At 67.9% G+C, this 229,619-nt stretch carries 177 protein-coding genes and 2 pseudogenes (1 of these 179 running past the window's edge); 88 read left to right on the forward strand and 91 right to left on the reverse strand.

What is annotated here, in order from left to right:
* Positions 1–416: the 5' portion of a hypothetical protein gene (locus ACTWJ5_RS15875; RefSeq protein WP_074980913.1), read on the reverse strand. The gene continues 31 nt to the left of window position 1, outside the view; only the first 416 of its 447 coding nucleotides appear in the window; the start codon lies at positions 414–416; its stop codon lies off the left edge, out of view.
* Between the two features lie 47 nt (positions 417–463).
* Between ACTWJ5_RS15875 and ACTWJ5_RS15880 the strand changes: the two genes are divergently transcribed.
* From ACTWJ5_RS15880 to ACTWJ5_RS15890, 3 genes are all read left to right on the forward strand, one after another.
* Positions 464–811 carry a hypothetical protein gene (locus tag ACTWJ5_RS15880; RefSeq protein ID WP_135499776.1) on the forward strand — a complete coding sequence of 116 codons (348 nt, stop codon included), beginning with the start codon at positions 464–466 and terminating at the stop codon, positions 809–811.
* Between the two features lie 213 nt (positions 812–1,024).
* Positions 1,025–1,855, forward strand: a complete 831-nt coding sequence (locus ACTWJ5_RS15885) for an undecaprenyl-diphosphate phosphatase (RefSeq protein WP_064583130.1) — start codon at positions 1,025–1,027, stop codon at positions 1,853–1,855.
* 16 nt (positions 1,856–1,871) lie between these two features.
* Positions 1,872–2,558, forward strand: coding sequence for a DUF1294 domain-containing protein (locus ACTWJ5_RS15890; protein WP_181926013.1), 687 nt, complete (start codon positions 1,872–1,874; stop codon positions 2,556–2,558).
* A gap of 6 nt (positions 2,559–2,564) precedes the next feature.
* On the opposite strand, the gene ACTWJ5_RS15895 is transcribed toward ACTWJ5_RS15890, so the two are convergent.
* Positions 2,565–3,470, reverse strand: a complete 906-nt coding sequence (locus tag ACTWJ5_RS15895) for a LysR substrate-binding domain-containing protein (RefSeq protein ID WP_074980911.1) — start codon at positions 3,468–3,470, stop codon at positions 2,565–2,567.
* 114 nt (positions 3,471–3,584) lie between these two features.
* On the opposite strand from ACTWJ5_RS15895, the gene ACTWJ5_RS15900 reads away from it, so the two are divergent.
* Positions 3,585–4,193 carry an FMN-dependent NADH-azoreductase gene (locus ACTWJ5_RS15900; protein WP_009621819.1) on the forward strand — a complete coding sequence of 203 codons (609 nt, stop codon included), beginning with the start codon at positions 3,585–3,587 and terminating at the stop codon, positions 4,191–4,193.
* Between the two features lie 51 nt (positions 4,194–4,244).
* Here the strand turns inward: ACTWJ5_RS15900 and ACTWJ5_RS15905 are convergent, their stop codons facing one another.
* The gene (locus tag ACTWJ5_RS15905) at positions 4,245–4,724 is read right to left on the reverse strand and encodes a thermonuclease family protein (protein ID WP_444439448.1); all 480 of its coding nucleotides are present in this window, start codon (positions 4,722–4,724) and stop codon (positions 4,245–4,247) included.
* Positions 4,725–6,075: 1,351 nt separating this feature from the next.
* Here ACTWJ5_RS15905 and tpx point away from each other — a divergent pair.
* The 5 genes from tpx (at position 6,076) to ACTWJ5_RS15930 (ending at position 15,923) form a co-directional block, all read left to right on the forward strand.
* Positions 6,076–6,576, forward strand: coding sequence for a thiol peroxidase (tpx, locus tag ACTWJ5_RS15910; RefSeq protein ID WP_009621821.1), 501 nt, complete (start codon positions 6,076–6,078; stop codon positions 6,574–6,576).
* Positions 6,577–6,896: 320 nt separating this feature from the next.
* Positions 6,897–8,207, forward strand: a complete 1,311-nt coding sequence (locus tag ACTWJ5_RS15915) for an MdtA/MuxA family multidrug efflux RND transporter periplasmic adaptor subunit (protein WP_116424438.1) — start codon at positions 6,897–6,899, stop codon at positions 8,205–8,207.
* Positions 8,204–11,329 carry an MdtB/MuxB family multidrug efflux RND transporter permease subunit gene (locus ACTWJ5_RS15920; RefSeq protein ID WP_249920024.1) on the forward strand — a complete coding sequence of 1,042 codons (3,126 nt, stop codon included), beginning with the start codon at positions 8,204–8,206 and terminating at the stop codon, positions 11,327–11,329. Before ACTWJ5_RS15915 ends, ACTWJ5_RS15920 begins: the two co-directional genes overlap by 4 nt.
* Positions 11,329–14,439: a multidrug efflux RND transporter permease subunit gene (locus tag ACTWJ5_RS15925; protein ID WP_444439451.1), complete on the forward strand. Its 3,111-nt coding sequence runs from the start codon at positions 11,329–11,331 to the stop codon at positions 14,437–14,439. Before ACTWJ5_RS15920 ends, ACTWJ5_RS15925 begins: the two co-directional genes overlap by 1 nt.
* A complete protein-coding gene (locus tag ACTWJ5_RS15930) occupies positions 14,436–15,923 on the forward strand; it encodes an efflux transporter outer membrane subunit (RefSeq protein ID WP_444439453.1) in 1,488 nt (495 codons plus the stop codon). Before ACTWJ5_RS15925 ends, ACTWJ5_RS15930 begins: the two co-directional genes overlap by 4 nt.
* Positions 15,924–16,393: 470 nt before the next feature.
* On the opposite strand, the gene ACTWJ5_RS15935 is transcribed toward ACTWJ5_RS15930, so the two are convergent.
* On the reverse strand, positions 16,394–16,939 hold the full coding sequence (locus ACTWJ5_RS15935; protein WP_253391208.1) for a C40 family peptidase: 546 nt from the start codon (positions 16,937–16,939) through the stop codon (positions 16,394–16,396).
* A gap of 202 nt (positions 16,940–17,141) precedes the next feature.
* Between ACTWJ5_RS15935 and ACTWJ5_RS15940 the strand changes: the two genes are divergently transcribed.
* Both ACTWJ5_RS15940 and ACTWJ5_RS15945 read left to right on the forward strand, forming a co-directional pair.
* A complete protein-coding gene (locus ACTWJ5_RS15940) occupies positions 17,142–17,840 on the forward strand; it encodes an AzlC family ABC transporter permease (protein WP_074980905.1) in 699 nt (232 codons plus the stop codon).
* Positions 17,837–18,151: an AzlD domain-containing protein gene (locus ACTWJ5_RS15945; protein ID WP_058489844.1), complete on the forward strand. Its 315-nt coding sequence runs from the start codon at positions 17,837–17,839 to the stop codon at positions 18,149–18,151. Before ACTWJ5_RS15940 ends, ACTWJ5_RS15945 begins: the two co-directional genes overlap by 4 nt.
* Positions 18,152–18,339: 188 nt before the next feature.
* Here ACTWJ5_RS15945 and ACTWJ5_RS15950 read toward each other — a convergent pair whose 3' ends face one another.
* Positions 18,340–18,669 (reverse strand): antibiotic biosynthesis monooxygenase family protein, encoded by a 330-nt coding sequence (locus tag ACTWJ5_RS15950; protein ID WP_444439456.1) that lies wholly within the window; start codon positions 18,667–18,669, stop codon positions 18,340–18,342.
* On the reverse strand, positions 18,666–19,388 hold the full coding sequence (locus ACTWJ5_RS15955; protein WP_256515238.1) for a CTP synthase C-terminal region-related (seleno)protein: 723 nt from the start codon (positions 19,386–19,388) through the stop codon (positions 18,666–18,668). The genes ACTWJ5_RS15950 and ACTWJ5_RS15955 overlap by 4 nt, the downstream gene beginning before the upstream one ends.
* 105 nt (positions 19,389–19,493) lie before the next feature.
* Here ACTWJ5_RS15955 and ACTWJ5_RS15960 point away from each other — a divergent pair, with 105 nt between their 5' ends.
* The 16 genes from ACTWJ5_RS15960 (at position 19,494) to ACTWJ5_RS16035 (ending at position 43,554) form a co-directional block, all read left to right on the forward strand.
* Complete coding sequence (locus tag ACTWJ5_RS15960; protein ID WP_342524097.1) at positions 19,494–20,378, forward strand: LysR family transcriptional regulator; 885 nt, start codon at positions 19,494–19,496, stop codon at positions 20,376–20,378.
* A gap of 79 nt (positions 20,379–20,457) precedes the next feature.
* Complete coding sequence (locus ACTWJ5_RS15965) at positions 20,458–20,721, forward strand: DUF6021 family protein (protein WP_253391212.1); 264 nt, start codon at positions 20,458–20,460, stop codon at positions 20,719–20,721.
* Positions 20,722–20,821: 100 nt separating this feature from the next.
* Positions 20,822–21,607 (forward strand): efflux RND transporter periplasmic adaptor subunit, encoded by a 786-nt coding sequence (locus tag ACTWJ5_RS15970; RefSeq protein ID WP_074980902.1) that lies wholly within the window; start codon positions 20,822–20,824, stop codon positions 21,605–21,607.
* Complete coding sequence (locus tag ACTWJ5_RS15975; protein WP_116424445.1) at positions 21,604–22,920, forward strand: efflux RND transporter periplasmic adaptor subunit; 1,317 nt, start codon at positions 21,604–21,606, stop codon at positions 22,918–22,920. Before ACTWJ5_RS15970 ends, ACTWJ5_RS15975 begins: the two co-directional genes overlap by 4 nt.
* Positions 22,917–25,013, forward strand: a complete 2,097-nt coding sequence (locus ACTWJ5_RS15980) for an HlyD family efflux transporter periplasmic adaptor subunit (protein WP_444439605.1) — start codon at positions 22,917–22,919, stop codon at positions 25,011–25,013. Before ACTWJ5_RS15975 ends, ACTWJ5_RS15980 begins: the two co-directional genes overlap by 4 nt.
* A gap of 41 nt (positions 25,014–25,054) precedes the next feature.
* The gene (locus tag ACTWJ5_RS15985) at positions 25,055–25,858 is read left to right on the forward strand and encodes an aspartyl/asparaginyl beta-hydroxylase domain-containing protein (RefSeq protein ID WP_116424447.1); all 804 of its coding nucleotides are present in this window, start codon (positions 25,055–25,057) and stop codon (positions 25,856–25,858) included.
* Positions 25,843–26,832 carry a sulfotransferase family protein gene (locus ACTWJ5_RS15990; RefSeq protein ID WP_301500971.1) on the forward strand — a complete coding sequence of 330 codons (990 nt, stop codon included), beginning with the start codon at positions 25,843–25,845 and terminating at the stop codon, positions 26,830–26,832. Before ACTWJ5_RS15985 ends, ACTWJ5_RS15990 begins: the two co-directional genes overlap by 16 nt.
* 231 nt (positions 26,833–27,063) lie before the next feature.
* Positions 27,064–27,471 (forward strand): GNAT family N-acetyltransferase, encoded by a 408-nt coding sequence (locus ACTWJ5_RS15995; RefSeq protein ID WP_349654707.1) that lies wholly within the window; start codon positions 27,064–27,066, stop codon positions 27,469–27,471.
* Positions 27,472–27,487: 16 nt separating this feature from the next.
* Positions 27,488–27,796, forward strand: coding sequence for a DUF6916 family protein (locus ACTWJ5_RS16000; RefSeq protein ID WP_074980897.1), 309 nt, complete (start codon positions 27,488–27,490; stop codon positions 27,794–27,796).
* Between the two features lie 66 nt (positions 27,797–27,862).
* Complete coding sequence (locus ACTWJ5_RS16005; RefSeq protein ID WP_074980896.1) at positions 27,863–28,444, forward strand: phage tail protein; 582 nt, start codon at positions 27,863–27,865, stop codon at positions 28,442–28,444.
* 140 nt (positions 28,445–28,584) lie between these two features.
* A complete protein-coding gene (locus tag ACTWJ5_RS16010) occupies positions 28,585–38,607 on the forward strand; it encodes a DUF4347 domain-containing protein (protein WP_444439461.1) in 10,023 nt (3,340 codons plus the stop codon).
* A 50-nt stretch (positions 38,608–38,657) separates the two neighbouring features.
* Positions 38,658–40,160, forward strand: a complete 1,503-nt coding sequence (locus ACTWJ5_RS16015; RefSeq protein WP_074980894.1) for a TolC family protein — start codon at positions 38,658–38,660, stop codon at positions 40,158–40,160.
* A gap of 84 nt (positions 40,161–40,244) precedes the next feature.
* Positions 40,245–40,646 carry a GFA family protein gene (locus tag ACTWJ5_RS16020; protein ID WP_249920034.1) on the forward strand — a complete coding sequence of 134 codons (402 nt, stop codon included), beginning with the start codon at positions 40,245–40,247 and terminating at the stop codon, positions 40,644–40,646.
* Between the two features lie 86 nt (positions 40,647–40,732).
* Positions 40,733–41,869, forward strand: coding sequence for a saccharopine dehydrogenase family protein (locus ACTWJ5_RS16025; RefSeq protein ID WP_249920035.1), 1,137 nt, complete (start codon positions 40,733–40,735; stop codon positions 41,867–41,869).
* Positions 41,870–41,997: 128 nt separating this feature from the next.
* Positions 41,998–43,170: a 5-demethoxyubiquinol-8 5-hydroxylase UbiM gene (ubiM, locus tag ACTWJ5_RS16030; protein ID WP_301500969.1), complete on the forward strand. Its 1,173-nt coding sequence runs from the start codon at positions 41,998–42,000 to the stop codon at positions 43,168–43,170.
* A gap of 63 nt (positions 43,171–43,233) precedes the next feature.
* On the forward strand, positions 43,234–43,554 hold the full coding sequence (locus ACTWJ5_RS16035; protein WP_009621849.1) for a DUF2025 family protein: 321 nt from the start codon (positions 43,234–43,236) through the stop codon (positions 43,552–43,554).
* Between the two features lie 1,198 nt (positions 43,555–44,752).
* On the opposite strand, the gene ACTWJ5_RS16040 is transcribed toward ACTWJ5_RS16035, so the two are convergent.
* Positions 44,753–45,511 carry an SDR family NAD(P)-dependent oxidoreductase gene (locus ACTWJ5_RS16040; protein ID WP_074980891.1) on the reverse strand — a complete coding sequence of 253 codons (759 nt, stop codon included), beginning with the start codon at positions 45,509–45,511 and terminating at the stop codon, positions 44,753–44,755.
* Positions 45,512–45,633: 122 nt separating this feature from the next.
* On the opposite strand from ACTWJ5_RS16040, the gene ACTWJ5_RS16045 reads away from it, so the two are divergent.
* A complete protein-coding gene (locus ACTWJ5_RS16045; protein ID WP_444439465.1) occupies positions 45,634–46,533 on the forward strand; it encodes a LysR family transcriptional regulator in 900 nt (299 codons plus the stop codon).
* A gap of 17 nt (positions 46,534–46,550) precedes the next feature.
* Here ACTWJ5_RS16045 and ACTWJ5_RS16050 read toward each other — a convergent pair whose 3' ends face one another.
* Positions 46,551–47,192, reverse strand: a complete 642-nt coding sequence (locus tag ACTWJ5_RS16050) for an HD domain-containing protein (RefSeq protein WP_444439467.1) — start codon at positions 47,190–47,192, stop codon at positions 46,551–46,553.
* 274 nt (positions 47,193–47,466) lie between these two features.
* Here ACTWJ5_RS16050 and ACTWJ5_RS16055 point away from each other — a divergent pair, with 274 nt between their 5' ends.
* From ACTWJ5_RS16055 to ACTWJ5_RS16075, 5 genes are all read left to right on the forward strand, one after another.
* Positions 47,467–48,030 carry a YfiR family protein gene (locus ACTWJ5_RS16055; RefSeq protein ID WP_116424456.1) on the forward strand — a complete coding sequence of 188 codons (564 nt, stop codon included), beginning with the start codon at positions 47,467–47,469 and terminating at the stop codon, positions 48,028–48,030.
* On the forward strand, positions 48,027–49,334 hold the full coding sequence (locus tag ACTWJ5_RS16060; protein WP_074980887.1) for a diguanylate cyclase domain-containing protein: 1,308 nt from the start codon (positions 48,027–48,029) through the stop codon (positions 49,332–49,334). Before ACTWJ5_RS16055 ends, ACTWJ5_RS16060 begins: the two co-directional genes overlap by 4 nt.
* On the forward strand, positions 49,309–49,812 hold the full coding sequence (locus ACTWJ5_RS16065) for an OmpA family protein (protein ID WP_074980886.1): 504 nt from the start codon (positions 49,309–49,311) through the stop codon (positions 49,810–49,812). Before ACTWJ5_RS16060 ends, ACTWJ5_RS16065 begins: the two co-directional genes overlap by 26 nt.
* 9 nt (positions 49,813–49,821) lie before the next feature.
* Positions 49,822–50,928 carry a cell division protein ZapE gene (gene zapE, locus ACTWJ5_RS16070; protein ID WP_444439470.1) on the forward strand — a complete coding sequence of 369 codons (1,107 nt, stop codon included), beginning with the start codon at positions 49,822–49,824 and terminating at the stop codon, positions 50,926–50,928.
* A gap of 117 nt (positions 50,929–51,045) precedes the next feature.
* The gene (locus ACTWJ5_RS16075; protein ID WP_444439472.1) at positions 51,046–51,546 is read left to right on the forward strand and encodes a VOC family protein; all 501 of its coding nucleotides are present in this window, start codon (positions 51,046–51,048) and stop codon (positions 51,544–51,546) included.
* 430 nt (positions 51,547–51,976) lie between these two features.
* Here ACTWJ5_RS16075 and ACTWJ5_RS16080 read toward each other — a convergent pair whose 3' ends face one another.
* On the reverse strand, positions 51,977–54,439 hold the full coding sequence (locus ACTWJ5_RS16080; protein ID WP_444439474.1) for a TonB-dependent siderophore receptor: 2,463 nt from the start codon (positions 54,437–54,439) through the stop codon (positions 51,977–51,979).
* Positions 54,440–54,648: 209 nt separating this feature from the next.
* Complete coding sequence (locus ACTWJ5_RS16085) at positions 54,649–55,653, reverse strand: FecR family protein (protein ID WP_074980882.1); 1,005 nt, start codon at positions 55,651–55,653, stop codon at positions 54,649–54,651.
* A 161-nt stretch (positions 55,654–55,814) separates the two neighbouring features.
* On the opposite strand from ACTWJ5_RS16085, the gene ACTWJ5_RS16090 reads away from it, so the two are divergent.
* Together ACTWJ5_RS16090 and ACTWJ5_RS16095 are read left to right on the forward strand one after the other, a co-directional pair.
* Positions 55,815–56,297, forward strand: a complete 483-nt coding sequence (locus ACTWJ5_RS16090) for a sigma-70 family RNA polymerase sigma factor (protein WP_074980881.1) — start codon at positions 55,815–55,817, stop codon at positions 56,295–56,297.
* 1,170 nt (positions 56,298–57,467) lie between these two features.
* Positions 57,468–58,481 (forward strand): ABC transporter substrate-binding protein, encoded by a 1,014-nt coding sequence (locus tag ACTWJ5_RS16095; RefSeq protein WP_444439477.1) that lies wholly within the window; start codon positions 57,468–57,470, stop codon positions 58,479–58,481.
* A gap of 1 nt (position 58,482) precedes the next feature.
* On the opposite strand, the gene ACTWJ5_RS16100 is transcribed toward ACTWJ5_RS16095, so the two are convergent.
* From ACTWJ5_RS16100 to ACTWJ5_RS16205, 22 genes are all read right to left on the reverse strand, one after another.
* On the reverse strand, positions 58,483–58,989 hold the full coding sequence (locus ACTWJ5_RS16100; RefSeq protein ID WP_444439479.1) for a tail protein X: 507 nt from the start codon (positions 58,987–58,989) through the stop codon (positions 58,483–58,485).
* 12 nt (positions 58,990–59,001) lie between these two features.
* Positions 59,002–62,157, reverse strand: coding sequence for a DUF6519 domain-containing protein (locus tag ACTWJ5_RS16105; protein WP_444439481.1), 3,156 nt, complete (start codon positions 62,155–62,157; stop codon positions 59,002–59,004).
* 11 nt (positions 62,158–62,168) lie between these two features.
* Positions 62,169–64,241 (reverse strand): hypothetical protein, encoded by a 2,073-nt coding sequence (locus ACTWJ5_RS16110; RefSeq protein WP_444439483.1) that lies wholly within the window; start codon positions 64,239–64,241, stop codon positions 62,169–62,171.
* Positions 64,238–67,021: a putative baseplate assembly protein gene (locus ACTWJ5_RS16115; protein ID WP_444439485.1), complete on the reverse strand. Its 2,784-nt coding sequence runs from the start codon at positions 67,019–67,021 to the stop codon at positions 64,238–64,240. The genes ACTWJ5_RS16110 and ACTWJ5_RS16115 overlap by 4 nt, the downstream gene beginning before the upstream one ends.
* Positions 67,021–69,582, reverse strand: a complete 2,562-nt coding sequence (locus tag ACTWJ5_RS16120; protein WP_444439487.1) for a putative baseplate assembly protein — start codon at positions 69,580–69,582, stop codon at positions 67,021–67,023. The genes ACTWJ5_RS16115 and ACTWJ5_RS16120 overlap by 1 nt, the downstream gene beginning before the upstream one ends.
* The gene (locus ACTWJ5_RS16125) at positions 69,579–69,947 is read right to left on the reverse strand and encodes a GPW/gp25 family protein (protein ID WP_074980874.1); all 369 of its coding nucleotides are present in this window, start codon (positions 69,945–69,947) and stop codon (positions 69,579–69,581) included. The genes ACTWJ5_RS16120 and ACTWJ5_RS16125 overlap by 4 nt, the downstream gene beginning before the upstream one ends.
* Before the next feature lie 2 nt (positions 69,948–69,949).
* Complete coding sequence (locus ACTWJ5_RS16130) at positions 69,950–70,270, reverse strand: hypothetical protein (protein WP_074980873.1); 321 nt, start codon at positions 70,268–70,270, stop codon at positions 69,950–69,952.
* Between the two features lie 180 nt (positions 70,271–70,450).
* Complete coding sequence (locus tag ACTWJ5_RS16135) at positions 70,451–70,960, reverse strand: phage baseplate assembly protein V (RefSeq protein WP_074980872.1); 510 nt, start codon at positions 70,958–70,960, stop codon at positions 70,451–70,453.
* Positions 70,957–72,096 (reverse strand): hypothetical protein, encoded by a 1,140-nt coding sequence (locus ACTWJ5_RS16140; RefSeq protein WP_181926006.1) that lies wholly within the window; start codon positions 72,094–72,096, stop codon positions 70,957–70,959. Before ACTWJ5_RS16140 ends, ACTWJ5_RS16135 begins: the two co-directional genes overlap by 4 nt.
* Positions 72,093–72,452, reverse strand: a complete 360-nt coding sequence (locus ACTWJ5_RS16145) for a hypothetical protein (RefSeq protein WP_074980870.1) — start codon at positions 72,450–72,452, stop codon at positions 72,093–72,095. Before ACTWJ5_RS16145 ends, ACTWJ5_RS16140 begins: the two co-directional genes overlap by 4 nt.
* A complete protein-coding gene (locus ACTWJ5_RS16150) occupies positions 72,449–73,102 on the reverse strand; it encodes a hypothetical protein (protein WP_074980869.1) in 654 nt (217 codons plus the stop codon). The genes ACTWJ5_RS16145 and ACTWJ5_RS16150 overlap by 4 nt, the downstream gene beginning before the upstream one ends.
* Positions 73,103–73,117: 15 nt before the next feature.
* Complete coding sequence (locus ACTWJ5_RS16155; RefSeq protein ID WP_444439491.1) at positions 73,118–75,892, reverse strand: eCIS core domain-containing protein; 2,775 nt, start codon at positions 75,890–75,892, stop codon at positions 73,118–73,120.
* Between the two features lie 27 nt (positions 75,893–75,919).
* On the reverse strand, positions 75,920–77,452 hold the full coding sequence (locus tag ACTWJ5_RS16160) for an eCIS core domain-containing protein (RefSeq protein WP_444439493.1): 1,533 nt from the start codon (positions 77,450–77,452) through the stop codon (positions 75,920–75,922).
* Positions 77,449–77,745, reverse strand: coding sequence for a hypothetical protein (locus ACTWJ5_RS16165; protein ID WP_444439495.1), 297 nt, complete (start codon positions 77,743–77,745; stop codon positions 77,449–77,451). Before ACTWJ5_RS16165 ends, ACTWJ5_RS16160 begins: the two co-directional genes overlap by 4 nt.
* On the reverse strand, positions 77,742–79,634 hold the full coding sequence (locus tag ACTWJ5_RS16170; protein ID WP_253392773.1) for an ATP-binding protein: 1,893 nt from the start codon (positions 79,632–79,634) through the stop codon (positions 77,742–77,744). The genes ACTWJ5_RS16165 and ACTWJ5_RS16170 overlap by 4 nt, the downstream gene beginning before the upstream one ends.
* Positions 79,631–80,941, reverse strand: coding sequence for a DUF4255 domain-containing protein (locus ACTWJ5_RS16175; RefSeq protein WP_444439497.1), 1,311 nt, complete (start codon positions 80,939–80,941; stop codon positions 79,631–79,633). The genes ACTWJ5_RS16170 and ACTWJ5_RS16175 overlap by 4 nt, the downstream gene beginning before the upstream one ends.
* Positions 80,938–81,654, reverse strand: coding sequence for a hypothetical protein (locus tag ACTWJ5_RS16180; RefSeq protein ID WP_444439499.1), 717 nt, complete (start codon positions 81,652–81,654; stop codon positions 80,938–80,940). The genes ACTWJ5_RS16175 and ACTWJ5_RS16180 overlap by 4 nt, the downstream gene beginning before the upstream one ends.
* Complete coding sequence (locus tag ACTWJ5_RS16185; protein ID WP_444439501.1) at positions 81,651–82,358, reverse strand: hypothetical protein; 708 nt, start codon at positions 82,356–82,358, stop codon at positions 81,651–81,653. Before ACTWJ5_RS16185 ends, ACTWJ5_RS16180 begins: the two co-directional genes overlap by 4 nt.
* A gap of 4 nt (positions 82,359–82,362) precedes the next feature.
* Positions 82,363–82,887 carry a phage tail protein gene (locus ACTWJ5_RS16190; protein WP_074980862.1) on the reverse strand — a complete coding sequence of 175 codons (525 nt, stop codon included), beginning with the start codon at positions 82,885–82,887 and terminating at the stop codon, positions 82,363–82,365.
* A 13-nt stretch (positions 82,888–82,900) separates the two neighbouring features.
* Complete coding sequence (locus ACTWJ5_RS16195; RefSeq protein WP_444439503.1) at positions 82,901–84,490, reverse strand: phage tail sheath C-terminal domain-containing protein; 1,590 nt, start codon at positions 84,488–84,490, stop codon at positions 82,901–82,903.
* A gap of 449 nt (positions 84,491–84,939) precedes the next feature.
* Positions 84,940–86,196 (reverse strand): OprD family porin, encoded by a 1,257-nt coding sequence (locus tag ACTWJ5_RS16200; RefSeq protein ID WP_444439505.1) that lies wholly within the window; start codon positions 86,194–86,196, stop codon positions 84,940–84,942.
* 196 nt (positions 86,197–86,392) lie between these two features.
* Positions 86,393–87,256, reverse strand: a complete 864-nt coding sequence (locus tag ACTWJ5_RS16205) for a 3-hydroxybutyryl-CoA dehydrogenase (protein WP_074980860.1) — start codon at positions 87,254–87,256, stop codon at positions 86,393–86,395.
* Positions 87,257–88,486: 1,230 nt separating this feature from the next.
* Between ACTWJ5_RS16205 and ACTWJ5_RS16210 the strand changes: the two genes are divergently transcribed.
* Positions 88,487–89,533, forward strand: a complete 1,047-nt coding sequence (locus ACTWJ5_RS16210) for an MBL fold metallo-hydrolase (RefSeq protein ID WP_444439507.1) — start codon at positions 88,487–88,489, stop codon at positions 89,531–89,533.
* Between the two features lie 7 nt (positions 89,534–89,540).
* On the opposite strand, the gene ACTWJ5_RS16215 is transcribed toward ACTWJ5_RS16210, so the two are convergent.
* Positions 89,541–89,924: a cupin domain-containing protein gene (locus ACTWJ5_RS16215; protein WP_116424475.1), complete on the reverse strand. Its 384-nt coding sequence runs from the start codon at positions 89,922–89,924 to the stop codon at positions 89,541–89,543.
* A 267-nt stretch (positions 89,925–90,191) separates the two neighbouring features.
* On the opposite strand from ACTWJ5_RS16215, the gene ACTWJ5_RS16220 reads away from it, so the two are divergent.
* Positions 90,192–91,586 carry a spinster family MFS transporter gene (locus ACTWJ5_RS16220; RefSeq protein ID WP_444439509.1) on the forward strand — a complete coding sequence of 465 codons (1,395 nt, stop codon included), beginning with the start codon at positions 90,192–90,194 and terminating at the stop codon, positions 91,584–91,586.
* Between the two features lie 225 nt (positions 91,587–91,811).
* Here ACTWJ5_RS16220 and ACTWJ5_RS16225 read toward each other — a convergent pair whose 3' ends face one another.
* From ACTWJ5_RS16225 to ACTWJ5_RS16235, 3 genes are read right to left on the reverse strand one after another with little or no spacing between them, the layout of a single operon-like run.
* Positions 91,812–93,566, reverse strand: a complete 1,755-nt coding sequence (locus tag ACTWJ5_RS16225) for an N-acyl-D-amino-acid deacylase family protein (RefSeq protein WP_444439511.1) — start codon at positions 93,564–93,566, stop codon at positions 91,812–91,814.
* The gene (locus ACTWJ5_RS16230; RefSeq protein WP_253391286.1) at positions 93,563–94,303 is read right to left on the reverse strand and encodes a sulfite exporter TauE/SafE family protein; all 741 of its coding nucleotides are present in this window, start codon (positions 94,301–94,303) and stop codon (positions 93,563–93,565) included. Before ACTWJ5_RS16230 ends, ACTWJ5_RS16225 begins: the two co-directional genes overlap by 4 nt.
* On the reverse strand, positions 94,300–95,214 hold the full coding sequence (locus tag ACTWJ5_RS16235) for a bile acid:sodium symporter family protein (protein WP_253412546.1): 915 nt from the start codon (positions 95,212–95,214) through the stop codon (positions 94,300–94,302). The genes ACTWJ5_RS16230 and ACTWJ5_RS16235 overlap by 4 nt, the downstream gene beginning before the upstream one ends.
* A 144-nt stretch (positions 95,215–95,358) precedes the next feature.
* Between ACTWJ5_RS16235 and ACTWJ5_RS16240 the strand changes: the two genes are divergently transcribed.
* Complete coding sequence (locus ACTWJ5_RS16240; RefSeq protein ID WP_116424479.1) at positions 95,359–96,324, forward strand: AraC family transcriptional regulator; 966 nt, start codon at positions 95,359–95,361, stop codon at positions 96,322–96,324.
* A 1-nt stretch (position 96,325) separates the two neighbouring features.
* Here the strand turns inward: ACTWJ5_RS16240 and ACTWJ5_RS16245 are convergent, their stop codons facing one another.
* The 11 genes from ACTWJ5_RS16245 to ACTWJ5_RS16295 form a co-directional block, all read right to left on the reverse strand.
* The gene (locus tag ACTWJ5_RS16245) at positions 96,326–96,694 is read right to left on the reverse strand and encodes a DUF3509 domain-containing protein (RefSeq protein ID WP_249920061.1); all 369 of its coding nucleotides are present in this window, start codon (positions 96,692–96,694) and stop codon (positions 96,326–96,328) included.
* A 169-nt stretch (positions 96,695–96,863) separates the two neighbouring features.
* Positions 96,864–97,019, reverse strand: coding sequence for a hypothetical protein (locus ACTWJ5_RS16250; protein WP_444439514.1), 156 nt, complete (start codon positions 97,017–97,019; stop codon positions 96,864–96,866).
* A 156-nt stretch (positions 97,020–97,175) separates the two neighbouring features.
* A complete protein-coding gene (locus tag ACTWJ5_RS16255) occupies positions 97,176–97,598 on the reverse strand; it encodes a hypothetical protein (protein WP_074980852.1) in 423 nt (140 codons plus the stop codon).
* Positions 97,599–97,776: 178 nt separating this feature from the next.
* The gene (gene ftsH / locus ACTWJ5_RS16260) at positions 97,777–99,591 is read right to left on the reverse strand and encodes an ATP-dependent zinc metalloprotease FtsH (RefSeq protein ID WP_253391290.1); all 1,815 of its coding nucleotides are present in this window, start codon (positions 99,589–99,591) and stop codon (positions 97,777–97,779) included.
* A gap of 148 nt (positions 99,592–99,739) precedes the next feature.
* Entirely contained in the window at positions 99,740–100,531 is a 792-nt protein-coding gene (locus ACTWJ5_RS16265) for an ABC transporter ATP-binding protein (protein WP_444436069.1), read from the reverse strand.
* Between the two features lie 8 nt (positions 100,532–100,539).
* Positions 100,540–101,313: an ABC transporter permease gene (locus tag ACTWJ5_RS16270; protein ID WP_116424482.1), complete on the reverse strand. Its 774-nt coding sequence runs from the start codon at positions 101,311–101,313 to the stop codon at positions 100,540–100,542.
* Entirely contained in the window at positions 101,310–102,068 is a 759-nt protein-coding gene (locus tag ACTWJ5_RS16275) for an ABC transporter permease (protein WP_253391293.1), read from the reverse strand. The genes ACTWJ5_RS16270 and ACTWJ5_RS16275 overlap by 4 nt, the downstream gene beginning before the upstream one ends.
* A gap of 4 nt (positions 102,069–102,072) precedes the next feature.
* Complete coding sequence (locus tag ACTWJ5_RS16280) at positions 102,073–103,260, reverse strand: MFS transporter (protein ID WP_116424484.1); 1,188 nt, start codon at positions 103,258–103,260, stop codon at positions 102,073–102,075.
* Complete coding sequence (locus tag ACTWJ5_RS16285; RefSeq protein WP_116424485.1) at positions 103,247–104,302, reverse strand: ABC transporter substrate-binding protein; 1,056 nt, start codon at positions 104,300–104,302, stop codon at positions 103,247–103,249. The genes ACTWJ5_RS16280 and ACTWJ5_RS16285 overlap by 14 nt, the downstream gene beginning before the upstream one ends.
* Positions 104,303–104,359: 57 nt before the next feature.
* The gene (locus ACTWJ5_RS16290) at positions 104,360–105,415 is read right to left on the reverse strand and encodes an ABC transporter substrate-binding protein (RefSeq protein WP_444436070.1); all 1,056 of its coding nucleotides are present in this window, start codon (positions 105,413–105,415) and stop codon (positions 104,360–104,362) included.
* A gap of 19 nt (positions 105,416–105,434) precedes the next feature.
* A complete protein-coding gene (locus tag ACTWJ5_RS16295; RefSeq protein ID WP_116424487.1) occupies positions 105,435–106,601 on the reverse strand; it encodes an LLM class flavin-dependent oxidoreductase in 1,167 nt (388 codons plus the stop codon).
* 339 nt (positions 106,602–106,940) lie between these two features.
* On the opposite strand from ACTWJ5_RS16295, the gene ACTWJ5_RS16300 reads away from it, so the two are divergent.
* Positions 106,941–107,675 carry a class II aldolase/adducin family protein gene (locus ACTWJ5_RS16300; RefSeq protein ID WP_256515267.1) on the forward strand — a complete coding sequence of 245 codons (735 nt, stop codon included), beginning with the start codon at positions 106,941–106,943 and terminating at the stop codon, positions 107,673–107,675.
* A gap of 79 nt (positions 107,676–107,754) precedes the next feature.
* Here the strand turns inward: ACTWJ5_RS16300 and ACTWJ5_RS16305 are convergent, their stop codons facing one another.
* From ACTWJ5_RS16305 to ACTWJ5_RS16315, 3 genes are all read right to left on the reverse strand, one after another.
* Positions 107,755–108,081, reverse strand: coding sequence for a type II toxin-antitoxin system HicB family antitoxin (locus tag ACTWJ5_RS16305; RefSeq protein WP_444436071.1), 327 nt, complete (start codon positions 108,079–108,081; stop codon positions 107,755–107,757).
* A 648-nt stretch (positions 108,082–108,729) separates the two neighbouring features.
* On the reverse strand, positions 108,730–109,809 hold the full coding sequence (locus ACTWJ5_RS16310) for an ABC transporter substrate-binding protein (protein WP_074980842.1): 1,080 nt from the start codon (positions 109,807–109,809) through the stop codon (positions 108,730–108,732).
* 47 nt (positions 109,810–109,856) lie between these two features.
* On the reverse strand, positions 109,857–112,091 hold the full coding sequence (locus ACTWJ5_RS16315; RefSeq protein WP_444436072.1) for a TonB-dependent receptor: 2,235 nt from the start codon (positions 112,089–112,091) through the stop codon (positions 109,857–109,859).
* Between the two features lie 379 nt (positions 112,092–112,470).
* Between ACTWJ5_RS16315 and ACTWJ5_RS16320 the strand changes: the two genes are divergently transcribed.
* Entirely contained in the window at positions 112,471–113,550 is a 1,080-nt protein-coding gene (locus ACTWJ5_RS16320; protein ID WP_444436073.1) for a sigma-54 interaction domain-containing protein, read from the forward strand.
* On the opposite strand, the gene ACTWJ5_RS16325 is transcribed toward ACTWJ5_RS16320, so the two are convergent.
* Genes ACTWJ5_RS16325 through ACTWJ5_RS16340 form a run of 4 tightly spaced genes read right to left on the reverse strand, consistent with a single transcriptional unit; the run spans position 113,547 to position 116,387 of the window.
* A complete protein-coding gene (locus ACTWJ5_RS16325; RefSeq protein ID WP_444436074.1) occupies positions 113,547–114,161 on the reverse strand; it encodes a helix-turn-helix transcriptional regulator in 615 nt (204 codons plus the stop codon). The genes ACTWJ5_RS16320 and ACTWJ5_RS16325 overlap by 4 nt on opposite strands.
* Positions 114,162–114,165: 4 nt before the next feature.
* Positions 114,166–114,807: a hypothetical protein gene (locus ACTWJ5_RS16330; RefSeq protein WP_253391300.1), complete on the reverse strand. Its 642-nt coding sequence runs from the start codon at positions 114,805–114,807 to the stop codon at positions 114,166–114,168.
* Between the two features lie 51 nt (positions 114,808–114,858).
* Complete coding sequence (locus ACTWJ5_RS16335) at positions 114,859–116,085, reverse strand: MFS transporter (protein WP_253391301.1); 1,227 nt, start codon at positions 116,083–116,085, stop codon at positions 114,859–114,861.
* 29 nt (positions 116,086–116,114) lie between these two features.
* Positions 116,115–116,387 carry a DUF1652 domain-containing protein gene (locus ACTWJ5_RS16340; RefSeq protein WP_009621889.1) on the reverse strand — a complete coding sequence of 91 codons (273 nt, stop codon included), beginning with the start codon at positions 116,385–116,387 and terminating at the stop codon, positions 116,115–116,117.
* 255 nt (positions 116,388–116,642) lie between these two features.
* Here ACTWJ5_RS16340 and ligD point away from each other — a divergent pair.
* The 3 genes and pseudogenes from ligD (at position 116,643) to ACTWJ5_RS16355 (ending at position 120,121) form a co-directional block, all read left to right on the forward strand.
* Positions 116,643–118,165: pseudogene (gene ligD, locus ACTWJ5_RS16345) on the forward strand (non-homologous end-joining DNA ligase).
* A 569-nt stretch (positions 118,166–118,734) separates the two neighbouring features.
* Entirely contained in the window at positions 118,735–119,109 is a 375-nt protein-coding gene (locus tag ACTWJ5_RS16350; protein ID WP_116424496.1) for a histone-like nucleoid-structuring protein, MvaT/MvaU family, read from the forward strand.
* Positions 119,110–119,503: 394 nt separating this feature from the next.
* Positions 119,504–120,121 carry a GGDEF domain-containing protein gene (locus tag ACTWJ5_RS16355; RefSeq protein WP_074980835.1) on the forward strand — a complete coding sequence of 206 codons (618 nt, stop codon included), beginning with the start codon at positions 119,504–119,506 and terminating at the stop codon, positions 120,119–120,121.
* Between the two features lie 68 nt (positions 120,122–120,189).
* Here ACTWJ5_RS16355 and cydB (ACTWJ5_RS16360) read toward each other — a convergent pair whose 3' ends face one another.
* Both cydB (ACTWJ5_RS16360) and ACTWJ5_RS16365 read right to left on the reverse strand, forming a co-directional pair.
* Positions 120,190–121,200 carry a cytochrome d ubiquinol oxidase subunit II gene (cydB, locus tag ACTWJ5_RS16360; RefSeq protein WP_074980834.1) on the reverse strand — a complete coding sequence of 337 codons (1,011 nt, stop codon included), beginning with the start codon at positions 121,198–121,200 and terminating at the stop codon, positions 120,190–120,192.
* A 33-nt stretch (positions 121,201–121,233) separates the two neighbouring features.
* Positions 121,234–122,640 (reverse strand): cytochrome ubiquinol oxidase subunit I, encoded by a 1,407-nt coding sequence (locus tag ACTWJ5_RS16365; RefSeq protein WP_064583156.1) that lies wholly within the window; start codon positions 122,638–122,640, stop codon positions 121,234–121,236.
* Between the two features lie 402 nt (positions 122,641–123,042).
* Here ACTWJ5_RS16365 and ACTWJ5_RS16370 point away from each other — a divergent pair, with 402 nt between their 5' ends.
* The 3 genes from ACTWJ5_RS16370 to ACTWJ5_RS16380 all read left to right on the forward strand — a co-directional run bounded on the left by ACTWJ5_RS16370 (position 123,043) and on the right by ACTWJ5_RS16380 (position 129,559).
* The gene (locus tag ACTWJ5_RS16370; protein WP_043272853.1) at positions 123,043–125,316 is read left to right on the forward strand and encodes an FdhF/YdeP family oxidoreductase; all 2,274 of its coding nucleotides are present in this window, start codon (positions 123,043–123,045) and stop codon (positions 125,314–125,316) included.
* Positions 125,317–125,483: 167 nt separating this feature from the next.
* Positions 125,484–126,422, forward strand: a complete 939-nt coding sequence (locus ACTWJ5_RS16375; protein WP_301500940.1) for a Dyp-type peroxidase — start codon at positions 125,484–125,486, stop codon at positions 126,420–126,422.
* Positions 126,423–126,814: 392 nt separating this feature from the next.
* The gene (locus ACTWJ5_RS16380) at positions 126,815–129,559 is read left to right on the forward strand and encodes an AAA family ATPase (protein ID WP_436410219.1); all 2,745 of its coding nucleotides are present in this window, start codon (positions 126,815–126,817) and stop codon (positions 129,557–129,559) included.
* Between the two features lie 45 nt (positions 129,560–129,604).
* On the opposite strand, the gene ACTWJ5_RS16385 is transcribed toward ACTWJ5_RS16380, so the two are convergent.
* The 5 genes from ACTWJ5_RS16385 to mobA all read right to left on the reverse strand — a co-directional run bounded on the left by ACTWJ5_RS16385 (position 129,605) and on the right by mobA (position 132,399).
* Entirely contained in the window at positions 129,605–130,051 is a 447-nt protein-coding gene (locus tag ACTWJ5_RS16385) for a molybdenum cofactor biosynthesis protein MoaE (protein WP_043272851.1), read from the reverse strand.
* The gene (locus tag ACTWJ5_RS16390) at positions 130,052–130,303 is read right to left on the reverse strand and encodes a MoaD/ThiS family protein (protein ID WP_043272850.1); all 252 of its coding nucleotides are present in this window, start codon (positions 130,301–130,303) and stop codon (positions 130,052–130,054) included.
* A complete protein-coding gene (gene moaC, locus ACTWJ5_RS16395) occupies positions 130,300–130,803 on the reverse strand; it encodes a cyclic pyranopterin monophosphate synthase MoaC (protein ID WP_061561790.1) in 504 nt (167 codons plus the stop codon). Before moaC ends, ACTWJ5_RS16390 begins: the two co-directional genes overlap by 4 nt.
* Before the next feature lie 21 nt (positions 130,804–130,824).
* Complete coding sequence (fdhD, locus tag ACTWJ5_RS16400) at positions 130,825–131,655, reverse strand: formate dehydrogenase accessory sulfurtransferase FdhD (protein WP_444436075.1); 831 nt, start codon at positions 131,653–131,655, stop codon at positions 130,825–130,827.
* Between the two features lie 135 nt (positions 131,656–131,790).
* Complete coding sequence (gene mobA / locus ACTWJ5_RS16405) at positions 131,791–132,399, reverse strand: molybdenum cofactor guanylyltransferase MobA (RefSeq protein WP_253412585.1); 609 nt, start codon at positions 132,397–132,399, stop codon at positions 131,791–131,793.
* A gap of 218 nt (positions 132,400–132,617) precedes the next feature.
* Between mobA and moaB the strand changes: the two genes are divergently transcribed.
* Genes moaB through ACTWJ5_RS16420 form a run of 3 tightly spaced genes read left to right on the forward strand, consistent with a single transcriptional unit; the run spans position 132,618 to position 134,834 of the window.
* On the forward strand, positions 132,618–133,157 hold the full coding sequence (gene moaB / locus ACTWJ5_RS16410) for a molybdenum cofactor biosynthesis protein B (RefSeq protein WP_074980828.1): 540 nt from the start codon (positions 132,618–132,620) through the stop codon (positions 133,155–133,157).
* Positions 133,158–133,171: 14 nt separating this feature from the next.
* A complete protein-coding gene (locus tag ACTWJ5_RS16415) occupies positions 133,172–134,377 on the forward strand; it encodes a molybdopterin molybdotransferase MoeA (protein WP_116424571.1) in 1,206 nt (401 codons plus the stop codon).
* Complete coding sequence (locus ACTWJ5_RS16420) at positions 134,364–134,834, forward strand: NAD-binding protein (RefSeq protein ID WP_074980826.1); 471 nt, start codon at positions 134,364–134,366, stop codon at positions 134,832–134,834. The genes ACTWJ5_RS16415 and ACTWJ5_RS16420 overlap by 14 nt, the downstream gene beginning before the upstream one ends.
* 295 nt (positions 134,835–135,129) lie before the next feature.
* Here the strand turns inward: ACTWJ5_RS16420 and ACTWJ5_RS16425 are convergent, their stop codons facing one another.
* The 3 genes from ACTWJ5_RS16425 to ACTWJ5_RS16435 form a co-directional block, all read right to left on the reverse strand.
* On the reverse strand, positions 135,130–136,491 hold the full coding sequence (locus ACTWJ5_RS16425) for an OprD family porin (RefSeq protein ID WP_301300544.1): 1,362 nt from the start codon (positions 136,489–136,491) through the stop codon (positions 135,130–135,132).
* 471 nt (positions 136,492–136,962) lie between these two features.
* Positions 136,963–138,150 carry an alkane 1-monooxygenase gene (locus tag ACTWJ5_RS16430; RefSeq protein WP_444436076.1) on the reverse strand — a complete coding sequence of 396 codons (1,188 nt, stop codon included), beginning with the start codon at positions 138,148–138,150 and terminating at the stop codon, positions 136,963–136,965.
* A gap of 27 nt (positions 138,151–138,177) precedes the next feature.
* On the reverse strand, positions 138,178–139,236 hold the full coding sequence (locus tag ACTWJ5_RS16435; RefSeq protein ID WP_249920079.1) for a 2Fe-2S iron-sulfur cluster-binding protein: 1,059 nt from the start codon (positions 139,234–139,236) through the stop codon (positions 138,178–138,180).
* A gap of 162 nt (positions 139,237–139,398) precedes the next feature.
* On the opposite strand from ACTWJ5_RS16435, the gene ACTWJ5_RS16440 reads away from it, so the two are divergent.
* The gene (locus ACTWJ5_RS16440) at positions 139,399–140,403 is read left to right on the forward strand and encodes an AraC family transcriptional regulator (RefSeq protein ID WP_043272840.1); all 1,005 of its coding nucleotides are present in this window, start codon (positions 139,399–139,401) and stop codon (positions 140,401–140,403) included.
* Here ACTWJ5_RS16440 and ACTWJ5_RS16445 read toward each other — a convergent pair.
* Positions 140,388–141,287: a bestrophin family protein gene (locus ACTWJ5_RS16445; RefSeq protein WP_074983886.1), complete on the reverse strand. Its 900-nt coding sequence runs from the start codon at positions 141,285–141,287 to the stop codon at positions 140,388–140,390. The two genes, ACTWJ5_RS16440 and ACTWJ5_RS16445, sit on opposite strands and share 16 nt — an antisense overlap.
* Positions 141,288–141,306: 19 nt before the next feature.
* Positions 141,307–142,251, reverse strand: a complete 945-nt coding sequence (gene moaA, locus ACTWJ5_RS16450) for a GTP 3',8-cyclase MoaA (RefSeq protein ID WP_256515365.1) — start codon at positions 142,249–142,251, stop codon at positions 141,307–141,309.
* A 551-nt stretch (positions 142,252–142,802) separates the two neighbouring features.
* Between moaA and ACTWJ5_RS16455 the strand changes: the two genes are divergently transcribed.
* The 4 genes from ACTWJ5_RS16455 (at position 142,803) to ACTWJ5_RS16470 (ending at position 148,094) form a co-directional block, all read left to right on the forward strand.
* Positions 142,803–145,127 carry an FdhF/YdeP family oxidoreductase gene (locus ACTWJ5_RS16455; RefSeq protein ID WP_444436077.1) on the forward strand — a complete coding sequence of 775 codons (2,325 nt, stop codon included), beginning with the start codon at positions 142,803–142,805 and terminating at the stop codon, positions 145,125–145,127.
* 73 nt (positions 145,128–145,200) lie between these two features.
* Entirely contained in the window at positions 145,201–146,595 is a 1,395-nt protein-coding gene (locus ACTWJ5_RS16460; protein ID WP_444436079.1) for a cytochrome ubiquinol oxidase subunit I, read from the forward strand.
* Positions 146,596–146,607: 12 nt separating this feature from the next.
* Entirely contained in the window at positions 146,608–147,624 is a 1,017-nt protein-coding gene (gene cydB, locus ACTWJ5_RS16465) for a cytochrome d ubiquinol oxidase subunit II (RefSeq protein WP_444436080.1), read from the forward strand.
* Positions 147,625–147,758: 134 nt separating this feature from the next.
* Positions 147,759–148,094, forward strand: a complete 336-nt coding sequence (locus tag ACTWJ5_RS16470; RefSeq protein ID WP_074983873.1) for a histone-like nucleoid-structuring protein, MvaT/MvaU family — start codon at positions 147,759–147,761, stop codon at positions 148,092–148,094.
* Positions 148,095–148,311: 217 nt separating this feature from the next.
* Here ACTWJ5_RS16470 and ACTWJ5_RS16475 read toward each other — a convergent pair whose 3' ends face one another.
* The 3 genes from ACTWJ5_RS16475 to ACTWJ5_RS16485 are packed head-to-tail and all read right to left on the reverse strand — an operon-like array spanning position 148,312 to position 151,326.
* The gene (locus ACTWJ5_RS16475) at positions 148,312–149,121 is read right to left on the reverse strand and encodes a family 1 encapsulin nanocompartment shell protein (RefSeq protein WP_444436082.1); all 810 of its coding nucleotides are present in this window, start codon (positions 149,119–149,121) and stop codon (positions 148,312–148,314) included.
* Positions 149,114–150,169: a Dyp-type peroxidase gene (locus ACTWJ5_RS16480; RefSeq protein WP_301502416.1), complete on the reverse strand. Its 1,056-nt coding sequence runs from the start codon at positions 150,167–150,169 to the stop codon at positions 149,114–149,116. The genes ACTWJ5_RS16475 and ACTWJ5_RS16480 overlap by 8 nt, the downstream gene beginning before the upstream one ends.
* Complete coding sequence (locus tag ACTWJ5_RS16485) at positions 150,166–151,326, reverse strand: NAD-dependent formate dehydrogenase (protein WP_253411780.1); 1,161 nt, start codon at positions 151,324–151,326, stop codon at positions 150,166–150,168. The genes ACTWJ5_RS16480 and ACTWJ5_RS16485 overlap by 4 nt, the downstream gene beginning before the upstream one ends.
* A gap of 1,386 nt (positions 151,327–152,712) precedes the next feature.
* Here ACTWJ5_RS16485 and ACTWJ5_RS16490 point away from each other — a divergent pair.
* From ACTWJ5_RS16490 to ACTWJ5_RS16505, 4 genes are all read left to right on the forward strand, one after another.
* Positions 152,713–153,111: a hypothetical protein gene (locus ACTWJ5_RS16490; RefSeq protein WP_444436084.1), complete on the forward strand. Its 399-nt coding sequence runs from the start codon at positions 152,713–152,715 to the stop codon at positions 153,109–153,111.
* A gap of 40 nt (positions 153,112–153,151) precedes the next feature.
* On the forward strand, positions 153,152–153,568 hold the full coding sequence (locus ACTWJ5_RS16495) for an organic hydroperoxide resistance protein (protein WP_444436085.1): 417 nt from the start codon (positions 153,152–153,154) through the stop codon (positions 153,566–153,568).
* Between the two features lie 99 nt (positions 153,569–153,667).
* Complete coding sequence (locus ACTWJ5_RS16500; protein ID WP_444436086.1) at positions 153,668–156,535, forward strand: ATP-binding protein; 2,868 nt, start codon at positions 153,668–153,670, stop codon at positions 156,533–156,535.
* A 255-nt stretch (positions 156,536–156,790) separates the two neighbouring features.
* Positions 156,791–158,230 (forward strand): catalase, encoded by a 1,440-nt coding sequence (locus ACTWJ5_RS16505; RefSeq protein ID WP_444436087.1) that lies wholly within the window; start codon positions 156,791–156,793, stop codon positions 158,228–158,230.
* Positions 158,231–158,280: 50 nt separating this feature from the next.
* On the opposite strand, the gene ACTWJ5_RS16510 is transcribed toward ACTWJ5_RS16505, so the two are convergent.
* Positions 158,281–159,030, reverse strand: a complete 750-nt coding sequence (locus tag ACTWJ5_RS16510) for a creatininase family protein (RefSeq protein WP_074983857.1) — start codon at positions 159,028–159,030, stop codon at positions 158,281–158,283.
* A gap of 255 nt (positions 159,031–159,285) precedes the next feature.
* On the opposite strand from ACTWJ5_RS16510, the gene ACTWJ5_RS16515 reads away from it, so the two are divergent.
* Positions 159,286–160,521, forward strand: a complete 1,236-nt coding sequence (locus tag ACTWJ5_RS16515) for an MFS transporter (protein ID WP_444436089.1) — start codon at positions 159,286–159,288, stop codon at positions 160,519–160,521.
* Positions 160,522–160,541: 20 nt separating this feature from the next.
* Here ACTWJ5_RS16515 and ACTWJ5_RS16520 read toward each other — a convergent pair whose 3' ends face one another.
* From ACTWJ5_RS16520 to ACTWJ5_RS16530, 3 genes are read right to left on the reverse strand one after another with little or no spacing between them, the layout of a single operon-like run.
* Complete coding sequence (locus tag ACTWJ5_RS16520; protein WP_043316786.1) at positions 160,542–161,213, reverse strand: response regulator transcription factor; 672 nt, start codon at positions 161,211–161,213, stop codon at positions 160,542–160,544.
* A gap of 27 nt (positions 161,214–161,240) precedes the next feature.
* Complete coding sequence (locus tag ACTWJ5_RS16525) at positions 161,241–161,612, reverse strand: response regulator (protein ID WP_009621952.1); 372 nt, start codon at positions 161,610–161,612, stop codon at positions 161,241–161,243.
* On the reverse strand, positions 161,609–164,002 hold the full coding sequence (locus ACTWJ5_RS16530; RefSeq protein WP_444436090.1) for a PAS domain-containing protein: 2,394 nt from the start codon (positions 164,000–164,002) through the stop codon (positions 161,609–161,611). Before ACTWJ5_RS16530 ends, ACTWJ5_RS16525 begins: the two co-directional genes overlap by 4 nt.
* 225 nt (positions 164,003–164,227) lie before the next feature.
* Here ACTWJ5_RS16530 and ACTWJ5_RS16535 point away from each other — a divergent pair, with 225 nt between their 5' ends.
* From ACTWJ5_RS16535 to ACTWJ5_RS16555, 5 genes are all read left to right on the forward strand, one after another.
* Complete coding sequence (locus ACTWJ5_RS16535) at positions 164,228–164,644, forward strand: organic hydroperoxide resistance protein (RefSeq protein ID WP_074983849.1); 417 nt, start codon at positions 164,228–164,230, stop codon at positions 164,642–164,644.
* 249 nt (positions 164,645–164,893) lie between these two features.
* A complete protein-coding gene (locus ACTWJ5_RS16540; protein ID WP_444436092.1) occupies positions 164,894–166,243 on the forward strand; it encodes an epoxide hydrolase family protein in 1,350 nt (449 codons plus the stop codon).
* Positions 166,244–166,288: 45 nt separating this feature from the next.
* Positions 166,289–167,278 (forward strand): alpha/beta fold hydrolase, encoded by a 990-nt coding sequence (locus ACTWJ5_RS16545; protein ID WP_444436094.1) that lies wholly within the window; start codon positions 166,289–166,291, stop codon positions 167,276–167,278.
* Between the two features lie 13 nt (positions 167,279–167,291).
* Positions 167,292–167,795, forward strand: a complete 504-nt coding sequence (locus tag ACTWJ5_RS16550; protein ID WP_074983842.1) for a cytochrome P460 family protein — start codon at positions 167,292–167,294, stop codon at positions 167,793–167,795.
* Positions 167,796–167,862: 67 nt separating this feature from the next.
* Positions 167,863–168,633, forward strand: a complete 771-nt coding sequence (locus tag ACTWJ5_RS16555) for an alpha/beta fold hydrolase (protein WP_444436096.1) — start codon at positions 167,863–167,865, stop codon at positions 168,631–168,633.
* 114 nt (positions 168,634–168,747) lie between these two features.
* Here the strand turns inward: ACTWJ5_RS16555 and ACTWJ5_RS16560 are convergent, their stop codons facing one another.
* The gene (locus ACTWJ5_RS16560) at positions 168,748–169,605 is read right to left on the reverse strand and encodes an oxidoreductase (protein ID WP_444436097.1); all 858 of its coding nucleotides are present in this window, start codon (positions 169,603–169,605) and stop codon (positions 168,748–168,750) included.
* A gap of 157 nt (positions 169,606–169,762) precedes the next feature.
* Positions 169,763–170,629, reverse strand: a complete 867-nt coding sequence (locus tag ACTWJ5_RS16565; RefSeq protein ID WP_444436098.1) for an oxidoreductase — start codon at positions 170,627–170,629, stop codon at positions 169,763–169,765.
* A 268-nt stretch (positions 170,630–170,897) separates the two neighbouring features.
* Between ACTWJ5_RS16565 and ACTWJ5_RS16570 the strand changes: the two are divergent.
* A pseudogene (locus tag ACTWJ5_RS16570) lies at positions 170,898–171,101 on the forward strand (MerR family transcriptional regulator); the annotation flags it as partial.
* Between the two features lie 785 nt (positions 171,102–171,886).
* Here the strand turns inward: ACTWJ5_RS16570 and ACTWJ5_RS16575 are convergent.
* Entirely contained in the window at positions 171,887–172,789 is a 903-nt protein-coding gene (locus ACTWJ5_RS16575; RefSeq protein ID WP_245322997.1) for an acetoacetate decarboxylase family protein, read from the reverse strand.
* Between the two features lie 297 nt (positions 172,790–173,086).
* Between ACTWJ5_RS16575 and ACTWJ5_RS16580 the strand changes: the two genes are divergently transcribed.
* Entirely contained in the window at positions 173,087–174,319 is a 1,233-nt protein-coding gene (locus tag ACTWJ5_RS16580) for an NADH:flavin oxidoreductase/NADH oxidase family protein (protein WP_261745870.1), read from the forward strand.
* A gap of 51 nt (positions 174,320–174,370) precedes the next feature.
* On the opposite strand, the gene ACTWJ5_RS16585 is transcribed toward ACTWJ5_RS16580, so the two are convergent.
* A complete protein-coding gene (locus tag ACTWJ5_RS16585; RefSeq protein WP_444436100.1) occupies positions 174,371–175,282 on the reverse strand; it encodes a LysR family transcriptional regulator in 912 nt (303 codons plus the stop codon).
* A 133-nt stretch (positions 175,283–175,415) separates the two neighbouring features.
* Here ACTWJ5_RS16585 and ACTWJ5_RS16590 point away from each other — a divergent pair, with 133 nt between their 5' ends.
* The 5 genes from ACTWJ5_RS16590 to hemB all read left to right on the forward strand — a co-directional run bounded on the left by ACTWJ5_RS16590 (position 175,416) and on the right by hemB (position 189,815).
* Complete coding sequence (locus tag ACTWJ5_RS16590) at positions 175,416–176,192, forward strand: helix-turn-helix domain-containing protein (RefSeq protein WP_444436101.1); 777 nt, start codon at positions 175,416–175,418, stop codon at positions 176,190–176,192.
* A 178-nt stretch (positions 176,193–176,370) separates the two neighbouring features.
* Positions 176,371–178,146, forward strand: coding sequence for a ShlB/FhaC/HecB family hemolysin secretion/activation protein (locus tag ACTWJ5_RS16595; RefSeq protein ID WP_253411820.1), 1,776 nt, complete (start codon positions 176,371–176,373; stop codon positions 178,144–178,146).
* A 44-nt stretch (positions 178,147–178,190) separates the two neighbouring features.
* Positions 178,191–185,717 (forward strand): YDG domain-containing protein, encoded by a 7,527-nt coding sequence (locus ACTWJ5_RS16600; protein WP_444436102.1) that lies wholly within the window; start codon positions 178,191–178,193, stop codon positions 185,715–185,717.
* A gap of 254 nt (positions 185,718–185,971) precedes the next feature.
* The gene (locus ACTWJ5_RS16605) at positions 185,972–188,341 is read left to right on the forward strand and encodes a 7TM-DISM domain-containing protein (protein WP_444436103.1); all 2,370 of its coding nucleotides are present in this window, start codon (positions 185,972–185,974) and stop codon (positions 188,339–188,341) included.
* A 502-nt stretch (positions 188,342–188,843) separates the two neighbouring features.
* On the forward strand, positions 188,844–189,815 hold the full coding sequence (hemB, locus tag ACTWJ5_RS16610) for a porphobilinogen synthase (protein ID WP_444436104.1): 972 nt from the start codon (positions 188,844–188,846) through the stop codon (positions 189,813–189,815).
* Positions 189,816–189,902: 87 nt separating this feature from the next.
* Here hemB and ACTWJ5_RS16615 read toward each other — a convergent pair whose 3' ends face one another.
* The 4 genes from ACTWJ5_RS16615 to prpR form a co-directional block, all read right to left on the reverse strand.
* The gene (locus tag ACTWJ5_RS16615) at positions 189,903–191,549 is read right to left on the reverse strand and encodes a cation acetate symporter (protein WP_444436105.1); all 1,647 of its coding nucleotides are present in this window, start codon (positions 191,547–191,549) and stop codon (positions 189,903–189,905) included.
* Positions 191,546–191,875 carry a DUF485 domain-containing protein gene (locus ACTWJ5_RS16620; protein ID WP_074983811.1) on the reverse strand — a complete coding sequence of 110 codons (330 nt, stop codon included), beginning with the start codon at positions 191,873–191,875 and terminating at the stop codon, positions 191,546–191,548. Before ACTWJ5_RS16620 ends, ACTWJ5_RS16615 begins: the two co-directional genes overlap by 4 nt.
* Before the next feature lie 72 nt (positions 191,876–191,947).
* Positions 191,948–193,543, reverse strand: a complete 1,596-nt coding sequence (locus ACTWJ5_RS16625; RefSeq protein WP_444436106.1) for a long-chain fatty acid--CoA ligase — start codon at positions 193,541–193,543, stop codon at positions 191,948–191,950.
* A gap of 272 nt (positions 193,544–193,815) precedes the next feature.
* Positions 193,816–195,768 carry a propionate catabolism operon regulatory protein PrpR gene (gene prpR / locus ACTWJ5_RS16630; protein WP_083426835.1) on the reverse strand — a complete coding sequence of 651 codons (1,953 nt, stop codon included), beginning with the start codon at positions 195,766–195,768 and terminating at the stop codon, positions 193,816–193,818.
* Positions 195,769–195,966: 198 nt separating this feature from the next.
* On the opposite strand from prpR, the gene ACTWJ5_RS16635 reads away from it, so the two are divergent.
* From ACTWJ5_RS16635 to ACTWJ5_RS16655, 5 genes are read left to right on the forward strand one after another with little or no spacing between them, the layout of a single operon-like run.
* On the forward strand, positions 195,967–197,025 hold the full coding sequence (locus ACTWJ5_RS16635; RefSeq protein ID WP_116424529.1) for a phosphotransferase family protein: 1,059 nt from the start codon (positions 195,967–195,969) through the stop codon (positions 197,023–197,025).
* Positions 197,022–197,399, forward strand: coding sequence for a DUF6285 domain-containing protein (locus tag ACTWJ5_RS16640; protein WP_261745860.1), 378 nt, complete (start codon positions 197,022–197,024; stop codon positions 197,397–197,399). Before ACTWJ5_RS16635 ends, ACTWJ5_RS16640 begins: the two co-directional genes overlap by 4 nt.
* On the forward strand, positions 197,389–198,108 hold the full coding sequence (locus tag ACTWJ5_RS16645) for a histidine phosphatase family protein (RefSeq protein ID WP_249920106.1): 720 nt from the start codon (positions 197,389–197,391) through the stop codon (positions 198,106–198,108). The genes ACTWJ5_RS16640 and ACTWJ5_RS16645 overlap by 11 nt, the downstream gene beginning before the upstream one ends.
* Before the next feature lie 24 nt (positions 198,109–198,132).
* Positions 198,133–199,308, forward strand: a complete 1,176-nt coding sequence (locus tag ACTWJ5_RS16650; RefSeq protein WP_074983798.1) for an acyl-CoA dehydrogenase family protein — start codon at positions 198,133–198,135, stop codon at positions 199,306–199,308.
* Entirely contained in the window at positions 199,305–200,072 is a 768-nt protein-coding gene (locus ACTWJ5_RS16655) for an SDR family NAD(P)-dependent oxidoreductase (protein ID WP_444436107.1), read from the forward strand. Before ACTWJ5_RS16650 ends, ACTWJ5_RS16655 begins: the two co-directional genes overlap by 4 nt.
* Before the next feature lie 78 nt (positions 200,073–200,150).
* Here the strand turns inward: ACTWJ5_RS16655 and ACTWJ5_RS16660 are convergent, their stop codons facing one another.
* Positions 200,151–201,137 (reverse strand): NAD(P)H-quinone oxidoreductase, encoded by a 987-nt coding sequence (locus tag ACTWJ5_RS16660; RefSeq protein ID WP_074983795.1) that lies wholly within the window; start codon positions 201,135–201,137, stop codon positions 200,151–200,153.
* 171 nt (positions 201,138–201,308) lie between these two features.
* Entirely contained in the window at positions 201,309–202,139 is an 831-nt protein-coding gene (locus ACTWJ5_RS16665) for an alpha/beta fold hydrolase (protein ID WP_249920108.1), read from the reverse strand.
* Between the two features lie 134 nt (positions 202,140–202,273).
* Here ACTWJ5_RS16665 and ACTWJ5_RS16670 point away from each other — a divergent pair, with 134 nt between their 5' ends.
* The 3 genes from ACTWJ5_RS16670 (at position 202,274) to ACTWJ5_RS16680 (ending at position 205,062) form a co-directional block, all read left to right on the forward strand.
* Complete coding sequence (locus ACTWJ5_RS16670) at positions 202,274–202,735, forward strand: MerR family transcriptional regulator (protein ID WP_074983790.1); 462 nt, start codon at positions 202,274–202,276, stop codon at positions 202,733–202,735.
* 343 nt (positions 202,736–203,078) lie between these two features.
* A complete protein-coding gene (locus tag ACTWJ5_RS16675) occupies positions 203,079–203,984 on the forward strand; it encodes an acetoacetate decarboxylase (RefSeq protein WP_249920109.1) in 906 nt (301 codons plus the stop codon).
* A 163-nt stretch (positions 203,985–204,147) separates the two neighbouring features.
* Complete coding sequence (locus ACTWJ5_RS16680; protein WP_256515301.1) at positions 204,148–205,062, forward strand: alpha/beta hydrolase; 915 nt, start codon at positions 204,148–204,150, stop codon at positions 205,060–205,062.
* A 47-nt stretch (positions 205,063–205,109) separates the two neighbouring features.
* Here ACTWJ5_RS16680 and ACTWJ5_RS16685 read toward each other — a convergent pair whose 3' ends face one another.
* A complete protein-coding gene (locus tag ACTWJ5_RS16685) occupies positions 205,110–205,865 on the reverse strand; it encodes a type 1 glutamine amidotransferase domain-containing protein (RefSeq protein ID WP_444439608.1) in 756 nt (251 codons plus the stop codon).
* Positions 205,866–206,182: 317 nt separating this feature from the next.
* Between ACTWJ5_RS16685 and ACTWJ5_RS16690 the strand changes: the two genes are divergently transcribed.
* A complete protein-coding gene (locus ACTWJ5_RS16690) occupies positions 206,183–207,262 on the forward strand; it encodes a saccharopine dehydrogenase family protein (protein WP_444436108.1) in 1,080 nt (359 codons plus the stop codon).
* Positions 207,263–207,291: 29 nt separating this feature from the next.
* On the opposite strand, the gene ACTWJ5_RS16695 is transcribed toward ACTWJ5_RS16690, so the two are convergent.
* Entirely contained in the window at positions 207,292–208,044 is a 753-nt protein-coding gene (locus ACTWJ5_RS16695; protein WP_444436109.1) for an SDR family oxidoreductase, read from the reverse strand.
* 103 nt (positions 208,045–208,147) lie between these two features.
* On the reverse strand, positions 208,148–209,080 hold the full coding sequence (locus tag ACTWJ5_RS16700) for an NAD-dependent epimerase/dehydratase family protein (RefSeq protein ID WP_444436110.1): 933 nt from the start codon (positions 209,078–209,080) through the stop codon (positions 208,148–208,150).
* A 1,547-nt stretch (positions 209,081–210,627) separates the two neighbouring features.
* Here ACTWJ5_RS16700 and ACTWJ5_RS16705 point away from each other — a divergent pair.
* From ACTWJ5_RS16705 to ACTWJ5_RS16725, 5 genes are all read left to right on the forward strand, one after another.
* On the forward strand, positions 210,628–211,920 hold the full coding sequence (locus ACTWJ5_RS16705; protein WP_181926010.1) for a tyrosine-type recombinase/integrase: 1,293 nt from the start codon (positions 210,628–210,630) through the stop codon (positions 211,918–211,920).
* Positions 211,921–212,204: 284 nt separating this feature from the next.
* A complete protein-coding gene (locus ACTWJ5_RS16710) occupies positions 212,205–212,732 on the forward strand; it encodes a sigma-70 family RNA polymerase sigma factor (RefSeq protein ID WP_074983776.1) in 528 nt (175 codons plus the stop codon).
* Positions 212,733–212,736: 4 nt separating this feature from the next.
* A complete protein-coding gene (locus ACTWJ5_RS16715) occupies positions 212,737–213,702 on the forward strand; it encodes a FecR domain-containing protein (RefSeq protein ID WP_444436111.1) in 966 nt (321 codons plus the stop codon).
* Between the two features lie 93 nt (positions 213,703–213,795).
* Positions 213,796–216,240, forward strand: coding sequence for a TonB-dependent siderophore receptor (locus ACTWJ5_RS16720; protein WP_444436113.1), 2,445 nt, complete (start codon positions 213,796–213,798; stop codon positions 216,238–216,240).
* A 10-nt stretch (positions 216,241–216,250) separates the two neighbouring features.
* Positions 216,251–217,363 carry a PepSY-associated TM helix domain-containing protein gene (locus ACTWJ5_RS16725; protein WP_444436114.1) on the forward strand — a complete coding sequence of 371 codons (1,113 nt, stop codon included), beginning with the start codon at positions 216,251–216,253 and terminating at the stop codon, positions 217,361–217,363.
* A 76-nt stretch (positions 217,364–217,439) separates the two neighbouring features.
* Here the strand turns inward: ACTWJ5_RS16725 and ACTWJ5_RS16730 are convergent, their stop codons facing one another.
* The 5 genes from ACTWJ5_RS16730 to ACTWJ5_RS16750 form a co-directional block, all read right to left on the reverse strand.
* Positions 217,440–219,386 (reverse strand): MacB family efflux pump subunit, encoded by a 1,947-nt coding sequence (locus ACTWJ5_RS16730; protein ID WP_444436115.1) that lies wholly within the window; start codon positions 219,384–219,386, stop codon positions 217,440–217,442.
* The gene (locus ACTWJ5_RS16735; RefSeq protein WP_444436116.1) at positions 219,380–220,579 is read right to left on the reverse strand and encodes an efflux RND transporter periplasmic adaptor subunit; all 1,200 of its coding nucleotides are present in this window, start codon (positions 220,577–220,579) and stop codon (positions 219,380–219,382) included. Before ACTWJ5_RS16735 ends, ACTWJ5_RS16730 begins: the two co-directional genes overlap by 7 nt.
* Positions 220,580–220,699: 120 nt before the next feature.
* Positions 220,700–223,201: a TonB-dependent siderophore receptor gene (locus tag ACTWJ5_RS16740; RefSeq protein ID WP_444436117.1), complete on the reverse strand. Its 2,502-nt coding sequence runs from the start codon at positions 223,199–223,201 to the stop codon at positions 220,700–220,702.
* 221 nt (positions 223,202–223,422) lie between these two features.
* Positions 223,423–224,412, reverse strand: coding sequence for a FecR domain-containing protein (locus tag ACTWJ5_RS16745; RefSeq protein WP_444436118.1), 990 nt, complete (start codon positions 224,410–224,412; stop codon positions 223,423–223,425).
* Between the two features lie 21 nt (positions 224,413–224,433).
* Positions 224,434–224,961 (reverse strand): sigma-70 family RNA polymerase sigma factor, encoded by a 528-nt coding sequence (locus tag ACTWJ5_RS16750; protein ID WP_074983758.1) that lies wholly within the window; start codon positions 224,959–224,961, stop codon positions 224,434–224,436.
* A 192-nt stretch (positions 224,962–225,153) separates the two neighbouring features.
* On the opposite strand from ACTWJ5_RS16750, the gene ACTWJ5_RS16755 reads away from it, so the two are divergent.
* The 3 genes from ACTWJ5_RS16755 to fhuE all read left to right on the forward strand — a co-directional run bounded on the left by ACTWJ5_RS16755 (position 225,154) and on the right by fhuE (position 229,169).
* A complete protein-coding gene (locus ACTWJ5_RS16755; protein WP_074983755.1) occupies positions 225,154–225,678 on the forward strand; it encodes a sigma-70 family RNA polymerase sigma factor in 525 nt (174 codons plus the stop codon).
* Positions 225,679–225,743: 65 nt separating this feature from the next.
* Positions 225,744–226,643 (forward strand): FecR domain-containing protein, encoded by a 900-nt coding sequence (locus ACTWJ5_RS16760; protein ID WP_249920115.1) that lies wholly within the window; start codon positions 225,744–225,746, stop codon positions 226,641–226,643.
* 99 nt (positions 226,644–226,742) lie between these two features.
* Positions 226,743–229,169, forward strand: a complete 2,427-nt coding sequence (gene fhuE / locus ACTWJ5_RS16765) for a ferric-rhodotorulic acid/ferric-coprogen receptor FhuE (protein WP_249916657.1) — start codon at positions 226,743–226,745, stop codon at positions 229,167–229,169.
* Positions 229,170–229,619: the final 450 nt, after the last annotated feature.

Consider the following 229,619-nt stretch of genomic DNA (forward strand, 5'->3'; position numbering starts at 1 on the left):
GACAGGCCTTGCTGCACGGTGCGATTGACCGAGTTGGAGATGCCGGCGCCACTGCCGCCGCCGCCACCCAGGCTGCCGGACTGCAGCGTCTGGTTGGCGCCGTTGTCCATGCCCACCAGGTTGCCGCCCGGGAGAATCCGCTGGGACAGGCTCGAACCGCTGGTGACGCGGGCGAACTCGGCGTCATCCAGCTCGGCGTTGCCGACCTGGCGATTGATCTGGGCGGAGATGTTCGGATTGACGGTGATCGGATTCGGATCGGGCACCATGGTCGGGCGGGTGGCGACCCGTGGTTGTACGGTGCGCTGGATGACGATGGTGCCGTCACCCGCTTGAACCGTTGACGGCAACGCAGCAGCGGTCATGCAGGCGAGGGAGGCGAGCAGTCCGACGATCCTTGAGTCGATGTTCCCCATGATGGCGATCCCTTCTGGTGCGCTGTGCCCTAAACAGCAGTACCGGGATGGAGCAGAAGCCGTGCCGCTTTTGCTTATCGCTTGAAATTCATGGGCTTACGAATGACTGTCAGAAACCCCTGAGAGAAACCTGTTTCGCCGTTGAGACAGAAGGGCGGGTGGCCATCCCCACCAAAAGTGGGGCAAGTGCTCTGGAATGGGGCTTTGCGTATAGGCGTATCAGCGCTGAAACAGTTTTCCGTGATGCCATCGATGTCTGCGTCATTCCTGAGGCTTGGCGGCCTGCGGCTGTTTCAGAGGTGATACATGATGGCCAGGAAAGCCTGCTTTTGGTACGAATGTGCACGTTTTATTTCAAGGGCTTAGCGACGGGAATGGAAGTGTTAAGGGAATGATCGCCAGGGCCGGGTGTCTCATCCCACCGCCTGCTTGCGGCCATGGCCGGACGCTGGATGGCGTGGATGCGAGAAATTTTCGTTACACACTGACCCGCGGCAGCGCAATGCAGTAGCATGCCCAGCCTTTCGTCGGGCCCCACAGCGGGTGCTCGACGGTTGCACGGAAAAACAGAAGAACACGAAAAGAAATGCGCCTTCGGGGGAAGCAGTATGGAGTTTTGGAGTGCCTTTCAGGCGTTCGTCCTGGGAGTGGTCGAGGGGCTGACCGAGTTCCTGCCGGTGTCCAGCACCGGACACCAGATCATAGTCGCCGACCTGCTGGGGTTCGTCGGTGAGCGGGCACAGGCTTTCAACATCATCATCCAGCTGGCCGCCATCCTGGCGGTGGTCTGGGAGTTCCGCGGCAAGATCCTCGAGGTCATCTGCGGCCTGCCCAGCCAGCCTCGCGCACAGCGTTTCACCGTCAACCTGCTGGTCGCCTTCTTCCCCGCCGTGGTGCTGGGCGTGGCCTTCGCCGACCTGATCCACCATTACCTGTTCAACCCCATCACGGTGGCGGCGGCGCTGGTGGTCGGCGGGGTGGTCATGCTCTGGGCCGAGAAGCGCGAGCACCGCATCCGCGCCGAGAGCGTCGACGACATGACCTGGAAGGACGCCCTGAAGGTCGGCTGCGCCCAGTGCCTGGCGCTGGTCCCCGGCACCTCGCGCTCCGGCGCCACCATCATCGGCGGCCTGCTGTTCGGCCTGTCGCGCAAGGCGGCCACGGAGTTCTCCTTCTTCCTGGCCATGCCGACCATGGTCGGCGCCGCCGTCTATTCCGGCTACAAGTACCGCGACCTGTTCCAGCCCAGCGACCTGCCGGTGTTCGCCGTGGGCTTCGTCACCTCCTTCATCTTCGCCATGATCGCCGTGCGCGGGCTGCTGAAGTTCATCGCCAACCACAGCTACGCGATGTTCGCCTGGTACCGCATCGGCTTCGGCCTGCTGATCCTGGCGACCTGGCAGTTCAGCCTGATCGACTGGAGCAGCGCCGCTCCCTGAGGCCGCGCGGATGAACATGGAAAAGGACGGCGTCATCAGCCGCTGGGACGACGACAAGGGCTTCGGTTTCATCCGCCCGCGCGCCGGCGGCGAGGAACTCTTCCTGCACATCTCGGCATTCCGCGGCGACCGCCGGCCCCAGGCCGGCGATGCGGTGCGCTTCGTCGCAGGTTCCGATCGCCAGGGCCGCCCGCGCGCCGAACATGCGCGCCTAGCCGGGCTGGCCGTGGACCTGCCCGAGATCCGCCGCAAGCCGGCGGCGCCTGCCACCCGCGCCAAGGTCCGCAGCGGCCGGCAGATCGCCGAGCCGTCCCGGCCGAACGGCTGGGGCAGGGCGCTGGGCTGGCTCGCCGCCTTGCTGCTGTTGCCTGCGGTCGGCGCCGGCCGCCTGCTGCTCGCCGGCGCCGCGCCCTGGTGGCTGCTGGCCTACCCGCTGTTCAGCCTGGTCGCCTTCTTCGCCTACTGGCGCGACAAACGCAGCGCCGAGCAGGGCGCCTGGCGCACGCCGGAACAGACCCTGCACCTGCTGGAACTGCTGGGCGGCTGGCCAGGCGCCTTCCTGGCCCAGCGCCTGCTGCGCCACAAGACGCGCAAGCCCAGCTACCAGTTGGTGTTCTGGGCGATAGTGCTGCTGCACCAGGTGTTCTGGCTGGACCGCCTGTTCGGTGGTGTGCTGCTGGCGCGGGTACTGCCGGCGTTCTGAGCCGCCTTATAGCGGTTCGTCGCTGCGGCCGAAGCCCTCGGCCAGGTAATCGATCAGCGCCCGTACCGCCGGCAGCAGCCCGCGCCGGTGCGGGTACACCGCCTGGAGAAAGGCCGCCGGTTCCTGCCAGTCGGGCAGCACCCGCACCAGTTGGCCGCTGGCCAGTTCTTCCAGGCAGTAATAGAGGGGCAGGGTGGTGATACCCAGGCCGGCCAGCGCCACGTTCTTGCGCAGGTTGAAGTCTTCCGCGGCCAGGCGCGCCTCCAGGGCCAGTTCGCGGACTTCGCCGCCGGGGCCGTGCAACTGCAGGTGCACCTTGCGGTCGTTGCCGATGGCGCCCAGCACCGGCAGCCCGGCCAGGTCGTCCGGGCCCTGCAACCGGCGGCCGCGCAGCAGCTCCGGTGTGGCCACCAGCACTGCCGCGGCCGGGCGCAGGCGGCGGGTGACCAGCGACGGGTCCTCGTCGCCGGGGGCGCGCACGCGCAGCGCCACGTCCACGCCTTCGTTGACCAGGTCGACGCGCCTGTTGGTCAGCAGCAGCTCCAGGTTGACCTGCGGATAGCTGGCGAGAAAGCCCGGCAGCATGGCGTTGAGCGACGTCTCGGCCATCGCCACCGGGCAGGACAGGCGCACCCGCCCGCGGGGCTCGGCGCTGAGCTGGGCGACCACCTCGTCGGCCATCTCCGCCTCCACCAGCATCGCCTGGCAGTGCCGGTAGTAGCGCTCACCGATGTCGGTGAGCGCCAGCTTGCGCGTGGTGCGCTGCAGCAGGCGCGCGTTCAGGCGCGCCTCCAGTTCGGCGATGCGCCGCGACAACCGCGACTTCGGCAGCCCCAGTTCGCGGCCCGCGGCGGCGAAGCCACCGGCTTCCACCACCTTGGCGAAATAGAAGAGATCGTTGAGGTCCTGCATGGGATTGTCCTGCTGGTGGGACGATTCATCGCATTTTTGCCGACTTATCGCTCATTGGCTACATGCGTAGCATCCGTCCCATCGCTTTCTACCCCCATTCACAGGAGCCACCCCATGAAACTTCTGCACATCGATTCCAGCATCCTCGGCGACGCCTCCGCCTCCCGCCAGCTCAGCCAGGAAGTGGTCCAGGCCTGGGCCGCCGCCGAGCCGGGCGTACAGGTGACCTACCGTGACCTGGCCGCCGACGCCATCAGCCACCTGTCCGCCGCCAGCCTGGTCGCCGCCGGCACCCCGGCGGAACTGCGCGACGCCGCGCAGAAGCACGAAGCCGCCCTGGGCGAGAACAGCATCGAGGAATTCCTCGCCGCCGACGCCATCGTCATCGGCGCGCCCATGTACAACTTCACCGTGCCCAGCCAGCTGAAGGCCTGGATCGACCGCATCGCCGTGGCCGGCAAGACCTTCCGCTACACCGAGAACGGCCCGCAGGGCCTGGCTGGCGGCAAGAAGGTGATCATCGTCTCCACCGCCGGCGGCCTGCACGCCGGCCAGCCGAGCGGCGCCGCCCACGAGGACTACCTGAAGCTGGTGCTGGGCTTCCTCGGCATCACCGACATCGAAGTGATCCGCGCCGAGGGCCTGGCCTACGGCGAGGAACCGCGCGCCAACGCCATCAAGGGCGCCCGCGCGGAGATCGCCTCGGCCTTCGCCAGCGCCTGATTCGCTGCGAGTAGAGCGACGAAGCCCCGGCAGTGCCGGGGCTTCGTGCTTTCAGGGCGTGCGCGCCGGCCGCCACAGGCCGACCTTGCGCGCCTTCGCCTCCTGTTCCTCGAAGTTGTACTGGGCGCGCTCTTCCTCGCCCTGGGGATCGTCCACCCGCCAGCGCGCCATGCCCACGGCGAGCTGCGCGCGGCCGACATCCAGGGTATGCCCGCAACCCGGACAGTCCGCGGGCTCCACCCATACCGCAGCGCTGAGCGCACCGGCGGCTTCCTCGCGCGGCAACACCAGGGTGGCGTTGCGGCCTTCGGCCAGGCGCCGCAGGTTGTCCAGCGAAGCCTGGGCATAGGGTTCGCCGGCCCTGGGTGCTTCGATGCCGCGCAGACGCACATCGACGCTGCGCTCGGCCAGGCGGCAGGTCAGGCGATCGCCGCTGACAACGGCGGTGACCTGGCAGGGGCCGTCGGTCTGGGCGAGGGCGGGGAGGGCGAGGGCGAGGGCGAGGAGCAGGGCGGGATAAAGCAGTCGCATGGAGTCTCCTGAGGGTGTCGTTGCAGGATAGCGTCGCAAGGGGGTTGTGTCGTCGGATGGTCCGGTGCGGCTGGTGGGGCGATCGCGGACAGAGTCCGCTCCTACCGCATGAGTGAGCATGGCTTTTCGTAGGATGGTGTTGAGCGAAGCGATACCCATCAGCGCAACCGCATGGGTTTCGCAAGCTCAACCCATCCTACGAAGAGCGCCCCGGTGCGGCCCGCAAGATAGTTGCTCCTACGACCGTGCTTTCCTGGAGCCGTTCGCCTGCGGTTTGCGCATTGTGGTTCAGGGAGCCTGGTGATTGCGCTTCATGCCGAACGGTTCCCTCTCTCGCTTGCGGGGGAGGGTTAGGGAGGGGGAGTGGAGTCAGGGTTGGCAGAGGTGTGGGGGCGGAGTCCGTCCCCTCACCCCAGCCCTCTCCCAGAGGCAGAGGGGGCCGTTTGGCGTGGGGGGATGACACAGTGTTAGCCGGCAGGTTCGTAGGGCGTATAACCGTTCGCGGTTATACGCCGTTGGCCGGAGCGCCGATGCCCTTCATGGAACTGTAGGAGCGAGCTTGCTCGCGAATGGGGTTTCCCGGTGGTGTAGGTGCTGGGTTCAAGAGCGCCCGCTCCCCAACCCTCGGCTGCGCGCCCCGCCCTGAAGGGAGAGGGGGCTGTTCGGAGTGGGGGGAGAATCCTGAGTCATCCTGGGACGCCTAACCATCGTCATTCCCGCGAACGCGGGAACCCAGAGACTGCGGGGTTCGCGAGCAAGCTCGCTCCTACGAAGAGCAAAAGCGCGTTTGCTCTGGCTTTGGCTCCTGGATTTCCAGAGAAACATCCGCGCACTCCGAAACGCCCCTTCAGAAGGCCGAGCGAAACCCCCGCTCAGGAGGTCATGCGACATGGATGTCGCGAGAGCCCCGCGGGCTACAGGGACGTACCCTCGGGGCGGGCCTCCGTGGCGGGGGAATTCGTGAGGGTAGCCCGGCTCCATCGGGCCCGTATGCGGGGCAAGCCTTTTTGGTTCCTTTTTGCGGGGGTGGCCTTCCACCGTTTGACAAAAGGGACTCGCCCGAGGGGGCGAAACGAGAAATCTCTGCAGACTCGGTGCGGCGCAGAAACACCCAAGCCAAGGCAATTGGGTTCCCGCGTTCGCGGGAATGACGGGTTAGGTTGGGAGCGCAGGACCAAGGTTCGCGAGCAAGCTCGCTCCTACAACCTTGCGTAAGTCATTCAACCTCGCGTAAGTCATTCCCGACAGATTCGCTCGGACAAGTTCATGCTAGGATGACGCCCGGCCCCGAAATCCCCGGCCCCGCCGGCCTCTCCGGCGGGGCCATCCCCTCGATAGAAGGAATACCGCAATGGCTCAAGTCACCCTCAAGGGCTCCCCGATCAACGTCGACGGCAAACTGCCGCAGAAAGGCGAAAAGGCCCCGGCCTTCAAGCTGGTCGGCGGCGACCTGGCCGACGTGACCCTGGAGAACTTCGCCGGCAAGCGCAAGGTGCTGAACATCTTCCCCAGCGTCGACACCCCCACCTGCGCCACCTCCGTGCGCAAGTTCAACGTCGAGGCCAGCAAACTGGCCAACACCGTGGTGCTGTGCATCTCCGCCGACCTGCCGTTCGCCCAGAAGCGCTTCTGCGGCGCCGAAGGCCTGGAGAACGTGGTTAACCTGTCGACCATGCGTGGCGCCGACTTCCTGGCCAACTACGGCGTGGCCATCGCCAGCGGCCCGCTGGCCGGCCTGGCCGCCCGTGCCGTGGTGGTGCTGGACGAGAACGACCAGGTGCTGCACAGCCAACTGGTCGGTGAGATCGCCGACGAGCCCGACTACGCCGCCGCCGTCGCCGCGCTGAGCTGATCGCCCGCCGCAGCCCCGGCTGCCGCAGGCCCCGGATGCCGCCCCGCCCAATGGCCGGGCGGCATCTTCGTTTTTGGCGCTGTGCAGGGAGCAGCAGCCCAGGCCCTGCTGCTGTGTGAACAGTTGCGGCGCAACCTCGCCCAGGCGCCGTAACTCTCGGTAAAACAAAGGTAAATAGCGGGTAAAGAGACTTTGCCCGGCGCCTTGCAGTGCTTATCGTTCGACCCTGAAGGTATAGAAGTGTGGACGCCGCGTCGTGGATGCGGCGCTTTGCCTTGCGCCTCGTTATCATCCAAACCTTTGGCCGCCTGATGACCGCTATGACTCCAAGCAATGGAACGCCCTCGAAACTCCGCAAGCTGCGCCCCTGGCTGATCACCGCCGCCGTCTTCGCCGCTGTGGTGGGGCTGAGCATGTGGCTGCACAAGACCAGTTCGGCGCCGGAGCCCCAGGCCGGCGGCGGGCGCGGCGGACGCGGAGCGGCCATGGCCGGGCGCGGGCCGGGCGGGCAGGGTGGCGGCACGGCCATCACCGTCAGCGTGGCGCCGGTGGCCAAGGGCGACCTGCCGGTGCACTACCACGCGCTGGGCACCGTCACCGCCTACAACACGGTGAACGTGCGGGCGCGGGTCAGCGGCCAACTGGTCAAGGTGCCGTTCCAGGAAGGCCAGCAGGTCAAGGCCGGCGACGTCCTCGCGGTGATCGACCCGCGGCCCTTCCAGGCGGCGTTGGACCAGGCGGTGGGCACCCTGCAGCAGAACCAGGCGCAGCTGAAGAATGCGCAGATCGACCTGGCGCGCTACAAGGGCCTGTACGCCGAGGACTCCATCGCCAAGCAGACCCTCGACACCCAGGAAGCCCTGGTGCGCCAGTACGAGGGCACTCTGCGCACCAACCAGGGCCAGGTCGACGACGCCAAGCTCAACCTCGAATTCACCCAGGTGCGCGCGCCTATCTCCGGCCGCGTCGGCCTGCGCCAGGTGGACGTCGGCAACCTGGTCACCTCCGGCGACACCACGCCGCTGGTGGTGATCACCCAGGTCAAGCCGATCTCCGTGGTGTTCAGCCTGCCGCAGCAGCAACTGGGCACCGTCGCCCGCCAGCTGTCCGGCAGCCAGCCAGTGCCAGTGGAGGCGCTGGATCGCAACCAGAACCTGACCCTCGCCAGCGGCGTGCTCAAGACACTCGACAACCAGATCGACACCACCACCGGCACGGTCAAGCTCAAGGCCGCCTTCGAGAACGCCGACCAGAAGCTGTTCCCCAACCAGTTCGTCAACGTGCGCCTGCTCGCCGAGACACTGCGTGGCGTGCTGACCATCCCGGCCAACGCCGTGCAGCGCGGCAACGACGGCACCTACGTGTACATCGCCGACGCCGGGAACAAGGCCAAGCGCCAACTGGTCGGCCTGGGCACCAGCGAGAACGAGCGGGTGGTCATCACCGAGGGCCTGAAGGAAGGCCAGCGCGTGGTGGTGGAGGGCACCGACCGCCTGCGCGACGGCACCCTCCTGCACATAGTCGCCAGCGACGAACAGGCCCGCGCCGCCGCCACCGAGGAGGGCGAGGCGGCCTCGCCGAAACCCTTCGGCTCGGGCTCCCCGGCCCAGGACAGCGGTAAGAGCGAATGAACCCGTCGCGCCTGTTCATCCTGCGGCCGGTCGCCACCACGCTGTTGATGGTGGCGATCCTGCTGTCGGGCATCATCGCCTACCGCTTCCTGCCGATCTCGGCGCTGCCGGAGGTGGACTACCCGACCATCCAGGTGGTCACCCTGTACCCCGGCGCCAGCCCGGACATCATGACCTCCTCGGTCACCGCGCCGCTGGAGAACCAGCTGGGGCAGATCCCCGGGCTCAACGAGATGTCCTCCACCAGCTCCGGCGGCGCCTCGGTGATCACCCTGCAGTTCAGCCTGCAAGTCGACCTGGACGTGGCCGAGCAGGAAGTGCAGGCGGCGATCAACACCGCGCAGAGCCTGCTGCCCAAGGACCTGCCCAACCAGCCGGTGTACAGCAAGGTCAACCCGGCCGACGCGCCCATCCTGACCCTGGCGGTGATGTCCCCGGACATGCCGCTGCCGAAGATCCAGGACCTGGTCGATACGCGCCTCGCGCAGAAAATCTCGCAGATCTCCGGCGTCGGCCTGGTCAGTATCAGCGGCGGCCAGCGCCCGGCCGTGCGCATCCGCGCCAACCCCGCGGCCCTGGCCGCCGCCGGCTTGAGCCTGGAAGACCTGCAGAGCACCATCACCAGCAACAACCTCAACGGGCCCAAGGGCAGCTTCGACGGCCCGACGCGCTCCTCGACCCTCGACGCCAACGACCAGCTCAAGTCCGCCGACGCCTACCGCGACCTGATCATCGCCTACAAGAATGGCTCGCCGCTGCGCGTGCGCGACGTCGCCAGCGTCGAGGACGATGCCGAGAACGTGCGCCTGGCCGCCTGGGCCAACAACACCCCGGCGGTGGTGCTGAACATCCAGCGCCAGCCGGGGGCCAACGTCATCGAGGTGGTGGACAGCGTCAAGAAGATGCTGCCGCAGCTGCAGGCGACCCTGCCGGGCAACCTGGAAGTCACGGTGCTCACCGACCGCACCACCACCATCCGCGCCTCGGTGGCCGACGTGCAGTTCGAGCTGTTCCTCGCCGTGTGCCTGGTGGTGATGGTTACCTTCCTGTTCCTGCGCAACCTCTCGGCCACCCTGATCCCCAGCTTCGCCGTGCCGCTGTCGCTGATCGGCACCTTCGGCGTCATGTACCTGGCTGGCTTCTCCATCAACAACCTGACGCTGATGGCGCTGACCATCGCCACCGGCTTCGTGGTGGACGACGCCATCGTCATGGTGGAGAACATCGCCCGCTACCTGGAGCAGGGCGACAGCCCCCTGGAAGCAGCGCTCAAGGGTTCCAGGCAGATCGGCTTCACCATCATCTCGCTGACCTTCTCGCTGATCGCCGTGCTCATCCCGCTGCTGTTCATGGGCGACGTGGCCGGGCGGCTGTTCCGCGAGTTCGCCGTGACCCTGGCGGTGGCCATCCTGATTTCCGGCTTCGTCTCCCTGACCCTCACGCCGATGCTCGCCGCCAAGCTGCTCAAGCACATCGAGCCGGAGCAGGAAGGCCGCTTCGCCCGCGCCGCCGGGCGCTTCATCGAACGCATGATCGAGCGCTACGCCGCCGCCCTGCGCGTGGTGCTGCGCCACCAGGGGCTGACCCTGCTGGTGGCCATCGGCACCCTGCTGCTGACCGCCGCGCTCTACCTGTTCATGCCCAAGGGCTTCTTCCCGGTGCAGGACACCGGGGTGATCCAGGGCATCGCCGAGGCGCCGCAGTCGATCTCCTTCCAGGCCATGGCCAGCCGTCAGCAGGAACTGGCCAGGGTGGTCCTGGCCGACCCGGACGTGGAGAGCCTGTCGTCCTTCATCGGCGTCGACGGCAGCAACGCCACCCTCAACACCGGGCGCATGCTGATCAACCTCAAGCCCCACAGCGAGCGCGACCTCACCGCCAGCGAGGTGATCCGCCGCCTGCAGCCGGAGCTGGACAAGGTCGCCGGCATCAAGCTGTACCTGCAGCCGGTGCAGGACCTCACCATCGAGGACCGCATCGCCCGCACCCAGTACCAGTTCACCCTGCAGGACGCCGACCCCGAGGTGCTCGCCGAATGGGTGCCGAAGCTGGTGGAACGCCTGCAGCAGCTGCCGCAACTGGCCGACGTGGCCAGCGACTGGCAGGACAAGGGCCTGCAGGCCTACATCGACATCGACCGCGACACCGCCTCGCGCCTGGGCGTGAGCCTGTCGAGCATCGACAGCGTGCTCTACAGCGCCTTCGGCCAGCGGCTGATCTCCACCATCTTCACCCAGGCCACCCAGTACCGCGTGGTGTTGGAGGTGGCGCCGGACTTCCAGCTCGGCCCGCAGTCGCTGGAGAACCTCTACGTGCCGGCCAGCGACGGCACCCAGGTGCGCCTGTCGAGCCTGGCCAGGGTGGAAGAGCGCCACACCCTGCTGGCGGTCAACCACATCGCCCAGTTCCCCTCGGCGACGCTGTCCTTCAACCTGGCCAAGGGCGTGGCCCTGGGCGAGGCGGTGCAGGCCATCCGCGACGTCGAGGCGCAGATGCAGATGCCGGCCAGCCTGGAAGGCAGCTTCCGCGGCGCCGCCGAGGCCTTCGAGGCGTCGCTGTCCAACACCCTGCTGCTGGTGCTGGCCTCCATCGTCACCATGTACATCGTGCTGGGCATCCTCTACGAGAGCTTCATCCACCCGGTGACCATCCTCTCCACGCTGCCCTCGGCCGGCGTGGGCGCGCTGCTGGCGCTGATGCTGGCCGGGCAGGACATCGGCATCGTGGCGATCATCGGCATCATCCTGCTGATCGGCATCGTCAAGAAGAACGCGATCATGATGATCGACTTCGCCCTGGACGCCGAACGCAACGAGGGCAAGCCGCCCCACGAGGCCATCTACCAGGCCTGCCTGCTGCGCTTCCGGCCGATCCTGATGACCACCATGGCCGCGCTGCTGGGCGCGCTGCCGCTGATGCTCGCCGGCGGCGCCGGCGCCGAGCTGCGCCAGCCGCTGGGCGTGACCATGGTCGGCGGCCTGCTGCTGAGCCAACTGCTGACGCTGTTCACCACCCCGGTGATCTACCTCTACTTCGACCGCCTGGCGCTGCGCTGGGCCAACTGGCGCAAGCGCCACGGGCTGGACGTGAACAGCCCCGACGAAGGCCTGGAGCAGGGCTGATGAACATCTCCCGCCCGTTCATCCTGCGGCCGGTTGCGACCATCCTGCTGACCCTGGCGCTGCTGCTGGCCGGGGCGCTGTCCTTCGGCCTGCTGCCGGTGGCGCCGCTGCCCAACGTCGACTTCCCGACCATCGTGGTGCAGGCGGCGCTGCCCGGCGCCAGCCCGGAGACCATGGCCAGCACCGTGGCCACGCCGCTGGAGCGCTCGCTGGGGCGCATCGCCGGGGTCACCGACATGACCTCCACCAGCTCCCTGGGCAACACCACCGTCATCGTCCAGTTCGACCTGTCCAAGGACATCGACGGCGCCGCCCGCGAGGTGCAGTCGGCGATCAACGCGGCCATGAGCCTGTTGCCCACCGGCATGCCGAACAACCCGACGTACCGCAAGGCGAACCCGTCGGACCAGCCGATCATGATCCTCACCCTGACCTCGGACACCTATACCCGCGGCGAGATGTACGACCTGGCCTCGACCATCGTCTCGCCCAAGCTGGCCCAGGTGAAGGGCGTGGGCCAGGTGAGCATCGGCGGCTCCTCGCTGCCGGCGGTGCGGGTCGACGTCAACCCGGACCAGCTCAGCCACTACGGCATTTCCCTGGACACGGTGCGCACCGCCATCGACAACACCAACGCCACCGGGCCCAAGGGCGCCCTGGAGTTCGGCGAGCGGCACTGGCAGGTGGACGCCAACGACCAGCTGCGCAAGGCCAGCGAGTACGCGCCGCTGATCATCCACTACAACGCCGAGACCAACGCCGCGGTGCGCCTGCGCGACGTGGCCAAGGTCAGCGACTCGGTGGAGGACGTGCGCAACGCCGGCTTCTCCGACAACCTGCCGGCGGTGCTGCTGATCGTCACCCGCCAGCCCGGCGCCAACATCATCGAGGCCACCGACGCCATCCACGCGCAACTGCCGATCATCCAGGACGTGCTCGGCCCGCAGGTCAAGCTCAGCGTCATGGACGACCGCAGCCCGTCGATCCGCTCCTCCCTGGAGGAGGCCGAGCTGACCCTGGTGATCTCGGTGCTGCTGGTGATCCTGGTGGTCTACCTGTTCCTGCGCAACGGCCGCGCCACGCTGATCCCCAGCCTGGCGGTGCCGGTGTCGCTGGTGGGCACCTTCGCCGTCATGTACCTGTGCGGCTTCTCGCTGAACAACCTGTCGCTGATGGCGCTGATCATCGCCACCGGCTTCGTGGTGGACGACGCCATCGTGGTGGTGGAGAACATCGCCCGGCGCATCGAGGAGGGCGACCACCCGGTCCGGGCGGCCATCCGCGGCGCCCGCGAGGTGAGCTTCACGGTGCTGTCGATGACCCTCTCGCTGGTGGCGGTGTTCATCCCGCTGCTGCTCATGGGCGGCATCACCGGGCGGCTGTTCCGCGAATTCTCGGTGACCCTGGCGGCGGCCATCCTGGTCTCGCTGGTGGTTTCCCTGACGCTCACGCCCATGCTCTGCGCACGCCTGCTGCGCCGCGCCGAGCGGCCGCAGAAGGCCTCGGTGGCGCGGCAGAGCAACCGCTACTTCGTCGCCTTCATGCTGCGCTACCGCGCCAGCCTCGCCTGGGCGCTGGAGCACTCGCGGCTGATGGTGGTGATCATGTTCGGCTGCATCGCGCTGAACCTCTACCTGTTCGCCATCGTGCCCAAGGGCTTCCTGCCGCAGCAGGACTCCGGGCGCCTGCGCGGCTTCGCGGTGGCCGACCAGAGCATTTCCTTCCAGGCCCTGGACCGCAAGATGGCGGAGTTCCGCAACATCCTTTCCCAGGACCCGGGGGTGGATAACGTGCTCGGCTTCGTCGGCGGCGGCAAGTGGCAGTCGAGCAACACCGGCTCCTTCTTCGTCACCCTCAAGCCCATCACCGAGCGCGACTCCGCCGAGGCCATAGTCGCGCGGCTGCGCAAGAAGCTGGCGGAAATCCCCGGCGCCAACCTCTACCTCACCGCCGGCCAGGACGTGCGCATCGGCGGCCGGCAGAGCAACGCGCAGTACGAGTTCACCCTGCGCAGCGACGACCTCACCCTGCTGCGCGACTGGGCGCCGAAGGTCGAGGCGGTGCTGAACAAGGTCCCGCAGCTGGTGGACGTCAACAGCGACGCCCAGGACAAGGGCGTGCAGAGCCGCCTGGTGATCGACCGCGACCGCGCGGCCAGCCTCGGCATCGACGTGGCGGCGGTGGACGCGGTGTTGAACAACGCCTACGGCCAGCGCCAGGTGTCGACCATCTTCAACCCGCTGAACCAGTACCACGTGGTGATGGAGGTGGACCAGCCGTTCCAGCAGACCCCCGAAGAGCTGCGCCAGGTCTACGTGATCGGCAGCGACGGCCAGCAGGTGCCGCTGTCGGCCTTCACCCACGTGGAGCCCAGCCGCGCGCCGCTGTCGGTCAACCACCAGGGGCAGTTCGCCGCCACCACCTTCTCCTTCAACCTGGCCCCCGGCGCGCTCATCGGCCCGGCCCGCGACGCCGTGATGGCGGCCCTGGAGCCGCTGCACCTGCCGCTGGAGATCCAGGCCAGCTTCGAAGGCAACGCCGGCGCCGTGCAGGACACCCAGAACGACATGCCCTGGCTGATCCTGCTGGCGCTGGTGGCGGTCTACATCGTCCTGGGCATCCTCTACGAAAGCTACGTGCACCCGCTGACCATCCTTTCCACGCTGCCCTCGGCGGGGGTGGGCGCGCTGCTGACGCTGATGCTGTTCCGCACCGAGCTGTCGCTGATCGCGCTGATCGGGGTGATCCTGCTGATCGGCATCGTCAAGAAGAACGCCATCATGATGATCGACTTCGCCCTGGACGCCGAACGCACCCTCGGCCTGTCGCCGCGCGAAGCCATCCTCGAAGCCTGCATGAAGCGCTTCCGGCCGATCATGATGACCACCCTGGCCGCCATCCTCGGCGCGCTGCCGCTGATCTTCGGCATCGGCGGCGACGCCGCGCTGCGCCGCCCGCTGGGCATGACCATCGTCGGCGGCCTGATCGGCAGTCAGCTGCTCACCCTCTACACCACCCCCGTGGTCTACCTCTACCTCGACCGCCTGCGTCACTGGGTCAACCAGAAGCGCGGCGTGCGCACCGACGGCGCCCTGGAGACTCCGCTATGAACCGCCCGAACCCATCCCGCAGCCTGCTCGCCCTGGCGCTGTGCGCGGCGCTCGCCGGCTGCGCGGTCGGCCCCGACTACAAGCGCCCCGAGCTGAGCGTGCCGGCTGCCTTCAAGGAAGGCGAGGGCTGGCGCCTGGCGCAGCCGGCCGACCCGGGCGGCCACGGCCAGTGGTGGACGTTGTACGCCGACCCGGTCCTGGACGACCTGCAGCAGCGCCTGCTCAAGGCCAACCAGACCCTGGCTCAGTCCGAGGCCTCCTACCGCCAGGCTGCGGCCCTGGTGAAAGGCTCGCGCGCCTCCTTCTTCCCCACCATCAGCGCCGACGTCGGCAAGACCCGCTCCGGCCAGGGCGGCAGTGGCAGCGGCAGCGTGCGCCTGCCCGACGGCTCCACGGTCAGCAGTGGCGGTAGCGGCGGCATCAGCAACAGCTACAGCGCGAGCCTCGGCGTGAGCTGGGAGCTGGACCTGTGGGGCAAGCTGCGCCGCCAGCTGGAAGCCGACACCGCCAGCCGCGACGCCAGCGCCGCGGACCTGGCCGCCTCGCGCCTGTCGCTGCAATCGCAGCTGGCACAGAACTACCTGCAGCTGCGCGTGATGGACCAGCAGATCAAGCTGCTCAACGACACGGTCGAGGCCTACGAACGCGCGCTCAAGCTGACCACCAACCAGTACAACGCCGGCATCGTCACCAAGGCCGACGTGGCCCAGGCGCGCACCCAGCTCAAGAGCACCGAGGCCCAGGCCATCGACCTCAAGTACCAGCGCGCGCAGCTGGAGCACGCCATCGCCGTGCTGGTGGGCCAGGCCCCGGCCAACTTCGGCCTGGCCGCCACCGGCCAGGTGCCGAAGCTGCCGCCGATCCCGGCGCTGGTGCCCTCGCAGCTGCTGGAGCGGCGCCCGGACATCGCCTCCGCCGAGCGCCAGGTGATCTCGGCCAACGCCAAGATCGGCGTGGCCAAGGCCGCCTGGTACCCGGACCTGACACTCAGCGCCGCCGGCGGCTACCGCAGCGGCAGCTTCCACGACTGGATCGAGACGCCCAACCGCTACTGGTCCATCGGCCCGCAGTTCGCCATGACGCTGTTCGACGGCGGCCTGATTTCCTCCCAGGTGGAACAGGCCGAGGCCAGCTACGACCAGACCGTGGCCAGCTACCGCCAGACCGTGCTCGACGGCATGCGCGAGGTGGAGGACTACATGGTCCAGCTCAAGGTGCTGGAAGAGGAGAGCGGGGCGCAGAGCGAAGCCCTGGACGCCGCCCGCGAAGCCCTGCGCCTGACCAGCAACCAGTACAAGGCCGGCACCGTGGACTACAACAGCGTGGTCACCACCCAGACCACCGCGCTGTCCAACGAGCGCAACGTCCTGAGCCTCTACGGCAACCGCCTGGTGGCCAGCGTGCAACTGATCGCCGCCATGGGCGGCGGCTGGGACGCCGGCCAGATCGCCGCCGAAGGCGAGAAGGCGGCCAAGGCCGACTGACCTGCGCCGAGCCGCTCCTACGAAAAACCGTGTTCGCCTGTAATGTGTGGTCTATCCCGGTCCGGTCTCGATCCACATCGCCGCCGGACCTGTAGGAGCGGGCCCTGCCCGCGATGGCGTAGGGCGAATAACCGTTCGCCCGTGGGAGGCGTTATGCGCCCTACAGCCTGTCTATTGGGTTCCCGCGTTCGCGGGAATGACGTCGGAAAACACGAATCCTAATCCCGTCATTCCCGCGAACGCGGGAACCCAGAAAACAGCGTAGGTGGGGCGGCGTAGGAGCGGATCTCATCCGCGAATCGCGCCGATATGTCCGGTTATCGCGGACAAGGTCCGCTCCTACAAGTGAATGCCTTCAGCCGTGCAGATGGCGGTTTCTCCTGCATCTTGTAGGAGCGGATTTATCCGCGATCCGCCCCCGGTGCGAGTCCGATGCACATCGCGGACGGGGGAATGGCGTGGGCGTGCCTTCAGTGCCTGAACCGCCGCGCCGTAGTGAAATTACGATCCCAATAATTGTTGCTCAACGAATCGATGCGCACCGACTTGCCACTGCGCGGCGCATGGATGAAGCGGTCATCGCCCAGGTACAGCCCGACGTGGCTGACCCGCGCGCCGCCATTGTGGCTGAAGAACACCGCATCCCCCGGCTTGAGCGCGTGGCGCGGCACCTGGCGGTGCTTCTGGCGGATCATCGAGCGGGTGGTGCGCGGCAGTTCCAGGCCGATCTCCTTGCGGAACAGGTAGACCAGCAGGCCGCTGCAATCGAAGCCGGTTTTCGCCGAGGTACCGCCCCAGCGGTACGGCGTACCCACCAGTTCCTGCGCGCTCTGCAGCAGGCGGTGCATGTCGCCGTCCGGGGCGCCGGGCTTCAGGCCGGGCTGCGCGCCGGGGCGGAAGAACTGCGTCAGGGCGCCTTCCTGCGCCTGGTAGCTGCGCCAGGTCGGCGCGTCCAGCAGATCGGCCGATGTGGCCAGGGGAAATAGGCAGAACAACCACAGCAGGAAGATACGCACGACAGGGACCGCAAGGAGGTAGTGGGAGCTGCAGCCATCCTAGGTATCGGCCTACGAACGGTCAGTCGGAAAATTCATCTACTCCAGGCAGAAAGTGCCTAACACTTTCCGATGTGCCACTGGCAAGTGCGCAAGAACGTTCAAGGCGGGCGACGAAGGTTTCTGCCAAGCTGGGCGCCTTACTGCCTCGAAAGCGTCATCCATGTCAGAACAACTGCTTCCCTCCCGCGCCTTCCTCAAGGGCGCCATCGCCATCATGCCGCTGTCCATCGCGGTGCTGCCCTGGGGCCTGTTGGCCGGCTCGCTGGCCATCGAGGCCGGTCTCTCGCCGCTGCACGGCCAGGGCCTGTCGGCCATCGTCTTTGCCGGCGCCGCGCAACTGGTGGCCATCGGCATGCTCAAGGGCGGCGCCGGGTTCTTCTCGATCATGATCACCACGCTGCTGCTGACCTCGCAGCACCTGCTCTACGGCATGAGCATGCGCCCGGTGATCGCCGGACTGCCCGGGCGCTGGCGCCTGGGCCTGGGCTTCCTGCTCACCGACGAATTCTTCGCCCTGACCAGCCAGCACGACCGCGAGACCTTCAACCGCTGGTACGCCCTAGGCGTGGGCCTGACCTTCTACGTGGCCTGGAACCTCTTCACCCTGGCCGGCGTGCTACTGGGCAGCAGCATCCCGGGCCTGGAGCACCTGGGCCTGGACTTCTCGGTAGCCGCCACCTTCGTGGCGCTGATCGCGCCGGTGGTGCGCAGCGTGCCGACGGTGGTCTGCGTGGCGGTGTCGCTGTTCTGCTCGGTGCTGTTCAGCTACTGGCAACTGGGCTCGGCCCTGGTGCTCGCGGGCCTGGCGGGCATGACCGCGGGCTTTGTCTGCAACAAGTTCAGCGGGAGGTCGGCATGATGGTCTGGGCCGTGATCATCGGCATGGGGCTGATCGTCTTCTTCAACCGCTACGTGTTCCTCGAACCGCGCCTGCCCATCCGCCTGGGCAGCAACGTCCGGCAATTCCTCGGCTTCGCGGTGCCGGGCATGCTCACGGCCATCTGCGGGCCCATCGTGTTCCTGCCCGAGCACCAGCTGAACCTGCGCCCGGACAACCCCTACCTGCTGGGTTCGCTGGTGGCGGTGGGGCTGGTGCTGTGGACGCGCAACACGCTGCTCAGCGTGCTGCTCAGCATGGGGGTGTTCTTCCTGTTGCGTTGGTGGTTGTAGCGAATCGCGCGCAGGGCGCGCTCCTACAGGTAGGTTCAGTGGTAGGCGTAATTTCGGTGGTGGGCGTAATAATGTAGGAGCGAGCTTGCTCGCGAACAGACTCCGCTGCGGAATTTGTTCGCGAGCAAGCTCGCTCCTACGAAAAGCCGTGCTTGCCTGCAACGTAGGTGCGCCCCTACGAAAATCCTTCAGCCCTGGCGTTCGAACCCATAGGCCCGCTCGATCCTCGCCACCCGCACGCGAAAGCGCTCGTACCAATCCCGCCGCCCACCTTCACGCGCCAGCTTGTGCTCGGCATTCTCCCGCCACCGGCGAATGCTGTCTTCGTCCTGCCAGTACGACACCGTGATCCCCAGCCCATCCTCTCCACGCGCCGACTCCACCCCAAGAAACCCCGGCTGCCCCGCGGCCAGTTCGAGCATGCGCTCGGCCGCCTCGCCATAACCGGCTTCCAGCGGCGTGCGTAGCGAGGTGAAGATCACCGCGTAGTAGGGCGGCTCCGGCGTCGTGGCGGTCATGCTGCGCTCCTGGCGTACTGGTTGGCGGCGCGCAGGAAGGCTTCGGCCAGCGGCACGCTGACGCCGGCCAGGGCCTTGCGCTCGGGTTGGAACAGGGTGGCGACGAAGAACGGATGGTCGCTGGCCTCCAGGGCGCGGATGCTGCCGTCCTCGCCATGGGCGGTGGCGTGCAGGCCGCTGTCGAACAGCGCCGCCTGGTAATCCGGGTTGACGCCATAGCTGCAGCGATAGCCTTCGCGGATGCTCGGCTTGCCGTAGACGCTGGCCAGGCGCGAGCCGGGCTGCAGGCGGATGTCCTCGCGCACCTCGATCAGCGAACAGGGCAGGGCGTGGATCACCGGCCGCGCCGCGCGGGGGTCGACCTCGCCGTGGGCGGCGTCGTCCCAGCCCAGGACGTTGCGGGCGCGTTCCAGCAGCGCGTGCTGGAAGCCGGCGCAGGTGCCCAGGTAGGGCACGCCGCGGGTGCGCGCGTAGGTGATGGCGCGCAGCGCGCCCTCGGTGCTGCGGTAGGGGCTGCCGGGGGTGCACCAGAAGCCGGAGTATGCGTCCAGCGCCAGGCCGTTGGCCAGCCGCTCGGTATCCAGCCACTCCAGGCGCAGGGCGCCGGCGTGGGGCAGCAGCGACTGCTGCAGCGCCAGGGGAATGGCCCAGTGCGCAGTGACCCGGCTGTCGCGGTCGCCGATCAGGCCGATCCGCAGTAGTTTCCGCACCTTCCGCATCGCTCGTTCCCCCTGCGCTGGCGCCCGTTGGCGGGCTTCTCCGGGCAATTTATAGTTGCGCCGATGCAATCGAAATGGGCGGTTGCGCAATTCAAGAGTGCGCCAATGCAATATCGACTGGAATACGCCGACCTTTCCCTGGTACTGGCCCTGGTGCGCGGCGGCAGCCTGGCGCGGGCGGCGGAACTGCTGGCAGTGGACGTGTCCACGGTGTTCCGCGCGGTGCGCCGGCTGGAGAAGGCCCTGGGCATGGCGCTGTTCGAGAAGGGCCGCGCCGGCTACCTGCCCAGCGCCACCGCGCAACAGCTGGCGCGCCAGGCAGAACTGGCCGAGCAGGCCCTGGAGGCGGCGCGGGTGGGCCTGGAGCAGGGCCGCGAAGTGCTCAGCGGCACGGTGCGCCTGACCTGCACCGACGCCGTGTTGCACGGCCTGCTGCTGCCGGCGCTGGGTCATTTCATGGGCGGCTACCCCGGCCTGCACCTGGAGCTTTCCACCTCCAACGCCTTCGCCAACCTCAGCCGGCGCGATGCCGACGTCGCCCTGCGCCTGACCACCGCGCCGCCGGACTACCTGGTGGGCCGCTGCCTGGGCGAGGTGCGCTACGCCCTGTGCGCCCACGAAAGCTACCTGGCCGCCCAGGCCGGGCGCGACTGGAGCGAACTGAGCTGGATCGCCCCGGACGAATTCATGCCCGACCACCCCAGCGTCGCCTGGCGCCGCCAGCTGTACCCGGCGCTCACCCCGGCCTACCGTTGCGGCAGCATCCTCTCGGTGCTCGAACTGTGCCGCGCCGGCCTGGGCCTGGCGGCGCTGCCGGACTACCTGCTGCGCGAAGGCGACGGCCTGCGTGTGCTGCAATACGACCTGCCGGGTTGCGCCACCGCGCTGTGGCTGCTGACGCGGCCGGACTGCCGGGCCCTGCGCACCGTGGTCACGCTGTTCGAGGAGCTGGCGCGGCACGTCCGCCTGCCGCAACCCGGCGGGCGTTGAACGGCCATCCGACGGAAAGAACGAACCTGCGCCCGCGGCCGGCCTCCAATGGCTATCGCCGCATCGACCGGAGGTCGCCATGAACCCGACTCTGCACAAATGGCTGGGCAAGCCCTGGCCACAACGCGACGGCGAAAACGCCGCCCGCGGTCTGCCGGGCTACCCGCGGGACGCCGAGCAGGACGCGGAAATCGTCAGGAGCCTGGGCTTCGACCCCGACTCGCCGGACCTGGCCGACCCGCAGATCGACCCGCCGCAGCCACCTCACCCACCCCGCGAAGGCCCCAGCCCGCAGCGCCACAAACGCGCGCCGGGCGAGCAGTACCCGCCTTACGGCGACTGACTCGCGGCGGGAGACGTCCGTCAGGCGAAATGGCAGAAGGCCATTTCCTACAGAACGCCACTCCCTTAGACTCCGCGCATTCGGTCGTGGAGGGCAGGGAATGCAGAGGCGCATGTGGTACGCGATATCGATCGCGGTAGGACTGGCAGGGCAGGCGCAGGCTGCGCAGGAGGCGGCGCCGGACCCGCTGTTGCCGCTACCGGCCGTGGACGGCTCGGCAGGCGCCAAGCGTGAAGTCCGTGGCGTGTTGCATGCCCGCGAGCAGGCGATGCTGTCCAGCGAACTGGCCGGGCGCATCCTGGAAATGCCGTTCGCCGAAGGCCAGGCCTTCCACAAGGGCGACGTGCTGGTGCGCTTCGACTGCTCTGCCTACCAGGCCCAGCTCAATGCCGCCCAGGCCGCGGTGCGGGCCGCCGGCGAAGAACTCTCGCACAATCGCCAGTTGGCCTCGCTGAACTCCGTCGGCCGCTATGAAGTGGCCCTGGCCGAGGCCAAGCAGTCCGAAGCCCAGGCCCAGGCCCAGGTCTACCAGGTACAGGTGCGCCGCTGCAGCGTGCAGGCTCCCTACGATGGCCAGGTGGTGCAGCGCAAGGCGCAGCCGTTCGAGAGCGTGGCCAGCGGCGCGCCGCTGCTGGAGATCGTCGACAACCGCAGCCTGGAGATCCGCCTGCTGGTGCCCTCGCGCTGGCTGGCCAAGCTCAAGCCCGGCCAGCATTTCAGCTTCACCCCGGACGAAACCGGCCAGCCGCTGCAGGTGGAGATAAAACGCCTGGGCGCGCGCATCGACGAAGCCAGCCAGACCCTGCTGCTGATCGCCAGCGCTCCGGCCGGCGACGGCCTGGTGGCGGGCATGAGCGGCACCGCGCAATTCGCGGAGAACCCATGAACGCAGCCGTCGGCGGCGCCGAGCGGGTCTTCGCCCAGTTCCTCGGCCTCGAGCGCCAGGCGCGCGAGGCCGCCAGCACCGAGCAACTGGCCTTCTCCATGGTCAACGATGGCCAACTGCTGTTCGGCTACCACCATGCGGCCCTGCTGATCGCCGGCAAGGTCCGCGCGCTTACCGGTGTCAGCGTGGTGGAGCCCAATGCGCCATTCGTGGCTTTCGTCGAGCGCGCCGTCGGGCAATTGCAGGCGAAGGCGCAGCTGGGCTTCGCCGGCGCCGTCGATAGCGAAAGCCTGGATGGCGATAGCCGGGCCGACTGGCAGGCCTTGTCGGTGGCCCAGGCCTACTGGCTGCCGTTGCTGGACCGCAGCGGCGAGGCGTTCGGTGGGCTCTGGCTGGCCCGTGAGCTCTCCTTCAGCGAGGCCGAGCAGGCGCTGTTGAACCAGCTCGGTGGCACCTATGCCCATGCCTGGCTGGCCTTGCAGCCGCGCAAGCCCTGGCGCCTGCGCTGGCCGAAGAAGAAGGTGCTGGCGATCGCCGGCGCGCTTTGCCTGTTGCTCCTGCTGCCGGTGCGCCAGTCGGTGCTGGCGCCCGCGGAAGTCGTGCCCCTGGGCGGGCGGGTGGTCGCCGCGCCGCTGGACGGGGTGATCGCCGAATTCCTGGTCAAGCCCAACCAACCGGTGGCCGCCGGCGATCTGCTGGTGCGCTTCGAGGCCACCAGCCTCAAGGCCCAGGCCGATGTCGCCGAGCGCGCCCTGGGGGTTGCCGAGGCCGAGCTGAAGTCCAGCACCCAGCGGGCGTTCACCGACGCCGAATCCAGCGCGCGGATCGACCTGCTGGCCGCCCGCGTGGAGCAGAAGCGTGCCGAATTGGACTACGCCCGCCAGTTGCTGGCCCGCAGCGAAGTACGCGCCGAGCGCGCCGGCATTGCGGTGTTCGCCGATGCCGAGCGCTGGACCGGCAGGCCGGTGCAGACCGGCGAGCGCTTGATGCAGATTGCCGACCCGGCCCAGGCCGAGCTGCGCATCGAACTGCCGGTGGGCGATGCCATCGCCCTGGCGCCGGGGGCCGAGGTCGCGCTGTTCCTCGACAGCGATCCGCTGAACCGCCAGGCCGCCCGTCTCGAACGCTCCGCCTACGAGGCCCAGGCCACGGCTGCCGGGCAACTGGCCTATCGCCTGGACGCGGCCTTCCTCGACGCGCCGCCGCGTATCGGCCTGCGCGGCACGGCCAAGTTGTCGGGTGAGCGTGCGCCGCTGGCCTACTACCTGTTGCGCCGGCCCCTGGCGGCGCTGCGCCAGAGGCTCGGCTTCTGATGTTGCCGGCACTGCGCCCCGACCTGAGCCTGTCGCCGGCTGCGGCGGGCTTCGACGGCTCGCCGCAATGGACCCTGGCCGACCCGCTGCGCGGGCGCTATTTCAAGCTCGGGGCCGCTGCCGTCCGCCTGCTCCGGCACTGGTCGCTGGGCGACCCGCGGCGGGTGCTGGAGGCCGCCAATGCGGAAACCGGCGGGCCGCTGGGCGAGGCCGAGCTGGAGGAACTGCTGCGCTTCCTCCGCGGCCATGACCTGATCGCCGCCGTCGATGCCGAGCAGCGGGCCAGCTATGGCGCCAAGGCGGGCGCCTTGCGCCAGAGCCTGTGGCGTCGCGTGCTGCATCAGTACCTGTTCTTCCGGGTGCCGCTGTGGCGTCCGGATGTCTTCCTCAACCGCGCCTGGCCGCTGCTGGCGCGCCATGGCGGCTGGTTGCTGCGCTGGGGGCTGCCGCTGGTGCTGGGGCTGGGCGTATTCCTGGTGGCGCGCGACTGGGAGCGCTTCATCGCCACCTTCCCGCACCTGTTCAGCTTCGGTGGCGCGCTGGCCTTCGGCGTGGCCCTGACCTTCGCCAAGCTCTGCCACGAGTTCGGCCATGCGTTCATGGCCAAGCGCGCCGGCTGCCGGGTACAGAGCATGGGCGTGGCGTTCATGGTGCTGCTGCCGATGTTCTATACCGACGTCAGCGACGCCTGGCGCGTCAACGACCGCCGCTCGCGCCTGCTGATCGGCGCCGGCGGCGTGCTCGCCGAGCTGGTGCTGGCGGTGCTGGCGCTGCTCGCCTGGTCGTTGCTGCCGGACGGGCCGCTGCGGACGTCCGCGTTCATGCTGGCCAGCGCCACCTGGATCACCACCCTGGCGATCAACCTCAACCCCTTCATGCGCTTCGACGGCTATTTCCTGCTCAGCGACCTGTGGGGCGTGGAGAACCTCCAGGCACGGGCCTTTGCGCTGTGCCGCTGGCGCCTGCGCGAGGCGCTGTTCGGCTACGGCGAGCCGGCGCCGGAGCCCTGGTCGCCGTCGATGGCGCGGCGTCTGCTGGTCTGGGGCTACGGTTCCTGGCTGTGGCGCGCCGTGCTGTTCTTCGGCATCGCCCTGGCGGTGTACCACCTGTTCTTCAAGGTGCTGGGGATCTTCCTCATGCTGGTGGAGCTGGTCTGGTTCCTCGGCCTGCCGATCTGGAAGGAACTGCACGAGTGGTGGCGACGCCGCGACCAGGCCGCTCCGGGCAAGGTTCTGCTCAGCGGTGCCGGCCTGCTGGCCGTACTGGCGTTGCTGGTGCTGCCCTGGCGCAGTTCGGTCGAGGTGCCGGCGCTGCTGGAGGCGGTGCGCACCAACGCCCTGCACGCGCCGGTGGCGGCGCGCCTGAAGCAGTCGTACGTGAAGGATGGCCAGGCCGTGGCGCAGGGCGACCTGCTGCTGGAGCTGGAGTCTCCCGACCTGGATTCGCGCCAGGCCATCGCCCGGCACAAGATCGACATCCTCCAGTTGCAGCTGCGCCGCCAGTCCGGCCGCAGCGAAACGGCGGCCGATGCCGGCATTCTCGAACAGCAGCTGGCCGAGGCCGTGGCCGAGTACCGCGGCTTCGCCGCCCAGCGCGAGCGCCTGCAGCTGCGCGCGCCGCAAGCCGGGGTGGTGCGCGACCTGCTGCCGGACCTGGAGCCGGGGCGCTGGCTGAAGCCCGCCGACACCCTGGTGCGCGTGGTCGAGTCCGGCCTGCGCCTGCGCGGCTACCTGGCCGAAGATGACCTCTGGCGCGTGGCGGCGGGGGCCGACGGGCGTTTCATCGCCGACGATCCGGCGCGCCCGGCCCTGGCGGTGCGGCTGGACAGCGTCGACGCCAACGGCGTGGCCTTCCTCGAGCTGGAGGCCCTGAGTTCCGATCACCAGGGCCCGATCGCCGTGCGCCGCGATGCCCAGCAGCGCGCGGAGCCGGTGCAGGCCCAGTACGGTGTGCGCCTGAGCCTGCTGGATGCGCCGCAGGCGCCCGCACAGCCCCTGCGCGGCGTCGTGGTGCTGGATGGACGTGGCCAGTCGGTGCTCGGCTACGCCTGGCGGCGCCTGGCCGCGCTGGGCGTGCGCGAGAGTGGATTCTGACGCGGCACGGCGCCGCCCGTTGAGAGACAAGGAAACCGTCCATGCCAGACAAGCCCCGGCCAAGCTGTTCGCGCCTGCCCATCGCCATCGACCTGCCGCCGCTGCTGGCGGCGCTGGACCGGGTGGAGCCCGGGGCCTGGCAGCATCATTTCAACAGTGGCTACTACGAAGGCGACTGGAGCGGCGTGGCGTTGATTTCGGCGGTCGATGCCCCCTTGCCGCTGGCTCCCGGCCATGGCGCGCCCCGCGCCAGCGACTGGTGGCAGCAGGAGGCAGCCTGGCACCAGCTGTTGGGCGTCTTCCGCAGCAGCGTGCGCAGCGCGCGCCTGCTGCGCCTCGGGCCCGGGGCGCGGATCCACGAGCATTGCGATCCCGACCTGGGGATGCCCGGCGGCGATCTGCGCCTGCACGTGCCACTGCGCAGCGCGGAGGCGGTGGAGTTCCTGCTCGACGGCTTGCAGGTGCCGATGCGTCCGGGGGAATGCTGGTTCCTCGACCTGTCGCGTCCCCACCGGGTGGACAACCCCAGCACGCAGGCGCGCATCCACCTGGTGCTGGACTGTGCGCCCGAGCCCTGGCTGCTGGCGCTCGTCGAGCAGGGGCTGGAGGGCACGCCTGAGCTGCTGCCGGGCCGCGCGGTGCGGGCATTCCTCGAGTTTCGTCGGCGGGTGGAGCAGGATGCGGCCCTGGCGCGGCGCCTGCGCGAATGCGTCGATGCCCAGGCCTTCATCCGCGAAGCCATCCGCCAGGGTGAAGCCGCGGGCCTGTGCTTCGCCGAGGCGGAAGTGCGGGCGGCGATGCGCCAGGGGCGCCAGGCCTGGAGCGAACAATGGACGGTACGATGACCTGCGCAACCCTGGATGGCTGGCTGCCCATCCGCATCTGGCCGCGGGACGGCGAATGGCGGGTGGACTGGTGCTGGTTCGGTGACCGGGCGCCGACCCGGCCGTTCTTCCGCGACGACATCGAGCAGGCGCTGCGCCTGCCGTTCAACCAGGCGTTTCGCCGCGAGACCGCCGTCGACGCCTTGCTCGACTGGCAGCGGGCCAGCCCGGGACTTGCGCCCGGCGTACTGATCTTCCATGCCTCGCGCTGCGGTTCGACGCTGCTGGCGCAGATGCTTGCCGGGTTGCCGCGCCACACCGTGCTTTCCGAACCGCCACCGCTGGATGCCGTGCTGCGCGCGCATTACCGTGACCCCGGCGTGGCCGGGCGGCAGGCGGATTGGGTGCGCGCGCTGTTTTCCGCCTATGGCCAGCGCCGCCTGGGCGGGGAAGGGCGGCTGCTGGTGAAGCTCGACGCCTGGAACGTCTTCGAGGCCTCGCTGCTGTGCGGGCTGTACCCGGACACGCCGCGCCTCTTCCTCTATCGCGACCCGCTGGAGATCGTCGTCTCGCAGTTGCGCCAGCCGGGCATGCAGCGGGTGCCGGGGCTGCTGGGGCCATCGGGGCTGGATGAGGCGCTGCCGGGCGGGCAGGACATGCCGATGCTGGAATACAGCTGCCGGATGGTCGGTCAGATCCTCGAGCGGGGTTTGCGCCTGTGCCGGGAGGAGGGCGGCATTGCGCTGAACTACACCGAGCTGCCTGGCGCGCTCTGGGGCCGCCTGGGCGGATTGTTCGGGGTGCGCGAGGCCGACCTGGCACGGCTGCAGGAGATCGCCGCGGTCGACGCCAAGCAGCCGTCGCAGGCCTTCAGCGCGGACAGCCTGCACAAGCGCGAGTCCGCGACAGAAGCGGTCCGTGAGGCGGTACGGCGCTGGGCCCAGGAGCCTTATGACAGGCTGGAGGCTCTGCGCCTGTTGAATTCATACGAGTGATTGAGAAAAAGTTTACGTTTCTTTCAGTAAATACTGGCGATACGCCTTCAGCATCGGATAGGCTTCCAGCGTTCGGTTCAACACAAAAACGATAACGGATGTGGCTCCCGAAGAGGGGCCGTCGCAAGGATGCACGACGCCATGCCAACTTTCGAGTTGCAGCTTCGCCCTCTCGTGGACGCCGATCAGGCGTTCCTGCGTGCGCTATACGCCTCCACCCGAGCCGGCGAGATGGCCCAGGTCGATTGGGTCCCGGCAGCTATCGACGCCTTCCTTTCCCAGCAGTTCGACGCCCAGCACAGCTACTACCAGGCGCATTTCCCCGATGCGGACTATTGCGTGATCGAGGCCGGTGGCCAGTCGGTCGGCCGCGCCTACCTGTTCTGGGGACCCGAGCACCTGCAGATCATCGATCTCGCCCTGCTGCCCGAGGCCTGTGGCCGCGGCATCGGTGGCGCGCTGCTGCGCCAGTGGCTGGGGCGGGCCGACGCGCAAGGCCTCAGCGTCGGCCTGTACGTGGAGAACTACAACCCGGCGCAACGCCTCTACCTGCGCCACGGGTTCGTCGTCGAGGGCGAGAACGGGGTCTACCTGAAGATGCGGAGGCCGGCTTCCGGCAGCCGTCCGACCAGCCACTGAAGGCCAGGAATCACGCATGTATCCGATGCCCACCCGCGAAGCGCTGCAGCAGGCCACGGGGAAGACCTTTCAACTGTGGATCGATGCCGCGCAGACGATAGACGTGGAACTGCTGGAGGTCATCGACGGCATTGCGATGAGCCCCGGATACCAGTGTTTCTCCGCGCACTTCGCGTTGCCGTCCGGCCTGCGCGCCGAACAGGCGGTGTTCCGCGTGTCGCCGCCGGGCGACGAAGGCTGGCTGCTGCTGATGAGCCCGAGCCTGCCGGACGAGCACGGGCGCCAGGTATTGCAGGCGGTGTTCCACATGGAGAACCCCGCATGACGGGGCTACCGATTCCGGCGGGCGCAGTGCCCGCCCCAATAGCGACAGGCAAGGGAGAGGCAGGCAATGAGTGATCCGTTCCTCGGTGAGATCAAGATGTTCGGCGGCAATTTCGCGCCCAGGGGCTATGCCCTGTGTTACGGGCAGACTATGAGCATTGCGCAGAACGCTGCGTTGTTTTCCATCCTCGGCGTCACCTACGGCGGGAACGGCGTGCAGACTTTCGCCCTGCCGGATCTGCGTGGCCGCAGCCCGGTCGGCTTCGGGCAGCAGCCTGGACTGAGCCCTGTGGACCTGGGGCAGGTCGGCGGCGGCGAGGCCATCACCCTCACCATCAACAATCTGCCGGCTCACGCCCATACGGTCACGGGCACGGCCTCGGTTTCGATCCCCGTAGCCACGACCGAGGGCACCAGCATGTCGCCCTCGAACACCAGCGTCCTGGCCACCACCGTCGACAACACCGCTGGCGCCGAAGTGAAGGTGTATGCCCAGGCGCCGGGCAGCACCACGCTGGCGCCCTTCAACGCCAACGTCACCGGCCAGACTGCCTCGGTCGGCAACAACATGCCGGTGGCTATCCGCAATCCCTTCCAGGGCATCAACTTCATCATCGCCCTGGAAGGGATCTTCCCGAGCCGTAACTGAGGCACGGGGCAGCAACACCAGGGTTTCGGACAGGCGCCGGCAACGGCGCCCGTTCCGCAACGTAGTTCAGGCACTTGCCCGTCGGCAGGCCAGGGGCACCGGTCCCCAGCCGCCCAGGCGGCACTCCGTTCGAGGTCAGCATGGCATTCTGGAAACGCAACAAGACTGGCGGCAAACCAACCAGCCATGCGCACAGGGCCTCGCTCATCCAGGCACTCGAACCGCGCATGATGTTCGACGCCTCGGTGCCGGTGGTGGCCGACCAGGCGGCGCAGGCGGTCGAGGCTGCCGGCCAGCACGATGTCGCGGGCAAGGACACTGCCGCAGCGCCGGCCTCGGCGGCAACGGCAACCGAAGCCCGGCATGAGGTGGTCTTCGTCGACGGCAACGTCCAGGACTACAAGCAGCTGACCAGCCAACTGCCCAAGGGCAGCGAAGTGGTGGTGCTGGACCCGTCGAAGAACGGCCTGCAGCAGATGGCCGACTACCTCAAGGGGCGGACCGACCTCGACGCGATCCACCTGATTTCCCATGGCGGCGAAGCCAGCGTGCAGGTGGGCTCCACGCGCCTGACCCTGGACAACGTCGATACCGCCAAGGCCCAGCTCGAACAGATCGGCGCCAGCCTCGGTGCCGACGGCGACCTGCTGATCTATGGTTGCGATGTCGGCAAGGGCGCGGACGGCTCGGCATTGCTGGCCAAGCTGGCCGGCTACACCGACGCCGACGTGGCGGCCTCGACCGACTGGAGCGGTGATGCCGACAAGGGCGGCGACTGGGTGCTGGAAGCCGCCACCGGCGCCATCGAGAGCAAGTCGGTGCTGGCGGGCGTGAGCTACGACCACGTGCTCAACACGCTGAATGCCGGCGACATGGTGGTGCTCGGCTGGAACGCGCTCACCGACACCGTGACCCTGGCGACCCTGGTCGACATCCCCGCCGGCACGGTCATCAAGTTCACCGACAAGGGCTGGGACCAGGCCTCCGATGCCTTCACCACGAGCTCCACGGGCGACGGCACCGTCACCTGGACCACCACCGGCACCATCGCCGCCGGCACCCGCCTGCAACTGTTCTTCGGTGGTTCCGACCAGGCGACCACCCTGACCAACGTCACTACCGGCATCGACCTCAGTTCGCAGATAAGCGTGACCCCCTACACCATCACCGACCCGCTGAACCTGGCCGGCGATGGCCTGTTCATCTACCAGGACACGGACAGCAACCCCTACTTCATCTTCGGCTTCAACAACTCCGCCGGAGCGGTCGACGCCAACGGCTGGAACACTTCGATCGCTGTCACCCTGCGCGATTCGATGCTCCCCGACGGCGTCAACAGCCAGAACGCCCTGAGCAATGGGATCAACGCGGTCGGCATCCCCGGCGGCGGCTCGCTGGAGCTGGACAACATCCAGTACACCGGCCCGACCACCTCGGCCGACCGTGCCACCTGGCTGGCACGGGTGACCAACTCGGCCAACTGGACCGGCGACAACAGCGGCAGCATTGCCACCAGCGTCGGCTCCGTGGTCAGCCTGAACACCGCGCCCGACCTGCTTTCCGTCGTCTTCACCGACAGCAACCTGAACGCCGGCGAGACCTCCGGTGTCACCTTCACGTTCAACACCGCCGTCACCGGTTTCACCACCGCCGACCTGACCGTGCCCAACGGTGTCATCAGCGGGTTGAGCTCCAGCGATGGTGGCGTCACCTGGAGCGGGATCCTCACCCCCAACACCGGCGTCACCGATGCCAGCAACGTGATCACCGTCAACCTGGGCGGGGTCAACGCCGTGCAGGGCGGCCTGGCCGGTTCCGGCACGAAGGACTCCGGCAACTACGCCATCGATACCCTGGTGCCCTCCGTCAATTCGGTTTCCTCGTCCACTGCCAACGGCGTCTACAAGGCAGGCGACGTCATCTCGATCCAGGTCTCCTTCAACGAGGCGGTCACGGTCACCGGCACCCCGCAACTGACGCTGGAAACCGGCGCCACCGACCGGGCGGTCAGTTACGTCAGCGGTTCCGGCACCTCCACCCTGACCTTCAACTACACGGTCCAGGCGGGGGACAGCAGCGCCGACCTCGATTACCTCGCCAGCAACGCCTTGTCCCTCAATGGCGGCAGCATCCGCGATGCGGCGGGCAACGATGCCACCCTGACGCTCGCCAGCCCTGGCACAGCTGGGTCCCTGGGGGCCAACAAGGCCATCGTGATCAACTCGGCACCCAGCCTGGGCAACCTCAATGGCGACAGCGTCGCCTGGGCTGGCGTCGGCAGCAGCGTGACGCTCGACGTGGGCGGCAACGCCACCCTCAGTGACACCGAGTTCGGCGCGCGCAACGCCGGCAGCGGCGACTGGAGCGGCGCCAGCCTCACGGTGCAGCGCCCGGGCGCTGCCGTTTCCACCGACAGCTTCGACTTCAACACCAGCGACGCCTCGTTCACGGTCAGCGGCAACAACCTGCAGGCGGGTGGGCTGACCTTCGCCACGTTCACCAACAGCGGCGGCGTACTGACCATCACCTACACCAGCAGCGGCACCGCGGCCACCACCGCGCTGGTGAACGATGTCGCGCGGCACATCACCTACCGCAACGACACGCCGTCCGGCGATACCAGCATCCGCTTCACGCTCAGCGACGGCAGTTCCAGCGCGAGCGCGGACGTCGTTGCCAGCAGCGATTTCATCTACGTCACCAATGCCACCGACACCGCGACCATCGACCCCGGCAACGGCGTCAGCTTCAGCGAGGCGGTAGCTATCGCCGCGGCCGATGCCACCGGCAGCCAGACCATCGTCTTCAGCGGCGCCCTGGCAGGGCAGACCATCAGTCTGGCCGGCAACCTCAGCATCGGCGAGAGCCTGACGCTGGACACCGATGCGGCGAGTGGGCTGTTGATCACCGGCGGAACCATCAGCCTCGGCGGCGGCACCACCCTGACGCTGAGCAACGGCGCCGGCGACACCGTCACCCTGGGCAGCGCCCTGGCCGGCAGCGGTGCGTTGAGCAAGACCGGCAGCGGCACCCTGGGGCTGACCAGCGCGAGCAACGAGGCGGGCATGTCCGGCGGCATCAACGTCGCCGGCGGCACCCTGCAGATTTCCAGCGACGACCAGCTTTCCTCCGGCACCCTGACGCTCAATGGCGGCACCCTCAGCAACAACGGCGCATCCTTCACCGTCGACAACGCCGTCGTGCTCGGCGGCGCCGGCGGCACCCTGGCCATCTCCGGCGGCACGGCGACCCTGGCCGGGGTGGTTTCGGGCGGCGGCAGCCTGACCAAGACCGGCAGCGGCACCGCCATGCTGGCGGGCAGCAATACCTATACCGGCGACACCATGGTGGCCGGCGGTACGCTGGCGCTCAGCGGCGGCAATGCCATTGCCGATGTTTCCAGCGTGACGGTGAACAGCGGCGCCAGCCTGTCGCTGTCGTCGAATGAAACCCTGGCCGCGCTGGCCGGCGCCGGCGCGGTGCAACTTGGCAGCAATACCCTGACCGTAGGCGGCGCCAACCTGAGCACGACCTTCGCCGGCTCGATCAACGGCAGCGGCAGCCTGGCCAAGACCGGTACCGGCACCTTCACCCTCAGCGGCAGCAGCGGCTATACCGGCGCCACCTCGGTACAGGGCGGTACCCTGATGCTGAACGGTTCGCTGGCGGGTAGCAGCCTGAGCGTGCTCTCCGGCGCGACGCTGGGCGGCACCGGCACGGCGACGCTGGCCGGAGCTGTGGTGATCGCCAGCGGCGGCACGCTGTCACCCGGCAATGGCGGGGCCGGCACCCTGAGCATCAACGGCAACCTGATCATGAACAGCGGCTCGGTCCTGCAGGCCGAGATCAACGGTAGCGCCCCGGGCAGTTATGACCAGGTATTGGTCAACGGCCTCGTCTTCCTCAGCAGCGCGGCGACCCTATCGGTCAGCCATGGCTACCCGGCGGGGTTGGGCGACAGTTACGCGGTGATCGTCAACGATGGCAGCGATGCCATATCCGGCACCTTCTCCGGCCTCGCCGAAGGCAGCACCGTCCTGGCCGCCGGCAATGGCACGGAACTGACGGTCAGCTACGTTGGCGGTACCGGCAACGATTTCATCCTGGCCGGACCTGTCAACCAGGCGCCGGTGATCGACAACCTGGGCAGCGGCCCTGTCAGCCATACCGAGGGCGGCGCGGCGGTACTGCTCGACGCCGCGGGTTCCGCCACCGTCAGCGACAGCGACTCCAGTGATTTCAACGGCGGCAACCTGACTGTCTCGATCACCGCCAACCGGGCGACTGGCGAGGATCTGCTGGGCATCCTCGACCAGGGCACAGGCACCGGCCAGATCGGTGTCTCAGGTAACAGCGTGACCTATGGCGGCGTCGTCATCGGGACCTTTGCCGGCGGCTCCAGCAGCGACGACCTGGTCGTCACTTTCACCAGCGCCAACGCCACTGCGCAGGCGGTGCAGGCACTGATCCACGCCATCACCTACCGCAACAGCAACCTGAACGACCCATCCACCGCGACGCGTACCCTGAGCCTCACCGTGAACGATGGCGACGGCGCCACCAGCAGCGCCGCCAACCTCACGCTGAACGTGGTCGGGGTGAACGACCCGCCGAGCCTCACCGCTACCGGCAGCGCGCCGACCTACGTCGAGAATGGCTCGGCGGTCTCCCTGTTCGGCGACGTGGTCATCAGCGCCGGCGAAAGCGGCCAGTCGATCACCGGCATCGGCCTGAGCGTCAGCGGCCTGCGCGATGGCGGCAACGAGATTCTGCGCATCGACGGCACCGATGTCGCGCTGGTCAATGGCAACGCCCTGACTACCACAAATGGCATGAGCGTGACGGTGTCGGTCAGTGGCAGCACCGCCAGCGTGACCATCGGCAAGGCCGGCGGCATCAGCACGAGCGATGCCCAGAACCTGGTGGCCGAGCTCAGCTATCGTGTCCTCGGCGACACCCCCGGCGCCGGCAGCCGCGTGGTGACGCTGACGCATATCCAGGACAGCGGCGGCACCACCAACGGAGGGATCGACACGACCAACCTGGCCGTGGCCAGCAGCGTGAACGTGGTGGCGGTCAACGATGCGCCGCAGATCACCGCGCCTCTGGCCTATTCTTCCAACGAGGACACCAGCCTGGCGCTGAGCGGCATCAGCTTCAGCGACGTGGATGCCGGCAGTGGCACCATGAGCGTGACCTTCAGCGTGCCCAGCGGCGCCTTGTTCGCCCTGGGCGGCGCTGGCGTGACAGTCAGCGGCACGGGCAGTGGCCAACTGACCCTCGGCGGCAGCCTGGCGGACCTCAATGCCTTCATTGCCGGCAACAACCTGACCTATATGCCGGCCGCCAATTTCAACGGCAGCGTGCAACTGACCATCGGCATCGACGATGGCGGCAACGGCGGTAGCGGCCCGGCCGATGCGCTGAGCGCCCTGGCGAACGTCGGCCTCACGATCAACGCGGTCAACGATGCGCCGACCGTCAGCGTTCCGGGGGCGCAGAGCGTTTCTTCACTCGGCAGCCTGACGTTCAGCGACGCCAACGGCAACGCCATAGTGGTGAGCGATGTCGACAATGCGGACAGTGGTTTCTTGCTGAGCGTTTCCGTCAGCCATGGTTCCATCCTGTACTCCGGCATGCCCTCTCAGACATGGTCAACCGCTGGGCCCCTGTCCGGCCTGAACGCTTTCCTGAACGGCCTCGTTTACCAACCCACTAGCGGATACCAGGGCAGCGATACCCTGGTGGTCACGGTCACCGACGGATCCGGGGGCACCACCACCACCAGCGTGGCCCTGCAGGTTCGCATCCCGAACCCGCAGGCGCAGGACGTCGTGGCCCTGACTCCGAACGGCACCTACAAGGCCGGCGACACCATCCAGCTGCAGGTGACATTCGACCAGAACGTGTTCGTCGACGGCACGCCAGGCCTGTTGCTGGAGACCGGACTGGTCGACCGCGTCGCGAGCTATTCCGGCGGCTCCGGCAGCAATGTGCTGACCTTCCTCTACACCGTGCAGGCCGGCGACGTAAGTGCCGACCTCGACGTCGCCGCCACTTCGGCGCTGCAGTTGAACGGCGGGAGCATCAAGAATGCCGGCGGTGACGTTGCCACGCTGACCCTGGCAGCACCGGGCGCCGCCGGCTCTCTGGGCGCCAACGCGAACATAGTGGTCGACGGCGTGGTTCCGCTGATCGGCAACGTCAGCGTGCCGTCCGACGGCATCTATCGCGCGGGGCAGAACCTCGACTTCACCCTGAATCTCAGCGAGGCGGCCATAGTCGATGGCACGCCGCGGCTCGCCGTGGATATCGGCGGCCAGACCTACTACGCCGACTATCTCTCCGGCACTGGCAGCAGTGCGCTGGTGTTCCGTCTCGGCGTGCCGTCGGGTCAGCTGGACAGCAACGGCATCAGCATCGGCAGCGTCGACCTGAATGGTGGCGGCATCCACGACATCGCCGGCAACGCTGCCAACCTGACGCTCAACAACGTCGGCGCCACCAGCGGCGTGCTGGTGGATAGCGTCGCCCCCTCGGCCAGCGGCATCGTTCGCGTCGATGCGTCGCCCAGCAATGGAACCTCGGTGCGCTACACCGTCACCTTCAGCGAAGCGGTGAGCGGCGTGGATGCTTCCGACTTCGTGCTGGTGGGCAGCCAGACAGCGAGCGGAGTCGTCAGCTCGGTCAGCACCGTCGATTCGCGCACCTATAGCGTGGTGGTGTCCGCCGTGGCCGGTACCGGCACCCTGCGACTCGACCTGGCCAACGACAACAGCATCAAGGACCAGGCCGGCAATGCCCTCAGCGGTGGGTTGCAGGGCGAAACCTATGCCATCGACCACAGCGCTCCCCAGGTCAGCCTGGTGCTCGGCCCGGGAGATGGCACCTACAAGGCCGGCGACATCCTGGTTTTCTCTGTTTCTACCAACGAAGCGGTGCAGGTGAGCACCCAGGGCGGCATCCCGCGCCTGGCCTTCGTCATGGGTTCGGAAACCGTCTACGCCGACTATGTCGCCGGCTCCGGCGGTACCCAACTGGAGTTCCAGTACCTCGTGCAGGCGGGGGACAACGATGCCGACGGCATTACCATCACGTCCCTGCAGGCCAACGGCGGCAGTCTGAAGGACAGCGCCGGAAACGATGCCCTGCTGACGCTGAACAACATTCTTCCCAGCCAGAATGTGCGGGTGGATACCCTGGCGCCTGTCGTTTCCAGCGTCGATGTACCCGCCGACGGCACCTACAAGGCCGGTGACCTGCTCAGCTTCACGGTCAACGCCAGCGAAACGGTCACGGTGAACGGTTCCCCGCGCCTGGCACTGACCATCGGTTCCAGCACGGTCTATGCCGACTACGTTTCCGGCTCCGGTACTTCCACGCTGGTGTTCCAGTACCAGGTGCAAGCCGGCGACAACGATGCCGACGGCATCACCGTAGGCTCCATTGACGCCAACGGTGGCACCTTGCGCGACGGCGCCGGCAACAACTCCGTCCTGACGCTGAACAGCGTCGGCAACACCGCGGGCGTGTTGGTCGACACCAGCGCACCGGTGGTGACCGGCGTTGGCGTTCCGGCGAACGGTCATTACAACGCCGGCGATGTGCTGAACTTCACGGTCAATGCCAGCGAGGCGGTGTTCGTCAACGGCAGCCCGCGCTTGGCGCTGACCATCGGCTCCAGCACCGTCTACGCCGACTACGTTTCGGGCTCCGGTACCGGTGCGTTGGTGTTCCAGTACCAGGTGCAGGCCGGTGATACCGATGCCGATGGCATCACCGTGGTGGGCCTGCAAGGCAATGGCGCCACCCTGCGCGACAATGCCGGCAACGACGCCAACCTGGCCCTGAGCAACGTCGGCAGCACCGCCGGTGTAATCGTCGATACCTCCGCGCCGCTCATCGTCAGCGTCGACGTGCCTGCCGACGGCAGCTACAGGGCGGGGACCGAACTGACCTTCACGGTCAACGCCAGCGAAGCCGTACTGGTCGATACGAGCAACGGGACGCCGCGCCTGGCGCTCGACCTCGACGGCCGGACGATCTATGCCGACTACCTGTCCGGCTCCGGCAGCACGGCGCTGACCTTCCGCTACCAGGTACAGCCTGGCGACAACGATGCGGACGGTATCCAGGTGCTGCACCTAGAAAGCAACGGCGGCGCCCTGCACGACGCCGCGGGCAATGCCTTGCAACTGACGCTCGACGGGGTTGGCAGTACGCAGGGCGTGCTACTGGATACAACCGGCCCGACCGTGACGCTCGCCACCGGCCCCTACGCCGGCTACTACAAGGCGGGGGACGCGCTGAACTTCTCCATCACCGGCAGCGAAAACCTGCTGGTCGATACCAGCGGCGGCGCTCCGCGGCTGCTGGTGGAACTCGGCGGGCGCACCGTGTACGCCGACTTCGTCGCCAGCACCGGTAGCGGCATCAGCTTCCGCTACCTGGTGCAGCCGGGCGACAACGATGCCGGTGGCATCCGGATCCTCTCCCTGCAGGCCAATGGCAGCGCCATCACCGACACCGCCGGCAACCCGCTGGACAGCACGCTCACCGCCCTGAGCGACACCTCCGGCGCCGTGGTCGACACCACTGCGCCCGGCGTGACGTCGGTTGCGGTCTACCATGACGGGATCTACAAGGCCGGCGACTCGCTGATGCTGATGGTCGGCTATAGCGAGAACATCCTGCTGGATACCAGCAACGGCGCGCCGCGCCTGGTGCTGGATATCGGCGGACGCACTGTCTACGCCGACTTCATCGGCAACTTCTCGTCCTACGGCATGTTCTCCTACCGGATACAACCGGGGGACAACGATGCCGATGGCATCCAGGTCGTCGGTCTCGAATCCCATGGCGCCGTCATGCGTGACCAGGCCGGCAACGATGTGCAACTGACCCTGCATGGCGTGCGCGACAGCAGCGCGGTGCTGGTCGATACCACCGCGCCGACGGTCACGTCGATCACCCGGGTAGATGCCTCGCCGAGCAATGCCGATACCCTGGAATACGACGTCAGCTTCTCCGAGCAGGTCGCCTTCCTCGGCGCCCAGGACCTCGCCCTGCAGGCCAGCGGCTCCGCCCACGGGCAGATTCTGTCGGTGGTGCAGCTCAACGACCTGACCTGGCGGGTCAGCGTGGGCGAGGTCGGTGGCGACGGCACTCTCACCCTATCGGTGCGCGCCAACGCGGTAGCCCGCGATGCGGCCGGCAACGCGCTGGCCACCGGCCTGACCGGCCCGAGCTACGCACTGGACCACAGCAACCCGCAGATCACCGCCGTGCAGTTGCCGGCCGATGGCCGCTACACGCCGGGGCAGACGCTGGAGTTCAGCGTCGACTTCAGCGAAGCGGTGCAGGTGGACACCCATTCCGGCGTGCCGCGCATCGCCATCACCCTCGACCGTGGCGGGGTGGTCTACGCCGACTACGTTTCCGGCTCGGGCAGCAGCCGGCTGGTGTTCGCCTATACCGTGCAGAGCGGGCAGGCCGATATCGACGGCATCCAGTTGGGCGATCAGATACTCGCCAATGGCGCACGCCTGAGCGATGCCGTGGGCAATGCCGCCAGCCTGGCACTCGGCAGCCTGCCGTCGACCAGCGGCCTGCTGGTGCAGGGCTCGCTGAGCGACGGCGACCCGCAGTTCCGCGCCGAGCAGGGGATACAGCCGGCGCTGCCCGGGAGCATTCCCGGCGGCAGCGTGCCGCCGCCGCCGATGTCGCAGAGCCTCGGCGCGCCGACGCTCGGCCAGGCGCCGCTGCTGGACAGCAGCAACCGTGGCGCGGCGCAGTCGCTGCTCGGCAGCCTGTTCCGCGAGGGGCCGAGCCAGACGCAGATCGCACAGATATTCGCCAATGCCGGCAACAGCGCCTTCGGCGATGGCAGCGGGCATGGTTTCCTCGGCTTCGGTGGCGGCGATGCCGGCGTCTTCGGTTCGACCACGCTGGGAGCGATCTTCGGTGCCGCGCGGGAGGGCGACGAGCAAGCGCTGTCGGCCTTCGGCCCGCGCCAGGGCGATCTCGGCCAGGGGCTGCGGGGGATCTTCACTTCGTCCGGCTTCGGACAGCAGTTGCAGGAAATGAATCAGCGCGAGCAGCGCCAGGTCGCCGACCTGGCCAACGCCTTCGGCGAGCTCGGCCAGGAGCGGCCGGCCAGCTGATGGCGGGGCGTGAAAACAGCAGAAGCCGTACAGGGGGCGGCTCGACAACAATGAACAGGCATTTCCGATTCTTCAGCGTCAGCCTGCTGGCGCTGGCCATCAGCGGCTGCGCCGTGACCAGCGAACCGATCAGCCGCGCGATGAGCGAACAGCGTGCCCGCGACGATCTGGCCGGGATGTTCCGCACGCAGGAGCCGCTCACCGGCGAGCTGACGCTCAACGAGGCCACTGCGCGGGCGATCAAGTACAACCTCGAAGGCCGCCTGAAGGTCATGGAAGAGGCCCTGGCCCAGCGCCAGGTCGACCTCGCCACCTTCGACATGCTGCCGCGCATGGCCCTGGAGGCCGGCTACGCCGGGCGCAACAACGTCAGCGCCTCGTCGAGCAAGAGCGTGCTGACCAACCAGCAGTCCCTGGAGCCCTCGACCTCCCAGGACCGCGACCGCGACGTCGCCGACCTGACCATGGTCTGGAACGTGCTGGACTTCGGCGTCAGCTACGTCAGCGCCAAGCAACAGGCCGACCAGCGCCTGATCATCGAGGAGCGCCGGCGCAAGGTGCGCCAGACCATCGTCCAGGACGTGCGCTCGGCCTACTGGCGGGCGGTGGCCGCCGAACGCCTGCTGGGCCGTATCGATGGCCTGATGGCGCGCGTCGAGCAGGCCCGCAAGGACAGCCAGAACCTCAGCAGCCAGCGCATCGGCGACCCGGTCCAGGCGATGGGCTACCAGCGCTCGCTGATCGAGGCCACCCGCCAGCTGGAAGCGCAGCGCAAGGCGCTGTCGCTGGCCAAGACCGAACTGGCCACGCTGATCAACCTGGCGCCGGGCACCGAAGTCCGGCTGGCCATGCCGGCCGACGACTACCCGCTGCCGGAACTCAAGGTCGGCATGGACAGCCTGGAACGCGAAGCCCTGGCCTCGCGCCCGGAACTGCGCGAGCAGGACTACCAGGCGCGGATCAGCGCCGCCGAGACCAAGAAGGCCATGCTGCGCCTGCTGCCGGGCCTGGAGTTCTCCGCCGGCGGCCACTACGACAGCAACAGCTACCTGGTCAACCAGAGCTGGGCCGACTACGGCGTGAAGGTGACCTGGAACCTGTTCAACGTGCTCTCCGCCCCAGCCGCGATCAAGGTCGCCAAGGCCGGCGAGGATGTCGCCGCGGCACGCCGCCAGGCGCTGTCCATGGCGGTGCTGGCGCAGCTCTACGTGGCCAACGCCAACTACCAGGAGGCGCGCCGGCAGTTCCAGACCAGCGAAGAGCTGGCCAGCCTGGACGGGCAGATCACCCAGGAGTTGCGCAACCGCCGGCAGGCCCAGGGCATCGGCGAGCTGGAGCTGATCCAGGGCGAGCTGAACAACCTGCAGGCCGACCTGCAGCGCGACCTGGCCTATGCCGAGCTGCGCAACGCCTATGGCCAGGTGTTCGCCAGCGTCGGGCTGGATCCGCTGCCGGCGCAGCTGAAGTCCGACTCCCTGGCGGACATCGGCCAGGCCCTGGCCAACCGCGAAGCGCAATGGCAGCGCGGGGAGATCGCCGCGCAACCGCGCTGAGGCGCTCACGCCATCCCGATCGCCGGCTGCAGCGGGCCGGCGCTTGCCTTAGACTGCAGCCTCGCCTGTCATGTCGGAGGACACATGTACCGGGGAAGCTGTCTGTGCGGCGCCATCGCCTTCGTGCTCGAAGGCGAGCTGGCGCCCATCCAGGTCTGCCACTGCGGGCAGTGCCGCAAGGCCCAGGGCGGGCCTTTCGCCACCAACATCCCGGTGCGCCGCGAGGCCCTGCGCCTGCTGGCGGGCCAGGAGCAGCTGCGCGCCTTCGAGTCCTCACCGGGCAAGCGCCGCTGGTTCTGCGCGCGCTGCGGCTCGCCGATCTACAGCGAACGCGACGCCTTGCCCGGCATCCTGCGGCTGCGTGCCGGCACCCTCGACGGGGAGTTGCCGAGCCGTCCGGAGGCTCATTACCACGTGGCCTCGGCGGCCAACTGGTGGCCGCTGGACGACGACCTGCCGCGCCATCCCGCCGGCAAGCCCGGTTGAGCGCGGCGGCGAGGTTGTCATGTTCGTTGCGTTCACCGCGCGTTACCCTGTGGGCCGTTTGAGTGGCTGATCGTCAAGGAGGAACGATGTCGGCATCACCCGGCCATTTTCGCGTCATGGTGCTCGGTGGCTATGGCAATTTCGGCAGCCTGATCGTTCGCCGCCTGGCCGGCATCGACGGCATGCGCGTGCTGGTCGCCGGGCGCGACCGCAAGCGCGCCGGCCTGCTGGCCGCGGAGGTGGGCGGCGAGGCGGTGTGCCTGGACATGAACCAGCCGACCCTCGCCGGGCGCCTGCGCGAGCTGGGGGTGGACCTGCTGATTTCCACCGCCGGCCCGTTCCAGGCCCAGGACTACCGGGCGGCGCGCGCCGCGGTGGCGGCGGGGGCGCACTACGTCGACCTGGCCGACGCCCGCGAGTTCGTCTGCGCCATCGGCGAGCTGGACCGCGCGGCGCGCAGCGCCGGGGTGCTGGTGTGCGCCGGCGCCAGCTCGGTGCCGGCGCTCAGCGCCGCGGTGGTCGATGAACTGCTGCCGCGCTTCGCCCGCCTGGACGTCATCCACCACGGCATCAGCTCGTCGGCGAAGATTCCCGGCCAGGCCACCCTGGCGGCCGTGCTCGGCTACTGCGGCAAGCCGCTGCGCCAGTTGCGCGACGGTCGCTGGCAGGCGGTGTACGGCTGGCAGGACCTGGTCGCCCACCGCTTCCCGGCGCCACTGGGGCGGCGCTGGCTGGCCAACTGCGACGTGCCCGACCTGGAACTCTTCCCGCAGCGCTACCCGACGGTGCGCGAGGTGCGCTTCGGCGCCGGCCTGGGCCTGCGCAGCACGCATTTCGGCACCTGGGCGCTGTCCTGGCTGGTGCGCCTGGGCGTGCTGCGCGACGCCAGCCGCCTGAGCCCCTGGCTGCAGCGCCTGGCCCAGGGCCTGGAGCCGCTGGGCGACGGGCGCAGCGGCATGTTCGTGCGCCTGGAAGGCGAGGGCGCCGACGGCCGGCCCCTGCGCCTGTGCTGGGAGCTGCAGGCGGCCGACGACCACGGGCCGAACATCCCCTGCATGGCGGCGGTCGCCCTGGCCCGCAAGCTGGCGGCCGGGCGCCTGCCCCGGCGCGGCGCCACGCCCTGCATCGGCCTGCTGGGCCTGGACGACTACCTTGCCGAGCTGGAAGGCCTGAGCGTGCGCCATGGCCTGCGCGAGCTGGGGTCGGAGAGCGCCCGCGGCTGATACCCCGGAAGCGGTATGCGCGCCAGCGCCGCAGGCCCGTCCGCCGCCGGCTACTGATCCACGACAAGAAACGCGCCGGGCGCCCGCCCTAGACTCCGTGACCGCCCATCCCGCGAGAGGAGTCACCCATGCACGTGGATATCGCCATCGTCGGCGCCGGCCCCGCCGGGCTCTGCCTGGCCCGCGCCCTGTCCGGCCATGGCCTGTCGATCCTGCTGATCGAGCGCCAGGCCCGCGCCGCCCTGGCCGAGCCGGCGGAAGACGGCCGCGAGATCGCCCTGACGCACGCCTCGCGCAACCAACTGCAACAGCTCGGCATCTGGCCGCGGCTGGCCGCGCAGGACATCGCGCCGCTGCGCGATGCCCAGGTGCTCAACGGCCCCTCTCTATTCGCCCTGCGCATCGATGCCGGCCTGGCCGGCGCCGGCCAGCTCGGCCACCTGGTGCCGAACCGGGCGATCCGCCGCGCCGCCTTCGAGGAGGTGCAGGACTGCGCCGACGTGACCCTGCTCGACGGCCGCGCACTGCAATCGGCCAGGGTCGCCGGCGACCGCGCCCGGCTCACCCTCGACAACGACGAGCAACTGACCGCCGACCTGCTGGTGGCCGCCGACAGCCGCTTCTCGGAAACCCGCCGCATGCTCGGCATAGGCGCGCGCATGGAAGACTTCGGCAAGACCATGCTGGTCTGCCGCATGGCCCACGCCAAGCCCCACCAGCAGGTGGCCTGGGAATGGTTCGGCTACGGCCAGACCCTGGCCCTGCTGCCGCTCAACGGCGACGTCTCGTCGGTGGTGCTGACCCTGCCGCAGCACGAGATGGCCCAGGTGCTGGCGCTGGACGAGGCGGCCTTCGCCCGCGACATCGAGCGCCGCTTCGAACACCGCCTGGGCAGCATGGCCCTGCTCGGGCAGCGCCATTGCTACCCGCTGGTGGGCGTCTACGCCGACCGCTTCGCCGGCCCGCGCTGCGCGCTGCTGGGCGACGCCGCGGTGGGCATGCACCCGGTCACCGCCCACGGCTTCAACTTCGGCCTGCAGAGCGCCCGGCGCCTGGCCGCCGAAGTGCTGGCGGCCAAGCGCAAGGGCGGCGACCCGGGCGCCGCCGGCCCGCTGCGCCGCTACGCCCTGGCGCACCGCCTGGCGACCTGGCCGCTGTACCAGGCCACCAGCCTGATCGCCGGGCTGTACAACGACCCGCGCCCGCCGGCGCGCCTGCTGCGCAACGCCGGCCTGCGCCTGGCCCAGGGCCTGCCGCCGCTGCGCCAGGCCATCGCCCGGCACCTGACGCAGAACGCCTGACACACCGGCCTGGCCCGGGGGAGGGCGCGGGCCGCGATCCGAGAAAGAATGGGAGGAAAGACCATGGCCCTGACATCCGCCGACATCTGCGCCGCCGCCGATCGCCTGAAGGGCTTCGTCGGCTTCAACCGCAAGACCGGCAAGTACCTGGTGCGTTTCAGCGAGGACTCCTTCGGCCTCGACGTGGACGAGGACAGCATCGTCCCGGCCTGCGAGTTCGTCTGGGCGCAGAAGACCGGCGAGCTGATGACCCTCAGCCGCGAATGCCTGCAGATCCTCCAGGCGCAGAACATCGCCGAGCGCCTGGAGTTCGGCGAGGCGCTGCAGACCTACCTGCGACGCACCGACCTGCCGGAGATCTGCGCCCAGCGCCAGCTGAAGTAGCCGGCGCCGCCTGGAAGCTGGTCACGATCTCGCGAGCGAAAGCAGGCGAGGGAGCGTAATGCTGTTCATGGTTCAGCGAAGGCGGGAACGTAGGGCGTATAACCGTTCGCGGTTATACGCCGTTGGCCGTGCCACCGGAGCGTTCGGTGGGGCCGGTGAATCCGATCGCGGACAAAGTCCGCTCCTACGCCCATGCTTCCTGGAACCGTAGGAGCGGACTCCGTCCGCGATGGGGTTGGCTGGACAGGGGGGAATCAGGGAGCTTCGTGATTGCGCTTCATGCCGAACGGTCCCCTCTCAAGCGGGAGCGGAGTCAGGGTTGGCAGAGGTGTGGGGGCGGAGTCCGCAACCCTCTCCCCAGCCCTCGGCTGCGCGCCCCGCCCTGAAGGGAGAGGGGGCCGTTCGGAGCGTGAGGAAAATCCTGGGTCATCCTGATACTCCTCAGTCGGAAATCACCGAGGTTGCCGGCTAACGCCATACCATCAAGCCCTGCCCAACGGTTCCCTCTCCCTTCAGGGAGAGGGTTAGGGAGAGGGGGCGGAGTTGAACGCGGGCGCAGATGTCACCGGCCAGTTCGAGAGGTTCGCGAGCAAGCTCGCTCCAACGAAGAGCACGCCCGCTCTTGCTCTGGCTCTTGCTTTTGGACTTCCAGAGAAACATCCGAGCGCACCGAAACGCCCCTTCAGAAGGCCGAGCGAAACCCGCGCTCAGGAGGTCATGCGACATGGATGTCGCGAGAGCCCCGCGGGCTACAGGGACGTACCCTCGGGGCGGGCCTCCGTGGCGGGGGAGTTCGCGAGGGTAGCCCGGCTCCATCGGGCCCGTATGTCGGGGCAAGCCTTTTTGGTTCCTTTTGTGGCGTTTGACAAAAGGGACTCGCCCGAGGGGGCGAAACAAGAGACATCCGAGCACTCGGAGCGGCGCGGTACACCAAGCTCTCAAGTCTCTGGGTTATTCCCCTTCGGGCCAGCGCAAGCGCTGTTCGCGATGGAGCCGCGTCCCGCATTCTCGGGAATGACGGGCTTGAGGTCGGAGCGCAGGCCCAAGAGCCGCAAACGAAGCCCTAGCCCCACCCCACATGAAAATGCCGTTTCTCTCATGGAGAGAAACGGCATTCTTTCTTAAGTGAACAGCATTACGCTCCCTCGCCTGCTTTTAACGCAGTTATGCCGACACGCAGCAGAGCGTGGACCGGCCCTCAGAGGAACATGCCGCCAGAGGCCTCCACCCGCTGGCCATTGATCCACCGGCTGTTATCGGCCAGCAGCGCCACCACGGCGCCACCGATGTCATCCGGCAGGCCGACACGCCCCAGCGCGGTGTTGCCGGCGATCTGCCGGTTGACCTCGGCATTGTCGCGCACCAGGCCGCCGCCGAAATCGGTCTCGATGGCGCCGGGGGCGAGGATATTCACCGAGATGCCGCGCCCGCCCAGCTCCTTGGCCTGGTACCTGGTCAGCACCTCCATCGCCCCCTTCATGGCCGCGTAGGCGGCATAGCCGGGCAGGGCGAAGCGGGTGAGGCCGGTGGAGACGTTGAGGATACGCCCGCCATCGGCGAGCAGCGGCAGCAGCTTCTGGGTGAGGAAGAAGGGGCCCTTGAGCTGGATGTTCAGCAACTGGTCGAACTGCGCCTCGGTGGTCTCGGCGAAGGCCGCGTGGATGCCGATGCCGGCGTTGTTCACCAGGTAGTCGAACTGCGGGCGGCCGAAGTGCTCCTTCAGCACGCTTTCCACGCGCTGGGCGAAGTCGGAGAAGCTGGCGCTGTCGGCGACGTCCAGGGGCAGCATCCGCACCCGGGCGCCGTGCTGTTCGATCTCGTCGGCGACGATGCGGGCTTCGTCGGCCTGGCTGCGGTAGGTACCGATGATGTCGACGCCGGCTTCGGCCAGGTGCAGCGCGGCGTTGCGGCCCAGGCCGCGGCTGGCGCCGGTGATGAGGGCGATCTTGCGGGACATGGCGTGGCTCCTGTGGGGGTTGGCTTCGGGGACAAGGTTATTGTCCTGCTGTTTGCTGATAAACCTGGCGGAATCGGAAATACTGCTCGTCATAGCCGAACAATCCGCAGGCCCCGCCGCCCATGATCAAGCCCGAACTGTTGCGCACCTTCGTGCGCGTCACCGAACTCTCCAGCTTCACCCAGGCCGGCGAGCAACTGGGGCTGCCGCGCTCCAGCGTTTCCGAGCAGGTCCAGGCGCTGGAGGAACTGCTCGGCACCCGCCTGTTGCAGCGCACCACGCGCAAGGTCCGGGCGACCCAGGACGGCCTGGTGTTCTACGAGCGTAGCAAGGAGCTGCTGGCGCAGATGGACGAGCTGCAGGGGCTGTTCCGCCGCGACGGCGAGGTGCTCGCCGGGCGCCTGCGGGTGGACATGCCGACCATAGTGGCGCGCAAGGTGGTGATGCCGCGCCTGGGCGAATTCACCGCCCGCCATCCGCAGCTGGAACTGGAAGTGAGCAGCACCGACCGCCGCGTCGACCTGGTGCGCGAGGGCTTCGACTGCGTGCTGCGCGTGGGCGGAGCCGCGGACTCCTCGCTGGTGGCGCGCCCGCTGGGCGGCTTCGAGCAGCTCAACTGCGCAAGCCCGGCCTACCTGCAGGCCTTCGGCATCCCACGCAGCCTGGACGACCTGGCCGGGCATCGCCTGGTGCACTACGTCCCCGTGCTGGGCACACGCCCGGCGGGCTTCGAATACCGCCGCGAGGGCAGGACGCACTTCCTGCCGATGGCCGGCAGCGTGACGGTGAACAACGCCGAGGCCTACGAGGGCGCCTGCCTGGGCGGGCTGGGCATCATCCAGGCGCCGCGCCACGGCCTGCGCGACTACCTGGCCGACGGTCGCCTGGTGGAGGTGCTGCCGGACCTGCGCCCGGCGCCGCTGGAGGTGACGCTGCTCTACGCGCACCGCCGCCAGCCGCCGCGGGTGCGGCTGTTCATGCAGTGGCTGCAGGGCCTGGTGGAGGAGGTGGCCGGCCTCTGAGCCGGCCGCGGGCAACCTCAGCTCGGCCAGTCCGAGTCGAGAATGATCCGGCAGAAGTCGGCGCGTTCGAACTGCGCGTCCTTCAGCGCCAGGACGTCGGCCTTGACGTTGCCGAAGGTGGTCTGCGGCTTGTCCTTGATGCCCTGGTAGAAGGCTTCGATGATGTCGTTCTTGAAGTCGCCGCCGCGCGGGTGGGCGGCCACCACGGCGTCGCGCACGGCTTCGGGGAACTCGGCGTAGTCGATGCCCAGCACGTCCATCTCCACCCCGGCGGTGACCAGGGCGATCTCCGCGCGCATGTGCTGCGGGATGCCCGGCGTGGTGTGCAGGGCGATGGCGGTCCACACGGTCTCCACGTCGCGCTCGGCGATGCCGTGGCTGCGCAGGAACCCGGCGGCGCAGTCGGCGCCGTCCACCTCGAAGCGCTCGCACTTGCTGCAGTAGCGCGGCAGCAGGCCCATGTCGTGGAACATGGCGCCGGCGTACAGCAGCTCGGCGTCGTACTGCAGGCCCCGGCGCGCGCCGGCCAGCGCGCCCCAGTAGTACACCCGCGAGGAGTGGTGGAACAGCAGCGGGGTGGCGGTGTCGCGCACCAGTTCGGTGATCTCGCGGGCGAGCTGGCTGTCGGGAACTTTCACCCCTTGGATGTCGAGGGTCATGGCGGCCTCCTGGTGAGTGGTTGCGGCGCTGTGCTGCCGTGCCCCATTGGAAGCCCGCGCCGCCTTGGCAGCAATCGATGCAGAGGATCGGATCCTGCCAAGCGAAGCCGATGCGCTGCCAACCTTTGGTAAGCCTCTGCTGAAAATGACGTCATAAAACTGACGAAACTTGTTTCAGGTCAAACTAAAAGTCAGCTCTACGTCACATTCCTGCCGCAATCCATTAAGATGCCGCGCGTGCTGTCGCCGTATTGGTACTCGCCGAGCCGTCATCGTGTCCTTCGTTTCTCCCGCCCTTCGTCCCGCACTGCTGCAGCGTGCCCTGGTACTCACCCTGTGGGTGCTGGCGGCGCCCCTGTGCCTGGCGGCTTCCGGCGCCGCGGACGGCGACGGCGCGGCCCTGCGCGGCATGCTGCTGGGCATCCTCAGCTACGTGCGCTGGCCGCGGGAGCCGCAGACCCTGGAGCTGTGCGTGCTGGGCGAAAGCGAATACGCCGAGGCCCTGCTGCGCCGGGGCAGCCTGCTGCAGGCCAACGGCCGCCGCGTCGAGGTGCGCCGCGCCCAGGTGGACGACCCCGCCCTGGGCGAGCGCTGCAACGTGCTCTACCTCGGCCTGCTGGATGAGGCGCAGCGCCGGCGCGCGTTCGCCGGGGTCGCCGGGCACCCGGTGCTGTCGCTCAGCGAGCACGACCCCGACTGCAGCGTCGGCAGCGTGTTCTGCCTGGACTTCAGCGCCACGCCGCCGTCCTTCGCGGTGAACCTGGATTCGGTGGCGCACAGCGGCGTGCGGGTGCACCCCAACGTGCTCAACCTCGGCCGGCGGAGGGGCCAGCCATGAACCTGCCGCGCCTGACCGAGCGCCGCAGCACCCGGCGCAAGTCGCTGGGCCGCCTGCTGTACCGCGCGCACCTGGGGGTGGCCCTGGCCTCGGTGTGCATGGCCGGGCTGGCGGTGGCGGTGGTCGGCCTGCTCACCCTGCGCGCCTATGCCGAGCACAACCTGCACCTGATCGGCCGTTCGATGGCCTACACCGTCGAGGCCGCGGTGGTGTTCAACGACAGCGCCGCCGCCGAGGAGGCCCTGCGCCTGGTGGCCAGCACCGAGGAAGTGCGCCGTTGCGCCGTGTACGACGCCCAGGGCCGCCTGCTGGCGACCTGGGAGCGCGGCCACGGGGTGAGCGCGCTGCGGCATTTCGTCGGGCGCTGGTGGCTCAACCACGAGGAAGTGCAGCCCATCGTCCACGATGGCCGGCAGATCGGCGAGATCCGCCTGACCGGCTCCGGCGGGCGCCTGCTGACCTTCCTGATCACCGGCCTGGGCGGCATGCTCGGTTGCCTGCTGCTGACCGCCCTGGGCGCCTTCTACCTGTCGCGGCGCATGGTCAGCCGCATCGTCACGCCGCTCGACCGCCTGGCCCGGGTGGCCCACGCGGTGCGCCGCGACCGCCAGTTCTCGCGGCGCGTGCCCTCGGCGCGCATCGCCGAGCTGGACGAGCTGGGCGGCGACTTCAACGCGCTGCTCGACGAGCTGGAAGCCTGGCAGCAGCACCTGGAGCGCGAGAACGCCTCCCTGGCGCACCAGGCCAACCACGACAGCCTCACCCACCTGCCCAACCGCGCCTTCTTCGAGGGCCGCCTGAGCCGCACCCTGCGCGAACTGGCCCAGCGCGGCGAACAGGCAGCGGTGCTGTACATCGACTCCGACCGCTTCAAGGCGATCAACGACGAACTCGGCCATGCGGCCGGCGACCGGGTGCTGGTAGCGATTGCCGAGCGCATCCGCGGCCAGCTGCGCGACAGCGACCTGGTGGCGCGCCTGGGCGGCGACGAATTCGCCGTGCTGCTGGCGCCGCTGCCGGACAGCCGCGCGGCGCTGCGCGTCGCCGACGACATCCTGGCCAGCATGGCGGCGCCCATCGCCCTGCCGGACGGCAGCAGCATCAGCACCTCGCTGAGCGTCGGCGTGGCGCTCTACCCGCGCCACGGGCGTACCCTGGCCGAGCTGCTGCACCGCGCCGACGGCGCCATGTACCAGGCCAAGCGCCGCGGCCGGGGCATGCGCAGCCTGGCCGGCGAGGACACGGATTCCAACACCGAGGACTACAAGGAGATAGCCCGTGATAGCCAAGCCCCTGAAACCTAGCCGCCTGTTCATCGGCCTGCTGCTGACGCTGCTGCTGGCCGGCTGCCAGACGCCGCCGGCGCCGCAGAAGGGGCTGAGCGCCGAGCAGGTCGCGGCCCTCCAGCAGCAGGGCTTCCAGCTGGGCGACGAGGGCTGGGAACTGGGGCTGTCGAGCAAGGTGCTGTTCGGCAACAACGTCGACAGCATCGACCTGTCCAGCCGCGGCGAGGTCGAGCGCATCGGCCATGCGTTGCTGGCGGTGGGCATCGACAAGCTGCGCCTGGAAGGCCATACCGATTCCTACGGCGATGCGGGTTACAATCAGCAGCTCTCGGTGCGCCGGGCACAGTCTGTGGCCCAGGTGCTGGCCGGCATCGGCATGCCCCGGGACAACCTCGAAGTCATCGGCCGCGGCATGCAGCGCCCGGTGGCGGACAACAGTAGCGCCGCCGGGCGCATGGAGAACCGCCGGGTCTCCATCATCGTCCCGGCCGAGTAAGGAGTCGCCGTGGAGCGGTCTTCGCCATTGGCTGCCTACCGCCTCGCTGTGAGCGAGCGGGGGTTCGTCGAGGATGCCGCGCAATGGCACGCGGCACAGCGCCTGGAGGAATGCCAGGCGGCCCTGCACCGTGGCGAGCGGCCAGCGGGCGTGTACCTGTGGGGCCCGGTGGGGCGCGGCAAGACCTGGCTGCTGGACCGCTTCCACGCCAGCCTGCGGGTGCCCGCGCGGCGCCAGCATTTCCATCATTTCATGCAGTGGGTGCACCGCCGCCTGTTCCAGCTGTCCGGCACCGCCGCGCCCTTGCAGGCGCTGGCCGCCGAACTGGCCGGCGAGGTGCGGGTGCTGTGCTTCGACGAACTCTTCGTCAGCGACATCGGCGACGCCATGCTGCTGGGCGGCCTGCTGCAGGCCATGTTCGAGCAAGGCGTGGTGGTGGTCGCCACCTCCAACCAGCCGCCCCAGGGGCTGTACGCCGACGGCTTCAACCGCGAGCGCTTCCTCCCGGCCATCGCCGCCCTGGAGCGCCACATGCAGGTGCTGGCCACCGACGGCGGCCAGGACCACCGCCTGCACCCGGGCGCGCCGGTGCAGCGCTACTGGCTGTGCCGCGCCGGGGTGCCCAGCGCCCTGGGCTACGTGTTCGCCGCGCTGGCCGGCAGCGGCAGCGAGGCGCCGCTGGCGCTGGGCAACCGCGAACTGGCCGTGGTGCGCCATGGCCGCGGGGTGCTCTGGTGCCGCTATGCCGACCTCTGCGAGCGGCCCTGGTCGGCCCAGGACTTCATCGGCCTGTGCGATCGCTTCCACGCCATCCTGCTCGGCGATATCCCCGAGCTGGGCGGCGAGCGTCGCGAGGCGCGCATCGCCCGCGGCACCGAGGACGGCGCGCGGCGGGTGGTGGCCGGCGACCGCCAATTGCCGGCGCTGTCGGCCCGGGACGACGGCGTGCGCCGCTTCATCGCCCTGGTCGACGAATGCTACGACCGTGGCGTGCCGCTGTACCTGGAGGCCGAGGTGGCGCTGGAGGCGCTGTACACCCAGGGCGGCCTGGAGTTCCCGTTCCGCCGCACCCTGAGCCGCCTGCGCGAGATGCAGACCAGCCGCTTCGGCCGCTGAGCGGCGCGCGGGCGCGTTCGTCGGAGCTGTTCCAGACTTGTCGATTCCGCGTCCCGCCGGACGACCAGGAACAGGGCGCGGCCACGGTGGCCGCGCGCCCAGACGAGGAGACAGCCCATGTCCCGCATCCAGCGCATCACCCCCTGCCTGTGGTTCGACGACCAGGCGGAGCAGGCCGCGGCCTTCTACACGGCCATCTTCCCCAACTCGCGCATCGGCGCCGTCAGCCATTACGGCGAGGCTGGCCAGGAAATCCACGGCCACTCGCCGGGCTCGGTGATGACCGTGGCCTTCGAGCTGGACGGCGTCGCCTTCACCGCGCTCAACGGCGGGTCGCTGTTCAAGTTCAGCGAGGCGCTGTCGTTGCAGGTGAATTGCGACAGCCAGGAGGAGATCGACCACTACTGGGAACGCCTGTCCGCCGGCGGCCCGGTGGAGGCGCAGCAGTGCGGCTGGCTGAAGGACAGGTATGGCCTGTCGTGGCAGATAGTGCCGGCCGTGCTCGCGGACTTGATAGCCGGCCCGGCGACGGCGGCGTCGCAGCGCCTGATGCAGGCGCTGCTGGGCATGAAGAAGCTGGATATCGCGGCGCTGCGCGGGGCCTACGACGGGGCCTGAGCGGCGTACAACCGCGAACGATTGTAGCAGGCGAGCATGGCTTCTCGTAGGAGCGAGCTTGCTCGCGAATGAGCCCCGCAGCGGAGTCTGTTCGCGAGCAAGCTCGCTCCTACGAAAATCACTTCGGCGCACCCTTGCCCGCTCCTACATTGGAATGGCGTGGATGGGGTGGCGTAGGAGCGAATCTCATCCGCGAAACGCGCCGGGGCGTCCGGCCATCGCGGACACGGTCCGCTCCTACGGGGAAGAAATACCGTGCCTCCCGGCAACCTGTAGGAGCGGGCCCTGCCCGCGAAATCGCGCGCAGGGCGCGCTCCTACATTGGCATGGCGTGGATGGGGTGGCGTAGGAGCGGATCTTATCCGCGAAACGCGCCGGGGCGTCCGGCCATCGTGGACAAGGTCCGCTCCTACAGGGGAATGGCCTGGGCCTACCAGGCGTACTTGACGCTGGTCAGCACCGTGCGGCCTTCGCCCGGGTAGCACTCGGCGATGTCGTCGCAGGTGGTCACGTACTTCTCGTCGAGCAGGTTCTGCGCGGCGAAGGAGAGGGTGACGTTCTTGTTCACCGGGTAGCTCACGCCGGCGTCGTACAGGGTGTAGTTGTCGACGTGGAAGGTGTTGCCGTTGTCGCCGTACACCGAGCCGGTGTAGCGCACCCCGCCGCCGACGCTGAGGCCGTTGGCCATGCCCTCGCGGAAGGTGTAGTTGAGCCAGGCCGAGGCCATGTGCTCGGGCACGTTGGCGAAGCGGTTGCCCTCGTCGCCGTTGTTGCTCTTGAGGATCTTGGTCTTGGTGTAGGTGTAGGAGCCCAGCAGGTCCCAGTGCTCGTCGAGCTGGGCCTTCACCTCGGCCTCGATGCCGCGCGAGCGCACCTTGCCGGTGGCCTTCTGGAAGCCGGTGCTGACGCCGTTGAGCACCTCGTTGGTGAGCACGTTGGTCTTCTCGATCTCGAAGCCGGCGAGGGTCAGCAGGAGCTTGTCGGTGGGCTGGTACTTCACCCCGGTCTCCCACTGGTGCGCGGTGCTCGGGTCGAAGGTGTTGCCGTTGCCGTCGATGCCGCTGTTGGGCACGAAGGATTCGGAGTAGGCCACGTAGGGCGCCAGGCCGAAGTCGGTCAGGTAGGTCAGGCCGACGCGGCCGGTGAAGGCGTCGTCCTTGGCCAGGGTGTGGCTGCCGGCGATGTGGTCGTCGGTACTGCTGCGCACGTTGTCGTAGCGCCCGCCGAGGGTCAGCAGCCAGTTGTCGTCGAACCGGATCTGGTCCTGGGCGTAGTAGCCGACGGCGTCGATGTCCTGGTCGTAGTTGACCTGGATGGTGCTCGGACGGTTGATGTTCAGGCCGTATTTCGGGTTGCTCGGGTTCAGCAGCAGCGGCAGGAAGTACGACAGGTTGGCCAGGCTCAGGCTCTCGAAGTAGCGCTTGACGTCGGATTCGGTGCGCGAATAGTCGATGCCGGTCAGCAGGGTGTGCTGGATGCCCGCGGTGTCGAAGTCGAACTGCAGCTGGTTGTCGACGGTGAAGGCGTTCATGTGCTCATCCCAGCGCCGCGGCGAGCGCAGGACGTCGTTGGCCAGGGACGGGACCAGCGCGGCCAGGGCCGGCACGGCGCTCTTCACGGTGCCCAGCGGCAGCATGTTGTTGAGGATGAAATCGACCTGGCCGTAGCGCAGGTTCTGGCGGAACTCGACGCTGTCGTTGAAGCGGTGGCGGAACTGGTAGCCCAGGGTGAACTGGTCCTGGTACGAGTGGTTGAAGCTGTGGTCGCCCAGCAGGGTGTTGTCGGTGTGGCCGTACTGCGGGGTGTTGACCGCGACGGTGCCGCCGCTGTCGTCCTTCATGAAGCTGCTGAGAAAGGTGAAGCTGGTGTCTTCGTCCGGCGCCCAGGTGAAGGAGGGCGCGACGTAGTAGCGGTCGTCCTTGATCTCGTGGCCGTCGTCGTATTCGAACTCGGTGTTGGCCTTGCGCACCACGCCGACCACGCGGTACAGCAGGCTGCCGTCGTCCACCAGGCGGTCGCCGATGTCGAAGCGGCCCTGGATGCGGTCATGGTTGCCGAAGCCCAGCTCCACCTCGTGCACGCCGGCGGCGGTGGGCAGCTTGCTGACGCGGTTGATGATGCCGCCGGCATCGCCCAGGCCGAACAGCGTGGAGGAGGGGCCGCGGACCACGTCGATGCGCTCCAGCGCATAGGGCTCGGTGCGGAAGAAGGTGTAGCTGTTGTTCAGCTGGCGCAGGCCGTCGAGGTAGTCGCTGGTGGTCTGGCCGTTGAAGCCGCGGATGAACAGCCAGTCATAGCCCTTGGGGTCCTGGCCGTAGGTCTCCACGCGCACGCCGGGCACGTAGCGCAGCGCCTGGCTGACGTTCTGCACGCCCTGGGCGTCCATCTGCTTGCGGGTGATCACCGAGACCGACTGCGGGATTTCCAGCAGCGGGGTGTCGGTCTTGCTGGCGCTGGTGCTGGTGCGCGGCACGTAGCTGTCGGTGCCTTCCGGGGCGGCAGTGACCACCTGGGCCGGCATCGCCAGGGTGTCGTTGCCGGCGGCGTCGGCGCCCAGCAGGGTCACGCGGCTGCCGTCGACCTGGTAGCGGATGCCGGTGCCGCGCAGCAGTTGCTCCAGCGCCCGCGCCGGCTCCATCTCGCCGTGCACGCCGGGGCTGCGCAGGTTCTGCACCTGGGCCTGGTTGAAGATGATCTGCAGGTGCGCCTGGCTGCCGAGGTTGGTCAGCGCCGAGGCCAGCGGTTGCGCCGGGATATCGATGCGCACCGGCGCGGCGAAGGCGCTGGTGGCGCTCAGGGTCAGGCCGAGCGCGGCGGCGCCGACCAGGCGGGCCAGGGGGCTGCGCTTGCTGTGCAGGGGCTTGCGGTTCACTGGGACACTCCTATGATCCATGCAGTTTTGTTATTAATGCGAATGATTAGCCTTCTATGACGCGGCTACCGGAAAAAACCGGAAGACTTTTTTTCGCGGGCATGGATGGGAGGGAGAAGCGACGGCTTTTCGTAACGGCTTTTCGTAGGAGCGAGCTTGCTCGCGAATCAGCCCCGCTGCGGAGTTCGTTCGCGAGCAAGCTCGCTCCTACGAAGAGACAGACGCAACGCTCAGAGCGGCGCGTACCTGCTGGCCAGGGTGATGCTGCCGTCGTCGTGGCGGCGCATCTCCAGCGGCAGCACCTTGGGCAGGGAATCGACCAGCGCCTGCAGGTCGCTGGTGTCGTAGATGCCGCCGATGCGCATGGCCGCCACCACCGGGTCGCCCAGGCGCACCGGGTGGGCCAGGTAGCGGTTGATCTGCGGGATGGCCGCCTGCAGCGGCTGGTCCTGCAGCACCAGGCGGCCGTCGAGCCAGGCGATGGCGTCGCCCGGGGCCACCTGGGCCAGTTCGAGCTGCCCGGTGGCGCTGCTGTAGCGGGCCTGCATGCCCGGGGTCAGCTGGGCGGCGTTGCTGTCCACGCCAGGCGGCGGGGTGACTATCACCGAGCCTTCCAGCAGGGTGACCAGCATCTGGTTGACGTCGGTCCAGACGTTGAAGCGGGTGCCGGTGACGCGCACGCTGCCGTTGTCGGTGCGTACCGTGAACGGCTGCAGGGCGTTGTGGCTGACGCTGAAGTAGGCCTCGCCGCCGCTGCCCAGGCGGGCGTCGCGGCGGTCGCGGTAGAGGGCGAAGAACAGGCTGGAGTGGGCGTTCAGGCGCACTTGCGAATCATCCGCCAGGCGCACTTCGCGCGGCGCGTCCGTGGCGCTGTAGTAACCGATGCGCGACGGCAGCCAGCCGGCGGACCAGCCCGTCGACCAGACCGCGCCCAGCGCCAGGCAGGCGATGGCCGCGGCAGTGGCGAAGCGCCTGATGCGCGAGCGCCGTGGCCGCGTCGTGGCCCGGCGGGTGTGCGACAGGGGCGCTCGCGCCGGGGCCTGCAGGCGATCGGCCAGGCGCCAGATTTCCAGCATCGCCAGGTATTCGTCGCGGTGCCGCGGGTCTTCCGCGCACCAGGCGTCGAAGGCGTCGCGCTCGGCCCGGGTGCAGTCCGCCTCGTGCAGGCGCGAGCACCAACGCGCGGCTTCGGCGCTCAGGCTCTGGTCGTCATGCTCGGCGGGGGGCTGGTTCATCGAAGGCTTCCACGACTGGGCGGCGAAGTGTGCCCAGATCACGCTTTCTTTTCGGCTTGATGCGAGTGATTATAATTACCTCCGACGCGGGCTGTCAGCCAGCGTCGGCTGCGAGAGCCGATCTTACCCGCAAGCCCCCTAACGGGCGGAGCGCTTTTTTCTTGATTCGCTACTACCAGGAACTGACCGCCTTCCTCAGTCGCACCCTGGGGGACCGCCATGCCGCCGCGGACCTGACCCAGGAGACTTTCCTGCGCCTGCTCGACCGCAAGGCCGAGGAGCGCATCGAGCAGCCGCGGGCGTTCCTCTTCAAGACTGCCGTCAATCTCAGCATCGATTTGCGCCGGCGGGCGCGTATTCGTCGCAACGAGGATCTGGAGGCGCTGGACCGTGAAGGTTGCCTCGATGAGCGTTGTCCGCAGACCGAGGCTATCCAGCAACAGCAGTTGCTGATGTTGCGTCGTGCCTTGGAGCAGTTGCCGGAGAATTGTCGGGAGGCGTTTCTGCTGCGCAAGGTCGAGGGGTGTTCCCATGCCGAGATCGCTGAGCGTTTGGGGATTTCGCGGGATATGGTGGAGAAGCATATCGTCAATGCCATGCGGCATTGTCGGCAGCGGTTGTTGCAGTGGGGTGGGCAGGGGTAGGGGTTTTGGTGGGAACGGCAGATAACGCTTGGGGCGTTATGCGTCTTTCATGGTTGAGCGGCTTGTTGGTCAGGCACCATCCTCACACCTCGTCATTCCCGCGAACGCGGGAACCCAGAGACTTTTTGGGTTGGGTTCGGTGTAGCGCGCCGCTCCGAGTGCGTTGATGTCTCTTGTTTCGCCCCCTCGGGCGAGTCCCTTTTGTCAAACGCCACAAAAGGAACCAAAAAGGCTTGCCCCGCATACGGGCCCGACAGAGTCGGGCTACCCTCGCGAATTCCCCCGCCACGGAGGCCCGCCCCGAGGGTACGTCCCTGTAGCCCGCGGGGCTCTCGCGACATCCATGTCGCATGACCTCCTGAGCGCGGGTTTCGTTCGGCCTTCTGAAGGGGCGTTCCGGTGCGCTCGGACGTTTCTCTGGAAATCCCAAGAGCAAAAGCGCTTTTGCTTTTCGTAGGAGCGAGCTTGCTCGCGAACCCCGCAGTCACTGGGTTCCCGCGTTCGCGGGAATGACGTGGGGGGAGATAGGCATTTCAGGATGACTCAGGATTCTCCCTTCGCTCAGGACAGCCCCCTCTCCCGCTTGCGGGAGAGGGCTGGGGAGAGGGCGCTCTTGAACCCAGCACCTACGCCGCCGGGAAGCTCCGTTCGCGAGCAAGCTCGCTCCTACAGTCCCATGAAGGCATCGGCGCGCCGGCCAACGGCGTATAACCGCGAACGGTTATACGCCCTACGAACCCGTCGGCTAACGCTGTGTTATCCACCCACGCCAAACGGCCCCCTCTCCCTCCGGAAGAGGGCTGGGGTGAGGGTGTTCTGGAGCCCGCCGCGCAATCCCAACCCTGAATCGCAGGCGAAAAAAAAGGCCGTTACCGAGTCGCGGGGGAAGCGGGGGGTGGTAACGGCCTTGATGCTTCAAAACCAGGTGAGCAACACCTGATGGGGTAATAAGATAGCAAATTGTTCGCAGGCTAATGATGAATGCGCTTGATAGTGCATATGGGCCAGGGCGATGGGCGCGGCGATGCGTCCGGTTGCGGCGCGCGGCGTGAGTTTCGGCTATCAATACAGGGCCGGCCCGCTTTCGCGCGGGTGGCGACGCGGCGTGCTTGCCGGCGCGCCTTCGACCTGGCACCGGCCTTGTGGCCGGCTCGAAGAAGGAACGACCCGATGCATTCGATCAACCGCTGGCTGGGGACCGCGCTGCTGGCCCTGGGGCTCCTGGCGCAGGGCGCGCAGGCGGCCGAGGAGCGCAAGCCGATCCATTTCGGCGAGCTCACCTGGGAGAGCGGCAGCCTGATCACCGAGGTGCTGCGCCTGCTGGTGGAGCAGGGCTACGGCTATCCCACCGACACCTTGCCCGGCAGCACCGTGAGCCTGGAGACGGCCCTGGCGCACAACGACATCCAGGTGATAGGCGAGGAGTGGGCCGGGCGCAGCCCCGCCTGGATCAAGGCCGAGGCCGAAGGCAAGGTGGCTGGCCTGGGCGACATCGTGAAGAACGCCAACGAGGGCTGGTGGGTGCCGGACTACGTGATCCACGGCGACCCCGCCCGCGGCATCGCCGCCGCCGCGCCGCAGCTGCGCTCGGTGAGCGACCTGCCGCGCTACCGTCAGGTGTTCCGCGACGCCGAGGCGCCGGACAAGGGGCGCTTCCTCAACAGCCCCACTGGCTGGACCTCGGAGATCGTCAATTCGCAGAAGCTCAAGGCCTACGGCCTGGAGGACAGCTACGTGAACTTCCGCAGCGGCTCGGGCGCGGCCATGGACGCCGAGATCGCCTCGGCCATCCGCCGCGGCAAGCCGGTGCTGTTCTACTACTGGTCGCCGACGCCGCTGATGGGCCGCTACAAGCTGGTGCGCCTGGAGGAGCCGCCCTTCGACGCCGAGGCCTGGAAGACCCTGGTGGACGCCAGCAACCCCAACCCGCGCGGCTGCCAGTCGCTGCCGGCGCGCCTGTCCATCGGCGTTTCCGCGGCCTTCGGCAAGGACTACCCGGAGCTGGTGGCGCTGTTCGAGAAGGTCGACATCCCCATCGCCGAGCTCAATGCCGCCCTGGCGAAGATGAGCGAGACGCGCCAGGCCCCGCGCGATGCCGCCCGCGAGTTCCTCAAGGCGCATCCGCAGGTGTGGCGGGCCTGGCTGCCTGAGACGGCGCGGGCCAAGGTCGCCTCCGCGCTCTGAATCAGCCCTTGCCGAACCCCGCCTGGAGGTCCGCCAGGGCCTGCTTCAGGCCTTCGCTGGCGGCCTTCTGGCGCTGCTCCAGCTGCTTGGCGCGGGCCTCGCAGGCGGGGCCTATGTCCTTGGCCAGGGCCTGCAGGGCGGGCTCCTTGGCGATGGCCCGGCGCAGCTCGTCGTCGCCCAGCAGCGCCTGGGTTTCCGCCAGCGCCGCCATGGCCTGGCGGTAGCGCAGGGTCAACTGCTTGGCGTAGGCGCCGAGGCCGTCGCCCAGTTGCGCGGCCACCTCGGCCTGGGGCCCCTGGCTGCCGGCCCGGGCCTTGGCGCTCAGCTCCGGCATCTGCGGCAGGCGCACCAGGGTGCCGGCGGGCAGCGCGGCCAGGTCGGCCAGCTGCGGGTTCTGCTGGAGCAGGGCGCTCTCGACCTTCTCGCGCTGCTTCGCCGTGAGCCGGTTGTACAGCTTGTCGGCGATTTCGCCGAGGCTCTTTTCACCGCGGAACGGGATGACGGGCATGCTGCACCTTCCTTAGACGCCGATGAGGTTGCACAGGTTGATGTCGTTGGGCACCGTGGCGCCGCTGAGCACCCTGATATTGCCGCTGCTGGCGTTGCCGATGACGATGGCCCGTTCCAGCTGGGTGCTCAGGTGCAGGGTGTCGAGCTTCTCGCGGCCGATCAGGCGGTTGTTGCTGGCGTTGAGGGTGCGCCCCTGCAAGGCGCCCAGCTGCGGCTGCTGGTCGTTGCCGTCCAGCGCCTGGCAGCGGTTGCCGGCGAACAGGCAGTTGTCCAGCGCCGCGCAGAGCACCAGCGGCAGGCTGCTGGCGTGGCTGCGCAGCTGGTTGTCCTGGATCGCCAGGTCGGCCGCGCGCGGGGCCAGGGCGAACACCTGGCTGGCGGTGAACAGGTAGCTCAGCTGCGCGCCCTCGACCACCTGCGCCGGGCTTGCGTAGAGCGCCGAACCGGCCGCCGCGCTGGCCACGCGGATGGCGCGCCACAGGCTCATCACCGGTTTCTGCGCCGGGTCGTCGCCCAGGCGTTCCACCTGGTTGGCCTGCAGCAGCGCGCGGTCGAAGGGCGGCAGCAGGTGGATGCCGGTGATCTCGGCGCCGCTGCGGTCCGGGCCGATGCCGAGCAGGCGGTTGCCGCTGATGCGCAGGCGCCGCACCGCCGCCGTGCGGATGCTGTCCAGCGCCGCCAGGTCGCTGGCCTCGCGCGCCACCTCGGCGAGCTGGTTGTCGCACAGGTCGGCCTGGTCGACGCGCACCAGTTGGATGGCGGCATAGGCGCCGCCCTTGAGGTCGGCTGCCAGGCCCAGACCCTGGCAGCGGTTGCCGCTGAAGGCGAGCACCCCGGCGGCGCCGCCTTCGCCCATCACCAGCGCGCCCAGGCCGATGGCGTCGAAGCTGTTGCCGGTGATGATGGCGTTCTCCACCCGCTGGCGGATCAGGATGGCGTTGCCCTGCAGCCGGGCCAGGCGGTTGCCCTCGATGCGCACGCCGTCCAGCGCGACCGGGTCCAGGCCTTCTTCGAGGACGATGCCGTCGCCGCTGTCCCCGTCCAGGCCGTTGATCTCGTTGGCGCGGATGCGCAGGCCGTCGACCCCGGCGCGGATGCCGGCGCCGCGAGTATGGATGACGTTGCCGTCGATGTCGAAGACCGCGCCGGGCAGCGCCGCGCCGGTGGCTACCAGCGCGGCCTGCCCGCCACCCAGCATCAGGTTGCCGGCGATCCGCGTGTTGCCGTAGTGCAGGCTGATGCCGTCGAAGCTGAGCGCGCGCTGGCTGCAGATGAACAGGTTGCGCGCCACCTGCAGCTCGGCGCCGAGCAGGTATTCGCCGGCGCGGACGATGCCGCGCTCGGCCACCAGCGCGCAGTCGCCGACGTAGGCGCCCAGGGCGTAGCCGGCCAGGCCGATGGCCGCGCTGGTGCCGTCGCCCACCGCCAGGCACACCACGTTGATGTGCTCGGCGCGCAGGTCCAGGGTGTTGCGCGCGAGGATGGCCGGCGTGTCGCGGTTGGTCGAGCCGAGCAGGCTGAGGTTCTCCAGGGCCACGCCGATGCTGGCCTCGATGTTCAGCAGGGTGCCGGGCTGGCCGGCCACCAGCAGGGTGGCCCAGCCCTGGCCGCGGATGCGCAGCGAGCGGGCGCCGTCGATGTTCAACGGCTCGCGCAGGTTGTAGGTGCCGATGCCGAGGCAGACGGTGCCGCCGTGGTCCTTGATCGAGTCGATGGCCTGTTGAATGGTGGCCGCGCCGCTATTGTGGCCCTCGGCGCTGACGCAGACGCTGCAGTCGCAGCCTTCGCCCTCGGCGATGGGCGGCCAGAGCACGCGGCAGTCGGTCTCGTCGTCGGGGAAGTCGACCACCGCCAGGCGCGCGTAGTGGTGGTGGATGCCCAGCGGCGGCGCCTGCTCCAGCAGTTCGATGCTGGCGTCGACGGTGCGCGCGGCGAACACCCAGTGGTCGCCGCTGTGGAACTGGCCGCCGGCCGGCGCCAGGCTGAACTCGACGAGGATGCCGCTCTCCAGGAACAGCCGGGTGCCTGCGGCGGGAACTGGGATGTCGCCGGCGGCGCCGGGGGCGTTCAGGTCCAGCAGCTGGCTGCCGTTCTCGCGGCGCACCAGGCCGGCCTGGTCCCAGCGCCGCACGCGGGTGTTGCGCGCCGCCTCGGTGGCCTGCTGGGCGTCGGTGGGGAACAGCCCGGCCGGCAGCGCGACGTCGAACTGCAGGGTGCGCGCGGTCTCGTCCACACCGCCGGCGACGCGGATGCGGCGCAGCTCGCCGGGCAGGTTGTGCAGCTCGCGCCAGTCGTCGCTGACTTCCACCCAGTCGCCGTCGTGGAAGCACAGCACCTGGTCGCGGCCGAGGCTTTCCACGGTGATGCGGTCGCGCGCCGGGTTGATGTGGGTGGCGCGAGAGGCCACCGTGGCGTTGTCCCGCGACCACTTGAAGGTGGCGGTGCCCAGCGGCCCGCCCTGGTGCACCTCGACGCGGTACAGCTGGTTCTCCAGGCCGCGGTAGCCGGCGGCCGGCGGCACCTGGCACGGGTCGGGCTCGAAGTCCGGCACCCCGGTGGCGGTGCTCAGGCGCGCCGCCGAGGGCGCGCTGGCGGCCAGCCAGCCGGGCAGCTCGGCGTCGGGCGTGGCGCAGGTGCCGTCGCCGATGCCGGCCAGCAGCTTGACCTGCCAGACCGTCTGCAGGCGCCCGGTGGTGTCGACGCCCACGGCCTTCTCCACCAGGTCCGGGGCCAGCACCGGGTCCACCTCGCGCTGCCAGACGTCCAGGTAGACCAGGTGCGGCCCGCCCTCGGGCAGCGCCGGCGGGTTCGGGTAGTAGGGCTGCGCGGCGTAGTCCAGCGGCGCGCTGCCGGCCAGGCCGGCCAGCCGTGGTTCCCAGGCCAGGGGCGCGGCGCCGTGGTTCTCCGCCAGCAGGCCGTCGACGTAGATGCGCCCGGCGCCGATGCTCAGCTTGCCGCCGCTGGCCTGGATGCGGAAACCGTCGGGGGTGATGCGCGGCACCACGTTGCCGCCGAAGCCGTCCAGGCTGCCGGCCTGCAGGCGCCGCGCCAATTGCGCGACCCATTCGTTCCAGTCTGCGTCGAGCTGGACGCGGCCCTGTTGCATGACCACGCCGAGGAAATCGCGGCGGGCGTCGAAGCGGATGCGCGAAAGATCGAAGCTCATGGCGGGATTCCTCAGGATTCGTGGAAACTGCCGGCGCGCAGCCCGACGCGCAGGTACTCGGCCAGGCGGATGCGCAGGTTGACCAGGCGTTGCGCGCCGTACAGGTGGTGCAGCACGCCCATCTCGCTCTCGTCGTCGGCGCCCTGGAGGATTTCCGCCGGCGTCGAGCTGGCCAACTGGCCGTAGGCGGGCGTGCCGTAGCGTAGCGAGGTGAAGCGCGGCGCGATGCCTGAGCCTGCGGCCTGCGGCTGGCAGTGGTGACGGCGCGGCACCCGCGAGCCGAGCGGCAGCCAACTGAAGCGCACGCAACCCACCTGCTTGCGCAGGGCGCGCACCGCGGCGGGCCAGGTGTCGGCCGCGGCCAGCTCGGCGAACAGGATGCTGTTGGAGATCAGCCCCACCTCGCGGGTGTGCAGCTTGCCGACCAGCGTGCAGGCATCCAGTGACAGGCGGGCGCCGGGCGCCTCTCCATCGGCGGCAGCGAAGGCCACGGCGCTGCGGGCGAGGGCGTCGACCAGGCAGTCGCTGGCCGTCACCTCGGCGTGCTCGTGGGCGCGGACGGCGCCGAGGATGCAGCGCGTCAGTTCCACGCGCAGGCCGGGCACTTCCAGTTGCAGGCTCGGCGTGGCCGGTTGCGTCGGCAGGCCGGCGGCGTCCAGGGCGATGCCCGGCACCAGGGTGCAGTGCTTCAGCTCCAGCCGTGCCAGGGCGTTGCCCGACGTGGCCGGCACCTGCAGCGGCGCGCCGGCGATCAGCAGGCCGTTGAGCAGGCAGGCCGCGTCGGCGCCGCCACTGACGTTCAGCGCGGTCAGCGCCAGCAGCGGGCGGAAGCCATTGGCGGCGCGGATTTCCACCGCGCCGCCGGCGTTCACCTCGATGTCCAGCGCCTCTTCGTAGCGGCCGTTGTCGGTGATCTCCACCACGCCGTCGCCGGCGATCTGCGCCAGAGCTGCGGCCAGGGTCGGCTGGTCATCGGGCACGCGCACCGGTGTGCGGTCCTCCGGCGGCACCGGCAGGTCGGCGCCGCGCTCGTACTCGCCGCCGCCGAGGTCGGCGCAGGCGCCTTCGTGCCAGCTCAGGCGCACTTCGGCGGGGTCGGCGGCGTCGCCGGGCAGGGCGATGCGCCCCAACTGCGGGTCGATGGAGTACAAGCCGTCCGGCGGCGGCGTGTGGGCCCAGCCGCCGGCGTCGTCGCCCAGGTGGCAGATGCAGATGTGGTCGCGCTCGATGGCCACGCCGTCGACCCACAGCTGCAGGCTCGGCTGCGGGTTGTCCAGCGGCGCCGTGGCGTCGGCCCGCACGCCGTAGTGGCGGGCCAGGTGCGCGGCCAGGCGCCGGCGCGACAGCGGCCAGGGCACGTTGTCCGGCTCGGCCAGGTGGCCGATGTCGTCCTCCACCTGCGGGCGGTTGTACAGCGCCACGTCCTGGCCCAGGGGGCTGGCCCGGTAGCGGCGCTCGCCGGCGCGCGGGCAGGGTACCTGGCTGCGCGCATAGGCCTGGATGCGCCACAGGTGCAGGCCGACGTTGGGGATGTTATGGCGGCCGCGGGCGGATTCGATGTTGCGCACGTCGACGCTGCGGTTGGCGGCCTCGAAGGCCGTGCCCAGCCATTCCAGCGCCTCGCCCTGGCGCAGGTCCGGCGCCTGCACGGCCTGCGGGCGCGGGTGGTTCATGTATTGAGTGGCGCACAGGCGCTGGAAGTATTCCACCGCGCGGGCGTCCCAGCCGGTGACGTCGCGGGCCAGCTGTTCCAGCACCGTGGCGGTGCCCTTGCGCCGGCGCAGGGCGATGGTGTGGGCCACCTCGGCGCGCGGGCTGGCCACCTTGGGCACCACCCGGTGCAGGCCCTGGTAGCCGATCTGGTCGCCGATGTAGGGCACCACCCAGTCGCTGCAGGTTTCGATGAACAGGTCGTCGTAGAGCTGCTCCAGGCTTTCCTCGGCGACGCCGAGCTGTTCCGCCAGCAGCGCCAGTAGTTCCTCCAGCGGCCCGCGGGCCAGGCCTTCGGCGGCAGCGATCTCGGCGTCGCGCACGCGGTGGATGGCCGGCAACAGGGCATACAGGCTTTGCGCATCCAGGCTCATGGCAGCACCTCCAGTTCCATTGGCGCATCACTCAGGGTCAGCAGTTCCGCGGCCTGGGGCAGGCCGCTGAGGGAGGGCACCGGCACCGCGGCGAACAGCCGTGGCTTCAGCGCCGGCGGCTGGCCCTGGCGGTAGAGGCGGCTGACCTGCACGGCCAGGACGCCGGGCAGGCCGTGGACCACGGCGGCCACTTCGTCCACCGAGACGGTCTGGCCGAAGTCGCGGCGGGCGAAGCCGAAGTGCTCGCGCAGCGCCGCCTCGACCGCCTTGAGCACCGGCGTGGCTTCGTAGCCGGAGGCCAGCTTCACTGCCAGCCGGCAGCGGAAGCGCGCATCGCGGTAGCTGGCCAGGCGCAGCGGCAGCAGCGGGTCGCCGTAGGCCAGCAGGGCGTCGCGGAGGAAGCCGTAGGTGGCGCCGTCCTCGCTCACCGGCGCGCCGTCGACGCCGGCCAGGCTGAGGAAGATGCCGCGCGCCGGGCCGGCGGGGATCCACAGCGCATGGGCCTTGTCGATGCCGGCGAAGGCGCGGGCGAAGTTGCCGTAGTCGGCCACCGATACCGCGCGGTCGAGGGTCAGCACCGTCAACGGCGCGTTGGCCCGCGCCCGTTCCAGCGCTTCGCCGTCCTCGCCGCCGCTGGCCGGGTCCGGGTTGACCACTTCGCTGACGCCCAGCGGCCGCGAGAGCAGGGTGGTGAGCTTGCCGGCGGCGAGGTTGCCGGCGCTGCCCAGGCCCTTGCGGTAGCGCGCCCGCACGTTGCTGTGGCCGCTGGGCAGGCGCGCGCCTTCGATGCCGTCGCCGAACTGCAGGGTGGCAAGGCCCGCCTCGTCCTGGGCCGTTTCGTAGCGGTGGGCGTCGGCGGCGGCGCGGTACAGCGTCGGGGCTTCCGCCCAGAGCACGTCGTTGACCCGCAGTTCCAAGGTGGAGGCGCGGCCGCTGGGGGTGTTGGCGGCGACGTAGGTCAGCGGCGCCTGGTTCAGGGCGAAGCGCTGGTTGGCCTGGCCGGCGTCGCCATCGCCGAGGATGGCTTCCACCGTCTCGCCATGGCTGGCCGGCGCCACGTTGGCGTTGACGCGCAGGCTGGCGCGTTCGAACACGTGCTGCAATGCGGCGCGCAGCTTGATGTGGGTGTAGTCGCGGTCGAGCGCCAGGGCGTCGTCGCCGTCGGCGATGAAGGCGACCTGGCGCACCACGGCGTCGTCCTTGCGCGCGTCGGCCAGGCGCAGCTGGCTGGCCTTGGCGCTGAGCCGGCCGCTGCGGCCGTCGCGGTCCAGCAGTTGCAGGCGCAGGTTCACCGTGGGGTTGCCCAGCAGGCCGGCGAAGGTCTCCGCGTCCTGCGCCACCGCGCTGGCGCCGTGCAGGCGGTCGGCGGGGGCGAGCATGAAGAGTTCGTCGCCTTCGGCCAGGGGCGCGCTGCCGCCGTCGTCCAGTTGTAGCGAAAGGCCGGTGGCCAGCACGGCGATGCGCTGGCGCACGCCGGAAAGGGCCAGCGGCTGGCCGGGGCGCAGGCCCTCGACGCGGCGCGCCAGCACCAGCGTGTCGCCCTGCACCGGGTACAGCAGCGGCCGCGCCGTGGTGGCCAGCACTTCGCTTTGCGCCAGGACCAGGGTGCGGCGCAGGGTGAAGCGCTCGGCGCTGAGGTTTTCCTGGGTGTCCGGGCTCAGCCGGGTGACCTTGGCCGACAGCGCGAAGGCGCTGCGGCTGCGGTGTACCACCCGGGCGATGCGGTACAGCTCGGTATAGCCGGGCAGGTCGGCGCTGCCCAGGCCGGCCTGGTTGGAGACCAGGGCGAACCAGCCGCCGGCGACCAGCTTCGGGTGCTCGCCGTCGAGGTCGACGGCCGCCGGGTCGAGCACGAAGTTCTTCCATTGCCAGGCGTCGGCGTCGGTCTTGTCGATCTGCTGGGCGATGTTGGAATCGTCGTTGCCCAGCAGGTTCGGGTCCGGCGCGTTGTAGCCGAACAGCGCGGTACGCTGGCGCAGGGCGAACACCTGCACGCCGGCGGCGGCCGGGGCCATGCTCGGGAAGCGGCTGCCCAGCGGGTGGTTCCAGGCTACCCGGGTGCGCTGGTTGGCGGTGTCCGGCTCGACGCTGGCCAGCACCCGGATGTCCCAGCGTTCGCTGCCCGGGTCGGCCAGGCGCTCGTTGCCGACGATCAGCAGGGCGTCGCCGGGCTGCAGGCCGGTGGCCAGGCCGGCCAGCCACAGCGCCGTGTCGCCCGCTTTCGGCTGCCAGCTCTGGCTGGCCTGCACGGGGATGGCGTTCCACGCGGCGCGGGCCGGCGCCGGCGCGGTGGTCTCGAAGGTCTGCGCCTGTTCGCCCTGGCCGGGCACGCTCTGCACCCGCGTGCCGGGCGGGATGACGATGGGCTCGCTCGGCGCGCCGGGCGCTTCCAGCAGGGTGAAGGCCAGGTGGGTGGCGGCGGCCACCCCGGGCGCCGGGCGATAGCCGATCAGCCGTGCCAACTGGCGCACCGACAGCTGCTCGGTGGCGGTGCGCAGGTAGTGCTCCTGGGCGTAGCGCTCGGTGTAGAAGCCCAGCACCTCCAGCGAGCAGGCCAGGGCGTCGGCCAGGGCCAGGGTGAAGTCGCTGTCCTCGCGGCTGGTGAGCGCCGCCAGGGCCGGGTAGTCGGTGCTGGACAGGCGCGCCTGCAGGCTCGCCAGGTAGTCGCTGTGGCGGCCGCTGCGGTAGTCCAGCGCCGGCAGGCCGGGCGGGTTGTCGAGGCGCCGCGGGGTGTCGGCCTCGACGCCGGCGCAGCAGTCGCACTCGGGTTTGCCGTTCATCATTTGCCTCCGTGCAGTTCCAGGCGCAGCACGCCGTGCTCGGGGAAGTCGGGGTCGTTGTCCAGGCGCGCTATCTCCAGCCGGCCCAGGCGCATGAAGCCGTCGGCCAGGGGCTTGGCGTCGGCCTGGCCGAGGCGCTGGAACAGCTTGACCTGCACCGAGGCCACGCCGGGCACGCCACGCGCGGCGGCGTACAGCGGGCTGAGGTAGACCGTCTGGCCGAAGCTGAAGTTGTCCGGGTGGAACAGCCCCGGCGAGCCGTCGGCGCGGCGCCGGGAGCCGAGCACGTCGAGCAGGGCGCGGCGCACGTCGCTGCGGAAGTAGCCGGCGCGCACGCAGACCAGCAGGTCGATCTCCAGCGACACGTGCAGCGGCTCGTCCACCCGCAGGTCGTGGCCGGCCATGCGGTAGCGCTCCAGGTGCTCGACCAGTTGCGCGGCGAAGCCGGCGTCCACCGCCGCGCCGCCCTCGCGGTCGACGGTGACGAACACCGTGTGCCAGCTGCCGGTCCAGCGCAGGCTGGCGGCGGCGCGCTGCACGCCGTCCAGGCGTTCGCTGACCTCGGCGTAGTCGGCCGGGGTGACCGCGCGTTCCTGGGTGCGGAATGCCTGGGGCGCGGCGCGGCGCAGTTGCGCCGGGCTTTCCGGCTCGACGCCGCCGTGCGCCGGCAGCGGGTTGCTCACCCACTGGATGCGGCCCTCGGCGCTGACCACGTGGGCGATGGCGCCGGCGCCGACGTTGCCGGCCACGCCGTTGCCGACGCGGTAGAAAGCGCGCAAGGCGCTGCCGCTGTCCGGCCGGCGGCCGTGCTGGTCGTCGCCGAAGCGCAGGCGAGCGCTGCCGTCCTGCTCGGTTTCGAGGACGAAATGGCGGTCGTCGGCGTGGCTGTCCAGCAAGTCGCGTTGCACGCTCCAGCGTTCCGGGGCGTCGCCGCTCTCCAGGCGCAGCTCGGGCAGGGCGTCGGCGGCGCGCCAGCGCAGGGCGGCGCTGGCCGAGTCGGCGGCATCGAAGAACACCCATTCGCGGCGCAGTAGGCCGCCCTCGACGATGCGCCGCTGCACGCGGCCGCGGTGCGTCACCGGGCCTTCCGCCAGCAGCGGCCGGTAGCGCGGCGGCAGCGGCTCGGGCGCCTGGCGCTGGCAGGCGCCGCCGCTGCCCGGGTACTTGAGCAGGGGCGCCGGCACGCGGCCCAGGGCTTCGCCGGCGACGCTGCGGCCATGGTCGACCAGCACGATGTTGCCCAGGGCGACGCTGACGTCGTCCAGGCGCGCGTTGCCGTGCTCGTCGTCGCTCTGGCTGGAGATGCACAGGGCGAAGGGCAGGGCGTCGCCGGGGTGCCAGGCGATCTCGGTGACCAGGCTGCCATCCAGCGGATCGCTCAGCGGATCGCTGCCGTCGAAGGCGCGCACGCTGGTCAGGCGCACAGCGTGGCGGCGTGCCGGGTCGGCGTCGGCCGCCTCGCCGGTGAGCGGGCCGAGCACTTCCTGCAGCACCAGCACGTCGCCCACGGCCAGGCCCGGCAGGTGGCCGCGCAGGGTCGCCGCGGTGGCGCCGGCCGGCAGGCAGCAGCGCTCGTCGCTCCAGGTGTGGAAGTACAGCCGGTTGTGCGCCTCGTCCAGGCTCGCCGCGTGCATCGGCTCGAACACCAGCGGCGCCGCTTCCAGGGCGCGGCGCTCCTCCGGCGAGTCGGCGAGTATGCGCCACGGCACGCCGGGCACGCGGGTGTAGCAGCGCAGGCCGTCGGGCAGCGCGAAGGGCCCGCCGCTGACCTCCAGGTGCAGCCAGGCGCGGGCGTTGCAGCCCTCGTGCAGGTGGTAGTCCACCAGCAGCGCGTGGCGGCGCAGGCTGCTGCGGCGCCGCGCGGTGTGCAGGTAGGCCTCGGTGGCGATGGCGTCGAGCTGGTAGTGCTGCAGGTCGCCGATGTAGGCGATCAGCTCGCCCAGGGTGGTGGCCAGGTCCGCCGGGCTGCGCTCGCGCCAGCCGGGCATGCGCTGCGCCAGGCGATCCATCACCAGGCGGCGCAGGCTGGCATAGTCGCGGGCCAGGTAGTTCAGGTCCGGCGTTGCCGGGGCCTGCTCGGGGCAGTCGGTTTGCGGGCGGCAGTCGAAGTCGCTGGGGCATTCGACCTTGAAGGCGAAGTCCACCGCCGACAGCCGCGGGTCGAAGTCCGCCAGCGGCTGTTCGGCGCCGGCCCGGTGCAGGCGCAGGCGGTAGGTGGAGTGGTCGCCGTCGCTGTCGGTGCGCACCACCAGTACCTGGTCGGGTTCGGCCAGGGCGGCGAACAGCGCCTGCTCGGCGGCGCTGGCCTCGGCCGGTGGCGCGCTGGCGCTGCCCAGCCAGAGGATGCCGATGTGGCGCACGCGCTCGCCGCCCTCGATGTGCAGGTTGTCCAGGCCCAGCGCCGCCGGCACCGGTTTGAGCAGGCGCACCAGCAGGGTGCGCTGGCGCGGGCTGCCGGGCGGCGCGTCCAGGTCCAGCACTTCCAGGTAGTCGATGCCGTTGAGCGTCGGGTGGGCGTCCACCAGGGTGCGGCGGTGTTCCTCGCAGCAGTGGTAGATCATGGCGCGCCTCCCTGGACGAACAGCTCCGAGTGCAGCGCGTTGCTGCGGCGGATGCGGTACTGCACCTGCACCGCCAGGCGCGATTCGACGGCGCTGACCGCCACGCCCTCGACCAGGATCAGCCCGGCCAGCCACTGCTGCAGCGCGCCCTGCACCAGGAACTGCACGGTGGCCGCCAGTTCCGGGCTGTTGGGCGCGAACACCAGTTCGCGCAGGCCGCTGCCGAAGTCCGGGCGCATCACCCGTTCGCCCGGCGCGGTGAACAGCACCTGCTCGATCAGGCCGCGGATCCAGGTGGCCTCGTCGGCGTCGCGGGTGCGGCCGTGGCCGTCGAAGCGGTAGGGGAAGTACAGTCGCTGGGTCATGTTCAGCTCCCGATCACGCGGGTCTGCGCCGCCACCGGCAACAGCGGAGTGCCGTTGGGCGCGCAGAGCGCCTGGCTGTCCATCAGCAGCAGCGGCTGGCCGTTGCTGAACACCCGCGTCGCCGCCACCAGCCATTGCGCGGTGACGCAGGGCACCGGGCTGCCGGAGACGTTGAACGGGCAGCCGGCGATGACGTAGGGCGCGCTCATCAGCACCGTCGGCTGGCCGCCCACCAGCACCCGCGGGTTGGGCGCGGTGGGGGTGGCGGTGCCGCCGTGGGCGCAGAGCACCGTGGCGCCGACATGCAAGAGAGGGCCAGGCATATTAGGGGCCTCCCACGCTTCGCCACGAACCGCGTTGCTGCGCAACCCTGCGGGACGGGCGCCATTTGGCGCAGCACTGCGTTACTCGTCGTTCATTTGGAGTGACCAAACTTCCCTCCTCGCGCCTTGTTCTGCACCAAATGGCGCTCCGTCGCGGCCGCAGCGAAACGTGGGCGGCCCCTAGATCACCGTCAGCGCGCCGTTGTTGATGGTCACCGCCGGGCCCACCAGGGTGAGCGCGGCGCCCTTGCCATTCTGGATGTAGATGCCGGTGTCGTTGACGATCAGCGTCGCCCCGGTGGCGCTCTTGAGCATGATGCCGCCGGTGGGGCCGGGCAGGTCGGAGATGGTCAGGCCGTTCTGCAGCGGCGTCTGCAGGGTGATCGCCGGCAGCCCCGGCGGGGTGGCCAGGGCCAGCGCCGGGATTTCCGCGGCGCTGCCCCAGAAGCAGCCGACCCAGATGGGGCTGTCCGGGTTGCCCTGTTCGAACTCCACCCACACCCCGGAGCCGATCACCGGCAGCGCCACCATGCCGTTCTGCAGCCCGGCGATGGGCACGCAGGGCATGGCCCAGCTCGCCGGCACCAGCCCGGCCACGTCGGGCACCTGCACCTGCAGGCGGCCCTGCTGCATGGGGTCGACGTTGTTCAGCACCATGCCGCGGTACTTGCCGTAGTAGCGCTGGCTCATGCGGGCACCCTCGGGGTGATGGACACCAGGCCGTTGCGCGTCAGCTGGAAGCTCTGGGTGAACTTGCCGCGGGCCAGGGTGCTGGTGACGCTGCTGACGTAGTACAGGCCGTCGTAGGCCACCCCCGCGCCGCGCACGCCCACCAGGCGCCGTGGGCGCAGCACGCGGCCGTAGCGCAGCACGTCGAGGCTGCCGCTGGCGCTGACCGCGTCCTGGGATTTCTTCGCCTCGGCCAGGCCGGCGGAAATGGCCTGCATGGGGTTCAGCTTGGCCGTGTCCTTCATCATCTTCAGGTTGGCGATGGGCGCGGGCAGGGCGCCCAGCGGCGGCTGCAGCGGGTTGAGGTTGGGGATCGGGATGGGAATGGGCGCGCGGGTCTGCGGGTTCTGGATGTACACCACCGGCAGCACGCCCTTGGTCGGGTCGAAGCTGAAGTTCAGCGACTCGACGTTGGTGTGCGCGTCCATGTCGACGTTCAGCGCCGGCTGCGGCGGGCCGACCTTAATCTCCGGGCCGAAGTAGGCGATGTTGGTCAGCGGCACCTCGCCCGGCTCGATGTAGAACACGTGGCCGATCTCCTCGGCGAGCTGGCGGATGTAGGCCAGGTCGGTGCCCTGCTGCGCGGGGATGCGCTCGATGGGGATGGGCACGTCGGGGAACAGCGCCGGGATCGGCAGCGGGATGATGCCGAAGGCCGCGTACTTCGCGCAGATCAGCGCCACCCGCGCCTCGATGGGCATGGCCGGGTAGGGCAGGCCGGAGAAGTCGATCAGGTCCATCACCCGGGTCAGGTCCTCGCCGGTCAGGGTGATGCTGCCGGCCTGGCGGTCCTGCCCGGCCTGCACCTCGACGTTGGTCAGCACGCCGTCGAACAGCGGCTGCGCGCGCCCGCCGAGGGTGACCACCAGCACCACCCGCAGCGGCGGCGTGCCCAGGCTGGTGTTGTTGCCCACGGCGATCAGGAACAGGGTGTTGAGCTCGGAGCGGCTGTTGACCTTGAAGCGCAGCTGGAAGCCGCTGGCGCCCTCGCTGGCGCAGGTCACGCTGACCTCTTCCAGGGCGTCGATCAGCAGCGCCGGCACCGGGATCGGCACGATGGGCCCGATCAGCAGGCTCAGGTGCACGGCGCTACTCATGACTCGTCCCCCGGCACCCCTTCGGGCAGGGTGATGCGCAGGCTGCGCCCGGGCGTCTCGGTCAGCTCGTCCGGACGCAGCGCGCCGTTGCCGTCGCACAGCCGCCAGTACTGCTGCGGGTCGCCCAGGTAGCGGGCGGCGAGGTTGTCGATGCGGTCGCCGGCTTCCACCAGATGCTCGCCGAGGGCGGCGAAGTTCTCCGGCGGCGGCACGAAGCGCCGCCGCACGTAGCTGAGCGCCACGCCGTCGGGGCGCGTCCACTGGGCGATGTCCAGGCCGTGGTAGCGGCTGTCCGGGGCGAAGGCCGGGGCGGTCAGGGCGTTGGCCTGGAGAAAGGCCTTGAGCGGGTCGGTCATGGCAGGCCTCCGATGCCGAGGGCGTCGAAACCGAAGGTGGCGGCCTTGCCGGCCAGCTTCTCGCGGGATTGCAGGTAGGCCATGAACAGCCCGCCGCCCTTGTGCTCGAAGCCGAGGTCGGCGACCGAAAGCACGCGCAGGCCGAGGGTGACGGTGGCGTTGATCGGGTTGAGCTGCGGGTCGAAGGCCTCCTCGCTGATGGAGAAGTCGGTCACCCGCACCGGCACGATGCGCTGGGCGCCCCAGACGAACAGGGCCAGGTCCGACTCCATGGGGGCGATCTCGAGGATGCCCGAGGCCGCCTGCGCCTGGCTGGCCAGCAGGTCGGCCGCGCGCGGGTTGACCAGCGCCTCCAGCACCGCCAGCTGCGGGGCGATGCCGACCTCGCTGGCGGTCCTGTCGCGCTCGGGGAATTCCAACTGGTCGCTGGCGTCGATCTCCGCCTCCAGCTGGAAGGTCTCCACCGCCGGGCCCTTCAGGCGCAACGCGTCGGAACGCTCGGCGCCGTCGCCCATGCCCTGCACCTGCAGGCTGCGGCGCAGCTTCTCCGGGTTGTACTGCAGGGCGATCACCCGGCGCACCCGGGCCGAGCCGGGGTCGACCAGCACCAGGCCGGCCTTGATCAGTCGCGGTGAGCTGCTCAGCGTCATGCCGGCCTCCTGTCCTCAAGGGTTCGCATAGGTCAGCTCCGTGGTCTGGTCGGTCGCGGGCCACTGCTCGACGAACAACCCGGAGGCGTTGAACCAGCTGGAGCGGTGCAGGGTGACGCGCCAGCTGTCGTCGCTCAGCCGCTGCGTCGGCGTCAGGCGCACGAAGGCGCCCACCACGTACTCCCCGCGCTGGCGGGCGACGAAGGTCACCACCGTCTGCCCGACCGCCAGGCTGGTCTTGGGCACCAGGATGCGGCCGATGGTGGGTGAACGGGCCAGCAGCGCGGCGATGCGCCGGCCGACCTCCGAGGGCGTTGCGGCCTCGGCCGTGGCCGGCGCCGGTTCGGGCAGCGCGGGTGTGGGCGTGGCCGCATCGTCCTCGCTGGGCTCGGCCTCGGGTTCGGTGCCGGCCGGCGTACGCACCGTGGTCACCGCGGCCTGCAGGCTGGCGAGAATCTCGTCGACCGTCTGCCCCTGCACGCCGCCGAGCCCGGCGATCAGCCGGTCGGCCTCGGCGCCGGCGAGGTCGGCGGGGACGATGGCGAGGAAGCGCTCGACCACTTCGTCGGTGACGCTCGGCCCGCTGCCGCCGCGGCGCGTCATGGCGTCGAACAGCCGGCGCACCTCGGGGTTGGCCGCCAGGCGCTGGTTCAGTTCGTCGGAGATGCCCGGCAACGGCTCCGCCGGCGTCGGGGCGGGCGCCGGCTCGGCCGCGGTGCCCGCATCGGTATCCGCGTCGCCGCCACCACCCGCGTCGGCCGGCTCGCCGCGGTGCCGGGCTTCGAGCGCGGCGCGCATGGCTTCCAGGGTGGGTTGCGTGGCCACTTCGCCGCCGCTGGCCATCTCGCTGGCGCTGGCCAGCACTTGCAGGTCCTCGTCGCTGAAGGCGTCGGGGTTCTCGGCGATCGCCTGCATCATCTGGTTGGCGATCTGCTGCTGCGCGGCGCTGAGGTCGCCGGTCTGCGCCGCCTGTTCCAGTGCGTTGCGCAGGGCTTCGTCGTGCTCCAGGCGTTCGCGCAGCTCCGGCGGTACTTCGATGCCGTCGCTGCGCATCGCTTCGAGCAGGGATTCCAGCGGCGACTCGCCCGGGCCCACGCGGGCTTCGGCGCGCCCGGAATAGAACACCAGCAGCGCGACTACGGCGAAGGCCTGGGCGTAGGCGGTGACGCGCCGTCCGGCCGCCTGCGGCGCATTGCGCAGGGCCGAGCGCATCAGCAGCGAGGTGGCCGTCAGCGCTGCGCCCAGCCAGCCGACCCGCGCCGCCTGGGGCACCCACTCGCCGTCTTCCTGGGGAGCGCCTTCCTCCTCCGTTTCCGGGCTGGGCCGGCCGGGGAAGGGCACCACGTTGTCCGGCGGGGTGTCGGGCACGGGTTCGGTTTCCGGCTCGGGCGTCGGGTGCGGCTGCGGTTCGGGCCTGGGCTCGGGCACGCTGTCCTCCACCGGCGGCGTGCCGGGAACCGAGTGTGGTTGCGGCACCGTGCGCGGCACGGGCACCGGGACCGGCACCTCCACGTCCTCGCGTTCGCGCCGCGGCGGCCGGCAGGAGCACAGCCGGCGCGCCTCGGAGAAGGGCGGCGCGCAGAAGTAGCCGAACAGCCCGGGGCGCATCATCACCACCGACAGGCGTTGCTGCAGGCAGCCGGCGGAGGCCGCCAGCGGGTCCGGCATGGGCAGGCCGCGGCCGACGGGGATGCCGGTGCGCAGGCGCTCGACCTCCACGGCCGGGTTCTCCACCGCGAAGGCGTCGTGCACGGCGGCTTCATAGAAGTCCAGGTCGTCCATGCCCTCGCGCTCGCCGTGGGGCGTCGCCGCCTTGATCTCGCCGATCTGCACCCGCACCGGGATGCCGTTCTCGCGGGTGACGATGGCCAGGTCCAGGCGGCCGTTCTCGTCGGTCGGGCTGCTGAACGGCAGCTCCACGCGGCCACGGGGGAAGCGGGCGATGAAGGCCAGTTGCACGATGGCGTGGGCGGCGTTGCCGGCTTCCGCCGTGCCGAGCGGGCCGAACACCGCGCCGTAGCAGATGCCGCAACCGCCGGCGGCCTCCTCGGTGACCGAGAAGCGCTGGATGCGCTGGCGGCGCAGGACGCCGTCGACCCCGGCCGGCCCGCCCGCGCCCAGCCGTTGTACCGCGCGGTGGGCATCCTGTTCCAGGGCGTCGCCTGGCGTGCCGACTTCCAATGCCTGTTCCGCGGGCTGCCCGGCGGCCCCGCGCTGCTGAACGACGTGGGCCAGTTCGTGGGCGAGCAGCGCGCGCCCGCCCGGCGTGTGCGGCTGGTAGCGGCCGCGGGCGAAGACGATGTGCTGGCCGACGGTGTAGGCGTGGGCCGCGACGTCGCGGGCGGAGTCGGCCGCCGTGGCGTCGTGGTGCACGCGCACCCGGGCGAAGTCATGGCCGAAGCGTGGTTCGAAGAATGCCCGCGCCGGTAGCGGCAGCGGTTCCCCGGCCGAGCGCAGGGCCTGGCCGACGCTGCCCGGCGCCTGTCCGGCGGCGGCCGCGGGGCGCTCCGGTTGGCGGCTGATGCGTGGCGTGGCGATGCCTGGCGAGGCTTCGCTGGCAGCGCCGGCATCCAGCACCTGGGCAGCGGCGCGGTCGGCCTCGCGCTCCAGCGGGTCGTCGCTGGCGCCCACCGCCAGGCGCGGCTGCAGGCCCAGGGCGTGGGCGCGCCGGCATTCCTCGCACTCGCCGTTGAGCCCGGCGGCTTCGCCACCGCAGGCGCACTTGCGCTGCAGCAGCGTCGCCGGCTGTTCGCCGGTGGCGGCCGGGGCCAGGCTGGCGTGGCTGCTCACCGCCGGCCTCCGGTGGTTTTCATGCCCTCAGGGCGCCGGATACTGGTCACGGAAGTCTCCCTTGACCTTGCAGGCGTTCTTCGCATCGGTGGCGGCGATGGTCTGCCAGGCCGAGCCGTCCCAGTAGGTCACGGTGCCGCCCTGGAGGATGCCCGGCTGCGGGCCGGTCTCGCCCTTGTGGCGCGATTCCACCACCGATTTCCAGGTGTCGATGATCGCCGCCACGTCGACCGGGTCGTCGATCAGCAGCGGCCGGTTCAGTTCGTTGATGCGCTTGGTCAGGTCGCTGCGCACCGCCGCGCCCTGCAGCGGCGCCGACTTGCGGTAGCCGAGGATCACGGCGTTGGGGAACAGGCTGGTGAATACCGCCACCGCTTCCTTGCAGAGCGTCGCGCAGCTGGTGCTGATCATCAGCTTGACGTTGGCGAAGCCGCCGGCCTTCTCGACGTAGCGCAGGTCGAAGCCGCGCGTCTCGTCGCCGTCGGCGAACAGGCCGGGGGCCTTGTACTGGGCGTACTGGTGGCCGCGGAAGTAGACGATGTCGGTGCGCCCCAGGTCGCCCAGGTCGGCTTTGGCGGTCTTCTTGGCCCGCGACTTGTGGGTGGCGCCCTCGGCGGACAGCTCGAAGGTGTCGGAGGCCAGCGATTCGCTGGCGCCGAGCTTGCCCAGGTGCGTCTTGATGTCCGGGGCGAAGCCCGGGTAGAAGCTGACGTAGCCGCCGAAGGCGGTGCCGGCGGCCTTCCAGGCTTCGTCGGCCTTGTCGGCGCTGAGCGCGCTGGCCAGGGCGCTCTTGACCTCGGCCTGCTGGGTGGCGCTGGCGCAGCGGCGGATCGGCTTGAGCGCGCGGATCAGCTGGAGCAGGTCGCCCTTGGCCGCCAGCTTGGCCTGGGCCTCGACCGCCTTGCGCGCCTTGTCGAAGTCGAACTTGGCGCACAGCGGGTCGGGGGCAGCGGCCTTGGGCTTGTCGGCCGGCTTGCGGCGCAGGCCGGGGCCCTGTTGCAGCACGTGGGTCAGTTCGTGGGCCAGCAGTTGCCGGCCTTCGGGGCTTTGCGGGCGGTACTGGCCGGCGGCGAACACCAGGTCGTGGCCGACGGTGTAGGCGCGGGCCTGGACCGCCTGGGCCGAGGCATCTGCCCTGGCATCGGCGTGCACGCGCACCCGGGCGAAGTCGTGGCCGAAGCGCGGCTCGAAGAAGCCCCGGGCCTCGCTGGCCAGGGGCTGGCCCGGTTCGCGCAATACGTCGTGGACGATGCCGGGCGCCTGGCCGGCGCCGGGGCCGGCGGTTGCCGGCTTGCGCGCCAGCGCGCCGCTGGCGGGGGTGACCTTCGCCGGCGGCTCGGCGGCCATGACCTGCTCGGCGACGCGGTCGGCCTCGCGCTCCAGCGGCTCGTCCTGGGCGCCGATCCACAGCTTGGGTTGCAGGGCCGCCTGCTCCTCGCGTTCGCATTCCTCGCACTGGCCCTGGGGGCCGGAATCGCCGCCGCAGGCGCACTTGCGCTGCAGCAGCCAGTCGGCGCCGGTGGTGGGCGAGGGCTCGCGCGTGCCGTGGGTGGCGATCATGGCTGCGGCCCTCCGTCCTTCGTGCCGCGTGGCGCCTGCGGCCAGAGCCCCTGGGGCCCGTGCACCAGGCTCGCGGCCACGGCCTGGCCGAGCCCCTGGGCGCCGGCATCGGCGGCGAGCCGCAGCCTGTCCGGACGGCGTGCGCGCCGCGGTTGCTCCTGCAAGGGCGGCAGGCCGCTGGCGCCGAGCAGGCGCTGGACCTCCTGGCGCAAGGCCGCCGCCAGCGCGTCGGCGTCCGCCGGGTCGATGCCGCGCAGCAGCAGGCGGTCGATGTGCAGCACGATGCGCGTCATACCCAGCCCCTCGTCTCCGCGTCGGAGATCGCCTTGTCGCGCTTCGCCGCTTCCAGGTGCGCCGCCCGCAGCAGCTGCGCCATGCCTACCGCGCCGCCGGCTTCGGCGGCGAGGAAGGCGGCGGCCAGGGCGATGTTGCGGATGCTGCCGCCGGGCACCGCCAGGCGCGCCAGCTTGGCGTAGTCCAGCGCCGCCAGCGGCGTGGCGGCGGGGAACACGCCGCGCCACAGGGCTTCGCGCTGGGCCGCGTCGGGGAAGGGGAAGTGCACCACGAAGCGCAGCCGGCGGGCGAAGGCGCCGTCCAGCGCGGCCTTGTGGTTGGTGGTGAGGATGGCCAGGCCGCGGTAGGCCTCCATGCGTTGCAGCAGGTAGCTGACCTCGATGTTGGCGTAGCGGTCGTGGCTGTCCTTGACCTCGCTGCGCTTGCCGAACAGCGCGTCGGCCTCGTCGAACAGCAGGATGGCGCCCAGCTCCTCGGCGCTGTCGAAGACGCGGCGCAGGTTCTTCTCGGTCTCGCCGATGTACTTGCTGACCACCGCCGACAAGTCGATGCGGTACAGCGCCAGGCCAAGGGCGTTGGCCAGCACCTCGGCGGCGAGGGTCTTGCCGGTGCCGGAGTCGCCCCAGAACAGCGTGGCGATGCCCAGGCCGCGGCTGCCGCCGTCGGCGAAGCCCCAGTCGTGGTGCACGGTGAGGCGGTGGCGGGTGTGCACGGCGATCTGCCGGAGGGTCTGCAACTGCGCTTCGGGCAGCACCAGGTCATGCCACTGGGCGCGGGCCTCGATGGGCTGGGCCAGTTCGCTCATGGCCCGCGCGTCGCCACGGCAGGCAGCGTGCAGGCGGGCCGGGTCGCTGGCGTCCAGCTGCGCGGCGATGCCGGCGATGCGCCGGGCGCCGAGGCGGTACTGGCCGGCCAGGGCGTCGAGGGTCGGGGCCAGGGCGGCGGCCCGTTCGCCCAGGGCTTCGCGCCAGAGGCGGCGCTGTTCGGGGACGTCCGGGCGGTCGACGGCGAAGGCCTCGCCGTCCAGGCCGCAGGGCGCGCGGCTGGCCACCAGCAACAGGCTGTCCAGGCGGGCGACGAAGGGCGCCAGCGGCTTGTCGTCATCCCGGGCGACGATCAGCAAGGCGCTGCCGAGCAGGGCCGCCTCGCGCTGCCAGAGGGTGGCCAGGGCCGCCTGTTCGTGGGCCGCGGCGGGGATGTCGGCGGCGCGCAGCTGGTACAGCGTCACGCCCAGGCGCTGGGCGATGTCGGCGGCGACGTCCTGCTGGCCGAGGGGATCGTCGCCGTGCAGGAGGATCGGCGGCAGACGGCCGTGGCTGCGCTGCAGGCGCTCGATGGCCGCGGCGACCACGGCCGCGTGGGCGTGGCTCATCAGTCCAGCGCCCGGCACCGCCCGCAGCAGCGGTTGCAGGCGCGGGTCGAGGTAGTTGAGGCCGCCGAGGAAGTGCAGCACGCGCTCGTCGATGCGCAGGCGGCCGGCGGCCAGCCCGGCGTGTTCGTCGAGTTCCAGCAGGCGCCAGCGGCGCAGCGGCTCCGGCGGCGCCAGGGCGCTCCAGTGCGCCGCCGGCAGCGCCGCCAGGGCCAGGCCGAAGGTGGCCCAGGGCCGCGCCGGCTGGCCGCTGGCCTGGGCGCACAGCTGGGCCAGGCGGGCGTCCATTTCCACGCCGGCGGCGAGCAGCAGCAGGTCGCGTTCGAAGGCGCTCAGTTCGAACAGCCGCGCCAGGCTGTCGATGGCCGCCGGTTCGTCCATCGCCGCGCGCAGGTCGTCCAGCCGGGCCTGGGCCTCGTCCGCCTCGCCGTCGCCGAGCAGGGCGCGCAGGCGGGCGAACTCGGCCACCAGCAGGCGCTGGTTGGCGGCGGTCCAGTCCGGGGCGGCGGGCGCGTTCATGTGAGAGTCAGCCTCTGGTCGAGGAAGCGTGGCGGCGTCTGGGCGTAGTCGACGATGGGGCTGTCGATGCCGTCGATGCGCAGGCGCACCAGGTGTTCGCCGGCCTCGGCGTTGTCGATCAGGAAGTCGAGGCTGGCGGTGGGCGCGGCGAAGGCCTGCGGCGCCACTTCGCGCTGGCCGAGCAGCAGGCTGGCGCGCTGGCCGGGGCGCAGCTCGGGAGTGAAGGTGATGTTCAGCAGCACGCTGCCGTCGCCGTCGCGGGCCAGGTTCTGCGGCAGGTTGGTGATTTCCGGGGCCAGGGTGAAGGCCAGTTGGTTGCTCTCCCGCGGCAGGCTTTCGCCGGGGCGCACCAGGCGCGCGCAGGCGGCGTAGACGCCGACCGGGAAGTCGGCGGCGCGCGCGGCGGGGATCAGCAGGCCGAGGCTGTCGCCGAGGTTGGCGCCGCTGGCCGGGAGAGTCTCGTCCAGTTCGAAGCGCGGGTTGCCCAGGCGCACCTCGCGGGCCGCGCCGTCCAGGTGGTGGCCGCGCAGTTCGATGGTATGGCCCAGGCGCGCCACCGGCTGGGCGTCGGCCGGCAGTATCGCTTCCAGGGTCGGCAGCGCCGGGGCCAGGCCGGGGGCGACCAGCACGCCGCGCTCGCGGCCGCTGTCCACGTCGACCTCGCCGCGGCTGAGCACCGGCAGCGGCACGCGGGTGGGGCGCTCGGCCTCGATCAGCACCACCGACACCAGGTAGGCGGCGCTGGGGCGGAAGCTGGACTGGGTGGCGGCCCAGAGCTTGGCGCTTTCCTCGGTGTTCAGCGCCTGCGGTGTGATGCGCAGCTGTTCCACCTGGTCGGCCAGGCCGCATTCGGCGAGGCGTTGCAGCGCCGCGGGAAGGACCAGGCCGAGGTCCGGCGAGGGGTTGAGGGCGGTGCGGATCATCTCGCGGGTGAGCACCGGGAATTCGTGCATCAGCTGCATGGCGTAGCCGAGGAGGATTTCGCCGTGCAGGTCGCCGCCGCTGTAGGCGGAGATGAGGTAGTGCAGGTCCAGCGCCAGCGGCGGGTTGCCCAGGCGCTGGCGGCCGTCGGCGCTGTGGCCGGGCAGGCCCTGGCTGCGCCAGGCGGCGTTGGGCGTGACCTGGTAGAGGAACAGGTTGAGCTGGCTGGCCTCGGTGCCGTCGGCCGGCACCACGCGGTCCGGCGGCAGCACGCTGACGGTCACGGTGGTGCCCAGGGTGCCGGCGACGTTGTGGTTGACCAGGCCGTCGTTGAGGCGGTCGCGCAGCACGGCGGTGACGCCGGCGATGGCCAGGGCGCTGCTCATGGCCGGTCTCCGTTGCGCCGCGCCAGGTAGTCGTCCAGCGACAGCGGCGGCGGGCCCTTGCGCGCCTCGCGGCGGGCGGGCGCGGCTTCCTGGATGGCGGTGACTTCGATGCGGCCGATATGGATATGCACCTCGTCGGGCTGCCGCGGCGTGGGCTCGGCCTGGGTCGGCGCAACCCTGGGCTGGGGCGCAGTGGGTGGCGCCATGGGGGCGAGCAGCGGCGGCAGGCGCGGGGTGGCGGGCGAGGGCGGTGTTGCATCGGCCCTTGCCGGGGCTTCGTGGCGGGGCACTGCTGGATGGCTTCCCGTGGGCGGCGCGGCTGTTTCCTGCACGGGGATGCCTGGGTTGTTCGGCACCTGGACGAACAGATTCAGCGGCTGCTCTGCCAGCAGTGGCGCGGGTGGCATGGGTTCCAGCGCTGGCGATTGTTCTTCGGCCCGCGTTGCTGAAGCCGGTGGCATTTCACCCGGCATCTCCGGCCTGGCCGCGCGTGGTGGCGTTGGCGGCACGGCAGGTACGGGAGCGACGACCGAAGGCACAGGCCGCTCCATGAGGCTGGGTAGTGCCGCGTCGGGTAATGCCGCCGGCAACATCGACTCGCTGTTTTCCAATCGCTCGGGCGCCGGCTGGAACGGCAGGCGCGCCGGCGCATGCAGGGTGACGCCGCGCTGGCCGCCGGCCTGGGCGGCGAGGCGGCGCAGCAGCCCGCTCATGGCGCCACCCGCGTTAGGTAGGCGGCGCGGCGCGCATCGCCCAGGGCGAGGATCTGCGCTTCGCTCCAGCCGTAGGCCCGGGCCAGCAGGTGGATTTCGTCGAGCAACTGCTGCGCGCTGCCGTCGATTTCCTCCCACAGGTAGGCGGCGACGTCGAAACTGGCCTCGCCCTCCGCGCCGCACGCCGGGCAGCGGTAGGCCAGGGCCAGGTCGGCCCAGGGATCGGCCGCCTCCAGCGCGGCTTCCAGGGCTTCGCGCAGTTCGCCCAGGGCCTGTTCGCCCCGTGGCAGCGCCGTGGCGTCCTCCGCGCAGGCCAGCAGCAACTGGTGTGCGGCGTGCTCGGTGTCGGCCAGGCCGGCGATGGCGGCCAGGTCGCGGCTGGCCGGGCAGCGGAAGTGCAGGCCCTGCACCTCGACCTGTTCCGGCGGCGCCTGCAGCGGCGGCAACTGCGCCGGCTCCAGTTCGAAGGCCAGGCGTTCGCCGCAGCCGGGGCAGTCCAGCCACAGCGGCAGGCGGTTGCCGAAGGTCTCGCGGCGCAGGCGCATCAGCGCGGCGTTGCAGGCGCCCAGGGGCGCGTCGGCGAGGCTTTCCGGCGGCCGTTCCGGGGCGGCCTGGGCGAACAGCAGCAGGGCGCGGTCCAGCGGGTGGCGCCGCGCGCCCTGTTCCCAGAGCGCCAGCAGCTGCGCGCAGCTCAGCGCGGCCATGGCCTCAGGCCGGCTCGTTGTAGCTGGGTTCGGTCGGCTCGGTCACGTCGTAGTCGCGTTCCCAGCCTTCGTTCTCCAGCTTGAGGGTCTGGATGGCCACCGCGTTGGCGTTGGCGTCCAGGTCCGGCAGCGCCTGGTATTCCGAGACCCAGCAGCGGAACACCTTGTAGGCCAGGGCGAGCTGGCCGGCCTCGTTGTACACCTCGATGATCAGGTCCTTGCGGAAGTCCTTCAGCGACACTTCCGCGCCCAGGCCGGCGCCGAAGTTCCAGACCTTGTTGGCCCAGCGCTCGAACTCGGTGTCGTGGGTCACCCCGCGTTCCAGGGTGATGGCCTCGAACTTGGTGCGCCCGGGCGACTTGCGCGAGGTGGACGGGTCGCCGCCCTCGCGGTGCTCGACCAGTTCGGTACTGCGCTTCAGGGCGCCGACCTTGCTGATGCCGGCGACGTAGCGGCCGTCCCACTTCACGCGGAATTTGAAGTTCTTGTACGGATCGAAACGCTGGGCGTTGACGCTGAACTGTGCCATGGAAGGTTCCTCCCTAGACGGCGACCTGGCCGGCCATCTGCTGCAGCTTGATGACCACGAACTCGGCGGGCTTGAGCGGGGCGAAGCCGACGTGGATGTTCACCACGCCGCGGTTGATGTCGCTCTGGGTGGTGGTCTCGCGGTCGCACTTGACGAAGTACGCCTCGCGCGGGCTGCTGCCCTGGAAGGCGCCCTGGCGGAACAGGTCCTGCATGAAGGCGCCGACGTTGAGGCGGATCTGCGCCCACAGCGGCTCGTCGTTGGGTTCGAACACCACCCACTGGGTGCCGCGGAACAGGCTTTCCTCGAGGAACAGCGCCAGGCGCCGTACCGGCAGGTATTTCCATTCCGAGGCCAGCAGGTCGGCCCCGGCCAGGGTGCGCGAGCCCCACACCAGGTGGCCGGCCACCGGGAAGCTGCGCAGGCAGTTCAGGCCCAGGGGGTTGAGCACGCCGTTCTGCCGGTCGGTCATGGCGTAGGTCAGGGCCTGCACGCCGGAGAAGGATGCCGCCAGGCCCGCCGGCGCCTTCCACACGCCGCGCTGCACGTCGGTGCGGGCGATGATCCCGGCCACTGCGCCGCAGGGGGCGAAGTCGGCCGCGCGGTTCTCCGCCAGTGGGTCGGCCAGGCGCAGGCGCGGGTAGTAGGCCGCGGCGTTGATCGCGTCGTCGTTGCCGACGCTGGCGCGCAGGGCGTTGACCCCGGTTTCCGCGTCGCTAATGGCGCTGCCCGGGTTGGCCGTCCAGTCCGCCGGCGCGTCGATGATCAGCACCGCGCGGCGTTCCTGGCAGTAGCCGGCGGCGGTGGCCCAGGTGGCGGGGTCGAGGTCGGCCTCGCGGGTCAGCGGCGGGATGCACAGCAGGTTGAAGAGGTCGGCCGCTTCCAGGGCGTAGATGCCGCTGCGCAGGTCCTGGTCGCCGGTGATGTCGCCGTCGTCGAGGTCGCCGCCGTCGTCGCCCAGGGTGCCGGCGGCGGTGGCGGTGCCGTCCTCGTTGGCCACGGCGACGGTGGCGTCGGTCGGGCTTTCGGTGGTCGGCGCCGAGGTGAGCACGCGGACCAACGCCGACTGTTCCTTGAGCAGGGTGTCGACGAAGCGCGGGCTCAGCGGGTCCACCGAGACGTTGCGGAACACTTCCGAGGCCAGCGTGGCGGTGCCGCCGGGGCGGTCCAGTTCTTCCACCAGCAGGTTGAACAGCAGGGTGTCGGTCGTGTCGCGGGTGGCGTGGTCCACCGTCGCCCGCAGGCGGTTGCCCCAGGCGCCGGGGCTGGCGGCGGCGAGCACCAGGCTGCCGCCGGCGGTGGCCAGGGTGAGGGTGGCGGTGTTGTCGTCGAGGTCGCCGTTGAACACCCGGACGATCAGCGCGTCGCTGCCGCCGTGCTGGAAGAACTGCATGACCGCGTAGCCCAGGGTGCTGGGCTGCCACAGGCCGCCGAACAGCCGGCTGTACTCGGCGAAGCCCTGCACGCGCACCGGGCGGTTCACCGGGCCGCGCAGGGCCCGGCCGACGAAGGCGGTGATGGAGGTGGCGACGCCGGTGATGCTGCGCACGCCGCTGGGTACTTCTTCGATGTAGACGCCGGGATAGGTGAGGTTGGACGGCATGAGCGGAACTCCTCAGCAATCACTCTGAAGTCCGGTCTCGGCGGAACGGCGGCGGACCGGGTATGGAACTACTCGGTGCACAGGGGACGATGCGGACTGCAGGACAGCACGCGATCGGGAAGACGGGCATCGATGCCCGGCGTGGCAGGAAGGGGAGATGGGGGATCGCGTCCTTGCTGCGAGGTCAGGCCTTGATGCGGGACAGCGGGAACCCGATTGCCCAGACGGGCCGAAGGTCTGTTGACCACCATAGTTCAGCGCCAGGGGGGCGCAATGGTGTCACCGTACTGGCCAATGCCTGCGCAAGATACTGGCGAAAAAATGGCAGTCGGGCTGGGAAGCGCAGCGGCCGTGGCTGCCGCCGGCCGGGCCGCAAAGGCGCGTGGCTGGCGCCGCAGCGACGAACGGTAGAGGGCAGGGCCCGCGGCCGGCGCCGCGGGCCCGGGGCATCAGAGGATGCTCAGCGGGTACTCGATGAAGGCGCGCACCTCGTTGAGGTCCGGGCCGACGTCGTTGTCCGCGCGGTAGATGGAGTTGCGCAGCTTGAACGACAGGTCCTTGGCCGGGCCGCTCTGGATCACGTACTTGACCTGGTTGAACAGCTCGCGCTCGGTGCCGTCGGAGTCGCCGCCGGTGTCGATGTTGTCGCCGCGCACGTAGGCGATCTTGTAGGTCAGCCCGGGCACGCCGTAGCCGCCGAAGTCCAGCTCGTAGCTGGCCTGCCAGGAGCGTTCGTCCTTGAGGTTGAAGTCGGCGTAGTAGGAGTTGGCCAGGTAGATGGTGCCGCCGCCATCGCCGTAGTCGTAGGCGTAGCCGGCATCGCCGCTGCTGCGCTGGTGGGCGAGGATGAAGGCGTGCGGGCCGACGCTGTACTTGGCCGCCAGGCTCCAGATGGTGTTGCGGTCGTTGTCGCCGTCGCCGCCGAAATCCAGCGCGGCCTGGGAGCCGTCGTCGTACTTGGTGCGGTAGATGTTGAAGTCGAAGTTCAGCGCCTGCTCGGCGGCCAGCGGCAGGGTGTAGTTGAGGTTGGCGTAGGTCTTGGCGAAGACGTCGCGCACGTCGCTGTGATAGAGCGCCACGCTGAGGTCGTCGGTGACCGCGTAGCTGCCGCCGTAGAGGTAGATCTCGTCCAGATGGTTGGGGTCGCGCGCCGGGCTGCCCATGGGGCTGTCGGCGGTGAACTTGCCGACGTTCAGCTGCAGGCCCTTGATCTCCTCGCCGCTCAGCAGCACGCCGGTGAAGGATTGCGGCAGCATGCGCGAGTCGTCGCGGGAGAGCACCGGCAGGTCGGGGAACTGGTTGCCGTACTTGATCACGGTATTGGAGAAGCGCAGCTTCACCGCGCCGCCGGCCTCGGACAGGCTGTCCACCGGCTTGCCGTCGTCGTGCTCGTTGAAGATGCCGGTGTAGTTGCGTCCGCGGCCGCTGTCGAGCTTGACGCCGAGCAGACCGTAGGCGTCGACGCCGAAGCCCACGGTGCCCTGGGTGAAGCCGGACTCGAAGGTGCCGATGAAGCCCTGGCCCCAGACCTTGGCGTCGTTGGTGTGGTCCTTGTAGTCGCGGTTCCAGTAGACGTTGCGCAGCAGCAGGTCGAGCCTGGCGTCCTCGATGAATCCCTTCGAGTCGTCCTGGGCGCTGGCCTGGGCCAGCTGGGCGCCTGCGGCCATCACGGCGAAGGCCAGCGCGTGGCGTTTCATGATCCTCATGGATATAGCTCCTTTGGTTTCCAACTTTCAGGTTTTAGCAGTTTTTCGTGCTATCACCAGTGACCGGGTTGTCATTCGTCGGAAATTTCCTACGGCTGGAGGCCGCGTGCTAGAGCCTGGCGCTGTGGATTTCGTGATGGCGATCTAGTGGCGTTTACCTGGCGGAAGGGGCGCGAGGCCCCTTCCGCGGGGCGGTTCAGTAGCTGAAGAAGCCCTGGCCGCTCTTGCGACCCAGGCGGCCGGCCGCGACCATTTCCTTGAGCAGAGGAGCGGGGCGGTACTTGGAGTCGTCGAAGCCGTCGTAGAGCACCTGCATGATCGCCAGCAGGGTGTCCAGGCCGATCAGGTCGGCCAGGGCCAGCGGGCCGATCGGGTGGTTGCAGCCCAGCTGCATGCCGGCGTCGATGTCGGCGGCGCTGGCCAGGCCTTCCTGGAGCACGAAGATGGCCTCGTTGATCATCGGCACCAGGATGCGGTTGACCGCGAAGCCCGGGGCGTTCTTCACGCTCACCGCGGTCTTGCCGACCAGGCCGGCGAAGGCCATGGCGCGGGCGTGGGTCTCGTCGGCGGTCTGCAGGCCGCGGATCACTTCCAGCAGGCCCATCACCGGCACCGGGTTGAAGAAGTGCAGGCCGATGAAGCGCTGCGGGTTGCGCACCACCACCGCCAGCTGGGTGATGGAGATGGACGAGGTGTTGCTGGCGATCACGCAGTCGGGGCCGACCAGCTCGTCGACCTGGCGCAGGATGCGCAGCTTGAGTTCGAGGTTCTCGGTGGCGGCCTCGATCACCAGGTCGGCGTCCTTCAGCGCGGCATAGTCGGTGCCGCCCTGGATGCGCGCGAGGATGCCCGGCTTGTCGGCGGCGGCCAGCTTGTCCTTCTTGATGAGGCGTTCGAGGTTGCCGTCGATGGTCTTCAGACCGCGTTCGACGGCGGCGTCGGAGACATCGACCATCGCCACCTGCAGCCCGGCGGCGGCGCACACCTGGGCGATGCCGTTGCCCATGGTGCCGGCGCCGATCACGCCGATCTTGCGGATGGGGGAGTCTTGGGTGCTCATTTCTTGTCAGTCCTCTCTGGAATCGAAGCGGGAAGCCCGCGGGCGCCGGCGGCGACGATAGCGCAGGCGCCGGCTGACGGCGAGCTTCCGGTGATGTTGGGGGCCGGCAGCTGTGACTTTGCCGAGGGCATATACGCCATTTCGTGGCCGGATAGTCTGTGTGGGTGGGGCGGAGGGGGAGTGTTTGGCGCAGTATTGTCGGGAGTTGCGGGTGGGGAGGGGAGCGGAGTACAGGGTTGGCAGAGGTGTGTGTGCGGAGTCCGTTGCCCTCACCCCAGCCCTCTCCCGGAGGGAGAGGGGGTCGTTCGGTGTGGGTGGATAACGCAGTGTCAGCTGGCAGGTTCGTAGGGCGTATAACCGTTCGCGGTTATACGCCGCTGGCCGTGCCACCGGAGCGTTCGGCGGTGCCGGTGAATCCAATCGCGGACAAAGTCCGCTCCTACGCCCGTGCTTCCAGGAAGCGTAGGAGCGGACTCCGTCCGCGATGGGTTTGGCTAGACGGGGGGTAGGGAGCTTCGTGATTGCGCTTCATGCCAGACGGTTCCCTCTCACGCTTGCGGGGAGGGTTAGGGAGGGGGAGCGGAGTCAGGGTTGGCAGAGGTGTGGGGGCGGAGTCCGCAACCCTCTCCCCAGCCCTCGGCTGCGCGCCCCGCCCTGAAGGGAGAGGGGGCTGTTTGGAGTGGGTGGGGAGTTTGGAGTCAGTCTGATACGCCTAACCTCACCCCGTCATTCCCGCGAACGCGGGAACCCAGGGTTCGCGAGCAAGCTCGCTCCTACGAAGAGCAAAAGCAGCTCTTGCTCTGGTTTTTGGTCTTCCAGAGAAACACCCGAGCGAACCGGAACGCCCCTTCAGAAGGCCGAGCGAAACCGGCGCTCAGGAGGTCATGCGACATGGATGTCGCGAGAGCCCCGTGGGCTACAGGGACGTACCCTCGGGGCGGGCCTCCGTGGCGGGGGAGTTCGTGAGGGTAGCCCGACTCCGTCGGGCCCGTATGTTGGGGCAAGCCTTTTTGGTTCCTTTTGTGGCGTTTGACAAAAGGGACTCGCCCGAGGGGGCGAAACAAAAAACCTCCGCAGACTCGGAGCGACGCAGAAACACCAAAGCTAAGGCAACTGGGTTCCCGCGTTCGCGGGAATGACGGGGGTTAAGTTGAGTGCAACGGACCAACGCCCACAAACGACCCCATACACTCCACCCCACATGACCAAAACACCAACCCAGGCAACCCCATGAAACCCGACCGCATCCCCCTGAACTACCCCTGCGGCCCCACCCCGGACCCCGGCGCCAGCCGCGAGATCGCCCCGGGCGTGCACTGGCTGCGCATGCCCCTGCCGCTGAGCCTCGACCACATCAACCTGTGGGCCGTGGAAGACGGCGACGGCTGGGCACTGTTCGACACCGGCATGCACACCCAGGCCACCCTCGACGCCTGGCGCGCGCTGCTGGCCCCCGGCGGCGCGCTGGGCGGTCGGCGGCCGACGCGGCTGTTCGTCACCCACATGCACCCGGACCACGTCGGCCTGGCCGGCTGGCTCACCCGCGAGTACGGCTGCGAACTCTGGATGACCTTCGGCGAGTACATGAACTGCCGCGTGCTGGCCGCCGACAGCGGCCGCGAGGCGCCGCCCGAGGGCGTGCGCTTCTACCGCCGCGCCGGCTGGGACGAGGCGGCCATCGCCCACTACCGGGCGCGCTTCGGCGGCTTCGGCAAGTTCATCTGGCCGTTGCCGGAAAGCTACCGGCGCCTGCGCGACGGCGAGCGCATCCGCATCGGTGCGCACGACTGGCGGGTGGTGGTGGGTTCCGGACATTCACCCGAGCACGCCAGCTTCCATTGCCCCGACCTGCGCCTGCTGGTCGCCGGCGATCAGGTGCTGCCGCGCATCTCGCCCAACGTCTCGGTGTTCCCCACGGAGCCTGCGGCCGACCCGCTGGGCCAGTGGCTGGAGTCCCTGGCCAAGGTGCGCCGCGAGGTGCCCGACGACGTGCTGGTGCTGCCTGCCCACAACGAACCCTTCCAGCCCCTGCACGCGCGCCTGGAGCACCTGGAGCGCGGCCACCAGCGGGGCCTGGAACGCCTGCAGGAACTACTGGGCGAAGGCCCGAAGCGCGCCATCGACCTGTTCGGCGCGCTCTTCGCCCGACGCATCGACCAGGACCTGCTGGCCCTGGCCACCGGCGAATGCCTGGCCAACCTCAACTACCTGGTGCAGCGCGGCCGGGTGACGGCCAGCGAGGATGGGCAGGGCGTGGCCTGGTACCGCCTGGCCTGAGGCGGGCTCAGACCCACACGTCGTTGGGCGCGGTGCGCTCGCCGCCCTGGTCGCCGGTGTTGAGCACGCCGCGCGGCTCGATCAGCAGCACCTGCACCTCCTGCGCGGCGAAGGGCTTGTGCTCCACGCCGCGGGGCACCACGTACATCTCCCCGGCGCGCAGTTGCACGGCGCCGTCGTGGAAGTCGATGCGCAGCTCGCCGTCGAGCACGATGAAGGTCTCGTCGGTGTCGGCGTGGCTGTGCCAGACGAACTCGCCTTCCAGCTTCACCAGCTTGAACTGGTAGTCGTTCATCTCGGCCACCACCCGCGGCTGCCACTGCTCGTGGATGGCCGCCAGCTTGGCGGCGAGGTTGACCGGCTGGTAGGGGCGTGGGGATGTTTGCGGCATGTTTCAGCTCCTGGATCATCGAGTGGCCAGGGTAGGGCGCCCAGGGCGCGAGCGTCTTGCATATTCCTGCGCATGGGTGCGGTGCCGGGGCGGATTTTCCGCCTAAGGAAATCCCCAATGCCTACGGGAGCCTACCCCCATGCCGAGGCCGTTTCCCCGTATGGTCCGCCCCGGGGCCCATCCCCTAAGGTGCCCCTGGCCCCGTCCCTTCGAGGGCGAGGGCGCCTTGCAGCGACACGCCTGCCCATAACGACAAGAGACCTCGCCATGAACCCTTCCTCCTCGTGCCGCGCCCCGCGCACGGCTCCAGCCGCCATCGACGCCTGCGCGGCGCGCCCGGTGCGCAAGCGCTACGCCTACGAGTGGTACGTCGTCAGCCTGTGCATGGTGGCGTACATCTTCTCCTTCGTGGACCGGCAGATCCTGGCGCTGATGATCGAGCCCATCAAGGCCGACCTGCAGCTCAGCGACACCCAGTTCAGCCTGCTGCACGGGCTGGCCTTCTCGCTGTTCTACGCGGTGATGGGCTGGCCCATCGCCTACCTGGCCGACCGTTTCTCGCGGCCGCGGATCATCGCCGTCGGCGTGGTCTTCTGGAGCCTGGCCACCGCCGCCTGCGGGCTGTCGAAGAACTTCCTGCAGATGTTCCTGGCGCGCATCGGCGTCGGCGTGGGCGAGGCGGCGCTGTCGCCGGCGGCCTACTCGATGTTCAGCGACCTGTTCCCGCGGGAGAAGCTGGGCCGCGCGGTGGGCATCTACTCCATCGGCTCCTTCCTCGGCGGCGGCCTGGCCTTCCTGGTCGGCGGCTACGTTATCGACCTGCTCAAGGACACCCAGGCGCTGGTGCTGCCGGTGCTGGGCGAGGTCAAGGCCTGGCAGCTGACCTTCTTCATCGTCGGCCTGCCCGGAGTGCTGGTGGGCCTGCTGATCTGGCTGACCGTGCGCGACCCGCAGCGCCAGGGCCTGAGCCGCGACGCCAGCGGCCAGGCCAAGGCCGTGGCGCCGGGCGACGGCGTGCGCTTCCTCGGTCGCCACCGGCTGACCTTCACCTGCCTGTACCTGGGCTTCTCCTGCTACGCCATGGCCCTGTACGCCATGCTCAGCTGGACCCCGGCGCTGTACATGCGCAAGCACGGCCTGGATCCGGTGAGCACCGGTTACACCCTGGGCGTGGTGCTGCTGCTGGCCAATACCGCCGGCGTGTACTGCGGCGGCTGGCTGACCGACCTGCTGGCCCGCCGCGGCCACGGCGACGCGGCCATGCGCACGGGCGTGATCGGCGCCATCGGCATGCTCGTGCCGGTGGCCCTGTTCGCCGTGGTCGAACCGCTGTGGCTGTCCCTGGCGCTGCTGGTGCCGGCGATGTTCTTCGCCTCCTTCCCCCTGCCGACCTCCACCACGGCCATGCAGAACCTGGCGCCGAACCAGGTGCGCGCGCAGGTCTCGGCGATCTTCCTGCTGGTCAGCAACCTGCTGGCGGTGGGCCTGGGCACCACCCTGGTGGCGCTGATCACCGACCGCGTGTTCGGCGACCCGGCGGCGGTGGGGGCGTCCATCGCCATCGTTTCCGCGGTGGCTACGTTGCTGACCATCGGGCTGTTGTGGAAGGGCTGCGGCAGTTATCGCGCGAGCCTGGTGCGGGAACAGGCGGAGCGTGCCTGAGCGGACTCCGTCCGCGCTTCGTGCCACAGGGAATGGCGTGGGTGGGGCAGCGTAGGAGCGGATCTTATCCGCGAACCGCGCCGGTGGTTCCGGCTATCGCGGACAAGGTCCGCTCCTACGGGGACATGCCGTGCCTCCCGGAAACCTGTAGGAGCGGGCCCTGCCCGCGAAATCGCGCGCAGGGCGCGCTCCTACAGGGGAATGGCGTGGGTGGATTCATCCGCGCTACGCCGGCACCACCTCGCGCCCCGGCAGGAAGCGTCCGAAGCCGCGCGCCTTGCCCAGCTCCTCGGCAAAGCCGCTTTCCCGCCGGTACGCCACGCGCCCATTGATCACCGTGGCCTCCACCGCCGCGTCGTTGCGCTTCACCAGGCGCACCAGCCCGAGGTTTTCCATGGGCGCTTCGCTCACCTCGTCCAGCTCGTCGGTCAGCCCCTCGGGGTTGACGATCACCAGGTCGGCGCGGTCGCCCACGCGCAGGTAGCCGGCGTCCAGCCCGGCGAAGTCGGCCAGTTCGCCGGTCAGGCGCTGCACCGCGCGGCCCACGTCCATGAACGGTTGGCCGGCCAGTTCGGCGTCGCGCACGTACTTGAGCAGGCGCAGCGGGAAGTTGTACTGGGCGTGGGACGCCAGGTGCGCGCCGGAGTCGGCGAAGCCCGGCTGCGTCCAGGGGCTGGCCAGCAGCCTGGCCATCACCTGCGGGCGGTGGTTGCCGTAGCAGGTGGTCCACTTCAGCGCGTTGCGGTACTGGCTGGCCAGGTCGAAGAAGGCGTCCACCGCATCCTTGCCCTGCTGCTGGCCGATGTCCTCGAAGTTGCGGCCGATCAGGCTGGCGTCCGGGCATTCGCGCACCCAGCAGTCGGACAGCCGGCGGTGCCACAGGCCCAGGCTGAGGGTGGCCTTGATGTCCTTGCGGAAGCGCTCGCGGAAGGCCGGGTCCTGGATGCGCGCGTAGAGCTCTTCCGGGTCCTGGATGTCGCGGAGGATTTCGCCGGCGCCGAACTCCTCGAAGCCGTTCATGTTCAGCCCCTCGATGCGCACGTTGAACGGCGCCGGCAGCGTCTGCCAGCGGAAGCGCCCGCGCAGCACGCGGTTGGCCAGCCAGCCGGAGGCGCGGGTGATGCGGTGCATGAAGGGCTGCGACTTGAGGTCCAGGGCGGTGAGCATGCTGCACTTGAGCGGCCGGCGGAACCAGCCGTGGGCCTGCCAGAGGAAGGCGAACACGTTGATCTTGGTCACCGCGTTGGGCGCGCCCTGCATCAGCGCGCCGCGTCGGCGCAGCACGGCGAACAGGCGGGAGAACTCCTTCCAGCTGGCGAAGGTGGAGGGCAGCGGGCTGGACCAGGCGCGCTCGCCGTCCATCTTGTCCAGCCGCGTGGTCATCACCGAAAGGCCGAAGCAGCCGGCGTCCAGCGCCTCGTTGAGCAACTGCTCCATGCGCTGCAGCTCCGCCTCGGTCGGCTTGGCGCCGCTGGTGGCGCGCTGCAGGCCCATCACCGCCACGCGCAGCTCGGAGTGGCCGAGGAAGGAGCACAGGTTCGGCCCCAGCGGCAGTTGCTCGTAGAAGGCGCGGTAGCCGGCGGCGTCGCGCCAGGTGCGTTTCTCCCGCAGGATCGGCAGCACCACCTCGCGCGGCACCGCCTCGACGCGGGTGAACAGGTCGGAGCAGTCCTCCGCCTCGCCCAGCACCATGCTGATGGAGCAGGAGCCCAGGGCCACCGTGGTCACGCCGTGGCGCACCGATTCCTTCAGCGCCGGCGCGGCTATCACCTCGGCGTCGTAGTGCGAGTGGATTTCCAGGAAGCCCGGGGTCACCCACTTGCCGGCGGCGTCGAGCACCTGCGGGCAGCCGCTTTCGTCCAGCGGCGAGGCGCTCAAGGTGTCGATGCGCCCGGCGCGGATGCCCAGGTGGCGCAGCGCGCCGGGGGCGCCGCTGCCGTCGAAGTAGAGGCCGTTCTTGACGATGATGTCGTAGCTCACAGGAGGCTCCAGGGAGACAGCAACAGGACCCCGCTGACCAGCAGCAGGAGGTGGATGGCCAGGCGGAAGTAGCGTTCCGGGCAGCGCCGGTGCAGGTGCTCGCCCAGCCACAGGCCCAGCGGCAGCAGCGGCGCGTAGGCCAGCACCTGGGGCAGCGCCGGGCGCAGCCGGCCGTCGAGCAGGAAGGCCAGGGTGAGCAGGCCGTTGAGGCTGAACCAGACGCACACCAGGGTGGCGCGCAGGCGCGACTTGTCCAGCTGCTGGCCGGCCAGGGCGTAGACCAGCAGCGGCCCGCCGGAGGCGAACAGGCCCTGGCAGACGCCGGCGGCGCCGGTGGCCAGGCGCATCGCCCAGGCCGGCACCTGGCCCCTGGGCGTGCCCTTGGCGCTGCGCTGCAGCTCGCGGACGGCGAACCACAGGATGAGCAGGCCGAGGCCGCGCTTGAGCAGTTGCGGGTCCAGCCAGGGCAGCAGCAGGTAGCCGGCCACCATGCCCAGCAGCATGCCCGGCAGCAGGGTGGCCAGCAGCAGTCGCCACTGCACCAGGCGCCGGTGACGCCAGGCCAGGTAGCTGGTCAGGCCGACGTTCAGCGGCACCAGCACCGGCAGCAGCTGTTCGATGGGCAGCAGCAGGGCGCCGAGGGACAGCGCCAGCACCACGCTGCCGAAGCCGGTGACCGCTTCCAGGGTGTAGGCCAGCAGGATGAAGCTGCCCAGGGCCGGCGCCACGTAGCTCATGGCAGCCTCGCCGCGAGCCTGGGCAGCGGCGCGCGGCGCGACCAGAACAGCGCCAGGCCCAGCCCGGTGAGCAGTTGCCAGCAGCCCCAGAAGGCGGCGATCAGCAGCATGCCGCCGGCCTCGGGGAAGAAGGTGAGGATCAGCGCCATGCCCAGCGCCGAATTGTGGATACCGCTTTCCAGCGTCACCGCGCGCACGTCGGCCTCGCCCAGCCGGCAGGCCCGCGCGCACAGGTAGCCCAGGCCCAGGGCCGCGCCGTTGAGCAGCGCCACCAGCCAGAAGAACAGGTGGAAGTAGGCGACGAACTGCGCGTAGTTCTTGATGAAGGCCATCACCACGAAGGCCGCCAGCACCAGCAGCGAGAACACCCGCATGGGCTTCTCCAGGCGCCGCGCCAGCTGCGGGCGACGCCGGCCCAGGGCCATGCCGGCGAGCATCGGCGCCACCAGCACCAGCAGCACCGTGGCCAGCAGCTCCAGCGGGTCGATGCGGATCTGCGTGAGCAGCGCGCGGGTCTCCGGCGCTAGGCTTGCGTAGAGGGCGAAGTTGAACGGCGTGAAGAACCCGGCGGACAGCCCGGACACCGCGGTGACGCTGGCCGACACCGCGACGTTGCCGCGCGCAAGCCAGGTCATGACGTTGGAGAAGCTGCCGCTGGGGCAGGTGGCCACCAGCAGCATGCCCAGGGCCAGCTGCGGGTCGATCGGCAGCAGGTTGGCCAGCAGGCAGGCGCTGGCCGGCAGCAGCAGGAACTGGATGAGCATGCCGATCAGCGGCGCCTTGGGCGCGCGGACGATGCGGGCGAAGTCCTCGCGGCGCAGTTCCAGGGAGACGCCGAACATCATCAGCGCGATGATCGCGTTCAGGGCCAGCATCGAGGCGCCGGCGAATTCCAGGTGGACGGTGGGCATCAGCGCGCCTCCCTAAGGGGCGCGGGGCACGGTTTGCAAGGCATGCGCGGCTCGTTTGTATTTCTCGTTGTAATGGGCAAGGATACCCGCCCCGTGCCGCGCTTTGATGGCTCAATCAGGACTTTTTCCGGTTATTTCGGGACCATGCCCAACAACCCCTCGATCACCGTGCATTACGCCCAGGGCATCCTCCAGGCCGCTGCGCGCCTGGGCCTGCAACTGCCCGCCGAACTGCGCGAGCTGGGCCGCGAGGCGCGCATCCCGCTGGCGCGCCAGGACGAGCTGTGGCAGGACCTGTGCGCCGCCAGCGCCGACCCGTTGCTGGGCCTGCGCCTGGGCAGCGCCCTGCAGGTCGGCCACCTGGACATGGTCGGCGCCCTGCTGATGAGCTGCGAGACCTTCGGCGAAGCCCTGGAGGCGCTGCTGGAGTACTACCCGATCATCGCCGAGGGCAGCGAGTTCGCCCTGCGCCGCGAGGCCGGCGGCGTGGCCCTGGTCTATCGCCCCAGCTACATCGTGCGCCGCGAGGCGCGGGTGGAGGCGGTGCTGGCCAGCCTGGTGCGGCTGAGCGCCTGGATCACCGGCGAGCGCGTGCGCCCGCGGGCAGTGCGAATCGGCCATCCAGCCCGTGGCGAAGCGGGCAGTTACCGCGAACTGCTGGGCCTGTTGCCTGTTTTCGATGCCGACGAGGATGGCCTGCTGTTCGCCGAAAACGACCTGCAAGTGCCGCTGATCCAGGCCAATGCGCCCATGCGCGAGCACCTGCGCCAACTCGCCGACGCCCAGTTGCAGCGCCTGGGCGCGCAGAGCCTGGCGGCGCAGGTGCAGGGCCTGCTGCGTGAACACCCGCAGTGGGGCAAGGAGCGCATCGCCGAACGCCTGGGCCTCAGCGGCCGGCACCTGAACCGGCGCCTGGCCGAGGAGGGCAGCAGCTTCAAGCTGTTGCGCGAGCGGGTGCTGCACGCCATGGCCGAGCAGTTGTTGCAGGGCCCCGCGCGGCTGGCGGAAGTGGCCGAGCGCCTGGGCTTCTCCGACGAAAGCGCCTTCGCCAAGGCCTTCCGCCGCTGGAGCGGCATGACCCCAGGGCAGTTCCGCCAGGGCGCGGACTGACTCAGGCGTGGGCCGCCATTGCGCGCAGGCGCTCGCCAGCCACCACGATCTTGCGCTGGCGATGGCGGCCCTGGCCGGGGTTGAAGGTCTGCAGTTCGATGCGCTTGCGGAAGCAGTCCACCTGGTCCTCCTGCAGGGGTTGGCCTTCGGCGGTCAGCAGGTCGCGGCGGATGCGTTCGATGAAGCTGTTCAGGCGCGCCGGGTCGCGCCATTCGCTGGCCGGAATCGCCCAGGTGGTCAGCAGGCGCCGGCTCTGGTTGTCGCGCAGCCTCAGCAGCAGGCCGCCGTCCGGGCGTTGCTGGAGGTCGACGCGGTAGTCGCTGAATTGTTCGCCGAGCAGTTGCGGGGCCTGGTTGCGATCGTTGTGCATGACGCTCTCCCTTGAATATCCGTGAAGCCGATGGGAGAGCCGTTGCAGCATGCGTTCCAGCTTCGCTTGAAAATTTTCTCTTTTTAAATCAGCTGGTTACTCGATAGCGATAGAGATGCGTCCGTGCATTTCGCACGATTGCACGAAGCCTGCACGGCAGAATGCAAGCTCAGTGCTGCTCGTCGATCACGCCTTCCTGGTGGGCGGCGGAGAGGTGCGGTTCCTGGCCGCTGTCGACCGGGTCCAGCTCCACCAGTTCTTCCAGTTCGTCGGCTTCCCTGGTCACCATCGGGTCGGGGTGCGGGGTATCCACGGGGCTTTTCATAGGGGCACTCCTGCAATGGGCATCACGGCCCTTACCTTTGCTCGGACCGCACGCAGGCGGGCGCGTGCGATCCATTTCATGCGCACAGTGTCGCGCGAAAACCCGCCCGCGCAAGGCGAGGCGAGGAACGGCAGGCAAGGCAAAAGGGGGCGGCTGCTAGAAGCCGCTGACTCGTCGGTGCCCCGGCTCGTCCAGGTGCATGCCGAAGGCCAGCTGGAAGAACTCGGCGAGCTGTTCGTCGAGCACCTCGCCGTCCAGCGAGTCCAGTTGCGCGCCCAGGCGGCGCATGCGCTGGCCATGGGTGGCGTACTGCTCGTGGACCAGGCCCTGGAGTTCGGTATCGGCGACGATGCGGTAGAAGCTCGGCTGCTGGCTGCTGCCCAGGCGGGCGAACAGGCACAGTTGCAGGTGATCGTCTTCGTCCATCAGCAACTCGACCTGGCAATCCAGGCCGCGGTCACGGGCGAAGCGGCTGGCTTCCTCGAAGGCGGGCAGGGCCTTCTGCAGGACGTGGGTCTCGAAGGTGAAGAGGAAATCTTCCTCCGCGGGCCCCGAGGCCCTGGGTGCAGAGTCGTACATGCCGGCGGCTCCTGTGCGGGGGATAAGGAAACACGCAAACGGACCACGTAATCCCGGCGCCACACCTCGACCGCGCCGGACGACAACGCCCATGACACTTGTCTGGCGCCAATCTGTCAATGAGTTCCCCGGCATATGCGCGGCGCTGCAAATAGCCACGGGTTCGAAGCAGGCCCGCTTAAGGCGCCGGCGCGCCGGCCAGGGCGGGGAAATCCTCCGGGGTCAGGGTTTCCCGCTCCAGCAGCAGTTGCGCGCCGGCCTCCAGGTCGGCGCGGCGTTGCTCCAGCAGGGCCCGGGCGCGGCGGAAGGCTTCGTCGATCAGCTCGCGCACGCACAGGTCCACCTCGCGGGCGGTCTGCTCCGAGTAGTCCTTCTCGCGCAGCCCCGCCAGGTGGCCGTTGTCGCCCGCGAGATAAGGTGCGCTCTGCCGCTCCAGCACGGCCTGGCCGAGCTGCTCGCTCATGCCGAAGCGCGTCACCAGCTGGCGGGCGATGTCGGTGGCCTTGGCCAGGTCGTCGGCGGCGCCGGTGGAAATCTCGTCGAACACCAGGGCCTCGGCGGCGCGCCCGGCCAGCAGCACCACCATGCGGTCCTTGAGTTCCTGGCGGCCGATCAGGAAGCGGTCCTCGGTGGGCCGCTGCAGGGTGAAGCCGAGGGCGCCGATGGCGTGGGGGACGATGGAGACCTTGTGCACCGGGTCCATGCGCGGCAGCGAGGCCGCGGCCAGGGCGTGGCCCATCTCGTGGTAGGCCACCACCTTGCGCTCCTGCGGCAGCAGCAGCCGGCTGCGCCGCTCGGCGCCGGCGACGATGCGCTCAACAGCGACGGTGAAGTCGGCCATGCCCACCGCCTCGGCGCCGCGTCGGGTGGCGCCGATGGCGGCCTCGTTGACCAGGTTGGCCAGGTCGGCGCCGGTGAAGCCGGTGGTGATGGCGGCGATCTGCCCGCAGTCCAGGTCGGCGGCGGCGCTGACGCGTTTCAGGTGCACCCGCAGGATGGCCTCGCGGCCCCGGCGGTCCGGGCGGTCGATGAGGATCTGGCGGTCGAAGCGGCCGGCGCGCAGCAGGGCCGGGTCGAGCACTTCCGGGCGGTTGGTGGCGGCCAGCAGCACAACGCCTTCGCGCGGGTCGAAGCCGTCCAGCTCGGCGAGCAACTGGTTGAGCGTCTGCTCCTTCTCGTCGTTGCCGCCGAAGGCGCCCAGCCCGCGCATCTTGCCCAGGGCGTCCAGCTCGTCGATGAAGATGATGCAGGGCGCGGCCTTGCGCGCCTGCTCGAAGAGGTCGCGCACCCGCGCAGCACCCACGCCAACGAACAGCTCGACGAACTCCGAGCCGGAGATGGAGAAGAACGGCACCCCGGCCTGGCCGGCCACGGCCTTGGCCACCAGCGTCTTGCCGGTGCCCGGCGGGCCCACCAGCAGGATGCCCTTGGGAATCCGCGCGCCCAGGCGGCTGTAGGTGGGGCGGTCCTTGAGGAAGGACACCACCTCCTGCAGCTCGGCCTTGGCTTCGTCGATGCCGGCCACGTCGTCGAAGGTCACCCCGGTGTCGCGCTCGACGAACACCCGCGCCTTCGACTTGCCGACGCTGACCATGCCGCCGAAGCCCTGCTTCTCGGCCAGACCGCGGAAGAAGAACACCCACAGGCCGAAGAACAGCAGCACCGGCAGCAGCCAGCCCAGCAGCTTGGCCAGGCCGCTCTGGGTGACGCCGGAGAAGTCGACCTGGGCTTTCTCCAGCTCCGCCGCCAACTGCGGCTCGACGCGGTTGGTGGTGAAGCGCGTGCGGCCCTGGATCGGCTCCTTGAGGGTGCCGCTGATGCGCTCCTGGTCGACGCGCAGGTCGCTGACCTTGCCGGCGTCCAGCAGGCGCTGGAACTCGCTGTAGGGAATCGGCGCCTCGGCCGAGTACTCGCCCAGCCAGTTCTGCACCAGCAGCATGGCCACGAAGGCCACGACGAAATAGCCGAGGTTCCATTGATGGTGCTTTTCCATGGCCATGCTCGCTCCCGTGCCGGCAGGGGGATGGATGCACGCCGGGCTCCGGCGTTGGCGCCATTGAGGCACGAACCGCGGCGCGGGAACTTGGCCGGGATCAAACAAAGGCGGAGGCGGCGCATCCGAAGGATAGCCGCCGCCGGGGTCATTGGCCGGTGAGCTCGGCGAGCAGCTCGTCGCGCAACCGGTGCAGGCGTGGCGCGTTGCGTTCGCGCGGGTGCGGCAGCTCGACGCGGACCTCATGGCGGATGCGCCCGGGGCGGGCGTCCATGACGATTACCCGGTCGCCCAGGTAGAGCGCTTCCTCGACATCGTGGGTGACCATGATCACGCTGCTGCGCTGTTGCAGCCAGATGCGTTGCAGCTCGCGCTGCAGGTTCACCCGGGTGAGGGCGTCGAGGGCGCCGAAGGGCTCGTCGAGCAACAGCAGCTTGGGCCGGGTGATCAGCGCCCGGGCGATGGCCGCGCGCTGCGCCATGCCGCCGGAGAGCTGGTGCGGGTAGGCCTGCTCGAAGCCCTGCAGGCCGACCAGGGCCAGGTGCTCGGCGACGCGCTCGGCCTTCTCGCGCTTGTCCAGGCGCTGGTTCTTCAGGGCCAGGGCGACGTTCTGCTCGACGGTCTTCCAGGGGAACAGGCGGTGGTCCTGGAACACCAGGCCGCGGTCCAGGCTGGTGCCGCGCACGGTCTCGCCGTCCAGGCGTATCAGCCCTTCGTAGTCCTGCTCCAGGCCGACGATCAGGCGCAGCAGCGAGGACTTGCCGCAGCCGCTGGCGCCGACGATGCAGACGAACTCGCCGGGCAGCACCTGCAGGTCGATGCCGCTGAGCACCTGCAACGGCTTGCCATCGATCCGGTAGTGCTTGTTCAGCCCACGGATCTCCAGGGCGCCGGGCTGGTCGAGGGCGTAGGCGGGGGAGGAATTGAGCAGTGCGGTCATGCGGTCACCTATCGACGGAGAGCGCGCCAGCGCAGCAGGTGGCGGGCGAGGCGGGAAAACAGCTGGTTCATGGCGTAGCCGAGCAGGCCGATGCAGAGCACGCCGATCACGATGATCTCCATGCGCGAGCCGGTCTCGGCGTTCATCATCAGGTTGCCCAGGCCCATGCCGGTGGAAAGGAACAGCTCGCTGCCCACCGAGCTGACCCAGGCGAAGGCCAGGGCGTGCAGCACGCCGTTGCACAGGCTGGGCAGGGCGCCGGGCAGCAGCACCTGGGTGAACTGCTGCAGGGGCGACAGCGCGTATAGCCGGCCGACTTCGCGGTAGCGCTTCTCGACGTGGCTGAAGCCTTCATGGGCATTGAGCGCCATGGGGTAGAAGGCGGCCAGGGAGACGATCAGCACCTTGGTCGCCTCGCCGCTGCCGAACCACAGCGCCAGCAGCGGGATCAGGCCGAGGATGGGCACCTGGCGCAGGCCGTGGAACAGCGGCGCGAGCAGGCGCCCAGCGCTGCGCGAAAGGGCCATGGCGGCGCCCAGGACGAAGCCCGCCGCCACTCCGAACAGTAGGCCCAGGCAGGTGCGCTGCAGGCTGGCCGCCACGCTCAGCCACAGTTCGCCGCTGGCCAGCAGTTCCGCCAGGCCTTCGCCGATGCGCCGCAGCGGCACGAAGGCGTAGGCGTGGCTGGCGTCCTGGCGCGAGGCGGCTTCCCAGGCGGCGATCAGCAGCAGCGGCAGGACCAGCCCACGGCCGCGGCGCAACAGTGAAACGAGGCTCTTCATAGCGGTTTCCAGCGCAGCACGCGCCGCTCCAGCAGGCGGAAGCCATAGTCCAGGACGAAGCCGATGACGCCAGTCACCAGCACGCCGACCATCACCACGTCGATGCGCAGCATCTGCCGGCTCATCTCGATCATCTGCCCCAGGCCGCTGTCGGCGGCCAGCAGCTCGGCCGCCACCAGCACCATCCAGGCGCGGCTCAGGCCGATGCGCAGGCCGGTGAGGATCGGCGGCGCGGCGGCCGGGAAGGCCACCTCGGCGAGCAGCGTCGGCAGCGGCAGGCGGTAGACCTGGGCGACCTCGAAGTAGCTGCGCGGGATGCCGCGCACGCCCTCGCAGGTGGCCAGGGCCACGGGGAAGAAGGTGGCCTTGGTGACGATGAGGATCTTGAAGGTCTCCTCGACGCCGAAGAACAGGATGAACATCGGGATCAGGGCGATGGAAGGCACCTGGCGCAGGGTGTGGAACAGTGGCCCGCAGTAGGCCTCGACGCTGGGCGACAGGGCCATGGCGGTGCCGAACGCCAGGCCGCCGCCGGCGCCGATCAGGAAGCCCAGGGCCAGGCGCGACAGACTGCTGTCCAGGTGCTCGCGCAGCTCGCCGCTGCTGGCCAGCTCGACGAAGGCCTGCCAGACCTCGCGCGGCGGCACCAGCAACTGGCTGGGGAAGCGCCCGCTGTCGGCCAGCAGTACCCACGCGGCCAGCAGCGCCAGGGGCGAGACCAGCACGGTCAGGTGGTGCAGGGGGATTCTATGCATCGCTTCAGCCCTCCACGGCCATGGCTGCAGCGCCGCGCCGCAGGTGGCGCAGCCAGCAGAGCAGGGCGGCCAGCAGCACCAGCGGAATCCAGGCCAGGAACAGGTTGGCCAGGCCGATCCAGTGGCTGATGGCGCCACCGAGCAAGGCGCCGGAGCAGCTACCGAGCATGCCGGCGAGATTGAACAGGCCGGAGAGCTTGCTCTTGTCCAGGGCCGACTCGCCCAGCTGCGCCATGTTCACCAGGTGCACCAGCGCCGTGGCCAGGCTCAGCAGCACGGCGCCCAGGGCCAGCCAGGCATAGCCCTGGCCGCGGCCGAGCAGCAGCAGGCCGGCCACTCCCAGGGCCAGGCCGGCGAGACGGGCCGGGCGCCGCCCGCCGCGTTCCACCAGGCGGCCCAGGCCGAACAGGCCGAGCACCGCGGCCAGGCCCTGGATCATCACCAGGCTGACCGCGCGCTCCTGGCTGAGCTGGGCCACCTCCATGGCCAGGACGATGATGAAGGTGCCGAACAGCGCCCCGGTGGCGCCGGACAGCAGCTCCACCAGGCAGCTCTCGGCGACCTCCGGGTGGCCGAGCAGGGTCCGCGCCTGGGCCAGGATGCCGCCGTCCAGTTCGGCGGCCGCCTCGGCCGGGCCTTCGCCCTCCCAGAAGCCGAGGCTGTACAGCGCCATCAGGCCGAAGCACAGGCCGATCATCACGAAGCCCAGGGTGAAGCTGCCGCCGCTGAGCCAGTTGCCCAGCAGCGGGCCGAGCAGGCCCATGCCCAGGGTCAGGGCGCCGCGGTACCAGCCGGCCTTGTCGTTGCCGATGTGCCGTAGCTGGCGGAGGAAGGCGCTGTTCATGGCGACGATGCGGAAAGGGATGCACAGGCCGATCAGCAGGCGCGCCGCGGCCAGCCACAGCCAGCTGCCGAACAGTGGGATGGCCAGGTTCAGCAGCAGTGGCCCGAGGCTGGCCAGGAAGTACACCCGGCGCGCGCCGTAGCGGGCGATGACGAAGCCCGCCGGCAGTGTCAGCAGGACCATGCCCAGCGACTCCATGGCCGAGATCACCCCCAGTTGCATGGGGCTTGCGCCTATGTGCAGGGCGTAGAGGGTGGTGACGATCTTCGCCATGCCGATGGTGGCGCCGCTGAAGGCGGCCAGCAACATGAAGCCGGCGAGGAAGGCCGGCGGCCTAGATGGCGACATTGACCTTCTCCAGCAATTGCTCCAGCGGCCCCGGCTCGATCCATTGGCGCACGTCGAAGCGGCGCGGGATGAAGTCCCAGCGCTCGAGGAAGTCGGTGAGGTCCTGCAGGGCCCCGACGGAGCGCTCGGCCAGGTTGGTCTGCAGGCGCAGGTGGGCGTCCTCGCCGTAGGCGGCGGCCACCCAGTACTCACTGGTGTTCAGCTCGCGGGCGAGGAAGCGGCGGGTCTCCTCGGGGTGGGCCCAGGCCCATTGCTCGGCGCGCAGCACGGTTTCGAGGATCAGCACGGCGGCGTCGAAGTGTTCGTCCAGCAGGTGCTGGTCGACGGTCAGGGTGCGTGGCGTGCCGATGTTGGCGCGGATCAGCGGGTCGGGGTGCGAGCCGACATCCACCACCACGCGCAGGCCGAACTCATCGGCCAGGTGCAGGCCATGGGCGCCCTTGAGGAAGATGGCGTCGATGTCGCCGCGCAGCAGGCCGATCAGCTCGTTGTTGCGCCGCCGCACGCGGTTGCCGCCGAGGCTGACCTGGGCGCCGTGCACGTGGCGCACCGGGTCGTCGCTGTAGGTGCCGCCGTAGGGGTAGTCCACCAGTTCGACGTCGGCGACCTGCAGGCCTTCCAGCCTGAGGGCGTTCTCCAGGCCGCGGATGGCCTGGGCGCGGGTGAAGTCGATCTGCACGTTGGCCCACTTGGGCACGCCGAAGCGGCGGTTGCGCAGGTCGCGGATATCGCGCACCGGGCTGTCGGCGGTGGTGACGATCAATTGCACCTCGTCGCTCCAGGACAGGCCCAGCACGCGGGTGTCGCGGCCGCTGGCGCGGGCCCAGATGGCCGGGATGTTGCCGCCATGGCGCACCGAGTTGCGCAGGTGGTGGTCGAAGTGCGCCTCGCGCACCTCGCGGTCGGAGGATTCGCGCAGGGCCTGGATGCGCGTGCCCCAGGGGCGGAAGGCCTGGGCCAGGCGGCCGGATTCGACGGCGATGCCGAGCCCCGTGGGTACCGGACTGTGGGTGTACCAGAGGGTATCGAGAGGAGTGTTCATCAGGGAGCCTTTCCTGGTGGGCGGTCGGCCCCGGCAGCGGCCGGGGCCGGGCGGCGCTCAGCCGGCGCGCTTGGCGACGGCGCTGCGCAGGGCTTCCAGCGGGCGCGGGTCGATCCAGTCGCGCACGGCGAAGCCCTGGGGGATGAAGTTCCAGCGCCGGAGGAAGTCGGTGAAGTCCTGCAGGGCGGCGATGGAGCGCTCGTCGAGGTTGGTGCGCAGGCGCTGGTGGGCATCCTCGCCGTAGGCCTGGGCTACCCAGTACTCGCTGCTGTTGGACTCGCGGGCGAGGTAGCGGCGGGTGTCCTCGGGATGGGCCTGGGCCCATTCCTCGGCGCGCAGCACCGAGCCGAGGATGCCCACGGCGGTGTCGAAGTGCGTGTCGAGCAGGTGCTGGTCCACGCTCAGGGTGCGCGGCGTGCCGTTGTTCGAGCGGATCAGCGGCTCCGGGTGGGAGCCGGTGTCGATCACCGTGTGCAGGCCGAACTGCTGGGCCAGTTGCACGGCGTGGGCGCCCTTGAGGAAGATGGCGTCCACCTCGCCGCGCAGCAGGCCGGTGAGTTCCGGGTTCTGCCCGCCGCGGCGGCGCCCGCCGAAGGCGCCGAGGCCCGCGATGCTGTGCGGCGTCTCGTCGCTGAAGGTGCCGCCCTGGCGGAAGTCCACCCGTTCCACGTCCTTCACTTCCAGGCCTTCGAGCTTGAGCGCGTTCTCCAGGCCGCGGATGGCCTGGGCGCGGGTGAAGTCGATCTGCGCGCCGGTCCAGTCGGGCAGGCCGAAGCGCCGGCCCTTGAGGTCCTTGACGTTGCGGATGCCGCTGTCGGGCAGGCTGAGGATCAGTTGCACCTCGTCGGCCCACGACAGGCCGATCACCCGCGTCTCGCGGCCGCTGGCGCGGGCCCAGATGGCCGGGATGCTGCCGCCATGGCGTACCGAGTTCTGCAGGCTGTGGTCGAAGTGCGATTCGCGCACGGCCTGGTTGTCCGACTCTCGCAGCGACTGGATGCGCGTCCCCTGGTCGCCCAGGGCCTGTTCCAGCCAGCCTTTCTGTACCGCGATGCCGAGGCCGGTGGGTACCGGGCAGCGGGTGTACCAGAGGGTGTCGAGCGGTTGACTCATGATGCGGTTCCTTGCGGGGTCAGGCGCTGGCCTTCAGCGCGGTGGGTTGGTCGGCGCGGGCGTCGTGCCGTTGGTGGACCAGCGGCAGCACTTCCTGGCCGATGCGCAGGGCCTCTTCCAGGTGCGGGTTGCCGGCCAGGATGAAGGTGGAGAAGCCGGCGTCGCGGTACTCGGCCAGGCGCTCGGCGACGTTCTGGTGGCTGCCCACCAGGCCGATGGTCGGCCCCGGCTTGGCCTTGCCGAAGCCGGCCCAGAGGTTGGGGCCGAGGATCAGGTCGTCGAAGCGCTCGACGTTCTGGTGGTAGGCGCTCTGGCGCGCCGCGCCCACCGAGTCGGAGCCGCTGGCGAAGTGCTTGATGGCGGCGCTGGTGCGGGCGTCGATGCGCTCGTATTGCTTGCGCAGCTCGCTCCAGGCGGCCTCTTCGGTCTCGCGGGCGAACAGGTCGATGCGCAGGCCGAAGCGAACCTGCCGGCCCTGCTTGTCGGCCAGCTCACGGACGCGCTCGATGTGCGGCTTGAGCTTGTCGACCGGCTCGGCCCAGTTCAGGTACACGTCGGCGTGGCGCGCGGCCACGTCCAGGGCGGCGTCGGAGAAACCGGAGAAGTAGATGCCCGGCTTGCGTTCGTGCTTCAGGCCCAGGGGCAGCGAGCCGTTCTCCAGTTGGTAGATCTCGCCCTGGTAGCTGAACTGTTCGTGGCTCCACAGGCCGTCGATGATGTCGAGGAACTCGCCGGTGCGCTGGTAGCGCTTGTCGTGTTCCAGGAAGTCGCCATTGGCGCGCTGGCTGGCCGGGTTGCCGCCGGTGATGATGTTCCACTCCAGGCGGCCGCGGCTGAGGTTCTGCAGGATGGCGGCCTGCTGCGCGGCATAGGCCGGCAGCGTCCAGGTGGCCTGGAAGGCGACCAGGAACTTGATCCGGCGGGTTTCCCGGGCCAGGGCCGCGGCGGCGATCCAGGGCTCCGGCCCGGTGGGCAGCAGCGCCCCCTCGAAGCCGGCGATCTCGGCGGCCTTGGCCACCTGGGCGATGTAGTCGATGTAGGTGAAGCCGTCCGGCTCGCCGTTGGGCAGGCGCCCGGGGGCGATGTTGCCCGGACGGTGGACGGGGGCGCCGCGGTTGTTCTTGTCGGTGGCGAGGTAGGGGCCGTCGCTCCCCAGGGGGAGGCGCCAGAAGAATTCGGTGCTCATGCTTGTGCTCCAGTGGCTGCGTGGAAGGTGGCCTCAGCGCCATGCGCTCGGGGTTGCCGGTACTGGAGCAAGGCCTGTGCCGAAAGCCTGGAGGCCCCGTGGCGCAAGGCCTTCGGCGATATCCCAGGTGTCCTGGCGGCTGCGATTGCTGATCCAGCAACACTCCGCCAGCAATCGTTGCTGAGGCCGCAGCAGGTTGCCTCGTTCCGGCCGCCTTCGTTTGGTATTTGGTGCGCAACCTATTGATTCATAGTGGGTATTCGGACTGGCACAAGTCCTGCTGGAGCGCTTGCAGCCCGACTTTCCGAGGCTCGATGCTCACCACAGAGGAATTGCACCATGACCAACCGACTCACCCCGGCGCTGCTCGCCCAGCTGGACCAGGCACGGCGTGATTTCGCCAAGGCCTTCCGGGTGCTCCGCGACACCCGCACCCTGACCGCGACCAACACCTACCAGGCCTACATCCGCGTGCCCGACAGCGACCTGGTGATCGCCCTGCACGCCCCCAGCCCCTGGGCCGACGACCAGGGCATCCGCGCCGTGGTCGCCAGCTACGCCGGCGAGGTGGTGCTGGACGAAACCGCCGAGGGCGCCTCGCCGCTGAGCGGGCGCAAGGCCGGCGGCAACGGCCAGCGCTACGCCGGCATCTTCCAGAAACGCGCGGAGGTGAACGTGGTGATCCACGTGCACACCCCCTACCTGGGTGGCTGGGCCAGTGCCCACCGGGTGCTGCCGATCCGCTACGCGGCGTCCCAGCGCGTGACCCTGGCCCGCGAGCTGCCGATCTACATCGACCGCCGCCAGCCCGAGCACGCCTTCATCGTCGAGCGCATCGAACAGAACCCGCACACCCCGGCGATCCTCGAGGCCAACGGCGGCGCGACCTTCTGGGGCGCGGACCTGCTGCAGGTGTCGAAGCTGATCCTGCTGATCGAGGAGGGCGCCTACTTCCAGGGCCTGGCCGAGCAGTTCGGCGGCTCCAAGGAGTTCGGCCCCGGGGTGCTGGAACAGCAATGGAAGATGACCGGGCTGTGGGCGGAGGGGCAGAAGTTGCTGGAAGCGGTGGCCTGAGCTTAGGCCCGTTCGGCAAGAAGCCCTCGAACGAGGGCTTTCTTGTACGCCTGGAAGCGATGCGCAGCTTGCGACCGGATCAACCGGCGCGTTTGCTCGCCGCCCGTTCGAAGACGCTCTCCGCCCATTGGTTGAGGCTCTTGCCTTCGGCCTGTGCGGCGTGAACCTCGGGGCGGATACGCAGCATGACCTTTCCCGAGGCCGGCTTCTCCGGCCTCACGCCCCGTTCGGCACAGTCGGCCAGGTAATCCTCGACGGCTGCGTGAAAGGCCGTGTGCAACTCGGCCACGCTGTCGGCATGGAAGCTGATGATGTCACGGACACCGAGCAGGCGGCCGACGAAGATGTCGTCGCGGTCGTCGAATTCGACACGTGCCGTGTAGCCTTTGTAGGTCATGCAATTCATGGCTCAACTCCGGCCCGGCGAAGAAATTCGCGGGCCTCTTCGACTGGGTACTTCTTCGCCTCCTTGCCCGGGTGGGGACGATGGCATCGCCAGATACAGCCACCCAGGGCCAGCCTCACCCTCGAACCTTCGCGCTCCTGAACTTCACCCCCGAGGTGGAGGACCAGCGCTTCGATGTCGGCGAAGGCCAGCGACGCACTCGTGGGCGTGCGAAAGAGGGCTTCCAGTGTCTTGGCGTGACGGCTCTTCATTCGGCGAATGCTATCGTCGAATGATAGCAGTTCATGCCGGAGAAGTCGTGGAGCACCATAGGAAGCGGCCGGGTGCGTGGGCGAATAAGCACTTGCGGTTTGCCCTGGTGTCGATGGTCCAGATTGGCGCGGAGGTGCTCACTGGGATGGAGGTGTGTGGGTTCGATACCGCCCCTCTCCCTAACCCTCGGCTGCGCGCCCCGCCCTGAAGGGAGAGGGGACCGTTCGGAGTGTTCTGGTACTTCTGAGTCAGCCGGCAATCACGGATTATCCGGCGAATGCCACTCTTCACGTTGGTACGAACAAGCTCCCTCTCCCTTCAGGGAGAGGGCTGGGGAGAGGGTGCGGAGGTAACCTCATGCACCATGCGTGACAGGGAAACATCCCCTGCGACCAGTCACGGCCGCCCGGCCACACTCGCCGAATCATCCTTCCAGTAACCCTGCAACTTCAGCTCTTCCAACCCGCGCTCCACGAACTTCGGCTCCAGCAGCTCCTCCACCTTCACCTCGTTGCGGATCAGCCGGGCCTTGAGGCTGTAGGCGATGGCGTCGGCGTAATGCTGGCGCAGGGACTGGTCGTACAGCGGGCTGAAGTGCTGCGCCCAGGGCTCGCCCTCGGCCTCGCGCTGCAGCACGCTCAGTGGCTGGCCGGATTGCGCCTGGTAGCCCTGGTAGGTGTCCTTGTTGGCTTCCTGGGCGGTCCAGTGGGCGGCCTGCAGGTAGGCGTTCACCACCAGCTGCGTCAGCTCCGGTTGCTGGGCGACGAAGTCGCGGGCGCCCCAGAGTTCGGCGCGCATCTTCCAGTCGGCCGGCGCCTGCTTGCTGGACCAGATGATGCGGCCCACCTGTTTGTCTTCCAGCAGGTAGGCGTCGCTGAGGGTGAAGAAGGCATCGACGCGGCCGGCGCTGAGGGCGGCGGCGCCGGCCTGGGGGTTGAGGTTGAAGATGCGGAAGTCGTCGAAGCCCAGGTGGTTGGCTTCCAGCAGCTTGGCGAAGGACAGTTCCCAGGGGCGGCCGCGGTGCAGCGCGATGCGCTTGCCCTTGAGGTCGGCGATGGATTTCGCCGGCGAGCCCGGCGGCACCACCAGGTAGACGTTGTTGCCGCTGCCGCCGGGGACGATCAGCCGGGTGGCGACGCCGGAGGCGTTGGCGATGATCGAGGGCAGGTCGCCGTAGAAGGCGAAGTCGATGCGCTGGTTGGCGAATTCCTCGTTGACGAAGGTGCCCACCGAGGCGGTGGCCGCCGGTACCCACTCCAGCTTGACGCCGCGCCTGGCCAGTTCCTGCTCGAGCCACTTGTCGCGGTCCATGACGTAGGCCGGGCCGTTGAAGGTGACCTTGCCGGCGTTGGCATAGGCGACGGTGGCGATACGGATGCTCTGCGGCGCCTCGGCGGCCGGAGCCTGGCTGGCCAGGAGGGCGGCCGGGACCAGCAGCAGGCGCCGCAGCAGCCGGGATAGGGAAGGGACGTGCATGGTGCTCTCCTCGAAGGGGCCCGCGGCCGGCGCCGCGGGCGGGCAGGTCAGAAGTCGGTGGTGACGGAGACGCCGAAGGTGCGCGGGTCGCCGAACATCACCCCGGCGCTCTGGAAGCCGCCCGGCAGGGTGTGGTTGCGGTATTCCTTGTCGGTCAGGTTGTTGACGTAGGCGGTGACCCGCGTGGTCTCGCCGGGCAGCTCGTAGGTGACCCGCGCATTGCCGAGGGTGTAGCCGCCGCTGCGCATGTTCTGGCTCTGGTCGTTGGAGAAGAAGTACTGGCGGCTGCGGGTGTTCCAGTCGGTGCCGAGGATCAGTGCGCCGCCGACGTTCAGCGGGATGCGGTAGTCGGCGCCGATCACCGCCGAGACGTTGGGCGCGCGGACGAACTTGTTGCCCGAGTAGTCGCTGCTGCCGGAGGTGTAGTCGGTGAACTCGGTGTGCAGCAGGCCGAGGGCGAAGTTCAGGTGCAGGTTCTGCAGCGGGATGGCCTCCAGCTCGAACTCGGCGCCGTAGGCCTCGCCCTGGGCGCCGTTGGCCAGGCGCGAGACGGTCTGGTTGTTCACCGCGCTGACGATGTTCAGCTGGATGTCCTCGTAGTCGTAGTAGAAGAGCGCGGCGTTGGCGTTGAGGCGACCGTCCAGCCATTCCGACTTCAGGCCCAGCTCGTAGGCGGTCAGGTATTCCGGGTCCACCGTGGCCACCGTGGCCTGGCTGGTGGCGCCGGTGTTGTAGCCGCCGGAGCGGAAGCCGTAGGCATAGCGGAAGTACACCCGGGCGTTGTCGGAGAGGCGGTATTCGGGCGTCAGGTCGTAGGTCCAGTCGCTCCAGGTGTTGCGCTCGTCCTGCACGGCGTTGACCACCAGCGGCGTGGTCACGCTGCCCGGCTTCCACCAGTCGCCGCCGGCGAAGCTGGCCTGGCCCTGGTTCTGCAGGCGGTGCAGGTCGATGTCCTTGGTCTCGCGGGTCCAGCGCAGGCCGGCGGTGACGCTGAAGTCGTCGGTGAAGCGGAAGGTGCTGCTGCCGAACAGCGCGTAGCTCTCGGTGCCCTGGCTGTAGATGAGGTTGTTGTAGTAGCGCTGGACGTACGGGTTATCCAGCGCCGCGCTGGCGTTGCGCGAGTCCAGGTCCTCGTTGAAGTAATGGAAGCCCAGCACCCAGTTCAGGCGGTCCTCGCGCGGCGAGGCCAGGCGGAACTCCTGCGACCATTGCTGGCTGTCGGCGTAGGCGTAGCTGCGCTGCAGCTCCAGCGGGGTGTTGTCGGAGTCGCTGAAGCCGTCGCGGCTGAAGTGTTCGAAGGCGCTGATGGAGGTCAGCGTCAGGTCGCCCAGCTGCCAGTTCAGGTTGAGGTTGCTGCCCACCTGGTCGATCTGCACCAGGTACTTGGCGTTGTAGTTGACCTTGCCCTGCTCGGGGTCGATGCGGTAGCCGAACTGGTTGCTGCCGTCCGAGCGCAGGCCGTAGTTCACCGTGCTGTAGCCGGCGGTGTCGTGGTAGCTGCGGGCGTGCAGGTTGAGGTTGGCCTCCAGTTCGTCGTTGATCCGCGCCAGGAACTGCAGGCGCGCGGCGTCGTCCTCCAGGCCGCCGCGGTCGTGGTTGTCGGCGATGTTCTCGCTGTAGCCCTCGCGAGCCTGGTGGCGGAAGGACAGGCGCGCGGCCAGGCGGTCGTCCACCAGGGCGTCGCTGACCGCGCCTTCCACCACGCGGTCGTCGTAGTTGCCGGCGGCCACCTTGAAGTAGCCGGACTTGTCGAAGGTGGGCTTGCGCGAGATGAAGTTGATCGCCCCGGCGGTGGTGTTCTTGCCCCACAGGGTGCCCTGCGGGCCGCGCAGCACCTCGACGCGCTCCTGGTCGAACAGCGGGAAGCCGGTGGCGCTGATGTTGGCGATGTACACGTCGTCGACGTAGATGCCCACCGGGCTCACGGTATTGGCGCCCTGGTCGCCGGTGCCCAGGCCGCGGATCCACCAGCGCGGCCGGCCATGGCCCTCGGTGGTGCCGGCGGAGGCGTTGGGGATGTAGCGGGTGACCTCGTTGGCCGATTGCAGCGAGTCGTCGCGGACCTTGTCGCCGCTGAGCACGGAGATCGAGGACGGGACTTCCTGGGCGGTTTCCTCGCGCTTCTGCGCGGTGACCACCACCTTGGCCAGGGTGGAGCCGCCTTCGTCGGAAGCCTGTTCGGCATTGCCGGAGGCGGCGGTTTCATCGGCCAGCGCCGTCAGTGCTGGCAGGCCCCCCAGGACCAGGGCGACGGCGGTGGAAAGTGCGGTGCGTTTGAACATGTTGCTCCCCAATGGCATTCAGTGCGGACGTCGTGCAGCGGCGTCGCGCTGCGTTGTCGTAGTGACGGTGCGTGCGTCCGTTGGCTGGCGCGCATGGCATCCGCTGCGTCCCGAACGACGGGACGCGAACTGGGGTAGGGCAACAACCGTACCGGTTTGCTGGTTTTCTATTTAAGCAATTGATTTTGAATGACTTATTTGAAGAGGACGGCGCCGCCGAGGCGCCCTGGCGAGTCTGCGCTGGCAGCAGGCGTTGCTGCTGCTGTGCTGCTGGAGCAGCAAATCGCAAAGTGGAATATTGAAATGACTATTTATGATTTTTTGGTAATAAGAATTTTCAGGCACTATCCGGCCACTGCCTGCCAAAGGACCTGCCGCCATGTCGCTGCTCACCCATCCCCACGCCCGTGAACTGAGCAAATCGGTGCGGGCCACCGTGCTGGTCTTCGAGGACCCGCGTTCGCGCGAGTTGCTCAGCCGCATCGAGCGCCTGGCCCCCAGCGAGGCCAATGCCCTGATCATCGGCGAGACCGGCACCGGCAAGGAGCTGGTGGCCAGGCACATCCACCAGCTCAGCCGGCGCGGCAAGGCGCCCTTCGTCGCGGTGAACTGCGGCGCCTTCCCGGAAACCCTGGTGGAAAGCGAACTGTTCGGCCATGAGAAGGGCGCCTTCACCGGCGCGACCAGCAGCAAGGCCGGCTGGTTCGAGGCGGCCAACGGCGGCACCCTGTTCCTCGACGAGATCGGCGACCTGCCGCTGAACATGCAGGTCAAGCTGCTGCGCGTACTGCAGGAGCGCGAAGTGGTGCGCCTGGGCTCGCGCAACCCCATCCCCATCGACGTGCGCCTGGTGGCGGCGACCAACGTCAACCTGGCCGATGCCGTGGTGGCCGGGCATTTCCGCGAGGACCTGTTCTACCGCCTGCACGTCGCCACCATTCGCCTGCCGCCATTGCGCGAGCGCCCCGGAGACATCCTGCCGCTGGCCGAATTCTTCCTCGAGGAGCACTGCCAGCGCCTGGGCTACCAGCGCGCCGGCCTGAGCCCGGAAGCCGAACGCAAGCTGCTGGGCCACAACTGGCCGGGCAACATCCGCGAACTGGAAAACGCCATCCACCATGCCTTGCTGGTATGCCGCAACCAGCAGGTGCAGCCGGGCGACCTCTACCTGGCCGACCTGCGCACCACGCCGGCCCGCGCCGAGCTGCCGGCGCCGGCCGCCATGCCTGGGGAGGCGAGCCTGGATGCGGCGTTGCTGGCGCTCTACGAACGCAACCTGCCAGAGCTGTACGAGCACATCGAGGAAACCGTGTTCCGCACCGCCTACCACTACTGCCACGGCAACCAGTTGCAGACCGCCCGCCTGCTGGGCATCAGCCGCAACATCGTGCGGGCGCGGCTGGAGAAGATCGGCGAGATCGAGCCCTCCAGCCGGACGCTGGCGGCGCAGCGGGGCTAGTCGCCGCGCCGCAGCTGGAAGCGGCACACCTGGCCGCCGCGCAGCATGCACTCGCGGTGCTCGACGGCGGCGCCGCCGAGGCGGCCGAGCAGGGCCAGGTCGAGTTCGCAGACTTCCGGGTGGCGGCTGGCCAGGTGGTGGAACACGCAGTTGTGCGCGACTATCTCCGGCTCGCCGCCGCTGCGGGCGATCAGCTGCGCCTCGTAGCCGGCGGCGTTCATGTGCTCGACGATGCGCGCCTTGTCCACTGGGGCCGGTTCCAACTCGGCGGCCATGCGTTCGCCCAGCTTGCGCATCAGCGTTACCAGGGCGTCGTGGCCGATGAGTTGCGCCACTTCGCCGATCAGCAGGTCGGCCAGCAGCTGGTACTGCCGCGGGAACAGCTCGCGGCCGCGCGGGCTCAGCTGGTAGAGCTGCTCCGGACGGCGCCCGGTGGGGCGCAGCGGGCCGCGCAGGACCAGGGCGTCGCGCTCCAGCGCCGCCAGGTGCTGGCGCACGGCGGTGCGCGTCACCGCCAGTTGCCCGGCCAGCTCGTCGATGCTCATGCCCTGCGCGCGGTAGAGCAGGGCGCTGAGCAGGTCCTGCTGGGTGCGGCCCAATCCCTGAAGCATGCGCCTACCTCGCTGCGAACTTGTCGGGGAACTGCTTGACCAGGGCGCTGGCCAGGGCGTCGGAGAGCATCAGGATATGCCCGCGCATGGCTGCCCAGGTCCTGGCTTCGGCAGCGTAGTCGTGGGCGGCCAGCTGGTCGATCTGGGCGATGTGCTGGGCGCCGTGGGTGCCGAGCATGGCCAGCAGGCCGTTCTCCGGCAGGTTGGGGTTGGCCCCGGCGAGGAAGTGGGCGATGGCCCCGGCGTTGCTCTGCAGGTCCTTGACCGCGGCCTTGCGGCCGTTGGCGTCCTTGGCCACGCTGGCGTCGCTGTAGTGCTTCACCGCGCCCCAGTGCCCGGCCAGCAGCTTCAGCAACTGGTCAGCGGCCGGCTGGCCGTACAGCGGGGCGATGCTGTTGGCGATGGCCGTGGCGTTGGCCACCACCTGTTCGCCGGCCACCGTGGCCTGGCGGCTGTCGCCGGCCTGGTTGGCCTGCGCGTAGTCGCGGATCCAGAAGATGTGTTCCAGCCACAGGTCGCGCAATGCCAGGCGCGTATCCAGCGCCGAGGCCGCGCTGGGCGCGTCGGCGGCGCTGGCCTGGGTGGGCAGGGCGGCGCTGGCGCAGAGTGCGGCGAGTCCGAGGAAAAGCAGTGTCCTGACGTTCATGGCGGTAGCCTCTTGCAGGTCGATAACACTACAAGGGCAATTTCAGCATATTTAAATGCCGTTATTGTTTTTGCCGACCGGAGGTCGTCCGGCGCGTTCCGCGTACCTGCGCCGGTCGAACAGCCACACCGCCAGCAGCGCGGCCAGGGCGAAGCCCGCGCCGACCAGGGCCAGGCCGTGCCAGCCGGCATGCCCGGCGGCCACCGCGCCCAGGGCCGAGCCGGCCGCGCCGCCGGCGAAATAGCTGACCATGAAGGCGGTGTTCAGGCGGCTGACCGCGTCCGGCGCCAGGGCCAGCACGCGGGCCTGGTTGGCCAACTGGTTGGCGCGGTTGCCGATGTCCAGCAGCGTGGCGGCGAGCAGCAGCGGCAGCCACAGGCCCAGGGGACCGGCCAGGTAGAGGCCGGCGAAGGTCGCCAGCAGCGCGCCGGCACCCAGGTAGCTCAGGCGCATGCCGTGTTCCTGGGTGAGACGGCCCAGGTAGGAAGCGGCGAGGATGCCGGCGATGGCCGACAGCCCGAACAGCCCGGCCTGGGCGCTGGAGTAGCCGTAGGGCGGCTGCGCCAGCAGCGCCGCCATGGAGCCCCAGAACACGTTGAGGGCGGCGAAGGTCAGGGCGCCGGCCAGCGACGACCAGCGCAGCGCCGGGTGCTCGCGCAGCAGGCCGAGGATCGAACGCAGCAGGGCCGGGTAGGGCTGGTCGCTGGTGGGCCGGGTGAGCGGCATGCGCAGCAGGATGGCGGCGAACAGCAGGGCATCCAGCAGCGCCGCCAGCAGGAACATGCCGCGCCAACCCAGCCAGTGGCTGACGCCGCCACTGAGCGTCCTGGCCAGCAGGCCGCCGGCCGACAGCCCGCTGACCATCAACCCCAGCGCCCAGCCGCGCTGTTCGCTGGCGGCCAGCGAAGTGGCCGCGGGGATGATCACCTGCGCGCTCACCGCCGACAGGCCGACCAGCGCGCTGGCCGCCAGCAGCAGGGCGAAGCTCGGCGCCAGGGCCGCGGCCAGCAGGCTCAGGGCGTTGCCCACCAGCAGCGCGAGGATCAGCCGGCGGCGCACCAGGCGGTCGCCCAGGGGCACGAACAGCAGCAGCCCGGCGGCATAGCCGACCTGGGTGAGCATGGCCACCTGGCCGACCTGGGCGGTGCCGAGGGCGAAGCTGTCGCCGATGAGCGAGAGCATGGCCTGGTTGTAGTAGATGGTGGCGACCGAGAAGGCGCAGCAGAGGGCCAGGGTGAAGGCGGTGGCGCGGGAGAGTCCGGGCGGGGTTGCCTGCATCGGGGGCTCCAGGGTGGCCCGAAGAGTGGCTAGCCGGGCGCCAGGCTCAGGGGCTTGGCCGGCCGCTGCTGTTCCGACAGCGCCATGTCCAGCGCCTGGCGCAGCTCCAGGGCCAGTTTCGCCACGGCGCGCAGGCTGTCCCAGTCGTGGCGGGGGATCTGCGGGATGGTCAGTTCCACGTCGCAGCTGTTGGGCGCGAGCAGTTGCACGGTCATCGAACCGTCCGCTTCGAGGGTGCACTGGCAGCGGTAGGGCGTGAAGCTGTCTTCGAGAATGCGTTTGGCCTGCAAATAGGTTTGCATCGGGTGGCTCCCGAGTTATCGACTTGATTGAAGCGGGTCCGCAGGGTATGGCGAAGCTGGGATCGGTCGTCCGATCACGCCGAAAAGCCGACGTCAGGAAATGAACAGTAGCTTGCTAGCGAGTTGCCGTTATAACGATTTCTTATCTGCAACCAGCGAACGCTCCTTTCGGCAACCGCCTCGCCGCCCGGCAGCGCCATGGCGGCAGGGGCAGGGCGGCTATAGTGACGGGGCCGCCAGTTGATGGAGACGTCGATGGCCAATGATCAGTCGAGCCTGGAGGAGTACGCCCGCCGCCGCGATTTCGGCGGCACGCCGGAGCCTCGCGGGCAAGCCCCGTCCCGCAGGGGCCGGGCGCTGGACTTCGTCATCCAGAAGCATGCCGCCAGTCACCTGCACTACGACTTCCGCCTGGAGCTGGATGGGGTGCTGAAGAGTTGGGCGGTGCCCAAGGGGCCGTGCCTGGACCCGTCGGTGAAGCGCCTGGCCATCGAGGTGGAGGACCACCCGCTGGAGTACGCCGGCTTCGAGGGGCACATCCCCGAGGGGCACTACGGCGCCGGCGACGTCATCGTCTGGGACCGCGGCCGCTGGGTGCCGCTGGGCGACCCGCGCCAGGGCCTGGAGAGCGGCCACCTGAAGTTCCGCCTGGAGGGGAGCAAGCTGCACGGCGGCTGGAGCCTGATCCGCACCCGCATGGCCGGGCGCAAGCCGCAGTGGTTCCTGGTCAAGGGCCGCGACGACGAGGCCCGCGATTTTCCCCGCCACGACATCCTCGCCGAGCAGCCGCAAAGCGTGCTCAGTGGGCGAACGCTGCCCGGCGAACAGGGCCGCCCGGGAGGCCCGAGGTGAAGAAGCCGGCGACGGACCCGGAGGAACGCGGCGAGCGGGTCGCCGGTATCGTCATCACCCACCCGGAGCGGGTGATCGACGCCGCCAGCGGCCTGCGCAAGCTGGACCTTGCGCGTTACTACGAGCGGGCCGCCGAACGCATCCTGCCCTGGCTCGACGACCGCCCGGTGTCGCTGCTGCGCGCCCCGGACGGCGTCGGTGGCGAGGTGTTCTTCCAGCGCCATGCCCCGCACACCGAGATGGCCGGCGTGGAGCAGCTCGACCCCGGGCTGGACCCCGGCCACGCGCCGCTGCTGCGCATCGCCAGCGCCCGGGCCCTGGCCGGCGCCGCGCAGATGGGGGTGGTGGAGCTGCACACCTGGAATGCGCGGGTGGACGACCTGGAGCACCCCGACCGCTTCGTCCTCGATCTGGACCCCGACCCCAGCCTGCCCTGGGCGCGGATGATCGAGGCCACCCGGCGAATCCTCGCGCTGCTGGAGGAACTGGAGCTGGCCAGCTTCCTCAAGACCAGCGGCGGCAAGGGCATGCACATCCTGGTGCCGCTGGAGCGCCGCCATGGCTGGGAGGAGGTCAGGGATTTCACCCACGCCATCACCCGGCACATGGCGCAACGGATGCCGGAGCGCTTCAGCGCCGTATCCGGGCCGAAGAACCGCGTCGGCAGGATCTTCGTCGACTACCTGCGCAACAGCCGCGGCGCCAGCACTGTGTGCGCCTGGTCGGTGCGCGCCCGCGAGGGCCTGCCGGTGTCGGTGCCGGTGGCGCCGGAGGAATTGGAGAGGTTGCAGGGGGCCAATGCCTGGACCCTGCAGAATATCGACGAGCGCCTGGCCTTGCGTGGCGGGGACGATCCCTGGGCTACCTGGGGCGATGTCCGCCAGCGCCTGACGCAGCGGATGTGGCGGCAGTTGGGGGAGGAGTGATCCAGTCCTATGCCGTTTTCGTCGAGTATTGGTGCATCGGCCAGCGGCGTATAACCGCGAACGGTTATACGCCCTACGTTCCGGGGTGGTCCGTATTGCCCTGTAGGAGCGCGCATGGCTTCTCGTAGGAGCGAGCTTGCTCGCGAATGAGCCCCGCAGCGGAGTCTGTTCGCGAGCAAGCTCGCTCCTACGAAGAGCCCCCGGCGCGGCCTGCAAGACAGTTGTTCCTGCATTGTTTTCTCGGTTCCATCGCGAACAGCGCTTGCGCTGGCCCGAAGGGGAATAACCCAATAGACAGTTGCTTATAAGCGCATCCGGATATCGCAGCGGCAGGTATGTTCCAGGACTCCAGATAAAGCGCGGTGAGCCGCGGGCGAATATACGATATCGCTGTATCGAATTACCGGGCCCGGAATGATCGTTGAAAACGAGGTGAACTCCGTGGAGGCCTGCCTTATGGTTCGAAAGACCTTTGCGGATGTATGGCTTCAGGACTTCGGGCGTTTGGATTCGCAGAAATTGTCCGGTATATTCATCGGTTGGAAAAACTTTTGCTGAAGGAGTTTCCCATGTCCAAGCTGGCAGAGTTTCGCGCTGTCGAGAAAGCGCTCGCAGAACAGATGGCCCACCTGGAGTCGCTGAAGAACGATGTCAATCTGCAGAAGGAAATCGAGTTCGAGCAGAAACTGAATGAACTCATGCAGACATACGGCAAGTCCCTGGGCGACGTGACCGCCATCCTCGACCCCCGGGCCCATGGCGAAGCGCCTGCGCGCGCGGGGCGGGGCGTGCGCGCCAAGCGGCGCGCGCGGGCGGTCAAGGTCTACCGCAACCCGCACAGTGGCGAGGTCGTTGAAACCAAGGGCGGCAACCATAAAGTTCTGAAGGCCTGGAAGGCGGAATATGGCAGCGATGTCGTGGACTCCTGGCTGCAGAAGAAGTAACCACTTTACGCAGAGTTAGCCAAAGCGCCGCGCTCGATCACCGATTCAGTGCCCGCCACTGAGTTTCCGCGCGTTCTTATTCCAGAATTTCGGCGGTATTTCTCCGCTGCGCCATTAGTGTGCACGCAGGGAGCTGCCGTCCGTCCGTATGGCTCAAGTATTTCAATTGGCTGACGATTCATTGCGGTAGAAATTTTTTGCCAGGGGTTGTGTCTTGCAGATTAGTCAGGAAAGTCTGGTTCGCCATCTTCGTCATCAGTTCAATGCACTTCTGGGCGTATCACTGTTCTCCTGGGCGACGATGGCCGGGCTATTGATATTCATCTGGCTACATGGCCAGGCCCTGGGTGTGAAGTCATTCGCCTGTTTCGTTCTGGGAGCCTGCCTGAGTTCGGTGCAACTGTTCTTTCTGGTACTGGTCGCGGTGCGCATGCACCGCACCATGAAAACCCGTTCGAAACTCTTGTCGAGCCTTGAATACGAGTCCGGCCACGATGTGCTGACCGGCGTGCTCAACCGCCGTGGTTTCGACCTGTCGCTGCGCCAGGCGATGTCGGCGGCGGGGCACCAGAAGAAGTCGCTGACCCTGCTCTACCTCGACCTGGATGGCTTCAAGCAGGTCAACGACCTGCATAGCCACGCCGTGGGCGACCGCCTGCTGCAGGTGGTGGCGAACAAGTGGAGCAGGACCATACGCGGCGGCGACCTGCTGGCGCGGCTGGGCGGGGATGAGTTCGCGCTGATCACCGGCGCCACCGGCGCGGAGGTCGAAGCGCTCTGCGAACGCTTGCTGGGGGTTGCGAAAGCCAGCCTGCTGGAAGAGTTCCCGGCCCTGCAGATCGGCGTCAGCATCGGTGTCGCCGAGTTTCCCCGCGACGGCCGGCAGGCCGACGAACTGGTCCTGGCCGCGGATTCGGCCATGCTGGTCGCCAAGGCCCTGGGCAAGTCCTGCTTCCAGTGGGCGCTGCCGTCCTCGGAGCGGGGCAGGGGCGTGGCGTCCCCGGTTGCCTAGATCGGCTGGCCGAAACCGGCAGGGGTCGCCTGCCGGTTCGCATTCCATCCCATGCCGCCACCCGTTGCTCAGTGGTGGTAGCCCTCGCCGACCTTGACCTTGCCGCGGAACACGTAATAGCTCCAGGACGTGTACATCAGGATGAAGGGCAGGATGAACAGCGCGCCGATCAGGGCGAACAGCTGGCTCTGCACCGGTGAGGCCGCCTGCCAGATGGAGACCGCCGGCGGGATGATGTTCGGCCAGACGCTGATGCCCAGCCCGCTGTAGCCCAGGAAGATGACCAGCAGCGTGAGCATGAAGGGCGTCACCGTGGCCCGGTGGGCGAGGGTGATCAGGGTGGCGAAGAAGCTGAACAGCAGCAGCGCCGGGACCGGCAGGAAGTAGACCAGGTTCGGCAGGCTGAACCAGCGCTGGGCGATCTGCGGGTGCGACAGGGGCGTCCAGATGCTGATGATCGCGATGGCGAACAGCAGTATCCAGATGAAGTAGGACGAATAGCGGTACATCTCCGCCTGCAGCTGTCCTTCGGTCTTCATGATCAGCCAGGTGCTGCCCAGCTGCGCGTAGGCCACCAGCAGGGCGAAGCCGCAGAAGATCGGGAAGGGGCTCAACCAGTCGAGGCTGCCGCCGGCGTAGGCGTTGTTGGCCACCGGGATGCCGTCAATGAAGGCGCCCAGCGCCACGCCCTGGGCGAAGGTCGCCACGATGGAGCCGCCGATGAAGGCCTTGTCCCACCAATGGCGGTTCCTGTCGCTGGCCTTGAAGCGGAACTCGAAGGCCACGCCGCGGAAGATCAGCCCCAGCAGCATGAGCACCAGGGGCAGGTAGAGCGCGCTGAGCAATACCGAATAGGCCAGGGGAAAGGCGCCGAACAATCCCGCGCCGCCCAATACCAGCCATGTTTCGTTACCGTCCCATACGGGGGCGACGGTATTCATCATGACGTCGCGTTCTTCCTTGTTCTTTATTGCAAGGAAAAGAATGCCGATGCCCAGGTCGAAGCCATCCATGATGACGTACATCATGATGCCGAAGATGATGATCAATGCCCAGATGAGTGTGAGATCGACGCCCATGTTATTCGCTCCTCAAGTTTGCAGTGCTTGCGCTTAACGGTCGTCGGATGCCGACAATGGACGTGCGGGCGTACGCATCTGGCCTGCACCGCCTTCGATGGGATGTTCCGCATCGTGGGGTTGCGGCCCCTTATGTACGAGTTTCAGCATATAGGCGATGCCGGTGCCGAAGAGTGCGAAGTAGACAAGAACGAAAAGTACCAGGCTGATGGTCATTTGCGCGGTGGTTTGCGCCGAGGCGGCATCGACGGTACGCATGTATCCGTAGACCACCCAGGGCTGCCGGCCCATTTCGGTAGTTACCCAGCCGGCCAGCAGGGCAATGAGTCCCGAAGGGCCCATGCAGAGCACGAACTTGAGGAAAAAGCGGGAATCGTAGAGTTTTCCGCGCCATCTCAGATATAGACTCCAGAGGCCGGTAAGTATCATCAGGAGTCCCATGGCTACCATTATCCGGAACGTCCAGAAGATAACCGTGGAGTTTGGCCTGTCTTCCGGCGGGAATGATTTGAGTGCGGGAATCTGGCGATCCAGACTGTGGGTGAGAATAAGACTTCCCAGCAGGGGAACTTCTATGGCGAAGTGGGTTTTTTCCGCCTTCATGTCGGGCCAGCCGGCCAATATCAGCGGTGAAGGTTCGCCCGGAACATTCTCCCAGTGCCCTTCGATGGCCGCGATCTTCGCCGGCTGGTGTTCCAGCGTGTTGAGCCCATGGGCATCGCCGACCACGGCCTGGATGGGCGCGACCAGCAGCGCCATCCAGGCCGCCATGGAGAGCATGGTGCGCGCGGCCTCGTCGTTGCTCCGGCGCAGCAGGTGCCAGGCCCCGGAGGCCCCGACGAAGAAGGCGGTGGCGAGGAACGCGGCGATGGCCATGTGCGCGAGCCGGAAGGGGAACGACGGGTTGAAGATGACTGCCAGCCAGTCGACCGGCACCGCCCGGCCATCGACGATTTCGAAGCCTTGCGGCGTATGCATCCAACTGTTGGAAGACAATATCCAGAAGGTGGAAATCAATGTGCCCAGCGCGACCATGGCGGTGGCGAAGAAGTGCAGGCCCCGGCCTACGCGCTCCCAGCCGAACAACATCACGCCGAGAAAGCCCGCCTCGAGAAAGAACGCGGTCAGAACTTCATAAGTCAACAAGGGTCCGGTAATACCGCCGGCAAAGTATGAAAAGCGGCTCCAGTTGGTGCCGAACTGATAGGCCATTACCAATCCGGAAACGACACCCATGCCGAAGTTGATGGCGAAAATCTTCACCCAAAAGCTGTAAAGATCCCGGTAGACATCTCTTCCGGTTCTAAGCCAAAGACCTTCGAGTACCGTCAGGAAACTGGCGAGACCAATGGTGATGGCCGGAAAGACTATATGGACGCCAACGGTGAAGGCAAACTGCAGACGAGCCAGATCAATTGCGGTCGAGCTGTATGTGTCCATGCTTTCTCTGCCTTGTGGAGTGGAGGGAAAGTTCGCCGGAGAGTGTCGGGCACAAAGCAAGCTAACTAAGTGACCGCTTGCGCCTGTGCAACTCTCGTTCTTTGCCTTGACATCTCGGAAGTGCGCCGCTTAGATTCTAGAACACGATCGAGCGGCATGAGCAAGCTATTTTTTCTCGCAACTTCCTGTTGATCTCATCCAGCAAGTCATGTAACAGGCGCCAGTTTTTCGTTGGCTGGCGACGATGGTTTCTTCTTGAAAGAAAGAAGTTTTGTTTTTTCGGGAGGGTAGAGCGCAAGGCAATATCGCTATAGCGGAGAAAGATAATCGCTATAGCGTCTGAACATATAAAACTGTCGAGCCACGCCCAACTATCGGCCTGCTCGTATATATGGAGCGATCATGACTATTCGACGCAAGGTACCTGGTGTTCGTAAATACGATGGTCCCGCTGGTGGTTGGGGCGCTCTCAAGGCGACGGCCACGGCCGTCCGGGAACAGATGGATACCCTCAAGGCGCCCATCACCCTGATGCGCACCAACCAGCCCGACGGCTTCGACTGCCCCGGGTGCGCCTGGCCGGACAAGGAGCACAGGTCCACCTTCCAGTTCTGCGAGAACGGCGCCAAGGCGGTGACCTGGGAGGCCACCAGCAAGCGCGTCACCCCCGAGTTCTTCGCCAGCCACCCGGTGGCTTCCCTGCTGCACCGCAGCGACTACGAGCTGGAAGACCTCGGGCGCATCACCCACCCGCTGGTGTACGACCGCGCCTCGGACACCTACCAGCCCATCGAGTGGGAAACCGCCTTCGCCCGCATCGGCGAGATTCTCCGTGGCCTGAAGCCCGACGAGGTGGAGTTCTACACCTCCGGGCGGGCCTCCAACGAGGCGGCCTACCTGTACCAGCTGTTCGCCCGGGAATACGGCACGAACAACTTCCCGGACTGCTCGAACATGTGCCACGAGCCCACCAGCGTCGGCCTGCCGCGTTCGATCGGCATCGGCAAGGGCACGGTATCGCTGGATGACTTCGAGGCCTGCGAGCTGATCATCTCCATCGGCCACAACCCCGGCACCAACCACCCGCGGATGATGGGCACGCTGCACGAGGCGTCGCGGCGCAAGGTGCCGATCATGGTGTTCAACCCGCTGCGCGAGCGCGCGCTGGAGCGTTTCGCCGACCCGCAGGACATGATCGAGATGGCCACCTACGGCTCCACCCGCATCGCGTCCTCCTACTTCATGGTCAAGGCAGGCGGCGACGCGGCGGCGATCAAGGGCATCATGAAGGCGCTGCTGGAGATCGAGGACAGCCTGGGCGGCGCGCTCGACTACGAGTTCATCAAGCAGCACACCGTCGGCTTCGATGCGCTGGTCGCCGACCTGCACGCCACCCAGTGGCCGGACATCGAAGCCGCCAGCGGCCTGAAGAAATCCGACCTGGAAATGGTCGCGGCGGCCTACGCGAAGTCCAACGCCACCATCGTGACCTACGGGATGGGCATCACCCAGCACAACGAGGGCACCGCCAACGTCCGGCTCATCTGCGACCTGCTGATGCTGCGCGGCAACTTCGGCAAGCCCGGGGCCGGCATCTGCCCGCTGCGCGGCCACTCCAACGTCCAGGGCAACCGCACGGTGGGCATCACCGAGAAGCCGTCGAGCGCCTTCCTCGGCAAGATCGAACAGGTGCTGGGCTTCAAGCCGCCGGCGCAGCATGGCCACGATGCCGTGCAGGCGATGCAGGCGATGATCGACGGCACGGCCAAGGCGCTGATCTGCCTGGGCGGCAACTTCGCCGTGGCGCTGCCCGACCCCGGCCAGTGCTTCCCGGCCATGGGCAAGCTGGAGCTGAGCGTGCACATCGGCACCAAGCTGAACCGCACGCACCTGCTGGTGGGCAAGCACAGCTTCCTGTTCCCCTGCCTGGGGCGGACCGAGCTGGACGTGCAGGAAACCGGGCCGCAATCGGTGACCGTGGAAGACTCCATGTCGATGGTCCATGCCTCGGCCGGCAAGCTGAAGCCCGCTTCCGACGTCCTGCTCTCCGAGCCGGCCATCGTCGCCGGCATGGCCAACGCCACCCTGCCGGACAGCAAGGTGCCCTGGCTGGAGCTGGTCGCCGACTACGACCGCATCCGCGACCTGATCGAGAAGACGGTGCCCGGCTTCGACGACTTCAATGCCCGCATCCGCGTCCCGGGCGGCTTCCGCATGCCGCTGCCGCCGACCGAGCGCAAGTGGGACACGCCCTCGGGCAAGGCCGAGTTCTTCGTCTTCCCCGGCCTGCACGAAGACAAGGTGGTGGAGGGCGAAGACGTCCTACGCCTGGTGACCATCCGCAGCCACGACCAGTACAACACCACCATCTATGCGCTGGACGATCGCTACCGCGGCGTATTCGGGCGGCGCGACGTGCTCTTCATGAACCCGGACGACCTGGCGGCCAGGGGTTTGGAACATGGCGACCTGGTGGATATAGAAACAATTACCGCGGGGCGCAAACTGCGTTACGAGAAGATCACCGCCATTGAATACAAGATCGCCGCGGGTTCGGTCGCCGCGTACTATCCCGAAGCCAATAGACTGGTGCCGCTGGACTACATAGACGTCGACAGCGGAACGCCCTCCTATAAATCCGTGCCGGTTCGGGTGATGCGCTCGGAAGTCAACTGAGCCAAGTTGCCCAACATATAACCGGGGTGCCAATGGCACCCCTTTCTTTTTCAGCCTTACTTGCAGTTCGGAATAAAACCATTCGGCACGCGCGATGACGATTGTCATGCGCCCGCTATTATCTGGTAGTCTCGAACGCCCAACCGTGATGGTAGTTGCCAAGCAAAATGACAGAAGAACTCCCCAATCCCCAGGCAGTCGACAGTCCGATCACCAGTAGCGCGATCTTTCTCGTGATGACGCTGCTTTCCGGCGAGGAAAACCGCGATGCCGTGCGCGCACTGTGCGGGGATATCGCCGCCCTGGTGCGTTCGGTCGGCAAGCGGGCGCCGGCGGGCAATCTTTCCTGCGTCGTCGGCTTCGGCTCCGAGGCCTGGGACAGGCTGTTCGGCGCGCCTCGCCCGGCGGCGTTGCACACCTTCCGCGAAGTGGGTTCCGGCGAGCGCGTGGCCGTTTCCACGCCGGGCGACATCCTGCTGCACATCCGCGCGGACCAGATGGACCTGTGCTTCGAACTGGCGACCCAGGTGGTCACCCGGCTGGGCAAGGCGGTGGAAGTGGTCGACGAAGTCCAGGGCTTCCGCTACTTCGACATGCGCAGCATGGTCGGCTTCGTCGACGGCACCGAGAATCCTGCGGGCCGCGAGGCGGCCCATTTCACCCTGATCGGCGACGAAGACCCCGGCTTCGCCGGCGGCAGCTACGTCATCGTGCAGAAGTACCTGCACGACATGGCCGGCTGGAACCGGCTGTCCATCGAGGCCCAGGAGCGCATCATCGGGCGCACCAAGCTGTCCGACATCGAGCTGGACGAATCGGTCAAGCCGAGCTGCTCGCACAGCTCCCTCACCACCCTGGTCAAGGACGGCAAGGAAGTGAAGATCCTGCGCGACAACATGCCTTTCGGCCGGCCGGGGGCAGGGGAGTTCGGCACCTATTTCATCGGCTATGCCCGCTCGCCCGAGCCCATCGAGGAAATGCTGCAGAACATGTTCGTCGGGCGCCCGGCGGGCAACTACGACCGCTTGCTGGATTACAGCCGCGCGGTGACCGGCAGCCTGTTCTTCGTTCCCTCCGCCGACCTGCTGGAGCAACTCGCCGAATAACTTCCCGTGTTCGAGCGGTTTTCCCGGTAACTTCCCTGGACTATTGCGGCGACTCACTTCGCCGCAATAGTTTTCCAGGGAATCCGAAGTTGCTCCGGCATGTTCCGCTGAGCTTCCTTCGTTTCATTGTTTTGTAGCTATAGCGTCGCTGCTTATCATCTTTCGTTGTTTGGCTATCGTCGATTTCGTCTGGCGCTCTTCCACTTCCCGGACTATGGTGAACGGACGGTGTAATAACCGTTCCGGCTTTTCGAGTTTTCCTGTCTCTTTCGTTTCGAAAAAACAGTGCATGCCAAGTCTCCGGGTTCGTTATTGAACTCATCCATGGCTATGCGCTGCTGGAGATGCGGCCGCTCGATTACAAGCGCCCACTTGTTGCGTGGAGAAAGTTCATCATGGCGACTCTCTGTGAAATCTGTAATGCGCGACCCGCCGTTGCCCGCGTGACCGTCGTACAGAATGGCGAGCGCAAGTCGATGTCGATCTGCGACCACGACTACCGTCAGTTGATGCGGCACCAGAGCATGCTCAATCCGTTCGACTCGCTGCTGGGGGGCGGCGGGCTTTCACGCTTCTTCGACAGGTTCGGCGGCGCGGGCGAGGAGGGCGATGGTTTCGGCATGGCCGCCGAAGTGCCCCGCGAGTCGGTCGACGCCACCGATGCCTTCAGCGCCCAGACCCTGGAGATTCTCCAGCGCGCCGCGGAAAAGGCCCACGAGCTCAGGCGCAACGAACTGGATACCGAGCACCTGCTGTACGTGCTGGCCGACACCGACGTGGTGAGCGCCCTGCTCAAGGAACTGAAGCTGTCGCCGGAGGACATCAAGGGCTACATCGACCAGCATGCGCAGACCGGCAACGCCTCCGCCGACGCGCCGGTGGACCGCATGACCATCTCGCCGCGCCTGAAGAAGGCCTTCCAGCTGGCCTTCCAGGCCTCGCGGGACCTGGGGCATTCCTACGTCGGCCCGGAGCACCTGCTGATCGGCCTGGCCTCGGTGCCCGAGAGCCTGGCCGGCACGCTGCTGAAGAAGTACGGCGTGACCCCCGAGACGCTGCGCCAGAAGGTGGTCAAGATCGTCGGCAAGGGCGCCGAAGACGGCCGCGTGGATACCCCCAGCGGCACGCCGACGCTGGACAAGTTCGGCCGTGACCTCACCCAGCTGGCGCGCCAGGGCAAGCTGGACCCGGTGCTGGGGCGGGCCCAGGAGATCGAGAACGCCATCGAGGTGCTGGCCCGGCGCAAGAAGAACAACCCGGTGCTGATCGGCGAGCCCGGCGTCGGCAAGACGGCGATCGTCGAAGGGCTGGCCCAGCGCATCGTCAACGGCGACGTGCCGGAAGTGCTGCGCGGCAAGCGCCTGGTGGAGGTGAACTTGAACTCGATGGTCGCCGGCGCCAAGTACCGCGGCGAGTTCGAGGAACGGGCCAAGCAGCTGATCGACGAAGTCACGGCCAAGCACGACGAGCTGGTGCTGTTCATCGACGAGCTGCACACCATCGTCGGCGCCGGGCAGGGCGGCGAGGAGGGCGGGCTGGACATCGCCAACGTGCTCAAGCCGGCCCTGGCCCGCGGCGAGCTGAGCCTGATCGGCGCCACCACGCTCAACGAGTACCAGAAGTACATCGAGAAGGACGCCGCGCTGGAACGCCGCTTCCAGCCGGTGTTCGTCCCCGAGCCGACGGTGGAGCAGACCATCGTCATCCTCCGGGGCCTGCGCGACAAGCTCGAGGCCCACCACCAGGTGACCTTCGCCGACGATGCCTTCGTCGCCGCCGCGGAACTCGCCGACCGCTACATCACCAACCGCTTCCTGCCGGACAAGGCCATCGACCTGATCGACCAGGCCGCCGCCCGCGTGCGCATCGGCGCCACCTCGCGGCCGGCAGACATCCAGGAGCTGGAGGCGGAGATCGCCCAGCTCAAGCGCGAGCAGGACTACGCGACCTCGCGCAAGCGCTTCGACGAGGCGAAGAGCTTCGAGGAGCTGATCGGCGAGAAACAGACGCAGCTGGAGGAACGCTCCGAGGCCTGGGAACGCAAGACCGGTTCCGAGACCCTGGAGGTCACCACCTCGTCCATCGCCGAGGTGGTCTCGCGGCTGACCGGCATCCCGGTGGCGGAGCTGACCCAGGAAGAACGCCAGAAGCTGCTGAAGATGGAAGAGACGCTGCGCGAGCGGCTGATCGGCCAGGAGCACGCGGTGGTGGCGGTCAGCGATGCGGTGCGCCTGTCCCGCGCGGGCCTCGGCCAGGCCCACCGGCCCATCGCCACCTTCCTGTTCCTCGGCCCGACCGGGGTGGGCAAGACCGAGCTGGCCAAGGCGCTGGCGGAGAGCGTGTTCGGCGACGAGCAGGCGATCATCCGCATCGACATGTCCGAGTACATGGAGCGCCATGCCGTGGCCAGGCTGATCGGCGCGCCGCCGGGCTACGTCGGCTACGACGAGGGCGGCCAGCTGACCGAGCGCGTGCGCCGGCGGCCGTACAGCGTGATCCTGCTGGACGAGATCGAGAAGGCCCACCCCGACGTCAACAACGTGCTGCTGCAGGTCTTCGACGACGGTCGGCTCACCGACGGCAAGGGCCGGGTGGTGGACTTCAGCAACACCATCATCATCGCCACCAGCAACCTCGGCGCCTCGATCATCATGGACAACCTCGAACGCCCCGAGGCCGAGCGCATGGACGACAAGGCGCTGCGCGACGAGCTGATGGGCGTGCTCAAGGGACACTTCCGTCCGGAGTTCCTCAACCGCGTCGACGACATCATCGTGTTCCATGCGCTGTCCCGCGACGACATCCGCGCCATCGTCCGCATCCAGCTGCAGCGGGTAGTGCGCACGGCCGCCGCGCAGGACATCACCCTGACGGTCGATGAGTCCCTGGTCGATCACCTGGTCGACGTGGGCTACCAGCCCGAGTTCGGCGCCCGCGAGCTGAAGCGGCAGATACGCCAGGAAGTGGAGACGCGCCTGGCGCGGGAAATCCTCGGGGACAAGGTGGTTTCCGGGGACAGCATCGCCCTGGGCTACGACAAGGAGGCCGGCAAGGTGACGCTGGAGAAGGGCGGCGCCCAGCCCCCGGCGGCTGAGCCGCCCGCGCCGCCGGCCGACGCGGAGCAGACCGGAACCTGAAGACGGGCGGACGGGTAGCGTTCACCCCGGGCGCTACCCGTGCCCTCACCAGCGCGCGGCGGCCTGGCTGTCCGTCTCGCGGGCCGCCACCCATTGCCAGCCGTGGGGCGTGCGTTCGCGCTTCCAGAACGGGGCGCGGGTCTTCAACTGGTCCATGATGTATTCGCAGGCTTCGAAGGCGTCCCGCCGGTGCCGGCTGGTGACGCCGACGAAGACGATCGGCTCGGCCGCCGCGAGGGCGCCGACGCGGTGCAGCACTTCGAGGTCGAGCAGCGCCCAGCGCTCCCGCGCCGCCGCGGCGATCTGCTCCAGGCTCCTTTGCGTCATGCCCGGGTAGTGCTCCAGGAACAGCTCGCTGACTTCGGCGCCGCCGTCCAGGTCGCGCACGTAGCCGACGAAGCTCACCAGGGCGCCGGCGCCGCCGGAGCGCCCGCGCAGCCGCTCGATGAGTTCACCGGCATCGAAGCCCTGCTGTTGCACGCAGATGCTCATTCAGCCTCCCGTCACCGGCGGGAAGAACGCCACTTCGTCGCCATCGGCGAGGGGCTCGTCCAGGCTGCATAACTCCTGGTTGCGCGCGCACATCAGGTTGCCCTGGCTGAACACCTCGGCCCAGGCGCCGCCGCGGCTGGCCAGGTGGTCGCGGAGGTCGCCCAGCGTGGCCAGGGCCGGCTGCCAGGGCAGGGGCTCGCCCTCGCTGCCGAGCAGTTCGCGGTAGCGGGCGAAGTACTGCAGGCGGATCATCGCGCGTCCTCCACCTGGTACAGGCCCGAGCGGCCGCCGGCCTTGCGCAGCAGCCGCACCCAGTCGATCTGCATGCCGCGGTCGATCGCCTTGCACATGTCGTAGAGCGTCAGGGCCGCGACGCTGGCCGCCGTCAGGGCTTCCATCTCCACGCCCGTCGCGCCTTTCAGGCGGCAGCTCGCGACGATGCGCACCGAGTCCGGCAACACCGGCTTGAGCTCGACGCTGACCGCGCTGAGCAGCAGCGGGTGGCACAGCGGGATGAGTTCATGGGTGCGCTTGGCCGCCATGATCCCGGCGATCCGCGCGGTGGCGAAGACATCGCCCTTGGGGTGGCCCTGTTCGAGGATCAGGTCGAGGGTTTCAGGTTTCATCCTGATCCAGGCTTCGGCCACGGCTTCGCGCTGGCTGTCCTGCTTCGCGGTGACGTCGACCATGCGGGCATGGCCGCGATTGTCCAGGTGGGTCAGCGTCGCCGCCGACTCATGGGCTTGGTTCATCGGGACTCCGGGGCGCGCGGGTCAGGGCGCCGGGCTGTAGAGCCTGGGCAGGCTGTGGTGGGGAAGGTGGATGAGGTTGAGCTGGTTGCGGCGCGCCCATTCCACGGTCAGGGCGGTGGGCGCCGAGAGGCTGACCAGGGTGCCGATGCGCGCCCGCACCGCCTTGTGAATGAGTTCCAGGCTGCAGCGGCTGGTGACGACGACGAAGCCCTCGGCGGGTTCGAAGCGCGCCTGGGCCATGGCGCCGATCAGCTTGTCCAGGGCGTTGTGCCGGCCGATGTCCTCGCGGCACAGGCGCACCTCGCCCTGGGCGTCGAGGTACAGGGCGGCGTGCAGGGCGCCGCTGTCGCGGGCGACCGTCTGGGCGGCGTTGATGCGCTCGCGCAGGCCCTCCAGCAGGCGCGCTTCCGGCAGCGGCGCGAGGCGCAGCGGGGTCAGCGCCGGCAGCGCCTGGTCCAGCGCCTCGACCCCGCAGATGCCGCAGCCGCTGGTGCCGGCCAGTTGCCGGCGGTGGCCCTTCAGCGCCCAGAAGGCGCGGTTGGTTATTTCGACCTGGGCCAGGTACGACTCGCCGGAACCGGTGATTTTTATATCGCGGATTTCATCCAGGGAAGTGACGATTTCATTGGTCAGGCTGAAACCCCTGACGAAGTCTTCCATATTACCCGGCGATATCATCATCACCGCCTGGTTGATGCCGTTATAACTGATGGCCAATGCCGTTTCCCGGGCAAGTACGGCCTCGCCGATTATCCAGTTCTCGCCCAACTCGACATAACTATAGGTTTGCGCGGGCGCGGGCGGCGCATTGATATCGGATATATCGGTTCGAGCTTCGTCGATCAGCTCCATCACGGCACCTTGTGTCTTGTTGCCTGCTTTCAGGTTACGCAGGCGATCAAATAACGTCCAATCGCTTGTTCCGATCCGTCAATAAGACTCCTCTATGACGGAAACAACGCATTCGATGCAGGCCGGAAGTTGCTTTCACGGCCGGGTTTCGATGGCGCCGCTCTGCGCCGCCAGCAGCACTTCGGGGCTGTTCAGGTTCTGCAGGCGCAGGTCCTGGCAGGAGCACGGCAGGCCCTTGGCCCGGGCGGCCAGGAGCAGCCGCAGCAGGCTTCGCTCGCCCGCCGCCCAGGCCGCCTCCAGGGTCGGCAACAGGGCCTTGGGCAGCAGGCTGAACATCGGCTGCCATTGGCTGCCCTGGCGCAGCATCAGCGGGTAGCCGAGGCCCTTGCCGAGGTGCGCCAGCATGGCGCGGACGAGCGCCTGGTCGACCAGCGGCGCATCGCAGGGCAGCACCAGCATCCACGCGTGCCTGGCCTGTTCCAGGCCCGCGATCACACCCGCCAGGGGGCCCGGATAGCCGTCGACCGAATCGCTCACGCAGCGGTCCGAATAGGTCGCGTAGACAGCCTGGTTGCGGTTGCAGGAAATGATCAGGTCGTCGGTCAGTTCGCGCACCACGGCATGGATATGCGCGATGAACGGCTTGCCGCGGAAGAGCATCAGTCCCTTGTCCTTTCCTCCCATTCTCTGGCCTTTTCCACCGGCGAGCAGAAGTATGGAACAGGGTATTTCGATAGTGCTCATGCTCGTTGTATCCGAAGGCTCGGAATCGAAGGCGGAAAACTACAGAACTTGCAGCGGATGCGTCCAATTGCAAATGCTTACCGGAAGATAGATGCGCCTTATCGGGAACACTCTTCTTGTCGATAGAAGACTCCGATCGGAGGGTTTGCCATATCGATTGGACGACGCCGGTCTTTGTCTCTAGTTTCCACGGAAACTTCCAACTGGAGCGATGCCCCGTGAGTGTCAAACCGAATACGGAATTCATTCCGCTGAACATCGCGGTATTGACCGTCAGCGATACGCGAACTTTCGAAAACGATACGTCGGGCGAGTTGCTGGCGAGCCGCTGCGTCGAGATCGGCCACCGCCTGGTGGCGCGCGTGCTGCTCAAGGACGACCTCTACCGGATACGCGCGCAGGTCGCCGCCTGGATCGCCGACGATGACGTGCAGGTGGTGCTGATCACCGGCGGCACCGGCTTCACCGGCCGCGACAGCACTCCGGAGGCCGTCGCCTGCCTGCTGGACAAGCAGGTCGAGGGCTTCGGCGAGCTGTTCCGCGCGCTGTCGATCCTCGACATCGGCAGCTCCACCGTGCAGTCCCGCGCCCTGGCCGGCCTGGCCAACGGCACCCTGGTGTGCTGCCTGCCGGGCTCCACCGGGGCCTGCCGGACGGCCTGGGAGGGCATCCTGGTCGAGCAGCTCGATTCGCGGCACCGCCCCTGCAACTTCGTCGCGCACCTCAAGCCCGGCAACGCCTGCGGGCCGCGCCAATGAAGGGCGCGGCGCTGATGCCGGTCGACGAGGCCCTGGGCCGCCTGCTCGACCTGGCGCAAGGCTCGCCCATCGCCGATATCGAGGAACTGGCGCTGGCCCTGGCCGATGGCCGCGTGCTGGCGCGCGACCTGTTCGCGCGGACCGACTCGCCGCCCTGGGCCAACAGCGCCATGGATGGCTATGCCTTCAGGCTTGCGGACCTGGACGGGCGGGCGCTGCGCATCTCCCAGACGATCTTCGCCGGCCAGGCGCCGGCGCCGCTGGAGCCCGGCACCTGCGCGCGCATCTACACGGGCGCGCCGCTGCCGGAAGGGGCCGACTGCGTGCAGATCCAGGAGAACTGCAGGCTGCTCGACGACCAGCGGGTGCTGATCGAAGGCCAGCCGCGGGCCGGCGCCAACGTTCGGCCGCGGGCGGACGAGATCGCCGCCGGCGAACCTCTGCTCGAAGCCGGCCGGGTATTGGGGCCGGTATCCCTGGGGGTTCTGGCTTCCCAGGGCTATGAGCGCGCGCCGGTCGTGCGGCGCCCCCGGGTCGCGCTGCTTTCCACCGGCGATGAACTGGTCGCCGCGGGCCAGGCGCTGGCGCCCGGGCAAATCTACGACAGCAACCGCACGCTGCTGCGGGCGCTGCTCCAGCGCCTGGGTTGCGAGGTCGTGGAGCTGGGCCGCGTGGGAGACGACCCCGAGGCGATCCGCGCGGCCCTCGACGCCGGCCGCGCGAACGACCTGATCCTCAGTTCCGGCGGCGTCTCGGTGGGCGAGGCCGATTTCATCGGCCAGCTCCTGCGCGAGCAGGGCGAGGTGCTGCTCTGGAAGCTGGCCATCAAACCGGGCAAGCCGTTCACCTTCGGCCAACTGGACGCAACGCCCTTCATCGGGCTACCGGGGAACCCCGGCTCGTCCCTGGTGACCTTCCTGCTGCTGGTGCGGCCCTACCTGCTGCGGCGGATGGGCGTGGCCGCGGTCCGGCCCAGGCGCTACCCGCTGCCGGCGGGCTTCGACTGGCCTTCGGCGGGTACCCGCCAGGAATACCTGCGGGTGCGCATCGAGAACGGTGTCGCCCTGCTGCTGCCGGGGCAGAGCTCCGGCACCCTGCTGAGCGCGGCAGTGGCCGACGGCCTGCTGGAAGTCCCGGCAGGCAGGACTTTCGCGGCGGGGGAATGGCTGGACTTCCTGCCGTTCGACGGGCTCTGGGGCGCGGCGAATGACGCGCGCTGAGCATTACATCGTCATCGGCGACAACGCCCTGGCCTACAACGCCTGGCGGGAACTGAACGCAAGGGGCCAGGCCGCGATCCGCCTGCTGCCCAGCCGAACCTCGACGGCAGCCCCGGACGCCGTGCTGGGCGATCCTCAGGACGTGGAAGTGCTCCGGCGGGCGGGCGCGGAGAGAGCGGTGGCCATACTGGCGATGCTCGACGACGATTCGCACAACCTGGCCGTGCTGCGGGCATTGCAGGCGCTCGCCTGCAGTGCGCTCACGGTGGTGACGGTCAATGACTCGCGGAACCTTCCGCGTATCCGCCAGCTGCGGCCCGGCGCTGTCATAGCGCCGGTGATGGAGGATGGGGGAGTGGCTGCGCGGGTCGTTCAGGGTGGGCAGATACCTTTGGACCTGCTGCCGCACTGTGTGCTCCAGCAAGAGGGTGTTGCTGGCGAGCACGGCTTCTCGTAGGAGCGAGCTTGCTCGCGAACAAATACGGTGCCATGCGGTTCGCGAGCAAGCTCGCTCCTACGAAGAGCATCCTGGCGCGGCCCGGTGGCTTTTGGGCTTTGGGTTGGCTCCGCTCCCTCTCCCTGAAGGGAGAGGGAGCTTGTCCGTGCCGGCGGACAGCAATGGTTTCAACCTGAACCGTCATCTCCGGCTGACGCCGAAACATCCACTCACTCCGAACGGTCCCCTCTCCCTTCAGGGAGAGGGTTAGGGAGAGGGGCTCTTGGCTCTTGACTCCAACAGCCCCCAACCTGACCTAGAACAACGGCAACGTATAACTCACGATCAACCGGTTCTCATCCTGATCCCGCTGCGTCGCCGTGCCCGAGCCGCTGACCGGCAGGCCGCTGCGCATGGTGGCGTTCTTCCAGGCCAGGCCCAGGCCCTTGAAGGTGCCCTCGGGGACCACGTAGCCCACCGCGATGTCGCGTTCCCACTCGCCCTGGTCGCCGCGGCCGGTCCTGATGTCGTCGGCGTTGAGGTAGAGCACGCTGAAGGTCAGGCCCGGCACGCCGAGCTTGGCGAAGTCGTAGGCGTAGCGGCCGATCCAGGTGCGCTCGCCGGCGTGGTTGAACTTCAGCAGCTGGGCGTCGGTGTGCAGGTAGGTGCTGGTACCTTCGCCGTCGCCGCGGTTCAGGTAGGGGAAGTCGCTGTCGCCGGTGAGCACCTGGTAGCCGGCGCCGATGCTGTGGCCGGCGAGGCTGTAGGTGAGCAGGCCGCTGTAGACGTTGTTGTCCACCTCGCCCTTGGTCACGCCGCTGCCGTAGTAGCCGCTGCTGACGTAGCCGTCGGCGCGCCCGGAGGTGCTGCCGTTCTTGCCGTCGGAATCGCTGATGAACACCCGCAGGTCGGTCTTCAGGGTGCCCGGGCCGACCGCCCAGTTGTGCGTCAGGCCGAGGAAGTGCTGCTGGTAGAAGTCGGTCAGTTGGCCGTAGTAGTACTGCAGCGTCAGGTCCTTGGTGGCCTTGTAGTCGCCGCCGGCGAAGTAGAACTTGTTGCTGTCGCGGGAGCTGGCGCTGCTGCCGTTGGCGCCGGCGATGGACATGCTGCGCCAGTCGGTGGAGTTGCGGCCCTTGGTGTGGGTCAGCTGGCCGCCGATCAGGGTCAGGTCCTTGAACTCGTTGGAGGTGACCTGGCCGCCCTCGTAGGTCATCGGCAGCAGGCGCGCGTCGTTGTAGACCACCACCGGCAGCTTGGGCTGCAGGGTGCCGTAGCGGAACTCGGTCTTCGACACTTTCGCCTTGGCGGTCAGGCCCAGGCTGCTGAATTCGTCCACCGCGCTGCCGTCGCTCTCCAGCGGGAAGATGGTGCCGGGCTGGCGGTCGATGCCGCTCTTGCCGGACCGGCCGCCGCCGTCCAGGCGCAGGCCGAGCAGGCCCAGGGCGTCGACGCCGAAGCCGACGGTGCCCTCGGTGAAGCCGGAGGCATAGTTGAGCATGAAGCCCTGGCCCCATTCTTCCTGCTTGCTGGGCGAGGCGGGGCCGTTGCGGTTGTCGGTGTTGATGTAGAAGTTGCGCAGGCCGAGGCTGGCCTTGCTGTCCTCGATGAACCCGCCGGCGCTGGCCTGCTGGGCGAGGACGCCCGCGGCGATCGCCAGGGTGAGGGTGGATCGCTTCATATGAATGCTCCTGATAACGGTTCGAGTGTCGCGCCTGACTCCGAGCAGAAAGTGTTTTATTCCGTTATTTACTTTTTTATATAGCGATACTTGTAAAAAACGCCATGAATATGGCGTTGATAGAAAACAAGGGCGCTTCTTCTTGCTACGTAAGGCGCTGGCTATGACGCCAAACTGCAAGGGAAGTGTCAAGCGATATTTGATTTTCCTGGAGAATGAAAGGCGAAGTGCATTGGCGGATACTCGGGATCGATCTTGCAAGATATGGACTTTCCTGATTGGGCAAGTACCGGCTTATTGTTTTTCGAAAAGCGCCGCACCCAGTGGAAGTTCCAACTATGCAGTTCAGCGAATGCCCGGGCGCCGAGGGCTGCGGCGTCAACCGGCCCTCGGTGGAAGTTTCAGGTGAATCTTTCTGGGATGTTCTCTTTCATTCCCGGGCGAAACATTCGAACTTGCAGGTAACGCTCATCAGGAAGGGGACGGATAGTTCGAATATTTCATCAGCGCCGGAATACCACTGCGGGCGTTGGCGGTCGCGGCCAGTTGGCGTTCTTCGGCGCTCGCGTATTCCCGGTCCCAGGCCAGCACCTTGGGCGTCATCAACTTGTGCCAGAGCGGCGGGAGCATGGCGACGATGATGGTGGTCAGGTAGCCGCCGACCATCATCGGCGCGTCGGGGAAGGGCTTCAGGTCCTGGTAGGGCACCTCGCCCTGGGTGTGGTGGTGGGAGTGGCGGGTCAGGTTGAACATGGTCCAGGAGCTGATGCGCTTGTTGGTGTTCCAGGAATGCCGCGGCTGCACGGGGGTGGCCGGGTTGCGCACCATGCCGTAGTGCTCCATGTAGTTGACGATCTCCAGCAGGGCCTTGCCCCACAGCGCGCAGGCGATGAAGAACAGCGCGGCGGGCCACTGGCCGATGGCGTAGGCCGCGGCCACCAGCAGCAGGCTCATGCCGTGCCCGCGCAGCACCGCGTTGCGCCAGCCGAGCAGCCAGTAGCCCTTGCGCGCCAGGCGCTGCTTCTCGATGTGCCAGGCGCTGAGGTTGCCGCGCAGGGTCGAGATCAGCACGTGGGCGTAGACGTTGCGCCCGCGCGGCGCGGTGGCCGGGTCCTCGGTGGTGGAGACGTAGCGGTGGTGGCCGTAGACGTGCTCGATGGAGAAGGTGGTGTCGAAGCTGAACGCCAGCAGCCAGCGGCCGATGAGCACGGAGACCGGGTCCCAGGTGCGGTGCGTCAGCTCATGGGCGGTGATGGTGCCGATGGTGCCGATCATCAGGCCGGTGAGGACCCAGGCGCAGATGTGCTGGCCAAGGTTGGTGGCGTCCCGGGCGACGATCAGGTCGTAGCCCGTCGCCTGGCCCAGGGCGGCGCCGAAGCCGAGGAAGTCGCCGTCGCTGACGCCCCAGAGCGCCGCGAAGACGATGAAGCACAGCAGCGGCAGGGCCAGCCACAGCTGGAAGGTGAGGATGCCCGGGTGATGGAACTCGGGCGTGCTGGTGTCGTCGCCGCAGACCAGGTCGCCGACCACGTAGAGCGTCAGCACGGCGGCCAGGCCGTAGGCGATCCAGGGGCCGCCGGCGAGCAGGGCGGCGGCCGAGCACAGGCCGACGGCGTGGAACAGGAAGTACTTGAGGTAGTGCAGCGCGTTCATGGGCATCTGTCTCTCTTGTTATTGGGCTTCGGGTTACAGGCTTGCGGGTTGCGTGGCTGCGCTTTCCGCGGCGGCATGGGGAGCCTGTTGCAGCGTGAAGCGGTCGGCATGGATGTTTTCGCGGGCCACGCCATGCCGTTGCAGCAGGGCGCTGGCGCTGTCGATCATCCCCGGCGGCCCGCACAGGTAGGCGTGGCTGCCGGCCTGCAGCAGCACCGGTATCTGTTCGCTGACCAGGCCCCGCGCGCCCTCCCAGGCGGCGTGGCGGTCCGCTTCGGAAAGCACCGGGACGAAGTGAAAGGCCCCGGGCCACTGCCGGGCGAGCGCCTGGATTTCCTCCAGGGCGTAGAGGTCGTGCTCCTGCCGGGCGCCGAACAGCAGGGTGACCGGGCGCCGCACGTTGCCGGCCAGCGCGTCCTGGAGGATGGCCAGCAGCGGGGCCAGGCCGCTGCCGCCGGCCACCAGCAGCAGCGGGGCGTCGGCCGGGCGCAGGTGGAACTGGCCCAGCGGGCCCTTGAGGCTCGCGCCCTGGCCGACCAGCGAGTGGCTATCGACCAGCGTGGTGAGCCGGCCGCCGGGCACCTTGCGGATGAAGAAGCTGACCTTGGCATCGGCCCGCGGAGGCGAGGCGAAGGAGAAGCTCCGGGCGTGATTGGGCAGGCAGTCGAGGCTGAGCTCGGCGTACTGCCCGGCCTGGTAGGGCAGGCCCGTTTCGAGCTGGAGGGTCAGGCGGGTGATGTCGTGGGTGAGGCGCTCCTGCGCCACTACCTTGCCGCGGACCTGGCGGGCCTCCTGCTGCGCGCTGTCGACCTCGATGCTCACGTCGCCGCGCGGCACGCTCTGGCAGGCCAGGATGTAGCCCTGGTCGAGTTCCTCGGCGCTGAGGATGTAGCCGGTCTCGGTCAGTTCCCTGACCTTGCCCTGCAGCAGCCGGCACTTGCAACTGGCGCAACCGCCGACGCGGCAGCTGTGGGGGAAGTCGATGCCGCTGCGCAAGGCGGCTTGCAGCAGGGTCTCGCCGGGCTCGACACGGATGCTGGCGCCGTTGATCGAGGCGTTTGCCGCACGGTTTCTGTTCAGGAAGGCAAACATGCGTCCTCCGTTCTAATCGTTGTGGGTCGGGACGCTTCAATGCTAGGGACGGCGGCGGGCGGCGGAGAGGTTCCCGATTGACATTCCAGGGGTCATTTGTTGACATCTTCGCGCCCCCCGGAACCCTGTGAGGTCGAGCCCTTGTCGGACTTCGTATTGCCAATGCCCTACCTGCGACAGATCGCCGAGCAGCTGCGGGCCATGCAGAAGGACGCGCAGGCCTGGTTCGCCCGCAGCGGCCTGGACGAGCGCCAGCTCGACGAGCCGGGCTTCCAGCTCGGTTTCCCGCAGTTCCAGCAACTGCTGCGCGACGCCATCGCGCTGACGGCGGAACCGGCGCTGGGGCTGCTGATCGGCGAGCGCCTGGTGGTCAACACCCACGGCATCCTCGGTTATGCGGCGATGCAGAGCGGCACCCTGCGCCAGGCCCTGGAGTTGCTGCAGCGCTACCTGGCGCTGCGCACCACGCTGTTCAGCCTGAGCTACGAATGCGATGAGCGGGCAGGGCAGGTACAGGTGCGCTTCCAGCCCGGCTATGCCCTGGGCGACATCGAGCGCACGGTGCTGGAGGCAGTGATGCTGGCGGTCAGCAACATCTTCGCGGCGATGACCCTCGGCAGTTGCCCGCTGCTCCAGGTCAGGCTGCCGTTCGCGGAGCAGCCCTACGCCGCGCTGGCCGAGGAGCTGTTCCGCTGCCCGGTGGCCTACGGGCAGCCCTGGGCCGGCTTCAGCCTGGACCTGGCGGTGATCGACCAGCCGCTGAAGCTGGCCGACCCCGCGGCCTTCCGCGAGGCCGAAGCCATATGCCGGCGGGAGCTGGAGCGGCTGGGCGAAACCGCCTCCATGGGCGCCCGGGTGCGGCGCGCCATGCTGGAGAAGCACAACGGCTTCCCCAGCCTGAAGGTCACCGCGCGCCTGTTCCACATGACGCCGCGCACCCTGCACCGCCACCTGCTGGCGGAGGGGACGTCATTCAAGCTGATCCTCGAGGACGTGCGCCGCACCCTGGCCATCGAGCACCTGAAGGCCGGCCACCTGAGCATCGAGGAAATCGCCTACACCCTGGGCTACACCGACCTGGCCAACTTCCGCCGCGCCTTCAAGCGCTGGGAGGGCATGCCGCCCTCGGCGTACCGAGCCAGCCTCGGCGCTCAGCTGAGGACGTAGTCCACCGGCTGCAGGGGCGGCGGCAGGTCCTTGCAGCCCAGGGCGCCGAGGATGTCGCGCTCGATGACGCGGACCATGGCGTCGGTGGGCAGGTCGTTCTCTTCGCGGCCGAAGGGGTCTTCCAGCTCGTTGCTGATGGCGTCCAGGCCGAAGAAGGTGTAGCTGACGATGGTGGTGAAGATGGGCGCCATCCAGCCCAGCGGCTCGGCCATGGCGAAGGGCAGCAGGATGCAGAAGATGTAGATGGTGCGGTGCAGCAGCAGGGTGTAGGGGAAGGGGATGGGCGTCGCCTTGATCCGCTCGCACACGCCCTGGGCATCGGTGAAGGCGGCCAGGCGCTGCTCCAGCGTCACGTAGCGCCATTCGCTGATGCGTTTTTCTTCGGCCAGCTGCGAGCAGACGCTGCCGATGTGCTGGAGGATGCCGTCGGTGACGTTGTGCGCGGCGATCGGCGTGTCGCTGGCGAGCCAGGGGCGGGCGGCCTTCAGCTCGTCCTCGTTGCGCAGCCGCGCGTTGAGCGCGTGGGCGTAGCCGCAGAGCGCGCGCAGCAGGCGTTCGCGCAGGGCGGCGTCGGTGATGGCGACGCTCTCGCGGATGAACGAGCGCATGTCGATGATCACCTTGCCCCAGGTCTTGCGGCCTTCCCACCAGCGGTCGTAGCAGGCGTTGTTGCGGAAGCTCATGAAGATCGACAGCGACAGGCCCAGCAGGGTGAAGGGCGTGGCGTTGACCCGCGCGAAGAACGCCGGGTGGTGTTCCTCCACCAGCACGATCAGCGCCGCCAGGATGGTGACCATCAGGCTGCGGAAGGCGATGCGCTTGGCGATGGAGCCCTTGAGCGTGAACAGCACGCGCAGCATGTCGGGTTGCGGTTGGACGATCATGGCGATTCCAGGTGGGCGGCTAGCCGCCGGTCATGTTCATGAAGCGCAGGATCTGCACTTCGCCGCCGACCTCGAAATGGTGGCGCTGGGGCTTGAGCCGCATGGCCTGGCGGATCGCCTTGTCCAGCCGCTCGGCGTCGCCGGGGTGGGCGCGCAGCACCTGCTTGAGGTCGGCCGAATGCTCGTTGCCCAGGCACAGCAGCAGGCGGCCCTCGACGGTCAGGCGCACGCGGTTGCAGCTGCCGCAGAAGTTGTGGCTGTGCGGTGAGATGAAACCGATGCGGATTTCCGGCGCCTCGGCCAGGCGGCAGTAGCGCGACGGGCCCTGGGTGGATTCGGCGGATTCGATGAGGGTGAACCGCTCGCCGATGCGCTGGCGCACCTCGTCGCTGGAACAGTAGGACTCGCCGCGCTGGTGCTCGCTGATCACGCCCAGGGGCATTTCCTCGATGAAGGAGATGTCCAGTTGGCGGTCGATGGCGAAGCGCACCAGGTCGACCACCTCGTGGTCGTTGCGGCCCTTGAGCACCACGCAGTTGAGCTTGGTGTGGCGGAAACCGGCGCGGCGCGCGGCGTCGATGCCGGCGATCACCTGCTGCAGGTCGCCGGTGCGGGTGAGCGCCTTGAAGCGCTGCGCATCCAGGCTGTCGAGACTGATGTTCAGCCGCGCCAGGCCGGCGTCGTGCAGCGGCTGCGCCAGGCGCTGGAGCTGCGAGCCGTTGCTGGTCATGCACAGCTCGCGCAGGCCGGGCAGGGCGGCGATGCGCGCGCACAGCTCGACGATGCCCTGGCGCACCAGGGGCTCGCCGCCGGTGAGGCGGATCTTGCGCGTGCCCAGGGCGACGAAGCGCTCCGCCACGCGGTACAGCTCGTCGAGGGTGAGGATGCGCTGGCGCGGCAGGAACTGCATGTTCTCGGCCATGCAGTACACGCAGCGGAAGTCGCAGCGGTCGGTCACCGACATGCGCAGGTAATCGATCTTCCGATTGAAACCGTCGATGAGTTCGCCAGTATTGTCATTCAATTCCGAGTTGCCTCTCGAAGTGATCGTTCATTGCTCTTTGCACGCAGGCGTTGGCATCTTTTTATTAATGCTCTGGCGATCTTCGAGGTGAGGCTAGTCAGTTCGCCCAGGGGCGTCAAATTGCTTTTGATTACCGGTTGATAAGAGTGGTCTATCAAGCGCCTTAATTGTCCATTCCGCCCTTCTACTGCGGGCATTCCAGGGCTGATAGACGGTTCTGATCAGGGTTTAATTTATTTCGATTGGACGCAATCTCCGCTTCTCAATAGCCTGATGTCACAAGGCGAACCAATGTCTTTCCAGCTTTCAGGCCGATTGTTCGAAAAAAAGGCCCTGGAACTTGGACCTGAACACAACTCACCCGGTGTTGCGAACAGCAAGTTTCGCGCAAGGAAGTTGCTCGCTCAGCGTTCCGATATTGGCGTGCTCTTAGCGTCGCCTTTTTCTGCCTGAGAACTTTCATTCTCTGCGTGTAATCGAGGAATGCCTGAATGAGCCAAGACGAACATATAAGGAGCTACACCGGACCGGCCGCCGGCTGGGGCGCGCTCAAGAGCGTGACCAAGAGCTGGCTGGGCAGCGAGAACGCGGTCAAGAACCTGCGGGCGATGCTCAAGACCAACCAGAACAGCGGCTTCGACTGCCCCGGCTGCGCCTGGGGCGAGTCGCCCGAGAACGGCCTGGTGAAGTTCTGCGAGAACGGCGCCAAGGCGGTCAACTGGGAATCCACCGGGCGCTCCGTCGACCCCGACTTCTTCGCCAAGTACAGCGTCAGCGCGCTGGCCGGGCAGAGCGACTACTGGCTCGAATACCAGGGCCGCCTGACCCATCCCATGCGCTATGACGCGGCCACCGACCACTACGTGGAAACCACCTGGGACGAGGCCTTCGCCCTGATCGCCCGGCACCTGAAGGCGCTGAAGTCGCCGGACGAGGCGGAGTTCTACACCTCCGGCCGGGCCAGCAACGAGGCGGCCTTCCTCTACCAGCTGTTCGTCCGCGCCTTCGGCACCAACAACTTCCCCGACTGCTCGAACATGTGCCACGAGGCCAGCGGCCTGGGCATGGCGGAAACCCTCGGGGTGGGCAAGGGCACCGTGGTCTTCGACGACCTGGAGAAGGCCGACGCCATCTTCGTCATCGGCCAGAACCCCGGCACCAACCACCCGCGCATGCTCGAACCGCTGCGCGAGGCCGTGCACCGCGGCGCCCAGGTGATCTGCATCAACCCGCTGAAGGAACGCGGCCTGGAGCGTTTCCAGCACCCGCAGCACCCCTTCGAGATGCTCAGCAACGGCTCGGAGCCGACCAACACCGCCTACTTCCGCCCGGCCCTGGGCGGCGACATGGCGATGTTCCGCGGCATGGCCAAGTTCCTCCTGCAGTGGGAGCGCGAGGCTCAGGCCAACGGCGAGCCGCCGGTGTTCGACCACGCCTTCATCCGCGAGCACACCAGCGGCCTGGACGACTACCTGGCGGCGGTGGACGCCACCCCCTGGGAGCACATCGTCGGCCAGTCCGGCCTGAGCCTGGCCGAGATCGAGCTGGCGGCGCGCATGTACCGCCGCGCCGAGCGCGTGATCATGTGCTGGGCCATGGGCCTGACGCAGCACCGCCACTCGGTGCCGACCATCCAGGAGGTGGTCAACCTGCAACTGCTGCGCGGCAACGTCGGCAAGCCCGGCGCCGGCCTGTCGCCGGTGCGCGGCCACAGCAACGTGCAGGGCGACCGCACCATGGGCATCGACGAGAAGCCGCCGACCTGGCTGCTGAATGCCCTGGAGAAACGCTTCAGGTTCAAGGCGCCGCGTGGCCACGGCGACAACGCCGTGCTGGCCATCCAGGCCATGGAAGCCAGGCGCGCCAAGGTGTTCCTGGCCCTGGGCGGCAACTTCGCCCAGGCCACCCCGGACACCCCGCGCACCCACGCCGCGCTGCGCAACTGCGAGCTGACCGTGCACATCGCCACCAAGCTCAACCGCTCGCACCTGGTCACCGGCCGCGATGCGCTGATCCTGCCGTGCCTGGGCCGCACCGAGGTCGACATGCAGGCCGAAGGGCCCCAGGGCGTCACCGTGGAAGACACCTTCAGCATGGTGCACATCTCCCACGGCCAGCTGAAGCCGCGCTCGCCGCACCTGCGCTCGGAACCGGCGATCATCGCCGGCATCGCCAAGGCCACCCTGGGCAACCGCCCGATCGACTGGGACTGGGCCATCGCCGACTACGGGCACATCCGCGACCTGATCGCCGACGTCATCCCCGGCTTCGCCGACTTCAACGCGCGGCTGCAGCACCCCGGCGGCTTCCACCTGGGCAACGACGCGGCCGAGCGGGTCTGGAAGACCGCCAGCGGCAAGGCCGGCTTCACCCCCAGCGAACTGCCGCTGGAGCTGGTCAACCAGGCGGTGCTGGCCCGCGGCGAGCGGCCCGACCTGATCCTCCAGACGCTGCGTTCCCACGACCAGTACAACACCACCCTGTACGGCCTGGACGACCGCTACCGCGGGGTGTTCGGCCTGCGCGAGGTGGTCTTCGCCAACGAGCGGGACATCCGCCGCCTGGGCTTCGAGCCGGGCGAGAAGGTCGACCTGGTGTCGCTCTGGGAAGACGGCATCGAGCGCCGCGTCCACGGCTTCCAGCTGGTGGCCTACGACCTGCCGGCCGGGCAGGCCGCGGCCTACTACCCGGAAACCAACCCGCTGGTGCCGCTGGAAAGCTATGGCGAGCGCACCTTCACGCCAACTTCCAAGTTCATCGCGATCAGGCTGGAGAAGGCCCGGGAAGACAATCGGATCCATTCGACTGTCGCCTGAGGCGGACTCCCGTGCGGCAGCCGGAGGACGGCTGCCGGAATTTCATGAATGAGCGATCAATAAGGGTTTCGCCATGTTGAACCTACAGGCGTTGGACCTGGCGCGGATTCAGTTCGCGTTCACGGTCTCTTTCCACATCATCTTCCCGGCCATCACCATCGGCCTGGCCAGCTTCCTGGCCGTGCTCGAAGGGCTCTGGCTGAAGTCCGGCAACGCGGTCTACAAGGACCTCTACAAGTTCTGGTCGAAGATATTCGCGGTGAACTTCGGCATGGGCGTGGTCTCCGGCCTAGTCATGGCCTACGAGTTCGGCACCAACTGGGCGCGCTTCTCCGACTACGCCGGCAGCATCACCGGGCCGCTGCTGACCTACGAGGTGCTGACGGCGTTCTTCCTGGAAGCCGGCTTCCTCGGCGTGATGCTCTTCGGCTGGGACCGGGTGGGGCGCCGCCTGCACTTCTTCGCCACGGTGATGGTGGCCATCGGCACCATGATCTCGATGTTCTGGATCCTCTCGTCCAACAGCTGGATGCAGACGCCCCAGGGCATCGGCATCGTCGATGGGCGCGTGGTGCCGCTGGACTGGCTGAAGATCGTCTTCAACCCGTCCTTCCCCTACCGCCTGGTGCACATGGCGCTGGCCGCCTACCTGTCCACCGCCTTCTTCGTCGGCGCCTCGGCCGCCTGGCACCTGCTGCGCGGGCGCGACAACCCGGCCACGCGGACCATGCTGTCGATGGCCATGTGGATGGTCCTGGGCGTGGCGCCGCTGCAGGTGCTGGTGGGCGACGCCCACGGCCTGAACACCCTGGAGCACCAGCCGGCGAAGATCGCCGCCATCGAGGGACACTGGGAGAACAAGCCGGGCGAGCCGACGCCGCTGATCCTCTTCGGCATCCCGGACATGCAGGCCGAGCGGACCCGCTACAGCCTGGAAGTGCCGTACCTGGGCAGCCTGATCCTGACCCACAGCCTGGACAAGCAGATCCCGGCGCTGAAGAGCTTCGCCCCGCAGGACCGGCCCAACTCCACCGTGGTGTTCTGGAGCTTCCGCCTGATGGCCGGGCTGGGGATGCTGATGATCCTCTGCGCCCTGGCCGCCCTGGTGCTGCGCCGCGGTGGCGCGCTGTACCGCAACCGCGCCTTCCTGGGCCTGGTGCTGGTGATGGGTCCCTCCGGGCTGATCGCGCTGCTGGCCGGCTGGTTCACCACCGAGATGGGCCGCCAGCCCTGGGTGGTCTACGGGATGCTGCGCACCAGCCAGGCGGTCTCCAACCACAACGTCGCGCAGATGAGCCTGACCCTGGCGCTGTTCGTGGTCATCTACTTCTCGGTGTTCACCGTCGGCCTGGGCTACATGATGCGCCTGGTGCGCAAGGGGCCTGGCCAGCAGCACCTGATCGATCCGCTGGACAGCGAGCCCGCCGGGCCTTCCAGCATCCGCAGACCTATGTCGGTTGCCGGCTGAGGAGGTTGCAACATGGGTATTCAAGGTATCGACCTGTCGGTCATCTGGGGCGTGATCATCGCCTTCGGGCTGATGATGTACGTGATCATGGACGGCTTCGACCTGGGGCTGGGGATTCTCTTCCCGCTGGTGTCCGACTCCAGTGAACGCGACGTGATGATGAACACCGTCGCCCCGGTCTGGGACGGCAACGAAACCTGGGCCGTGCTGGGCGCCGCCGCGCTCTACGGCGCCTTCCCGCTGGCCTATTCGGTGATCCTGGAGGCGCTGTACCTGCCGCTGGTGCTGGTGCTGGCCGGGCTGATCTTCCGTGGCGTGGCCTTCGAGTTCCGCTTCAAGGCCAAGCCGCAGAAGCGCCACATCTGGGACAAGGCGTTCATCGCCGGCTCCTTCCTGGCGACCTTCTTCCAGGGCGTGGCCATCGGCACCTACATCGACGGCATCCCGGTGGTGGACCGGCAGTTCGCCGGCGGCCCGCTGGACTGGCTGTCGCCGTTCCCGCTGTTCTGCGGCCTGGGCCTGGTGGTGGCCTACGCGCTGCTGGGCAGCACCTGGCTGCTGGTGAAGACCGAGGGCATGCTGGAGTCGCGCATGCGCCACTACAGCCGGCCGCTGACCTACCTGCTGGCGGCGGTGATCGTGGTGATCTGCGCCTGGACCGCCTGGCTGCACCCGAACATCGCCCAGCTGTGGTTCTCCGGGCGCCACTGGGTGCTCTTCGCGGTGATCGCCGCGCTGGCGGTGGCGTCGATGTGCCTGGTCCAGTCGAACCTGCGCAAGCGCCATTCGCACCTGCCGTTCATCAGCGTGCTGGCCCTGATGTTCCTCGGCTACCTCGCCCTGGCGGTGAGCATCTGGCCGAAGATCGTCCCGCCGGCCATCGACCTCTGGCAGGCCGCCTCGCCGCCGTCCAGCCAGTTGTTCGCCCTGATCGGCGCGCTGTTCATCATCCCGATCATCCTCATGTACACCTTCTGGAGCTACCACGTGTTCCGCGGCAAGGTCACCGCCGCAGACGCCTACCACTAACTCCCCACGAGCCACACGACAGCTGGCGGTGGCCGCGCCCGAGCGCGGCCGCCCCCGGCGCGGGGACGCTTTTTTCCGAATTCCAGCGGGCCGCCCGTGCCGGCCCGTACAGATACCGATAACGGAGCCTTGCGATGAAAGACGATAAAGATTCAGTCCGTGACGACGCCGCCCAGGAAAACGACGCCGAGCTCGACAACCAGGCGTTCGTGGAATCGCTCCGCGAGCTGATGGGCGAGTACGACAAAACCCTGGAGGACGTCATCGAAATCCTCGAGACCGATGCCGACTGGATCGCCAACGGCGACCAGGCCAAGGGCGCGAAATACCAGAAGATCCGCGCCCGCAAGGTCTACCGCAACCCGCACACCGGCGAGACGGTGCGGACCAACAACCGCGACCACAAGACGCTGCTGGGCTGGAAGGACGTCTATGGCGAGGAGGTCGTGGAGTCCTGGATTCTCAGCTAGCTCGCATTGATGGGTATCGCTTCGCTCAACCCATCCTACGAAGAGCGGGCCACGCAGCCCCATACCTACGCTACTCCATGCAGGAGCGCGCCCTGCGCGCGAAATCGCGGGCAGGGCCCGCTCCTACAGGTGGGTTCGGTGGGAACATGTGTAGGGCGCATAACCGTTCGCGGTTATACGCCGCCGTCCGTGCCACCGAGGTGTCCGGCGTGGGCGATTATCCTTTTTTCCCCGGCGTCAACACCACGCTGGCCTCGCTGGTGAGCACCCGGAAGGTGAAGGTCTCCAGGAAGTACAGCTCCACGCTGGTCGCGCTGTGGCTCGTATAGCCGATGGAGATGTCCTGGCCGATGTCCAGCTCGAAATCCCCGCCGCGCATGCTGAGCACGAAGCCACCTTCCAGCGCCGGGGCCCAGATGATGCCGCCGTCCACCTGCTGCTCCATGTGGTGGAAGACCGGGTAACCCTCGTCGCTGCCGCCACTCGCCGCGGTGTAGGCGTCCGCTCCCAGCACCAGCGCATAGGGCCCGTTGACGCCGGCCAGGCGCAGCTGGCTCAGCGCCTGCGCCACGGCGCCGGAGTAGCCGCGCACGTTGGCCGGCAGCACCACGCCGGCGTTGCTGCTGGCCTGGCGGATGCCCTGGATGCCGGCCGCGGCGTAGCCGTCGAACACCGCGCGGTCCTCGGCGAAGGCCAGCTTGCGGGCGGCGTCCTTCAGCGGGTCCCAGTCCGAATCGTCCGAGCCGCGCTCCACGTCGTCGATCGCCTGGCGGCTCAGCTCGAAGGGCACGCGCAGCTCGACGATCGCCCGGGCATCGCGCTGGGCGGCCTGGATACCCTCCGCCGGGGCCTGCAGCGCATGCAGGTGGCCGGTGCCCACCGCGGACAGGCCGAGGCCGCCCGGCGGCGGCACGTCGACCACGCGGCGGGCCGCGAGGTGGCGCTTGAGGGTGCGCGTGGCCTCTTCGTCGATCTGGGCCCAGGCCTTGTCGGAGATGGGGGCGAGTTCACGGTGCAGGTTATTCATTGCCTGATTCCTTTAGTGAGCCAATGCCGAGGGAGCCATCGCGGGGGCCGTCCGGGGTTCCGCCGTCCTGCGGGGGGAGGGCGGGCGCGCTGGCCTGCGGGGTTACCTGTTCGAGAAAACTGGCCGGAGGCACGAAGAACAGGCTGCCGGTCACCGCGCGGCTGAAGTCCAGCAGGCGGTCGTAGTTGCCCGGGGGCAGGCCGATGAACATGTTCTCGAGCATCCGTTCGATGCGCCGCGGCGAACGGGCGTAGCCGATGAAATAGGTGCCGAACTCGCCCTTGGCGATATCGCCGAAGGGCATGTTGTCGCGCAGGATTTCCAGTTGTTCGCCGTCTTCGATGATCGTGGTCAGGGCGTTGTGCGCATTGCTCGGCTTGACGGCGTCGTCCAGCTCTATGTCGGAGAGCTTGTGCCGGCCGATGATCCGTTCCTGCTCGGCCACCGGCAGCGCGTTCCACTGGGCCAGGTCGTGCAGGTACTTCTGCACGATGACGTAGCTGCCGGCGACGAAGTTCTCGTCCTCGCCGGCGATCAGGGTGGCGTCCAGCGCGGCCTGGCCCGCCGGGTTCTCCGTGCCGTCGACGAAGCCCAGCAGGTCGCGGGCATCGAAGTAGCTGAAGCCCTGCACCTCGTCGGCGGTGGCCACGGCGTCGCCGAGGCGGGCCATGATCTGCGTTTCCAGCTCGAAGCACAGGTCCATGCGCTCGGCGCGGATGTGGAACAGCAGGTCGCCCGGGGTGGACACGGCGTGGTGCGCGCCCTGGATTTCGCGGAAGGGGTGCAGCTCCCGCGGCCTGGGCTGGCCGAAGAGACGGTCCCAGGCCGCCGAGCCGAAGCCCATGACGCAGGACAGCAGCCCCTGCGGGGCGCGGAACCCGATGGCCCGCAACAGGCCGGGCATGTCGGCGCACAACGCGCGCACGGCGGTTTCGCCGGCCTGGCCGGGGTTGATCGTCAGCACCAGGAAGATGGCGGCCCGGCTCAGCGGGGCGGTGACCGACTGGGGAACGGCTGTGGACACGCGGTGCTCCTCTTGCAGGCTCATTTCAACTGGTAGGACCGGGCGCCGGTGCCGGCGAGCGCGCCACCGTCGACGATCAGGTACTCCTCGCGGATCGGCTTGCCGGCGAAATGGCTCTGGAGAATCTCCAGGGTGCCCGCGGCATAGCGGGCCTGGGCCGAAAGCGAGGTGCCGGACATGTGCGGCGTCATGCCGTTGAACGGCATGCTGCGCCAGGGGTGGTCCGCCGGCGCGGGTTGCGGGAACCAGACGTCGCCGGCATAGCCGGCGAGCTGCCCGGATTCCAGCGCGCGCACCACGGCGTCGCGCTCCACCAGCTTGCCGCGCGCGCAATTGATCAGGTAGGAGCCGCGCTTCATCCGGGCGAGCATGGCATCGTCCAGCAGCCCCTCGGTGGACGGGTAGAGCGGCACCTGCAGGTTGACGATGTCGACCGCCGCCACCAGCGAGGCGACGTCCGCGTGGTAGGTCAGCCCCAGTTCCGCCTCGATGGCCGGGGCCAGCCGGTGGCGCTGGGTGTAGTGCAGGTGCAGGTCGAAGGGCTTGAGCCGGCGCAGCACGGCCAGGCCGATGCGCCCCGCGCCTATGGCGCCGAAATGCAGGCCCTCGATGTCGTAGCTGCGCGCCACGCAGTCGGCGATGTTCCAGCCGCCGTTGCGGGCGATCTCGTGGGCGGGCAGGTAATTGCGCACCAGGGCCAGCACCATCATCACCACGTGCTCGGCGACGCTGATGCAGTTCGAACCGGTGACCTCGGCGACGGTGATGCGGGCCGCCGCTGCAGCGGCCAGGTCCACGTGGTCGGAACCTATGCCGGCGGTGACCGCGAGCTTCAGCCTGGGCGCCTTGGCGATCCGCTCGGCGGTCAGGTAGGCGGGCCAGAACGGCTGGGAAATCACCACCTCGGCCTCGGGCAGCCAACGCTCGAACTCGGAGTCCGGGCCGTCCTTGTCGCTGGTCACCAGCAGCTCGTGTCCCGCCTGTTCCAGGTAGGCGCGCAGGCCAAGCTCGCCGGAAACGCAGCCCACCAGCTCGCCGGGCGTGAAACCGAGCGGCGGCTGGGGCGAGGGGGCCGTCTGCCCATCGGCGTAGGCATCGATGTGCGGAATGTCGCTGCGCGCATAGCGGGGAGGGTAGCCGGCCAGTGGATCGGGGTAGAGGACACACAGCACCTTGGCCATGAACGGAATCTCCTCATATCGTGCGCCCGCGCGAATGCGGACGGCCAAACTTCCCGGTCGACGACTATTGGCCTGCGACAGCGAGGAAGATCATTCAGTAAAGTTCATGTTCCTTTCGCACGCCAATGCTTCGAAGACCGCCGGTGAAATAAAAACCGGAGTCTTTCTGCCGCTCGGAGAACATGCGGATTATTGATGGGGTGGTTGTATTTATTCGAGACCGATGATTCGGAAGATTCGCCGAAGAGCATCTGCGGGGCATCTTTGTGGATATGAAGGATGAGAATCGATGGAGCCCGGATACTTGGTTCCGGCATCTGTATTAAATGTAGCCGCAATAAAACGATGTAATGCATATGCGGTGGTTCAGCAAAGGTGCTTCAGCCTGGCTCCGCTCCCTCACCCCAGCCCTCTCCCGGAGGGAGAGGGGGCCGTTTGGAGTGGGTGGGGAGTTTGGAGTCATCCTGTGAGCACGTAGGGCGTATAACCGTCCGCGGTTATACGCCGTTGGCCGGCGCGCCGATGCCCTTCATGGAACTGTAGGAGCGAGCTTGCTCGCGAATGGGGTTTGCCGGGGGCGTAGGTGTTGGGGGTAAGAGCGCCCTCTCCCCAGCCCTCTCCCTGAAGGGAGAGGGGGCTGTTCGGAGTGGCCGGGAAGTCCAGAGTCATCCTAATACTCCTTACCCCCCCCTCGTCATTCCCGCGAACGCGGGAATCCAGTGACTGCGGGGTTCGCGAGCAAGCTCGCTCCTACGAAAAGCAAAAGCGCGTCCGCTTTTGCTTTTGGACTTCCAGAGAAACCTCCGCGCACTCCGAAACGCCCCTTCAGAAGGCCGAGCGAAACCGGCGCTCAGGAGGTCATGCGACATGGATGTCGCGAGAGCCCCGTGGGCTACAGGGACGTACCCTCGGGGCGGGCCTCCGTGGCGGGGGAGTTCGCGAGGGTAGCCCGGCTCCATCGGGCCCGTATGTTGGGGCAAGCCTTTTTGGTTCCTTTTGTGGCGTTTGACAAAAGGGACTCGCCCGAGGGGGCGAAACGAGAGACATCCGAGCACTCGGAGCGGCGCGGTACACCAAGCCCCCAAGTCTCTGGGTTCCCGCGTTCGCGGGAATGACGGGGTTGAGGTCGGAGCGCAGGACCAAGAGCCGTAAACGAAGCCCTAGCCCCCCACCCCACATGAAAATGCCGCTTCCCTCATGAAGAGAAACGGCATTCTTTCTTAAGTGAACAACATTACGTAATGCGAAGTACCCGCCTAACAGACGCTAACAGCATATAACGGGCAGCCTTGGCACTCCTGCCCCATCCTCATGAGCAGTCCCTGTCCTCGCGCCAACGCGCAGGACAGTCAATGCAGGGCTGCTTGGGAAAGGGAGGTTGGGCGAATGACTGAAGGTATCGGCTGCATGAGCCTGGCAGGGCGCTGCAGCAATGCGGAATTCGGTGCATTGCTGGCCCAGGCGCAGCAGGGCGGCGGCGAGGCGTCGCCGCGCCTGCTCAAGGCGTTGGTTCCGCTGCTCGTGGCGTTCTTCGAAGGGCAGGTACAGGCTGGCCGGGTGCGCCTGGAGGACCTCGGCGAGGTCCTGCGCGCGACTCTCAAGGCCGTGGATTCACGGCGCGCCAGCTATGACCCCGCCGGCCCTTTCCGCGCCTGGCTGCTGGATATCGCCCGGCAGGAGCTGGGCGAATACCAGCGGCGCGCGGCGGCGCAGGCGGTGCTGCCGAAGGCCGGCCCCGGGCAGCGCCTTCCCCGCACCAGCCGCAAGTGCGCGCGGGTGCTCTGAGTCGCCGGGCCCGCCGGTCATCGTTCGTCAGGAAGTACCGATGCAGTCGATCGAGAAGGTTCTCTACACCGCGCACACCCGCACCCTCGGTGGCCGCGACGGCATCGCGCGCAGCGACGATGGCCGCCTGGACCTGCGCTTTTCGCCGCCGGGGGCGCCGGGGCAGGGCACCAACCCGGAGCAGCTCCTGGCCGTCGGCTGGTCGGCCAGCTTCATCGGTGCGCTGCGGCATGCCGCCAACGCCCGGAAAGTCCCGTTTCCCCCCGATGCCACGGTGGAGGCGGACGTGGACCTGGTGCACGGCGAGCACGGTTTCTTCCTGCGGGCGCACCTGGCCATCTCGCTGCCCGGCGTCGAGCCGGAGCTGGCCCGCTGCCTGCTGGACGCCGCCCGGCAGAGCTGCCCCTTCTCCAAGGCCACCCGCGGCAACATTCCGCTGCTGCTGAGCCTGCAGTAGACGCCTGTGGCGGCGTCCACACGGCCGCCACAGGATGTGCTTGATCGCCCGTGCAAAACGCCTATCCTCGTAGGATTTTCGAACCCGAGAGAACTTCCCGTGGAGTCCGCAACGGACGCATTGCACGAACCCTTCGAACCGTCCCTCGAGTTCGGCCCCTTCCGCGTCACGCCCGGCAAGCGCCTGCTCAGCCGCGATGGCGAGCCGGTGGAGATCGGCGGCCGCGCCCTCGACCTGCTCATCGCCCTGCTGGAGAAGCCGGGCCAGGTGTTGTCCAAGCGCGAGCTGATCAAGCGCGTCTGGCCCGACGTGGTGGTGGAAGAGGGCAGCCTGCGCTTTCACATGAACAGCCTGCGCCGCGCGCTCGGCGACGGCGAGCAGGGCGCGCGCTACATCGCCACCCAGGTCGGCGTCGGCTACGCCTTCGTCGCCCCGGTGAACCGGCGCCCGGCCCTGGACGCAGCGCCTTCGGCCGCGCCCGTGGCGCCGCTCGGCGAAAGCGTGGGCGGCCTGCCGCCGCGGGCCAGGCTGTTCGGCCGCGAGGCCGACGTGGCCCTGGTGCTGGAGCGCCTGGCGCAGCCGCGGCTGTTCACCATCGTCGGCACCGGCGGCGTCGGCAAGACCAGCCTCGCCGTCGAGGTGGGCCACCGCGCCGCCGGCGAGCGCCTGGAGCCGGTGCGCTTCGTCGACCTGGCGCAGGTCGAGGATGCGGCGCTGGTGCCTTCCGCGCTGGCCGCCTCGCTGGGCATTCCCGTGCAGGTCGAGGACCCGCTGTTCGTGCTGCTCGCCCACCTGCGCGGGCAGCGGCTGCTGCTGATCATCGACAACTGCGAGCACCTGGTGGATGCGGTGTCCGCCGTCGCCGAGCGCATCGGCGAGGCCGCGCCCGGCGTCGCGCTGCTGGCCACCAGCCGCGAGCCGCTGCGGGTGCGCGACGAGCAGGTGCACTGGCTGGGGCCGCTGGGCTTTCCGGCCGACAGCGAGGGATTGAGCCTGGAGCAACTGCTGGCATTCCCGGCGGTGCGGCTGTTCGTCGAACGGGCGAAGGCCGGCAACGCTTCGCTGGCGCTGGAGGAGGGCGATGCCCAGTTGGTCGCCGACATGTGCCGGCGCCTGGACGGCATGGCACTGCCGATCGAGTTGGCGGCGATGCGCGCCGCCAGCCACGGGGTCAAGGCCACCCACGCCCTGCTGGGGGAACGTTTCTCGCTCGGCTGGGCCGGCTGGCGCACCGCGCAGCCGCGCCACCAGACGCTGCGGGCGATGCTCGACTGGAGCTACGACCTGCTCAGCGCCCCGCAGCGCCTGGTGTTCGACCGCTTGGCGGTGTTCGTCGGGCCGTTCTCGCTGCAGGCGGCCTCGCAGATCGTCGCCGATGCCCGGATCGACGAGCTGGAAGCCGCCGCCACCCTGGACGAACTCGCCGCCAAGGGGCTGGTGACGGTCGACCGCAGCGAAACGACGGTAACCTACCGCCTGCTGGAAATGACCCGCGCCTACGTGCGCGACAAGCTGCCGGCCCACGGCGCGGCCGAGATGCACAGCCTCGGCTTCCGCCATGCGCTTTTCTACCTGAAGCTGCTGGAGGGCCTGGGCAGCTCGCCGGAAGACATCTTCGACGGCTGCGCGCGCCTGGCCAGCCAGCTCGGCAACATTCGCAGCGCCCTGGAATGGAGCTTCGGCCCCCAGGGCGACCCCGGCCTGGCGCTGCCCCTGGCGGCGGCCAGCGCGCCGCTGTTCCTGCACTTCTCGCTGCAGGTGGAATGCCGCACCTGGTGTGCCCGCGCCACCGAGCTGCTGGAGCTGGGCTACCACGGCACGCCCACGGAGATGGAGCTGCAGGCCGCGCTGGGCCTGGTGCTGATGTTCACCCGCGGCAACAGCGGCGCGGCGGAAACCGCCTTGCTGCGGGCCCTGGACATCGCCGTGGCGCTGGACGACCGCTGGGCGCAGCTGCGCCTGCTGGGCCGCCTGCAGATCTTCTACGAGCGCATCGGCGACTTCGCCTCGTCGCTGGCCTGGGCCGAGCGCGCGCTGGCGATCGGCGACAGCCTGGGTGAGCCGGAAGCCATCGCCGTCGCCGCCTCGCTGGCGGGGATTTCCCACCACCTGCTGGGCGACCAGCGCCTGGCGCGCCAGGAACTGGAGCGCTCGCTGCGCAACAGCCTGCCCTCCGAGCGCAGCCGGACCCTGCACTACGGCTTCGACCACCACAACCGCACCGGCCTGGCGCTGGCGCGCACGCTGTGGCTGCTGGGCTTCCCGGACCAGGCGCGGCGCCTCGCCACGCAAGTGGAGGCGGAAGCCGCGGAGCTGAAGCACCCGGCCACCTACTGCATCGCCCTGGTGTGGACGCTGTGCATCCACATCTGGAACGGCGACCTGGCGCAGGCCGAGGCGAGCCTGCTGGCCTTCAGCCAGATCGCCCACGCCAATGCCTTCGCCCCGTACGTGGCGGCCTCGCTGGGCCTGCGCGGGGCCATCGCCATCCGCCGCGAGCAGCCCGGCGACGCGGTGCTGCTGCTGGAGGAAAGCCTGTCGCGGCTGCAGGGCATGCGCTACGAGCTGCTGACCACCTCCTTCGAGATTTCCCTGGCCGAAGGCCTGATCCTCGATGGGCAATACGCGCGGGCCCTGGCGGTGATCCAGCGCAGCGTCCAGCACTGCCGGCGCAGCGGCGATGCCTTCGCCCTGCCGGAACTGCTGCGCTTGCAGGCCCAGGTGCTCAAGGCGCTGGGCGAGGGCGCCACGGCGGTCGATGCCGTGCTCGACGAGTCGCTGGCCCTGGCGCGCCAGCAAGGCGCGCGGGCCTGGGAGCTGCGCGCGGGCCTGGACCGCGCGCAGCTGCGCATGGAGCAGGGGCGCAACGCGGAGGCGGCGCAGTTGCTCGATGCCTGCGCGCTCAGCGAAGGCTTCGACAGCCTGGACATGCGCCAATTGGCGCAGTTGCGCCAGCGGCTGGGCTGAGGCGGGTAGGGCACACTCTTCTGCACGTTGCAGAAGAGTGCGCCGTATATAACGAAACAGAACTGTTTACCTTAACTGGCCACTGTATTCATATCCCGCCTGTTTATTCTTTTTTATCCGGCACTGGACGGCTTCGAACAACTTTCCTATTACCGGGCGACACCTTCGTATCATGGTTGGCGGTTGCATAACTTGGTTTGATGGGTTGGCGTTTCCCATTGTTTGTTCATTGCGCCAATCATCCAGGACAAAACCATGAAAAAGCTCACGACAGCCGCTGGTGCGCCGGTGGTCGATAACAACAATTCGCAGACCGCAGGCCCCAGGGGCCCGGTGCTGCTGCAGGACGTCTGGCTGCTGGAAAAGCTCGCGCACTTCGATCGCGAGGTGATTCCCGAGCGGCGCATGCACGCCAAGGGCTCGGGCGCCCATGGAACCTTCACCGTCACCCACGACATAACCCGCTATACCAAGGCCCGGCTGTTTTCCGAGATCGGCAAGAGCACCGAGGTTTTCGTGCGCTTTTCCACCGTGGCCGGGGAACGCGGCGCCGCCGATGCCGAGCGTGACATTCGCGGGTTCGCCATAAAGTTCTATACCGAACAGGGCAACTGGGACCTGGTGGGCAATAACACGCCGGTATTCTTCCTGCGCGATCCGTTGAAGTTCCCCGACCTCAATCATGCGGTCAAGCGCGACCCGCGCACCCATCTGCGCAGCGCCGAAAACAACTGGGACTTCTGGACCCTGCTGCCCGAGGCCCTGCACCAGGTCACCATCGTCATGAGCGACCGCGGGCTGCCCCGCTCGTACCGGCACATGCACGGCTTCGGCAGCCACACCTTCAGCTTCATAAGCCGGCAGAACGAGCGCTCCTGGGTGAAGTTCACCTGGAAGACCCAGCAGGGCATCGAGAACCTCACCGACCAGCAGGCCGAAGCCCTGGTCGGCCGGGACCGCGAAAGCGCCCAGCGCGACCTGTATGGCAGCATCGAGGAAGGCCGCTTCCCGCGCTGGACGCTCTACGTGCAGATCATGCCGGAGGCGGACGCGGCGACCTGCCCGATCAATCCCTTCGACCTGACCAAGGTCTGGCCGCACGGCGATTACCCGCTGATCGAAGTCGGCGTTCTCGAACTCAACCGCAACCCCGCGAACTACTTCGCCGAGGTGGAGCAGGCGGCCTTCAGCCCGGCCAACGTGGTGCCCGGCATCAGCTTCTCGCCGGACAAGATGCTGCAGGCGCGGCTGTTCTCCTATGGCGATGCGCAGCGCTACCGCCTGGGCGTCAACCATCACCAGATTCCGGTGAACGCGCCGAAATGCCCGTTCCACAGTTATCACCGGGACGGGCAGATGCGCACCGACGGCAACGCCGGCAGCACCCTGGGCTACGAGCCCAACAGCTACGGGCAATGGCAGGAGCAGCCGGACTTCAGCGAACCGCCGCTGGCGCCGCAAGGCAGCGCGGGCCACTGGGACCATCGCGAAGACCAGGACTATTTCTCCCAGCCCGGCGCGCTGTTCCGCCTGATGACCTTCGAGCAGCAACAGGCGCTGTTCGACAATACCGCGCGTTCGATCCAGGGCGCCTCGACGCAGACCAAACAGCGGCATATCGATAACTGCAGCAAGGCGGACCCGGCGTACGGAGCGGGCGTGGCAAGCGCCATCGAACGGCTGGGCCGGGCGTAGTAAAAAGGCCGCGCGCCCGTCCATGGGCGCGCGGCCAGCCCGAAGGGTTTCTAGCCCGGTATCGCCTCGTCGCCGAAGGCCTGGACCTCCTGCACCAGGCCCTGGGCGGCCAGGGCCACCAGTTGCCGGCCCTTTTCGATGGAGGCTTGCGCCGGGTCCGAACCCATGCGGCCATCCGGGTGACGCGCGCGGAAATCGAGCGCTTCGCGGATGGGGCCCCAGTTGGCGATCCGTGGCGAATACTCGGCGGACTTGATGAAGTCCGGATAGGCCCACTGGGTCACGGCGATCTCGGTGGGCGTGGCGTGGATGCCGTGGCCCGTGGGGAACTGCTCCCGCGCCAGGGCATCGACGCCTTCCAGGTCCCACCAGTTGCACAGCTTCAGGGCGAAGCCGGCGCGGCGCCGGGCGAAACTCGCTTCGGCATAGAGTTCCGAGAAGGCCGCTTCGATCGAGGCGATGTTGCCGCCGTGGCCGTTGAGAAAGAAGATTTTCTCGAAGCCGTGGCCGGCCAGCGAGCGCACCCAGTCACCGATGGCGGCCATGAAGGTCGAGGGCCGCAGCGAGATGGTGCCGGGGAAGCCCAGGTGATGCTGGGCCATACCGATGTTGAAGGTCGGGGCGATGAGGATGTCCGCCAGCTTCTGCGCCTCGCCGGCGATGATCTCCGGGCACATCCAGTCGGTGCCCAGCAGGCCGGTGGGGCCGTGCTGTTCGTTGGAGCCGATGGGGATGACGATGGTGCGGCTGCGTTCGAGAAACTGGCCGATCTCGGCCCAGGTCGATAGATGCAGGAACATCTGGGGGCTCTCCTTGGAAAGGTTCCTGGCGGAACCCGGTGGGGTGGGGTTCGAGGCGCGGGGTCCTGTCTGTAGCGGCCGGGACGTAATATGCTTCCGGCCCAGCATTCGGCGCCGCTTGCGCAGGTCGATCAAAGCACCCGGATGCCACCTCGGCGATTGCACGATGGTGTCGGTCGATACCTTGGTATGCACGCAAGGGTATGGCTGCGTGGAGCACCGCTTCGAACAGTGCGTCAGAAGGAAACAGGCTGCGTGCCCAAGGCTATGAACAACAAGGCTGCAATGGCCCCGTCCCCGTGGGGCGTCGTCGGTCTGTGCATGCTCTTCAACGTGATCGACGGCCTGGATGCGATGGCCATGGCGTTCACCGGCGGCAGCGTTTCGGCGGAGTGGGGGCTGAGTGCGACCCAGCTCGGCATGCTGCTCAGCGCGAGCCTGGTGGGCATGGCCTGCGGCTCGTTCATCAGCCCCCGGGCGGACCGCTATGGGCGCCGGCCCTTGCTGCTGGCGGGCCTTTCGCTCAGCGGCGTCAGCATGTTGCTGTCGTTCTGCAGCCCGAACCACCAGGTGCTGATGCTTCTGCGCATGCTGACCGACGTCGGCACCGGCGCGGTGCTGGTGGGCGCCAATGTGCTGGCCCATGAATACACCGGAGCGCATCGGCGAAGCCTGGCCATCGCCCTGCAATCCCTCGCCTTCGCGCTGGGCGTGAGCCTGGGCGGCCTGCTGGCGCACCTGTTCAACGAGTGGCTTGGTTGGCGCTACGTGTTTCTAGCCGGCGGCGTGGCCACGCTCGCGGCCGTGGCGGCTGGTGCACTCTGGCTGCGTGAGTCGCCGGAGTTCCTGGCGCTCGACCGGCAACAGAATGCCCAGTTGCGGCTATCGCGAGGCGTGGAATTCCGGCAGCTATTCGCATCTGGCCAGTGGCAACTGACCGCTTCACTGGCCCTGGCGCTATTGCTGCTGATGTTCGGCTATTACTTCGTGATGAGCTGGACGCCGACGTTGATGCTGCACAACGGCTTTTCCGAAAAACAGGGCTCCACGGGCGGGCTGTTGCTGGGCCTCGGCGGCATGCTCGGCGCCTTGCTGGTGGGGCTGGCGGCGAATCGGGCGGGGGGCCGCCAACTATTGTTGGGCCTTCTGCTGCTCAATGCCGTGGTGATGACGCTGCTGGTGCCGGCCAGCCGCGTCTCGCTGCTGGCCATTCCCGCTGGCTTCGGCGCGGGGCTGTCGCTCAATGGCGCCATCGCGGCGCTTTTCATCCTCGCGCCCCAGGCCTTCTTTACCGCGATTCGCACCAGCGGCGTGGGCCTGGTGCTGGCGACCGGGCGCCTGGGGGCGATCCTGTCACCGGCTATCGCGGGGGTGCTGCTCGACGCCCAGTGGAGCACGCAAGAACTGTTCGGCTTCTTCGCCAGCAGCCAGTTGCTGGCGGCCTTGCTGGTCTGGCTGGGCTGCCGGCGGCCGCTGTCGGTCCCGGCCTGAGCCCGGGCGGCGAGGGCGCCTCAGCGCTCGCCGTCGGGGGCGATCTCCAGCAGCGCCGCCATCTTCACCAGGTCCGGCAGCGAGCGCGCCTTCATCTTGCGCATGGCCCGGCCGCGATGGGCCTTGACGGTGATCTCGCTGATGCCCAGGTCGGCGGCCACCTGCTTGTTCAGGCGCCCGGCAACGACCCTGCGCAGCACGTCCCGTTCGCGCGGCGTGAGGCTGGCGTAGGCGGCGCGCAGGGTGCGCAGCCTTTCCTGCTGCTGCAGGGCCACGCGGCTGTGCGCCAGGGCCTCGGCGATGGCGCGCAGCAGGGTGTCGTCGTCGAAGGGCTTGGTGAGGAATTCCACCGCCCCGGCCTTCATGGCGCGCACTGTCAGCGGCACGTCGCCGTAGCCGGTGATGAAGATGATCGGCATGGCCGGGCGCTCGCCGGCCACGCTGCGCTGCAGGTCCAGCCCATTGAGGTCGGGCAGGTTGACGTCCAGCACCAGGCAGCTGGGCACCAGGGCCGCGGGCTGGTCGAGGAAGGCCCGGGCGGAATCGAACAACACCGGTTGCCAGCCGGCGAAGCGGATCAGCAGTTCCAGCGACTCGCGCACCGAGACGTCGTCGTCGACCACGTAGACCAGCGGCGTGGCGTCGGCCTGTGGCCGGGTTCCCCCCTGGGGGGCAGGGACAGCGTTCAACATGCCTGGTTCTCCTGGTGGCCTGCGGCGTCAGCCGACCGGTAGCGCGGCGCTGAGCGCCTTGAGCAGTTCCGCCTCGCTGAAGGGTTTCAGCAGGCAATCCACGGCGCCCTGGGCGATCAGGCGCGGGCGGGTGGCCGCGTCGCCATGGGCGGTGATGAAGATGATGGGGATGCGCCAGCCGCGCCGGGCCAGTTCCTTCTGCAGCTCCGGCCCGGACATCTCCGGCATGGCCACGTCGAGGATCAGGCAGCGCGTCTGCGCGAGGCAGTCCGAGTCGAGGAAGGCCGGCGCCGAGGCGAAGGCCTGCACGGCGAAGCCGAACTCGCGCAGCAGGTCCGGCAGCGATTCGCGCACGGACTCGTCGTCATCCACCAGCGACACGAGCAAAGGCGTGGTCATCGGGCATTCCCCCTGGCGTGGTCGTCGTCGGCGTCGGCGGCCGGCAGCGGGATGGAAAAGATGAAGGTCGCGCCGGGGCCGTCGTGGGCCGTGGCCCAGATCCGCCCGGCATGGTGCTCGATGATGGAGCGGCTGACCAGCAGGCCGATACCCATGCCGGCGCGCTTGGTGGTGTAGAAGGCGTCGAACAGCCGGTGGGCGTCCTGCGGGGGGAAGCCGTTGCCGTTGTCGCGCACCGCCAGGAACACGCTGGAGTCCAGGTCGTAGCCGCTGCTGATGCGCAGCTGCCGCGGGCGGCCGTGCACCTCGGCCAGGGCGTCCATGGCGTTGATGATCAGGTTGAGGATTACCTGCTGCAGTTGCACGCGGTCGCCGGGCACGGGCGGCAGCTGCTCGTTGAACTGCGGCAGCACGGCCACGCCGTTGCGCTGCAGTTCGTTCTGCAGCATGGCAAGCACTTCCCGGGCCGCCGCGTTGAGGTCCACCGGCTCGCTGGCCACCCCGTCCTTGGCGAACAGCGCGCGCAGGCGCTTGATCACGTCGGCCGCGCGGTTGCCGTCGCGGATGGTGCGCCGCGCGGTCTCGCGGGCGCCGTCGACGTTGGGCGGGGTGGCGCCGAGCATGCGCAGGCAGGTGTTGGCGTTGGTGATGATGCCGGCCAGCGGCTGGTTGACTTCATGGGCGATGGACGCGGTGAGCGCCCCCAGGCTGGCGACCCGGGCCACGTGCGCGAGTTCGGCGCGGACCCTGCCGAGGGCCTCGTCGGCGAGGCGCCGCTGGGTGACGTCCTGCACGGCGGCGATGTATTCCAGGGCGCCGTCGGCGTCGCGCATCGCCTGGGCCACGATGTGCACGTGGCGGATCACGCCGCCGGGCAGCAGCAGCCGGTGTTCGTGCTCGAAGTCGCGGGCGGCGTGGCGCTGGCGCTGGAACACCTCGTCGAGGCGCGAGAGGTCGTCGGGGTGGACCCGCGAATAGACCAGCTCGAAGCTCGGCGTCAGGCCCGGGTCCAGGTCGAGCAGGCGGTAGATCTCGTCGGACCAGGCGATCTCGTCGTTGTCCACGTGCCAGGAGAAGGTGCCGGTCAGGCTGATGCGCTGGGCCTTGGCGAGGAAGGCCTCGCTCTGCTTCAGCGCGGCCTCGCCGCGGGCGCGCTCGATGGCGATGCTGGCCAACTGGCTGAACTGCGCGATGCGGTTGCGCTGCGCCTCGTCGGGCTGCCAGGGGTTGCGCAGGAACAGCGAGAGGACGCCGCTCACTTCGCCGCCGGTGGCGATCACCGGCGTCGCCCAGCTCGCCCGCAGGCCGTGGGCCAGGGCCGTGGCGCACCAGGCGGGCCAGCGCGTTTCGGCGGACAGGTCGGCCACCACCACGGTTTCGCCAGAGAGGACGACCAGGGATTCAGGGCTGCTGCCGGCGTCCACCGCCTGGCCATCGCTGGCCATGAGGCCCGGCGGCAGCCCGGGGCCGGCGCCGGGTTGCAGGCGCAGCTCGCCCGGTGCCTGCACGGCGCGGCGGCTGCGCCGGGGCGCGACCAGGGTGATGCCGCACAGGCAGTCGTCGAGGCTGGCTTCCACCAACTGGCACAGTGCTTCGAGCACCAGGGGCAGGGCGGCGCCGCCGGCCATCAGGCTGTGCAGGCGTTTCTCGCCGGCCAGCAGCAGCTCGGCGCGTTTGCGTGCGTCGATGTCGGTGTTGCCGCCGTACCACTTGAGCACGCGGCCGGCCTCGTCGCGCTGCGGCACGGCGTGGATCAGGAACCAGCGGTAGCTGCCGTCGAAGCGCCGCAGGCGGGCTTCGAACTCGCCCGCCAGCCCCGCGGCCAGCAGGCCCTGCCAGTACGCGCCCAACGCCGGCGCGTCGCTCGGGTGCACGGCGTTCATCCAGCCGGTGCCGCGGGCCTCGTCGGGTGTCATGCCGGTGTAGTCGAACCAGCGCTGGTTGAGGAATTCGACGCTGCCGTCGGGCGCGGTGCGCCAGACGAAGCCGGGGATGCTGTCGATGAGCGCATCCAGGGCCGGGGTGCTGGTGGTCGCCGGGCCCGGGCCGAGGTCCTCGATGTCGATGGCCAGGCCGCACCAGGTGCCGGCGGCGGCGTCGAGGCGCTCGACGCGCAGCAGGAAGCGTCGGTAGGCGCCGTCGAAACGCCGCAGGCGCGCCTGCATGTCCTGCGCCTGGCCGGAGCGCAGGATGGCGGCCCAGCGTTCGAGCAGCGCCGGCAGGTCGTCGGGGTGCACCACCGACTGCCAGCCATCGCCCAGCGCCGCGTCGGCGGGGTGGCCGGTGTACGCGCACCAGGGGCGGTTGACGGAGTCGACCCGGCCGTCGGCAGCGGCGGTCCAGGCCAGGCCGGGCAGCCTGTCGACGACAGGGCCGGGTTCGTTGTGCATACCGATCCTCTCTCGGCGGTAGCCGTTTCGCGAGCATGCGCCACCTTGGCGGAGCTGCCCATCATACCTTGGTGTCGGCTGGGCGAAAGCGCCGTCGTTGACGGGGCAGGGGGCTGCGCGGGGGCGCTCGATACCTTCGTGCAATCGTCCCCGGCAGCCGGCCTCTGCTCTGATCGGCGGCACATACCGAACCCGGTATGCACGAGCACATGCCAGGAGGCAGCCATGACCACCGAAACCGTTCTCTACACCGCCAGGGTCCACACCACCGGGGCCCGCGACGGCGGCACCTCGCGCAGCGACGACGGGCGCCTGGACATCCGCCATTCGCTGCCCGGCACGCCAGGCACCGGCACCAACCCGGAGCAGCTGTTCGCCGCCGGCTGGTCGGCCTGCTTCGAAGGCGCGCTGGGCCTCGCCGCGCGGCGGAAGAAGATCGCCCTGCCGGCGAACCTGGCCATCGACGCCGAGGTGGAGCTGTGCCAGGGCGAGGAAGGCTACTTCCTGCGGGCGCGCCTGCAGGTCAGCCTGCCGGGGCTGGAACGGGACGCCGCCCTGGACCTGATCGAGACGGCCCACCAGACCTGCCCCTACTCGAAGGCCACCCGCGGCAACATCGACGTCGCGCTCTCGCTCGCCTGAGCGAGCCCGCTGCGGCCACGCCAGGCCGGCGTGGCCGCAGCGCCCCGGCGCCGGCGGGCGAACGATACGAAGGTATCGACCGACACCTTCGTGCAATCCCCAGGCCCGCCGCCCTTTGTTCTGATCGATGCCACGGGTTGCGCAGCGCCTCCGAAGCGGGGCGGGCGCGACCGACAGTGGCCAGGTTCGCGCTTCGCCGAGGGCGAACGATTGCGTCCACGCCCCGGCCCCCACTCAAGGAGATCGACCATGCTCGCAGCATCGCACCCACGGAAGACTCAGCACCTGTTCACCCGTTCGCTCCTGGCCGGCGCCGTCGGCCTGTTCCTGCTCGGCGGCAGCCACGCGCACCTGGCGCCGCTGGCCCTGGTCGCGTCCGCCAACGCCACGGCGAGCGAGGACGACAGCGTGCGGCCGTACCGCATCGAGGTGCCCCAGGCGCAACTGGACGACCTGCGCCGGCGCATCGCCGCCACCCGCTGGCCGGACAAGGAAACCGTCGCCGACGCCTCCCAGGGCGTGCAACTGGCCAGGCTGAAAGCCCTGGTCGACTACTGGGGCAACGGCTACGACTGGCGCAAGGCCGAGGCGAAGCTCAACGCCCTGCCGCAGTTCGTCACCCGCATCGACGGCGTGGACATCCAGTTCATCCACGTGCGCTCCCGCCAGCCCCACGCCATGCCGCTGATCCTCACCCACGGCTGGCCCGGCTCGCCGCTGGAGTTCCTCAAGACCATCGGCCCGCTGACCGACCCCACGGCCTACGGCGGCAAGGCCGAGGACGCCTTCGACGTGGTGATCCCGGCGATCCCCGGGCACGGCTTCTCCGGCAAGCCGACCGAGCTGGGCTGGAACCCCGACCGGGTGGCGCGGGCCTGGGACGTGCTGATGAAGCGCCTGGGCTACCAGCAGTACGTGTCCCAGGGCGGCGACCACGGCTCGGTGATCTCCGATGCCCTGGGCCGCCTGGCGCCGCCCGGGCTGCTGGGCATCCACCTGAACATGCCGGCGACCATCCCGGCCGAACTGGTCAAGCCGATCGACAGCGGCGACCCGGCGCCCGACGGCCTGTCCGGCGACGAGCGCGCCGCCTACCAGGCGCTGAGTACCTTCTTCGGGCGCAACGCCGCCTACGGCGCGATGATGGTGACGCGGCCGCAGACCATCGGCTATTCCCTGGCCGACTCGCCGGCCGGCATGGCCGCGTGGATGTACGAGAAGTTCGCCGCCTGGACCGACAGCGGCGGCGAGCCGGAGCGCGTGCTCAGCCGCGACGAGATGCTCGACGACATCTCCCTCTACTGGCTGACCAACACCGGCGCCTCGTCTTCGCGCTTCTACTGGGAAAACAACAACAACAATTTCAGCGCCGCCGCGCAGAAGACCGCGCAGATCAAGGTGCCGGTGGCCATCAGCGTGTTCCCCGGCGAAATCTACCGCGCGCCGAAGAGCTGGGCGCAGCGCGCCTATCCCTCGCTGGACTACTTCCACGCGGTGGACAAGGGCGGCCACTTCGCCGCCTGGGAGCAACCGCAGCTGTTCAGCGAGGAGCTGCGCGAGGCCTTCCGCCCGCAGCGCGCCTCGCTGGCCGAGCGCTAGACCGAAGTCCCGCCGATTCCCGGCACACAGCAAGGGAGAACCCTGATGAACCCGTTCAACTACAAAGCCCTGGGCGCCCCGGTGCTCGCATTCGCCCTGGCGAACCTCGCCATCCCCCTGGCGCAGGCCGCGGACGACGCCTTCGGCGCGCTGCGCCACGTGGACGCCGGGCTGCTGAAGGTGGCCTACGCCGAAGCCGGCCCGGCCGACGGCCCGGCGGTCATCCTGCTGCACGGCTGGCCCTACGACATCCATAGCTACAGCGAAGTGGCGCCGCAGCTTGCAGCCAAGGGCTACCACGTGCTCATCCCCTATGCCCGCGGCTATGGCGACACCCGCTTCCTTTCCGCCAAGACGCTGCGCAACGGCGAACCGGCGGCCCTGGCGGTGGACGTCGTCGACTTCATGGATGCGCTGAAGATCAAGCGCGCGGTGCTCGCCGGCTACGACTGGGGCGCGCGCTCGGCCGACATAGTCGCGGCGCTGTGGCCGGAGCGGGTGAAGGCGCTGGTCTCGGTGAGCGGCTACCTGATCGGCAGCCAGGCGGCGGGCAAGGCGCCGCTGCCGCCCAGCGCCGAACTGCAGTGGTGGTACCAGTTCTACTTCGCCACCGAGCGCGGCCGCGAAGGCTACGACAAGTACCGCCACGAGTTCGCCAGGCTGATCTGGCAGCTGGCCTCGCCCAAGTGGAACTTCGACGACGCCACCTTCGAGCGCAGCGCGGCGGCGCTGGACAACCCCGACCAGGGCCCCATCGCCATCCACAACTACCGCTGGCGCCTGGGCCTGGCCGAGGGCGAGGCGCGCTACGCGGAACTGGAGAAGCGCCTGGCGGCCTTCCCCACGATCGGCGTGCCGACCATCACCCTCGAAGGCGACGCCAACGGCGCGCCGCACCCGCCGGCCGAGGCCTACGCCAAGCGCTTCAGCGGCAAGTACGAGTACCGCCTGATCAAGGGCGGCATCGGCCACAACCTGCCGCAGGAGGCGCCCCAGGCCTTCGTCCAGGCGGTGGTCGACGCCGACCACCTGTGAGCGGAGCGCAGCCATGACACCCAGACTCCCCGCACTCGCCGCGACGCTCCTGGCGCTTGCCCTGGCCAGCGGCGCCAGCGCCGACCCGGCGCCCGCCGCGGACGCCTCGCCGATCTACGGCGTGCGCATGCCCGAGGGTTACCGCAACTGGCAGCTGGTCGCCCCGGCGCAGGAAGCGGCGCCGCTGAACGAGTTGCGCGCGGTGCTCGGCAACGACATCGCCATGCGGGCCTACCGAGCGGGCAAGCTGCCGTTCCCCGACGGCAGCGTACTCGCCAAGCTGGCCTGGAAGCACGTGCAGTCGCCGGAATTCGAGCCGGCCTCGATCCCCGGCGCGGCCACCACCGTGCAGTTTATGGTCAAGGACTCGAAGAAGTACGCGGCCACCGGCGGCTGGGGCTTCGCCCGCTTCATCGACGGCAAGCCGGCCGACGAGGCGCAGCACCAGACCTGCTACGCCTGCCACCAGGCGCGGGTGAAGAACCACGACCTGGTGTTCACCCGCTACGCGCCTTAGCGCCGATTCCCCACCACCGGCCGGGGCCGTGCGCCCCGGTCTCATTCCCCTGCAAGGAGAATTTCCGATGAAAACAACCCTCGGTGCCCTGGCCTGCGCCGCCGGCCTGCTCATGGCCGCCGGCGCGTCCGCCGCCGCGAAACCCACCGTGGTGCTGGTCCACGGCGCCTTCGCCGACGCCTCCAGCTGGAACGGCGTGACGCGCATCCTCGAACACGACGGCTACACCGTGGTGGCCGCCGCCAACCCGCTGCGCGGCGTCGCCAGCGACGGCGCCTACGTGGCCAACATCCTCGCCAGCCTGAAGACGCCGGTGGTGCTGGTCGGGCACTCCTACGGCGGCAACGTCATCAGCGCCGCGGCCAGCGACGCCGGCAACGTCAAGGCGCTGGTCTACGTCGCCGCCTTCGCCCCCGCGGCCGGGGAGAGCGCCGCCGACCTGGCCGGCAAGTTCCCCGGCAGCACCCTCGGCCCGACCCTGGCGCCGCCGGTGACGCTCGCCGGCGGCAAGGACCTGTACATCCAGCAGGACAAGTTCCACGCCCAGTTCGCCGCCGACGTGCCGGCCCCGGAGGCCGCGTTGATGGCGGCCGCCCAGCGCCCGGTCACCGAGGCCGCGCTGAACGAGAAGGCCGGCGCCGCTGCCTGGCAGCGCATCCCCTCGTGGTTCGTCTACGGCGACCAGGACCGCAACATCCCCCCGCAGGCTCTGGCCTTCATGGCCCAGCGGGCCCACGCCAAGGACGTCGAGGTGGTCTCCGGCGCTTCCCACGTGGTGATGGTCTCGCATCCCGAAGCGGTGGCGCGGTCGATCGAGAAGGCTGCTGCTTCGCTGTAGGTCGTTGCTGATCTCAGAAAGGTCGCTGGCCGCTCCTTGTTGAGCGGCCAGCGACCTTCCGGAGGGGAGGGAACCGAGGTTGGCGACAGGCCGCCTACCGCTCGGGGGCTGGAGTTAGAGCGCCTGCACCGGATTCTTCGCGGCGCCTGGAATGGCGGTGTCTTCGCCACGCGCGCGCCACTGGGCCAGGTCGCGGTTCCGCGAGGCGACGGCGCTTTCCCACAGCTGGTAGGCGTCTTCGCCCAGCATCAGGCGCACCGGGGCGGTATCGCTTTCCACCATGTCGATGACCACCTGCATGCCCTTGGCCGGGTCGCCCATCTGCTGGCCGTCCTGCCCGGCGAAGTATTCGTCCAGGCCCGCATCCAGGGGCGCGTAGTCGGCGATCCTGGCGGCGGCCTTCATCGCCGCGGCGCCGGCGAAGCCGGTGCGGAAGGCACCCGGTTCGACCAGCGTGACGCGCACGCCGAAGGGCTTGACCTCGTGGTGCAGGGCTTCGGTGAAGCCTTCCAGGGCGAACTTCGAGGCGTTGTACAGGCCGTTGCCGGGAAAGGCCACCAGGCCGGCGATGCTGGTCAGGTTGAGGATGTGCCCGGATTTGCGCGCGCGCATCTGCGGCAGCACCTCGCGGGACAGCTCGGCGGCGGCGAAGAAGTTCAGCTCCAGGTTGGCGCGCAGCTGCTCGCTGGTGAATTCCTCCAGCGCGCCGTAGGCGCCCGCGCCGGCGATGTTGGCCAGCACGTCGATGCGGCCGAACCTGTCGTTGGCGGCCTTCAGCGCGGCGGCGCGGGCATTGGCGTCGGTCACGTCCAGTTGCAGCGCCAGGGCGCGCTCGCCGTGGCCGGCGGCGATTTCCGCCAGCGGCTCCAGGCGGCGCGCGGTGATGACGGCGCTGTCGCCCTTGGCCAGCACGGCCTCGGCCAGTGCCTTGCCAAGGCCGGAGGAGGCGCCGGTGATGAACCAGATTTTCATGAGTGTTTCTCCTTGAGGGATGGGATTCAGGCGAAGGCGTCGATGCCGGTCAGCACCTCGGCGGCGCTGCTGTGGAAGCCGAAGCCGGAGTTCAGGGGCGTCTGTTGGTCTTGCACGCTGTTTTCCTCTGTCGATGCGCCTGGCGCCCGGCTGCGCATCACAGCCGGATTTCCACGACTTCGGCGTCGTCGAAGGCGGTGTCTTCACCACGTTCGCGCCAGCTGTTCAGGTCTTCCTGGCGCTTGGCGAGGGTGGCGTCCCAGATCGAGTAGGCGTCCCGGCCCAGCATCAGGCGCACCGGCGGCGCGTCGCTGGCCACCACTTCCAGCATGCGCCGGGCGGCCTTGGCCGGATCGCCCATCTGCTTGCCGGCGGAGGTTTCGAGGTAGGTCTCGAACGGCTCGACCATCGGCCGGTAGACATCGATGCGCTGCAGCGGACGCATGTTCACGTCGCCGGCGAACTCGGTGCGGAACGCGCCCGGCTCGACCAGGGTGACGTGGATGCCCAGCGGCTTGGCCTCGATGGCCAACGCTTCGGTCCAGCCCTCGATGGCGAACTTGGCGGCGCAGTAGGGGCCGGCGGCATTCATGGCCACCAGGCCGGCGATGCTGCTCACCGTGAGGATGTTGCCCGAGCCCTGCTTGCGCATCTGCGGCAGCACGGCGCGACTCATTTCGGCGGCGGCGAAGAAGTTCAGCTCCATCTGCTCGCGCAGCTGTTCCAGGCTGAATTCCTCGCAGGCCCCGGCCACGCCGCGCCCGGCCACGTTGGCCAGCACGTCGATGCGGCCGAAGCGCGCCAGGGTGTCGGCCACGGCCTTGTCGCGGGCGGCGGCGTCGGTCACGTCCACGGCCAGGGGCAGCACGCGGTCTTCATGGCCTTGCGCGATGGCTTGCAGGCGCTCCAGGCGGCGGGCGGTGATGGCTACGCAGTCACCGTTGGCGATGACGGCCTCGGCCAGCGACTTGCCGAAACCCGACGAGGCGCCAGTGATCAACCAGACCTTCTTTGCATGGCTCATGAACCTTTCTCCCATATACGTGTTACCGATGGCCATCGTCGCTCCCCTTGGGAGCGACGAGGCGATTTGCGGATACAAAGGTACGTGGGGTCATCCGTACTTTCCATGTCACGGAATACGGTTTTCTTTTTCGATCGTACGGAGTGCCTGTGGGCTCTCTTTGGCGGAGCAGGGGGAGGGAGTGGAGGGGGGCAAGGCGCTGAACGCCTGGCTCCCGGGCTCGTCAGCTGCGGATGAAGGCGAGCAGGTCGGCGTTGATCGTATCGGCTTGTTGGAGGGCCTCAGGCGCAAGGTGGGTGAGATCGAGGTGCTGCAGAAGCGCCTGGAGCAGAACAAGGCGCAGTTGCTGGTGGCCATCGAGGGCATCGAGAGCAAGCCGGAAGGAATGCAGTGCGCAGACAACACCCCGCGGGTGCTGGAGCGGCTGCGACAAGAGGGTAGTGTGCAATGCCGGATCGTAGGCAGGCCAAGGCTGGTAGTGCTTCTGTCGAGTGAGCCTTGGGTTTTTTCCTGGAGGGGAGGGGGTGTCCTGAGTGGTGTGTCGGGCAGGTGCCATCCTCCTCTCCCTAACCTCACCCCGTCATTTCCGCGAACGCGGGAACCCAGTGACGGGTGGTTGGGTTCGCGAGCAAGCTCGCTCCTACGAAGAGCAAAAGCGCGTTTGCTCTTGGATTTCCAGAGAAACACCCGAGCGCACCGGAACGCCCCTTCAGAAGGCCGAACGAAACCCGCGCTCAGGAGGTCATGCGACATGGATGTCGCGAGAGCCCCGCGGGCTACAGGGACGTACCCTCGGGGCGGGCCTCCGTGGCGGGGGAATTCGCGAGGGTAGCCCGGCTCCATCGGGCCCGTATGTCGGGGCAAGCCTTTTTGGTTCCTTTTGTGGCGTTTGACAAAAGGGACTCGCCCGAGGGGGCGAAACAAGAAACCTCCGAGCACTCGGAGCGGCGCGGTACACCGAGCCCCAACCCAAAAAAGTCACTGGGTTATTCCCCTTCGGGCCAGCGCAAGCGCTGTTCGCGATGGAGCCGCGTCCCGCGTTCGCGGGAATGACGGGGTGAGGTTAGGCGTGGAAGGATGGCGCCTGACCGACGCATCGCTCAGGACAGCCCCCTCTCCCGCTTGCGGGAGAGGGTTGGGGAGAGGGCGCTCTTACCCCCAACACCTCAGCCCCCGGTAAACCCCGTTCGCGAGCAAGCTCGCTCCTACAGTCATGATGGCATCGGCGCACCGGCCCACGGCCCATCCACCTATCCGTCAGTCCTTGCCGATAAGCGAACCCAGCGGCTTGGGCGCATAGAGCGCGCTCTGGAATTGCGGGACGTACTCGTACTTCAGCATCTTTCCGAGCTTCAGCGACTTGATGTAGCTGGAAAGCTCCCCCTCGCCGAGGATCAGCCGCGCCGAGTCCCCGTCGCTGCTGGAGGCATGGCTGAGTTGGCGCGACACCGCGTAGCCATAGGTCAGCTCACCTTTCTGGTCGGTATTGGTGAAGCTGCTGGTCACCAGCTCGTCCTTCTGCGAAAGCTTGGCAAGCTTGGCCGCCTGGAACACCACATCCACCTTGCCCGTCCGGCTATCGACGATGTCGTAGGTCACCTTGTGCGCATCCTCCGTGACGTCGATGCCGGTCAGCCACTTCGGCAGGTTGTAGCCAACCACGCCGCGAACCCTCGCGAGCTCGGTGTTCACCGGGAGCTTGAGCACGTACCCCCAATAATCCTTGGACAGCGACTGGCCAACCAGCGTGAGGGGGCCGAGGTTCGAGCTGCCAGGCTTGTTGGTGATGATGGAAAGGGCGACTTCGTTGTAGCTGTCGTTGTCGCAGTAGTGATAGGAGTAGGCGGTGAATGCCACCAGGCCGCGCCCCGGCCAGACCTGCAGGGGCTGCACCTTTTCCAGGACCTTGGCGGGTATCAGCTCCCTGAGCTTGTCGATGTCCGCCGTGTAGACGGCGGTGACCCGGCTGTTCTTGTAGTAGAAGTTCGGCGAGTAGGATTCGAAGCCTATGTCCACCTTCGTCTTGGTCAGCCCCTTGAACCAGCTCAGGTCGACGTCCGGCGCCTCGGCGGCGATCACCGAGAGGGGCGGGTTCGAACGGTAGCGGTCGTACAACCCGCCTTTCACCACAGGCACTTCATGGCCGGCGATGTCGATCATCGTGCTTTCGGTCGCTGGAACCTCGGCCCATGCGGAGGCTGCAAGGGCATTGACGAAAAGTCCGGCTATCGCGGCAACACTTCCGAGTTTCACTGTTCACTCTCTCCAGGGTTAGGCGTGGGGCTTGCGGCACGCTGGCCAGCAGCTTGCCGGCGAACCCTAACCTTTAACTGAACTTCAAGGTCAAGCCCCTGCAATCCCGGGTTTCGAGTGGTTGGCGCGACACGCGAAAACACCCTTGACATTAAAGTTGACTTAAAGGTTACGGTGCGGCAGTCGCCAATCCTGGAGCCTGTGATGACCGCGTTCACTGCGTTGACCCTGCCCAATGGGGCCGTCATTCCCAACCGTCTCGCCAAAGCCGCCATGGAAGAAAACATGGCGGACAAAGACCATGCGCCCTCGGATGTACTGATCCGCCTCTATCGCATCTGGGCCGAAGGCGAGGTCGGCCTGATGATCACCGGCAACGTCATGATCGATCACCGCGCCATGACCGGGCCGGGCGGGGTGGTGCTGGAGTCCGAGCGCTTCGGCGAGCGCTTCCGGGCCTGGGCGCAAGCCGCCCGCTCCCACGGCGGGCAGGTGTGGATGCAGATCAACCATCCAGGCCGGCAGATGCCCGCGGCCCTGAAGCAGGACACCATCGCGCCCTCGGAAGTGCCCATGGACCTGGGCAACTTCTCCAAGCAGTTCATCCCGCCGCGGGCGATGACCGAGGCGGACATCGCTGACGTCAAGGCGCGCTTCGTCAGGACGGCCGTGCTCGCCGAGCGCTTCGGCTTCACCGGCGTGCAGATCCATGCCGCGCACGGCTACCTGATCAGCCAGTTCCTCTCGCCGATCACCAACAAGCGCACGGACCAGTGGGGCGGGGCGCTGGAGAACCGCGCCCGGCTGCTGCTCGACGTGGTCAGGGAAGTCCGCGCGGCGGTGGGCCCCGGGTTCGCCGTGTCGGTGAAGCTCAACTCGGCCGACTTCCAGCGCGGCGGGTTCAGCACGGACGATGCGAAGCAGGTCGTCGCGCTGCTCAACCCGCTGGGCGTGGACCTGATCGAGCTGTCCGGCGGCAGCTACGAAGCGCCGGCGATGCACGGCCAGGCCCGCGACGGCCGCACCCTGGCCCGGGAAGCCTACTTCCTGGAGTTCGCCAAGGACATCTCGTCCGTTGCAAAGATGCCGGTCATGGTCACCGGCGGCGTGCGCCGGCTGCCGGTGGCGGAGCAGGTCCTGGACAGCGGCATCGACATGGTCGGCATGGGCACCGCGCTGGCCATCGACCCCAACCTGCCCAGGGACTGGCGGGCGGGGCAGGCAAGCGCGCCCATGCTCAGGCCCATCACCTGGAAGAACAAGGTGCTGGCGTCGATCGGCTACATGGCGATGGTGAAGCACCAGTTGCGCCGCCTGAGCCTCGGCAAGCTGGCCAACCCGAATGTCGCGCCGGCGCTGGCGCTGCTGGAGCAGCAGCTGGATACGCAGGTTCGCACCTGGCGCTATCGGCGTTGGGTGAGGGGGCTTGCCGGCTGATCATTGGCGGGGAGGGTTGATGCCGTCTTCATCCAGGGGCGTTGGCGGGGCTCAGTATTCAACCGCGTATGAGGATCGTGCGGCATCCTGAATCTCGTTCATCAGGACGCGGCTGGCTTGGGTGATCGCCTTGGTCGGAGGCGTTATGGCGAGTAACGTCATTTCCGGGGGCGCCTCCGCGGTCTGGATGATCCGCAGGGAGCCGGCTCGAAGTTCTTCGCTGCAGGCTATCGCTGGCAGGCAGACGACCCCCAGGCCTGCGATTGCAGCTTCCCGAAGGGCCAGCAGGCTATCGGTGCTGAATGTCGATCCTTTGCTCGTTCCCGAGGCTGCATCGCAAAGCAGCGGCAGGCCGGAAACGGTTGCTGCCTGCCCATGGCCGATGTTCCCGGCCATGGCCGGCGCGGCCATATAGTGGGTGCGCAGGGTGGCCAGGTTGCGCGCTGCCAGCATCGTACTGTCGTGGGGAGGGACTGCCAGGCTGAGGCTGATATCGGTCATCTGGGCGATGGGGTCGTGTTCCGGCCCCAGGTCGAACAGGCCGACGTGGATGCGTGGTTGCTGCGCCAGGAACTTCGCCAGCAAGCGCACGAGCCAGCCTTGCAGGATGCCCGGCGCGGCCAGGCGCACGAAGCCGCTCGCGCTTTTCAATGCCGCCTGAGCGCTATGGGTCGCCGCTTCGGCCGCGGCCAGCATCTCCCGGGCGTGCCTGTAGACCCCTTCGCCAATGCTCGTCAGGGCGAATACACGGTTGCTGCGCTGGACCAGCTGAACGCCCATGCGCCGCTCCAGTTGCTGGAGACGCCGACTCATGGAGGACTCGGAGAGGCCCGATACACGTGCTGCAGCGCTGAAACCGCGCGCCTCCACCAGGCGGGCGAACCAATGCAACTCCAGGAGCAACCCAGGCCAGTCGCTGTCATCCTGCAACGTCAGGTTGCGGCCGATGGAACCTTCCTTCATACCTTTCCCTCATGGTATTGCGATATTTTAGGGCGCGTTATCAACCATGAGTCTTTGCCCGGGCGGCGGATGCCTTTGCCGCGGCGCCCGGTCGAGGATACGAACGAGATGCACTAGGGGACGCGGCGGTACCATGCTTGGACGCAAACCAGTCACTACCGATAGGCCACACATCCTGCTGATCGACGACTCCCCCGAGGAGATCCGTCCCTTGCTGCACCTGCTGCATGCGCAGCCCTGGCGCATCTCCGTGGTGACCGAGGCCCAGCAGGGCTACCAGCGGGCCCTGGCGTTGCAGCCGGACCTGGTGCTGCTGGACGTGCGCATGCCGAAGATGAGCGGCTTCTCGGTGTGCCGGCTGCTCCGCGAGGCGCCGGCGACGCGGGACATCCCGGTGATCTTCCTGACCTCCGCGAACGATCTGGAGGAACGCCTGGAGGGCTTCAGCCTGGGCGGGGTGGACTACGTGCTCAAGCCGTTCGAGGCGGAGGAGGTGCTCGCGCGGGTGCGTTTGCATCTGCAACTCACTCGGCGGGCAGCGCCGTCCAGCGAAGAAGGTTCGCCGGCCTCGGGGGACGAGATTCTTCTACGTGCGGTGCTGCGCTACATCGACGAGAACCTGGCGCAACTGCCGGGGCTGGCGGAGATCGCCAGGAGCGTGGGCACCCATGAGAAGCGCCTGTCGGCGATCTTTCGCCGGCACCTGGGCTGCACGGTCTTCGCCCACGTGCGCCAGGCGCGCCTGCGCAAGGCGCAGGAACTGCTGGCCGGCAGCCGCATGAGCGTGCAGGACATCGCCGACCTGGTGGGTTTCAGCAGCGCCTGCAACTTCACCACGGCGTTCCGCGAGCAGCAGGGCGTGACCCCCAGCGAATTCCGCCAGCAGGCCTTGGCCGGCTCCGGCCGCTAGCCGCTGGCGGCGGCCTCCGGCTGCGCCATAAAAAAGCCATCATTGTCCTTCGCCGCAAAATTTCCGTCCTGCCTGGCAAAAATCCGTCGTTTGGAGAGTGGGAATACTTCAGGGGCCAAATATCCGTCAGACCCGCTGCTGCAACGGATGCTAATTAGAACCCCCTGGAGTCTGTCCCTTGACGCATTTCCTGCATGCGGCTTCCGAGCGCTTCGGCCGCGCCCTGCTGCCCATGGCCATCGCCCTGGCCGGCACGCTGACCGTCCCCCAAGCGTTGGCCGAGAGCCTGCCCAGCGCCGGCCAGTTGCTCAACGAGCAGCAACGCACCCAACCCCCGCGACCGCAGTCCACCCAGCCGCCGGCGGGGCTCGAACTGCCGGTGGAAACCAGGCGCCCCGGTGATGCCGGCCTGCGCGTGCGCCTGAATGCGATCCGCTTCAGCGGTGACACCGACCTGGCCAGCGCGGAAAACCTGCAACAGCTGCTGCAGCCGATGCTCGGCAAGACCCTCGACCACGCCGGCCTGCAGCAACTGGTGGACAGCCTCACGCGCTACCTGCGTGGCCGCGGCTATGTGCTGGCCAGGGCCTATCTGCCGCGCCAGGACCTGACCGAGGGCAACCTGGAGATCGCCCTGATCAAGGGGCGCCTGGAGTCCGGCGCCGCGCGCATCCAGGTCGGCGGCAACACCCGCAGCAGCCCGCGACGCCTGGCCGACATGGCCGGCGCGGCGCTGCCCGAGGGCAAGGTGCTGCAGGCTGAAGACCTCGAGCGCGCGCTGCTGCTGATCAATGACCAGCCGGGCATCAGCGCCCACGCCGCGCTGGAGCGCGGCGCGGAGCCGGGCAGCAGCCGCCTGCTGATCGACGCCAGGCAGGGCCCGCTGGTCAGTGGCGCGGTGTCGCTCGACAACTATGGCAACCGCAGCACCGGCATCGCCCGGGCCAATGCCCAGCTCAGCCTCAATGACCCGCTGGCGATCGGCGACCAACTGAACCTGGGCGTCAGCAAGACCACCGGCAGCGACATCTTCGGCGCCGGGTACAGCCTGCCGCTGAACGCCTCCGGCCTGCGCCTGCAACTGGGGACCTCGTACCTGCGCTACGACGTCGACCAGGACAAGTACCGCGTGCTGGACCTGCGCGGCACGGCCAGCACCGGCTCCATCGGCCTGAGCTACCCGCTGCTGCGTTCGCGCCTGCAGAACCTCTACCTCTCCGGCACCTACGAGCACAAGAACCTCAAGGACCGGGCCCTGGGCGCCAACCTGCGCGACCGCAGCCTGGACAACTTCACCTTCGCCCTGAACGGCAACCGCTTCGATAGCTTCGCCGGCGGCGGCGTCAGCGATGCCGGCGTGGCGCTCACCCTCGGCAAGCTGGACCTCTCGGGCAACCGCGACGACGCGTTCGCCGACAGCCGCAGCGCCAGGAGCGACGGCCACTTCGAGAAACTCGACCTGCGCCTGTCGCGCCTGCAGAGCCTGGGCGCGGGCAGCGACTGGAACCTGTACGCCGGGATGTCGGCGCAATGGTCGGACCAGAACCTCGACTCGGCGGAGAAGTTCCTGCTCGGCGGCCCCGCCGGCGTGCGCGCCTACCCGGTCGGCGAGGCGGCCGGCGACGAGGGCTGGCTGGGCACCCTGGAGCTGCGCCGCAACCTCCCCATCGGCCTGCCGAACGCCAAGCTGGAGGGCCTCGGCTTCTTCGACAGCGGGCGGGTCTGGCTGCACCAGGACACCTGGCCGGGCTCCACCGTCACCGCCACCGGGCGCAACCGCTACGACCTGAATGCCCTGGGCCTTGGCGCCAACCTCTGGGTCGGCCAATGGAGCCTGCACGCCGCCGTGGCCCGCACCCTGGGCGACAACCCCGGGCGCAGCCTTTCCGGCCAGGACGCCGACGGCCGCGCCAGCGACTGGCGCGGCTGGATCCAGGCCTCGCTGGCGTTCTGATCATCGCCCCACCGGGTATCGAAGAGACAAAGTAGGAGCACGCCATGAGCGCTTCGTTGAACCATGTATACCGTCTGGTCTGGAGCGACACCGCCCAGGCCTATGTCGCCGTTGCCGAAAACTCCACCGCCCGCGGCAAGCGCGGCGGGGTGGTCGGTATCCTTGCCGCCCTCGGCCTGCTCGGCGGTGGCATGGCCCAGGCCGCCGACCTTCCCACGGGCGGCAGCATAGTCGCCGGCGCCGGCAGCATCAGCCAGTCCGGCGCACAGATGACCATCCAGCAGAACAGCAACCGCCTGGTGACCAACTGGAACAGCTTCGACGTCGGCGCCGATGCCCGCGTGCAGTTCCAGCAGCCCGGCCGCGACAGCGTCGCGCTCAACCGGGTGGTCGGCGGCGGCAACGCCAGCCAGATCCTCGGCAAGCTCGACGCCAACGGCCAGGTCTGGCTGCTCAACCCCAACGGCGTGGTGATCGGCCAGGGTGCCCAGGTGAATGTCGGAGGCCTGGTGGCATCGTCGCTGAACATCAGCGACGCCGACTTCATGGCCGGCAAGACCCGCCTCGGCGGCGGCAGCGGCGCGGGCGCGGTGGTCAACCAGGGGAGCATCAAGACCGCCGATGGCGGCGTGGTCGCCCTGATCGGCCCGCAGGTGCGCAACAGCGGCAGCATCGAGACGCCCTCGGGCAGCAGCGTGCTGGCCGCAGGCGAGCAGGTCAGCCTGGATTTCACCGGCGACGGGCTGGTGAGCGTCAATGTCGACCGCGGCGTGCTCGACGCCCTGGTGCGCAACGACGGGCGCATCAGCGCCGACGGCGGCTCGGTGGTGCTCAGCGCCCGCTCGGCGGACGCGGCGATCAGCAGCGTGGTCAACAACTCCGGGGTGATCGAGGCCCATGGCCTGGTGGCGCGCAACGGCCGCATCCTCCTCGACGGCGATGGCGACAGCGGCCTGACCCAGGTGGCGGGAACCCTGGACGCGTCCTCCAGCCAGGGCGCGGGCGGTTCGCTGGTGGTCACCGGCAACCGCGTCGAGCTGGCCCAGGGCGCCCGGCTGGACGCCAGCGGCAGCAGCGGCGGTGGTGACATCAAGGTTGGCGGCGGCTGGCAGGGGCAGGACGCCAGCGTGCGCAATGCGCAGCAGGTGAGCGTGGCCAGTGGCGCGGAGCTGCGCGCCGACGCCACCGTGCAGGGCGACGGCGGCCAGGTGGTGGCCTGGTCCGACGGCGACAACAGCTTCGCCGGGAGCATCTCGGTTCGGGGCGGCGCGCAGGGCGGTGACGGTGGCAAGGCGGAAGTCTCGGGCAAGCAGACCCTGAGCTACGCCGGCGTGGCCGATGCACGCGCGGCCAAGGGCCGCACCGGCGACCTGCTGCTGGACCCGACCAACATCACCGTCTCCGGTGGCAGCGGCAGCAGCGGCAACTGGAGCAGCGGCAGCGGCAACGTCACGGTCTACGAACAGACCCTGGAGGCCCAGGGCGCCAACGTACTGATGACCGCCACCGGCGCCATCACCTTCGGCGACCTCACCCAGAACGGCGGCGACGGCACCATCAGCATGCAGGACAACGTCAGTCTGCGTGTGGAGGCGGGCAACAGCAGCAACAGCAACAGTTCCATCACCTTCGCCAACCCCAACAACACCATCGAGGTGTTCGGCACCGGCAGCCTGTACTTCCAGTCCGGCGGCACCGGCACCGGCAGCATCAGCAACGTCGCCAACCTGATCGCCCATGGCGCCGGCGACAACCCCGCGGTGAGCGCGCTGCCGGTCCACAACGTCAACTCCGCCGGCAGCGGCACGCCGGGGGCGGGCTCCATCACCCTGCTGGGCGCCGACGGCCTGACCATCGCCGGCGCGCTGACCACCAACGGCGGCTACGTGCGCCTGTCCAGCGACTCCGACACGGGCGGCAAGGGCGCGCTGACCATCAATACGCCGATCAGCACCAACGGCGGCAACCTCTACCTGTCCTTCGGCACCACCAACTATGCCGAAAGCATCGCCACGCTCAACAGCGACATCACCCTGGGCGCCGGCCGCCTCTACTTCGGCGACGCCATGGGCAGCCTGGGGATGGGCGGCTCCACCGGCGAGAAGCGCCTGGCCGGCAAGCTCAGCCTGAGCGGCGACGTCAACTTCAGCACGCCGCTGACCATGCTCGGCGGCGCCTCGATCTACACCGACGGCGACATCAACTTCACCAGCAACGTGAACCTGCAGACCGGCGACAAGGCCCTGACCCTGCGCGCGGAGAATATCGACTTCAGCCAGGCCACCCTGCAGAACATCAACACCGCGAGCATCGTCCTGGAGCCCTGGGACATCGGCACCGACATCGCCCTCGACGGCACCGACGGCATCGCCTCGGCCACCACCTTCACCCAGCTGACCGGCATCAGGAACCTGACCATCGGCCGCGCCGACGGTACCGGCACCACCACGGTGAACAGCAGCGGCTTCAGCTTCGACGCCAACAACAACCTGACCCTGCTCAACGGCAACCTGGTGGTCAACGGCGCCCTGGAGAATACCTCCAGCACCGGCCACGCCATCGTCAGCGCCGGCGTGGGCGACGTGCAGATCAACGGCGGCGGGAGCATTTCCGCCCATGGCAGCGGCGACGCGGTGGTCGCCGCTGCGGCGCGCAACTTCATCAACAACACCGGCGCCAACGCGCTGCTGACCAGCAACAGCAACGGCCGCTGGCTGACCTATTCCAGCGACCCGCGCGACGACCTGCGCGGCGGCCTGGACGTGGACTTCAAGCAGTACAACGCCAACTACGGCGACCCTTCGCTGGTGGTGGCGCAGAGCAGCGGCAACGGCCACCTGTACAGCGTGGCGCCGACCGTGGACGTAAAACTGGTGGGCACGGTGGAGAAGACCTACGACGGCAACGACAGTGCGGCGGCCGGCACCACCAACCTGTCGATGGCCAACTTCGACGTGAACACCGACCCGGCCGCGCCGGGGGCCACCAACGGCGCCATCGACGGCGACGACATCCAACTGATCGTCAGCGGCTGGGGCTCGGCCCGCTACGACGACAAGAACGCCGGCAGCGGCAAGACCGTCACGGTGGACGGCGTGGCCCTGGGCACGGCGAGCAACCAGACGCTCAACGGCGGCAAGAGCGTGGCGGTCTACGGCTACCAGCTGTCGTCCGGCTCGGTGAGCGGCGACGTCGGCGTGGTCGACAAGAAGGTCCTGACCGCCACCGCCGACGTGGCCGACAAGGTCTACGACGGCAACACCAACGCCCAACTGAGCAACCTGAACCTGGTGGGTGTGGTGGCTGGCGACGAGGGCCAGGTAGCGAGCACGGGCTCCACCGGTAGCTTCGCTGACAAGAACGCCGGTAGCGACAAGTCGGTCACTGGCAGCGGCATCGGCCTGTCCGGCGCCGAGGCGGGCAACTACAGCTTCGACACCGCGGCCCAGATCGGTACCGCCGACATCGCCCGCAAGGTGCTGACCGCGACTGCCGATGTGGCCGACAAAGTGTATGACGGCAACACCAATGCCCAGCTGAGCAACGTGAATCTGGTGGGCGTGGTGGCTGGCGACGAAGGCCAGGTGGTGAGCACCGGCGTTACTGGCACCTTCTCCGACAAGAACGCCGGTAGCGACAAGTCGGTGAACGGTAGCGGCGTCGGGCTGAGCGGCGCCGAGGCGGGCAACTACAGCTTCGATACCGCAGCCCAGATCGGCACCGCTGACATCACCCGCAAGGTACTGACCGCGACGGCCGACGTGGCCGACAAAGTCTACGACGGCAATACCAACGCCCAGCTGAGCAATGTGAATCTGGTGGGTGTGGTGGCGGGCGACGAAGGCGAGGTGGCCGGTAGCGGCAGCGGCAGCTTCGTCGACAAGAACGCTGGCAGCGACAAGGCGGTGAGCGGCAGCGGCGTCATCCTGTCCGGTAGCGAGGCGGGCAACTATAGCTTCGATGGGACCGCGCAGATCGGCACGGCCGACATTGCCCGCAAGGCGCTGACCGCCACCGCTGACGTGGCGGACAAAGTGTATGACGGCAACACCAGTGCTCAACTGAGCAATGTGAGTCTGGTCGGTGTGGTGGCGGGTGACGAAGGCGAGGTGGTGAGCACCGGTGCCATCGGTAGCTTCGTCGACAAGAATGCCGGCAACGACAAGTCGGTAAGCGGCAGCGGTATCGGCCTGACCGGCGCCGAAGCCAACAACTACAGCTTCGACACCAGCGCCGCGATCGGCACGGCCGATATCACTCGCAAGGTTCTGACTGCGACGGCCGATGTGGCTGACAAGGTGTACGATGGCAACGCCAATGCCCAGCTGAACAATGTGAGCCTGGTGGGTGTGGTCGCAGGTGATGAAGGCCAGGTAGCGAGCACGGGGGCTATCGGTAGCTTCGCCGACAAGAACGCCGGCAGCGACAAGTCGGTGAGCGGCAGCGGCATCGGCCTGACTGGCGCCGAAGCCAATAACTACAGCTTCGATACTGCGGCCCAGGTCGGCACCGCCGACATCACCCGCAAAGTGCTGACGGCCACCGCCGATGTAGCCGACAAGGTCTACGACGGTAGCACCGACGCCCAGCTGAGCAATGTGAATCTGGTGGGCGTGATCGCGGGCGACGAGGGCGAAGTGGTGAGCACGGGCGTGACCGGCAGCTTCGCCGACAAGAACGCTGGTGCCGACAAGTCGGTCACTGGCAGCGGCATCGGCCTCTCCGGCACCGAGGCGGGCAACTACAGCTTCGACACCGCAGCGCAGATCGGCACGGCCGATATCACTCGCAAGATGCTGACCGCAACCGCCAACGTGGCCGACAAGGTGTACGACGGCAATACCGACGCCCAGCTGAGCGATATCGCCCTGGTCGGCGTGGTGGCCGGTGACGAAGGCAAGGTGGCCGGTAATGGCAGCGGCAGCTTCGTCGACAGGAACGCTGGCAACGACAAGTCGGTGAGCGGCAGCAATGTCGCCCTGTCCGGCGATGAAGCCAGCAACTACAGCTTCGATACCGGCGCCCGGATCGGCACCGCCGACATCACCCGCAAGGTGCTGACCGCGACGGCCGACGTGGCCGACAAGGTGTACGACGGCAACACCAACACCCAGCTGAGCAACGTCAACCTGGTGGGTGTGGTGGCTGGCGATGAAGGCCAGGTAGCGAGCACCGGCGTGACCGGCAGTTTCGCCGACAAGAACGCCGGCACCGACAAGTCGGTGAGCGGTAGCGGTATCGGCCTGACCGGCGCCGAGGCGGGCAACTACAGCTTCGACACCGCCGCCCAGATCGGCACCGCCGACATCGACCGCAAGGTACTGACCGCGACTGCCGACGTGGCCGACAAGGTGTACGACGGCAATACCAACGCCCAACTGAGCAATATCGGCCTGGTCGGCGTGGTTGCTGGTGACGAAGACAAGGTGGCCGGTAGCGGCAGCGGCAGCTTCGCCGACAAGAATGCCGGCAGCGACAAGTCGGTGAGCGGCAGTGGCGTTGCCCTGTCCGGCGACGAGGCGGGCAACTACAGCTTCGACACCACCGCCCAGATTGGCACGGCCGATATCACCCGCAAGGCGCTGACCGCGACGGCTGATGTGGCCGACAAGGTCTATGACGGCAGCACCGACGCCCAGCTGAGCAACGTCAATCTGGTCGGTGTGGTCGCCGGCGATGAAGGCCAAGTAGTGAGCACGGGCGTGACCGGCAGCTTCGCTGACAAGAATGCCGGCAACGACAAGTCGGTGAGCGGCAGCGGTATCGGCCTGACCGGTGCCGAAGCCAATAACTACAGCTTCGACACCGCCGCCCAGATTGGCACCGCCGACATCAACCGCAAGGTGCTGACCGCTACTGCCGACGTGACCGACAAGGTCTATGACGGCAACACCAATGCCCAACTGAGCAACGTGAACCTGGTAGGCGTGGTCGCGGGCGACGAGGGCGCAGTGGTGGGGACCGGCTCCACCGGCAGCTTCGCCGACAGGAACGCCGGCAACGACAAGGCGGTGAGTGGCAGTGGCATCGCCCTGTCCGGCTCCGAAGCGGGTAACTACAGCTTCGACACCACGGCCCAGATCGGCGCCGCCGACATCTCTCGCAAGGTACTGACCGGCACTGCCGATGTGGCCGACAAGGTGTACGACGGCACCACCAACGCGCAACTGGGCAATATCGGCCTGGTCGGCGTGGTCGCCGGTGACGAAGGCAAGGTGGCCGGTAGCGGCGCCGGCAGCTTCGCCGACAAGAACGCTGGCAGCGACAAGTCGGTGAGCGGCAGTGGCGTTGCCCTGTCCGGCGCCGAAGCAGGCAACTACAGCTTCGACACCACCGCCCGGATCGGCACCGCCGACATCACCCGCAAGGTGCTGACCGGCACGGCCGACGTGGCCGACAAGGTGTATGACGGCAATACCAACGCGCAACTGACCAACGTCGGCCTGGTGGGCGTGGTGGCCGGCGACGAGGGCAGGGTGGTTGGCATCGGCAGCACCGGCAGCTTCGTCGACAAGAACGCCGGCAACGACAAGTCGGTGAGCGGCAGCGGCATCAGCCTGGCCGGCGCCGAGGCGGGCAACTACAGCTTCGACACCGGCGCCACGGTTGGCACGGCCGATATCGCCCGGAAGACCCTGGGCGGCACCCTGCTGGTCGGCGACAAGACCTACGACGGCAGCACCCGGGCTCCGGTACAGGGCGTCGAGCTGAGCGGCGTGGTCGCCGGGGACGATGTCCGCGCCACGGCCAACGGGCTCTATGCCACGCCGTCGGCGGGGCAGGGCAAGGCGGTCAGCGCCGTCGACCTGCTTCTGGCGGGCGGCGACGCCGGCAACTACCGGATCGATCCGGCGCAACTGCAGGGCACCGGGAGCATCGAGGCGTCGCTGTACAACCCGGTGGGCCTGATCAACGAACCCAAGGGCGCGAACGCCACGGCGGTGGCCGTGGAGCAGCAGTCCCAGCGCGTGCAGGTGACGGCGCCGACCGACTCGCTGCCGCAGGCCAGCACCCAGCTGTTCAGCGACGCTTCCCGGCAGGCCGCGGCGCCAGCCGACATCCCTGTCGGCAGCGAACTGCTGCTGCAGGACGCGGTGCTCAGCGGCGGCGGTCGCCAGAGCCTGATGCTGGACGACGCGCCGGCAGAATTGGCGCAGGTCAACACCCTGGCGTTGTTCCGCGTGGATGTTGGCAGCGAGCCGTCCGGCAAGGGACTGTTCCGGGCCACCGACCTGGGCAACAGCATCACCCTGGAGCCCGTCAGCGCGGCACGGCAGCAGGCGCCTGACCTGGGGCAGGAGACTGGCCAGTGGGCCAGCGGCGCGGTGGCTCGTGCCAATGGCGAACTGCTTCCGCTCAAGGTGGCGCTGGTCAAGGACGGCACCTTGCGCGTGGCAGTGCGCGGCCTGGACGACGATGACTCGGACGAGGACCTGGCCAGCTTCGGCCTGGCGCTGGCCAAGCAGCGCCTCGGGGTGACGGTGCCGGGCGTGCGGGCGGTAGTCATCGAGCGGGTAGCGGGCTCGGCCTGGCGAGGTTCGGCGAGCGGCATCCAACTGGTCTCTCGCTGACCTCCGTCGCCGGCCTCCCGGGCCGGTGACGACCTGGAGACCACTCGCTGCCGGCCATCGAGGGGTCTTCCCGTTCCCATCCGGCGCAACCACAGGTTGCGCCGGGCGGGACGGTCTCGCCAGCGGATTTGGGCTATCGTATGCGCCCCCGGTAACCCGCTCATGTAGGCGTGCAGCGCGTGGTAAACAAGCAACTGGCTTTTCTTCGCAGCCGCGGGCGGCGACCGGCATCCTGGCGCGCCGGCTCCTTCGGCATGCCTCTGCTGCTGTTGTTTCTGCTCCTGGCGCTCTGTGGCAACCGGATGGCCTGGGCGTCCGGGCTGCCCGATCCCTGCCAGGTTTCATCGCTGCAATTGCTTCCCGGTGCGCAGTTCCTGCTCGATCCGACGCACAGCCTGGGCGCGGAGGCGGTCACGAACCTCCCGGACGAGCGCTTCCAGCGGATCGAGGGGAACCGCTTCCCCCTGGAGTTCAGCACCGCGGCGATCTGGCTGCGCTTCACCCTGCAGCCGGACAGCGCTTGCCTGCGCTGGCTGAAGGTCGGCGAGCCGCGCCTGGACAAGGTGCAGGTGTTCGTCGGGCGCGCCGGGCAGTGGAGCGAAATGCACGCCGGCAGCGACTACCCGCTGTCGCAGTGGCGGGTCGCCGCGCGGCAGCCGCTGTTTCCGCTGGCCCTTGCCGGGGGCGAGCCGACCCAATTGCTGATGCGGGTACAGAGCAGCAGCGCGTTGATGATCAAGCCGGCCCTGTGGGACGAGTTCCAGCAGCAGCGCGCCCTCGAATGGTCGAACCTGCTCGATGGCGTGTCCCTGGGCATCACCCTGATCATCGTCCCCTTCGGCTTCGTCATCGGCCTGATCCGCCGCTCGCAACTGCTGATCATGAACGCCCTGGCGATCATGGCCTATGGCCTGGTGTGCTGCGTGGTCAACGGCTACCTGTTCTATGTCCCGCAGTGGATGCCGTTGAAGGAGCAGTTGATCAGCGTGCTCTCCTGCCTCGCCTTCTCGTTGTTCCTGGGCTACATGCGCGTCCTGTTCGGCGTGCAGGTCCTGCCGGGGTGGATGAAGGCCCTGCTGAACCTGTACACCCTGTTGATCGGAGGGCTGCTGCTCTGGGGGGCATTCGGCGACTACCGCTACACCCGGGTCGTGTTCAGCGAACTGCGCGGGCTCAACTACCTGCTGATCCCGCTGACACTGGGGGCGACCTGGCTGTACGGCCGGCGCCCCAGCTGGCTGGGGCTCGGGCTGACGGCGCTGTTCGTGTTCCAGGGCACCCTCCGGCACTTCATGGACGTGAAGAACGTGGGCTGGCAGTACGGTGAGGACCAGCTGGGCCTGACCTCCACCTTGCCCGGCGTGCTGTTGCTGGTCTGCACCCTGGTGATGGAGTTCAGCCGCAGTCGCTGGCGCGAGCGCCGGGCCCTGGCGGATCTCGAGGAGCAGCGCCGGGCGGAGCACGAGCGGCTGGAAGGCTCGGTCGCCCGGCGCACCGAGCAGTTGCGCGAATCACTACGGGCCCGCAGCATGCTGCTGGCGCGCATCAGCCACGACCTGCGCACGCCACTGTCGAGCATCATCGACTACTCGCGGGCCCTGGAGCGCGAGGGCCGGACGGACCTGCCCCAGCGCATCGAGCGCAACGCCCGCCGCCAGCTGGAGATGATCGACGAGTTGCTGGAATTTTCCCGCAGCGACCTGCAGCAACTGGAGCTGGTCCTGGCGCCCGGCTACCTCTACGGCTTCCTGCGGGAAATCGAGGACGAAGGGCGCTTCCTCGCCCTGCGCCAGGACAACCGCTTCGCCTGCGAATTCGCCTCCGACCTGCCGCCCCTGGTCCAGGCCGACTTCCGCCGCCTGCGCCAGGTACTGATCAACCTCCTGGCCAACGCCGGCAAATTCACCCGCGACGGCCTCATTGAATTCGCCGTGGAACGCCTGGACGCCGACGAGAGCGGCGTCACTCTCCGCTTCAGTGTCAGGGACAGCGGGATCGGCATCCGCGCGGACGAGCGGGAAAAACTGCTGCAGCCGTTCCAGCGCGGCAGCAATGCCGCGGCCTACGACGGCTCCGGGCTCGGGCTTTCGATCGTCTGCCAGCTGCTGCAACAGATGGGCAGCGAGCTGAACGTCGATGCGCAGCGGGAGCGGGGGGCCGCCTTGGGATTCGTGCTGAGGATGGCCTGCGCGACGGAAGATGAGGTCGAAAGCGTGGTGAGCGATACCGGCACCGTAGACATCGACGGCGATGGCCGTTGCGTCCTGGTCGTCGACGACATCCAGCAGAACCGCGAGGGGTTGTACGACCTGCTGGCCGGCTACGGCTTCGACGTGCTGACCGCCGCCGACGGCGGGCAAGCGCTGGCATTGCTGCAGACATCCACGGTGGACCTGCTGATCACCGACCAGATGATGGCGCCGATGGATGGCTGGGCCTTGCTCTGCCAGGTCCGCGAGCACTACCCGGAACTGCCTGTCCTGCTGTACTCGGCGGCGCCGCCCCTGCGGCCACGCTGGGTGCCCGCCGGACTGGCGTTCGACGCCGCGCTGCTCAAGCCTGCTGCCAGCGGGCAGGTACTGGGCAGCGTCCGCAGGTTGCTCGGTAGCTGCGTCGTTGAATGACGAGGGCTCGCCGAGCCGGGAGCGCTGCAGATCCTCCATGCCCTGCGTGGCGCTAGTACAGCCAGGAACACAGGAAACAGGAGAGGAGGAGGGCGGTTAAGTAGAGCAGGGGACGCCAATGAAACCGATGCTGATTGCGGCCTGCCTTTTTAAAGAGCCGCATTGGGATAGCCAGGCGCTTATCGCTCGCCTGGAAGGCGAGTTGCAGGCATTTGGATTTACCAACTGAAGCGAATGAAACTCACCCGTTCAACTCACCAGTACGCTATGGACTCTGCCGCCACGGAGGCAATCGTTGCGTTAGCCCTCGATGGAAAAGGGCGGCCGTCAAAGGCTGAAAGGGTGCTGGGCCCACCCTGGAACAGATTGGGTAGCCAAACCTCAGGCCGCCGGTGCCTGGGGCCATTACCCAGCCTGCAAAGGTGTTTCTCGTCATGGTCCCTTTTCTCGCGACGCGTTCTCGACTTAAGGTTTTGGCTAGGAAAAACCCTTCGGAGTATTCATGCCCGCGTTCCCCATCATCCGTCCGCGCCGCCTGCGCCGAAACGAATCCCTGCGCACACTCTTCCAGGAAACCGAATTCCGTCTCGATGACCTCATCCTGCCGATCTTCGTCGAGGAGGGCATCGACGACTTCGTGCCCATCGCCAGCATGCCGGGGGTCAATCGTATCCCCGAGAAACTGCTCGCCCGCGAGATCGAGCGTTACGCCCGCGCCGGCATCCGCTCGGTGATGACCTTCGGCGTCTCGCACCACCTCGACGAGACTGGCTCCGACACCTGGAACGAGAGCGGCCTGGTGGCGCGCATGGCGCGCATCTGCAAGGACATCGCGCCGGAAATGCTGGTCATGTCCGACACCTGCTTCTGCGAATACACCAGCCACGGCCACTGTGGCGTGCTGCATGAGCACGGGGTGGACAACGACGCCACGCTGGCCAACCTGGGCAAGCAGGCTGTGGTCGCCGCGGCTGCCGGTGCCGACTTCATCGCTCCGTCCGCTGCAATGGACGGGCAGGTCCAGGCCATCCGCAACGCCCTGGATGCCGCGGGCTTCCACGACACGGCGATCATGGCCTACTCGACCAAGTTCGCTTCCTCGCTCTATGGCCCATTCCGCGAGGCCGGTGGCACCGCGCTCAAGGGCGATCGCAAGGGCTACCAGATGAACCCGATGAACCGTCGGGAGGCGGTGCGCGAGTCTCTGCTGGACGAGCAGGAAGGGGCGGACGCGCTGATGGTCAAGCCGGCCGGCGCTTACCTCGATGTGATTGCCGACATCCGCGCCGCATCGCGCCTGCCCCTGGCGGCCTACCAGGTCAGTGGCGAGTACGCGATGATCAAGTTCGCTGGCCTGGCCGGCGCAATCGACGAAGGACGCGTGATGCGTGAAAGCATCGGCGCCATCAAGCGCGCAGGGGCCGATCTGATCCTGACCTACTTCGCGATGGATCTGGCGCGCGACGGCATCTGATGATGCTCGGGGCGCGCGGTCGCCCGGGCGTGGAGGGCGACCGGTTCCCCTCCACGCCGGACGACTTTTCGCTCCCCGGTCAGGGGCTCAGTGGCTGAGCGCTGTGGCGATACCCAGGCCCGTTTCGGCGCGAACCCGTTGATCCTCGAAACCCTCTCGATCCCTATGGGCACGTGCGCTGCGGTCGAGCTTCGAGACCAGCACTATCATGCCGAAGGCCAGGGGCATGGCGAACAACGCCGGGTGGTCATAGGGGAACAGGGCCTTGGCATGGCCAAGCACTGTCACCCATACGGTGGGGGAAAGAACGACCAGCACGAGCGCCGCGATCAGCCCGCTCAGCCCACCCCAGATGGCGCCGCGGGTGGTCAGCCCCTTCCAGTACATGGCCATTATCAGCACCGGGAAGTTGGCCGATGCGGCGATGCCGAAGGTCAACCCCACCAGGAAGGCGATGTTCACCTGCTCGAAGAGCATGCCCAGCGCGATAGCCAGCACCCCGAGCCCGAGCACGGCGAAGCGGGAAATGCGCATCTCTTGCGCTTCGCTGGCCTGGCCGCGCTTGTAGACCATGCCGTAGAGGTCGTGGGAGATGGTCGAGGCGCCCGCCAGGGTGAGGCCGGCAACGACGGCCAGTATGGTGGCGAAGGCCACCGCCGAGATGAAGCCGAGGAACAGATTCCCGCCAACGGCCTTGGCGAGGTGCATGGCGACCATATTGCCGCCCCCAAGCAAGGCTCCACCCAGCTTGCCATCGACGAAGTACTGCGGGTCGGTGCCGACGATGACGATGGAGGAGTAGCCGAGCACGCAGACCACCAGGAAGAAGAAGCCGATGAAGCCGGATGCGTAGAGCACCGATTTACGGGCTTCCCGCGCATTGGGCACGGTGAAGAAGCGCATCATGATGTGGGGCAGGCCAGCCAGGCCGAACACCAGGCCTATGGCCATGGAGGCCACATTGACCGGGTTGGCCAGCATGCTGCCCGGCCCCATGATGCTCCAGCCATTGGCATGGCTTTCCACCGCGCGCCGGGCCAGGGTTTCCAGGCTGAAATCGAACCGCTCCAGGGCCAGCAGCATGAGCGTGGTGCCACCGGCGAGCAAAAGAACGGCCTTGGTGATCTGGACCCAGGTCGTGGCCAGCATTCCGCCGAACACCACGTAAACCAGCATCAGCACACCGACCACTACCACGGCGACGTTATAGTCCAGGCCGAATAGAAGCTTGATCAGTTGCCCGGCGCCGACCATCTGCAGCAGCAGGTAGCAGCTCACCACCGTCAGCGAGCCGCAGGCCGCCAGTATGCGGATCCTGCGCTGGTCGAGCCGATAGGAGACGATGTCGGCGAAGGTGTAGCGGCCCAGGTTGCGCAGGCGCTCGGCCATCAGGAAGGTCAGCACCGGCCAGCCGACGAAGAAGCCGGTGACGTAGATCATGCCATCGTAGCCTTTGGCGAACACCATGCTGGAGATGCCCAGCAAGGTGGAGGCCGACATGTAGTCGCCGGCGATGGCCAGCCCGTTCTGCAGACCGGTGATGCCACCTCCGGCCGTGTAGAAGTCATGCGCGGACCGGGTGCGCCGCGCCGCCCACCAGGTGATCAGCAGGGTGATGCCCACGAATAGCACGAACATCGCAATGGCGTTCAGGTTGGGCTCCTGACGGCCGGCCTCGCTGGCGTGGGCGAAGAGCGGCAGGGCGATCAGGCAGGCTGCGCAGATTCGTTTCATTCCTGGCTCTCCTGGATGATGCTTTGGTTGAGGCGGTCGTAGTGGTTGTTGGCTCGATGCACGTACCAGCCTGTCAGCGACCATCCGGCAACGATCAGCAAGGCGCCCAGGGGAATGCCAAGGCTGATGTGGCTGGAAGGGTAGAGAGGACGATGAAGGAGTTGGGGATCGCTTGCGGCAACGCCCATGAAGAGGAAGTAGCCGCTCAGCACCACGATCGTCAGCCACCAACTGGTACGGCCACGCGCACGGCTAAGGGCGATGAACTTCGGATCCTGGCGAATTCGCCGGTAATGATCGGTATGGCTTTTGGGGGGGATGGTCATGGAGCCTCCACTTGTTTTTGTTGTAGGGCGATCCATCGGCCCGTATGGACGGGCCGTTATCAGGAGGGGAGTTCAGCGCCAGCTGTAGTCGGTGTAGCGCTCGCGCAAGGTTTTCTTGCTGATCTTGCCGGTGGCGGTAAGCGGCAACGCGTCCAGCAGCTCGCTGGCATCGGGGATCCACCACTTGGGCACCTTGCCGTCCAGGAAGCCGATCAGCTCCTGGTGGCTGGGCGCCGTTTCGCGGCAGCGCGGCACCACCACCAGGAGGGGACGCTCGCTCCAGCGCGGGTGCGGTACCCCGATCACCGCGGCTTCGGCCACCAGGGGGTGCGCCATCACGGCATTCTCGATTTCCACGGAGCAGATCCATTCGCCGCCGGACTTGATGACGTCCTTGATGCGATCGGTTATCTGCATGTATCCACGCGGATCGAGGGTGGCCATGTCGCCAGTATCGAACCAGTCGTCCGAGCCGTCCTGGCCGAAATAGCCACTGCGTACCCAGGGACCGCGCACCTGCAGCACGCCCGAGGTCAGTCCATCGTGAGGAAGAACCTGCCCGGCGTCATCGACGATACGCATCTCCACGCCAAACAGCGGGCGCCCCGACTTGAGCGATTGCTCGCCGCGGGCATCGGGGTCGAGCTCCTCGTACCAGGGCTGGTGGCGGTTGTAGCTACCCAGCGGGTTGAGCTCCGTCATGCCCCAGCCATTCTCCAGAACGACATCATGGCGGGCCATGGCCTCGAGCAGGGAAAGGGGGCAGGCGGCGCCACCGGTAACGGCCCTTCTCAAGGTCGGTATCGCACCACCTCCAGTGGCCAGCTGCTGGCTGATGTTCGCCCAGATCGTCGGAACGGCCAGCGAGAAGGTGACGCCTTCCTCGTTGATCAAGCGGATCATCTTCGCCGCGTCGCCCACGTTGGGGCCCGGCAATACCAGCTTGGCTCCGGCCATCACCGAGGTGTAGGGCATGCCCCAGGCGTTGACATGGAACATGGGAACCATCGGCATCACCACGTCCACGGCGCGCAGTCCCACCTTGTCCGCCATGTTCTGCGACATGCTGTGCAGGACGGCGCTGCGGTGGCTGGTCAACACCCCCTTGGGATCGCCGGTCGTGCCGGAGGTGTAGCAGAGGCCGCTGGCCTGGCGTTCGTCGATCTCCGGCCAGTCGCAGGCCTCGCTCGCCCGGGACAGCAGGCGTTCGTAGCTCAGGAGGTTGGGAAGGGTGCTGGCCGGCAATTCGTCTTCGCCACAAAGGGCGATGAAATGCCGCACCGATGGAAGCTCATCGCGAAGCCCTTCGACAAGGGGGATGAACTGCGGGTCGATGAACAGCAGGTCGTCTTGCGCATGGCGGATGATGAACCGGATCTGCTCGGGGAAGAGCTTGGGGTTGATGGTGTGGCAGACGCGTCCGGAACAGGGAACCGCGTAGTGCAGTTCGAAATGACGATGATCGTTCCAGGCCAGGGTGCCTACCCTCGCATTGGGCGGGCAGGCCAGATCGTCGAGCGCATTCGCCAGCCGCGCGGCTCGCGCGAAGGCTTGCGCATAGCGGTAGCGATGCACACGGCCATCGGCGAACAGGGAAACGATCTCGGTATCCGCTGCAACCTGGAGGGCATGCCGCATGATTGCGGCAATACCGAGGTTGAAGTTCATCATCAAACCTTGCACAGGCAACCTCCGCCTTTTTCTTGTTTGGCTATCCGCAGGCATCGAGGGGCGACTCGCAGCCTTTGGCAGAGGGTTGAGCAAGGGGTGTGCCATTGCCTGTCCGGATCCTTCCCGGCGGCAGAAACTCATTTCATTTCAATTGGATAAAACGCATTCCCGATCAGGCTACGACTTGAGTCGGGCCGCTTGGCTCCGCGTCGATTTCAATTCTGTAATGAACTCGCCGCCGCGAGGTTTCATTTCTGCATTGCCACGGCTCAAGTGCGGAGGCGGCGCCAGAGCGTGGTCCGGCTGATGCCAAGTTGCCGGGCGGCCTCGTCCATGTCCCCGTTGCATGCTTCGAGCACCTTGCGCGCGTGGGCGATTTCGCTGGCCTTGCCGACGCTCCGCAGGTCCAACTGCGGAGCGTCGGCGGATGGCGGGGAGGAGGGGCACAGGCTGTCTTCGAGCAACTCGGGGAACAAGGTGGACAATGCGACGCTGCTGGCGCCCATCGCCTGGGCGGAAAGTGCCGCGCGCTCCACCAGGTTTTCCAGTTCGCGAATGTTGCCGGGCCAACGGTAAGCCTGAAGGTATGGCATCAGTTCATCCAGAACCGCTTGCCCGGCAAGAATGTGTTCCGGCGCGAGCGAAAGCTTGCGCAGGATCGAGCCGGCCAGCAGTTGGATGTCTTCCGGGCGCTCCCTGAGAGGAGGGACGGCGAGGCGAAGAATGTTCAGCCGGTAATAGAGGTCTTCGCGAAAGCGGCCATCGGCCACCCGGGCCCGCAGGTCGCAATGGGTCGCGGCTACGATGCGGATATCCACGGGCGTGGGCTCCGAGGCGCCGAGACGCAGGACCTCTCGTTCCTGCAGCACACGCAACAAGCGGGTTTGCAGGGTCACCGGCATATCGCCGATTTCATCCAGGAACAGGGTCCCAGTGTGCGCGGCCTCGATCAGGCCGGACTTCCCGCCCTTGCGAGAGCCGGTGAACGCGCCCTCTTCGTAGCCGAACAGTTCGCTTTCCAATAGCGTCTCCGGAAAGGCTGCGCAGTTGATCGCCACGAAGGGCCCCGGTTGTCGGGGGCTCGCATTGTGCAGGCTTTGTGCGAGCAACTCCTTTCCGGTCCCGCTTTCGCCGGTGATCAGCACGGTGGAGTCCGTACCGGCGTAGCGCCGAGCCAGTTCCAGCACCGTGCGAAACCCCGGCGCCTGGCCGAGTAGCTGATCAAAGCGATATCGAGCGGTGAATTGCCGGGGGCGGGCCTGGCTGCGGATTCTCCGGTCCGCGCGCTGGATCGTGTTCGTTTCCTGGCAGGAGACCACCACGCCATTCGCTTTGCCATGTTCGATGATCGGCGTGACGTTGGCTGCCAGCACCCGCCCACCGGCGCGAATGATCCGGCTTTCGTCGCTTTCGCCCTGGCCGATGGCAAGGCTGATGTCCAGGTCGGGCATGACTTCGGCGAATGGGCGTTCCTGCGCCCATTCGATGGTGACGCCGAGCATCTGTGCCATCCGGGGATTCAGTGACTGGACGATACCCTTGGCATCCACGGCGATCACGCCGTCGTTGAGGTTTCGCAGCACGGCGTTCAGCCACTGTTGCTGGATGAGGGCCTGGGACCTGCTGCGGCAGATCGCCAGGGCCTCATCGAGCGCTCTCTTCACGGCGTCTTCGTTCAATGCCAGGACGCCCTGGGCGCCGGCCGCCTCTGCGATTTCGACAGCGGTCGAGGAGCCGACGATCACCCGATAACCCTCATCGACCAGCCGGCGAATCTGTTCCTGGACTTCATTCAGGTTGGTGTAGGTGGCCTGGCGCACGTCGACGGTGAACAGCGAGGCCATGGCGTCGATTTCCGGGTGGCCCCGCTGGAAGCTGACGATGCCGACTTTCGTCGCCCGCGCCTTGGCGATGTCCAGCGCCCGGATCAGATCGTATTCGCCCATGCGAATCGACAGGATCGCGGTGGAGATATGTCGCCGGAGGTAATCTGCGGTTGCGCCCGAACAGATGATGATGTCGACATCCTGCCGGCCTTCCAGGGCCTTGCCGATCTGGCGCAGCTCATCGATGGTCGTTTCGACGATCTCCACGTGGGCCCGCTGGCTGTAGAGGGGCACGACCTTCTCGACGATGCGGGACATGCTGTTGGGGCCATGGGGAGTGCGGAGATGGTTGATGAGGGCGACGATGCGGGGTAGGTAATGCTGCTCTGTGGCCATGGGGAGTCTCGTGCAATTCATTTTCCAACCTGCAATCAAGGTTTCAGAATTGCAACGAACAATCCAGCAGGGAAGACTCCTTATCAATCGCGCGAATTCATAAGCATCTGATTTTTAATAGGAAAATATAGATTTTCTGCAGCTGGAACGGCTCTTGCTCTGCCTCTTGCACGTCACAAACCAGAGCAAGCTTTATCCATGCATAGCCCTTCAGCCCCCAACTCCGATCTTCCCCGAATCGATGTCCCCTCGGCTCTGGCGCCCTTGGCAGCCCGCCTGGCCTGCCAGTTTGCCTACGAGCATGTCGAAATCGAATCCTGCGAACGGCTCTCCGGCGGTGCCATCCAGGAAAACTGGTTACTGAGCGCCAGCGTCCTGGTGCATGGGGAACCGATCGAGAAGCGCTGGGTGTTGCGTACGGATGCGCCGTCAACGGTTGCCGTCAGCATGGGGCGAGCCCAGGAGTTCGCCGTATTGCAGGCGGTACACCAGGCCGGCGTCACGGTACCGGACCCGCTTTGGCTATGCCGTGACCCCGGGATATTGGGGCGCGACTTCTTTCTCATGGCGGCCCTGGAGGGGACCGCCAGCGGCTTCCGGCTCACGACGGACAAGGCCCTCGAACCGGCGCGGAGAGACCTTTGCCGGGAGCTTGGTGCCAACCTTGCGTTGCTCCATGAAGTGAAGCCCGACCATGCTGAACTCGATTTCCTGCATGCGGCCGCCATCGATCCGATTCAGCGCGATATCGATCTCTACCGCCAATACCTCGATGAGTTGCCCATTGCCCACCCCGTCATCGAATGGGGTTTGCGCTGGTGCGAGCTGAACCGGCCGGACGCGCTTGCGCCAAGGCTGATTCATCGCGATTACCGCACTGGCAACTACATGGTGGACCAGGGGCGCCTGGTCGGCGTGCTGGACTGGGAGTTCGCGGGCTGGGGCGACCCCCGTGAGGACCTGGGCTGGTTCACCGCGCGCTGCTGGCGTTTCGCCCGGCCGGACCGGGAGGCCGGCGGCATCGGGCAACTGGACGATTTTCTCGAAGGGTATTCGAGTGTTTCGGGCTTGCGTCCGACGCTGGAAGAACTCCGGTTCTGGCAGCTGATGGCCCATGTCCGCTGGGCCTTGATCGCGCTGCAACAGGCGCAGCGGCATCTCACCGGACAGCAGCGCTCGCTGGAGCTGGCCCTGACCGGGCGGCTGATCCCGGAACTGGAATACGAGATCCTTTCTCTCACAGGAGCCCGGCCATGATTGCCCCGAATGCAGTGGATCTACTGGTAGCCGCCCGTGGCACCGTACTGGAAGCGTTGCTTCCCTCGCTGCCGAGCGAACTGCATTACCAATGCAGGATGGTTGCCAATGCGCTGGCGATCGCCGTCCGAGAGCTGGAGTTTGGAGAACAGGTCGCCGACCTGGAGAGCCACGCGCTGGATCATGTGCTGGAACCACAGGGCATTCCCCATCTGCCTCACGAGCGGGCCTTGGGCGCACTCGTGAAGCTGATCCGCCAGGGAGACTTCGACCGGCCGGGAGCCGGGCAGGCGAGCTTGCAGCAAGCGCTGACCGCGATCACCGAGGCCCGGCTGAGTGTCAGCAACCCCAAGGTCCTGAACCATGGCCGCTGAAGCCTTCGCCGGTGTGCGTCGACGCCGTTGCTACCTGGTCCGCCACGGGCATGTCGAGTATTTCGATGAGCAAGGCAAACCCCTGGACCCGCGCAATGTTCCGCTCTCGCAGAAAGGGGCGCAGCAGGCATGGGCGCTCGGCCAGGTGCTGCAGGATGCTCGCGTTGACAGGGCCCTGTGCTCCGATTACCCCCGTGCGAGGCAGACGCTCGAGCTGATATTGCCGGGCCATGGCGTACCCTTCGAGTCTCTGCCCGAACTACGCGAAATACGTGCCGGTCGCCTGCGCGAACTGGAGCGCGAGTCGCTGCCCGAGCAGGTGCTGGGCGCTTATCGGAATGCCGGTGCCGTGAATGCCCGCTTTCTCGGCGGAGAGCGCTGGGACGAATTCCAGTCACGCATCCTCGGCCTTTTCCAGAGTCTCATCCAGGACCCGTCATGGCAGAGCGTCCTGATCGTCAGCCACGACGCCGTCAACCGCGTGATCCTGAGCTGGGCCACCGGCCTGGGGCTCGGCGCGATCGCTGCGTTCGAACAGGACCCCGCGTGCCTGAACGTGCTGGACATCGATACCCGGGACGGCCAATTGCTCGGCGCCGTCATCCGTACGCTCAACTACACCCCCTATAGCCCTCACAAGGCAGGGATCCACGACACCGTTCTGGAAAACCTCTTCAGGGCTATCCAGCCGGAAAGCCTGACGGCCTGATCTTCCCGATGACAGGAACCATCCATGAATTTCTCCCTTCCCGAAGAGCTCCAATCCCTGCAGAAACGTGTGCGCGACTTTATCGCAGAAGAAGTCATTCCCATGGAGAACGATCCTCGCCAGAGCTCCCACGGCCCCTCGGATGAGCTGCGGCAAGCGTTGGTCGAGAGGGCACGTGCATGGGGGTTGCTGACCCCGCATGCCTCTGCCGAGATGGGCGGCCAGGGCTTGTCGCACGTCGCCAAGGCGGTTGTGTTCGAAGAGGCTGGCTACTCGCCGCTCGGTCCCACTGCAATGAATATCCATGCCCCCGACGAAGGCAACATCCACCTGATGGAGGTGGTCGCAACGCCGGCGCAAAAAGACCGTTGGCTGCGTCCGCTCGCGCAGGGCCACATCCGTTCCTGTTTCGCCATGACCGAACCCTCGCCTGGCGCAGGTTCGGATCCATCGATGCTGACCACCACCGCGGTTCGCGACGGCGACGATTTCATCATCAACGGCCACAAGTGGCTGATCACCGGCGCCGATGGTGCAGGCTTCGCCATCATCATGGCGCGTACCGAGGAGGGTCACGCGACCATGTTCCTCACCGATACCAACCGCCCGGGGTTCATTCTCGAGCGGATGATGGATTCGCTGGATAGCTGTTTCACCGGTGGCCATGCCGTCTTACGCTTCGAGAATCTGCGAGTCCCTGCCAGCGATGTGCTGGGTGAAGTAGGCAAGGGGTTTCGCTATGCCCAGGTTCGCTTGGCGCCTGCCCGGCTGACTCATTGCATGCGATGGCTGGGGCAAGCTCGCCGCGCCCATGAGGTTGCTTGCCGCTACGCCAGCCGAAGGGAGTCTTTCGGCAAGAAACTTGGCGAGCACCAGGGGGTTGGGTTCATGCTCGCCGACAACGAAATGGACCTGCTGACCACGCGCCTGGCCATCTGGCATTGCGCCTGGGTGCTGGACCAGGGGGAGCGGGGCAACGTTGAATCCAGCATGGCCAAGGTCATCAGCTCGGAGGGAATCTGGCGGGTCATCGACCGTAGCGTCCAGGTGCTGGGCGGGCAGGGCGTCACTAGCGAGGCCATCGTCGACCGGATCTTCCGTGACGCGCGAGCCTTCAGGATCTATGACGGCCCGAACGAAGTTCACCGCATGAGCCTGGCTCGCAAGATTCTGGATAGGGTGAGCGGAGGCGGGCGATGAACCAACTGTTCAACCTCAGCGGCAAACGCGCCCTGGTGACGGGGGCTTCCAGCGGGCTCGGCAGGCACTTCGCTCGAACCCTGGCGGTGGCTGGCGCACACGTGGCAGTCGCCGCGCGGCGACTCGATCGCCTTGACGCGTTTGTTCTCGAGTTGCGCGAGCAGGGACTGGAGGCAACGGCGTATGAGCTCGACGTCACCTCGCGCGAATCGGTCAATGCGTGCCTGGACAGCATCCAATGGGACCTGGCAGGGCTCGATATCGTCGTCAACAACGCCGGCGTCAGTAACACGAAGCGTGTCCTCGACTACGAGGACAGTGACTGGGATGCGGTACTGGATACCAATCTCAAGGGCGCCTGGGTCGTTGCGCAGGAGACGGCACGCAGGATGGTGGCTGCGGGGCGTGGCGGCAGCCTGATCAACATCACCTCGATTCTCGCCTCGCGTGTAGGCGGCGGGGTCGGGCCATACTGCGCGGCCAAGGCCGGTCTGAGTCACCTGACGCGCTCCATGGCCCTGGAGCTTGCCCGTCACCGCATCCGGATCAACGCGATAGCCCCGGGCTATGTGGTGACCGAACTGAACCAGGACTTTCTTGCCAGCGATGCAGGCGAACGCCTGAGAAAGCGCATTCCCTCCGGGCAGTTCTGTACCTACGAGGATCTGGACGGGGCGCTTCTGCTACTGGCTTCGGAGGCCGGCCGGAGCATGACCGGCGCGGAAATCGTTGTCGACGGTGGCCATTCCTGCTCTGCGCTCTAAGGCAGGCCTCCCTGCCAGCAATAGCTGTGGCAGGGAGGCGAGCCTGGATCATGACGGGGAACGAGCCGACCGCGATCGTCAGGCCTCGACGGTCAGGATGATCTTCCCGATGTGCTGACTGGCGTCCATCATTTCATGCGCCGCACGAGCCTGCGTGAGGCCGAAGGTCTTGCAAAGCAGGGGTTTGACTTCCCCCTTGCGTACATGGGGCCAGACCTGGCTCTCGAGCTCATCGATGATCGCCTTTTTCTCATCGTGGGTTCGGGAGCGCAGGGTCGAGCCGATATGTGTCAGGCGTTTCACCAGCATCTGGAAGTAATTGACGGTGGCCGCGGGCCCTTTGATCAGCCCGATCTGAACGATGCGGCCGTTCATGGCCGCTGCCTGGAAGTTTCGATCGACGTAGTCCCCGCCGATGATGTCGACCACCACGTCGACGCCTCGTCCCCCGGTCTCGCGCATGACCTCTTCCACGAAATCCTGCCGGGTGTAGTCGATGGGGTGATCCGAGCCCAGAGACCGGCTGGCGGCCTGCTGTTCCTCGTTCTTCACCGTGGTGAAGATCTGCGAGGCACCGAAAGCTCTGGCCAGCATGGTGGCCGTTGTGCCGATTCCGGAAGCGCCGCCATGGATCAGCACCGATTCCCCGGCCTTGAACTGCCCTCTCTGGAACAGGTTGGTCCAGACGGTCATGAAGGTTTCCGGCAAGGCCGCCGCTTCTTCCAGACTCAAGCCTTCGGGCAGATGGAGAGTGGTGCGCTCGTCTGCAACGGCGTACTGGGCGTAGCCGCCACCGGGAACCAGGGCCATCACCTTGTCACCGATGGCGAAATTTCTTACCTCGGCGCCCAGCGCCACGATTTCGCCGGATATCTCGAGCCCGGGAATATCCGAGGCGCCAGGAGGCGGATCATAGAGACCTTTGCGCTGGAGGACGTCAGGCCCATTCACGCCGGCGGCATGCACCTTGATCAGCACTTCCCTTTCACTCGGACGAGGAGTGGGCCGCTGGACCGGGACCAGAACATCCGGCCCTCCCGGGCGGCTGATCTCAATGGCTGTCATATGGGAAGGAATGTTGGGCGCGTTCATATTGCGAACCTCGGTATAAGCATTGACGCAGCGTGGGAATGGCTGATCTGACCACGGGTCGTTGGGAGGGGGCGGAGCTGACGCTGGTCTGATCGGCCAGGAAAGAAGGGGAGCCAGGATATGTGCACCTGGCTCCCGGGCTTGTCAGCCGCGTATGAAGGCAAGCAGGTCGGCGTTGATCGTATCGGCCTGGGTGGTCGGCATCCCGTGGGGGAAGCCGGAGTAGGTCTTCAGCGTGCCGTTCCGGAGCAGCTTCGCCGAGAGCAGGCCAGAGTCCTCATAGGGGACGATCTGGTCGTCGTCGCCATGCATCACCAGGACCGGGATGGTGATTTTCTTCAGGTCCTCGGTGAAGTCCGTCTGCGAGAACGCGACTATGCCGTCGTAGTGGGCCTTGGCGCAGCCCATCATGCCCTGGCGCCACCAGTTCCAGATGATGCCTTCCGAGGGCTTCGCGCCTGGGCGGTTGTAGCCGTAGAAGGGGCCTGCGGGCACGTCGTAGTAGAACTGCGCGCGGTTGGCCGCGAGCTGGGCCTGCAGGTCGTCGAATACCTGCTTGGGCAGGCCGCCAGGATTGCTGTCGGTCTTCACCATCAGCGGCGGGACGGCGCTGATGATGGCGGCCTTGGAAACACGGTCCTCGCCATGGCGGGCGATGTAGTGGACGACTTCGCCGCCGCCGGTGGAGTGGCCGACGTGAACCGCGCCCCGGGTGCCGAGGTGATCGACGACCGCGGCCACGTCGTCGGCGTAGTGATCCATGTCGTGGCCGTCCCACACCTGGCTCGAACGCCCGTGCCCGCGGCGGTCGTGGGCGACGACGCGGAAGCCGTTGGCCAGGAAGAAGAGCATCTGGGCATCCCAGTCGTCGGCGCTCAGCGGCCAACCATGGTGGAAGTGGATTACCTGGGCGTCCCGCGGGCCCCAGTCTTTGTAGAAGATTTCAACCCCGTCCTTCGTGGTGACGTATCCCATGTTCGCATCTCCTGTGTGAGGTGGAGTTCGGCGACCAACGATGCGACACCGCGTGAACGCCCCATCGCTTGGCCGTCCAATCACTGTAGGTTTAAAGTAAGCTTTAAGGTCAACGCTTTTTTCGAGGGTGCTGCATGAGAATTGGAGAGCTGGCGAAGCTCAGTGGGCTGGCGCCTTCGCGCATTCGCTTCTACGAGGCCAGTGGCCTGATCAACTCGGTGGAGCGCAAGGCCAATGGCTACCGCGACTACGCGCCGGAGACGCTGGTGATCCTGGAGATCATCACCGGTGCCCAGAGCGCGGGCTTCTCGCTGGAGGAGATCCGCCCCTTGCTTCCGCTGAACGCCAGTGGCTGGCAGCATGGCGAGCTGCTGGAGGGCCTCAGGCGCAAGGTGGGCGAGATCGAGGTGCTGCAGAAGCGCCTGGAGCAGAACAAGGCACAGCTGCTGGTGGCCATCGAGGGCATCGAGAGCAAGCCGGAAGGGATGCAGTGCGCAGACAATACCCAGCGGGTGCTGGAGCGTCTGCGCCAAGAGGGCAGTGTGACAATGCGGCCCCGCAAACAGACCAAGGGCCGTAGCGCTTCCGTCGAATGAGCCCCGGCCCCGGAAAAGCCGGGCATGCTGCCTGGCTTCCATCGAAACGGCTTGTCGGGCCGACCAGTCCTTCCTTGCCGATCAGGCTGCTCAGCGGTTTGGGCGCATAAAGCGCGCGCTGGAACCCAGGAATGTATTCATGTTTACCCCTCGCGTGCCTTCAGGTGGGCGGGGGAAAGGCGTTCAACGGCTCCGGCGCGCGGGCTCGATAAGCCGTGTGAATGCAGGCAATAAGGCCAGGCTCCCTTGACCTTGAAGCTTGGTTGAACCTTAGAGTGATTGCGGCAGGCCTGTGTGGCCCGGCACCCGAACCATCTGCCAAGGCAATCATCGAGGAAGGTCAATGAACATGAGCAGGCGCTTCACTGAAGTCGAATTCGGATCGCAGAAGGTCGAGGTACTTGCCGGTGGCTACTACGACCGCTACCGAATGAACCCGAACCTCGACGAGGTCGCGCGCGACCCGGCAGCCGGCAACATCGATTTCTTCCGTAGAATCCCTAAGCAGCTGGTCGCCTCCAGGGTCGGGCCGACGTGGGCCCCGAATTTCTATTACCGCTCAAGCAGCATCCAGCTGCTTTTTCTCGCGCCCATCGACCGGCTGAAGGCGACCCTGCCGATGCCGCTGGAGCCGCTCCGCGCGTTGCCCGGCTACGGCCTGGTGGCGCTGACCTTCTTCTCGTACTCGGTTTGCGATAACGATCCCTACGACGAAGTATCCGTCGCCATCGTCATTCGCCGGCCCGGTAGCCGGAAGCCCCATGCCCTGGAGCTGCTCGATTCCATTCGGCGACGCAGCTTCGTCGCGCATGTACTGGCATTGCCCGTGACCACCGAGATTGCCAGGGTGCGCGGCGTGCACGGTTACCAACTGCCCAAGTGGCGTGCAGATATCGAGATGAACATCGGCACTGATGTGACCGCCCGCATAGCAGGGCCCAAGGGGCTGCCGGACCTGTCCCTGAACGCGCCTCTTCCAGTTCTACAGAACGTTCAGCCACAGTCGCGCATGGGAACCACGACCATGGTGCACCTGGTCGACGGCCAGTGGCATCAGACGCAGGTGCAGACCAACACCCTGTCCTTCGCCCAGCGCCTGCTGCCTAAGGAGGTGAATCTGGTGCGCAACGGCGGTCCGCTGAGCCAACTGCTCGATGGGTTGGGAGCTACCAAGGTGCTGCGCCTGGATGTGGTCAAGGACGCGCAGATCGTACTGAACCTGCCAACCGCGCTGAAGGTTTTCGACTAAAGCGGCGGATGAATGCCGCAGATATCACTTGCAGGTCGACCAGGTCTTGGCTGTCGCCTGTGTCGTGGCGCCTGGTAGCAACTGGCGCTGGAGCAGGGCAGGGGAGTCCTGCCCGGTGTGATGTTGGCGGTCCCGCAATCCCCCCCTCCAAGGTCCTCACTCCATGAGCATGAGAAAAAGCAGCTTCATCAGCCAGGGAGAGCGCTGCGCTGCAACGGTCTATCTCCCTGACGGCGCCAGTCGTTCCAACAAGGTTCCTGCCATCCTGCTGATGTATGGCTGGGGTGGCGTGCAGACTTCTTTCCTACCACCGTTCCGAGACCGATTCCTGCAATTGGGGTGTGCCGTGATGACCTTTGATTTCCGCTGCTGGGGGGAAAGCTCGGGGGAGCCGCGGCATGTGATTTCGGTACCCGACCGCATCGCGGATGCAGAAGCCGCTCTTCAGCACCTGTCCCTTCAGCCAGAAGTGGCTTGCGACTCGATCTTCCTGTGGGGGTCATCCCTGGGTGCAGGCATCGCTTTCACCGTAGGGGAGCGACATCCCGAGCTGAAAGGAATCATTGCTCAAGTGCCCATGCTCGATGGCAAGGCAGCGTCCCGCCGTACCCCATTGCGCTCACGAATTCGCATCCTGTTGCACGCGGTGCGGGATGTCTTCAGGGGAGGGAATCCACTGTACATACCCATCGTGGCCGATGAAGGTGGCTTCGCTACCATGACGCGAGATGGAGCCGCCGGCGCCAAGGCGGCGAGTGCCGAGCTGTATGGCCCGGGCGCACCGAACTACATCGCCGCACGCTCTGTCCTGACCATGCTGGGATATCGTCCAATCGACTCGATGCGCCGGATAGCCTCCCGCACCCTGGTCATTGGCGGCAGCCGCGATACGATCGCGCCATTCGATGAGCAGTCGGTACGAAATGCCGGCAACCCGGATGTGACGGTCGTCACCCTCGACAGCAACCATTTCGAACCCTATCTGGAGCCGCACCTGAGCAGGAACCTGGACATCCAGGCTGAGTTCTTGGTGTCCGTTCTGGGGGAGGGTGGCACCCAAGCTCCGCTGCTCGCATAGTTGCGCTGCGCTCTGGACCTACCGATCCAGAGCGCAGCGGACTTGCATCAGTGTTTCATCTGCCGGCTGGCGAGAAGGGTGACCACCGCTTTTGCCACTGCCTCTGCAGACTGAGGATTCTGGCCGGTAACCAGCCTGCCGTCCGTTACCACGTAGGGCGTGAAAGGCAGCCAGGCTTTCTGATACCGAGCGCCCTGAGCGACGAGCCGGTCTTCGAGGAAGAACGGCACCTGGCTCCTCATTCCCGACAGTAGCTCTTCGCGATTGGAGAAGCCGGTGACGGTCCTGTCCTTGATCAGAATGTTTCCCTTGTCGTCCTTTACACCCACCAACCCGGCCACACCGTGGCAGACCGCTGAAACGACGCCTCCCCGGGCATAGATTTTTTCGGCGGCGCGCTGAAGGTCCGGATTGTCCGGGAAGTCCCACATGACACCATGGCCGCCCGTGAAATAAATGGCACTGAACTGGTTCGGGTCGACATTGGCGACCGGTACCGTGTTGGCGAGGCGCAAGCGAAATGCCGGCGACTTCATGTGCTGCCGGGCCGACTCATCCATGTACAGCCACCCCATGCTGCGTTCGTCCAGCGGAGTCTTGCCGCCTTCGGGGCTGGCAAACACGGTGGAGTAGCCCGCGGCTTCGACGACATCGGTGAAATGCGTCAGCTCGGTCAGCCAAAGTCCCGTTGTGTCGGCCCTGGACGGATAGCGGGAGTGATTGGTAACGATCACGAGGATTTGTCGATTGTCTGTCACTGCGCCAGCCGGGGTTGGCTCCGCATTGCTCAATGAAACAAACATTCCGGCCAGAGCCGCCACAGCAACGGAAAAAATAGTCTTCAGCCTCATCCTCAATTCCTTCAATGCTCGCTTTCAACAGCGCGCAAGCATGTTCACCTTCAACCTCGATTGAAGGTCAAGCCTGTCCGGGCGCTATCCAATCCTCCGAGTGGGTGGGTGGGGTATGGGAGGGGCCTGGCTTGACATTGAAGTTTACTTCAAGGTTACGGTGTTGCAGGCGCCAATCCCGGCCCTCGATGACGGTGCTCGTCGAGTTGCCCCTGTCCCATGGGCAGGTCATTTAGGCTCTGGAACATTAACGAATCAGGAACGATGTCATGAGTGCGCAAAACAGTATGCCTGCAGCGATGCGCTGGATGATCTACGGTGCGAATGGGTACACCGGGGAGCTGATTGCCCGCGAGGCCGCTCGGCGAGGGCTCAAGCCGGTGCTGGCCGGCCGGAGCCGGGAACGTGTCGAGGCGCTGGCACGCGAGCTTGGTCTGCAGGCCCGTGCGTTCGGGCTTGACGATGCCTCAGCGCTGGCCGGGCAGATCCAGGGGCACTCGCTGGTGCTGAACTGTGCGGGCCCGTTCTCGGCCACCGCCGCGCCCATGATGGAAGCCTGTTTGCGCGCTGGCGCGCACTACCTGGATATTACCGGCGAGATCGCCGTGTTCGAGCTGGCGCAGTCGTTGAATGGCCGTGCGCAGCAAGCCGGTGTGGTGCTTTGCCCCGGCGTGGGCTTCGACGTCATCCCGACGGACTGCGTTGCCGCTGCGCTGAAGGCGGCGCTGCCCGACGCCACGCATCTGGCGCTGGGGTTCGATTCGCGCTCGGGCTTCTCGCCCGGCACTGCCAAGACCTCGGTCGAAGGCCTGGCGCAGGGTGGCAAGGTGCGCCGCGACGGCCGGATAGTCAGCGTGCCGCTGGCCTACAAGGTGCGCCGGATCGATTTCGGCGACGGCGAGAAGGAGGCGATGACAATTCCCTGGGGCGACGTATCCACCGCCTACCACACCACCGGCATCCCCAATATCGAAGTGTTCATTCCCGGCTCACAGCGCATGATCGCCAGCGCCAGGCGCGCCAACTATATCCGGCCGTTGCTGGGAATAGGCTGGGTGCAAAGGCTGATCAAGGCGCGCATCGCCAGGACGGTGAAGGGCCCCAGCGAGGAAAAACGCGCACTGCAGCCCACCTTCGTCTGGGGCGAGGCCATCAATGCACGGGGTGAAAGGAAAACTGCGCGCATCCGCACTGCGAACGGCTACAGCCTGACCATCACCGGTTCGCTGACGGTGGTCGAATACCTGATGACGCACCAACCCGCCGGCGGCGCTTACACGCCGGCGAAGCTGGTCGGTGCCGACCTGGTGAGCCAACTGCCGGAGTCAGGTCCCCTGCGGATTGATTAGCGCGTTCAAGTTCCGTTACGTCGCTCGAATCAATTGAGCTTCACTATCCAGCGCAGGGGAAGAAACCGTATGAAAGCCCCAAGAAATGCCCATGGCCATGCAGGAACATAGGCTGTTGCGGGCTTTCGCTCGATAGCGGCCACCAAGGCTCGACATCCAGTTTCTTCGTCGACCTCGAAGGGGAGCCGCTTTGCGCCCGCATTGAGCTCGGTGCGAATGTAGCCAGGGAAGATCGTGCTGACGCGGATGGGTGTCGAAAGCAGCTCTGCGCGGATGCCTTCGGTCAGGTGGGCGAGGGCGGCCTTGCTCGCGGCATAGGTGGTCAGATGCTTGGGAAGCCCCCGCACTGCGCTCATGGAGGATATAGTGACCAGGTGGCCGAAGTTCTGTTGGCGAAAGATTTCTACAGCCGCCTCGCATTGAGCCAGTGCCGCAATGAAGTTGGTTTCGGCAGTCCGCCGGTTGATGTCGAAGTGCCCCGTTCCAATGCGACGCCCCTCACCGACTCCCGCATTCACGACGATGCGATCGATGTGCCCGAAGAGTTGTTGAAACTCTCGGAAGACTTGAAAGACATCGGCATGGTTGTTCACGTCCAGAGCACGCAATTCAATCCTGACATCGTAGCGTGCGATCAATTCTCGCCGTAGATCCTCAAGCCGATCGACTCGTCTCGCGCACAGCGCCAGGTTGTAGCCACGCGCTGCGAACCCCCTGGCCATACCAGCCCCAAGTCCAGAACTGGCACCGGTTATAACGACGTTCTTGGCGTCGGTGTTCATTTGATTCCCTCATGGAGAAAAGGGGGAGGATAGTAAGCACCTTTCCCCTATAGACATGGAGCACATCGCGCAGGAGGCTACAGTCATGGCGGTCTTTCCTGGCTTAGCTGCGGCCAGAGTCGGCCAGGATCCGAGTGAGCCCCTGGCGATAAGTCGTGACCTTGAAATCGGGGAAACGCTGCTTGTACTTAGAGGAGTCGAACAGGTTGTCGTGCTCGTACCGCGGCAGCAGCTCCCGCAATTCACGGACCTGCTTGGATATCAGGCCAACGGCCGTCAGTGTCCATTTGCCGAGAACCTTGTAGGCAGGCTCCCGGCCAAAGATCTCGGACGCCAGGGCGACGAATTGCTTGTAGGTGAGGCGGTCGTCGTCGCAGGGCAGGTGCCAGGTCTGCCCGAACGTGTCCGATGCGTTCCCCAGGGCGGCCAGCGCCCGGCTTGCATCCGGGGACCAGATGAGCGTGCGTTTGGTATCGTCCCGCACGGGCACGCGGGGCGTCTTGCCGGCCCTGATGTTGTCGATGACCAGGGTGTTGGTGATGCTCTGCGTCTTGCCGGGCCCATAGAACTCAGGGGCACGGCCAATCACCACCGGGATGTCCCCTCGCTGCATCTCCTGCAGCACCATGGATGCCATCTGCGCGCGCACCCGGCCCTTGCGGCCGACGGGCTCGAACGGAGCGCTCTCGGTCAGCACGCGGTCATCCTGCGGATACATGTAGGTGTTGTCGAAATAGACGAACTTGGCCTTGGCCGTGCGCGTTGCATCGAGCGAGTTGCGCAGCATCACCGGGAACTGCGTTTCCCACAGTTGGGTATCCGGCGGTAGACCAGCCGTGAAGTAGACGATGCTGCTGCCCTTGACCGCCTTGGCTGCCTGATCGGCATCAAGCAGATCGGCCGCCACCAGAGCGTCGGAGTCGTTGATTTTGAGGGGCTTACGGCTGACGAGCCTTATGTCGTCCGTGTAGGTACGGCGCAGTTCTCGGGCCAACTCCATGGCGATCTGGCCGGTTGCTCCTAGAACGGTTTGCATGATGTTTCCTTGAACTGTGAATGAAGATCAATCTGCCAACTGCCTGGCCCTGGGCCGTCACGTATGCCGGGACGTCCGGCGCGAAGCCCATCTGTCGCAGCCTTTCGTACGTCGGCACTGTTCAGCGATGGTTTTTACAGCAGGGCTTTTATGCGCACCCTAAGATTGAAGCTGGCTTTAAGGTCAAGGTCATGCTTCCAGCTATTCGAGGGAGGGATGTGCGGAGATGACTGGTGTGAATATCGGTACCACCTAACTCTGGCTATCGCCTCGGCTCTCAGGCCGGTGATCGCCACAACCTGGAGGTCTTGGGCTGGTACACCTTCTTGCTGCGCCACTTCGCCAAGCCGTTCTTGCCGTTCAAATTCCCAGGCAGCGGGTAGGGGGTTTTAGCTTCGAAGGTCGTCCCGGACAGTACGCGAAAGGCAGACACAGGTTTATGGACGGCAGCGATCATCTGTATGCCTGCGAGTTCGGCCGGCTCGCGAGTGAGCTAATGGCCGCAACCCCGACTGCAACGGGCATTCCACCTTTAAGGAATGGAATTCCACTTATTTGAGGCTCCTGAGATGAACGGCGGGAAGCTCCGCACTCAGTTGCAGGAAATTGAGCTCAGGGAAGCGTTCGAAACTTCTTTAGCTACCAGAGAGCGAGGAGGCGAGATCCGAGCCAAATAGTTTCAAATTCGAGCAGTCGCAAGCAAGCCAGGGTTGGCTCAGGGATTCATGGGCAGATATCTAATTTAACATAATATACATTATGCGAAGTCATGGGTAAGCGCAGCTGCAGATGGCCCTTGCAGAATTCACCAGGGAAAACCGCTCGTTTGCCCGCTTCGGCATCTTCCCCGAGTCGATCCGTCGATCTGCCGTGGCAGCTCCGCTCGATCGGCATTCATGTCCGCACCTGGCCTCGCTCCCGGTTACGAACCGACTTCGTATTCCCAGTCCGCCGATCTGAAGCTCGATCTCTCGGTTGTCGGTTCACCGCAGACTCGGCGCTCGATCATTCCACGTTTCCCCAAACGGATTCGCAGGCAACCCATTCGACGCTGCCAACACCAACACCAACGCGACGCTACGTGAAATCTGCGAACCTCGCGGCCAATCCTCGTCACGCTTTTCACGTAAACGCAGCAGCTATTCGTGCAACGTACGACGCTCATGCGCCGGACTGCACCTGCAGCGATCCATGCGGCACCAGCTTTTGAGCCGGCGCATTCATCGATTCGGCCCCAGGCCCAAGGCTGGACCTGGCACCAATTCTCCAGGCCTTGAGCCAATCGGCTCAGATGCGCTCGCGTGCCTTGCGCCAGTCAATCTGAAACGTCCATGGACGACGGAACGACGCTTGCGAGAAATCCATCGGCAGCCCTCGACCTTTGCGGCCTAAGCTGTCTAGAATGCGTCTTGCCGAGCCTTCGGCTTGTCGCTTCTCGCCCTGCCGGGCCAACTCCTTAGCGCGCAAGCAATATCCGATAACAGCCAGACCTGGATATTGCACGGCACCCCGGCGCGACCGCCGTTTTTCCATTTCCAGCCTTCACGATGCCGCAATCGCCACAGCCGCTGTTCGAGACCTTCGCGCGTTTCCATGAACTGAATTTCATGCAGCTGAGCGAAGAACTGCCCGCGGTGCGCGACTACCTGCAGGCGTTCGCTGAAGACCTGCGGGCCATCGAGGGCTACTTCGCCGTGCGGGGCTTCCTCAAGTCCTATGGCGGCAATGAGGCCACCTATACCTCCTATCGCACCCACGTCGAGCGCCTGCTGCTGTGGGCCCTGCTGGTGGCCGGCAAGCCGCTGCTCGACCTGCGCCGGCGCGATGCCGAGGCCTTCATGGAGTTCTGCCTCAACCCGCCTGCCGAATGGGTCGGCCCGGTCGTCAAGTCGCGCTTCGTGCGTGTTGGCGGCCGCAAGCAGCTGGAGTCCGACAGCCATGTGCTGAACCCCGCCTGGCGCCCCTTCAGCAGCACCCTGGCCAAGCGCGAGCGCAAGCTCGCCACGGAAGCCATGAGCCCCCTGCCCTCGCGGCCGTACCGCATGTCTCAGGGCTCGGTGGCGCAGGTGTTCGCCGTGTGCGGCAGCTTCTTCCAGCACGCCATGGACGAGGGGCTGACCGAGGTGAACCCGTTCCGCGCGGTGAAGCAGAAGTCCGTCTACAAGCAGCGCAACACCCTGAACGTGGCCTCGCGTTCGCTGACGCAACTGCAATGGAGCTACGTCATCGAGACGGCCGAACTGATGGCCGCCGAGGACGCCAGCCACGAGCGCACGCTGTTCATCGTGGCCACGTTGTTCGCCATGTACCTGCGCATCTCCGACCTGATCGGCCGCGACAACTGGACGCCGAGCATGGGCGACTTCCGCCGCGATACCACCGGCAACTGGTGGTTCCACGTGGTCGGCAAGGGCAACAAGGCCGCGCGCATCAGCGTGCGCGACGACTACGTGCACGGCTACCTGGCCCGCTACCGCCGCCACCTGGGCCTGCCTCCCCTGCCCTCGCCCCAGGAACGGACGCCGCTGATCGGCACCCTCAAGGGCCGCGCCGGGTTATCCGACCGCCATGTGCGGCTGCTCCTGCAGGCGCTGTTCGACCGCGCGCTGCAACGCATGGCGGCCGAAGGCTGGAGCGACGACGAAGTGGACCAGCTGCGCTCGGTCTCGCTGCACTGGCTGCGCCACACCTCGGCCACCTTCGACGCGCCGCTGCGCGACATGAAGGACCTGCAGGCCGACCTGCGCCACAACAGCCTGAGCACCACGCAGAACACCTACTACAACTCGCTGGACGAACAGCGCGCGCATTCGGTGAAGGGGCTGAAAATCAAGCGCTGATATCCAGGAAAAGCACTCCCCGAACTTTCAAGCGCGGGCGCACCACTCTTACCGTTGAACACCCGCTAATACTCCGGTGCAACCAGGGCCTGATCAGCCTGGTCAGCCTCAACGTCCCCAAGGGATCCGCGCGCCATGCCTGACTGAACTCTGACCAAACCCTGCCCCACCCAGGCTCACTCATCTCGCCTGAGGAACTCCCGAGGCCACCGCCCTCATGGCTATTGCGAGATGCCATCAGAAAAATATAATAAGATCGATTATCAATTGCACATGGTGCCCCAGTGTCCAGTCTTGGCCGTTCCCAGCTTGCGGAGTGCGATCTGCACAAGCTTTACACCGAGCATCATGGCTGGCTCCAGGGTTGGCTGCGGGGCAAGACCGGCTGTTCCCAGCGCGCCGCCGACCTGGCCCAGGACACCTTTCTCAGAGTCCTGCTGGCGCGTGCCCGTGGCGCAGCGGTTTACCTCGACCAGCCACGCGCCTACCTCACCACCATCGCTCGCGGGCTGGTCATCGACCACTGGCGCCGGCAACAGCTGGAGCAGGCCTGGTTGGAAGTGGTCGCACAGTTACCGGAAGCGGAAGCGCCGTCGCCGGAAACCCACCTGCTCATGCTGGAAAGCCTGATACGCATCGACCGCCTGCTCGACCGGCTCAAGCCCAAGGTTCGCCAGGCCTTCATCTGGGCCCAACTGGAGGGCCTGACCTGTCCGCAGATCGCCCAGCGCCTGGAGGTATCCCTGGCCACCGTCGAGCGCTACCTGGCTACCGCCCTGCGCGCCTGCTACGCCCTGCATTTCGAGGAGTGAGGCAATGAGCGCGCCCGCTCCCCTGTCCAACCGGACCATCGACGACGCTATCGGCTGGGCGGTGAAGCTTCAGTTCGGCGAACCCAGCGAGGAAACCCTCTCGGCTTTTCAGGCATGGCATGCCAGCAACACCGAGCATGCCTTGGCCTGGCAACGCGTGCAGTCGCTGGGCGAGGATTTCCGGCGGGTCTCCCCGCAACTCACCCGGCAGGTGCTGGAGAAGCTGCCCGCCACCAGCCTGAACCGACGCCAGGCGCTCAAGTTGCTGATGCTGCTGGGCGCCAGCGCGGCGCCGGCCTGGCTGGCCTATCGCGAGGCACCCTGGCAACGACTGCTGGCCGAGTACAGCACCGCCACCGGCGAGGTGCGCCACATCGAGTTGGCCGATGGCTCCCGCCTGGTGCTCAACACCGACACCGCCATCAGCACGCGCTTCAGTGCCACCGAACGGCGCGTGATACTGCGCCGTGGCGAACTGCTGGTCAGTACCGCTACCGATACCTCCAGCCCGCGGCGGCCGTTCCGCGTGGAGACGCCCTTCGGCCTGCTGCAGGCGATGGATTCGCGGTTCTGCGTGCGCCTGTACCCGGACTGCGCGTGGGTCAGCGTCGGCCATGGCGAGCTCAGCCTGTTGCCGGCGAACGGGGCGCCGCCGCGCCAGGCGCAAACGGGGCAGGACTGGTGGCTACGCGCGACACGGGCCGAGCCGGCGCCGGCCAGGCCCTTCGCCGAAGGCGCCTGGGCCGAGGGCATCCTGGCAGCACGCGACATGCGGCTGGTCGAGTTCCTCGACGAGCTGGGGCGCTACCGGGTCGGCCGCCTGGCCTGTGACCCACGGATCGCCGAGTTGCGCATCAGCGGCAACTACCAGCTCGCCGACACCGACCAGACGCTGCGTTTCCTGGCCCGCACCCACGGCTTGCAGCTCAGCTACCGCACGCGTTTCTGGGTCAACATCAGCCCGGCTTGAGCGCCCTTGCGAGGTTCTTGAAATTTTTTTGAGGGGATTGGCGATCTGCTTCGGTAGAGACAGTGACATCCACTCCTTGCCGAGAGCCGTTGCATGAACGCCTTCCGCAGTCTGCCAGCCTTCTGCCCGCCAGCCAGCGTGGCACGTGGCGCCCGTTCCCTCCGTTTTGCGCTGCACCTGGCCATGGCCGCAGCGCCCCTGGCCGGGCTCCAGGCCGCCCCGCTGTCGAGTGAAAGCGTGCGCGCCTACGACATTCCCGCGGGCTCGCTGGACAACGTAATGACCCGCTTCGCCCACGAGTCGGGCGTCAACATCGCTTTCGCCGCACACCAGCTCGATGGCCTCGCCAGCCCGGGCCTGCACGGCCGCTTCGACGCTACCCAGGCGCTGGCCCGGTTGCTGGCCGGCAGCGGTCTGGTAGCCCAGGCTCAACCTGGCGGCGGGTTCCTCCTGCGCCGTGGCGACGACCAGGCCCTGGCCTTGCCTGACGCCACCGTAACCGCCCAGCGCGAATCGGCCTGGGGCCCGGTGCAGGGCTATAGCGCCAAGCGCAGCGCCACCGGAACCAAGACCGATGCTGCCCTGCTGGACACCCCGCAATCGATCTCGGTCGTCGGTCGCCAGCAACTGGACCGGCAGAACGTGCAGAGCGTCCGCCAGGCCCTGCGCTACGTGCCCGGCGTACTCCCCGAATACCGCGGAACCGGTGGCAGCCGCTACGACACCATCCTCTACCGCGGCTTCGGCGGCGGCGTGAACTACGACTACGGCTACCTCGACGGCATGCGCCTGCTGGGTAGCAACTACGCGGTCCCGCAGGTCGACCCCTACTTGCTGGAGCGCGTCGAGGTGCTGCGCGGTCCCTCGTCGGTGCTGTACGGCCAGGCCACTCCGGGCGGCATGGTCAACCTGGTGAGCAAGCGCCCAAGCACCGAGGCCGCCCACGAGGTGGAACTCCAGGTGGGTAGCCATGACCGCTACCAACTGGGCCTGGACAGCACCGGCGCGCTGGACGACGAGGGCCGCCTGGCCTACCGCGTCATTGCGCTCAAGCGCACCGCCGACAGCCAGGTCGACCATTCCCGCGAGGAACGCCTGGCCCTGGCGCCGTCGCTGACCTGGCAGCCCGACGAAGACACCCGCCTGACCTTGCAGGCGCTCTACCAGGATGATCCGGACGGCGGCTACTACGGTTTCCTGCCCTACCAGGGCACGGTCAAGCCGCTGGCCAGCGGCCGGTTGTCCACGCACTTCTTCGATGGCGACGCCGACTTCGATCGCTTCCGCCGTACCCAGCAGTCCCTCGGCTACCTCTTCGAGCATCGTTTCGACGAGGTCTGGAGCGTGCGCCAGAACTTCCGCTACATGCACATGGACACCGACTACCGCAGCGTCTTCACCGCCGGGGTGAACACGGCCCAGCAGTTGCTCACCCGCCGCGCCATGTTCGACGAGGACCAGCTCGACGCCTACACCCTGGACAACCAGCTGCAGGCCGACTTCGCCACCGGCGCGCTGCGTCACACGGCCCTGCTCGGCGTCGATTACCAGCACCTGAGTTCCCGCGAACAGCAGGGCCTGGCCAGCGCCCCATCGCTGAGCGTGACGGCCCCCGACTACCACCAGGGCATCGGCAAGCCGGCGGAAACCCTGCGCACACGCCAGGTCCAGGAGCAGACCGGGCTCTACCTGCAGGACCAGATGCACCTGGGCAATTGGTCGCTGCTGCTGGGCGGCCGCGAGGACGTGGCCTCCACCGATACCGACGACCGTCGCAACGACCAGTCCACCCACCAGGGCGACCGTGCCTTCACCTGGCGCAGCGGCCTGGTCTACCAGTTCGACAGTGGCCTGGCTCCCTACGTCAGCTATTCGCGCTCGTTCCAGCCCACCGCCGGCACCGATTACCAGGGCGGCGCCTTCCAGCCGAGCAAGGGCGAGCAGTACGAGGCCGGCGTGAAGTACCAGCCGCCGAAGCAGAACGGCTTCGTCACCCTGGCGGTGTACCAGTTGACCCAGCAGAACGTGCTCACCTCCGATGCCGATCACCCCAACTTCAGCACCCAGACCGGTGAGGCGCGCTCGCGTGGCGTGGAATTGGAAGGGCATCTGGAGCCGACCCGGTCGCTCAGCCTGATCGGTGCCTACACCTACCTGGACAACGAGGTCACCCACAGCAACGACGGCAACGAAGGCAAGCGCATCACCTACATCCCGCAACACATGGCCTCGCTGTGGGCCGACTACAGCTTCCACGGCGGCGCACTGGATCGCTTCGGTGTCAACGCCGGGGTGCGCTACATCGGCACCAGCTACGCCGACGCGCTGAACACCCTCAAGGTGCCCGCCTACACCCTGCTGGACGTTGGCGCGCACTACGACCTGGCAGCACTGGACCCGAGCCTGGCCGGCTGGCAGGTGGAAACCACGGTGAACAACCTGGCGGACAAGGAGTACGTCTCGGCCTGCGCTACCGCCACCAAGTGCTTCTGGGGCGGCCGGCGCAGCGTGCTGGCCAGCGTGAAATACAGCTGGTGAGCCCGCGCGCATGTCGCTGAAACACTGGCTATGGTTGCATCGTTGGTCCAGCCTGGTCTGCACCCTGTTCCTGCTGTTGCTGTGCCTGACCGGGCTACCGCTGGTTTTCCAAGAAGAGATCGAGCATGCGTTGCAACCAGCAATCGACCAGTCGCCCGGGGCGGAACCTCTGCCCCTGGAGCGACTGGTCGCCCTCGGCCAGGCCCGGGCGCCCGGCCTGGTGCTGCGCTACCTGATCTGGGATCACCGGGTGCCAGAACGGATCAAGCTGAATTTCGACCAGGCCCTCGACACACCGCGTGGCAACAGCCGCATCTTCACCCTGGATGCCTACAGCGGTGCGCAACTGCACGATGACAATGCGCTACTGGAGTTCATTCTCGATCTGCACACCGACCTGCTCGCCGGCTTGCCGGGCAGCCTGCTGCTCGGCTTCATGGGCTTGCTGCTGGCGGTGTCGCTGGTCAGCGGCTGCGTGGTCTACGCGCCCTTCATGCGTCGCCTGGGCTTCGCCGAAATGCATCGCCACAGGAATGCGCGCCTACGCTGGCTGGGCTGGCATAACCTGCTGGGCATCGTCAGCCTGGTCTGGTTGCTGGTGGTGGGGTTGACCGGCGTGCTCAATACCCTGGCCATTCCGCTGTTTCAGCACTGGCAGAGCGATCAACTGGCGCAACTGGTGGCGCCATACCGGGGCCAGCCGCGCGTCGCCGACCCCGTCCCGCCCGGCATGGCGCTAGGTGTCGCCGCACAGGCGCTGCCGGGCAGCCAGCCGGAATTCCTGGCCATGCCCGGCACCTTCTTCAGCAGCCCGCAGCACTATGCGGTGTTCATGCGCGGGCGCACGCCGCTGACCTCGGAGATTCTCCAGCCGGTGCTGGTCGAGGCGCGCAGCGGCAAGCTCAGCGCCGTCGCCGAGCCGCGCTGGTACATAGTCGCGCTGGAACTCTCGCGCCCCCTGCACTTCGGCAACTACGGCGGCCTGCCGCTGAAGCTCATCTGGGCGGCATTCGACATCGTCGCCATCGTCGTGCTCGGCAGCGGCGTCTACCTGTGGCTGGCCCGCCAGGGCGGCAAGCGAGGGCTTCGCGGTGCCGGGAACCTCCCGCCGCGGCTCCCCTAGAGATGTCCGCAAAAGGCCGCCCATGCCGCCTTGCGGGGAGCACCTGGGCCCGCTCTCATCGAGCGCCCCGGAGCCCTCATTCGCTCGCCAGCGCCACCACCGGATCGAGCCGCGCCGCCTGCCGGGCCGGCATGAAGCCGAACAGCAGCCCGGTGCCCAGGGCGCAGAGGAAGGCGGCGAGTATGCCCCGCAGCGAGAAGATGATCGGCACCTCCCAGAGGATCAGCGCCGCGCCCAGGCCCAGGCCGATCACCGTGCCCGCCACGCCGCCGACCAGCGACACCAGCATGGCCTCGCTGAGGAACTGGCGCAGGATGTCGCGCTGGCGGGCCCCGGTCGCCAGGCGGATGCCGATCTCGCGCGTGCGCTCGCGGACCGTCATCAGCATGATGTTCATCACCCCGATGCCCCCCACCACCAGGGATACCGCGGCGATCAGCCCGAGCAGCAGGGTCAGCGTCTGCTGGGTGTCCTGCTGCGCCTTGACCGAGGCCGCGCGGTCGTAGACGTGGAAATCCTGCACGTGGTGGGCGTCCGCCAAGGTCGCGGTGATCTGCCGGGCGGTGGCCATGGACTGCTCCAGGTCATCGATCAATACCGAAATCCACGACAGGTCGAGGCGGCCGAGCACACGGCGGCTACCGGTGGAAAACGGCGCCATGACCACGTCGTCGTCGTCGGCATCCCCCGACAGCGCGCCCTTTTCCTCCAGTTCGCCGATGACTTGGAACGGCACGTTGTCGACCAGCACGTAGCGCCCCAGCGGATCGACGTCGCCGAACAGGCGCTCGCGCACCTTCTTGCCCAGCAGCAGCACCGGCGCGAGGGTGCGCTCGTCTTCCCAGGTGAAGAACTGTCCGCGGGCCGGCTTCCAGTTGAGCACCCGTTGCGCATCCGGCGTCACCGCCCACAGCGGGCCGAGCGTATCGACGTTGCCGGCGCGCAGCGTAACCTGGCCCTGGACGAAGGGCATCGCCACGCTGACGTTGGGCACCTGCCGCAGCAGCGCCGCGTCGGCTTCGCTCAGCGTGCCGCCGGGGCCGCGCGCGCTGTCGCCGCCGGGCACCACGTAGAGGCGGTTGGTGCCGAAGATCGCCATCCGCGCGATGACCTGTTCCTGGGTGCCGGCGCCCACGGCCAGCATCACGATCACCGAGGCCACGCCGATGACGATGCCGAGCAGCGTCAGCAGGGTGCGGAAGCGGTTGAGCCACATCACCCGCCAGGCGCTGCGGATGGCCTCGCGCGCATCGGTCCACGGCGAGGCCGCGCGCGCCACGCCCTCGGCCATCGCCGCCATGAAGTCATGCCCGGCCCCGCCCTGCTCCACCGCAACGCCGGCGGAATCGCTGACGATGCGCCCGTCGTGGATCTCCACCACGCGCCGCGCCTTCGCCGCCACGTCGCGGTCGTGGGTGATGAGGATGATCGTGTGGCCGGCGTCCGCCAGTTCCGCCAGCAGCGCCATCACCTCGGCGCCGCTCTTGCTGTCCAGGGCGCCGGTCGGCTCGTCGGCGAGGATGATGCGCCCGCCGTTCATCAGCGCGCGGGCGATCGACACCCGCTGCTGCTGGCCGCCGGAGAGCTGGTGGGGACGGTTGCCCAGCCGCTCGCCCAGGCCCAGGCGTTCGAGCAGCTGGCGGGCACGGCCGTCGCGCTTGGCCGCGGGCACGCCGGCATAGACGGCGGGCATCTCGACGTTGCGCAGGGCATCCAGCGTGCGGATCAGGTAGTAGCCCTGGAACACGAAGCCGAACGCCTCGCGGCGCAGCCAGGCCAGTTGGTCGGCGTCGAAGGCGCCGATGTCCTGCCCGGCGAAGCGGTAGCTGCCCGCGCTGGGCCGGTCCAGGCAGCCGAGGATGTGCATCAGCGTGGACTTGCCCGAGCCGGAGGCGCCCATGATGGCGACGAACTCGCCGGCGCCGATCGACAGGTCGATGCCGTGCAGCACCTCCAGCGCCGGGCTGTCGCCACCGCCGTAGGTCTTGCGGATGTCGCGCAGTTCGATCAGCGGCGCTACCACCGGAACCTCCCGGCGCCGGCGTGCTGCCGGTGGATCGCGGTGACCAGCCGTTCGCCGGCCGCCAGCCCGGAGAGCACCTCGGCATGCAGGCGGTCGCGCACGCCGATGCGCACCTGGCGCGTTTCGATGCCGCCGCCGGCCTGGACCTGCGCAGTGTAGGCATCCGCCTTGCCGGCGCCGGCCTTCAGCGCCGCCAGGGGCGCCAGCAGCACATGGCTGGCGCTGGCCTGCACGAAGAACACCTGGGCGCTCATCTGCGGCATCAGCGCGCCATCGGCGTTGTCCACGTCGAACAGCACGGTGTAGAGCACCACCTTGCCCGCCGGCGGCGCCGTCGTGGCCTGGGCGCCGCCCTGCTCGCGCGCCTGCCCCGGCGGGTTCGGCGGCGCCGGCAGGACCTGGCGCACCCGGCCGCTCCAGCGCCGCACGCCGCTCTCGGTCTGGCTGCCCAGGGTGGTGAAGTACACCGGCATGCCGGGGTGGATGCGGCCGATGTCGGCCTCGGACACCTCGGTCCACACCGTCATCTGCGACAGGTCGGCTATGCGTAGCAGGTTGGGCGTCTGGTAGGTGGCGTTGAGGGTCTGGCCCTCGCGCGCATCGAGGGTGACGACGGTGCCGGCCATCGGCGCGTAGATACGGGTGTAGCCCAGCTGCGCCAGGTCGCCCGTCAAGGTGGACTGGGCCCCGACGACCTGCGCCGTGAGGTCGGCGATCCGCGCCACCGCCACGCGCAGGCCGGCCTCGGCGGACTGCAGGTCCTCCAGGCGGGTAGCGCCATGGACGTGCATCTGCTGCTGCCGTTGCGCGTCCTGCTGGGCCAGGTCGCGCTGCGCCTGCGCCGCGGCCAGCTGCGCGCGCAGGCTGTCGAGCGCGGCGCGGTCGGCATCGACCTTGGCCTGCTGCAGCGACGGGTCGATCTCCACCAGCAGCTCGCCCTTGCGCACCACGCTGCCGGGGTGCACCGCGATGCGCCGGATCGCGCCCGAGGCCTGGACGCCCACGTCCACGTAGCTCTGCGGCTGCAGGGTGCCCACGGCGCTCACGCTGGCTTCGATGTCGCCGTAGCCGACGGGCACGCTGTCGACGGTCTGCACCGTGCGCAGCAGCGTCCACCAGAGCAGCCCGAGCAGCAGCGCCAGCGGAACCAGGAAGGGCAGGAAGCGGAGGAAAGGGTTGCGGCGGGGGAGCATCGACGACCTCGTGGCAGCGAAGCGCGGCCCGTGGGCCGCGCCAGGGTATGCCGGTTGCCAGGCACCGGCAGGCTGGCCGCCCGCCCCGGCGCGGCGGCACCGGGGCGGGCTTGCAGCGGGTTAGAAGGTGGTGCGCAGCGAGGCCAGCAGGGTGCGCGGCTCGCCGTAGTAGTTGCCGGCGGCGCCGGCGATCGACTGGTAGTACTTGCGGTCCAGGATGTTGCTGCCGTACAGGCCGACGCTCCAGTCGGGCAGGAACTGGTAGGCCACGTGGGCATCCAGGGTCGCATAGCCGCCGCCGTTCCACTCGCCGCTGCTGTCCTTCCAGCCGGTGGAGCTGGTGGCATAGGCCGCGCCGCCGATGCTCCATTGGCGCCAGGCGCCGGGCAACTGGTAGTCGGAGGCCAGCTTGAACAGGTGCCTGGGGGCCACCATGCTGAACGGCGCGCCGGCATTGGTGCTGTCGTCCAGCGACTTGACATCGTCGTAGGTGTAGCCGGCGGAGAGCGTCCAGCCCGGCAGCAGCATGCCGCTGACCTGCAGTTCCAGGCCCTGGCTGCGCGCCTTGCCCTGGGCCAGGTAGTAGCCGGGGAAGCGCGGGTCGGACAGGGCGCGGTTGCTCTCGTCGATCTGGAACAGCGCCGCCGAGGCGTTGGCCCGGCCGCCGAGGTATTCGCCCTTGATGCCCAGCTCGTACTGCTTGCCCTCGACGGGTTCGATCAGGCTGCCGGCCTCGGTGTAGAAGCCGCTCTGCGGCTTGAAGATCGAGGTGTAGCTGGCATAGGCCGAATAGGTGTCGTCGAGCGCATAGACCAGCCCGACGATGGGCGAGAACTTGCCGTTGACGTGCGTATTGGAGGGCGGCGTGTCGAAGTAGTTGTCGTAGGCGTCGGCGGGCGTGATGCGCGCGTGCCACCAGGTCATCCGTCCACCGGCGACCAGGGTGAGCAGATCGGCCAGGCTCAGGCGCACGTTGCCGTAGACCCCGTACTGCTCGATCAGCGTCCAGTTCTCGTTGTGCCGGCCGCCGTCAAAGTCCTTCGAGTAGAGCGGGTTGCTGCTGAACACGTCCTCGAAGTAGTCGCCCCAGTCGTCCAGGCCGCTGGTCTCGGTGTTGATGAAGCGCTGGGTGTTGTGGGTGTTCTCGTGCAGGTAGTTGGCGCCGAAGGTCAGCTGGTGCTCGCGGCCGAACAGCGAGAACGGCCCGCTGGCGTAGGTGTCCACGGCCTGCTGGCGATCCTCGCTCTGGTAGTTGTAGCTGTAGGGGTTGCCGATGTTGGTGCCCGGCTCCAGCGGGCCGCCGGGAATGCCATTGAGGAAGTGGGTGTCGATGGTGAGGTAGTTGTAGGTGAGCTTGGCCTTCCAGTCGTTGGCCAGCTGCCGTTCGACCTCGGCGAAGGCGTTGCTGCGACGGTTGCTCAGGGCGTTCCAGCTGGCGCCCAGATATGTGGAGCGAGATACGTCGAGCAAGCGCCCGTCCGAGTATCCGGGCAGGCCGTACATGGGCTTGGCGGTGGTTTCGCTATGGCTGATGCCGGTGCGCAGGGTGGTGTCCGGATCGGGATCGACCTCCAGGGTGCCGTAGAACTGCTGGTCGCGCTGCCAGGTGCCATCCTGCATCTGATGGCCATAGCCGGTCAGCCCGACGAAGCGCCCGCGCAGGCTGCCTTCGTCGTTCAACGGCCCGCCCACGTCCAGTTGCTCGCGGTGGGTGCTGCGGCTGCCGGCCAGCACTTCCGCCGAACCCTGGAACTGCGCCGGCGCCTGCTTGCGCACCAGGTTCACCACCCCGCCATCGCCACCGAAGCCGTTGAACAGCCCGGCCGGCCCGCGCAGCACCTCGACCTGCTCGTACATGGCCAGGCTATCGGCGATGGTCGCCGCGCCGCCGGCGGGGATCGCCGTGGGCACGCCGTCGAGCTGGAAGGTGCCGATCGGGAAGCCGCGCGCGTAGTAGTCGGTGGCCATCGGGTTGGCCAGGCTGACGGTCACCCCGGGGCTCTGGCGCATGGCGTCGTCGAGGTTCTTCATTTTCTGCTGCTGGATCTGTTGCTGGCCGACCACGCTGACCGACTGCGGTATCTCGCGCTGGCTCAGCGGCGTCTTCGAGCCAACCGTGGTGGCGGGATTGACCCTCTGCGCGATCGCGTCGGGCTCGCTACCGACCACCGTCATCGGCGACAACTCCAACTCCGCCGCGCCGGTGGTGGGAATGGCCTGCAGCGTGTAGCTGCCGTCGCCCTGCTCCACCGCCTGCAGCCCCGTACCGGACAGCAACAGGTCGAATGCTTCGTCCAGCCTGTAGGTTCCATGCAAACCGGCGCTGCTCTTGCCCGTCGTCACCGCGCCGGGAACACTCAGCAGCACATCGGCCTGATCCGCCAGTTGGTTGAGCGCCGCCGACAACGGCCCGGCCGCGATGTCGAAACGCTTCGCCACGGTCCGCCCGGCGCTGACGGCGGCCTCGGCCCGCGTGGAGACGCTCGCCCCCATGGCCGCCACGGTGACGGCGCCCAACAGCGCGCAGCGCACTGCCAGCGAAAGGGGACGACGCGCGAAGTGCAGGAGCAGGCGGGGGCGGCCGGTGGAAACGGCGCGCGACCGGAACGATGGGCAGAACATAGGACGATTTCCCTGGAATGACGGTTGGCAAGGCGAGGGCCAGCGCCGCTACGGCAGGCGCCGGAGCCCTGGCAGCGGCCGCCTGGGCGGGCTCGTCTGCCGGGCGCGCTCGGGGCGCTCATGCTCCCGAATGCTCCTCTGTCATCTACGGAATCGAACGAGGCGCTGAAAAACGAACCGTCGCGATGAAAAATATTCGCGAGGCTTCTGCCGCTCGCCGCTCAACGCGGCTCGATGCTCGTCCACCAGGGCAAGGTATGGCGTACCCGCACGGGCAGATTGCGTTCGAGCATGGCCAGGGCATGATCGGGATCGTCGATGGGGAAACGTCCCACGACCTTCAGCTCGGCCACCTCCGGCGCCACGCCAAGATGACCTTGTCGGTAGCGTCCCAGCTCCTCCACCAGCACGCCCAGCGGAATGTTGTCGGCCAGGACGACACCCCGCGTCCAGGCCTCCCGCATGGGCTCGGCAGGCATAGTCGGGGTGATGGCCGTGGCCGTGAACTGGCGCTGCTGGCCGGCCGCGACCAGTTGCGTCTCGCCCGCCGCATTGCGGATCCTGACGCTGCCCTCGAATACCGCCAGCAGCGTATGGGTCGACGTCTGGCGGACGTTGAAGCGCGTCCCCAGTGCCTGCATGCTGCCGAAATCGGTACGGACGAAGAAGGGCCGTCGCAAGTCGTCCTTCGCGGTATCGATGAGTATTTCGCCCATCGCCAGGGTCAGCAGGCGTTGGCTGGTGTCGTAGGCGACGTCCAGCGCGCTCCTGGTGTTCAACCAGACTCGCGTGCCGTCGGCCAGCTTCAGGTCGCGCCGCTCGCCGATACCGGTGCTGAAGTCCGAACGACAGGCCGTGACCAGCCCCGGCAGCGGCGAATAACGCCACCCCAGCCAGGCGCACAGCCCCACTCCGGCGAGCGCGGCCAGGCCGCGCAGCACCAGGCGCCGTTCCAGATCCTTGCTGGTTGCGGCGCCCACCGCCGCGGCGGCCGCTTCGCGCACACCATCGCCACGCAGGGGAACGAAACGGGCACTGACGGCCTCGATATGTCGCCAGGCCTGGCGGTGCTCCGGGCATTGCGCGAGCCACTGCTCCCAAGCACTCCGCTCGGCCCCCGTGGAGCCCTCGGCATAGAGCGTCGCGTACCACTGCGCCGCAGCTTCCAGGCTGGCGAAATCGGCCTTGACCTCGTCGTCGCGCAGCGTCATTGCGGGCCTACTGTCCATGCGTCAGTGAGCCAGGCCGGCATCGACCAGGGCCAGTTGCAGCATGGCCTGCGCCAGGTACTTCTGGACCATGCGCTCGGATACCGCGAGGCTGGCGGCGATCTCCCGCGTAGGCAGGCCATGTATCTGCGCCATCACGAATGCCTGCCGGGCCTTGTCGGAAAGGCGCGCGAGCACGGCGCCGACCTCCAGGATCGTCTCGATCACCAGCAGGCGGAACTCGGGCGACGGCTCGAAAGGCTCCGGCTGGGCCGCCAGCGTGTCCAGCCAGGCCTGTTCCACCTCGCGCCGGCGCCACAGGTCGATGCACATCCCGCGGGCCATCGTGCGCAGGTAGGCACGCGCATCCACCGGGCTGGAGAAGCCACGCGAGGCAGGCTTGAGCAGCAGACGCAAGAACACGTCATGGGCCATGTCCGCTGCATCGGCTGCATTGCCAAGGCGCTTGTGCAGCCAGCCCTTGAGCCAGCCGTGGTGATCGCTGTACAGCAAATGCAACCCCTGCTGCCCGGGAAGCTCGGCGACGGACATTGGTGGCCTCGTGTTTGCTGGAGGAGCGCAGGGAGGGATTGTCAAATGGCAATAGTTATCATTTATAACCTGGCTGCCACACGCAAAACAAGCCTGCCAAACAGGCATCCTCTCTTCCGTGCCAGCCTTGCCGGAGGCCTGGCGAAAATCATAAGATGGTAATAAGTCTCAATTTCATGACCCGGACTATCCATGTCGGCATCGCGTACCAGGGAATTGGTGAGTCACCTCTATCAAGACAATCACCGCTGGCTGCTCGGCTGGTTGCGGCCGCGGGTCAATTGCACCGAGCTTGCCCGGGACCTGGTGCAGGATGTGTTCATCCGCATCCTGACCGCCCAGGACGCCCCGGATCGCCTGCAGGAGGTACGCGAGCCCCGGGGCTACCTGGCCACCATCGCGCGTAGGCTGATGATCGACCACTACCGGCGCGACCGCCTGGAGCGCGCCTGGCTCGCGGAGCTGGCCGGCCAGCCCGAGGCGCTGGAAATCAGCGAAGAGGACCGGGCCATCCTGCTCGAAACGCTCTGCGAGCTGGACCGTATGCTGGCCGGGCTGGGCCCGAAGGTACGGCGCGCTTTCCTGCTTTCCCAACTCGAGGGCATGACCTACCGGAAGATCGCCGAAGCCGAGGGCCTCAGCGAGGTCACCATCACCCGCTACATCGCCAAGGCCACCCATCACTGCATGCTCTTCCGCCTGGGAGCCCTGCCCTGAGCCTCCTGGACCGCCTCGACCGACAGCAGCGCGAAGCGCTGGAGCAGGCCGCCACCTGGCACAGCCTGCTGCAGAGCGAACACGCCACCGAGCACGACCGCAATGCCTGGCAGCGCTGGCTGGAAGAGCGCGGCGAGAACGCCTGGGCCTGGCGCCAGGTGGAGCTGACGCTTGGCCAGTTCGGCCGCCTGCCCGCTTCGCTCGCGCCCCGGGCCCTGCTCCAGGCCGAGCGGAACGGACGCCTGAACCGACGCACGCTGCTCAAGGGCTTCGTGCTCGTCGCGGGCAGCACGGCGCTGGGCTATGGCGGCCTTCGCTACACCAGGACGGCGGGATGGGATGCGGACCTGCGTAGCCCGCTGGGCGAGCGGTTCGGCACTACCTTGCCTGACGGCACCCGCGTACAGCTCAACAGCGACAGCGCGGTGGATGTCGCCTATGACGCCCACCAGCGCCAGTTGATCCTGCGTCGCGGCGAGCTGCTGGTGACCACGGCCCCCGATAGCCTGAACCGCCCCTTCCTCGTCCAGGTGCCGCAAGGAACGGTGCAGGCGCTGGGCACCCGCTTCGCCGTGCGCCTGCAGGACGACAGCGCCCAGGTCGCGGTCTTCGAGCACCGTGTCCGCCTCACGCCGGCCCACGGGCAGCCGCTGTTGCTCGAGGCCGGCCAGCAGTGCTCGCTCAGCGCCGATGCTGCCGGCAGGCCTTTCCCCGTTTCTCCGGGCCAGGATGCCTGGAGCACCGGGCTGCTGGTCGCCAACCGGCAGCGGCTGGATGAGTTCCTGGCCGAGCTGGCTCGCTATCGCAGCGGCTGGCTGCACTGCGACCCCGCCGTGGCGGGGCTCAGGATCAGCGGCACCTTCTCCCTGGACGACACCGACAAGGCCCTGCGGGCGGTGGCCTCCAGCCTGCCGGTGCGGGTCGTCCAGCGCACCCGCTATTGGGTCAAGGTCGTGCCTCGCTGAAAATTTCTGCGGGCCGCTGATAGGTTTCCCCGTGCTCCTTCGACTCATCAAGCAGAGGGCAAACGCCCCACTGCCAACCTGGAAGAGCACGACACCACCATGAGAGCACCCTTCGCCCCACGTCCCCTCCCCCTGGCGCTGGCCCAGGCGCTGCTGTTTTCCGCCGTACTGGGCCTGGGCGTCCCCGCCCAGGCCGAACCCGATGGCGCCGACGTGCGCGAATACCACATCGGCAAAGGCGACCTGGGCGCAGTGCTGACGCGCTTCGCCACCGAAGCCAAGGTCCTGATCTCCTTCGACCCGGCGCTGACCGACGGCCGCGTGAGCCACGGCCTGGACGGCCGCTACAGCGTGCAGCAAGCCCTGCAACGGCTCCTCGATGGCTCCGGCCTGCAGGCCGAGCAGGACAGCGACGGCCGCTACACCATGAAGCCGGTCTCGGAAGAGCCGGTAAACCTGGGCGTTACCCAGGTCATCTCCAGCCCCCTGGGCACCACCACCGAAGGCACCGGCTCCTACACCACCGGCGCCACCGCCTCCGCCACCGGCCTGCCGCTGTCGACGCGCGAGACACCGCAGTCGGTGAGCGTCATCACCCGCCAGCGGATGGACGACCAGAACATGACCACCCTCGGCGACGTGCTGGCCAACGCGCCGGGCATCTCCGCGCCGCAGCTGGACAGCGAGCGCACCGTCTTCGCCTCGCGCGGCTTCTTCATCAACGACCTGCAGTACGACGGAATTTCCAGCTACTACAAGAGCAACTACGCCGCGGGCGAGTCCGAGCTGGACGCCATCATCTACGACCGCATCGAGATCGTCCGCGGCGCCACCGGCCTGCTCACCGGCGCCGGCGAACCCTCGGCCTCGGTCAACCTGGTGCGCAAGCGCGCCGACAGCAAGGAATTCCGCGGCGAGGCGCAGGTCAGCGCCGGCTCCTGGGACAACTACCGCAGCACCCTGGACCTGTCCGGCCCGCTGACGCCCACCGGCAACGTGCGCGGCCGCCTGGTGGGCGCCTACCAGGACAAGAAGAACTTCTTCGACCGCTATTCCCGCGAGGGCCACGTGATCTACGGCGTGGTCGACGTGGACCTGACCGACGCCACCACCCTGAGCCTGGGCGCCAGCTACCAGAAGTCCGACGCCGACGGCCTGACCTACGGCGGCGTGCCGCTGTGGAACAGCGACGGCTCGAAGACCCACTACAGCCGCTCGTTCAGCATCGCGCCGAAGTGGAACACCGAGGAAGTCGAGGTCAAGAACTTCTTCGCCAACCTCGAGCACCGCTTCGATAACGACTGGCTGGCGCAGTTCCGCGTCATGCACAACCGCAACGAGGTGGACAACGCGCGGATCTTCAACTGGGGCTTTCCCGACCCGGAGACCGGCCTGATCGACGCCGAACCCTCGCAGTCGCGCTTCCCCGGCGAGCGCAAGCAGCAGAGCACCGACCTGCGCCTGTCCGGCCCGTTCGAACTGTTCGGCCGCACCCACGAGGCCGTGGTCGGCGCCACCTACTTCGACCACAAGTACTCGTTCGACTGGATCGGCAACAAGACGCCCTGGCAATCCCCGGTCAGCGTGTACGACTTCGGCCACGTGGCGGAACCGGAGTGGGACTACGAGAACCGCGAGCTCTCCGAGCGCAACCACACCAAGCAGAAGGCCGGCTACGCCGCCCTGCGCCTGTCCCTGGCCGACCCGCTGAAGCTGATCCTCGGCGGCCGCTTCACCCAGTACGACCGCGAAGGCGCCGGTTGGGCCTCCTCGGGCGAATACGACTACAGCGACCACAAGTTCATCCCCTACGCCGGCCTGGTCTACGACCTGAACCAGAACTACTCGCTGTACGCCAGCTACACCAGCATCTTCAACTTCCAGGACTACCGCGACCGCAACGGCGCCTGGCTCGACCCGGTCACCGGCGACGCCTACGAGGCCGGCATCAAGGGCGAATTCCTCGACGGCAGGCTGAACGCCTCCCTGGCCGCCTTCCGGATCGTCCAGGACAACCTCGGCCAGCAGGACGTCGGCTACTCCGTGCCCGGCAACCCCGACAGCCCGGCCTACTACGCCACCGACGGCGCCACCTCCAAGGGCGTGGAGTTCGAACTGTCCGGCGCCCTCACCGAGAACTGGAACGCCTTCTTCTTCGCCACCCACTACAGCGCCAAGGACTCCGACGACAATGACGTGAACACCCAGCTGCCGCGCACCATGGCACGCCTGTTCACCACCTACCGCCTGCCGGGGCAATGGAAGCAGCTGACGGTGGGCGGCGGCGCCAACTGGCAGAGCCGCATCTACTACGACGGCGTGGGTCCCCAGGGCCAGCGCCAGGAGCAGTCCGACTACCTGGTCGCCAACCTGATGGCCCGCTACGACATCACCCCGCAAATCTCGGCGCAGCTGAACGTCAACAACCTGTTCGACGAGAAGTACCAGACCGCGGTGAACTGGTACGGCCAGGGCATCTGGGGCGCCCCCCGCAACGTCCTGGCCACCTTGAACTACAAGTTCTGAGCGGCGAACGACAAAGCCCTGGACGCTGTTCAGTCAAGGAAGAATGCCGTTTCTCTTTATGAGGGGAACGGCATTTTCATGTGGGGTGGGGTTGGGGGCTTGGTGTAGCGCGCCGCTCCGAGTGCTCGGATGTTTCTCTGGAAATCCGTAGGGCGCATAACGCCTACGGCGTTATCCGCCGAATCGCGGACAGAGTCCGCTCCTACGGTTCCAGGAAGCACGGGCGTAGGAGCAACTGTCTTGCCGGCTGCGCCAAGGCGCGCCTCAACGGATGGGTTGAGCCTTGGCGAAACCCATGCGGTCGTGGTGATGGGTATCGCTTCGCTCAACGCCATCCTACAGGTCTGATGTTTGCCGGAGGGCGTAGGAGCGGACTTTGTCCGCGATTGGATTCAACGCCCCCGCCGGACACCCCGGTGGCACGAATGGTCCCCTCTCCCGCTTGCGGGA

The sequence above is a fragment of the Pseudomonas sp. A6 genome (assembly GCF_052367875.1).
In the GTDB taxonomy this organism is placed as follows: Bacteria; Pseudomonadota; Gammaproteobacteria; order Pseudomonadales; family Pseudomonadaceae; genus Pseudomonas; species Pseudomonas citronellolis.

What these genes read in the sequence shown, in the direction of transcription:
- fhuE (WP_249916657.1), top strand. Translation starts at nt 226,743, where the DNA reads ATGAGAGCACCCTTCGCCCCACGTCCCCTCCCCCTGGCGCTGGCCCAG.
- ACTWJ5_RS16420 (WP_074980826.1), top strand. Translation starts at nt 134,364, where the DNA reads ATGACGCGCGCTGAGCATTACATCGTCATCGGCGACAACGCCCTGGCC.
- ACTWJ5_RS15995 (WP_349654707.1), top strand. Translation starts at nt 27,064, where the DNA reads ATGGCCCAGGTCGATTGGGTCCCGGCAGCTATCGACGCCTTCCTTTCC.
- ACTWJ5_RS16185 (WP_444439501.1), bottom strand. Translation starts at nt 82,358, where the DNA reads ATGGCCGCGCTGAGCTGCGCGCAGCTGCTGGCGCTCTGGGAACAGGGC.
- moaA (WP_256515365.1), bottom strand. Translation starts at nt 142,251, where the DNA reads ATGTCGGTGACCGACCGCTGCGACTTCCGCTGCGTGTACTGCATGGCC.
- ACTWJ5_RS16215 (WP_116424475.1), bottom strand. Translation starts at nt 89,924, where the DNA reads ATGCCGCAAACATCCCCACGCCCCTACCAGCCGGTCAACCTCGCCGCC.
- ACTWJ5_RS16230 (WP_253391286.1), bottom strand. Translation starts at nt 94,303, where the DNA reads ATGAGCTACGTGGCGCCGGCCCTGGGCAGCTTCATCCTGCTGGCCTAC.
- ACTWJ5_RS15965 (WP_253391212.1), top strand. Translation starts at nt 20,458, where the DNA reads ATGAACCCGACTCTGCACAAATGGCTGGGCAAGCCCTGGCCACAACGC.
- ACTWJ5_RS16285 (WP_116424485.1), bottom strand. Translation starts at nt 104,302, where the DNA reads ATGAACACTCCTCTCGATACCCTCTGGTACACCCACAGTCCGGTACCC.
- ACTWJ5_RS16080 (WP_444439474.1), bottom strand. Translation starts at nt 54,439, where the DNA reads ATGGATCATAGGAGTGTCCCAGTGAACCGCAAGCCCCTGCACAGCAAG.
- ACTWJ5_RS16365 (WP_064583156.1), bottom strand. Translation starts at nt 122,640, where the DNA reads ATGGACACATACAGCTCGACCGCAATTGATCTGGCTCGTCTGCAGTTT.
- ACTWJ5_RS16170 (WP_253392773.1), bottom strand. Translation starts at nt 79,634, where the DNA reads ATGAACGCGCCCGCCGCCCCGGACTGGACCGCCGCCAACCAGCGCCTG.
- ACTWJ5_RS16305 (WP_444436071.1), bottom strand. Translation starts at nt 108,081, where the DNA reads ATGAATTGCATGACCTACAAAGGCTACACGGCACGTGTCGAATTCGAC.
- ACTWJ5_RS16100 (WP_444439479.1), bottom strand. Translation starts at nt 58,989, where the DNA reads ATGCCCGTCATCCCGTTCCGCGGTGAAAAGAGCCTCGGCGAAATCGCC.
- ACTWJ5_RS16625 (WP_444436106.1), bottom strand. Translation starts at nt 193,543, where the DNA reads ATGAACTTCAACCTCGGTATTGCCGCAATCATGCGGCATGCCCTCCAG.
- ACTWJ5_RS16160 (WP_444439493.1), bottom strand. Translation starts at nt 77,452, where the DNA reads ATGATCGCCACCCACGGCACGCGCGAGCCCTCGCCCACCACCGGCGCC.
- ACTWJ5_RS16325 (WP_444436074.1), bottom strand. Translation starts at nt 114,161, where the DNA reads ATGCTTCAGGGATTGGGCCGCACCCAGCAGGACCTGCTCAGCGCCCTG.
- ACTWJ5_RS16050 (WP_444439467.1), bottom strand. Translation starts at nt 47,192, where the DNA reads ATGACCCTCGACATCCAAGGGGTGAAAGTTCCCGACAGCCAGCTCGCC.
- ACTWJ5_RS16640 (WP_261745860.1), top strand. Translation starts at nt 197,022, where the DNA reads ATGATTGCCCCGAATGCAGTGGATCTACTGGTAGCCGCCCGTGGCACC.
- ACTWJ5_RS16390 (WP_043272850.1), bottom strand. Translation starts at nt 130,303, where the DNA reads ATGATCCGCCTGCAGTACTTCGCCCGCTACCGCGAACTGCTCGGCAGC.
- ACTWJ5_RS16250 (WP_444439514.1), bottom strand. Translation starts at nt 97,019, where the DNA reads ATGAAAAGCCCCGTGGATACCCCGCACCCCGACCCGATGGTGACCAGG.
- ACTWJ5_RS16130 (WP_074980873.1), bottom strand. Translation starts at nt 70,270, where the DNA reads ATGCCTGGCCCTCTCTTGCATGTCGGCGCCACGGTGCTCTGCGCCCAC.
- ACTWJ5_RS15970 (WP_074980902.1), top strand. Translation starts at nt 20,822, where the DNA reads ATGCAGAGGCGCATGTGGTACGCGATATCGATCGCGGTAGGACTGGCA.
- ACTWJ5_RS15940 (WP_074980905.1), top strand. Translation starts at nt 17,142, where the DNA reads ATGTCAGAACAACTGCTTCCCTCCCGCGCCTTCCTCAAGGGCGCCATC.
- ACTWJ5_RS16060 (WP_074980887.1), top strand. Translation starts at nt 48,027, where the DNA reads ATGAACCTGCCGCGCCTGACCGAGCGCCGCAGCACCCGGCGCAAGTCG.
- ACTWJ5_RS16520 (WP_043316786.1), bottom strand. Translation starts at nt 161,213, where the DNA reads ATGTTGAACGCTGTCCCTGCCCCCCAGGGGGGAACCCGGCCACAGGCC.
- ACTWJ5_RS16495 (WP_444436085.1), top strand. Translation starts at nt 153,152, where the DNA reads ATGCAGTCGATCGAGAAGGTTCTCTACACCGCGCACACCCGCACCCTC.
- ACTWJ5_RS15890 (WP_181926013.1), top strand. Translation starts at nt 1,872, where the DNA reads ATGGAAAAGGACGGCGTCATCAGCCGCTGGGACGACGACAAGGGCTTC.
- ACTWJ5_RS16175 (WP_444439497.1), bottom strand. Translation starts at nt 80,941, where the DNA reads ATGAGCAGCGCCCTGGCCATCGCCGGCGTCACCGCCGTGCTGCGCGAC.
- ACTWJ5_RS16275 (WP_253391293.1), bottom strand. Translation starts at nt 102,068, where the DNA reads ATGCATAGAATCCCCCTGCACCACCTGACCGTGCTGGTCTCGCCCCTG.
- ACTWJ5_RS16075 (WP_444439472.1), top strand. Translation starts at nt 51,046, where the DNA reads ATGTCCCGCATCCAGCGCATCACCCCCTGCCTGTGGTTCGACGACCAG.
- ACTWJ5_RS16035 (WP_009621849.1), top strand. Translation starts at nt 43,234, where the DNA reads ATGGCCCTGACATCCGCCGACATCTGCGCCGCCGCCGATCGCCTGAAG.
- ubiM (WP_301500969.1), top strand. Translation starts at nt 41,998, where the DNA reads ATGCACGTGGATATCGCCATCGTCGGCGCCGGCCCCGCCGGGCTCTGC.
- ACTWJ5_RS16045 (WP_444439465.1), top strand. Translation starts at nt 45,634, where the DNA reads ATGATCAAGCCCGAACTGTTGCGCACCTTCGTGCGCGTCACCGAACTC.
- ACTWJ5_RS16140 (WP_181926006.1), bottom strand. Translation starts at nt 72,096, where the DNA reads ATGAGTAGCGCCGTGCACCTGAGCCTGCTGATCGGGCCCATCGTGCCG.
- ACTWJ5_RS16370 (WP_043272853.1), top strand. Translation starts at nt 123,043, where the DNA reads ATGACTATTCGACGCAAGGTACCTGGTGTTCGTAAATACGATGGTCCC.
- cydB (WP_074980834.1), bottom strand. Translation starts at nt 121,200, where the DNA reads ATGGGCGTCGATCTCACACTCATCTGGGCATTGATCATCATCTTCGGC.
- ACTWJ5_RS16490 (WP_444436084.1), top strand. Translation starts at nt 152,713, where the DNA reads ATGACTGAAGGTATCGGCTGCATGAGCCTGGCAGGGCGCTGCAGCAAT.
- ACTWJ5_RS16010 (WP_444439461.1), top strand. Translation starts at nt 28,585, where the DNA reads ATGGCATTCTGGAAACGCAACAAGACTGGCGGCAAACCAACCAGCCAT.
- ACTWJ5_RS16440 (WP_043272840.1), top strand. Translation starts at nt 139,399, where the DNA reads ATGCCCTACCTGCGACAGATCGCCGAGCAGCTGCGGGCCATGCAGAAG.
- ACTWJ5_RS16095 (WP_444439477.1), top strand. Translation starts at nt 57,468, where the DNA reads ATGCATTCGATCAACCGCTGGCTGGGGACCGCGCTGCTGGCCCTGGGG.
- ACTWJ5_RS16350 (WP_116424496.1), top strand. Translation starts at nt 118,735, where the DNA reads ATGTCCAAGCTGGCAGAGTTTCGCGCTGTCGAGAAAGCGCTCGCAGAA.
- ACTWJ5_RS15925 (WP_444439451.1), top strand. Translation starts at nt 11,329, where the DNA reads ATGAACATCTCCCGCCCGTTCATCCTGCGGCCGGTTGCGACCATCCTG.
- ACTWJ5_RS16000 (WP_074980897.1), top strand. Translation starts at nt 27,488, where the DNA reads ATGTATCCGATGCCCACCCGCGAAGCGCTGCAGCAGGCCACGGGGAAG.
- prpR (WP_083426835.1), bottom strand. Translation starts at nt 195,768, where the DNA reads ATGGCCACAGAGCAGCATTACCTACCCCGCATCGTCGCCCTCATCAAC.
- ACTWJ5_RS16510 (WP_074983857.1), bottom strand. Translation starts at nt 159,030, where the DNA reads ATGTTCCTGCATCTATCGACCTGGGCCGAGATCGGCCAGTTTCTCGAA.
- ACTWJ5_RS16705 (WP_181926010.1), top strand. Translation starts at nt 210,628, where the DNA reads ATGCCGCAATCGCCACAGCCGCTGTTCGAGACCTTCGCGCGTTTCCAT.
- ACTWJ5_RS16505 (WP_444436087.1), top strand. Translation starts at nt 156,791, where the DNA reads ATGAAAAAGCTCACGACAGCCGCTGGTGCGCCGGTGGTCGATAACAAC.
- ACTWJ5_RS16245 (WP_249920061.1), bottom strand. Translation starts at nt 96,694, where the DNA reads ATGCACAACGATCGCAACCAGGCCCCGCAACTGCTCGGCGAACAATTC.
- ACTWJ5_RS16650 (WP_074983798.1), top strand. Translation starts at nt 198,133, where the DNA reads ATGAATTTCTCCCTTCCCGAAGAGCTCCAATCCCTGCAGAAACGTGTG.
- ACTWJ5_RS16665 (WP_249920108.1), bottom strand. Translation starts at nt 202,139, where the DNA reads ATGGGATACGTCACCACGAAGGACGGGGTTGAAATCTTCTACAAAGAC.
- ACTWJ5_RS16385 (WP_043272851.1), bottom strand. Translation starts at nt 130,051, where the DNA reads ATGAGCATCTGCGTGCAACAGCAGGGCTTCGATGCCGGTGAACTCATC.
- ACTWJ5_RS15960 (WP_342524097.1), top strand. Translation starts at nt 19,494, where the DNA reads ATGCAATATCGACTGGAATACGCCGACCTTTCCCTGGTACTGGCCCTG.
- ACTWJ5_RS15920 (WP_249920024.1), top strand. Translation starts at nt 8,204, where the DNA reads ATGAACCCGTCGCGCCTGTTCATCCTGCGGCCGGTCGCCACCACGCTG.
- ACTWJ5_RS16320 (WP_444436073.1), top strand. Translation starts at nt 112,471, where the DNA reads ATGTCGCTGCTCACCCATCCCCACGCCCGTGAACTGAGCAAATCGGTG.
- ACTWJ5_RS16205 (WP_074980860.1), bottom strand. Translation starts at nt 87,256, where the DNA reads ATGAGCACCCAAGACTCCCCCATCCGCAAGATCGGCGTGATCGGCGCC.
- ACTWJ5_RS16085 (WP_074980882.1), bottom strand. Translation starts at nt 55,653, where the DNA reads ATGAACCAGCCCCCCGCCGAGCATGACGACCAGAGCCTGAGCGCCGAA.
- ACTWJ5_RS15955 (WP_256515238.1), bottom strand. Translation starts at nt 19,388, where the DNA reads ATGCGGAAGGTGCGGAAACTACTGCGGATCGGCCTGATCGGCGACCGC.
- ACTWJ5_RS16750 (WP_074983758.1), bottom strand. Translation starts at nt 224,961, where the DNA reads ATGTCCGTCGCCGAGCTTCCCGGGCAGCAGGGGTTGCATTTGCTGTAC.
- ACTWJ5_RS16685 (WP_444439608.1), bottom strand. Translation starts at nt 205,865, where the DNA reads ATGTTTGTTTCATTGAGCAATGCGGAGCCAACCCCGGCTGGCGCAGTG.
- cydB (WP_444436080.1), top strand. Translation starts at nt 146,608, where the DNA reads ATGGGTATTCAAGGTATCGACCTGTCGGTCATCTGGGGCGTGATCATC.
- ACTWJ5_RS16695 (WP_444436109.1), bottom strand. Translation starts at nt 208,044, where the DNA reads ATGAACACCGACGCCAAGAACGTCGTTATAACCGGTGCCAGTTCTGGA.
- ACTWJ5_RS16460 (WP_444436079.1), top strand. Translation starts at nt 145,201, where the DNA reads ATGTTGAACCTACAGGCGTTGGACCTGGCGCGGATTCAGTTCGCGTTC.
- ACTWJ5_RS16335 (WP_253391301.1), bottom strand. Translation starts at nt 116,085, where the DNA reads ATGCAGGCAACCCCGCCCGGACTCTCCCGCGCCACCGCCTTCACCCTG.
- ACTWJ5_RS16290 (WP_444436070.1), bottom strand. Translation starts at nt 105,415, where the DNA reads ATGAGTCAACCGCTCGACACCCTCTGGTACACCCGCTGCCCGGTACCC.
- ACTWJ5_RS15895 (WP_074980911.1), bottom strand. Translation starts at nt 3,470, where the DNA reads ATGCAGGACCTCAACGATCTCTTCTATTTCGCCAAGGTGGTGGAAGCC.
- ACTWJ5_RS16220 (WP_444439509.1), top strand. Translation starts at nt 90,192, where the DNA reads ATGAACCCTTCCTCCTCGTGCCGCGCCCCGCGCACGGCTCCAGCCGCC.
- ACTWJ5_RS16235 (WP_253412546.1), bottom strand. Translation starts at nt 95,214, where the DNA reads ATGCCCACCGTCCACCTGGAATTCGCCGGCGCCTCGATGCTGGCCCTG.
- ACTWJ5_RS16280 (WP_116424484.1), bottom strand. Translation starts at nt 103,260, where the DNA reads ATGTCGCCATCTAGGCCGCCGGCCTTCCTCGCCGGCTTCATGTTGCTG.
- ACTWJ5_RS15885 (WP_064583130.1), top strand. Translation starts at nt 1,025, where the DNA reads ATGGAGTTTTGGAGTGCCTTTCAGGCGTTCGTCCTGGGAGTGGTCGAG.
- ACTWJ5_RS16535 (WP_074983849.1), top strand. Translation starts at nt 164,228, where the DNA reads ATGACCACCGAAACCGTTCTCTACACCGCCAGGGTCCACACCACCGGG.
- ACTWJ5_RS16635 (WP_116424529.1), top strand. Translation starts at nt 195,967, where the DNA reads ATGCATAGCCCTTCAGCCCCCAACTCCGATCTTCCCCGAATCGATGTC.
- ACTWJ5_RS16600 (WP_444436102.1), top strand. Translation starts at nt 178,191, where the DNA reads ATGAGCGCTTCGTTGAACCATGTATACCGTCTGGTCTGGAGCGACACC.
- ACTWJ5_RS15990 (WP_301500971.1), top strand. Translation starts at nt 25,843, where the DNA reads ATGGACGGTACGATGACCTGCGCAACCCTGGATGGCTGGCTGCCCATC.
- ACTWJ5_RS16725 (WP_444436114.1), top strand. Translation starts at nt 216,251, where the DNA reads ATGTCGCTGAAACACTGGCTATGGTTGCATCGTTGGTCCAGCCTGGTC.
- ACTWJ5_RS16025 (WP_249920035.1), top strand. Translation starts at nt 40,733, where the DNA reads ATGTCGGCATCACCCGGCCATTTTCGCGTCATGGTGCTCGGTGGCTAT.
- ACTWJ5_RS16470 (WP_074983873.1), top strand. Translation starts at nt 147,759, where the DNA reads ATGAAAGACGATAAAGATTCAGTCCGTGACGACGCCGCCCAGGAAAAC.
- ACTWJ5_RS16110 (WP_444439483.1), bottom strand. Translation starts at nt 64,241, where the DNA reads ATGAGCCTGGATGCGCAAAGCCTGTATGCCCTGTTGCCGGCCATCCAC.
- ACTWJ5_RS16430 (WP_444436076.1), bottom strand. Translation starts at nt 138,150, where the DNA reads ATGCCCATGAACGCGCTGCACTACCTCAAGTACTTCCTGTTCCACGCC.
- ACTWJ5_RS16690 (WP_444436108.1), top strand. Translation starts at nt 206,183, where the DNA reads ATGAGTGCGCAAAACAGTATGCCTGCAGCGATGCGCTGGATGATCTAC.
- ACTWJ5_RS16550 (WP_074983842.1), top strand. Translation starts at nt 167,292, where the DNA reads ATGACACCCAGACTCCCCGCACTCGCCGCGACGCTCCTGGCGCTTGCC.
- ACTWJ5_RS16485 (WP_253411780.1), bottom strand. Translation starts at nt 151,326, where the DNA reads ATGGCCAAGGTGCTGTGTGTCCTCTACCCCGATCCACTGGCCGGCTAC.
- ACTWJ5_RS16150 (WP_074980869.1), bottom strand. Translation starts at nt 73,102, where the DNA reads ATGACGCTGAGCAGCTCACCGCGACTGATCAAGGCCGGCCTGGTGCTG.
- moaC (WP_061561790.1), bottom strand. Translation starts at nt 130,803, where the DNA reads ATGAACCAAGCCCATGAGTCGGCGGCGACGCTGACCCACCTGGACAAT.
- ACTWJ5_RS16295 (WP_116424487.1), bottom strand. Translation starts at nt 106,601, where the DNA reads ATGAGCACCGAATTCTTCTGGCGCCTCCCCCTGGGGAGCGACGGCCCC.
- ACTWJ5_RS16590 (WP_444436101.1), top strand. Translation starts at nt 175,416, where the DNA reads ATGCTTGGACGCAAACCAGTCACTACCGATAGGCCACACATCCTGCTG.
- ACTWJ5_RS16415 (WP_116424571.1), top strand. Translation starts at nt 133,172, where the DNA reads ATGCCGGTCGACGAGGCCCTGGGCCGCCTGCTCGACCTGGCGCAAGGC.
- ACTWJ5_RS16565 (WP_444436098.1), bottom strand. Translation starts at nt 170,629, where the DNA reads ATGAGCCATGCAAAGAAGGTCTGGTTGATCACTGGCGCCTCGTCGGGT.
- ACTWJ5_RS16265 (WP_444436069.1), bottom strand. Translation starts at nt 100,531, where the DNA reads ATGACCGCACTGCTCAATTCCTCCCCCGCCTACGCCCTCGACCAGCCC.
- ACTWJ5_RS15880 (WP_135499776.1), top strand. Translation starts at nt 464, where the DNA reads ATGGAGCAGAAGCCGTGCCGCTTTTGCTTATCGCTTGAAATTCATGGG.
- ACTWJ5_RS16480 (WP_301502416.1), bottom strand. Translation starts at nt 150,169, where the DNA reads ATGAGCCTGCAAGAGGAGCACCGCGTGTCCACAGCCGTTCCCCAGTCG.
- ACTWJ5_RS16270 (WP_116424482.1), bottom strand. Translation starts at nt 101,313, where the DNA reads ATGAAGAGCCTCGTTTCACTGTTGCGCCGCGGCCGTGGGCTGGTCCTG.
- mobA (WP_253412585.1), bottom strand. Translation starts at nt 132,399, where the DNA reads ATGAGCACTATCGAAATACCCTGTTCCATACTTCTGCTCGCCGGTGGA.
- ACTWJ5_RS16195 (WP_444439503.1), bottom strand. Translation starts at nt 84,490, where the DNA reads ATGCCGTCCAACCTCACCTATCCCGGCGTCTACATCGAAGAAGTACCC.
- ACTWJ5_RS16135 (WP_074980872.1), bottom strand. Translation starts at nt 70,960, where the DNA reads ATGAGCCAGCGCTACTACGGCAAGTACCGCGGCATGGTGCTGAACAAC.
- ACTWJ5_RS16330 (WP_253391300.1), bottom strand. Translation starts at nt 114,807, where the DNA reads ATGAACGTCAGGACACTGCTTTTCCTCGGACTCGCCGCACTCTGCGCC.
- ACTWJ5_RS16020 (WP_249920034.1), top strand. Translation starts at nt 40,245, where the DNA reads ATGTACCGGGGAAGCTGTCTGTGCGGCGCCATCGCCTTCGTGCTCGAA.
- ACTWJ5_RS16575 (WP_245322997.1), bottom strand. Translation starts at nt 172,789, where the DNA reads ATGATCGACATCGCCGGCCATGAAGTGCCTGTGGTGAAAGGCGGGTTG.
- ACTWJ5_RS16715 (WP_444436111.1), top strand. Translation starts at nt 212,737, where the DNA reads ATGAGCGCGCCCGCTCCCCTGTCCAACCGGACCATCGACGACGCTATC.
- ACTWJ5_RS15950 (WP_444439456.1), bottom strand. Translation starts at nt 18,669, where the DNA reads ATGACCGCCACGACGCCGGAGCCGCCCTACTACGCGGTGATCTTCACC.
- ACTWJ5_RS15985 (WP_116424447.1), top strand. Translation starts at nt 25,055, where the DNA reads ATGCCAGACAAGCCCCGGCCAAGCTGTTCGCGCCTGCCCATCGCCATC.
- ACTWJ5_RS16300 (WP_256515267.1), top strand. Translation starts at nt 106,941, where the DNA reads ATGACCAACCGACTCACCCCGGCGCTGCTCGCCCAGCTGGACCAGGCA.
- ACTWJ5_RS16180 (WP_444439499.1), bottom strand. Translation starts at nt 81,654, where the DNA reads ATGAGCGGGCTGCTGCGCCGCCTCGCCGCCCAGGCCGGCGGCCAGCGC.
- ACTWJ5_RS16445 (WP_074983886.1), bottom strand. Translation starts at nt 141,287, where the DNA reads ATGATCGTCCAACCGCAACCCGACATGCTGCGCGTGCTGTTCACGCTC.
- ACTWJ5_RS16740 (WP_444436117.1), bottom strand. Translation starts at nt 223,201, where the DNA reads ATGTTCTGCCCATCGTTCCGGTCGCGCGCCGTTTCCACCGGCCGCCCC.
- ACTWJ5_RS16675 (WP_249920109.1), top strand. Translation starts at nt 203,079, where the DNA reads ATGAACATGAGCAGGCGCTTCACTGAAGTCGAATTCGGATCGCAGAAG.
- ACTWJ5_RS16435 (WP_249920079.1), bottom strand. Translation starts at nt 139,236, where the DNA reads ATGTTTGCCTTCCTGAACAGAAACCGTGCGGCAAACGCCTCGATCAAC.
- ACTWJ5_RS16475 (WP_444436082.1), bottom strand. Translation starts at nt 149,121, where the DNA reads ATGAATAACCTGCACCGTGAACTCGCCCCCATCTCCGACAAGGCCTGG.
- ACTWJ5_RS16015 (WP_074980894.1), top strand. Translation starts at nt 38,658, where the DNA reads ATGAACAGGCATTTCCGATTCTTCAGCGTCAGCCTGCTGGCGCTGGCC.
- ACTWJ5_RS16645 (WP_249920106.1), top strand. Translation starts at nt 197,389, where the DNA reads ATGGCCGCTGAAGCCTTCGCCGGTGTGCGTCGACGCCGTTGCTACCTG.
- ACTWJ5_RS16040 (WP_074980891.1), bottom strand. Translation starts at nt 45,511, where the DNA reads ATGTCCCGCAAGATCGCCCTCATCACCGGCGCCAGCCGCGGCCTGGGC.
- ACTWJ5_RS16120 (WP_444439487.1), bottom strand. Translation starts at nt 69,582, where the DNA reads ATGATCTACCACTGCTGCGAGGAACACCGCCGCACCCTGGTGGACGCC.
- ACTWJ5_RS16145 (WP_074980870.1), bottom strand. Translation starts at nt 72,452, where the DNA reads ATGACCGACCCGCTCAAGGCCTTTCTCCAGGCCAACGCCCTGACCGCC.
- ACTWJ5_RS16240 (WP_116424479.1), top strand. Translation starts at nt 95,359, where the DNA reads ATGCCCAACAACCCCTCGATCACCGTGCATTACGCCCAGGGCATCCTC.
- ACTWJ5_RS16540 (WP_444436092.1), top strand. Translation starts at nt 164,894, where the DNA reads ATGCTCGCAGCATCGCACCCACGGAAGACTCAGCACCTGTTCACCCGT.
- ACTWJ5_RS15900 (WP_009621819.1), top strand. Translation starts at nt 3,585, where the DNA reads ATGAAACTTCTGCACATCGATTCCAGCATCCTCGGCGACGCCTCCGCC.
- ACTWJ5_RS16105 (WP_444439481.1), bottom strand. Translation starts at nt 62,157, where the DNA reads ATGAGCTTCGATCTTTCGCGCATCCGCTTCGACGCCCGCCGCGATTTC.
- ACTWJ5_RS15915 (WP_116424438.1), top strand. Translation starts at nt 6,897, where the DNA reads ATGACTCCAAGCAATGGAACGCCCTCGAAACTCCGCAAGCTGCGCCCC.
- ACTWJ5_RS16375 (WP_301500940.1), top strand. Translation starts at nt 125,484, where the DNA reads ATGACAGAAGAACTCCCCAATCCCCAGGCAGTCGACAGTCCGATCACC.
- ACTWJ5_RS16580 (WP_261745870.1), top strand. Translation starts at nt 173,087, where the DNA reads ATGACCGCGTTCACTGCGTTGACCCTGCCCAATGGGGCCGTCATTCCC.
- ACTWJ5_RS16605 (WP_444436103.1), top strand. Translation starts at nt 185,972, where the DNA reads ATGCCTCTGCTGCTGTTGTTTCTGCTCCTGGCGCTCTGTGGCAACCGG.
- ACTWJ5_RS16525 (WP_009621952.1), bottom strand. Translation starts at nt 161,612, where the DNA reads ATGACCACGCCTTTGCTCGTGTCGCTGGTGGATGACGACGAGTCCGTG.
- ACTWJ5_RS16115 (WP_444439485.1), bottom strand. Translation starts at nt 67,021, where the DNA reads ATGAACGGCAAACCCGAGTGCGACTGCTGCGCCGGCGTCGAGGCCGAC.
- hemB (WP_444436104.1), top strand. Translation starts at nt 188,844, where the DNA reads ATGCCCGCGTTCCCCATCATCCGTCCGCGCCGCCTGCGCCGAAACGAA.
- ACTWJ5_RS15930 (WP_444439453.1), top strand. Translation starts at nt 14,436, where the DNA reads ATGAACCGCCCGAACCCATCCCGCAGCCTGCTCGCCCTGGCGCTGTGC.
- ACTWJ5_RS16555 (WP_444436096.1), top strand. Translation starts at nt 167,863, where the DNA reads ATGAAAACAACCCTCGGTGCCCTGGCCTGCGCCGCCGGCCTGCTCATG.
- tpx (WP_009621821.1), top strand. Translation starts at nt 6,076, where the DNA reads ATGGCTCAAGTCACCCTCAAGGGCTCCCCGATCAACGTCGACGGCAAA.
- ACTWJ5_RS16660 (WP_074983795.1), bottom strand. Translation starts at nt 201,137, where the DNA reads ATGACAGCCATTGAGATCAGCCGCCCGGGAGGGCCGGATGTTCTGGTC.
- ACTWJ5_RS16310 (WP_074980842.1), bottom strand. Translation starts at nt 109,809, where the DNA reads ATGCACGTCCCTTCCCTATCCCGGCTGCTGCGGCGCCTGCTGCTGGTC.
- ACTWJ5_RS16125 (WP_074980874.1), bottom strand. Translation starts at nt 69,947, where the DNA reads ATGACCCAGCGACTGTACTTCCCCTACCGCTTCGACGGCCACGGCCGC.
- ACTWJ5_RS15905 (WP_444439448.1), bottom strand. Translation starts at nt 4,724, where the DNA reads ATGCGACTGCTTTATCCCGCCCTGCTCCTCGCCCTCGCCCTCGCCCTC.
- ACTWJ5_RS16615 (WP_444436105.1), bottom strand. Translation starts at nt 191,549, where the DNA reads ATGAAACGAATCTGCGCAGCCTGCCTGATCGCCCTGCCGCTCTTCGCC.
- ACTWJ5_RS16680 (WP_256515301.1), top strand. Translation starts at nt 204,148, where the DNA reads ATGAGCATGAGAAAAAGCAGCTTCATCAGCCAGGGAGAGCGCTGCGCT.
- ACTWJ5_RS16210 (WP_444439507.1), top strand. Translation starts at nt 88,487, where the DNA reads ATGAAACCCGACCGCATCCCCCTGAACTACCCCTGCGGCCCCACCCCG.
- ACTWJ5_RS16340 (WP_009621889.1), bottom strand. Translation starts at nt 116,387, where the DNA reads ATGCAAACCTATTTGCAGGCCAAACGCATTCTCGAAGACAGCTTCACG.
- ACTWJ5_RS16655 (WP_444436107.1), top strand. Translation starts at nt 199,305, where the DNA reads ATGAACCAACTGTTCAACCTCAGCGGCAAACGCGCCCTGGTGACGGGG.
- ACTWJ5_RS16190 (WP_074980862.1), bottom strand. Translation starts at nt 82,887, where the DNA reads ATGGCACAGTTCAGCGTCAACGCCCAGCGTTTCGATCCGTACAAGAAC.
- ACTWJ5_RS16700 (WP_444436110.1), bottom strand. Translation starts at nt 209,080, where the DNA reads ATGCAAACCGTTCTAGGAGCAACCGGCCAGATCGCCATGGAGTTGGCC.
- ACTWJ5_RS16455 (WP_444436077.1), top strand. Translation starts at nt 142,803, where the DNA reads ATGAGCCAAGACGAACATATAAGGAGCTACACCGGACCGGCCGCCGGC.
- ACTWJ5_RS16585 (WP_444436100.1), bottom strand. Translation starts at nt 175,282, where the DNA reads ATGAAGGAAGGTTCCATCGGCCGCAACCTGACGTTGCAGGATGACAGC.
- ACTWJ5_RS16755 (WP_074983755.1), top strand. Translation starts at nt 225,154, where the DNA reads ATGTCGGCATCGCGTACCAGGGAATTGGTGAGTCACCTCTATCAAGAC.
- ACTWJ5_RS16620 (WP_074983811.1), bottom strand. Translation starts at nt 191,875, where the DNA reads ATGACCATCCCCCCCAAAAGCCATACCGATCATTACCGGCGAATTCGC.
- ACTWJ5_RS16560 (WP_444436097.1), bottom strand. Translation starts at nt 169,605, where the DNA reads ATGAAAATCTGGTTCATCACCGGCGCCTCCTCCGGCCTTGGCAAGGCA.
- ACTWJ5_RS15945 (WP_058489844.1), top strand. Translation starts at nt 17,837, where the DNA reads ATGATGGTCTGGGCCGTGATCATCGGCATGGGGCTGATCGTCTTCTTC.
- fdhD (WP_444436075.1), bottom strand. Translation starts at nt 131,655, where the DNA reads ATGGAGCTGATCGACGAAGCTCGAACCGATATATCCGATATCAATGCG.
- ftsH (WP_253391290.1), bottom strand. Translation starts at nt 99,591, where the DNA reads ATGGAAAAGCACCATCAATGGAACCTCGGCTATTTCGTCGTGGCCTTC.
- ACTWJ5_RS16735 (WP_444436116.1), bottom strand. Translation starts at nt 220,579, where the DNA reads ATGCTCCCCCGCCGCAACCCTTTCCTCCGCTTCCTGCCCTTCCTGGTT.
- ACTWJ5_RS16720 (WP_444436113.1), top strand. Translation starts at nt 213,796, where the DNA reads ATGAACGCCTTCCGCAGTCTGCCAGCCTTCTGCCCGCCAGCCAGCGTG.
- ACTWJ5_RS16200 (WP_444439505.1), bottom strand. Translation starts at nt 86,196, where the DNA reads ATGAGGATCATGAAACGCCACGCGCTGGCCTTCGCCGTGATGGCCGCA.
- ACTWJ5_RS16255 (WP_074980852.1), bottom strand. Translation starts at nt 97,598, where the DNA reads ATGTACGACTCTGCACCCAGGGCCTCGGGGCCCGCGGAGGAAGATTTC.
- ACTWJ5_RS16425 (WP_301300544.1), bottom strand. Translation starts at nt 136,491, where the DNA reads ATGAAGCGATCCACCCTCACCCTGGCGATCGCCGCGGGCGTCCTCGCC.
- ACTWJ5_RS15975 (WP_116424445.1), top strand. Translation starts at nt 21,604, where the DNA reads ATGAACGCAGCCGTCGGCGGCGCCGAGCGGGTCTTCGCCCAGTTCCTC.
- ACTWJ5_RS16670 (WP_074983790.1), top strand. Translation starts at nt 202,274, where the DNA reads ATGAGAATTGGAGAGCTGGCGAAGCTCAGTGGGCTGGCGCCTTCGCGC.
- ACTWJ5_RS16315 (WP_444436072.1), bottom strand. Translation starts at nt 112,091, where the DNA reads ATGTTCAAACGCACCGCACTTTCCACCGCCGTCGCCCTGGTCCTGGGG.
- ACTWJ5_RS16005 (WP_074980896.1), top strand. Translation starts at nt 27,863, where the DNA reads ATGAGTGATCCGTTCCTCGGTGAGATCAAGATGTTCGGCGGCAATTTC.
- ACTWJ5_RS16745 (WP_444436118.1), bottom strand. Translation starts at nt 224,412, where the DNA reads ATGACGCTGCGCGACGACGAGGTCAAGGCCGATTTCGCCAGCCTGGAA.
- ACTWJ5_RS16545 (WP_444436094.1), top strand. Translation starts at nt 166,289, where the DNA reads ATGAACCCGTTCAACTACAAAGCCCTGGGCGCCCCGGTGCTCGCATTC.
- ACTWJ5_RS16530 (WP_444436090.1), bottom strand. Translation starts at nt 164,002, where the DNA reads ATGCACAACGAACCCGGCCCTGTCGTCGACAGGCTGCCCGGCCTGGCC.
- ACTWJ5_RS16165 (WP_444439495.1), bottom strand. Translation starts at nt 77,745, where the DNA reads ATGACGCGCATCGTGCTGCACATCGACCGCCTGCTGCTGCGCGGCATC.